Source organism: Burkholderia pyrrocinia (assembly GCF_003330765.1).
Lineage (GTDB): Bacteria > Pseudomonadota > Gammaproteobacteria > Burkholderiales > Burkholderiaceae > Burkholderia > Burkholderia pyrrocinia_B.
On record NZ_CP024902.1, the window covers coordinates 1019787 to 1246894 of the forward strand.

General features: G+C 66.6%; 215 protein-coding genes, 13 tRNA genes, 1 other RNA gene and 1 riboswitch (1 of these 230 only partly in view). Of the genes, 129 read left to right on the forward strand and 100 right to left on the reverse strand.

All coding sequences use genetic code 11. From position 1 onward, the window contains the following. Positions 1–35: 35 nt before the first annotated feature. From CUJ89_RS04870 to zwf, 3 genes are all read right to left on the reverse strand, one after another. Positions 36–1964, reverse strand: a complete 1929-nt coding sequence (locus CUJ89_RS04870; protein WP_114176368.1) for a bifunctional transcriptional regulator/glucokinase — start codon at positions 1962–1964, stop codon at positions 36–38. Further along, positions 1942–2622 (reverse strand): 6-phosphogluconolactonase, encoded by a 681-nt coding sequence (gene pgl / locus CUJ89_RS04875; protein ID WP_114176369.1) that lies wholly within the window; start codon positions 2620–2622, stop codon positions 1942–1944. The genes CUJ89_RS04870 and pgl overlap by 23 nt, the downstream gene beginning before the upstream one ends. An 88-nt stretch (positions 2623–2710) precedes the next feature. Beyond that, positions 2711–4180: a glucose-6-phosphate dehydrogenase gene (gene zwf / locus CUJ89_RS04880; protein WP_114176370.1), complete on the reverse strand. Its 1470-nt coding sequence runs from the start codon at positions 4178–4180 to the stop codon at positions 2711–2713. A gap of 430 nt (positions 4181–4610) precedes the next feature. Here zwf and CUJ89_RS04885 point away from each other — a divergent pair, with 430 nt between their 5' ends. The 4 genes from CUJ89_RS04885 (at position 4611) to CUJ89_RS04900 (ending at position 9013) form a co-directional block, all read left to right on the forward strand. After that, a complete protein-coding gene (locus CUJ89_RS04885; RefSeq protein WP_114176371.1) occupies positions 4611–5858 on the forward strand; it encodes an ABC transporter substrate-binding protein in 1248 nt (415 codons plus the stop codon). A gap of 138 nt (positions 5859–5996) precedes the next feature. Next, complete coding sequence (locus CUJ89_RS04890; protein ID WP_114176372.1) at positions 5997–6935, forward strand: carbohydrate ABC transporter permease; 939 nt, start codon at positions 5997–5999, stop codon at positions 6933–6935. Then, the gene (locus tag CUJ89_RS04895; RefSeq protein ID WP_201752273.1) at positions 6925–7782 is read left to right on the forward strand and encodes a carbohydrate ABC transporter permease; all 858 of its coding nucleotides are present in this window, start codon (positions 6925–6927) and stop codon (positions 7780–7782) included. Before CUJ89_RS04890 ends, CUJ89_RS04895 begins: the two co-directional genes overlap by 11 nt. Positions 7783–7894: 112 nt before the next feature. Further along, a complete protein-coding gene (locus CUJ89_RS04900; protein ID WP_114176374.1) occupies positions 7895–9013 on the forward strand; it encodes an ABC transporter ATP-binding protein in 1119 nt (372 codons plus the stop codon). Between the two features lie 90 nt (positions 9014–9103). On the opposite strand, the gene CUJ89_RS04905 is transcribed toward CUJ89_RS04900, so the two are convergent. The 3 genes from CUJ89_RS04905 to trxB all read right to left on the reverse strand — a co-directional run bounded on the left by CUJ89_RS04905 (position 9104) and on the right by trxB (position 11591). Then, positions 9104–9727, reverse strand: a complete 624-nt coding sequence (locus CUJ89_RS04905) for a trimeric intracellular cation channel family protein (RefSeq protein ID WP_114176375.1) — start codon at positions 9725–9727, stop codon at positions 9104–9106. Continuing rightward, positions 9714–10493, reverse strand: coding sequence for a Smr/MutS family protein (locus CUJ89_RS04910; protein ID WP_114176376.1), 780 nt, complete (start codon positions 10491–10493; stop codon positions 9714–9716). The genes CUJ89_RS04905 and CUJ89_RS04910 overlap by 14 nt, the downstream gene beginning before the upstream one ends. A gap of 135 nt (positions 10494–10628) precedes the next feature. Next, positions 10629–11591 carry a thioredoxin-disulfide reductase gene (trxB, locus tag CUJ89_RS04915; RefSeq protein WP_114176377.1) on the reverse strand — a complete coding sequence of 321 codons (963 nt, stop codon included), beginning with the start codon at positions 11589–11591 and terminating at the stop codon, positions 10629–10631. 396 nt (positions 11592–11987) lie between these two features. Between trxB and CUJ89_RS04920 the strand changes: the two genes are divergently transcribed. The 3 genes from CUJ89_RS04920 (at position 11988) to CUJ89_RS04930 (ending at position 16700) form a co-directional block, all read left to right on the forward strand. Continuing rightward, entirely contained in the window at positions 11988–14297 is a 2310-nt protein-coding gene (locus CUJ89_RS04920) for a DNA translocase FtsK (protein ID WP_114176378.1), read from the forward strand. A gap of 46 nt (positions 14298–14343) precedes the next feature. Then, positions 14344–15033 (forward strand): outer membrane lipoprotein chaperone LolA, encoded by a 690-nt coding sequence (gene lolA, locus CUJ89_RS04925; RefSeq protein WP_114176379.1) that lies wholly within the window; start codon positions 14344–14346, stop codon positions 15031–15033. Positions 15034–15389: 356 nt separating this feature from the next. Further along, positions 15390–16700 (forward strand): replication-associated recombination protein A, encoded by a 1311-nt coding sequence (locus CUJ89_RS04930; RefSeq protein ID WP_114176380.1) that lies wholly within the window; start codon positions 15390–15392, stop codon positions 16698–16700. Positions 16701–16745: 45 nt separating this feature from the next. Here the strand turns inward: CUJ89_RS04930 and CUJ89_RS04935 are convergent, their stop codons facing one another. Continuing rightward, positions 16746–17012 carry a DUF2164 domain-containing protein gene (locus CUJ89_RS04935; RefSeq protein WP_114176381.1) on the reverse strand — a complete coding sequence of 89 codons (267 nt, stop codon included), beginning with the start codon at positions 17010–17012 and terminating at the stop codon, positions 16746–16748. Positions 17013–17259: 247 nt separating this feature from the next. Here CUJ89_RS04935 and serS point away from each other — a divergent pair, with 247 nt between their 5' ends. From serS to CUJ89_RS04955, 4 genes are all read left to right on the forward strand, one after another. Next, positions 17260–18561, forward strand: coding sequence for a serine--tRNA ligase (gene serS, locus CUJ89_RS04940; protein WP_114176382.1), 1302 nt, complete (start codon positions 17260–17262; stop codon positions 18559–18561). Positions 18562–18677: 116 nt separating this feature from the next. Further along, positions 18678–18768, forward strand: a tRNA-Ser gene (locus tag CUJ89_RS04945). A 108-nt stretch (positions 18769–18876) separates the two neighbouring features. Next, a complete protein-coding gene (locus CUJ89_RS04950) occupies positions 18877–19203 on the forward strand; it encodes a phosphatase PAP2 family protein (protein WP_236654923.1) in 327 nt (108 codons plus the stop codon). A 141-nt stretch (positions 19204–19344) separates the two neighbouring features. Then, complete coding sequence (locus tag CUJ89_RS04955) at positions 19345–20880, forward strand: methyl-accepting chemotaxis protein (protein WP_114176384.1); 1536 nt, start codon at positions 19345–19347, stop codon at positions 20878–20880. 114 nt (positions 20881–20994) lie between these two features. Here CUJ89_RS04955 and CUJ89_RS04960 read toward each other — a convergent pair whose 3' ends face one another. Beyond that, complete coding sequence (locus tag CUJ89_RS04960) at positions 20995–22155, reverse strand: alkane 1-monooxygenase (RefSeq protein WP_114176385.1); 1161 nt, start codon at positions 22153–22155, stop codon at positions 20995–20997. 537 nt (positions 22156–22692) lie between these two features. Between CUJ89_RS04960 and CUJ89_RS04965 the strand changes: the two genes are divergently transcribed. From CUJ89_RS04965 to CUJ89_RS04985, 5 genes are all read left to right on the forward strand, one after another. After that, a complete protein-coding gene (locus CUJ89_RS04965; protein ID WP_236654924.1) occupies positions 22693–23355 on the forward strand; it encodes a GNAT family N-acetyltransferase in 663 nt (220 codons plus the stop codon). 169 nt (positions 23356–23524) lie between these two features. Beyond that, positions 23525–24304, forward strand: a complete 780-nt coding sequence (gene minC / locus CUJ89_RS04970) for a septum site-determining protein MinC (protein WP_114176386.1) — start codon at positions 23525–23527, stop codon at positions 24302–24304. Between the two features lie 59 nt (positions 24305–24363). Beyond that, positions 24364–25179, forward strand: coding sequence for a septum site-determining protein MinD (minD, locus tag CUJ89_RS04975; RefSeq protein WP_114176387.1), 816 nt, complete (start codon positions 24364–24366; stop codon positions 25177–25179). 12 nt (positions 25180–25191) lie between these two features. Continuing rightward, positions 25192–25446, forward strand: coding sequence for a cell division topological specificity factor MinE (gene minE, locus CUJ89_RS04980; RefSeq protein ID WP_006750836.1), 255 nt, complete (start codon positions 25192–25194; stop codon positions 25444–25446). A gap of 160 nt (positions 25447–25606) precedes the next feature. After that, positions 25607–26008 (forward strand): YXWGXW repeat-containing protein, encoded by a 402-nt coding sequence (locus CUJ89_RS04985; RefSeq protein ID WP_114176388.1) that lies wholly within the window; start codon positions 25607–25609, stop codon positions 26006–26008. Positions 26009–26125: 117 nt separating this feature from the next. Here CUJ89_RS04985 and CUJ89_RS04990 read toward each other — a convergent pair whose 3' ends face one another. Beyond that, positions 26126–27673, reverse strand: coding sequence for a chloride channel protein (locus CUJ89_RS04990; protein WP_114176389.1), 1548 nt, complete (start codon positions 27671–27673; stop codon positions 26126–26128). A gap of 171 nt (positions 27674–27844) precedes the next feature. Between CUJ89_RS04990 and waaC the strand changes: the two genes are divergently transcribed. Continuing rightward, complete coding sequence (waaC, locus tag CUJ89_RS04995; RefSeq protein WP_114176390.1) at positions 27845–28843, forward strand: lipopolysaccharide heptosyltransferase I; 999 nt, start codon at positions 27845–27847, stop codon at positions 28841–28843. A gap of 19 nt (positions 28844–28862) precedes the next feature. On the opposite strand, the gene CUJ89_RS05000 is transcribed toward waaC, so the two are convergent. The 9 genes from CUJ89_RS05000 to rph form a co-directional block, all read right to left on the reverse strand. Next, positions 28863–29042 (reverse strand): hypothetical protein, encoded by a 180-nt coding sequence (locus tag CUJ89_RS05000; protein ID WP_114176391.1) that lies wholly within the window; start codon positions 29040–29042, stop codon positions 28863–28865. 104 nt (positions 29043–29146) lie between these two features. Beyond that, entirely contained in the window at positions 29147–30457 is a 1311-nt protein-coding gene (locus CUJ89_RS05005; protein ID WP_114176392.1) for an MFS transporter, read from the reverse strand. Between the two features lie 293 nt (positions 30458–30750). Further along, entirely contained in the window at positions 30751–31242 is a 492-nt protein-coding gene (locus CUJ89_RS05015) for an energy transducer TonB (RefSeq protein ID WP_201752274.1), read from the reverse strand. 352 nt (positions 31243–31594) lie between these two features. Next, positions 31595–31888: a hypothetical protein gene (locus tag CUJ89_RS05020; RefSeq protein ID WP_114176394.1), complete on the reverse strand. Its 294-nt coding sequence runs from the start codon at positions 31886–31888 to the stop codon at positions 31595–31597. A 260-nt stretch (positions 31889–32148) separates the two neighbouring features. Further along, entirely contained in the window at positions 32149–32544 is a 396-nt protein-coding gene (locus CUJ89_RS05025) for a hypothetical protein (protein WP_114176395.1), read from the reverse strand. 150 nt (positions 32545–32694) lie between these two features. Beyond that, positions 32695–32782 (reverse strand) — tRNA-Ser (locus CUJ89_RS05030). Between the two features lie 44 nt (positions 32783–32826). Further along, positions 32827–34041 (reverse strand): radical SAM family heme chaperone HemW, encoded by a 1215-nt coding sequence (gene hemW / locus CUJ89_RS05035; protein WP_114176396.1) that lies wholly within the window; start codon positions 34039–34041, stop codon positions 32827–32829. A gap of 34 nt (positions 34042–34075) precedes the next feature. Next, on the reverse strand, positions 34076–34711 hold the full coding sequence (gene rdgB / locus CUJ89_RS05040; protein ID WP_114176397.1) for an RdgB/HAM1 family non-canonical purine NTP pyrophosphatase: 636 nt from the start codon (positions 34709–34711) through the stop codon (positions 34076–34078). Continuing rightward, entirely contained in the window at positions 34704–35444 is a 741-nt protein-coding gene (gene rph / locus CUJ89_RS05045; protein WP_114176398.1) for a ribonuclease PH, read from the reverse strand. Before rph ends, rdgB begins: the two co-directional genes overlap by 8 nt. Before the next feature lie 172 nt (positions 35445–35616). On the opposite strand from rph, the gene CUJ89_RS05050 reads away from it, so the two are divergent. From CUJ89_RS05050 to CUJ89_RS05065, 4 genes are all read left to right on the forward strand, one after another. Further along, positions 35617–36540, forward strand: coding sequence for a YicC/YloC family endoribonuclease (locus tag CUJ89_RS05050; RefSeq protein ID WP_114176399.1), 924 nt, complete (start codon positions 35617–35619; stop codon positions 36538–36540). Positions 36541–36547: 7 nt separating this feature from the next. Then, entirely contained in the window at positions 36548–37231 is a 684-nt protein-coding gene (gene gmk / locus CUJ89_RS05055; RefSeq protein ID WP_114176400.1) for a guanylate kinase, read from the forward strand. A gap of 58 nt (positions 37232–37289) precedes the next feature. Continuing rightward, the gene (rpoZ, locus tag CUJ89_RS05060; protein ID WP_114176401.1) at positions 37290–37493 is read left to right on the forward strand and encodes a DNA-directed RNA polymerase subunit omega; all 204 of its coding nucleotides are present in this window, start codon (positions 37290–37292) and stop codon (positions 37491–37493) included. Positions 37494–37556: 63 nt separating this feature from the next. After that, a complete protein-coding gene (locus CUJ89_RS05065) occupies positions 37557–39923 on the forward strand; it encodes a RelA/SpoT family protein (protein ID WP_114176402.1) in 2367 nt (788 codons plus the stop codon). Between the two features lie 188 nt (positions 39924–40111). Here the strand turns inward: CUJ89_RS05065 and CUJ89_RS05070 are convergent. The 3 genes from CUJ89_RS05070 to CUJ89_RS05080 all read right to left on the reverse strand — a co-directional run bounded on the left by CUJ89_RS05070 (position 40112) and on the right by CUJ89_RS05080 (position 40469). Then, positions 40112–40188 (reverse strand) — tRNA-Arg (locus tag CUJ89_RS05070). A gap of 61 nt (positions 40189–40249) precedes the next feature. Continuing rightward, positions 40250–40326, reverse strand: a tRNA-Arg gene (locus CUJ89_RS05075). A 66-nt stretch (positions 40327–40392) separates the two neighbouring features. Then, positions 40393–40469, reverse strand: a tRNA-Arg gene (locus CUJ89_RS05080). 131 nt (positions 40470–40600) lie between these two features. Between CUJ89_RS05080 and greB the strand changes: the two genes are divergently transcribed. Further along, entirely contained in the window at positions 40601–41164 is a 564-nt protein-coding gene (gene greB, locus CUJ89_RS05085) for a transcription elongation factor GreB (RefSeq protein ID WP_114176403.1), read from the forward strand. A 140-nt stretch (positions 41165–41304) separates the two neighbouring features. On the opposite strand, the gene CUJ89_RS05090 is transcribed toward greB, so the two are convergent. After that, entirely contained in the window at positions 41305–42450 is a 1146-nt protein-coding gene (locus CUJ89_RS05090) for a porin (protein WP_114176404.1), read from the reverse strand. A 500-nt stretch (positions 42451–42950) separates the two neighbouring features. After that, positions 42951–43217: a hypothetical protein gene (locus tag CUJ89_RS05095; protein WP_114176405.1), complete on the reverse strand. Its 267-nt coding sequence runs from the start codon at positions 43215–43217 to the stop codon at positions 42951–42953. Between the two features lie 393 nt (positions 43218–43610). Here CUJ89_RS05095 and CUJ89_RS05100 point away from each other — a divergent pair, with 393 nt between their 5' ends. Both CUJ89_RS05100 and CUJ89_RS05105 read left to right on the forward strand, forming a co-directional pair. Further along, positions 43611–43814 carry a cold-shock protein gene (locus tag CUJ89_RS05100; protein ID WP_006476615.1) on the forward strand — a complete coding sequence of 68 codons (204 nt, stop codon included), beginning with the start codon at positions 43611–43613 and terminating at the stop codon, positions 43812–43814. A 141-nt stretch (positions 43815–43955) separates the two neighbouring features. Continuing rightward, the gene (locus CUJ89_RS05105; protein ID WP_114176406.1) at positions 43956–45083 is read left to right on the forward strand and encodes an exonuclease domain-containing protein; all 1128 of its coding nucleotides are present in this window, start codon (positions 43956–43958) and stop codon (positions 45081–45083) included. A 29-nt stretch (positions 45084–45112) separates the two neighbouring features. Here the strand turns inward: CUJ89_RS05105 and CUJ89_RS05110 are convergent, their stop codons facing one another. Continuing rightward, complete coding sequence (locus CUJ89_RS05110; RefSeq protein WP_114176407.1) at positions 45113–45706, reverse strand: chorismate mutase; 594 nt, start codon at positions 45704–45706, stop codon at positions 45113–45115. 223 nt (positions 45707–45929) lie between these two features. Next, positions 45930–46076, reverse strand: a complete 147-nt coding sequence (locus tag CUJ89_RS38185) for a hypothetical protein (protein WP_009690993.1) — start codon at positions 46074–46076, stop codon at positions 45930–45932. 198 nt (positions 46077–46274) lie between these two features. Between CUJ89_RS38185 and CUJ89_RS05115 the strand changes: the two genes are divergently transcribed. The 4 genes from CUJ89_RS05115 (at position 46275) to CUJ89_RS05130 (ending at position 50881) form a co-directional block, all read left to right on the forward strand. Further along, entirely contained in the window at positions 46275–46664 is a 390-nt protein-coding gene (locus CUJ89_RS05115) for a DUF2946 domain-containing protein (RefSeq protein WP_114176408.1), read from the forward strand. Positions 46665–46791: 127 nt separating this feature from the next. Beyond that, positions 46792–49155 carry a TonB-dependent receptor gene (locus tag CUJ89_RS05120; RefSeq protein ID WP_114176409.1) on the forward strand — a complete coding sequence of 788 codons (2364 nt, stop codon included), beginning with the start codon at positions 46792–46794 and terminating at the stop codon, positions 49153–49155. After that, positions 49143–50399, forward strand: a complete 1257-nt coding sequence (locus CUJ89_RS05125) for an exo-alpha-sialidase (RefSeq protein ID WP_114176410.1) — start codon at positions 49143–49145, stop codon at positions 50397–50399. The genes CUJ89_RS05120 and CUJ89_RS05125 overlap by 13 nt, the downstream gene beginning before the upstream one ends. Then, positions 50399–50881, forward strand: a complete 483-nt coding sequence (locus CUJ89_RS05130; protein ID WP_114176411.1) for a TlpA family protein disulfide reductase — start codon at positions 50399–50401, stop codon at positions 50879–50881. The genes CUJ89_RS05125 and CUJ89_RS05130 overlap by 1 nt, the downstream gene beginning before the upstream one ends. A gap of 78 nt (positions 50882–50959) precedes the next feature. On the opposite strand, the gene CUJ89_RS05135 is transcribed toward CUJ89_RS05130, so the two are convergent. The 7 genes from CUJ89_RS05135 to pepN all read right to left on the reverse strand — a co-directional run bounded on the left by CUJ89_RS05135 (position 50960) and on the right by pepN (position 58841). Next, positions 50960–51214 (reverse strand): GlsB/YeaQ/YmgE family stress response membrane protein, encoded by a 255-nt coding sequence (locus tag CUJ89_RS05135; RefSeq protein ID WP_114176412.1) that lies wholly within the window; start codon positions 51212–51214, stop codon positions 50960–50962. Between the two features lie 265 nt (positions 51215–51479). After that, positions 51480–51692: a hypothetical protein gene (locus CUJ89_RS05140; protein WP_114176413.1), complete on the reverse strand. Its 213-nt coding sequence runs from the start codon at positions 51690–51692 to the stop codon at positions 51480–51482. Continuing rightward, positions 51689–53422, reverse strand: coding sequence for an FAD-dependent oxidoreductase (locus CUJ89_RS05145; protein ID WP_114176414.1), 1734 nt, complete (start codon positions 53420–53422; stop codon positions 51689–51691). The genes CUJ89_RS05140 and CUJ89_RS05145 overlap by 4 nt, the downstream gene beginning before the upstream one ends. A gap of 175 nt (positions 53423–53597) precedes the next feature. Continuing rightward, on the reverse strand, positions 53598–54407 hold the full coding sequence (locus CUJ89_RS05150) for a helix-turn-helix transcriptional regulator (RefSeq protein WP_114176415.1): 810 nt from the start codon (positions 54405–54407) through the stop codon (positions 53598–53600). Positions 54408–54576: 169 nt separating this feature from the next. Then, positions 54577–54652, reverse strand: a tRNA-Thr gene (locus CUJ89_RS05155). Positions 54653–54858: 206 nt separating this feature from the next. Next, positions 54859–55869 carry a class 1 fructose-bisphosphatase gene (locus CUJ89_RS05160; RefSeq protein ID WP_114176416.1) on the reverse strand — a complete coding sequence of 337 codons (1011 nt, stop codon included), beginning with the start codon at positions 55867–55869 and terminating at the stop codon, positions 54859–54861. Positions 55870–56147: 278 nt separating this feature from the next. Continuing rightward, the gene (gene pepN, locus CUJ89_RS05165) at positions 56148–58841 is read right to left on the reverse strand and encodes an aminopeptidase N (RefSeq protein WP_114176417.1); all 2694 of its coding nucleotides are present in this window, start codon (positions 58839–58841) and stop codon (positions 56148–56150) included. A 187-nt stretch (positions 58842–59028) separates the two neighbouring features. Between pepN and CUJ89_RS05170 the strand changes: the two genes are divergently transcribed. Then, entirely contained in the window at positions 59029–59727 is a 699-nt protein-coding gene (locus tag CUJ89_RS05170) for a DUF4136 domain-containing protein (protein ID WP_114176418.1), read from the forward strand. A gap of 52 nt (positions 59728–59779) precedes the next feature. On the opposite strand, the gene CUJ89_RS05175 is transcribed toward CUJ89_RS05170, so the two are convergent. The 7 genes from CUJ89_RS05175 to CUJ89_RS05215 all read right to left on the reverse strand — a co-directional run bounded on the left by CUJ89_RS05175 (position 59780) and on the right by CUJ89_RS05215 (position 67714). Further along, complete coding sequence (locus CUJ89_RS05175) at positions 59780–60352, reverse strand: TMEM165/GDT1 family protein (protein ID WP_114176419.1); 573 nt, start codon at positions 60350–60352, stop codon at positions 59780–59782. Between the two features lie 78 nt (positions 60353–60430). Continuing rightward, positions 60431–60568, reverse strand: a riboswitch (yybP-ykoY riboswitch). Between the two features lie 145 nt (positions 60569–60713). Then, positions 60714–62030: a guanine deaminase gene (gene guaD / locus CUJ89_RS05185; RefSeq protein ID WP_114176420.1), complete on the reverse strand. Its 1317-nt coding sequence runs from the start codon at positions 62028–62030 to the stop codon at positions 60714–60716. A 326-nt stretch (positions 62031–62356) separates the two neighbouring features. Further along, complete coding sequence (locus tag CUJ89_RS05195) at positions 62357–63382, reverse strand: adenosine deaminase (RefSeq protein WP_114176422.1); 1026 nt, start codon at positions 63380–63382, stop codon at positions 62357–62359. An 18-nt stretch (positions 63383–63400) separates the two neighbouring features. Beyond that, positions 63401–64405, reverse strand: a complete 1005-nt coding sequence (xdhC, locus tag CUJ89_RS05200) for a xanthine dehydrogenase accessory protein XdhC (RefSeq protein ID WP_114176423.1) — start codon at positions 64403–64405, stop codon at positions 63401–63403. A 593-nt stretch (positions 64406–64998) separates the two neighbouring features. Then, a complete protein-coding gene (locus CUJ89_RS05205; RefSeq protein ID WP_114176424.1) occupies positions 64999–65511 on the reverse strand; it encodes a disulfide bond formation protein B in 513 nt (170 codons plus the stop codon). Positions 65512–65649: 138 nt separating this feature from the next. Next, positions 65650–67026, reverse strand: a complete 1377-nt coding sequence (locus tag CUJ89_RS05210; RefSeq protein ID WP_114176425.1) for an amidase — start codon at positions 67024–67026, stop codon at positions 65650–65652. Between the two features lie 7 nt (positions 67027–67033). Then, positions 67034–67714, reverse strand: coding sequence for a GntR family transcriptional regulator (locus tag CUJ89_RS05215; protein ID WP_114176426.1), 681 nt, complete (start codon positions 67712–67714; stop codon positions 67034–67036). A gap of 280 nt (positions 67715–67994) precedes the next feature. On the opposite strand from CUJ89_RS05215, the gene CUJ89_RS05225 reads away from it, so the two are divergent. Then, complete coding sequence (locus tag CUJ89_RS05225; RefSeq protein WP_114176427.1) at positions 67995–69164, forward strand: gamma-glutamyl-gamma-aminobutyrate hydrolase family protein; 1170 nt, start codon at positions 67995–67997, stop codon at positions 69162–69164. A 115-nt stretch (positions 69165–69279) separates the two neighbouring features. Beyond that, a complete protein-coding gene (locus CUJ89_RS05230; protein WP_114176428.1) occupies positions 69280–69978 on the forward strand; it encodes a DUF2968 domain-containing protein in 699 nt (232 codons plus the stop codon). A 211-nt stretch (positions 69979–70189) separates the two neighbouring features. Here the strand turns inward: CUJ89_RS05230 and CUJ89_RS05240 are convergent, their stop codons facing one another. Next, positions 70190–72028: a tetratricopeptide repeat protein gene (locus CUJ89_RS05240; RefSeq protein WP_415859036.1), complete on the reverse strand. Its 1839-nt coding sequence runs from the start codon at positions 72026–72028 to the stop codon at positions 70190–70192. Between the two features lie 130 nt (positions 72029–72158). On the opposite strand from CUJ89_RS05240, the gene CUJ89_RS05245 reads away from it, so the two are divergent. Then, positions 72159–73805 carry an FAD-dependent monooxygenase gene (locus tag CUJ89_RS05245; RefSeq protein ID WP_114176431.1) on the forward strand — a complete coding sequence of 549 codons (1647 nt, stop codon included), beginning with the start codon at positions 72159–72161 and terminating at the stop codon, positions 73803–73805. An 8-nt stretch (positions 73806–73813) separates the two neighbouring features. On the opposite strand, the gene CUJ89_RS05250 is transcribed toward CUJ89_RS05245, so the two are convergent. The 4 genes from CUJ89_RS05250 to CUJ89_RS05265 are packed head-to-tail and all read right to left on the reverse strand — an operon-like array spanning position 73814 to position 79116. Continuing rightward, positions 73814–74065, reverse strand: a complete 252-nt coding sequence (locus CUJ89_RS05250) for a formate dehydrogenase subunit delta (RefSeq protein ID WP_114176432.1) — start codon at positions 74063–74065, stop codon at positions 73814–73816. Between the two features lie 7 nt (positions 74066–74072). Next, positions 74073–77024 carry a formate dehydrogenase subunit alpha gene (fdhF, locus tag CUJ89_RS05255; protein ID WP_114176433.1) on the reverse strand — a complete coding sequence of 984 codons (2952 nt, stop codon included), beginning with the start codon at positions 77022–77024 and terminating at the stop codon, positions 74073–74075. Between the two features lie 17 nt (positions 77025–77041). After that, positions 77042–78619: a formate dehydrogenase beta subunit gene (locus tag CUJ89_RS05260; RefSeq protein WP_114178491.1), complete on the reverse strand. Its 1578-nt coding sequence runs from the start codon at positions 78617–78619 to the stop codon at positions 77042–77044. Further along, positions 78616–79116, reverse strand: a complete 501-nt coding sequence (locus CUJ89_RS05265) for an NAD(P)H-dependent oxidoreductase subunit E (protein ID WP_114176434.1) — start codon at positions 79114–79116, stop codon at positions 78616–78618. Before CUJ89_RS05265 ends, CUJ89_RS05260 begins: the two co-directional genes overlap by 4 nt. A gap of 131 nt (positions 79117–79247) precedes the next feature. On the opposite strand from CUJ89_RS05265, the gene CUJ89_RS05270 reads away from it, so the two are divergent. From CUJ89_RS05270 to CUJ89_RS05280, 3 genes are all read left to right on the forward strand, one after another. Continuing rightward, positions 79248–80354 (forward strand): substrate-binding domain-containing protein, encoded by a 1107-nt coding sequence (locus CUJ89_RS05270; RefSeq protein WP_114176435.1) that lies wholly within the window; start codon positions 79248–79250, stop codon positions 80352–80354. Positions 80355–80455: 101 nt separating this feature from the next. After that, positions 80456–80725, forward strand: a complete 270-nt coding sequence (locus CUJ89_RS05275; protein ID WP_114176436.1) for a hypothetical protein — start codon at positions 80456–80458, stop codon at positions 80723–80725. Positions 80726–81105: 380 nt separating this feature from the next. Continuing rightward, the gene (locus CUJ89_RS05280) at positions 81106–81459 is read left to right on the forward strand and encodes a DUF4148 domain-containing protein (RefSeq protein ID WP_114176437.1); all 354 of its coding nucleotides are present in this window, start codon (positions 81106–81108) and stop codon (positions 81457–81459) included. A 172-nt stretch (positions 81460–81631) separates the two neighbouring features. On the opposite strand, the gene ssrA is transcribed toward CUJ89_RS05280, so the two are convergent. The 4 genes from ssrA to ompA form a co-directional block, all read right to left on the reverse strand. After that, positions 81632–82001: a transfer-messenger RNA gene (gene ssrA / locus CUJ89_RS05285) on the reverse strand. A gap of 16 nt (positions 82002–82017) precedes the next feature. Then, positions 82018–82734, reverse strand: a complete 717-nt coding sequence (gene gph / locus CUJ89_RS05290; RefSeq protein ID WP_114176438.1) for a phosphoglycolate phosphatase — start codon at positions 82732–82734, stop codon at positions 82018–82020. A 13-nt stretch (positions 82735–82747) separates the two neighbouring features. Then, positions 82748–83446 (reverse strand): bifunctional 2-polyprenyl-6-hydroxyphenol methylase/3-demethylubiquinol 3-O-methyltransferase UbiG, encoded by a 699-nt coding sequence (gene ubiG, locus CUJ89_RS05295; protein ID WP_114176439.1) that lies wholly within the window; start codon positions 83444–83446, stop codon positions 82748–82750. A 151-nt stretch (positions 83447–83597) separates the two neighbouring features. Continuing rightward, positions 83598–84266 (reverse strand): outer membrane protein OmpA, encoded by a 669-nt coding sequence (gene ompA / locus CUJ89_RS05300; protein ID WP_114176440.1) that lies wholly within the window; start codon positions 84264–84266, stop codon positions 83598–83600. 533 nt (positions 84267–84799) lie between these two features. Between ompA and gyrA the strand changes: the two genes are divergently transcribed. The 16 genes from gyrA to cysM all read left to right on the forward strand — a co-directional run bounded on the left by gyrA (position 84800) and on the right by cysM (position 102559). After that, positions 84800–87403 carry a DNA gyrase subunit A gene (gene gyrA, locus CUJ89_RS05305; protein WP_114176441.1) on the forward strand — a complete coding sequence of 868 codons (2604 nt, stop codon included), beginning with the start codon at positions 84800–84802 and terminating at the stop codon, positions 87401–87403. An 83-nt stretch (positions 87404–87486) separates the two neighbouring features. Further along, the gene (locus CUJ89_RS05310; RefSeq protein WP_114178492.1) at positions 87487–88086 is read left to right on the forward strand and encodes a DUF2059 domain-containing protein; all 600 of its coding nucleotides are present in this window, start codon (positions 87487–87489) and stop codon (positions 88084–88086) included. Between the two features lie 172 nt (positions 88087–88258). Further along, positions 88259–89341 carry a 3-phosphoserine/phosphohydroxythreonine transaminase gene (gene serC / locus CUJ89_RS05315; RefSeq protein ID WP_114176442.1) on the forward strand — a complete coding sequence of 361 codons (1083 nt, stop codon included), beginning with the start codon at positions 88259–88261 and terminating at the stop codon, positions 89339–89341. 33 nt (positions 89342–89374) lie between these two features. Further along, positions 89375–90457: a prephenate dehydratase gene (pheA, locus tag CUJ89_RS05320; protein ID WP_114176443.1), complete on the forward strand. Its 1083-nt coding sequence runs from the start codon at positions 89375–89377 to the stop codon at positions 90455–90457. Positions 90458–90643: 186 nt separating this feature from the next. After that, positions 90644–91570 carry a prephenate dehydrogenase gene (locus CUJ89_RS05325; RefSeq protein ID WP_114176444.1) on the forward strand — a complete coding sequence of 309 codons (927 nt, stop codon included), beginning with the start codon at positions 90644–90646 and terminating at the stop codon, positions 91568–91570. 13 nt (positions 91571–91583) lie between these two features. Beyond that, positions 91584–92888, forward strand: coding sequence for a 3-phosphoshikimate 1-carboxyvinyltransferase (gene aroA / locus CUJ89_RS05330; protein WP_114176445.1), 1305 nt, complete (start codon positions 91584–91586; stop codon positions 92886–92888). Positions 92889–92901: 13 nt separating this feature from the next. Beyond that, positions 92902–93588, forward strand: a complete 687-nt coding sequence (gene cmk, locus CUJ89_RS05335; protein ID WP_048249628.1) for a (d)CMP kinase — start codon at positions 92902–92904, stop codon at positions 93586–93588. 142 nt (positions 93589–93730) lie between these two features. Next, the gene (gene rpsA, locus CUJ89_RS05340) at positions 93731–95443 is read left to right on the forward strand and encodes a 30S ribosomal protein S1 (protein ID WP_114178493.1); all 1713 of its coding nucleotides are present in this window, start codon (positions 93731–93733) and stop codon (positions 95441–95443) included. Between the two features lie 22 nt (positions 95444–95465). After that, positions 95466–95789, forward strand: coding sequence for an integration host factor subunit beta (locus CUJ89_RS05345; RefSeq protein ID WP_114176446.1), 324 nt, complete (start codon positions 95466–95468; stop codon positions 95787–95789). 210 nt (positions 95790–95999) lie between these two features. Continuing rightward, positions 96000–96293 (forward strand): lipopolysaccharide assembly protein LapA domain-containing protein, encoded by a 294-nt coding sequence (locus tag CUJ89_RS05350; protein ID WP_012328123.1) that lies wholly within the window; start codon positions 96000–96002, stop codon positions 96291–96293. Positions 96294–96346: 53 nt separating this feature from the next. Continuing rightward, positions 96347–97519 (forward strand): lipopolysaccharide assembly protein LapB, encoded by a 1173-nt coding sequence (gene lapB / locus CUJ89_RS05355; RefSeq protein ID WP_114176447.1) that lies wholly within the window; start codon positions 96347–96349, stop codon positions 97517–97519. A 90-nt stretch (positions 97520–97609) separates the two neighbouring features. Continuing rightward, positions 97610–99010, forward strand: a complete 1401-nt coding sequence (locus tag CUJ89_RS05360) for a UDP-glucose dehydrogenase family protein (RefSeq protein ID WP_114176448.1) — start codon at positions 97610–97612, stop codon at positions 99008–99010. Positions 99011–99017: 7 nt separating this feature from the next. After that, positions 99018–99968: a D-glycero-beta-D-manno-heptose-7-phosphate kinase gene (rfaE1, locus tag CUJ89_RS05365; protein ID WP_114176449.1), complete on the forward strand. Its 951-nt coding sequence runs from the start codon at positions 99018–99020 to the stop codon at positions 99966–99968. 63 nt (positions 99969–100031) lie between these two features. Then, a complete protein-coding gene (rfaD, locus tag CUJ89_RS05370; protein WP_114176450.1) occupies positions 100032–101024 on the forward strand; it encodes an ADP-glyceromanno-heptose 6-epimerase in 993 nt (330 codons plus the stop codon). Between the two features lie 73 nt (positions 101025–101097). Next, positions 101098–101442 carry a ComEA family DNA-binding protein gene (locus tag CUJ89_RS05375; protein ID WP_114176451.1) on the forward strand — a complete coding sequence of 115 codons (345 nt, stop codon included), beginning with the start codon at positions 101098–101100 and terminating at the stop codon, positions 101440–101442. A 214-nt stretch (positions 101443–101656) separates the two neighbouring features. Then, on the forward strand, positions 101657–102559 hold the full coding sequence (cysM, locus tag CUJ89_RS05380) for a cysteine synthase CysM (RefSeq protein WP_114176452.1): 903 nt from the start codon (positions 101657–101659) through the stop codon (positions 102557–102559). 76 nt (positions 102560–102635) lie between these two features. On the opposite strand, the gene mltB is transcribed toward cysM, so the two are convergent. Continuing rightward, positions 102636–103853 carry a lytic murein transglycosylase B gene (mltB, locus tag CUJ89_RS05385; RefSeq protein WP_236654925.1) on the reverse strand — a complete coding sequence of 406 codons (1218 nt, stop codon included), beginning with the start codon at positions 103851–103853 and terminating at the stop codon, positions 102636–102638. A 169-nt stretch (positions 103854–104022) separates the two neighbouring features. Between mltB and CUJ89_RS05390 the strand changes: the two genes are divergently transcribed. Continuing rightward, positions 104023–104946, forward strand: a complete 924-nt coding sequence (locus CUJ89_RS05390; RefSeq protein WP_006750743.1) for a histone deacetylase family protein — start codon at positions 104023–104025, stop codon at positions 104944–104946. A gap of 26 nt (positions 104947–104972) precedes the next feature. Here the strand turns inward: CUJ89_RS05390 and CUJ89_RS05395 are convergent, their stop codons facing one another. Beyond that, positions 104973–105893, reverse strand: a complete 921-nt coding sequence (locus CUJ89_RS05395) for an alpha/beta hydrolase (RefSeq protein ID WP_114178495.1) — start codon at positions 105891–105893, stop codon at positions 104973–104975. A 218-nt stretch (positions 105894–106111) separates the two neighbouring features. Between CUJ89_RS05395 and CUJ89_RS05400 the strand changes: the two genes are divergently transcribed. From CUJ89_RS05400 to CUJ89_RS05420, 5 genes are all read left to right on the forward strand, one after another. Further along, positions 106112–107146, forward strand: a complete 1035-nt coding sequence (locus tag CUJ89_RS05400; protein WP_114176453.1) for a methionine ABC transporter ATP-binding protein — start codon at positions 106112–106114, stop codon at positions 107144–107146. Beyond that, on the forward strand, positions 107136–107789 hold the full coding sequence (locus CUJ89_RS05405) for a methionine ABC transporter permease (RefSeq protein WP_114176454.1): 654 nt from the start codon (positions 107136–107138) through the stop codon (positions 107787–107789). The genes CUJ89_RS05400 and CUJ89_RS05405 overlap by 11 nt, the downstream gene beginning before the upstream one ends. A 29-nt stretch (positions 107790–107818) precedes the next feature. Next, positions 107819–108613: a MetQ/NlpA family ABC transporter substrate-binding protein gene (locus CUJ89_RS05410; RefSeq protein ID WP_114176455.1), complete on the forward strand. Its 795-nt coding sequence runs from the start codon at positions 107819–107821 to the stop codon at positions 108611–108613. A gap of 228 nt (positions 108614–108841) precedes the next feature. Then, a complete protein-coding gene (locus CUJ89_RS05415) occupies positions 108842–109591 on the forward strand; it encodes an electron transfer flavoprotein subunit beta/FixA family protein (protein WP_114176456.1) in 750 nt (249 codons plus the stop codon). A gap of 16 nt (positions 109592–109607) precedes the next feature. Continuing rightward, entirely contained in the window at positions 109608–110543 is a 936-nt protein-coding gene (locus CUJ89_RS05420) for an electron transfer flavoprotein subunit alpha/FixB family protein (protein ID WP_114176457.1), read from the forward strand. Between the two features lie 103 nt (positions 110544–110646). Here CUJ89_RS05420 and CUJ89_RS05425 read toward each other — a convergent pair whose 3' ends face one another. Next, a complete protein-coding gene (locus CUJ89_RS05425) occupies positions 110647–111933 on the reverse strand; it encodes a D-amino acid dehydrogenase (RefSeq protein ID WP_114176458.1) in 1287 nt (428 codons plus the stop codon). A 144-nt stretch (positions 111934–112077) separates the two neighbouring features. Between CUJ89_RS05425 and CUJ89_RS05430 the strand changes: the two genes are divergently transcribed. After that, positions 112078–112566 carry an Lrp/AsnC ligand binding domain-containing protein gene (locus CUJ89_RS05430; protein WP_012492860.1) on the forward strand — a complete coding sequence of 163 codons (489 nt, stop codon included), beginning with the start codon at positions 112078–112080 and terminating at the stop codon, positions 112564–112566. Positions 112567–112656: 90 nt separating this feature from the next. After that, positions 112657–113835 (forward strand): PA0069 family radical SAM protein, encoded by a 1179-nt coding sequence (locus CUJ89_RS05435; protein ID WP_114176459.1) that lies wholly within the window; start codon positions 112657–112659, stop codon positions 113833–113835. Between the two features lie 84 nt (positions 113836–113919). Here CUJ89_RS05435 and CUJ89_RS05440 read toward each other — a convergent pair whose 3' ends face one another. Beyond that, positions 113920–114387 (reverse strand): NINE protein, encoded by a 468-nt coding sequence (locus CUJ89_RS05440; protein WP_114178496.1) that lies wholly within the window; start codon positions 114385–114387, stop codon positions 113920–113922. Positions 114388–114496: 109 nt separating this feature from the next. After that, positions 114497–115636, reverse strand: a complete 1140-nt coding sequence (locus CUJ89_RS05445; RefSeq protein WP_114176460.1) for a PQQ-dependent sugar dehydrogenase — start codon at positions 115634–115636, stop codon at positions 114497–114499. A gap of 153 nt (positions 115637–115789) precedes the next feature. On the opposite strand from CUJ89_RS05445, the gene rpsP reads away from it, so the two are divergent. From rpsP to CUJ89_RS05475, 6 genes are all read left to right on the forward strand, one after another. Beyond that, complete coding sequence (gene rpsP, locus CUJ89_RS05450; protein ID WP_006476550.1) at positions 115790–116044, forward strand: 30S ribosomal protein S16; 255 nt, start codon at positions 115790–115792, stop codon at positions 116042–116044. 42 nt (positions 116045–116086) lie between these two features. Further along, complete coding sequence (rimM, locus tag CUJ89_RS05455; RefSeq protein WP_114176461.1) at positions 116087–116764, forward strand: ribosome maturation factor RimM; 678 nt, start codon at positions 116087–116089, stop codon at positions 116762–116764. Between the two features lies 1 nt (position 116765). After that, complete coding sequence (gene trmD, locus CUJ89_RS05460; RefSeq protein WP_114176462.1) at positions 116766–117560, forward strand: tRNA (guanosine(37)-N1)-methyltransferase TrmD; 795 nt, start codon at positions 116766–116768, stop codon at positions 117558–117560. 133 nt (positions 117561–117693) lie between these two features. Beyond that, the gene (rplS, locus tag CUJ89_RS05465; RefSeq protein WP_114176463.1) at positions 117694–118086 is read left to right on the forward strand and encodes a 50S ribosomal protein L19; all 393 of its coding nucleotides are present in this window, start codon (positions 117694–117696) and stop codon (positions 118084–118086) included. 87 nt (positions 118087–118173) lie between these two features. Beyond that, on the forward strand, positions 118174–118860 hold the full coding sequence (locus CUJ89_RS05470; protein ID WP_114176464.1) for a CoA pyrophosphatase: 687 nt from the start codon (positions 118174–118176) through the stop codon (positions 118858–118860). 120 nt (positions 118861–118980) lie between these two features. Next, positions 118981–119919: a CobD/CbiB family protein gene (locus CUJ89_RS05475; protein WP_114176465.1), complete on the forward strand. Its 939-nt coding sequence runs from the start codon at positions 118981–118983 to the stop codon at positions 119917–119919. Between the two features lie 63 nt (positions 119920–119982). On the opposite strand, the gene CUJ89_RS05480 is transcribed toward CUJ89_RS05475, so the two are convergent. The 3 genes from CUJ89_RS05480 to CUJ89_RS05490 all read right to left on the reverse strand — a co-directional run bounded on the left by CUJ89_RS05480 (position 119983) and on the right by CUJ89_RS05490 (position 122561). Next, positions 119983–120300, reverse strand: a complete 318-nt coding sequence (locus CUJ89_RS05480) for a putative signal transducing protein (protein ID WP_114176466.1) — start codon at positions 120298–120300, stop codon at positions 119983–119985. 66 nt (positions 120301–120366) lie between these two features. Next, entirely contained in the window at positions 120367–121308 is a 942-nt protein-coding gene (gene rsgA / locus CUJ89_RS05485; protein WP_114176467.1) for a ribosome small subunit-dependent GTPase A, read from the reverse strand. Continuing rightward, positions 121305–122561 carry a M48 family metallopeptidase gene (locus CUJ89_RS05490; RefSeq protein ID WP_114176468.1) on the reverse strand — a complete coding sequence of 419 codons (1257 nt, stop codon included), beginning with the start codon at positions 122559–122561 and terminating at the stop codon, positions 121305–121307. Before CUJ89_RS05490 ends, rsgA begins: the two co-directional genes overlap by 4 nt. A gap of 117 nt (positions 122562–122678) precedes the next feature. Between CUJ89_RS05490 and orn the strand changes: the two genes are divergently transcribed. Continuing rightward, on the forward strand, positions 122679–123305 hold the full coding sequence (gene orn, locus CUJ89_RS05495) for an oligoribonuclease (RefSeq protein WP_114176469.1): 627 nt from the start codon (positions 122679–122681) through the stop codon (positions 123303–123305). Positions 123306–123321: 16 nt separating this feature from the next. Here orn and mog read toward each other — a convergent pair whose 3' ends face one another. Beyond that, positions 123322–123942 carry a molybdopterin adenylyltransferase gene (gene mog / locus CUJ89_RS05500; protein ID WP_114178497.1) on the reverse strand — a complete coding sequence of 207 codons (621 nt, stop codon included), beginning with the start codon at positions 123940–123942 and terminating at the stop codon, positions 123322–123324. Next, complete coding sequence (yjgA, locus tag CUJ89_RS05505) at positions 123923–124528, reverse strand: ribosome biogenesis factor YjgA (protein ID WP_321970382.1); 606 nt, start codon at positions 124526–124528, stop codon at positions 123923–123925. The genes mog and yjgA overlap by 20 nt, the downstream gene beginning before the upstream one ends. Positions 124529–124654: 126 nt before the next feature. On the opposite strand from yjgA, the gene pmbA reads away from it, so the two are divergent. Next, the gene (gene pmbA / locus CUJ89_RS05510) at positions 124655–126025 is read left to right on the forward strand and encodes a metalloprotease PmbA (protein WP_114176471.1); all 1371 of its coding nucleotides are present in this window, start codon (positions 124655–124657) and stop codon (positions 126023–126025) included. Positions 126026–126108: 83 nt separating this feature from the next. Here the strand turns inward: pmbA and CUJ89_RS05515 are convergent, their stop codons facing one another. Both CUJ89_RS05515 and CUJ89_RS05520 read right to left on the reverse strand, forming a co-directional pair. Further along, complete coding sequence (locus tag CUJ89_RS05515) at positions 126109–126609, reverse strand: dihydrofolate reductase (protein WP_114176472.1); 501 nt, start codon at positions 126607–126609, stop codon at positions 126109–126111. A gap of 287 nt (positions 126610–126896) precedes the next feature. Then, positions 126897–127112 (reverse strand): hypothetical protein, encoded by a 216-nt coding sequence (locus CUJ89_RS05520; protein WP_415859037.1) that lies wholly within the window; start codon positions 127110–127112, stop codon positions 126897–126899. 610 nt (positions 127113–127722) lie between these two features. Here CUJ89_RS05520 and CUJ89_RS05530 point away from each other — a divergent pair. Together CUJ89_RS05530 and CUJ89_RS05535 are read left to right on the forward strand one after the other, a co-directional pair. Next, on the forward strand, positions 127723–129120 hold the full coding sequence (locus tag CUJ89_RS05530) for a sigma-54 dependent transcriptional regulator (RefSeq protein WP_114176474.1): 1398 nt from the start codon (positions 127723–127725) through the stop codon (positions 129118–129120). Between the two features lie 41 nt (positions 129121–129161). After that, positions 129162–130133, forward strand: a complete 972-nt coding sequence (locus CUJ89_RS05535) for a thymidylate synthase (protein WP_114178498.1) — start codon at positions 129162–129164, stop codon at positions 130131–130133. Positions 130134–130236: 103 nt separating this feature from the next. Here the strand turns inward: CUJ89_RS05535 and CUJ89_RS05540 are convergent, their stop codons facing one another. Both CUJ89_RS05540 and CUJ89_RS05545 read right to left on the reverse strand, forming a co-directional pair. Next, positions 130237–132738 carry a DUF6600 domain-containing protein gene (locus CUJ89_RS05540; RefSeq protein ID WP_114176475.1) on the reverse strand — a complete coding sequence of 834 codons (2502 nt, stop codon included), beginning with the start codon at positions 132736–132738 and terminating at the stop codon, positions 130237–130239. A gap of 162 nt (positions 132739–132900) precedes the next feature. Beyond that, complete coding sequence (locus tag CUJ89_RS05545) at positions 132901–133608, reverse strand: ArsR/SmtB family transcription factor (protein ID WP_114176476.1); 708 nt, start codon at positions 133606–133608, stop codon at positions 132901–132903. A gap of 201 nt (positions 133609–133809) precedes the next feature. Here CUJ89_RS05545 and CUJ89_RS38190 point away from each other — a divergent pair, with 201 nt between their 5' ends. Next, positions 133810–133950 (forward strand): hypothetical protein, encoded by a 141-nt coding sequence (locus CUJ89_RS38190; protein WP_006753078.1) that lies wholly within the window; start codon positions 133810–133812, stop codon positions 133948–133950. 128 nt (positions 133951–134078) lie between these two features. Beyond that, a complete protein-coding gene (locus CUJ89_RS05550; RefSeq protein WP_011544912.1) occupies positions 134079–134591 on the forward strand; it encodes an acyl-CoA thioesterase in 513 nt (170 codons plus the stop codon). Positions 134592–134637: 46 nt separating this feature from the next. Here the strand turns inward: CUJ89_RS05550 and fumC are convergent, their stop codons facing one another. From fumC to CUJ89_RS05565, 3 genes are all read right to left on the reverse strand, one after another. Continuing rightward, the gene (fumC, locus tag CUJ89_RS05555) at positions 134638–136032 is read right to left on the reverse strand and encodes a class II fumarate hydratase (RefSeq protein WP_114176477.1); all 1395 of its coding nucleotides are present in this window, start codon (positions 136030–136032) and stop codon (positions 134638–134640) included. Between the two features lie 419 nt (positions 136033–136451). After that, positions 136452–137840, reverse strand: a complete 1389-nt coding sequence (gene norM, locus CUJ89_RS05560; protein WP_114176478.1) for a multidrug efflux MATE transporter NorM — start codon at positions 137838–137840, stop codon at positions 136452–136454. Between the two features lie 131 nt (positions 137841–137971). Continuing rightward, positions 137972–138190, reverse strand: a complete 219-nt coding sequence (locus CUJ89_RS05565) for an RNA-binding S4 domain-containing protein (protein ID WP_006486208.1) — start codon at positions 138188–138190, stop codon at positions 137972–137974. 270 nt (positions 138191–138460) lie between these two features. Here CUJ89_RS05565 and CUJ89_RS05570 point away from each other — a divergent pair, with 270 nt between their 5' ends. Continuing rightward, positions 138461–138862 (forward strand): hypothetical protein, encoded by a 402-nt coding sequence (locus CUJ89_RS05570; RefSeq protein ID WP_114176479.1) that lies wholly within the window; start codon positions 138461–138463, stop codon positions 138860–138862. A gap of 115 nt (positions 138863–138977) precedes the next feature. Here CUJ89_RS05570 and CUJ89_RS05575 read toward each other — a convergent pair whose 3' ends face one another. The 8 genes from CUJ89_RS05575 to fdxA form a co-directional block, all read right to left on the reverse strand. Beyond that, complete coding sequence (locus CUJ89_RS05575) at positions 138978–139754, reverse strand: DUF4088 family protein (RefSeq protein WP_114176480.1); 777 nt, start codon at positions 139752–139754, stop codon at positions 138978–138980. A gap of 160 nt (positions 139755–139914) precedes the next feature. Beyond that, positions 139915–140253 (reverse strand): AzlD domain-containing protein, encoded by a 339-nt coding sequence (locus CUJ89_RS05580; protein WP_034183072.1) that lies wholly within the window; start codon positions 140251–140253, stop codon positions 139915–139917. Then, a complete protein-coding gene (locus CUJ89_RS05585) occupies positions 140250–141017 on the reverse strand; it encodes an AzlC family ABC transporter permease (RefSeq protein ID WP_114176481.1) in 768 nt (255 codons plus the stop codon). Before CUJ89_RS05585 ends, CUJ89_RS05580 begins: the two co-directional genes overlap by 4 nt. Positions 141018–141150: 133 nt before the next feature. After that, complete coding sequence (locus tag CUJ89_RS05590; RefSeq protein WP_114176482.1) at positions 141151–142050, reverse strand: AraC family transcriptional regulator; 900 nt, start codon at positions 142048–142050, stop codon at positions 141151–141153. A gap of 62 nt (positions 142051–142112) precedes the next feature. Further along, positions 142113–142598 carry a CreA family protein gene (locus CUJ89_RS05595; protein ID WP_114176483.1) on the reverse strand — a complete coding sequence of 162 codons (486 nt, stop codon included), beginning with the start codon at positions 142596–142598 and terminating at the stop codon, positions 142113–142115. Between the two features lie 119 nt (positions 142599–142717). Then, positions 142718–142793, reverse strand: a tRNA-Asn gene (locus tag CUJ89_RS05600). Between the two features lie 71 nt (positions 142794–142864). Beyond that, positions 142865–142940 (reverse strand) — tRNA-Asn (locus CUJ89_RS05605). Positions 142941–143036: 96 nt separating this feature from the next. Then, positions 143037–143360, reverse strand: coding sequence for a ferredoxin FdxA (gene fdxA / locus CUJ89_RS05610; RefSeq protein WP_034183076.1), 324 nt, complete (start codon positions 143358–143360; stop codon positions 143037–143039). 300 nt (positions 143361–143660) lie between these two features. Between fdxA and pncB the strand changes: the two genes are divergently transcribed. From pncB to rmuC, 5 genes are all read left to right on the forward strand, one after another. Further along, entirely contained in the window at positions 143661–144860 is a 1200-nt protein-coding gene (gene pncB, locus CUJ89_RS05620) for a nicotinate phosphoribosyltransferase (RefSeq protein WP_114176484.1), read from the forward strand. Positions 144861–144948: 88 nt separating this feature from the next. Continuing rightward, positions 144949–145611, forward strand: a complete 663-nt coding sequence (locus CUJ89_RS05625; RefSeq protein WP_114176485.1) for a LutC/YkgG family protein — start codon at positions 144949–144951, stop codon at positions 145609–145611. Positions 145612–145654: 43 nt separating this feature from the next. Further along, on the forward strand, positions 145655–147085 hold the full coding sequence (locus CUJ89_RS05630; protein ID WP_114176486.1) for a sodium:proton antiporter: 1431 nt from the start codon (positions 145655–145657) through the stop codon (positions 147083–147085). Between the two features lie 81 nt (positions 147086–147166). After that, positions 147167–148156, forward strand: a complete 990-nt coding sequence (locus CUJ89_RS05635) for a 2-hydroxyacid dehydrogenase (protein WP_114178500.1) — start codon at positions 147167–147169, stop codon at positions 148154–148156. Beyond that, positions 148153–149631, forward strand: coding sequence for a DNA recombination protein RmuC (rmuC, locus tag CUJ89_RS05640; protein WP_114176487.1), 1479 nt, complete (start codon positions 148153–148155; stop codon positions 149629–149631). Before CUJ89_RS05635 ends, rmuC begins: the two co-directional genes overlap by 4 nt. An 88-nt stretch (positions 149632–149719) precedes the next feature. Here rmuC and CUJ89_RS05645 read toward each other — a convergent pair whose 3' ends face one another. The 6 genes from CUJ89_RS05645 to CUJ89_RS05670 all read right to left on the reverse strand — a co-directional run bounded on the left by CUJ89_RS05645 (position 149720) and on the right by CUJ89_RS05670 (position 156955). After that, positions 149720–150205 (reverse strand): GNAT family N-acetyltransferase, encoded by a 486-nt coding sequence (locus CUJ89_RS05645; protein WP_114176488.1) that lies wholly within the window; start codon positions 150203–150205, stop codon positions 149720–149722. Further along, positions 150202–150477, reverse strand: a complete 276-nt coding sequence (locus CUJ89_RS05650) for a hypothetical protein (RefSeq protein WP_006476519.1) — start codon at positions 150475–150477, stop codon at positions 150202–150204. The genes CUJ89_RS05645 and CUJ89_RS05650 overlap by 4 nt, the downstream gene beginning before the upstream one ends. Before the next feature lie 39 nt (positions 150478–150516). Continuing rightward, positions 150517–151809 (reverse strand): gephyrin-like molybdotransferase Glp, encoded by a 1293-nt coding sequence (glp, locus tag CUJ89_RS05655; RefSeq protein WP_114176489.1) that lies wholly within the window; start codon positions 151807–151809, stop codon positions 150517–150519. Positions 151810–151921: 112 nt separating this feature from the next. Further along, positions 151922–152539 carry a molybdenum cofactor guanylyltransferase MobA gene (gene mobA, locus CUJ89_RS05660; protein ID WP_114176490.1) on the reverse strand — a complete coding sequence of 206 codons (618 nt, stop codon included), beginning with the start codon at positions 152537–152539 and terminating at the stop codon, positions 151922–151924. Positions 152540–152567: 28 nt separating this feature from the next. Beyond that, the gene (gene moaA, locus CUJ89_RS05665) at positions 152568–153680 is read right to left on the reverse strand and encodes a GTP 3',8-cyclase MoaA (protein WP_114176491.1); all 1113 of its coding nucleotides are present in this window, start codon (positions 153678–153680) and stop codon (positions 152568–152570) included. Positions 153681–153811: 131 nt separating this feature from the next. Then, a complete protein-coding gene (locus tag CUJ89_RS05670; protein ID WP_114176492.1) occupies positions 153812–156955 on the reverse strand; it encodes an Rne/Rng family ribonuclease in 3144 nt (1047 codons plus the stop codon). Between the two features lie 722 nt (positions 156956–157677). On the opposite strand from CUJ89_RS05670, the gene CUJ89_RS05680 reads away from it, so the two are divergent. Genes CUJ89_RS05680 through CUJ89_RS05695 form a run of 4 tightly spaced genes read left to right on the forward strand, consistent with a single transcriptional unit; the run spans position 157678 to position 160750 of the window. Further along, positions 157678–158682 (forward strand): RluA family pseudouridine synthase, encoded by a 1005-nt coding sequence (locus tag CUJ89_RS05680; protein ID WP_114176493.1) that lies wholly within the window; start codon positions 157678–157680, stop codon positions 158680–158682. Positions 158683–158687: 5 nt separating this feature from the next. After that, positions 158688–159347: an HAD-IA family hydrolase gene (locus CUJ89_RS05685; RefSeq protein WP_114176494.1), complete on the forward strand. Its 660-nt coding sequence runs from the start codon at positions 158688–158690 to the stop codon at positions 159345–159347. After that, the gene (locus tag CUJ89_RS05690) at positions 159344–159745 is read left to right on the forward strand and encodes a Rieske (2Fe-2S) protein (protein ID WP_114176495.1); all 402 of its coding nucleotides are present in this window, start codon (positions 159344–159346) and stop codon (positions 159743–159745) included. Before CUJ89_RS05685 ends, CUJ89_RS05690 begins: the two co-directional genes overlap by 4 nt. A 12-nt stretch (positions 159746–159757) precedes the next feature. Beyond that, on the forward strand, positions 159758–160750 hold the full coding sequence (locus CUJ89_RS05695; RefSeq protein WP_114176496.1) for a S49 family peptidase: 993 nt from the start codon (positions 159758–159760) through the stop codon (positions 160748–160750). A gap of 51 nt (positions 160751–160801) precedes the next feature. On the opposite strand, the gene CUJ89_RS05700 is transcribed toward CUJ89_RS05695, so the two are convergent. Next, the gene (locus tag CUJ89_RS05700) at positions 160802–161524 is read right to left on the reverse strand and encodes an SAM-dependent methyltransferase (protein WP_114176497.1); all 723 of its coding nucleotides are present in this window, start codon (positions 161522–161524) and stop codon (positions 160802–160804) included. Continuing rightward, on the reverse strand, positions 161521–162153 hold the full coding sequence (locus CUJ89_RS05705; RefSeq protein WP_114176498.1) for a Maf-like protein: 633 nt from the start codon (positions 162151–162153) through the stop codon (positions 161521–161523). The genes CUJ89_RS05700 and CUJ89_RS05705 overlap by 4 nt, the downstream gene beginning before the upstream one ends. 209 nt (positions 162154–162362) lie before the next feature. Between CUJ89_RS05705 and CUJ89_RS05710 the strand changes: the two genes are divergently transcribed. From CUJ89_RS05710 to nagZ, 22 genes are all read left to right on the forward strand, one after another. Then, positions 162363–162998 carry a YceD family protein gene (locus tag CUJ89_RS05710; protein ID WP_114176499.1) on the forward strand — a complete coding sequence of 212 codons (636 nt, stop codon included), beginning with the start codon at positions 162363–162365 and terminating at the stop codon, positions 162996–162998. A gap of 98 nt (positions 162999–163096) precedes the next feature. Then, positions 163097–163276 carry a 50S ribosomal protein L32 gene (rpmF, locus tag CUJ89_RS05715; RefSeq protein ID WP_114176500.1) on the forward strand — a complete coding sequence of 60 codons (180 nt, stop codon included), beginning with the start codon at positions 163097–163099 and terminating at the stop codon, positions 163274–163276. Positions 163277–163405: 129 nt separating this feature from the next. Then, entirely contained in the window at positions 163406–164512 is a 1107-nt protein-coding gene (gene plsX / locus CUJ89_RS05720) for a phosphate acyltransferase PlsX (RefSeq protein ID WP_114176501.1), read from the forward strand. Then, on the forward strand, positions 164513–165502 hold the full coding sequence (locus tag CUJ89_RS05725; protein ID WP_114176502.1) for a beta-ketoacyl-ACP synthase III: 990 nt from the start codon (positions 164513–164515) through the stop codon (positions 165500–165502). Positions 165503–165585: 83 nt separating this feature from the next. Continuing rightward, entirely contained in the window at positions 165586–166518 is a 933-nt protein-coding gene (gene fabD / locus CUJ89_RS05730) for an ACP S-malonyltransferase (protein ID WP_114178501.1), read from the forward strand. 36 nt (positions 166519–166554) lie between these two features. Continuing rightward, a complete protein-coding gene (gene fabG, locus CUJ89_RS05735; protein ID WP_034183095.1) occupies positions 166555–167304 on the forward strand; it encodes a 3-oxoacyl-ACP reductase FabG in 750 nt (249 codons plus the stop codon). Positions 167305–167448: 144 nt separating this feature from the next. After that, on the forward strand, positions 167449–167688 hold the full coding sequence (gene acpP, locus CUJ89_RS05740) for an acyl carrier protein (RefSeq protein ID WP_004197638.1): 240 nt from the start codon (positions 167449–167451) through the stop codon (positions 167686–167688). 164 nt (positions 167689–167852) lie between these two features. After that, positions 167853–169085: a beta-ketoacyl-ACP synthase II gene (gene fabF / locus CUJ89_RS05745; protein WP_114176503.1), complete on the forward strand. Its 1233-nt coding sequence runs from the start codon at positions 167853–167855 to the stop codon at positions 169083–169085. Positions 169086–169096: 11 nt separating this feature from the next. After that, positions 169097–169561, forward strand: coding sequence for a protein YgfX (locus CUJ89_RS05750; protein ID WP_114176504.1), 465 nt, complete (start codon positions 169097–169099; stop codon positions 169559–169561). Positions 169562–169652: 91 nt separating this feature from the next. Continuing rightward, positions 169653–170252: an RNA polymerase sigma factor RpoE gene (gene rpoE, locus CUJ89_RS05755; protein WP_006490873.1), complete on the forward strand. Its 600-nt coding sequence runs from the start codon at positions 169653–169655 to the stop codon at positions 170250–170252. Between the two features lie 86 nt (positions 170253–170338). Continuing rightward, complete coding sequence (locus tag CUJ89_RS05760; protein WP_114178502.1) at positions 170339–170956, forward strand: sigma-E factor negative regulatory protein; 618 nt, start codon at positions 170339–170341, stop codon at positions 170954–170956. Between the two features lie 5 nt (positions 170957–170961). Further along, the gene (locus CUJ89_RS05765) at positions 170962–172014 is read left to right on the forward strand and encodes a MucB/RseB C-terminal domain-containing protein (RefSeq protein WP_114176505.1); all 1053 of its coding nucleotides are present in this window, start codon (positions 170962–170964) and stop codon (positions 172012–172014) included. Between the two features lie 16 nt (positions 172015–172030). Then, entirely contained in the window at positions 172031–173533 is a 1503-nt protein-coding gene (locus CUJ89_RS05770; RefSeq protein ID WP_114176506.1) for a DegQ family serine endoprotease, read from the forward strand. A gap of 7 nt (positions 173534–173540) precedes the next feature. Beyond that, entirely contained in the window at positions 173541–173777 is a 237-nt protein-coding gene (locus tag CUJ89_RS05775; RefSeq protein WP_114176507.1) for a glutaredoxin family protein, read from the forward strand. A gap of 187 nt (positions 173778–173964) precedes the next feature. Then, positions 173965–175761 (forward strand): translation elongation factor 4, encoded by a 1797-nt coding sequence (lepA, locus tag CUJ89_RS05780; protein WP_114176508.1) that lies wholly within the window; start codon positions 173965–173967, stop codon positions 175759–175761. A 16-nt stretch (positions 175762–175777) separates the two neighbouring features. After that, a complete protein-coding gene (gene lepB, locus CUJ89_RS05785; protein ID WP_114176509.1) occupies positions 175778–176671 on the forward strand; it encodes a signal peptidase I in 894 nt (297 codons plus the stop codon). A gap of 153 nt (positions 176672–176824) precedes the next feature. Next, on the forward strand, positions 176825–178054 hold the full coding sequence (gene rnc / locus CUJ89_RS05790) for a ribonuclease III (protein WP_114176510.1): 1230 nt from the start codon (positions 176825–176827) through the stop codon (positions 178052–178054). A gap of 60 nt (positions 178055–178114) precedes the next feature. Beyond that, a complete protein-coding gene (gene era, locus CUJ89_RS05795; protein ID WP_114176511.1) occupies positions 178115–179014 on the forward strand; it encodes a GTPase Era in 900 nt (299 codons plus the stop codon). Continuing rightward, positions 179001–179837, forward strand: coding sequence for a DNA repair protein RecO (gene recO / locus CUJ89_RS05800; RefSeq protein WP_114176512.1), 837 nt, complete (start codon positions 179001–179003; stop codon positions 179835–179837). Before era ends, recO begins: the two co-directional genes overlap by 14 nt. Beyond that, the gene (pdxJ, locus tag CUJ89_RS05805) at positions 179834–180610 is read left to right on the forward strand and encodes a pyridoxine 5'-phosphate synthase (protein WP_114176513.1); all 777 of its coding nucleotides are present in this window, start codon (positions 179834–179836) and stop codon (positions 180608–180610) included. The genes recO and pdxJ overlap by 4 nt, the downstream gene beginning before the upstream one ends. Positions 180611–180679: 69 nt before the next feature. Beyond that, positions 180680–181108, forward strand: coding sequence for a holo-ACP synthase (acpS, locus tag CUJ89_RS05810; protein ID WP_114176514.1), 429 nt, complete (start codon positions 180680–180682; stop codon positions 181106–181108). Between the two features lie 16 nt (positions 181109–181124). Beyond that, positions 181125–182153 (forward strand): beta-N-acetylhexosaminidase, encoded by a 1029-nt coding sequence (nagZ, locus tag CUJ89_RS05815; RefSeq protein ID WP_114176515.1) that lies wholly within the window; start codon positions 181125–181127, stop codon positions 182151–182153. A 189-nt stretch (positions 182154–182342) separates the two neighbouring features. Here the strand turns inward: nagZ and CUJ89_RS05820 are convergent, their stop codons facing one another. The 3 genes from CUJ89_RS05820 to earP all read right to left on the reverse strand — a co-directional run bounded on the left by CUJ89_RS05820 (position 182343) and on the right by earP (position 185874). Beyond that, positions 182343–183728 (reverse strand): sigma-54-dependent transcriptional regulator, encoded by a 1386-nt coding sequence (locus tag CUJ89_RS05820; protein WP_114176516.1) that lies wholly within the window; start codon positions 183726–183728, stop codon positions 182343–182345. A gap of 268 nt (positions 183729–183996) precedes the next feature. Next, entirely contained in the window at positions 183997–184554 is a 558-nt protein-coding gene (gene efp / locus CUJ89_RS05825) for an elongation factor P (protein WP_114176517.1), read from the reverse strand. Positions 184555–184680: 126 nt separating this feature from the next. Further along, positions 184681–185874, reverse strand: a complete 1194-nt coding sequence (earP, locus tag CUJ89_RS05830) for an elongation factor P maturation arginine rhamnosyltransferase EarP (protein WP_114176518.1) — start codon at positions 185872–185874, stop codon at positions 184681–184683. Positions 185875–185950: 76 nt separating this feature from the next. On the opposite strand from earP, the gene uvrC reads away from it, so the two are divergent. From uvrC to CUJ89_RS05860, 6 genes are all read left to right on the forward strand, one after another. After that, positions 185951–187984: an excinuclease ABC subunit UvrC gene (gene uvrC, locus CUJ89_RS05835; protein ID WP_114176519.1), complete on the forward strand. Its 2034-nt coding sequence runs from the start codon at positions 185951–185953 to the stop codon at positions 187982–187984. A 96-nt stretch (positions 187985–188080) separates the two neighbouring features. Next, the gene (gene pgsA, locus CUJ89_RS05840; protein WP_114176520.1) at positions 188081–188668 is read left to right on the forward strand and encodes a CDP-diacylglycerol--glycerol-3-phosphate 3-phosphatidyltransferase; all 588 of its coding nucleotides are present in this window, start codon (positions 188081–188083) and stop codon (positions 188666–188668) included. Positions 188669–188807: 139 nt separating this feature from the next. Next, positions 188808–188883 (forward strand) — tRNA-Gly (locus CUJ89_RS05845). 52 nt (positions 188884–188935) lie between these two features. Then, positions 188936–189011 (forward strand) — tRNA-Gly (locus CUJ89_RS05850). A gap of 52 nt (positions 189012–189063) precedes the next feature. Then, positions 189064–189139, forward strand: a tRNA-Gly gene (locus CUJ89_RS05855). A gap of 101 nt (positions 189140–189240) precedes the next feature. After that, positions 189241–189314, forward strand: a tRNA-Cys gene (locus CUJ89_RS05860). Positions 189315–190319: 1005 nt separating this feature from the next. Here the strand turns inward: CUJ89_RS05860 and CUJ89_RS38465 are convergent. Next, on the reverse strand, positions 190320–190544 hold the full coding sequence (locus CUJ89_RS38465; RefSeq protein WP_114176522.1) for a hypothetical protein: 225 nt from the start codon (positions 190542–190544) through the stop codon (positions 190320–190322). A 527-nt stretch (positions 190545–191071) separates the two neighbouring features. Further along, the gene (locus CUJ89_RS05875) at positions 191072–191293 is read right to left on the reverse strand and encodes a hypothetical protein (protein ID WP_114178503.1); all 222 of its coding nucleotides are present in this window, start codon (positions 191291–191293) and stop codon (positions 191072–191074) included. A 92-nt stretch (positions 191294–191385) separates the two neighbouring features. Between CUJ89_RS05875 and CUJ89_RS37615 the strand changes: the two genes are divergently transcribed. Continuing rightward, positions 191386–191508 (forward strand) — tRNA-Ser (locus CUJ89_RS37615). A gap of 91 nt (positions 191509–191599) precedes the next feature. Here the strand turns inward: CUJ89_RS37615 and CUJ89_RS05880 are convergent. Together CUJ89_RS05880 and CUJ89_RS05885 are read right to left on the reverse strand one after the other, a co-directional pair. Then, a complete protein-coding gene (locus CUJ89_RS05880; protein WP_114176523.1) occupies positions 191600–192148 on the reverse strand; it encodes a GNAT family N-acetyltransferase in 549 nt (182 codons plus the stop codon). A gap of 46 nt (positions 192149–192194) precedes the next feature. Further along, positions 192195–192818 (reverse strand): helix-turn-helix domain-containing protein, encoded by a 624-nt coding sequence (locus CUJ89_RS05885; protein ID WP_114176524.1) that lies wholly within the window; start codon positions 192816–192818, stop codon positions 192195–192197. A gap of 148 nt (positions 192819–192966) precedes the next feature. Between CUJ89_RS05885 and CUJ89_RS05890 the strand changes: the two genes are divergently transcribed. Continuing rightward, positions 192967–193203, forward strand: coding sequence for a ParD-like family protein (locus CUJ89_RS05890; protein ID WP_114176525.1), 237 nt, complete (start codon positions 192967–192969; stop codon positions 193201–193203). Further along, on the forward strand, positions 193203–194009 hold the full coding sequence (gene map, locus CUJ89_RS05895) for a type I methionyl aminopeptidase (RefSeq protein WP_114176526.1): 807 nt from the start codon (positions 193203–193205) through the stop codon (positions 194007–194009). Before CUJ89_RS05890 ends, map begins: the two co-directional genes overlap by 1 nt. A gap of 136 nt (positions 194010–194145) precedes the next feature. Here map and CUJ89_RS05900 read toward each other — a convergent pair whose 3' ends face one another. Together CUJ89_RS05900 and CUJ89_RS05905 are read right to left on the reverse strand one after the other, a co-directional pair. Next, positions 194146–194649, reverse strand: coding sequence for a GAF domain-containing protein (locus tag CUJ89_RS05900; RefSeq protein ID WP_114176527.1), 504 nt, complete (start codon positions 194647–194649; stop codon positions 194146–194148). Positions 194650–194752: 103 nt separating this feature from the next. Next, entirely contained in the window at positions 194753–195670 is a 918-nt protein-coding gene (locus CUJ89_RS05905) for a LysR family transcriptional regulator (RefSeq protein WP_114176528.1), read from the reverse strand. A 109-nt stretch (positions 195671–195779) separates the two neighbouring features. Between CUJ89_RS05905 and CUJ89_RS05910 the strand changes: the two genes are divergently transcribed. Continuing rightward, positions 195780–196646, forward strand: a complete 867-nt coding sequence (locus CUJ89_RS05910; RefSeq protein WP_114176529.1) for a pirin family protein — start codon at positions 195780–195782, stop codon at positions 196644–196646. Between the two features lie 126 nt (positions 196647–196772). Further along, positions 196773–197264: a GNAT family N-acetyltransferase gene (locus tag CUJ89_RS05915; protein ID WP_114176530.1), complete on the forward strand. Its 492-nt coding sequence runs from the start codon at positions 196773–196775 to the stop codon at positions 197262–197264. 22 nt (positions 197265–197286) lie between these two features. Here CUJ89_RS05915 and CUJ89_RS05920 read toward each other — a convergent pair whose 3' ends face one another. From CUJ89_RS05920 to CUJ89_RS05930, 3 genes are read right to left on the reverse strand one after another with little or no spacing between them, the layout of a single operon-like run. Beyond that, positions 197287–198156: a cytochrome c oxidase assembly protein gene (locus tag CUJ89_RS05920; RefSeq protein ID WP_114176531.1), complete on the reverse strand. Its 870-nt coding sequence runs from the start codon at positions 198154–198156 to the stop codon at positions 197287–197289. A 10-nt stretch (positions 198157–198166) separates the two neighbouring features. Next, entirely contained in the window at positions 198167–198613 is a 447-nt protein-coding gene (locus CUJ89_RS05925) for a copper chaperone PCu(A)C (protein ID WP_114176532.1), read from the reverse strand. 8 nt (positions 198614–198621) lie between these two features. Then, positions 198622–199257: an SCO family protein gene (locus CUJ89_RS05930; protein WP_114176533.1), complete on the reverse strand. Its 636-nt coding sequence runs from the start codon at positions 199255–199257 to the stop codon at positions 198622–198624. Between the two features lie 282 nt (positions 199258–199539). On the opposite strand from CUJ89_RS05930, the gene otsB reads away from it, so the two are divergent. Together otsB and otsA are read left to right on the forward strand one after the other, a co-directional pair. Next, positions 199540–200292: a trehalose-phosphatase gene (gene otsB, locus CUJ89_RS05935; RefSeq protein ID WP_114176534.1), complete on the forward strand. Its 753-nt coding sequence runs from the start codon at positions 199540–199542 to the stop codon at positions 200290–200292. Then, entirely contained in the window at positions 200289–201668 is a 1380-nt protein-coding gene (otsA, locus tag CUJ89_RS05940) for an alpha,alpha-trehalose-phosphate synthase (UDP-forming) (RefSeq protein ID WP_114176535.1), read from the forward strand. The genes otsB and otsA overlap by 4 nt, the downstream gene beginning before the upstream one ends. Before the next feature lie 123 nt (positions 201669–201791). Here otsA and CUJ89_RS05945 read toward each other — a convergent pair whose 3' ends face one another. Next, the gene (locus tag CUJ89_RS05945; RefSeq protein WP_114176536.1) at positions 201792–203624 is read right to left on the reverse strand and encodes an ABC transporter ATP-binding protein; all 1833 of its coding nucleotides are present in this window, start codon (positions 203622–203624) and stop codon (positions 201792–201794) included. A gap of 564 nt (positions 203625–204188) precedes the next feature. Here CUJ89_RS05945 and CUJ89_RS05950 point away from each other — a divergent pair. Together CUJ89_RS05950 and CUJ89_RS05955 are read left to right on the forward strand one after the other, a co-directional pair. Then, complete coding sequence (locus CUJ89_RS05950) at positions 204189–205253, forward strand: glycosyltransferase family 4 protein (protein ID WP_114176537.1); 1065 nt, start codon at positions 204189–204191, stop codon at positions 205251–205253. Positions 205254–205489: 236 nt separating this feature from the next. Next, the gene (locus CUJ89_RS05955) at positions 205490–206290 is read left to right on the forward strand and encodes a hypothetical protein (RefSeq protein WP_114176538.1); all 801 of its coding nucleotides are present in this window, start codon (positions 205490–205492) and stop codon (positions 206288–206290) included. Between the two features lie 51 nt (positions 206291–206341). Here CUJ89_RS05955 and gudD read toward each other — a convergent pair whose 3' ends face one another. Next, positions 206342–207694 (reverse strand): glucarate dehydratase, encoded by a 1353-nt coding sequence (gene gudD / locus CUJ89_RS05960; protein WP_114176539.1) that lies wholly within the window; start codon positions 207692–207694, stop codon positions 206342–206344. A gap of 360 nt (positions 207695–208054) precedes the next feature. Between gudD and CUJ89_RS05970 the strand changes: the two genes are divergently transcribed. Further along, complete coding sequence (locus CUJ89_RS05970; RefSeq protein ID WP_089450172.1) at positions 208055–208816, forward strand: FadR/GntR family transcriptional regulator; 762 nt, start codon at positions 208055–208057, stop codon at positions 208814–208816. A 131-nt stretch (positions 208817–208947) separates the two neighbouring features. Here CUJ89_RS05970 and CUJ89_RS05975 read toward each other — a convergent pair whose 3' ends face one another. From CUJ89_RS05975 to pdxY, 3 genes are all read right to left on the reverse strand, one after another. Beyond that, entirely contained in the window at positions 208948–210096 is a 1149-nt protein-coding gene (locus tag CUJ89_RS05975; protein WP_114176540.1) for a branched-chain amino acid ABC transporter substrate-binding protein, read from the reverse strand. 375 nt (positions 210097–210471) lie between these two features. Continuing rightward, complete coding sequence (locus CUJ89_RS05985) at positions 210472–212616, reverse strand: phosphocholine-specific phospholipase C (RefSeq protein ID WP_114176541.1); 2145 nt, start codon at positions 212614–212616, stop codon at positions 210472–210474. A gap of 268 nt (positions 212617–212884) precedes the next feature. Beyond that, positions 212885–213745: a pyridoxal kinase PdxY gene (pdxY, locus tag CUJ89_RS05990; RefSeq protein WP_114176542.1), complete on the reverse strand. Its 861-nt coding sequence runs from the start codon at positions 213743–213745 to the stop codon at positions 212885–212887. Between the two features lie 173 nt (positions 213746–213918). Between pdxY and CUJ89_RS05995 the strand changes: the two genes are divergently transcribed. Beyond that, complete coding sequence (locus CUJ89_RS05995) at positions 213919–214977, forward strand: alpha/beta fold hydrolase (protein ID WP_114176543.1); 1059 nt, start codon at positions 213919–213921, stop codon at positions 214975–214977. 35 nt (positions 214978–215012) lie between these two features. Here CUJ89_RS05995 and CUJ89_RS06000 read toward each other — a convergent pair whose 3' ends face one another. Further along, entirely contained in the window at positions 215013–216011 is a 999-nt protein-coding gene (locus CUJ89_RS06000) for an LLM class flavin-dependent oxidoreductase (protein WP_114176544.1), read from the reverse strand. Between the two features lie 638 nt (positions 216012–216649). Here CUJ89_RS06000 and hpnI point away from each other — a divergent pair. From hpnI to CUJ89_RS06045, 9 genes are all read left to right on the forward strand, one after another. Continuing rightward, entirely contained in the window at positions 216650–217825 is a 1176-nt protein-coding gene (hpnI, locus tag CUJ89_RS06005) for a bacteriohopanetetrol glucosamine biosynthesis glycosyltransferase HpnI (RefSeq protein ID WP_114176545.1), read from the forward strand. Positions 217826–217962: 137 nt separating this feature from the next. Beyond that, positions 217963–219405 (forward strand): hopanoid biosynthesis associated radical SAM protein HpnJ, encoded by a 1443-nt coding sequence (gene hpnJ, locus CUJ89_RS06010; protein ID WP_321970383.1) that lies wholly within the window; start codon positions 217963–217965, stop codon positions 219403–219405. Between the two features lie 3 nt (positions 219406–219408). Continuing rightward, the gene (hpnK, locus tag CUJ89_RS06015; RefSeq protein ID WP_114176547.1) at positions 219409–220293 is read left to right on the forward strand and encodes a hopanoid biosynthesis-associated protein HpnK; all 885 of its coding nucleotides are present in this window, start codon (positions 219409–219411) and stop codon (positions 220291–220293) included. Beyond that, complete coding sequence (locus CUJ89_RS06020; RefSeq protein ID WP_114176548.1) at positions 220290–221339, forward strand: HpnL family protein; 1050 nt, start codon at positions 220290–220292, stop codon at positions 221337–221339. The genes hpnK and CUJ89_RS06020 overlap by 4 nt, the downstream gene beginning before the upstream one ends. An 87-nt stretch (positions 221340–221426) precedes the next feature. Further along, on the forward strand, positions 221427–221984 hold the full coding sequence (locus CUJ89_RS06025; protein ID WP_114176549.1) for a hypothetical protein: 558 nt from the start codon (positions 221427–221429) through the stop codon (positions 221982–221984). Positions 221985–222249: 265 nt separating this feature from the next. After that, positions 222250–222939: an ABC transporter permease gene (locus CUJ89_RS06030; protein WP_114176550.1), complete on the forward strand. Its 690-nt coding sequence runs from the start codon at positions 222250–222252 to the stop codon at positions 222937–222939. Then, positions 222936–223649 carry an ABC transporter permease gene (locus CUJ89_RS06035; RefSeq protein ID WP_114176551.1) on the forward strand — a complete coding sequence of 238 codons (714 nt, stop codon included), beginning with the start codon at positions 222936–222938 and terminating at the stop codon, positions 223647–223649. Before CUJ89_RS06030 ends, CUJ89_RS06035 begins: the two co-directional genes overlap by 4 nt. 21 nt (positions 223650–223670) lie before the next feature. Next, positions 223671–224465 (forward strand): ABC transporter ATP-binding protein, encoded by a 795-nt coding sequence (locus tag CUJ89_RS06040; protein WP_114176552.1) that lies wholly within the window; start codon positions 223671–223673, stop codon positions 224463–224465. A gap of 22 nt (positions 224466–224487) precedes the next feature. Further along, entirely contained in the window at positions 224488–225525 is a 1038-nt protein-coding gene (locus CUJ89_RS06045) for a GlxA family transcriptional regulator (protein WP_114176553.1), read from the forward strand. Positions 225526–226329: 804 nt separating this feature from the next. On the opposite strand, the gene CUJ89_RS06055 is transcribed toward CUJ89_RS06045, so the two are convergent. Next, positions 226330–227108, reverse strand: partial view of an IS256 family transposase gene (locus tag CUJ89_RS06055; protein ID WP_114176554.1) — the 3' portion only. 472 nt of this gene lie beyond the right edge of the window; only the last 779 of its 1251 coding nucleotides appear in the window; its start codon lies off the right edge, out of view; its stop codon occupies positions 226330–226332.

A 227108-nucleotide genomic window follows, 5' to 3' on the forward strand; every position in this document is an offset into this window, starting at 1 on the left:
TTCTTTTGAGCGCGGGAAGTGGCGGGGGCCGCGCGTCAATCCCGCGCGACGTCCTTCGCCGCCGGCGACGCGCCGTGGCTCAGCCAGTCGAGCACGTCGGCCGTTTCGTCGTCGTTCGCGCGCGCCTTCGCCTGCGCGACGGCCTCGGGCAGTTCGCCGTTCGTCGATGCGCGGCGGATCGCGACGCCGACCGCGAGGATGTCGATCATCAGCAGATGCAGGATCCGCGAGATCATCGACAGCTGCGATTCGCGCATCTCGATGTGGTCGGTCTCGAGCGCGACGGTCGCGCGCTTCGCGAGCGGCGTGTTGCTCGACGTGATCGCGATCACCTTCGCGCCGGCCTGTATCGCGACGTCGAGCACGCGCAGCAGCTCGGGCGCGCGTCCCGACTTCGACACCGCGACGATCACGTCGCCCTTGCCGAGCAGCGCGGCCGATGCGGCCTGCATGTACAGGTCGCCGTACGCGATGGTCGGAATCCCGAAGCGGAAGAACTTGTAGTGCGCGTCCTGCGCGACGATGTTCGAGTTGCCGAGCCCGTAGAACTCGATGCGCCGCGCGCCGTTCAGGATCTCGATCGCGTTCTCGACGTGTTCGAAATTCAGGTGCTCGCGCAGTTGCAGGATCGCCGACACCGTGTTGTCGAGCACCTTCGCGCCGAAATCGGTGGCCGTATCGCCGAGATGCACCTGGCTGTGGCTCATCGGGATCGTGCCGGTGAGGCCGGTGGCGAGCTTCAGCTTGAAGTCCGACAACCCCTGGCAGCCGAGCGAACGGCAGAAGCGGATCACGGTCGGCTGGCTCACGTCGGCCTTGCGCGCGATGTCGATGATCGGATCGTTGATGATCGAGCGCGGATGGTTCAGCGCGAGATCGGCGACGCGGCGCTCGGCGGGCGTCAGCGCGTCGCGCATCTGGCGGATCCGCTCGAACACGGCCGACGACGCACCGCCCGATCGGTTCGACAGCTGCTCCGCGAGGATCGCGGATACGCCGAGGAACGCCGGATATTCGGCGGTGATCAGGTAGGTCGGGATGTTCTCGAGATAGTGCGTGAAGCGGCCCTTCGCCTCGAAGCGCGCGCGGAACGGCGAGCGCGTGAACAGTTCGCCGAGCTTCAGCGCGACGCCGCCGCCGATATACACACCGCCGAGCGCGCCGAGCGTCAGCGCGACGCTGCCCGCGAACGCGCCGAGAATCCCGCAGAAGCATTCGACCGTCTCGAGCGCGAGCGCGTCGCCCGCATGCGCGCGCTCGACGATCTCCACCGTGTCGACGGTCGCGGCGACGCGCTTCTTGTCGCGCGCGGCGAGCGCGCGATAGATGATCTCCATCCCGGGGCCCGCGCACACGCGCTCGAACGACACGTGCGGAAACTTCTTGCGCGCGTACTGCAGCACCAGATCCTCGCGCTCGTCTTGCGGCGCGAACGAGGCGTGGCCGCCTTCGCTGCCGAGCGCGATCCAGCGGTCGTCGGCCGGGATCAGCCCCGACACGCCGAGCCCGGTGCCGGGCCCGAGCAGCCCGATCACGCTGTTCTGGCGGCGCGCACCGCCGCCGACCTGCACGCGTTGCGCATCGGTCAGGCCCGGCAGCGCCATCGCGAGCGCGGTGAAGTCGTTGACGACGAGCAGCGTGTCGAAGCCGAGCGCGCGGCGCGTCGCCTCGATCGAGAAGCTCCAGTCGTGGTTGGTCATCGTGACCTGGTCGCCGTCGACCGGATTCGCGATCGCGATCGCCGCGTGGTTCACGCGGGCGATCTTCACGTCCTTCAGGTATTTGCGGATCGCGTCGGTGAGCGTCGGATAGTCGGCGCCGGGATACACGCGGATCTGCGTGATGTCGCCCGGGCCGGTTTCCAGCGCGAAGCGCGCGTTGGTGCCGCCGACGTCCGCGAGCAAGCGCGGGCCGTCGGCATGCTGGCCTGCGACGACCGCCTTACTTTGCGCACCAGTAGACATCGAGCTGGGTCCCCTTGTCGTTGGCCAGTTGGGAAATCGCGTTCTTCTGCAGCGATGCGGCCGCGGCATCGAGCACGGCGCGCTTCGCGGGGCCCGCGATCAGCAGGAACAGCCGGTCGACGCGCTTGAGCGCATCGAGCGAAAAGCTCACGCGCGCGTGCGGCGCGGCGCCGGGATGCACGGCGACGAAACGCTCGGGCGTCGCGATCGCATGATCCCATTCGGGCGCGTCGGCGAAGATCGACGCGGTGTGGCCGTCCTCGCCCATGCCGAGCACCGCGACGTTCGGCACGCGATAGTCGGCGTTCGCGTTCAGCGCGGCGACGTGCGCGTCGAGCGCGGCGCGCGTGTCGACGAGCGGCAGGAAGCGGGCAGAGGCCGCCGCGTGCTGCAGCAGCGTGTCGCGCACGAGGTGCGCGTTGCTCGCCGCGTCGTCCTCCGGCACCCAGCGGTCGTCGACCAGCGTGACGTCGATACCGGCCCAGTCGAGCGCCGCATGCGACAGCGTGTGCAGGAACGGGCGCGGGCTCGTGCCGCCGGATACCGCGAGCGTCGGGCGCGCGGGGCCGGCGAGCGCGTCGCGCAGCGCATCGCCGACGGCGTGCGCGAGCGCGTCGCTTTGCGCTTCCTGGGTGTCGAAAGCGTGGATCTCGATCACATCTCCTCCGGACTGCTTTGTCTGTTCAAATCGTATGAATCGTGGGGCACGTTGCCGGACGCGGTGGCGCGCACGGCAACGGTTTGCATCAGTTTTCTTCTTCGAGCCAGCAGGTGTCGTGCTGCGCGAGCATCGCGCTCGCCGCGGCCGGCCCCCAGGTGCCCGCCGCGTACGGCTTCGGCGGCTTCAGCGAGCGCGCCCATTCGTTCAGGATCGGCTCGACCCAGCGCCATGCGGCTTCCTGTTCGTCGCGGCGCACGAACAGCGCGAGACGGCCGTTGATCACGTCGAGCAGCAGGCGCTGGTACGCCTCCATCTGCCCTTCCTTGAAGAACTGGTCGAACGCGAGGTCGAGGTGCACGCTCGCGAGGTTCATCCCTTCGCCGGGCTGCTTCGCGAGGCAGTACAGGCGGATCGTCTCGTTCGGCTGCAGCCGGATCACGAGGCGGTTCGAACCGGCGCGCAGTGCGGTCGGCCCGAGCGCCGAGTGCGGCACGGGGCGGAAGTTGACGACGATCTCCGCGACGCGGTCGGCGAGACGCTTGCCGGTGCGCAGGAAGAACGGCACGCCGGCCCAGCGCCAGTTCTCGATCTCGACCTTCAGCGCGACGAAGGTTTCGGTCTGGCTGTCGGGCTTCACGCCCGGCTCGGTCGCGTAGGCCGGCACCTGCGCGCCCTTGATCACGCCCGCATGATACTGGCCGCGCACCGCGACCTTGCCGATGTCGCGCGGATCGACCGGCTTCAGCGCCCGCAGCACGCGCAGCTTCTCGTCGCGCACCGAGTCGGAATCCATCGAGTGCGGCGGTTCCATCGCGACGATCGACAGCAGTTGCAGCAGGTGGTTCTGCACCATGTCGCGCAGCGCGCCCGTATTGTCGTAGAAATCGCCGCGCGCCTCGACGCCGAGCTCCTCGGCGATCGTGATCTGGATGCTCTCGACCCATTCGCGGCGCCACAGCGGCTCGAACAGCGCGTTGCCGAAGCGCAGCGCGAGCAGGTTCTGTACCGGCTCCTTGCCGAGGTAGTGGTCGATCCGGTAGATCTGGCCTTCCGCGAAGATCTCGCCGACCGCGTCGTTGATCGCGTTCGACGACTTCAGATCGTAGCCGAGCGGCTTCTCGAGCACGATGCGCGAGCCTTCGTTCAGGCCGACCGACGCGAGCGCCTTGCAGATCGGCACGAACAGCGACGGGCCCGTCGCGAGATAGAACACGCGGATGCCGGGCAGCGACGCGATCGCGTCGCGCAGCACGACGTAGTCTTCCGCGCGGCCGAGGTCGAGCTTTACGTACTCGATGCGTTCGAGGAAGGACTTCCACGCGGCTTCGTCGAGGGCCTTGCCGGCCGCCTTGGCCGCATGCGGCTTCACATGCGTGTCGACCCACTCGAGATAACCCGCCCGATCCGATTCGTGCCGCGCCACGGCGATGATCCGGCCGCTCTCCGCCAGCATGTTCGCACGGTGCGCTTCGAACAGCGCGGGCAGGATCTTGCGCATCGACAGATCGCCGGTGCCGCCGAAAAGTACGAAGGTAAAGCTGGAATCGGTATGCATGTGTCTCCGCCGGGTTGGGGTGCTGGGAAGCGATCCGTAGTGCGATAAAAATATTTTTGACACTGAATTGTAGTTTAACTACAATCCGCCGCAAGGGGTAGCACCTGGGTGAAGAAAAAAAGAAGTGCGGTCGATGAACTGCGCGAGCTTCGCTTCCGGGAACGCCTTGTGCCGAATGGTATCGGACATTGACGGCGCGCATCGTCAGCGCGCCGTCGGCCCCGGGCTCGCGTCGCATCATCGCGGCGGGCCAGAAACACAAAGAGGAGACACGCCGTTGAATCTCGATTCACGCTTTCTGTAAGAGCCCGGCCGGTCATCGGCCCCGTACGCTACATGCGTCCCGCGGCTCGATTTCCCCGTCGTTATCAAGAAGCCGGTTCCCGGTCAGGGAACCTCACGAGTTGATTCAGTCTGGAGGAGATAAGTAATGAAAGTTCGCTCGATCATGGGCGCGCTCTGCGCCGCGGGTCTGATGGCTGGCGCCGTGGCGGCGCAGGCAGCCGAGAACGTAACGGTGCTGCACTGGTGGACCTCGGGCGGCGAGTCGAAGGCCGTCGGCGTGCTGAAGGACGACGTGCAGAAGCAGGGCTATGTGTGGAAGGACTTCGCGGTCGCGGGCGGCGCGGGCGCAGCGGCGATGACCGCGCTGAAGACCAAGGTGATCAGCGGCGACGCACCGTCGGCCGCGCAGATCAAGGGCCCGCTGATCCAGGACTGGGCCGACCAGGGCGTGCTCGTCAACGTCGATTCCGTCGCCGGCGACTGGAAGCAGAACCTGCCGCCGGAAATCGACAAGATCATCAAGTACAAGGGCCACACCGTCGCCGCGCCGTTCTCGGTGCACCGCGTGAACTGGCTGTACATCAACAAGGCCGCGCTCGACAAGGTCGGCGCGAAGGTGCCGGCCACCTGGCCCGAATTCTTCGCGGTGGCCGACAAGCTGAAGGCCGCGGGCATCCAGCCGGTCGCGATGGGCGGCCAGCCGTGGCAGGACCTGACGCTGTGGGAAGACGTCGTGCTGTCGCAAGGCCCGGCGTTCTACAAGAAGGCGCTCGTCGACCTCGACCAGGCGACGCTGACGTCGCCGCAGATGCTGTCCGTGTTCGACACGGTGCGCAAGATCCAGGGCTACTTCGATACCGGCCGCAACGGCCGCGACTGGAACCTCGCGACCGCGATGGTGATCAACGGCAAGGCCGGCATGCAGTTCATGGGCGACTGGGCGAAGGGCGAGTTCGAGAACGCGGGCAAGAAGTCGGGCAAGGACTACATCTGCGCACCGGTGCCGGGCACGGCGAATGCTTACACGTTCAACGTCGATTCGTTCGTGTTCTTCCAGCAGAAGGGCGACAAGGCCGCGACGCCGGGCCAGCTCGCACTCGCGAAGACGATCATGACACCGGACTTCCAGGAGCAGTTCAGCCTGCTGAAGGGCTCGGTGCCCGTGCGTCTCGGCGTGAAGATGGACAAGTTCGACGACTGCGCGAAGAAGTCGTATGCCGACGAGCAGACCGCGATCAAGTCGGGCGGCTTCGTGCCGTCGCTCGCGCACGGGATGGCGCAGAGCGACGCGACCGCCGGCGCGATCACCGACGTCGTGACGAAGTTCATGAACTCGCAGCAGGATTCGAAGAGCGCGGTCGCCGCGCTCGCGAAGGCCGCGAAGGTCAAGTAACGCGCGACAGGCGCCCGGCCGGAAGCGCTTCGTCGGCCGGGCGTTTTTGCATGTGCAGCAAACGGGCTCGCCCGCGAGCCCGTGCCGTACCCGGCGCCGGCCCGGCCTGCGTCGCCCTCGTTCCAGGAGTCGAATCAAGTGACTGCCCCTCTTAGCGGAAACGGATCCGGTGCTGTCGCCGCACGGCGTACGTCGCCGATGTCGGCCTTAGCCGATCGCTGGATCCCGAAGCTCGTGCTTGCGCCGAGCGTCGCGATCGCCGTGGTGTTCATCTACGGCTTCATCCTGATTACCGGCTATCTGTCGCTGACCAACTCGCGGCTGTTGCCGAACTACGATTTCGACGGCTTCGGCCGTTACTCGGACCTGTTCCAGAACGACGTGTGGTGGACTTCCGCCGCGAACCTCGGCTGGTTCGGGATTCCGTTCATCGCGATCTGCGTCGCGCTCGGGCTGTTCCTCGCGATCCTGCTCGACCAGCGGATCCGCAACGAAGGCGCGCTGCGCGCGATCTTCCTGTACCCGATGGCGCTGTCGTTCATCGTGACCGGCACCGCGTGGCAGTGGATCCTGAACCCGGGCCTCGGCCTCGAGAAGGTGATGCACGACTGGGGCTGGACGAGCTTCTCGTTCGGCTGGCTCGACGATCCGGACAAGGCGATCTTCTGCGTGGTGATCGCGGCCGTATGGCAGTCGACCGGCTTCGTGATGGCGCTGTTCCTCGCGGGGCTGCGCGGTGTCGACGCCGAGATCTTCAAGGCCGCGCAGGTCGACGGCGCGACGCTGCCGACCATCTACCGCAAGATCGTGATTCCGAGCATGCGCCCGGTGTTCTTCTCGGTGCTGCTGATCCTCTGCCACATCACGATCAAGACCTTCGACCTCGTCGTCGCGCTGACGGCGGGCGGCCCGGGCACGGCGTCGTCGCTGCCGGCCATGTTCATGTACACGTTTTCGTTCAACCGCGGCCAGCTCGGGCTCGGCGCGGCGTCCTCGGTGATGATGCTCGCGACCGTGGTCGCGGTGCTGGTGCCGCTGATGTATATGGAATCGAGGAGCACCCGCAATGCAGCCTAAGATGACGATCAGCCGGGCAGTGATCTATGCGGCGCTGATCCTGTTCGCGCTGTATTTCCTGTTCCCGATCTACGTGATGCTGTCGACGTCGTTCAAGGACCTCGACCAGCTGCGCACCGGCAACCTGCTGACGCCGCCCACCAGCTGGACCGTCGACCCGTGGCTGAAGGCGTGGAGCGGCGCCTGTACCGGCGTGCGCTGCGACGGGATGAAGCCGTTCTTCCTGAACTCGCTGGAGATGGTGATCCCGGCCGTGCTGATCTCGTCGCTGATCGGCGCGTTCAACGGCTACGTGCTCACGCACTGGCGCTTTCGCGGCGCGGACGCGCTGTTCACGATGATGCTGGTCGGCTGCTTCATCCCGTTTCAGGTGATCCTGCTGCCGATGGCGCGCCTGCAGGGGATGCTCGGCCTTGCCAACACGATTCCCGGCCTCGTGTTCGTGCACGTCGTGTACGGGATCGCGTTCACGACGATGTTCTTCCGCAACTTCTACGTGAGCGTGCCGGCCGAGCTCGTGAAGGCCGCACGTATCGACGGCGCGGGCTTCTTCACGATCTTCACGAAGATCCTGATGCCCGTGTCGCTGCCGATCTTCATGGTGTGCCTGATCTGGCAATTCACGCAAATCTGGAACGACTTCCTGTTCGGGATCGTGTTCTCCGGCGTGGATTCGATGCCGATCACGGTTGCGCTGAACAACCTCGTCAACACGTCGACGGGTGTAAAGGAATACAACGTCGACATGGCCGGCGCGATCATCGCCGCGCTGCCGACGCTGCTCGTCTACATCGTCGCCGGCCGCTACTTCGTGCGCGGGCTGACGGCGGGCGCGGTGAAGGGGTAAGCGCGGCTTCATCCGATACGACGAACCGGCCGCGCACGTCGCGCGGCGCATCGAAACGAACCCGACGCGGCGCCGCAGCGTGCCGCGCGAGACGAGACAGAGGAATCACAGCATGGCAAGCCTTTCCATCCGTGACGTGTACAAGACCTACCCGAACGGGGTGCCGGTCCTGAAGGGTGTCGACATCGAGATCGAGGACGGACAGTTCCTGATCCTGGTCGGCGGGTCGGGCTGCGGGAAATCGACGCTGCTCAACATGATCGCCGGGCTCGAGACCGTGACGAGCGGCGAGATCTGCATCGACGGCAAGGTCGTCAACGACCTGTCGCCGAAGGATCGCGACATCGCGATGGTGTTCCAGTCGTACGCGCTGTATCCGTCGATGACGGTGCGCGAGAACATCTCGTTTGGCCTGAACATCCGCAAGGTGCCGAAGAACGAGCAGCAGCAGATCGTCGACCGCGTGTCGCAGATGCTGCAGATCCAGCACCTGCTCGACCGCAAGCCGGGCCAGCTGTCGGGCGGCCAGCGCCAGCGCGTCGCGATGGGCCGCGCGCTCGCACGCGATCCGTCGCTGTTCCTGTTCGACGAGCCGCTGTCGAACCTCGACGCGAAGCTGCGCATCGAGATGCGCGCGGAAATCAAGCTGCTGCACCAGCGCCTTGGCACGACGATCGTCTACGTGACGCACGACCAGATCGAGGCGATGACGCTCGGCGACCGGATCGCGGTGATGAAGGACGGCGTGGTCCAGCAGTTCGGCGCGCCGCAGGAGATCTACGATTCGCCGTCGAACCTGTTCGTCGCGGGCTTCATCGGCGCGCCGCCGATGAACTTCATCAACGGCAAGCTGGTCGAGCAGGGCAGCGGGATCGCGCTCGAGATCGACACGGGCCTTGCGCGCAGCGCGCTGAGGCTGCCGTTCGACGCGAAGCGGATGAACGGCCACGTCGGCCGCGAGGTGATCCTCGGCCTGCGTCCGGAGCGCATCACCGACGCACGCAACGCGCACAACGGCGAGGCGTCGAGCCTGCAGCCGATCGACGTGCGCGTCGATGTGACCGAGCCGACCGGGCCGGACACGCACGTATTCGCGCAGGTGAACGGCAAGCGCATCGTGAGCCGCGTGCATCCGGCCGCGAACCCGCAGCCGGGGCAGACGCAATCGCTGCTGTTCGACGTGTCGAAGGCCGTGCTGTTCGATCCGGCGTCGGAAGAGCGGATCGCGTGATGCAGCGTACGCGCTGAATGAAAGACAAGGGGCCGTTTCGAATGAACGGCCCCTTTTGTTTTGGCGATGCAGCTGGCGGTGCAGCGGCAGTCAGTGCGGCAGCCGCACGTCGAACTTGAACGTCACCAGCCGCGCGACGAGGATGAAGCCGGTCGCGAGCAGCACGCTGTACACCGAATCGAACTGCAGCCACACGAGCAGCAGGTAGAACCAGCAGCCGACGAACGCACAGGTCGCGTACGGCCGCGAATCGCGCAGGATCAGCGGGATGTCGTTGCACAGCACGTCGCGGACGATCCCGCCGACCACGCCCGTGATCACGCCCATGATCACCGCGATGAAGTGCGGCATCTCGGCATCGAGCGCGATCGACGTGCCCGAGATGCTGAAGATGCCGAGCCCGATCGCGTCGGCGATGAGCAGCAACCGCTCGGCCGACAGCCGCGACAGCATCCGCAGCACGAACGGCGCGAACAGCGCGAGCACGAAGATCGCGATCACGTAGTCGTCGTGCACGACCCAGTAGAACGGCCGGCGCTCGAGCAGGATGTCGCGCAGCGTACCGCCGCCGAACGCGGTGGCGAGCGCGACGACGAACGTGCCGACCGAATCGAGGCGGTTCTTGCGCGCCTCGATGAAGCCCGAAATCGCGAACGCCAGCGTGGCGATCGCCTCCAGTACCGAGATCGCGAGCGTCAGCCTAGGATGCGGCACGCGGCCCCCGGTCGACGGGCGCCGCGAGCGGCTGCAGCAGCACGAGCACCGCGCCTGCGCCGCCGTCGTGGCCGCGCGCCTCGCAGAACGCGATCACTTCTTCCTTCTGCACGAGCCACGCGCGTACCTTGCCCTTCAGCACGGGCTCCTTGCCGATCGAGCCAAGCCCCTTGCCGTGGATCACGCGCAGGCAGCGCAGCCCCTTCTTGCCGGCCTCGCGGATGAACTCGGCGAGCGCGTCGCGCGCCTCGTCGCGCCGCATCCCATGCAGGTCGATCTGCGCCTGCACGATCCACGCGCCGCTCCTCAGCTTGCGCACGACGTCGCGGCTGATGCCGGGGCGGTGGTAATACAGCGAGTCGTCGCTGTCGAGCAGCGTCTCGGGATCGAATTCGTCGGACAGCGTCGCGTTCAGCACGTCTTCTTCGTCGCGCTGTGTCTGCTTCGGCACCGGGTCGGGCGGCGTGCGGCCGGACTTCGCACGCGGCGGCGCGTTCAGCGGCTTGATCGAGCCGATCTCGTTGCGGAACAGGTTCGCGTCGGCATCGGCCTGGCGCGTGGCCTTCGCGGTTTCGACGCGGGTGCGCTCGCGGCGCTCGGCTTCACCTTGAAGCGACTTGCGCAACGTGCCGAGGCCGGCGAGGCCCTGGCCGCGCAATGCGGCCGGGTCGGGCGCGGGCGGCGGCGCGGCTGGCGCAGGGGTCACGGGACGGGCGGCGATCTGCCGCTTTGCGGGATCGCTGGGATGGGGCTGGTTCTTCGCCATGATTCGGTAACAGGGCAGGCGCGTTCGGGCGCGCGGACACAAAAAAGCCGCTGCGCGGCGGCAGCGGCTTTCCGGTCGAGCCCGCTTCGCGGCAGCGGACGCCATTGTAGCGCCCGGCGCGGCAACGCTTGCGGCTTACTTCTTGTCGTGCAGGCTTTCGAGGTAGCGCTGCGCGTCGAGCGCGGCCATGCAGCCCGTGCCCGCGCTCGTGATCGCCTGGCGGTACACGTTGTCCTGCACGTCGCCCGCGGCGAACACGCCCGCGACGCTCGTCGAGGTCGCGTTGCCGTGCAGGCCGCTCTTCGTCAGGATGTAGCCGTCCTTCATCTCGAGCTGGCCCTGGAACAGGTCGGTGTTCGGCTTGTGGCCGATCGCGACGAACACGCCCTGGACGTTGAGGTCTTCCGTTGCGCCGGTCTTCACGTTCTTGATGCGCAGGCCCGTGACGCCCGAAGCCTCGCCCGTCACCTCGTCGAGTACGTGATCCCACTTGATCTCGACGGCGCCTTCCTTTTCCTTCTCCAGCAGGCGGTCGATCAGGATCGGCTCCGCGCGGAACTTGTCGCGGCGGTGGATCACCGTGACCTTCTTCGCGATGCCGGTGAGGTAGAGCGCTTCCTCGACGGCCGTGTTGCCGCCGCCGATCACTGCGACTTCCTGGCCACGATAGAAGAAGCCGTCGCAGGTCGCGCAGGCCGACACGCCCTTGCCCATGAACGCTTCTTCGGACGGCAGGCCGAGATACTGCGCGGACGCGCCGGTCGAGATGATCAGCGAGTCGCACGTGTATTCGCCTGAGTCGCCGATCAGGCGGATCGGCTGCTCGTGCAGTTTCGCGGTGTGGATGTGGTCGAAGACGATTTCGGTGTTGAAGCGCTCGGCGTGCTCGAGGAAGCGCGCCATCAGCTCCGGACCCTGCACGCCTTGTGCGTCTGCCGGCCAGTTTTCGACATCGGTCGTGGTCATCAGCTGGCCGCCCTGCGCGATGCCGGTGATCAGAACCGGGGACAGGTTGGCGCGTGCTGCGTAGACGGCAGCCGTGTAGCCGGCGGGGCCGGAACCGAGAATCAGGACTTTGGCGTGTTTGGGCGTGGACATGTGCGAATCCGTAAAAGGCGGCCGCGGCGGGCGGGGTAGGGCTCGCCGTACGATCCGGGTTGACCGGGATGCCGTCATAGATGGGTATCAGACGCGCATTATAAAGGTCCCGTTGCTGCGTTGCCGAACGAGAGTTTCAATCGCGGCGATAGCGTTTCGCGGCGAGCCTCCCGCGCTGGCGCGGCGGGCCGGGCGGCCGTCCGGCATGCGGCGGCGCGTTGTCGCAGGCCCGCTCAAGGGCGCGGCTGGCCGGTTTGCGGTCGCTGGCGGCGCCCGGTTCGGCACCCCGTCCCTGTTATGTAACCGTCATTTACACTTGGCGGCCCGGTGCAGCGTTTACAATAAGCGGGATCGAACGACAGGCGGGCGCACGGCCCGTCCTCTTTATACGGATTCATGGCAAAAGCTCCTTATTCCGCCCAGGCACAGGCGTTGCCGCACCGGATGTCGAAGCTCCTCACGGAGATCCGCTGGATTCTCCAGGTCGCGCTCGGTGCATTTCTGGTGATGGCCCTGTTGAGCTACAGCCGGCGCGATCCGAGCTGGACGCACGCCGCTCAGGTGGACCACATCTCGAACTGGGCCGGCCGCGTCGGCGCGTGGACAGCCGACATCATCCTGCTGCTGTTCGGCCTGTCGGCCTACTGGCTGATCGTGCCGCTCGCGCGGCGCATCGCCGTCAACTACCGCCGCATCACGCGCCACGAGGCGATTCCCGACGAACCCGAGCGGCCGATCGGCTGGCTCACCGAAATCTTCTCGTTCGTGCTCGTCGTGCTGGCGTGCGACGGCATCGAGGCGCTGCGCATGTGGTCGCTGAAGGTGCAGTTGCCGCGTGCGCCGGGTGGCGTCGTCGGCGAGGCCGTCGCGGGCGCGATGTCGCACGCGTTCGGCTTCACGGGCGGCACGCTGCTGCTGCTGATCGCGCTCGCGATCGGCCTGTCGCTGTATTTCCGCTTCTCGTGGCTGTCGGTTGCCGAGCGCGTCGGCGGCGCGATCCTGTCCGCCGTCAACGTCGCGAAGCTGCGCCGCGAGGCCGAGCGCGACCGCAAGCTCGGCGAGGCCGCGGCCGTGCGCCGCGAAGGCAAGGTCGAAGAGGAGCGCGTGCGCATCGAGGATCACGAGCCCGTGACGATCGTGCCGCCGGTCGTCACGCCGGCGAAGTCGGAGCGCGTCGAACGCGAGCGCCAGGTGCCGCTCTTCACCGACCTGCCGGGCGATTCGACGCTGCCGCCGGTGTCGCTGCTCGATCCCGCGCCGAAGACGCAGGAGGCGATTTCCGCCGATACGCTCGAATTCACGTCGCGCCTGATCGAGAAGAAGCTCAAGGACTTCGGCGTCGAGGCGAGCGTCGTCGCCGCGTACCCGGGCCCGGTCGTCACGCGCTACGAGATCGAGCCGGCCACCGGCGTGAAGGGCAGCCAGATCGTCAACCTCGCGAAGGATATCGCGCGCTCGCTGTCGCTCGTGTCGATCCGCGTCGTCGAGACGATCCCCGGCAAGAACTACATGGCGCTCGAGTTGCCGAACCAGCGCCGCCAGACCGTGCACCTTTCCGAGATCATCGGGTCCGAGGTGTATGCGGCCGCATCGTCGGCATTGACGCTGAGCCTCGGCAAGGACATCGGCGGCAAGCCCGTGTGCGCGGATCTCGCGAAGATGCCGCACCTGCTCGTCGCCGGTACGACCGGTTCGGGCAAGTCGGTCGGGATCAACGCGATGATCCTGTCGCTGCTGTACAAGGCGACCGCCGAGCAGGTGCGCCTGATCCTGATCGATCCGAAGATGCTCGAAATGAGTGTCTATGAAGGCATTCCGCACCTGCTGTGCCCGGTCGTCACCGACATGCGCCAGGCCGGCCACGCGCTGAACTGGACGGTCGCGGAGATGGAGCGCCGCTACAAGCTGATGAGCAAGCTCGGCGTGCGCAACCTCGCGGGCTACAACAACAAGATCGACGACGCGGCGAAGCGCGAGGAGAAGCTGCCGAACCCGTTCAGCCTGACGCCGGACGATCCGGAGCCGCTCGGCCGCCTGCCGAACATCGTCGTCGTGATCGACGAGCTGGCCGACCTGATGATGGTCGTCGGCAAGAAGGTCGAGGAACTGATCGCGCGGATCGCGCAGAAGGCGCGCGCGGCCGGCATCCACCTGATCCTCGCGACGCAGCGCCCGTCGGTCGACGTGATCACGGGCCTCATCAAGGCGAACGTGCCGACGCGGATCGCATTCCAGGTGTCGTCGAAGATCGATTCGCGCACGATTCTCGACCAGATGGGCGCCGAATCGCTGCTCGGGATGGGCGACATGCTGTACCTGCCGCCCGGCTCCGGGCTGCCCGTGCGCGTGCACGGCGCGTTCGTCGCCGACGACGAAGTGCATCGCGTCGTCGAGAAGCTCAAGGAGCACGGCGAGCCGAACTACGTCGAAGGCCTGCTCGAAGGCGGCACCGCCGACGGCGACGAGGGCTCGGCCGGCGCGGGAACCGGCGAAGGCGGCAGCGAGTCTGATCCGCTGTACGACCAGGCGGTCGAGATCGTCGTCAAGAACCGCCGCGCGTCGATCTCGCTCGTGCAGCGTCATTTGCGGATCGGCTATAACCGCGCGGCACGGCTGCTCGAACAGATGGAGCAGTCGGGGCTCGTGTCGGCGATGTCGTCGAGCGGCAATCGCGAAATTCTTGTGCCGGCGCGCGACGCGGAATGAGTCCGCGGCGCCCGCAGTGCCGGCCACCCAGGGAGAAAACCGCACCATGCAGCAACTTTCGTTCGTCCCTTCCCTTCGCTCGACGCGGCGCTGGCTCGGCGCGGCGTTCGCCGGCGCATCGCTGATGCTCGCGGCGACGCACGCGTTCGCGGGCGGCACCGAGCAACTGAAGGCCTTCGTGTCGCAGGTGCGTTCGGCGAAGGGCGAATTCACGCAGCAGATCGTCAAGGCGCCGGCCAAGGGTGCGAGCGCCGCGCAGGCCGCGCCGAAGCCCACCGACAATTCGAGCGGCACGTTCGTGTTCGCGCGTCCGGGCAAGTTCATCTGGACGTACCAGAAGCCCTACCAGCAGGTGCTGCAGGCCGACGGCGACAAGCTCTACGTGTACGACCGCGACCTGAACCAGGTCACCGAGCGCAAGCTGAACGGCGCGCTGGGCGCGAGCCCCGCCGCGATCCTGTTCGGCAGCAACGATCTCGACAAGAACTACACGCTGCACGATGCCGGCGAGAAGGGCGGCATCGAGTGGCTCGAGATGCTGCCGAAGGCGCAGGACACGCAGTTCCAGCGGATCGGCATCGGCTTCCGGAACGGCACGCTCGCCGCGATGGAACTGCACGACGTGTTCGGCAACGTCACGCTGCTGACGTTTACGAACATCCAGACGAATCCGCCGCTGAAGGGCGATACGTTCAAGTTCGTCGTGCCGAAGGGCGCCGACGTGATTACCGGCTGACCGGCGCCGCGCGCCGCTCTCCCGCAACGGGCCTGCCGGCGACGGCAGGCCAGTGTTGTTTCCGGGCGCGGGCACCGGGCGCGGGCACCGGGCGCGGGCACCGGGCGCGGGCACCGGGCGCGGGCACCGGGCGCGGGCACCGGGCGCGGGCACCGGGCGCGGGCACCGGGCGCGGGCACCGAACGCGGGCACCGGGCGCGGGCACCGAACGCGGGCACCGGGCGCGGGCACCGAACGCGGGCACCGGGCGCGGGCACCGAACGCGGGCACCGGGCACGGGCGCCGTCGCGCGGCTGTCATAATGTCGGGTCCGGCGGCCGGTTCGGTCGCTACCGTTTGATGTGGAGCGAGGGTTCATGTCCGACCTGTTTCAAGTCGAGCCGCGCCGGCCGCTCGCCGAGGCGCTGCGGCCGAAGACGCTCGCCGAGGTGATCGGCCAGACGCATTTGCTGGGCGAAGGTAAGCCGCTGCGGCTCGCGTTCGAGTCGGGCAAGCCGCATTCGATGATCCTGTGGGGGCCGCCCGGCGTCGGCAAGACGACGCTCGCGCGGCTTACCGCGCTCGCATTCGACTGCGAGTTCATTGCGCTGTCCGCGGTGCTCGGCGGCGTGAAGGACATCCGCGAGTCGATGGAGCAGGCGAAGGACACGCTGAACCGCACCGGCCGCCACACGATCCTGTTCGTCGACGAGATCCACCGCTTCAACAAGGGGCAGCAGGATGCCTTGCTGCCGTTCGTCGAGTCGGGGCTCGTGACCTTCATCGGCGCGACGACCGAGAACCCGAGCTTCGAGGTCAACTCGGCATTGCTGTCGCGTGCGCAGGTGTACGTGCTGAAGTCGCTGAACGACGACGAGATGCGCCTGCTGCTGAAGCGCGCGCAGGAAATCGCGCTCGACGGCCTCGCGTTCGACGACAAGGCGATCGATACGCTGGTCGGCTACGCGGACGGCGACGCGCGGCGCTTCCTGAACCTGCTCGAGCAGGCGCAGACGGCGGCGTCGTCGGCTGGCGTCGCGACGATCGATGCCGAATTCGTCAGCAACGCGATGACGCTGAACGCGCGGCGCTTCGACAAGGGCGGCGACAACTTCTACGACCAGATCTCGGCGCTGCACAAGTCGGTGCGCGGCTCGAGCCCCGACGGCGCGTTGTACTGGTTCTGCCGGATGATCGACGGCGGCGCGGATCCGAAGTATCTCGCGCGGCGGATCGTGCGGATGGCGTGGGAAGACATCGGCCTCGCCGATCCGCGCGCGCTGCAGATGGCGAACGACGCGGCCGAAACCTACGAGCGGCTCGGCTCGCCGGAGGGCGAACTCGCGCTCGGGCAGGCTGTGATCTATCTCGCGTGCGCGGCGAAGAGCAACGCGGGCTACAACGCGTTTAATCAGGCGATGGCGTTCGTGAAGCAGGACAAGTCGCGCGAGGTGCCCGTGCATCTGCGCAACGCGCCGACCAAGCTGATGAAGGAACTCGGCTACGGTCACGCGTATCGATACGCGCACGACGAGCCGAACGCGTATGCGGCCGGCGAGACCTATCTGCCGGACGGGGTGCGCGAGCCGCGCTGGTACAAGCCGGTGCCGCGCGGGCTCGAATCGAAGATCGCCGACAAGCTCGCGTGGCTGCGCGAGCTCGACCGCGAGGCCGGCAAGAAGGACTGACGGGGCAACGCGCGGCCCGGTTCGGTCTGCGCCGTTCCGGACGCGTCAGCGCTTGCGGCCCGGCTGCTTCTTCCAGTAGTCGAACGGCTCTTCGTGGCATTCGATGTCGAGTTCCGCGACCCGCGCATGCAGGCGTTCCTGCGCGTCGGCGATCGCGAGGTTGTAGATCGCGGGCGCGATCTCCTCGACGAAGAAGTGCAACAGCGCGCCGGCCTGGATGTTGCCGATCGGCTCGTCCATGTTTTCTGTGAAATAGCGTTGCAGCGACGCGATTGCGCGATCGCGTACATCCTTGTCCAGTTCGATGGCCATCTAAATCCTTGCGTTGCGGTGACGTGGAGCAGGTACTTCGTTCGACGCGTTGCCGCCGGCCGGCGCAGGCGTTTCGCCTTCCGCGGCGGTTCGACGCGACGCGATTCGCCGGCCGCCGATGTGCGGACCGGCAATGCGATACTGCCATGGACGGCCGTTTTCGGGCATCGTCCATCTGGTCGAAGCGTTGGCGGCCGCGCGGTGCGTTAGAATTCGCGTCTTACACAACGATTTTCCAAGTCCTCCCATGCTCGACATCCAGTTGCTGCGCAAAGACCTCGACGGCGTCGCCAAGCGCCTCGCCGATCGCGGCTACACCCTCGACGTCGCCGGGTTCTCCGCACTCGAAGCGGAACGCCGTGCGATCCAGACCCACACCGAAGAGCTCCAGGCGCGCCGCAACAGCCTGTCGAAGCAGATCGGCGCGATGAAGGGGAAGGGCGAGGACACGTCGGCCGTGATGGCCGAGGTCGGCGGGATCGGCGACGAAATGAAGGCGGGAGAAGCCAAGCTCGGCGACATCCAGGCGCGCCTGTCCGACCTGATGCTGGGCATGCCGAACGTCGCGCATGAAAGCGTGCCGGTCGGCAAGGACGAAGCGGACAACGTCGAGGCGCGCCGCTGGGGCACGCCGCGCCAGTTCGATTTCGCGGTGAAGGATCACGTCGATGTCGGCACGCCGCTCGGCCTCGATTTCGAGACGGGCGCGAAGCTCGCCGGCGCGCGCTTCACGATGCTGCGCGGCCCGATCGCGCGCCTGCACCGCGCACTCGCGCAGTTCATGATCGACACGCACACGCAGCAGCACGGCTACACCGAGACGTACACGCCGTACATCGTGAACCCGGAGATCCTCTACGGCACGGGCCAGTTGCCGAAGTTCGCGGACGACATGTTCCGGGTCGAGAAGGGCGGCGCGGAAAACACGGTCACGCAATACCTGATCTCCACGTCCGAGATCTCGCTGACGAACACCGTGCGCGAGTCGATCGTCGACGCGTCCGCGCTGCCGATCAAGCTGACCGCGCATTCCCCGTGCTTTCGTTCGGAAGCCGGCTCGTACGGCCGCGATACGCGCGGGATGATCCGCCAGCACCAGTTCGACAAGGTCGAGATGGTGCAGGTCGTCGCACCGGAAGCGTCGTACGCGGCGCTCGACGAGATGGTCGGCCATGCGGAAGCGATCCTGCAGAAGCTCGGCCTGCCGTACCGCGTGATCACGCTGTGCACGGGCGACATGGGTTTCTCGGCCGCGAAGACGTTCGACCTCGAAGTGTGGCTGCCTGCGCAAAACACCTATCGCGAGATCTCGAGTTGCTCGAATACCGAGGCGTTCCAGGCGCGCCGGATGCAGGCGCGTTTCCGCAACGCGCAGGGCAAGCCCGAGCTCGTGCATACGCTGAACGGTTCGGGTCTCGCGGTCGGCCGCACGCTCGTCGCGGTGCTGGAGAACTACCAGAACGCGGACGGCTCGGTCACGGTGCCGGAGGTGCTGCGTCCGTACATGGGCGGCATGGAGCGGATCGACGCGCCGGCACAGGCGTCGTGAAATAGGCTTCCGAAGTCCTTGCAAAAAAATTTGCAGCCGGGGCTTGTCAGCTCAGAAAAGATCGTTTTATAATCTTTTCTTTCCCGGAAACGACCAGCCGGGAAGTGCGGTAAAACGGAGAGGTGGCAGAGTGGTCGAATGTACCTGACTCGAAATCAGGCGTACGGTTTCCCCGTACCGTGGGTTCGAATCCCACCCTCTCCGCCAGAATACGAAACCCCTTGATCCGGAAGGATCAAGGGGTTTTTCGTTTTGGGTCTGCGGCGCGATGTCGGACATTGCGCTGTTATCACCGATCCCCATACTGCGTTGACCGTGTCTCACTACGACCTGCTGAGTAGCGGGCAGCTTGGGCAATTCAACCTGTCCGAATCGCAGGGGCTCGTGTCGCTGCCGTCGTTCCACGTGATGCTGGCGCTGCTGCTCGTATATGCGGTGCGGCATGTCCGTTACGTATTTCCCGCCGTGGTCGTACTGAATGTCGGGATGATCCTGTCGACGCCGACACAGGGCAGCCACTATCTGGCCGACGTGATCGCCGGGATCGTATTCGGCGTGCAATCGATCGTCGTCGTGCGCCGCTGGATGACGGACCCGAACGCTGCCGCGACAGCCGGACCGCGCGCGACGCGTCCGACCTGATCGGCCTGATCAATCTTTCCACGCGCGTCCGGTCTCCGCCGCTTTCCTCAGCTTTAAGCCTTTGCTTCCCGCGCCGTTAACACGGTGCGGCGGCCGGTGCTCCGTGCCGAGCCGTATCGTTCCCCGTCGATTCAATGTCCTATGAAGCTGAGCTACAAGATTCCCCTCGCATTCGCCGTCGCGCTGCTGCTGATGTTCTGTGGCGCGCTGTACGGTATCCACATCCTCAATCGGTCGATCGATACGTTCGCCGAAGACGTGCAGACGAACGTCGGCGACGAGCGGCTCGTGTCGGCCACGCTCGTGCAGTTCAAGCTGCAAGTGCAGGAATGGAAGGACACGCTGTTGCGCGGCAAGCAACCCGACAAGCTCGACCACTACTGGCAGGCGTTCCAGACGCGCGAGCGTACGGTCGATTCGCTCGCCGCACAGCTCGTTCATCAGTTGCCGCCCGGCGAGAGCCGCTCGCTCGTCGAGCAGTTCATGCGCGCACACACGGCGATGGGCGATGGTTACCGGCGTGGCTTCGACGCGTTCAAGGCAGCCGGCTTCGAGCCGTCGGCCGGCGATGCCGCCGTGGCGGGCGTCGATCGCGAACCCGCGGCGCTGCTGGAGCGGGCGGCGAAGTCGATCGCCGACGAGAGCGCCGCCGTGTCGGCGCAGGCGAGCCGCGACGCGCAGCGCGCGACTATCGCGAGCCTCGCGCTGATGCTGGTCGTGCTCGGCGTTGCGATGGTCGGCGCATTCCTGTTCAGCCGCGCGATCCTGCGTCCGCTCGACCGTGCGGTTGCGTGCGCGCAGGCCGTCGCCGAAGGCGACCTGACACGCGACGTCGACGCGGCCGGCCGAGACGAGATCGCCGATCTGCTGCGCGCGTTGCAGACGATGCAGACGAGCCTGTCGGGCGTCGTGCTCGAGGTGCGTACGCATGCCGAAGCCGTCGCGACGGCGAGCGCGCAGATCGCGTCGGGCAATCACGATCTGTCGTCGCGCACCGAGGCGCAGGCTGCATCGCTCGAGGAGACGGCTGCCAGCATGACCGAACTGACCGGCATCGTGCGCCAGTCGGCCGAGCATGCGCAGCACGCGGCGCAACTCGCGCGTGACGCGTCGAATATTGCGACCGCGGGCGGCGGCGTGATGACGGACGCCGTCGACACGATGAACGGCATCGCAGACAGCGCGGCGAAGGTCGGCGAGATCATTGCGGTGATCGACGGCATCGCGTTCCAGACCAACATCCTCGCGCTCAACGCGGCGGTCGAGGCTGCGCGTGCGGGCGAACAGGGGCGCGGCTTCGCGGTCGTCGCGGCGGAAGTGCGCACGCTCGCGCAGCGCAGCGCCGCCGCCGCGAAGGAGATCAAGGGGCTGATCGAGCAATCGACCCAGCGGGTCGACGAGGGCGCCGTGCTGATCGGCCGCGCGGGCGAATCGATTCACGAGATCGTGGGCGCGGTGCAGCGGGTCACGACGATCGTCGGCGAGATCTCGTCCGCGTCGCAGGAGCAGAGCGGCGGCATCCAGCAGGTGAACATCGCAGTCACGCAGATGGACGAAGCGACGCAGCGCAACGCGGCGCTTGTCGAGCAGGCATCGGCCGCGACGCAGGCGCTGGCCGAGCAGGCGAGCGCGCTGCGGCACGCAGTGGCCGTGTTCAGGCTGCCGGAAATGGCGTAACGGCGGTGCCGTCGCGCCGGATGTCGACGGAGCAGGGTGTCGGTGTGGCGGTGCCGTTCAGCGGCGCGCGACGTGGCGAGCCCGCACCGTTCCACGCGAGCCCGTCCCCCGCGATCACGCCGCGGCCGGATACTGCGCAAGCACCCTGGCGCGGATCGACGGCTTGATGTTCGATTGCACCATGTCGCCGCCATAGTGCGCGACGACGCGCGGATTCATCACGCGATACCAGAGCGGCGGCACGTACGCGAACAGGATCATCGTCGCGTAGCCGGCCGGCAGTTGCGGCGAATCGTCGAAGTGGCGCAGCGCCTGGTACGAGCGCGTCGGATTCGCGTGATGATCGGCGTGCCGCTGCAACTGGTACAGGAACAGGTTGGTGACGACGTGATTGCTGTTCCACGAATGCTGCGGCGTGCAGCGCTCGTAACGGCCGCTCGGCAGCTTGCGGCGGCCGAGCCCGTAGTGCTCGACGTAGTTCACGACTTCGAGCAGCGACGCGCCGTAGGCGGCCTGGATCACGAGAAACGGGATCACCGCCTTGCCGGCCATCGCGATCGCGATACCCCACACGACGACGGTCATCGCCCATGCGTGCAGCACCTCGTTGCGCCAGGTCCACGGCGAATGCCCGAGACGTTCGAGGCGTGCCTTTTCGAGCCGCCAGGCCGAGCGGATGCTGCCGGTCACGGTGCGCGGCAGGAACGCCCAGAACGACTCGCCATAGCGCGCGCTCGCCGGATCCTCGGCCGTCGCGACGCGCACGTGGTGACCGCGGTTGTGCTCGACGTAGAAGTGGCCGTACGCGACCGGCGCGAGCGTGATCTTCGCGAGCCAGCGCTCGAAACGGTTCGTCTTGTGCCCGAGCTCGTGCGCGGTATTGATCGAGATGCCTGTCGCCGCGCCGAGCGACAGCGCGAAGCCGACGTAGTCGTACCATGCGAGCGCATGCGTGCCGATGATCCACACGCACGCGAAGAACGCGACGTATTCGACGAGGGTCGCGAGATAGACGATGAACCGGTAATAGCGCTCCCGTTCGAGGTGCGGCACGACGGCATCGGGCGGATTGTCGCGATCGTCGCCGATCAGCGTGTCGAGGATCGGGATCACGCCGAATGCGAACAGCGGACCGAACCACCAGAACACGTGAAGGCCCGTCGACAGCGCGAGCTGGGCTGCGAGGATCGGCAGCGTGATCGTCAGCGCGCCGAGCAGCCACAGGTAACGCTTGCCATCCGACCAGCCTGACGCCGCTTCGTCGTTCATTGCCATTGTCTGCCTCCAGTTGCAGCTGGCCGGCTCGGTGCGTTGGCGCCCGGGGCGACCGCATGCATGGTTGTTCGAATCCTCGCTGGTCCGCGACGCGCGCGGTGGCACCGGATCGTGGTCCGGTTCTGCCTGTTATACGACCCGCACGCGCGCTTTCCAAACTCCGGCGCTAGGCGTGAAACTCCAAACGGAGGGCCGCATGCCACGCATGCCGGGAAGGGCGGGTGCGCGCTGATTGAAACATGCGGGCGAGGCGAGATCGGCCCGCGCGATCCGTGTACTTGTCAGACGAATGCCGCCGCGTGATGCGCGCGGGTATCGGCTCCGCGGGCTCGCAACGAATGTTGCGTCGCAATAAGCGGGGCAGGCGGGTATCGGAGGGGCACGTTTTTCGGTCACATATATTACGGATCATTACGGCGTCCCGGACGAAATGCGAAGCGGCCAGAAACGCGCCCGCCGCGCATCGCAAGGCGAACGGTGCGAGGCGTCGAACGAGGAGGCCGCGGCCGTCGTCCGACGGTACGCATTGATGCGGCGATGCTGCACCTGCACACCGGTTGGCGCACGCCGCCGCGGGCGGTGCCTGCCGTCTTTCGATTCGCGCCGCCATTTGAAAATAACGATTTGACTCATGCCCCGCTTTCGGTTGAAGCTAGTAGCTTGCTGTCCGAAGGGGGCTGTGCCTGCATGAGTTCGACCTTGACCGTTCGTCGTATCGCTGCCGACCAGGGCGGCGTGTATCGCGAACTCCGCGCTGCATCGCTGCGTGAGCCCTACGCGCCCGGCGAAGCGCCGGAGGCCGAATTGCTGAACGTCGAATCTGACGCAGCGTCGGTCATTGCCGCGCAGCGCGCCGTGTCCGACGAGTCGACGACTTTCCTGCTGTATACCGAAGGCCATCCGGCCGGCATGATCGGCGCGTATTTCGACAACACGCCCGAACGGCGCGCGTTCGTTAGCGAGCTGTGGGTCGCGCATGCGGTGCGCCATCTGCGCGGCGGCGTGCTGCTGCTCGAGACGGCCACCGCATGGCTCGCCGAGCGCGGCGCCCAGGATGTCTATGCATGGATCGCCGATGCGAACCGCAACGCGATCCGTTTCTACGAGCGCGCGGGTTTCGGCAACACCGGCGAACACGCGCCGATCGCGCGGATGCCCGGCGCGATGAAATCGCTGTTCGTGTCGCAGGTGATGCACTGACGCGACGTCAAAACACGGGCCGCGCGGCGCGATGAAGGTCCGGTCGCCCGCTTGCCTGCCCGCCTGCCGGTTGCGCGCCCGCCCGGGCCGTCGCAACCCGGCGTCCCAAAAATAATGGCCGCGCGCGTGGACGCCTGTAAAATACGCAAAAAATTTTTGCAGAGTGTCCATGTCGCTTAAAAAATCGCCATTCTTCGAGCTGCGCAGCGGATCGGTCGATACGTTGCTGTTCACCGTGAAGACGACCGATCTCGACGCGTTGCGTGCCGAACTGGTCAAGCGCTTCGAAGCGACTCCCGAGTTTTTCGCCGACGATGTCGTCGCGATCGACGTCCGCCGCCTGGCTGACGGCGAACGCGTCGCGCTCGCGGACATCCGGCAGATGCTGAACGACGTGCGGATGCGCCCGGTGGGCGTCGTCGCGTTGGCAACGCAGGGCTGGGCGGGGGAAGCCGGCCTGCCGTTGCTCGAGGCGCGCGATCGCCGCGCGCCTGCCGCGAAACCGGCCGAGGGCGCGGACGCGTCGCCCATCGCCGAGGCTGTCGTCGCTGCGGCAGCCGAAGTGGCGCCCGAACAGGTGTCCGAGCCGGCGCCGGCGTCGCTCCAGGCGGGCGGCCAGACGCTCGTGATCGACCGGCCGTTGCGTTCGGGGCAGCAGGTTTACGCGAAAGGAGACCTCGTGGTGCTCGCGCCGGTCAGCCACGGCGCGGAGATCATCGCGGAAGGCAATATCCACATCTACGCGCCGTTGCGCGGCCGCGCACTCGCGGGCGTGCACGGCAATCACGACGCGCGCATTTTCTGCACGTGTCTCGAACCGGAACTGATTTCAATCGCGGGTATCTATCGAACAACCGAGAACCCGTTGCCCGCCGAAGTACTGGGCAAATCGGTGCAGATCCGGCTCGAAGGGGAAAAACTGATGATCGAACCGCTGCGCCTGACGTGAAGCACGCGGCGTTCACCGGATCGATCGGCTCTCATTGACGAACACAGGGTATAGGGTAAATGGCAAAAATCATTGTGGTGACTTCGGGCAAGGGCGGCGTGGGCAAGACGACGACGAGCGCCAGCTTCGCGTCCGGTATCGCGCTGCGCGGCCACAAGACGGCCGTGATCGACTTCGACGTCGGCCTGCGCAACCTCGATCTGATCATGGGCTGCGAGCGCCGCGTCGTGTATGACCTCGTCAACGTGATCCAGGGCGAAGCGAACCTGAACCAGGCGCTGATCAAGGACAAGAAGTGCGAGAACCTGTTCATCCTGCCCGCGTCGCAGACCCGCGACAAGGATGCGCTGACGCGCGACGGCGTCGAGAAGGTGCTGAACGACCTCGTCGCGATGGACTTCGAATACATCATTTGCGATTCGCCCGCAGGGATTGAGGCAGGCGCGCTGCACGCGATGTACTTCGCGGACGAAGCGCTGATCGTCACGAACCCGGAAGTGTCGTCGGTGCGTGACTCGGACCGCATTCTCGGCATCCTGTCGTCGAAGACGAAGCGCGGGACCGAAGGCAAGGAGCCGATCAAGGAACACCTGCTGATCACGCGCTACAGCCCGAAGCGCGTGAGCGAAGGCGAGATGCTGTCGCTGGAAGACATCAGCGAGATCCTGCGCATCAAGCTGATCGGTGTGGTGCCCGAGTCGGAGGCCGTGCTGCACGCCTCGAACCAGGGCCTGCCGGCCGTGCACCTCGATGGCACCGACGTCGCCGAAGCGTACAAGGACATCGTCGAACGCTTCCTCGGCGAAGACAAGCCGCTGCGTTTCACCGAATACCAGAAGCCGGGCCTGCTGCAGCGCCTCTTCGGCAGCAAGTAACGGAGGCCGCCCATGTCCATCCTTTCGTTTCTCCTCGGCGAGAAGAAGAAGTCCGCATCGGTCGCGAAGGAGCGCCTGCAGCTCATCATCGCGCACGAGCGGGTCGGCGGCCGTCCGCCGGCCGATTACCTGCCGGCGCTGCAGAAGGAGCTGGTCGCGGTCATCTCGAAGTATGTCCGTATTTCGAACGATGACATCCGCGTGAGCCTCGAGCGCCAGGACGATCTCGAAGTCCTCGAAGTGAAGATCGAGATCCCGCAAGCCTGACCCCTGCGGGTGTCCCTCCGCACGGCGGCTTGTGCCGCCGTGCGCGTCTTACGCCCTGTTGCACTTTCGGGCACGCCGTAACACGGCGTCTGTCGGCCGTAATCGGTTCTCCCGCATTGAACGAATACGCTCGCGTAACTTGTTCAACCAGGAGGGTGTGATGGCTGTCTCTACCGTTCAACGTCGTATCGTTTCGCTCGCGCTGTTTGCCGCGGGCCTGTCAGCCGTCGTCGCGCCGCTTGCCGCGCGTGCGGACGAGATTCTCGTCGGCGCGCCCGTGATTGCGCAGCCGGGCCGCGTGGTCATCGCCGAGCCGGTCGCCGTGCGCACCGGGGAAATCGTCGTCGTCGCGCCGAACGCGCCGCCGCCCGTGCGCTACGAGGTCGTGCCGACCGCGCGGGTGGGCTACGTGTGGGAGCGCGGGCACTGGCGCTGGGATCATGGCCGCTACGTATGGATCGGCGGTCACTGGGAAGCCGAGCGCGTCGGCCTGCAATGGGTGCCGGGCCACTGGGACCAGCGCGGTCCGAACTGGTTCTGGACCCGTGGCCACTGGGCATGATGGAGGGCGCGTGATGAAAAGAACCGCAATCGCCATCGCGCTCGTCGCGATCACGCTGGCCGGGTGCATCGTCGTGCCGGCGCGCCCTGTCTACTACCGGCCGGCGCCCGTCGTGATCTACTGAGCGTCGCGCGGGCCGGGCTGCGCCGGGCCGTTCGCGCCGGACGCAACCAGCTCGTCATCGTGCGGCGTCGGCGCGTGTGCCGCGCTTTCGCCCGCCGCGGCGGCCGGCTCGCCGCTGCCTTCGTCGCGCAACGTGTCGAGCGGATCGGCGGGCGCGGCGGCCGCATCCTGGGGCTCAGTGACGCCGGTCGCAGCCGCTGCGCCCGGCGCGGTTGCCGCGGCGTGTTCGGTGGCCGCGACGGGTGGCGCGAGATAGCGCTGCGCGAGCGTTTCGTAGAGCGGCGGCGCGAAAAAGCGCGACACGCGGCTCGACACCAACGCGGTGGCCATCAGCGAAATCACGAGCGCGTGGCCGTTGATCATCTCCATCACGATCACGAACGACGTGATCGGCGACTGCGTGACGGCTGCAAGATAGCCGACCATCGCGAGCGCGATCAGCATCGGCAGGCTCATGTTGCTGAACACCACGTGCAGCAGGTTGCCGAACCCGGCGCCGATCGACAGCGACGGCGCGAAAATCCCGCCCGGGATGCCCGGCAGGTACGACGCGACCATCGATACCATCTTCAGGAACGGGTAGAACACCGACAGTTGCTGGCTGCCGTCGAGCAGGCCGCGCGCCTCGGCATAGCCGCTGCCGAATGTCGTGCCGCCGGATACGAGGCCGACGACGGCGATCGCGAAGCCGCACAGCGCGGCGAACGCGATCGGCCGCTCGCGATACAGGCCCAGCAGTTGCGTGGGCAGCCAGCGTCCCGTGTTGAGCAGCAGCCAGCAGAACAGGCCGCCCGCGATGCCCGTCACGATCGCGGTGACCAGCACCGCGAGCGCCAGCAGCTTCGGGAAGTGGGGGCCGGCGTCGATCGTGCCGAAATACGTGTAGTTGCCGTTCAGGCCGAGCGCGACGACGCCGGCGAGGATGATCGCGGTGATCAGCACGCCGCTTGCGCGTGCGGAGAAGCTGCGGGTCAGTTCCTCGATTGCGAACACGATCCCGGCGAGCGGCGTATTGAATGCGGCCGACAGGCCGGCCGCCGCGCCGGCCAGGACGAGCTGGCGTTCGATCTGCGCGTTCGAGCGCGGGTAGAAGCGCCGCAGGTTGAACATCAGCGCCGCGCCGACCTGCACGGTCGGCCCCTCGCGACCGATCGTGAAGCCGCCCAGGATGCCCAGGAACGAGATCAGCACCTTGCCGAACAGGATGCGCAGCGTCAGCAGCCGGGCGCCGAATGCGCTCGGGCGCGCATGCAGCGTCGCGATCACCTGCGGGATGCCGCTGCCCTCGGCGCCGCGGAAGAACCGGCGCGTGATCCATGCCGACACGGCGGCGATTGCCGGCGTCAGCAGCAGCGGCAGCCACGCGGCGTGATCGCGCATCGCGCGGAAGGTCTCGTAACCCCAGTCGATCAGCCGCGCGTAGAGCACGGCTGCGAGGCCGACGACGATCGCGCCGAGCCAGAAAACGCCATACTGGCGCCAGATTCGCAGTGAGCGGCGGGTGAGGGCGGGAAACAGGGGGGAAAGGGCGGGGCGTGGCATCGGCGCGGGCCGGAGGGCAAAGAACCGATTATAAAAAGAACCGGATGCCGATGGGGAGCGACAAATTTTCACAAAGCAGATACATTTTGTTGCACATGTAATGTTGGTACTAATGCTGGTGCGCCGCAACCGTCGTTAGCATGCCAAATGGCTGGTCAATTCCCACACATCGTGAAACGCATCCTTATCGTAAAAGTGACGTCGCTCGGCGACGTCGTCCAGACGCTGCCAGTCGTTGCGGACCTGCATCGCGCCTTTCCCGGCGTGACGGTCGACTGGGCTGTGGACGAATCGTGCGCTGAAGTCGTGCGCTGGCATCCGGGCGTGAGCGCCGTTCTATGCGCGCCGCTGCGCCGGTTCAAGAAACTCCGGAATGCCGGCGACCTGAAGGCGATCTCGGCGTCGATCGGTGCGTTGCGTGCGCACCGCTACGATGCGGTCATCGACCTGCACGGCGTCTACAAGAGCGCGATCATTTCGGCGCTGGCGCGCGCCGCGCGCCGCGTCGGCTACCAGACGCAGGATCTTGGCGAAACGGGCGCACGCTTCGCGTATTCGCATCGCTTCGGCCCGCGGCCGGACTGCGACGCATGGCACGGGATGCGCGTGAGCGCCGGCGAAGCGCTCGGCTACGTGCCCGAAGGCGTCGCCACGTACGGTATCGTCCCGCCGCAGGACGCGAGCCTGCCGGCTGCCGTGACCGACGGCGCACCGTTCATGCTGCTGTTCCATGCGACGTCCAATCCCGACAAGAAATGGCCGGCCGACCACTGGGCCGCGCTCGCGACGCAGATGATGGCGCGCGGCGTACGCGTGCTGTTGCCGTGGGGGTCGGCTGCCGAGCACGACGATGCGCAGGAGATCGCCGCGCGCGCGCCGGGGGCAGTCGTGCTGCCCGCGATGACAGTGCGCGAGCTTGGCGCGGCGCTCGGCCGGGCCGCGCTCGTGGTGGGGGTCGATACGGGGTTCGTGCACATGGCGCACGCGCTGCAGCGGCCGACCGTGATGATTTTCGTCGCGACGTCGCGCCACCATTGCGGCATCGGCGGCGCACCGAATGCATTGTCGATCGGCGAGCCGGGTGCGATGCCGTCCGTCGAGCAGGCGCTGGACGCGATCGATGCGGTCGGCCCCGCCTACGGCGCACTGCGCGCGCGGCTGTCCGCCTGACGGCGCGGGGCGGGGCGGTTCAGGCGAGCAGCGCCTCGACCGTGATGACGGCGGCGATGGCCGCCAGATTCGCCAGCAGCGCCTCGAACACGAGGCCGCGCCACGTCTTCGGCCGGAAGCGCAGCGCGAGCAGTAGCGCGCCACCCAGCGCGAGCGCGAGGGTCAGGACGAGGTCGGCATTACCGAGGTGGATGCTCATGGCGGCGGCTCCTTCGAGGAGGGATCCCGGGAGCGCGCAGCGGCGCGCCCAGGATCGAGTATAGGCAGAGCCGGCCGCCGCACAACCCGGGGCGCCCCGGAGTCTCAGACGAGCGACGCGTCGCGCGTTTCGCGCATCAGCAGCACGCCGAACAGGCTGATTGCCGCCGCGATCGATACGTAGCCGCCGACCCACGACAGCCCGCCGCGCGCAGCCAGCAGTTGTGCGATATACGGCGCGATCGACGCGCCGAGGATCCCGCCGAGGTTGTACGCGACGCCCGCGCCCGTATAGCGGACGTTGGTCGGGAACAGTTCCGGCAGCAGCGCGCCCATCGGCGCGAACGTCACGCCCATCAGGAACAGCTCGATCGTCAGGAACAACGCGACGAGCGGCATCGAGCCGCTGCCGAGCAGCGGCTCCATCGCGAAACCCGACAGCAATGCGGCAATCGCGCCCACGACGAGCACCGGCTTGCGGCCGAAGCGGTCCGACGCCCACGCGGAAAGCGGTGTCGCGAGTCCCATGAACACGACCGCGAAACACAGCAGGCCGAGGAAGCTCTGGCGCGGAATATGCAGCGCCGACACGCCGTACGACAGCGAGAACACCGTCGAGATATAGAACAGCGTGTAGCAGACGACCATCGCGAGCGCGCCGAGCAGCGTCGGCTGCCAGTGTTGCGTGACGAGCGTCGCGACCGGCACGCGCACGCGCTCGTTGCGGTCGAGCGCGGCCTGGAACGCGGGCGTTTCGGTGATCTTGAGCCGCACGTAGAGGCCGAGCGCGACGAGCACCGCGCTGACGAGGAACGGAATGCGCCAGCCCCAGCTGCGGAACTGCTCGTCGGACAGCGACAGCGCGAGCGCGAAGAACAGGCCGTTCGACATCAGGAAGCCGACCGAGGGCCCCAACTGCGGGAACATCCCGAACCAGCCGCGCTTGCCCTGCGGCGCGTGCTCGGTTGCGAGCAGCGCGGCGCCGCCCCATTCGCCGCCGAGGCCGATCCCCTGGCCGAAGCGCAGCACGCACAGCAGCACCGGCGCGAGCGCGCCGATTGCGTCGTAGCCGGGCACGAAGCCGATCGCGGTGGTGGACACGCCCATCACGAGCAGCGACGCGACGAGCGTCGACTTGCGGCCGATGCGGTCGCCGAAGTGCCCGAACAGGAACGAGCCGATCGGGCGTGCAATGAATGCGATGCCGAACGTGACGAACGCGGACAGCGCCTGCGCGGTCGCGGAGCCGTGCGGAAAGAATACGGGGCCGATGACGAGCGCGGCGGCCGTCGCGTACACGTAGAAATCGTAGAACTCGATCGCGGTGCCGATGAAGCTCGCGAACACGATGCGCCGGTGGCTGACGGCGCCGGCCGAACCGGTTGCGTGTGCAACGGCCGGGGGGGATGCGGACATGGATGTCTCCGTTTTGTCGTTGGGGCGGTCGGCTGAGCGTGCGGTCGGGCAGGCGGATGCCTGCCGGAGGCAGCCGAGCGGATGATGCGGTGGCGGCGTGGACGCGCGCCGTGGCGCGGACGTCACCCGCCGGTCGACGATGGAGACGGGTACGTCGCCGCCGCCCGGTGCCGGCGTGGTCGGCTCGCATGCCGGGTGGGGCGCGCGAACGCGCGCGCGGCGTGATGGCCGCGCGATTGCGGAAAATTATAGCCAGCGCCGCCGCACACCGGCAATCGCCGGGCGGCCACCGGTCAGTCGAGCGATTGCGCCTGCGCGGACGCGGTGCTTTGCAACTGGAAGTGGCCGTCGTCGTTGAAGAGCCAGCCTTCCATCATTTCGAGCTGGCCTTTGCCGTCGAGCAGTCGCGAAGGCGGCGGTGGCAGCGGTGCCGAGCGACGCAACGACGCGAGCGCGAGCGCTTCCGCTTCGCTGTCGCCGTTGCTGCGATAGACGGACGCGTTGACGAGGCGGCCGCTGCGATCGACGGTGAATGCCACGACGACGAGCGAACGGAGCATCGCCTGCGGGGTGCCGTGCAGCATGCTGGACGGATTGCGTTCGGCGACGCGTTGAGCGATCTCGACGCGATACTGGTCGCGGCTCGCGCTGCGCGTGATCGACGGAATAGTCAGGACCGAGCGCAGCGACGGCGGCGGCGTGATCGTGCAGGCGGCAAGCATGGCGACGACGGCCAGCGCGGCGATACGCAACGGGTCGACGCGCGGACGGAGAAGAGGGCGCATGAGAGATAGCCAGAAGTGACTATAAAAAAATGATAGACGCACGGACGCGAGCCGATATCGGGAGAAACGCATAACGCGCGATGCCGGGTGTTGCTTTCGCTGATGATGGCCGGGCGCCACACCGCGCATCGCGATGTGACGTGACCGATGTGACGTGACATGTGACAGCGCGCTCGACCGGCTCGCGTGGCTGCAGCGCATGCGCATGCCGGTGCTCGTGTTGCAAGGTTGAAAGGCGCGGCACGCGAATCACGCGCAGGCACGCGACGAACGTCCGGCCGGGCGTAGCGGTCGCCGCATGCAGCACCGCGGCCGACGTCCGCACAATCGCAAGCGATGCCGCCCGCCCGGTTCAGAAGCCGTGCGTGACGAGCGACAGCACCGACAGGTCGGGGTGCGTGCCGTCGATGATGCTCTTGCCGATGTGCACGGCTTCGCGAGCTGCTTCGTCGACGCTCGCGAAGGTTTCCTCGCCGTCTGCGTGGAACGGCACCGTATGGCCGGGCAGCGCGGGATTCACGCCCGGATGGCACACGTAGCCGGTGTAGGTGTAGCACGTGTCGCTGCCGGGAGCGGTAGCCGGCACGACATGGATCTCGAAGCCTTCGTAATCGACGTGGTCCGTCGGTGTCGACAGTTCGGTCATGGCGATCTCCGTGTGCCGCGCGCAGGGGTGGCGCGTGCGGCATCGAGTACGCGGCGGCGGTCGTGTCGCCGTGTTGAAAGAATTTTAGGTGATGGCGGGGCGGGCCGGGAGGCTTCCAGTGCGGCGCGCGATCGGGTATCCGTTGCGTCGAACGAGCAGGCGCGACGGCGGCCGGTACGCGGATTCGGTTGTGCGCTGCCGCGCAAGGCGCGGCGCGAACGCACGTTCCGTCTCGACTGACGGGCGCGCGCGTGGCTGCGTCATTGTTTGCAGCGCGCGTCCTTGCGTTGCACGACGATGATCACGGGGTACTTCTGGCCGTGGTCGAGCTCCACGCGCGCCACGACGGTCAGCGTTGCCGGATCGGAATCGTCGTACACGCTGACCTGTTCGTTCCTGAGGTAGGTTACGCCGGTGCAGTTCGACGTGCGTCCGTCATCCGACACCTTGCACTGGAGATCGTTGTCCTTCAGGTAGTTGTAGGGCGACGGGCTCGCGAGGTATTCGCTCAGGCCGCGCGGCGAGCCGCCGACGCCGGTGACGTACGCGATCGCGCACGACGCCTGCGCGTCGCTGCCGGAGGCGGTGTGGGCCGTCGCATGCGTGCTGACGGCGGCCAGCATGGCGACGAGCGACGAGGCGATGAAGGGCTTCATGACGTGGTTTTCCCGTTTCGCGAATCGGAGCGCGGGATTGTAACGGCATCCGGCGCGAAGCGTCGGAACGCGGGGAAAGCGCGCGCGGACAAACCGCGGACAAACAAAAACCCCGTCATTCAGCGAATGGACGGGGTTTGGCGAACTTCCTGGCGGAAGCGGTGAGATTCGAACTCACGGACAGTTTCCCGTCGCTGGTTTTCAAGACCAGTGCCTTAAACCGCTCGGCCACGCTTCCACACGAGGCGGCATTGTAACCGAAATGCCGTCTCATTCATTTCTTCAATCGTCGCGCAGGAACAATTCCTGCAGGTCGTTGAGGAAACGCTGGCCGAGCGGCGTCGGGGCGATCTGCGCGAAATCGCGCGCGATCAGCCCGCGCCGTTCTGCCTCCTTCAGCGCCGGCTCGATCGTGCTCATCGCCAGGCCCGTGCGTTCGGCGAAGCTGTGCACGGGGAAGCCCTCGACGAGCCGCAGCGTGTTCAGCATGAACTCGAACGGCAGGTCGCGCGCGCCGACTTCACGCTCTTCCTGCACGGCCGTGCCGGCCATCGCCTGCTCGATGAAGGTCGCCGGATGCTTGTGGCGCGCCTGCCGCAGGATCCGGTTCGGGAACGACAGCTTCGTATGCGCGCCCGCGCCGATCCCGAGATAGTCGCCGAAGCGCCAGTAGTTCAGGTTGTGCTTGCACTGATGATTCGGCTTTGCATAAGCGGAAACTTCGTAGCGTCCGTAGCCGGCTTCGGCCGTGCGCGCGTGGATCCATTCCTGCATGTCGGCCGACGCGTCGTCGTCGGGGACGACGGGCGGGAACTTCGCGAACAGCGTATTCGGCTCGAGCGTCAGGTGATACAGCGACAGATGCGGCGGCGCGAACGACAGCGCGGTCTCGATGTCGGTGCGGCATTCGTCGAGCGTCTGGTTCGGCAGCGCGAACATCAGGTCGAGGTTGAAGTTGTCGAACGTCTTCGCGGCGATCTCGACGGCCGCGCGCGCTTGCGCGGTGTCGTGAATCCGGCCGAGCGCCTTCAGGTGCGCTTCATTGAAGCTCTGGATGCCGACCGACAGGCGATTCACGCCGCTAGCGCGGAACTGCGCGAACTTCGCGGCCTCGAACGTGCCCGGATTCGCCTCGAGCGTGATCTCGGCATCGGCGTCGAGCGGCAGCAACGCACGCACGTCGGACAGCATCCGGTCGAGGCCGGCCGCCGACAGCAGGCTCGGCGTGCCGCCGCCGATGAACACGGTATGCACCTGGCGCCCCCACACGAGCGGCAGCGCCTGTTCGAGATCGGCGCGCAGCGCGTCGAGATACTCGGTTTCCGGAAACCGTTCGCCTTTCCACTCGTGCGAGTTGAAATCGCAGTACGGGCACTTGCGTACGCACCACGGAAAATGCACGTACAGCGCGAGCGGCGGCAGCGACGTGAGCCGTACCTGTCCGGGCGACGTGAAGGTCGCGACGACGCGCGCGCCGGTTTCCGCGGCCTGACTCATGCAACCTCCCGCAGCGAATGGGTATCGGGCGTGATCATGCTTCCTCCGCAAGCCGCGCAAGCCGCGCAAGCAGCGCCTTCAGCGCAAGCGCGCGATGGCTGTGCGTGTTCTTCAGGGCCGGCTCGAGTTCGGCTGCCGTCGCGCCGAGCGACGGCAGGTAGAAATACGGGTCGTAGCCGAATCCGTGCTCGCCGCGCGGCGTGTCGACGATCTCGCCGGCCCAGCGCCCTTCGGCGAACAGCGGCTCGGGATCGTCCGCATGGCGCACGAGCGCGAGCACGCAGCAATAGTATGCGCGCCGGTCGTCGACGCCGCGCAGTTGCTCGACGAGATACGCATTGTTCGCCGCGTCGCCCTTGTCGCGGCCGGCGCGCTGCGCGTAGCGCGCCGAATAGACGCCGGGCGCGCCGCGCAGCACGCGCACGCACAGGCCCGAATCGTCGGCGATCGCCGGCAGTCCGGTGAGCCGCGACGCGTGACGCGCCTTCGTCAGCGCGTTCTCGATGAACGTGCCGAACGGCTCTTCCGCCTCGGGCACCGCGAGGTCGCCCTGCGGGACGATCTCGATGCCGACCGTCGAGAACAGCGCGGTAAATTCGCGCAGCTTGCCGGGGTTGTTCGACGCGAGAACGATGCGCGACAGCGGTGCGATGGTGCGCTCGTCAGGCATGGCCGGCGCCCAGGACGTCCTTCTGGCGTTGCACGAGCTCGCCGATCCCGCCTTGAGCGAGGTCGAGCAGCGCGTTCATCTCGGCGCGCGAGAACGGCACGCCTTCGGCCGTGCCCTGCACTTCGACGAAGCCGCCGGCGCCCGTCATCACGACGTTCATGTCGGTGTCGCAGCGCGAATCTTCCGCGTAGTCGAGGTCGAGCACCGGTGCGCCTTCGTACACGCCGACCGAGATCGCCGCCACGTGGTCGGTGATCGGCGAGCGCGTGAGCTTGCCGGCCGCGATCAGCTTCGACACGGCGTCGTGCGCGGCGACGAATGCGCCGGTGATGCTCGCCGTGCGCGTGCCGCCGTCGGCCTGGATCACGTCGCAGTCGATGTGGATCGTGCGCGGGCCGAGCGCCTCGAGATCGAACACCGCGCGCAGCGCGCGGCCGATCAGGCGCTGAATTTCCTGCGTGCGGCCGGTCTGCTTGCCGCGCGCGGCTTCACGGTCGCTGCGCGTGTGCGTCGCGCGCGGCAGCATCCCGTATTCGGCGGTCAGCCAGCCTTGTCCGCGCTCGCGCAGGAATTCGGGCACGCGTTCGGCGACGCTCGCGGTGCAGAGCACCTTGGTGTCGCCGAATTCGACCAGCACGGAGCCTTCGGCATGTTTCGTGTAGTGGCGCGTGAGGGCGACCTTGCGCAGTTCGTTGGCGCGGCGGCCGCTCGGGCGGGAAAGGGAGGACGTCATGTGGGAATCGCGGAAGGAGAGGAAACCCCGATTTTAGCGCCGAACGGCGGGCTTGCCCGGCGGGGTGGTCCGCAAAAATGGGATAATGCGCGCTTCCCGCCCCGCGCTTTCCGATGCGCCGGGCGCCTCGACATATCCCTGCCCGCGAGGGCATCCTGACGGCGAGACAACCATGATCTACAGCATGACGGGCTACGCGAACGCGACGCGCGAACTCGCGACGGCCACCGGCAACGGCGGCACCAGCGTGTCGGTCGAACTGCGCACCGTGAACTCGCGCTTCCTCGACCTGAATTTCCGGATGCCGGACGACGTGCGCGCATGCGAACCCGCGCTGCGCGAAATGCTGATGAACAAGCTGTCGCGCGGCAAGGTCGACGTGCGCATCAACCTGCAGCGCGGCGAACAGAGCATCGGCGCGGGCGCGCTGAACCAGGCGGCGCTCGGCCAGCTTGCCGATCTCGAGCGATCGGTGCTCGACTCCTTCCCGGGCGTCGGCCGCCTGCGCGCGGGCGAGATCCTGCGCTGGCCCGGCGTGCTGGCCGAGAGCGGCGTGTCGGCCGATGCGATCCGCGAAGCGGTGCTCGCGTGCGGCAAGGAAGCGATCGGCGAGCTCGTCGTCGTGCGTTCGCGCGAAGGTGCGCAACTGGCGACGATGCTGCTGTCGAACGTCGCCGAGATGGAAGCGATCGTCGCGCGCATCACGCCGCTCGTGCCGGAGCTGATCGCGAAGCATCAGCAGAAGATCGTCGAGCGGCTGCAGGAAGCGCTCGGCATCGCGGCGCCCGAAGGCAGCGCGCCGATCGTGACGCGCGAGGAAGCCGCGGAGCGCATCCGTCAGGAAGTGACGATGTACGGGATCCGGATCGACATCGCGGAAGAGTTGTCGCGGCTCACCGCGCACCTGAACGAAACGCGCCATGTGATCGAGAAGGGCGGCCGCGTCGGCAAGCGTCTCGACTTCATGATGCAGGAACTGAATCGCGAAGCGAACACGCTCGGCTCGAAGGCGGCGGCGAAGGAACTTGCCGACGCGTCGATGGCGCTCAAGCTTCTGATCGAGCAGATGCGCGAGCAAGTGCAAAACCTGGAGTAAACGCAACATGACCCATCCCACCCACGACGGCCACGCCGCGCATACGCTCCATGCGGGCGTCTATCCGGGCAACCTGTTCATGGTTGTCGCGCCGTCGGGCGCAGGCAAATCGACGCTCGTGAATGCGTTGCTGTCGAAGGACAGCGAGATCTGCCTGTCGATCTCGTACACGACGCGCAAGCCGCGCCCGGGCGAGCAGGACGGCCAGCATTACCACTTCACGACGGTCGAGGATTTTCGTACGCGTCACGTGGCGCACGAATTCATCGAGAGCGCGGAAGTGCACGGCAACTATTACGGCACGTCGCGCGTCTGGATCGAAGAGCAGATGAAGAACGGCCACGACGTGCTGCTCGAGATCGACTGGCAGGGCGCGGTGCAGGTGAAGAAGCAGTTCCGCAACGCGGTCGGCATCTTCATCCTGCCGCCGTCGCTCGACGCGCTCGAGGAGCGCCTGAAGAAGCGCGGCCAGGACGAGCCGAACGTGATCACGCGGCGCCTGCTTGCCGCCGGCAGCGAGATCGCGCACGCGTCGGAAGCGGAATACGTGGTGATCAACGAGAATTTCGAGCGTGCGCTCGCGGAGCTCGAATGCATCGTCGCGGCGACGCGCCTGCGCTTTGCGTCGCAGTACGCGCGACACACGGAGCTGTTCATCGAGCTCGGCATCCATCTGCCCCACGCGGAATGACGCGGGGGCCGAGGGACATAAGGTAGAATAAGGACTATATTCAGAAGGAATTACCAACATGGCTCGCATTACCGTCGAAGACTGCCTGAAGCAAATCCCGAACCGCTTCGAACTGGCGCTCGCCGCCACCTATCGCGCGCGGCAGCTCGCGCAAGGCCATACGCCGAAGATCGAAAGCCGCGACAAGCCGACCGTCATCGCGCTGCGCGAGATCGCCGCCGGCCAGGTCGGCGTCGAGATGCTGAAGAAGGTGCCGGTGTAACGCGCATCCGGCCCGTTCCAGCCATGTAATCCACGCGCGCAACGACTCGACCTGGAGGCGAATATGAGCACCACCCCATCGTCCGCCTCCGCGGATTCGACCACCGAAGCCACGGCCCGGTCGCCTGCGCGCCAGTACATCGACGCGGTCCTCGAACAGTCCTTCCGGCATCTGTTCGGGCCGACCGCCACTCCGGAGCAGCCGCGCAAGCACGGCGTCGTTTCGATTGCGAAACTGACAGCCGCGCTTGCCGAGTATCTCGCTCCGGACGAAATCAAAGAGGTCAAGGCGGCGTTCCACTTCGGTGACGAAGCCCACCTCGGTCAATATCGCCAGAGCGGCGAGCCCTACATCACCCATCCCGTCGCCGTCGCGGAAATCTGCGCCGGCTGGAAGCTCGACGCGCAGGCCGTCATGGCCGCGCTGCTGCACGACGTGATGGAAGACCAGGGCGTGACCAAGAGCGAGCTTGCCGAGCGGTTCGGCCCGAAGGTCGCCGAACTGGTCGACGGCCTGTCGAAGCTCGACAAGATGGAGTTCCGCAGCCGCGAGGAAGCGCAGGCGGAAAACTTCCGCAAGATGCTGCTCGCGATGGCACGCGACGTGCGCGTCATTCTCGTCAAGCTCGCCGACCGCCTGCACAACATGCGCACGCTCGGCGCGGTGCCGATGGAAAAGCGCCGCCGCGTCGCACGGGAAACGCTCGACATCTACGCGCCGATCGCGCACCGGCTCGGGTTGAACAACACGTATCGCGAGCTGCAGGACATGAGCTTCGCGAACTTCAACCCGCATCGCTACGCGACGCTCGAGAAGGCCGTGAAGGCCGCGCGCGGCAATCGCCGCGAAGTGATCAGCAAGATCCTCGAAGCCGCGCAGCGCGCGATGGCCGACGCGAAGATCGACGCCGAGATCACCGGCCGCGAAAAGACCATCTACAGCGTCTACCGCAAGATGCGCGACAAGCAGCTGTCGTTCTCGCAGGTGCTCGACGTGTACGGCTTTCGCGTCGTCGTCGAGAGCGCGCTCGACTGCTACACGTGCATCGGCGCACTGCACGCGCTGTACAAGCCCGTGCCCGGCAAGTTCAAGGACTACATCGCGATCCCGAAGATCAACGGCTATCAGTCGCTGCACACGACGCTCGTCGGCCCGTTCGGCGCGCCGATCGAGTTCCAGGTGCGCACGCGCAAGATGCACGAGATTGCCGAGGCGGGGGTCGCTGCGCACTGGCTGTACAAGAACGGCAGTGCGGATCTCAGCGACGTGCAGAAGCGCGCGCATCAGTGGCTGAAATCGTTGCTCGACATCCAGAGCGAAGCCGGCGATTCGAGCGAATTCCTCGAGCACGTGAAGATCGACCTGTTCCCCGACGCGGTCTACGTGTTCACGCCGAAGTCGAAGATCATGGCGCTGCCGCGCGGCGCGACGGCGCTCGATTTCGCGTATTCGATCCACAGCGATCTCGGCAACCAGTGCGTGGCCGTGAAGATCAACAACGAGCTGCTGCCGCTGCGCACCGAACTGAAGAGCGGCGATATCGTCGAGGTGATCACCGCGCCGTATTCGAAGCCGAACCCGGCATGGCTCGGCTTCGTGCGCACCGGCAAGGCACGCTCGGCGATTCGTCACTACCTGAAGACGATGCGCCTGAACGAGTCCGTGCAGCTTGGCGAGCGGCTGGTCGACCAGAGCCTGAAGGGCTATGGCCTTGCGCTGGCCGATGTCGAGCCGGAAGTGTGGGAGAAGCTCGTGCAGTGGACGGGCAACAAGAGTCGTCAGGAAATCTTCGCGGACATCGGTCTCGGCCGCCGCGTCGCCGCCGTGATGGCCAAGCGCATCGAGGTGCTGATGAGCGGTCGCGACGCGGACGATGATCTGCCGAAGTCCGAGCGGCATCCGGCGCATCATGCGCCGCCGGTGGTGATTACCGGCACCGAAGGGATGTCCGTGCAGTTGTCGGCATGCTGCCGGCCGATTCCGGGCGACGCGATCATGGGTTACATCGGCATCGGCCTGGGGATGGCGATTCATACGACCGATTGCCGCGTGGCGCAACGCATTCATCGCCGCGATCCGGGCCGCTGGATCGACGTCGAATGGGCGCCGCAGCCGGGCCGCCTGTTCGATGTCGCGGTGAAGGCGCTCGTGAAGAACACGAAGGGCATTTTTGCGCGCGTCGCAGCGGACATCACGTCGGCCGACGCGAACATCGTTCATATCGCGATGGACGAGGATCTGACGCACGAATCGACGGTGCTGCGCTTCGTGATCCAGGTCAGCGACCGTGTGCATCTCGCCAACGTGATGCGGCGCGTGCGAACCAATCCGGACGTGATGCGGATCATGCGAGAGCGGTCGACCGACGACGGCGCGCATGCACGGCACGACGGCGGCATGCGCATCGAGCGCGAGCGACAGGATTATTGACGCGTGCCCCTTGGGCGATCGTTCTACGGCGGCCAACGGCCGCCGTTTTCGTTTGTGCTGCGGAGCGAAAGTGGGGCTTGTCTTGCGTCCTTCCGAAGTCGGTCGGGCGCAAGATGTCTTGATGCGAGTGACGGAAGAGGGAAAACAGAAAAGAAAAAGGGCTTTCCCGGAGGAAAGCCCTTTTAAGGTGGCGCGGCTGGCAGGATTCGAACCCACGACCCCTTGGTTCGTAGCCAAGTACTCTATCCAACTGAGCTACAGCCGCACGCAAAGCGGTACTGCTTAACTGTCGGAACCTTCTGCGATGGGAAGGCCCCCAAAAAAAGTGGCGCGGCTGGCAGGATTCGAACCCACGACCCCTTGGTTCGTAGCCAAGTACTCTATCCAACTGAGCTACAGCCGCACGCAAAACAAAAAAGCTACTACTTCGAACTGAAAGGGCCTTCGGTTTGGAAGGCCCTTGAAAAGGTGGCGCGGCTGGCAGGATTCGAACCCACGACCCCTTGGTTCGTAGCCAAGTACTCTATCCAACTGAGCTACAGCCGCACGCAGAAGCGAAATTATAGCAGGGTTGTATAAAAAGGGAAGCCTTATTCGCGAATTGCGCTGCACGGCCTTGCCGGGGCGCCCTTCGTGTACCCTTGGAGCATCAGTCATCCACGTGTTGAATCTGCATCATGAACAAGGCGTTTGTCAAAGAGTCGGACGGTGACGACGACGATCTCGACCAGGCTCAACCCGCGATTCCGGCGGGCGCGAAGAACTACATCACACCGGCCGGCCACAAGCGGCTGAGGGACGAGTTGCTGAGCCTGATCGACGTCGAGCGTCCCGAGGTCGTGCGGCTCGTGTCGTGGGCCGCGTCGAATGGGGACCGGTCCGAGAACGGCGACTACATCTACGGCAAGCGGCGGCTTCGCGAGATCGATCGCCGCATCCGCTTCCTGACGAAGCGGCTCGATCTTGCCGAAGTCGTCGACGCGAGCCGGCAGGAGAATGTCGACCAGGTGTTTTTCGGCGCAACGGTCGATTACGAGACGCCGGACGGCGAGGATCACACGATCACGATCGTCGGGATCGACGAGGTCGATCTCGACCACGGCTGCGTCAGCTGGATTTCACCGGTCGCGCGTGCGCTGATCAAGTCGAAGATCGGCGATACCGTCACACTGATGACGCCGGCCGGCCCGCAGCCGATCGACGTGCTCGACGTCCGTTATCCGGTACCGGGCAAGGCCTGAGCGGCGGCCGGCGCAGTCCGGCAAAGAAAAAGAACAATCCCCACTCAGCGTAGTCCGCTGAGTAGGGATCGGGCTGACCATCTCATTAGCGCCCCGATGGGGCGCTTCGTCATCCGGCGTGCGGCGGATGCGCCGGTCGTTCAGAAGCGATGACGCAGGCCGGCCGTGACCGCGATCTGCTTGTTGGTCGACGACGCGGCGCCCAGCCCGTTGATGTTGGCGCCGAGGTCGAGACCGTCGTTGTTGACCTTCTGGAATTCGCCCTGCAGGTAGACGTCGGTGCGCTTCGACAACGCATAGTCGGCTTGCAGGTTGAACTGGTGCCAGGTCGGCTTGTCGCCGGCCAGACGCCCCTGCGTGTACGTATAGGAGCCGGCAAGCGACAATGCCGGCGTCAGCGCGTAGCGGCCGTTGACTTCATAGTTGCTGAAGCGCGCGGTTCCACCGAGGCCCGTGATGCCGCCGGACACGCCGGACTGGCCCGCGCTGATCGCGCGGATGCCGGTCAGGCGCGTTTGCGTAAACACGAAACCGACCGTAGCGGGGCCGAACCCGTAATTCAGGCCTGCGCCCCAGGTGCGCTGCACGCGTGACGCGAAGGTCCAGTCGCCGGTCACCGCGCCCGGATCGGTCGCTGCCTGCGCGAGCGCGTTCACGTCGCTGTTCAACTGCAAGTAGGCTGCGGCGAAGTTGAAGCCCAGGTAGCTGTACGACACACCGCCGCTATATGCGCGGTTGTTCGCGAAAGCCGACGAGTTCGAGAACCCGTACAACGCACCGAACTTGAGGCCGCCGTAGTTCGCGCTCTGGTACTTGACCGAGTTGTTGATCCGGAACGAGTTGTTCAGGTTGTCGTTGTCGAACGGGTGGGCGAACTGGGTGCCGCCGTATTGCGTACCGGTCAGCGACAGCGGCCCGAGATAGTCGACGACGCTGTCGTACTGCCGGCCCAGCGTCAGCGAACCGTAGCTGTCGTGCGCGAGGCCGACAAACGCTTGCCGGCCGAATTCGCGGCCGTTCTGTTTCAGCGCGCCGTTATTGATGCCGAAACCATTTTCCAGCGTGAAGATCGCTTTCAGGCCGCCGCCGAGGTCTTCGGTGCCGCGCAAGCCCCAACGGCTGCCGTTGACCGAACCGCTCGTTTCCTGCCAGGCGCTGTGACCGCCCTGATTGTTCGTGTAGGTGATGCCTGCGTCGATCAGGCCGTATAGCGTAACGCTGCTTTGTGCATGGGCTGCCGTAACGAATACACCCGACAACGCGGTGACGATCAAGATTTTTTTCATGGATCTGTCTCCAAACAGGATGATGTCGATCGAACCTGCTGCCGGACGGGCATGTTTTGCTTGACGCTGTGGCCGGCCCGGCAGAGCGGCGGTGCGCTTATCAGAAAGCCATCTGCAGTGTACGGAGTGCGCGAAGCGGAGGAAGGTTGCGCGTTAAGCAATAATATATTTTGGAATCGGCAAAAATCTAAGAGTCCGCGCAAACGATTGCCCATCAAGGGTTTGCGGCGGTGCAACGAAAGAAATTGGTGGTCAGGGCGACGTAACGGGCGTTGCGTGATCGCGACAGGCAATCAGCAGCAGGCGGGGGTGGCCGAAGCGCGATTATTGACGCTTCGGCAATAGAGGTTTGTGTGGAGCATGGATAATGAAAGGTTGTTCTCTCGCTATACTGCGATCTCTGCTTTCCGAAGCAGACTTTTTCGTTGACGGAAAAGATCTCCAAACCTTTGTCGGCGCGACTTCCCAGTCGCGCTTTTTTTTGCCCGCTTTTCCGTGCGCTATTGCGCGTGCGAGCGCCGCTTGCGCTTGGCCGCAGGCGCGGCTTCCTTGGCTTCGGTCGGCGGCGGCGTGTAGGTCCAGTCTTCCATCACGTAGTGACGGGCATCCAGTGGCGATGCGAGCAGGTTCTGCCAGTGATCGCCGTGCCAGGTCGTATCGAACTCAGTGTCGCAAGGCGCTTCGCGAGCGGACTCGGCCAGCGCGCGGGACTTGCGACGTACGCGTCCGAGCCGGCTCGCGAAGCGCTTGATTGCGTCCAGCCACATGACCTTCTCCTTCCTTTCTGCGTTAAGTCAGCATCGCAATGTCCCCGGATTTCCGCAACCCGGAAAAAACCCGAGGATTTTACCGAGTCGATTTGTCCCCGGTAGGAATTTCGTGGTCGGAATTATTGATGATTCGATCCCGGTAACATTGACAGGTTTTTGATGCGAATCAATTAATAAAAGGCGATGGTGTACCGATTCCAGTGGTATTAGCGCTTTTTCGATAAAACGGTCGCTAAAAATTTTCTTGACGCACCCGGATTGTCCAATTTATAAAGTCAGCACTCCGTCCTCGGGCGGCGTGCTGGTGCGGGTGCTGGCGCAATGTTTCGGGATTTCGGGAAACGGCTATAAAAATAGCTTTTTTGATCTAATCGAGTGGGGAACGAAGACATGGATACCGGTATCGTGAAATGGTTTAACGATGCTAAAGGTTTCGGCTTTATTACGTCGGACAATGGCGGTGAAGATTTGTTTGCGCACTTTTCCGAAATCCGAATGGACGGCTTCAAGACGCTGAAGGAAAACCAGCGTGTTTCATTCGACGTGAAAGTCGGGCCGAAAGGCAAGCAGGCAGCGAATATCCAGGCGGTCTGACGCGCCACGCATTGCCGATCACGTCCGGCCCCCGCATTGCGGGGGCTTTTTGTTTTCCGGGGGCGGAACATTCCGGTCCGCACTGGCCGCGAACACGCATGCCGGTGCATACTCACGGAAGCACCGTTTCCCTGTCTTTTCATGTCCGATTCCCTTCCGTCCGATCCCGCCGGCGAACTGCCGCTCGTCTTCGTCGACCTTGAAACCACCGGCGGCTCGTCCGCCGAGCACCGCATCACCGAAATCGGCGTGGTCGAAATCGGCCCGCTCGGCGTGTCGACGTGGACGACGCTCGTCAATCCGGGCCAGTCGATTCCACCGTTCATCCAGCAACTGACCGGCATTTCGGACGCGATGGTGCGCGATGCGCCGTCGTTCGCATCGCTCGCGCCGGCGCTATTCGAGCGACTCGACGGCAAACTGTTCGTCGCGCACAACGCGAGCTTCGACCGCGGCTTCCTGCGTGCCGAATTCGAGCGCGCCGGCTTCGCATTCAATCCCGATGTGCTGTGTACTGTACGGTTGTCGCGCGCGCTGTTCCCGCGCGAATCGCGGCATGGGCTCGACGCATTGATCGAACGGCATGGCCTCGTCCCGGCTGCGCGCCACCGGGCGCTGGCGGATGCCGACCTGCTATGGCAGTTCTGGCGCCAGCTGCACGACATCGTGCCGCTCGAGCGGCTGCGCGACCAGATCGCGCGCACGACGCGCCACTTCCGTCTGGCCGGCGATCTGACCGAGGCCTGGCTCGATACCGCGCCCGCCGGGTGCGGCGCGTACGCGTTGTTCGGGGAGGGTGACGAGGCGCTTTATGTCGGCCGCAGCGTGCGCGTGCGGCAGCGACTGCGCGCGCTGCTGACCGGCGAGCGCCGATCGTCGAAGGAAATGCGGCTTGCGCAGCAAGTGCGGCGCGTCGAATGGCGCGAGACCGGCAATGAGCTGGGCGCGATGCTCGCCGAAGCGCAATGGATCGCGCGGCTGCGCCCGTCGTACAACCGGCGCCCCGCGGCCGACACCGCCCGTGCAGGCGGTGTGCCCTGGCCGTTCGAAGGCGCCGTTGCATTCGAGGCGAACGGCGAGCGCCGCCTGTTTCATGTGATCGACGGCTGGCGCTATCTCGGCTCGGCGGAATCGCTCGACGCGGCCGCGCGGCTGGTGGCCGACGGGACGGCCGGCACGTTCGAACCCTTCACCCATCGCTTGTTGCAGACGCATCTCGCGCGCGGCCTGCAGTTGATTCCGCTCGCTGCGCTTACGCTCGCGGGTTGAGCGAGGCGGCGCGATCCGCGCCCGCTGCGTCAGCCGATCGCGCTTGCACCGCCGGCCGAGCAGACGTGCGACAGCGCGGTGTCGAGTGCTTGCGTCTGCGTGGAGTCATAGCGCGTGAGCGTCTTCCAGTTCGCGATGCTGCGCGCGAGCCGCGCCTGGCAATCGGGCGCATCGCGCAGCGGCGCGACCTGCGCGAGGCCCGCGAGCATTTTCTGCGTCAGTCGGTCGAGCGCCGGGCGTGTGCTGGTCGCGAGATCGGGCGGCGTGCCTTCGGGCGGCCGCGTCGCGCGCCATGTCGCGAACAGCGCGTTCTGCACGTCCTTGCTCGCGGTGATCTGATCCTCGAAGAACGTTCGGGCGAATGCCGGATCGACGCCGGCCTGTGCTGCGCGCTTCTCGACCGATGCGAGCAGTGCCGCTTCGCGCGGTCGGTCCTCGATTGCCTTGTGATTCGCCCATTTCCATCGCGCGACCGGTTCGGCGAGCGCGAGGCGCTGCGATGCGAGCGCGACGACGTTGGTGAGTGCGGTGTCGTCACCGTCTGCGCTGGCGATGCGCGGAGACGAAAAGAGGGCGACACCGAGCACGGCGACAGCGAGGCTGGCACGAATGGTTTGCTTCATCGGAACGATCGGGAGAGCCGGGCGGGCCGGACGTGGAAAACCAGAAGGATAGACGAAGACAGTCGCGCGGCGTAGCGACGCGACAGGGGAATCAGCAGGCGAACTGATCCGGCACCGTCAGGCTATTGCGGCCCGGGTGCGAGGCGAATTGCGCGCGATGCGCAGAGATGAACCGCACGATAGCGATGATCGACACGTGGCGGTTACAGAACCGGGCAGTCGTTCACTTCGGCGAGTACAGCTTGTGCTGCTCGTCGAAGAATGCCCGAACGTGCTCGGGCAATTCGGCGAGGAATTCCACGCCGACGGGTTCCGGATCCGGGCTCATCACTTGCTCGGGCGGTGGCATGCGAGTTGGTCTTTCGTCCATGGTCGTTTCTCCAGCAGGTTGGATAATTATCAACCTCGCGCTTGGATTTATGCCAGAGGCGAATCGTTAGATTTTGTCTCTGTTGTATTAACGGCACATGCGCTGTGATGCGAAGTGCGATGCCGACTATTGCATCCTGCTCGATCGGCAACAATCGGGCCGCTTGGTATACTTGCGCACACTTTTTCCTGGACCGCGATGAAACGAACGACGCGCTGGATCGGCCTCGTATGGCTGGCGCTGGTACTGAACGTACTGTCGCCCGTCATCGGCTACGCGCGTCTTGCGTCGAGCGGCTCCGGCGAGCTCACGCTCGAATTGTGCAGTGCAGCGGGTGCTCGCCAGGTCGTGCTCGCGCAGGCGGGCGGCAATCGCGACACATCGTCGTTCGACCATGCCGGCGTGCCGCACTGCGTGTACTGCCCCGGCTTCGCGGCGAACGTGGCGCTCGGCACGAGCCTGCCCGCGATGCCGGGCTTCGTGCGGACGTTCGCCTACCGTGCGGCCGCCCCGGCCGTTCCCGATTTTCCCCGCAAGGGCATCCGTCTCGCGCAGCCGCGCGCCCCGCCTGAAAACACCCCGATCTGATTGATGTCGTCCGCGCGCCCCGGTGGCGCGCGTGCCGCCCGCGGCCGGGTCCGCGTGCCGCGCCGTCCGTGCGCGGCGCGCGCGCTCGCGTCCGGCGGCGTCCGATCATGTTTTCAGGAATTCACTCATGTCGTCTACCTTCGTCGCGCGGCCGTCGCGCGGCCGGCTCGCGCTCGCATGCGCGGCCGCTTTCGCTTGGCCCGCCGCCCATGCGGCATCGACGGACGATGCACGCGCCGATGCCGCCGTCGGTGGCGTCGAGCGTCCCGCCGGTGCCACCGCGCCGGCTTCCGCGGTCGCAATCGTGCCGCCGGCACCGGCCGGCGATACGCTGACCGCCGTCAGCGTGACCGCGCAGCGGCAACCCGTCGATCCGGATACGCCGGCCGTCGTCCAGTCGATCACGCGCGAGCAGATCGATGCGCACACCAACGTCACCACCGAGGACGCGCTGAAGTACGCGCCGAACCTGATGGTCCGCAAGCGCTATATCGGCGACCGCAACAGCGTGTTTGCGGGCCGTGACTTCAACGAACTGCAGAGTGCGCGCGGGCTCGTCTACGCCGACGGCGTGCTGCTGTCGAACCTGCTCGGCTCGAGCTATGCGTACCCGCCGCGCTGGTCGCTGATTCCGCCTGACGACATCGCGCGCGTCGACGTGCTTTATGGCCCCTTTTCCGCGCTGTATCCCGGCAACGCGATCGGCTCGACCGTGCTGCTCACGACACGCCGCCCGGAAAAGCTCGAGGCGTCGCTGTCGACGCAATTCTTTACGCAGCGCTACCACGACGGCTACGGATTCGCGGACAGCTTCGGCGGCAATCACCAGACCGCGCGGATTGCGAACCGCGTCGGCCGGTTCTGGTTCGCGCTGTCGCTCGACCGGCTGGAGAACAACGGTCAGCCGATGCAGTACGCGAGTCCCAATCCGGCCTACAACCCGAAGCTGGGCGCCGCCGTGCCCGTGACGGGCGCCGCGACCGACATCGGGCCCAACGGCAAGCCGCGGACGATCGTCGGTGCGCAGACGATCGAACGGACCGAGCAGCTCAACGAGACGGTCCGGATGGGTTACGCGTTCACCGACCACGTCGACGCGACGCTCACGCTCGGGCACTGGGAAAACCATTACCGGCAGCACGGCGAAACCTTCCTGCGCGATGCGGCCGGCAATCCGGTCTACGGCGGCAACGTGTCGATCGGCGGCCAGAACATGACTGTCGCGCCGAACGCGTTCGCGCCGCAGCGCGGCGACCAGGAGAACTGGCTGTACGCGCTCGGCCTGAACGGCCGGCTCGATTCCGGCTGGCGGCTGTCGGGCGTCGTATCTGCGTACGACGTGTCGCGCGACGTGCTGCGCGCGGCGTCGACCGCGCAGGGCGGCGCGGGCACGCTGTTCCAGGGCGACGGCACGGGCTGGCGCACGCTCGACCTGAAGGCCGAGGCGCCGGAAGTGAAGGGGCACACGTTCACGTTCGGCTATCACTACGACAACTACTTCCTGCGCAACGTCACGTACAACACGGCCGACTGGCTGGCCGGGCCGACCACGTCGCTGTCGAGCGTCTATCGCGGCGACACGCGCACGCAGGCGCTGTTCGCGCAGGACGCGTGGCGTTTCGCGCCGGGCTGGCTCGCGACGCTGGGGCTGCGCTACGAGCGCTGGGATGCATATGGCGGCGCGCTCGGCAACGCGACCGGCACGCTCGGCTATGCGGAGCGCAGCGCGAACGCGCTGTCGCCGAAAGTCGCGCTGCAATGGGACGCGACGGACATCTGGCGCTTCCGGCTGTCGTTCGCGACCGGCACGCGTTTCCCGACGGTCGGCGAGCTGTTCCAGGGCACGATCTCGAACAACGCGATCGTCAACAACAACCCGAACCTGCAGCCTGAAAAGGCGATCGACTGGGACTTCACGGCCGAACGCGACGTGGGCGTCGGTGTCGTGCGCGCCAGCGTGTTCCAGAGCGACCTGCGCGATTCGATCTACAGCCAGACGACGGCGTCGGGCGCGACGACCGTCACCAATATCTCGAACGTCGACCGCGTGCGCGTACGCGGCGTCGAACTCGCGTTCAGCGGCGAGAACGTCGGGCTGAAAGGGCTCGCGATCGACGCGAACGTGTCGGCGAGCAACGCGCAGATCCTCGCCGATGCCGCGAATCCCGCCTATGTCGGCTCGCGCTTTCCGCGTATTCCGCGCATGCGCGCGAACCTGCTCGCGTCGTATCGCTTCGACGAGCACTGGCTCGCGAGCGTCGGCGTTCGCTACTCGGGCCGTCAGTTCAACACGCTCGACAACAGCGACGTGAATCCGGATGTGTACGGCGGCACGAGTTCGTTCACGGTCGTCGACCTGAAGGCGCGCTACCGCTTCGACCGTCACTGGACCGCGTCGGTCGGCATCGACAACCTGACGGACCGCCGTTACTACGTGTTCCACCCGTATCCGGGCCGCACTTTCTATGGAGAACTGAAATGGTCGCTGTGAAGTCGTTCGTTGCAGGCTGCGCGATGTGGCTCGCGGCGCTGTCGCCAGCCGGCGCGCACGATGCGCCGAAGGCCGCCGATCCGCACGCCGCGCATATGAGCATGCAGGCCGCGCCTGCCCAGCAGAAGCCGTCGCTCGCGACGGGCGCCGCGTTCGATGCGCGTCACCGGCTGTGGGTTGCGTGGGTCGAAGGCGCGCACGTCGTCGTCGCGCATTCCGACGACGCGGGCCGCACGCTGTCCGCGTCCGTCACCGTCAACGCGATGCCGGAGCCGATCTACACGAGCGCCGAGAATCGCCCGAAGATCGCGACGAGTCCGGACGGGCGCGCGGTGTACGTGTCGTGGTCGATGCCGCTCGATGCGCCGTACACGGGCATGGTGCGCTTCTCGCGTTCGCTCGACGGCGGCGCGACCTGGAGCGTACCCGTTACCGTGCATCGCGACCGGCAGGCGATCACGCACCGCTTCGACATGGTGACTGTCGATCCGGCCGGCAACATCGCGATCGCATGGATCGACAAGCGCGATCTCGTTGCGGCGAAGGCGGCGGGGCAGGCGTACGAAGGCGCGGCCGTTTACTACGCGGTGTCGCGCGACGGCGGCGCATCGTTCGAAGCCGAACGCAAGGTGACCGACCACACGTGCGAATGCTGCCGGATCGCGATGGCGATCGATCCGGCCGGACGCATCGAGGCCGTGTGGCGCAACGTGTTCCCGGGGCAGATCCGCGATCATGCGCTCGCCGTGCTGCCCGTATCGGCATCGGCGCCGGTCGTGCCGGTGCGCGCGACGTTCTCGAACTGGCACGTCGAGGCGTGCCCCGAGCACGGGCCGGCGCTGGCGATCACGCCGGACGGCATGCGCCATCTTGCATGGTTCGGCGTCGTCGATGGTCGTGCCGACGTGTTCTATTCGCGCATCGGCGCCGATGGCCAGCCGCGCGGCACGCCGTGGGCGTTCGGCGCGAATCCCGCGGTGCCCGGCGAGCAGGCGTCGCATGCGGCGCTCGTCGCGCGCGGCGACGTCGTGTGGCTCGCATGGAAGGCGTTCGATGGCGACACGATGCAGATCAAGCTGCGCCGGTCGGATGATCGCGGCGAGCACTGGTCGGCGCCGCGCGTGATCGCGTCGACGTCGGGCGCGAGCGACAACCCGCAACTGCTCGACGATGCGGGCCGCATCTATCTGTCGTGGCGCACGCGTAACGACGGCTATCGGCTGATCGCCGTGGAGGGGGCGTAATGAAACGGCTGATTGCGTTGATCGGCGTCGTGCTCGCGAGCCTGCCGGCGTGGGCCGGCGGCGAACTGCAGCCGCTGCGTGCGGCCGACGTCGCGCGGTTGTATGCGACGGCGCACGAGCGGCCGCTGGCGGTCGAGATCTGGTCGCTCGATTGCGGATACTGTCGCGAGAACGCCGCGCACCTGGTCGCGTGGCAGCGCCGGCATCCGGAAGTGCAACTCGCGATGGTCGCGATGGATGCGTACGACGACAACGGTGCGGCGATCTCGCAGGCGCTCGCGCAGATGAACCTGCCGCCGCAGGTCGCGCAGTATGCGAACGCGGAGCCGATGCCCGAGCGTCTGCGGGCGGCGCTCGATGCGGGATGGAGAGGGGAAATGCCGCGCACCGTGTGGATCGGACGCGATGGCGCACGCGAAGCGCGCAGCGGATTACTGACGGCCGACGTGCTCGACGGCTGGCTGCAGCGCGCGAGGCACTGAAAAAATGGTGGCGCGCGGCGAACGGGCCGCGCGCCGGCCTGATGCGAAAACGCGCCCGAAGGCGCGTGGAGAGAGGCGTCAGGCCGCTCGCTTGAATAGCCGGATCACGAACAGCAGGATCACCGCGCCGACGACCGCGACGATCACCGAACCGATGAAGCCGCTGCCGATGCTGATGCCGAGCAGCCCGGCGAGCCAGCCGCCGATCACCGCGCCGACGATCCCGACGATGATGTCGACGATCAGCCCGAAGCCGCCGCCCTTGACGAGCAAGCCGGCAAGCCAGCCGGCAATCGCGCCGATGATGAGCCACATAATCAAACCATGAGCCATGGTGGTCCTCTCCTTGTGTTGAGTCGAAACGACCGGACGTCGGCAGTGCCGCCGCAAGCTGGATGAAGGCGGCAGTGCGACCCGCCGCGCCGCCCACGCAATGTAACGCGATAGGCGGGTCAGAATCGTTAAGTAATGTTATGCACCCTTAACCGGATTTTCCAGGGAATTCGTCTGCTTACGGCGCGGCTCGTGCGCGGACGATGCGTGGCGAAATGAATTTGTAAGAAATGACTGCCGGTGGAAATCATGTCGGCCATGAGCCTCATCGTGCGTGCGCCGATGCCGACATGCCCGCATCGGGCAGTCCGTCGCTTGCGTCGGCGATCAGCCGTGCGACGGTCGCGGTATCGCCGATCGTCTCGATCGACAGCAGTGCGAAACGGGCGAGAAAGAGCGACGCATCGGCTTCACCGATACGGGTCATCGTGCGGCACAGGTCGGTGTAGAGGGTGTCGCGTTCGGCATCCGTCATCATGCGGTCTCCTGAAGATCGGTTGACGCGCACGGATGGAGCGCGCGTTCGAGTGCGGCGGCCACGTCGCCGGCGCGAGCATCGTGCCAACGGCCGAGTACATGGCCGTCCGGACGCACGAGATAGACGGTGCCGTCGCGCGCGCCGTACATGTCGAACAGCCGGCCGTTGTCGTCGTGGCCGCCGCAGGACGGTTGCCGCGGAGCCGCGTGCCGTGCGAGCGTGACGAGCGCGAACGGTATCCGCGCATCCTGCAGGTGCCGTTCGAGATCGGCCAGCGATCGATCGGGTACGCCGTCGGCCGTGAAGCAGAGCGCGGTGAAGCGCGGGGCGACGAGATCGGTCAGGTGGCCGCGGCGTGTGTCGCTGCCGTGCGCCGCGTACAGCATCAGCGGGCATTCTGCGAGCACCGTGCCGGGCGCCGGGCCGGCTGCAAAGGCGTCGCGTTCGGCCGCGTTGAGCGGCGACGCCGCATACGCGATTGCCGATGTCTGGCGCGGGTTGATCAGCGAGCGCAGCGCCGGATGCCGGACCGCGAGCGTCAGCACGGCCCTGCGCATCAGTTCGAATGCAAACGACGGCGGCGCCATGAACTCGGTGCTCTTCGTGCCGTAGCGCAGGTTCTCGTGTGTCGCGTACACGCGTTCGTCCGAGTAGCTGTCGAGCAGCGTATCCGCCGCGAGGCCGCGGATCACGCATGCGAGTTTCCATGCAAGGTTGTCGGCATCGTCGATGCCCGAATTCGCGCCGCGCACGCCGAAGATCGGTACGAGATGCGCGGCGTCGCCGCAGAACAGCACGCGGTCGTGCCGGTAGCGTTCAAGCGTCAGCGCGTTTGCCTTGTAGATCGTGATCCAGATCGGCGACCAGTCGCCGCGCTCGCCCATCATGTCGAGCAGGTTCTGCACGCGCGGGATCACGTTCTCGGGCTTCACGGCCGCTTCGGCATCCTCGTCGTCGCGCAACTGGTAGTCGATCCGCCACACGTTGTCGGGCTGCTTGTGGACGAGTACCGTCGAACCCGGGTTCGACGACGGATCGAAGTACGCGAGCCGTTCGGTCGGCCGGTCGCTGTCGAGTGCGATGTCGACGATCACATAGCGGCCCTCGTAGCTCGTGCCGTGGAGCGACAGGCCGAGTGCGTCGCGCATCGTGCTGCGTCCGCCGTCGCACGCGACGACCCAGTCGGCGTCGAACGCGTAGCCGCCGAGCGGCGTGTCGACGTCCAGACGCACGCCGTCCGGCTGCCGGGCCACACCGGTGACCTTCGTCTGCCAGCGGATCTCGATGAGCTCGGGGCGCCGCCGCGCGGCGTCGAGCAGGAACTGCTCGATGTGATACTGCGCGAGATTCACCATCGGCGGCAGCTTCTGGTTCTCGTCCTGCGGCATCGTGAAATGCAGCACTTCGTCGCGACGGTAGAAGCTGCGTCCGCCGGCCCATGGCAGCCCCACGCGCAGGAAGTCGTCGAGCGCGCCGAGCCGCTCGATGATCTCGAGACTGCGCCGCGAGATGCAGATTGCGCGGCTGCCGTGGCAGACCGAGTCGTCGGCCTCGATCAGCACGCTGCGGATGCCGTGGTTCGCAAGACCGAGCGCGACGGCGAGGCCCACGGGGCCGCCGCCGACGATCGCGACGCAATGCCGGCGCGTATCGATGCCGTCGTCGCAGTCCGGCAGATGCGCGGGATGGCGTTCGGCGACGAACGGGTAGCGCTTGAATTCGATGTTCATCGTTGGCTTCCACGGTGGTCTGGTTCGACGCGCACGCATCGATGCTGCGATGCGTGCAACGGGTCGGTGCAGTATGGAAGCCGGTCGTGCCTCGGTTGTCCCCATTTCGGGTACAGCGGGCGGATGCAGGCGGCGCGGGAGCGGGCGCGACAGGCTCAGCGCGCGCCGGGAGGACTCAGGGCAGCAGGCACAGCGCAAACAGCTCGCGCTGGCTCGAGATGCCGAGGCGCCGGTACGCGCGTTTCTGGTAGGTGACGACGCTCGATGCCTTCACGCCGATAGTTTCGCCGATCTCGTGCGCGGTCTGACCTTCGAGCACGCCGCGCAGCACGTCGAGTTCGCGCTTGGACAACCCGGGGCATGCACTGCGCAGCCGTGCGAGCATTCGTTGCGGGATGCCGACCTGCGTCGCGCCGGCGAGTGCGTAGTGATGCTTCGCGGCCTGCGCGATCAGCGGCGCGAGCGCTTCGATCGACGCGATCTCGCGCGGCTGGAACGCGCCGCTGCGATGCGCGCGGTACAGGTTGATCGACAGCCAGGTCGCATCGTCGGGCTGCATCAGCAGCGCCAGCCGGTCGGATACGTCGGGGCCGCGATAACACGCCGCACGATACGCTTCGTGATCGATCTCGTCGCCGGCTTGCTGGTGCAGCAGCAGGTCGTGGCGGCGTGCGCCGCGAGGTGCGGCCGACACGATGTGCTGATTGCCGTCGAGTGCGTAGAAATGCCGTGCGTAGGTGTCGGCGATGTCGCGCAGGTAGTGGCCGCCGCGACGATCGGCGACCGACATCGTGCGCGGGCGGTTGCCGAACTCGTACGCGAAGATCGTGCACTGCGTGATGGACAGCGCATCGTCGAACAGCTTCAGGACTTCGGCCGCGAATGCGCTCGGCGCGTTGCCCCCGATCGCGGCGACGAGGCTTGTTGCGCGGGACACGTCCAACTGCCCGGTGAGATTCGGTCGCTCGAGACGCCAGGTGCGCATGATGCGGGGAGAGGGCGGAGTGGTCCGGCGATTGTAATCGGCGGCGTGCGGCGCGTGAGTCGGGAGATGCCCGCAAGCGGAGGTGGCGCGGGGAGAGGGCGGGCGCACGATTTCGGCGCCGGAAAAGAGAAAAGGTCTGACAAGCGATGCTTGTCAGACCTTTATGTCTTGGTGCCGGAGATAGGAGTCGAACCTACGACCTTCGCATTACGAATGCGCTGCTCTACCAACTGAGCTACACCGGCAGCAGAGAAATGAAATTATATGGTCAAATCCGAGATCTTGGCAATAGGTTTTGCGAATTTTTTTCAGCTTGCAGCTGTTTCGCGAAACCATCGATCCGGCGGACTTCCCGCTTTCACTTCACTGCGATGCGACCGGTCAGGGCCACATCGCGAGGCGCGATTTTACTTGCGTCGCGCACCTCCGTCCAGTGCTGCAGTGCAAATTATTAGGCGTCGTCGTGATAGCCCGTCACGCGCTCGACTTCATTCTTCGAACCGAGGAACACGGGCACGCGCTGGTGCAGGCCCGTCGGCTGCACTTCCATGATGCGCTGCGTGCCGGTCGTTGCGGCGCCGCCCGCCTGTTCGACGATGAACGACATCGGGTTCGCTTCGTACATCAGGCGCAGCTTGCCCGGGCGATCGGGCGTGCGCTTGTCGGCCGGGTACATGAAGATGCCGCCGCGGTTCAGGATCCGGTGCACGTCGGCAACCATCGACGCGACCCAGCGCATGTTGAAGTTGTCGCCGCGCGGGCCGTCCTTGCCGGCGTTCAGCTCGTCGATGTAGCGCTTGACCGGGTCGTACCAGTGGCGGGCGTTCGACGCGTTGATCGCGTATTCGCGCGTGTCGGCCGGGATCTGCAAGTTGCTCTGCGTGAGTACCCACGAGCCGACTTCGCGGTCGAGCGTGAAGCAGTTCACGCCGTTGCCGGTCGTCAGCACGAACACCGTTTGCGGGCCGTAGACGGCGTAGCCGGCCGCGACCTGCTCCGTGCCGGGTTGCAGGAACGATTCCTCGGTCGCCTGCTTGCCGTCCGGGCAGCGCAGCACCGAGAAGATCGTGCCGATCGACACGTTCACGTCGATGTTCGACGAACCGTCGAGCGGGTCGAACACGAGCAGGTATTCGCCGCGCGGGTAGTTCGCGGGGATCGGGAAGAACGTTTCCATTTCTTCCGACGCCATCGCGGCGAGGTTGCCGCCCCATTCGTTCGCGTCGAGCAGGATCTCGTTCGACAGGATGTCGAGCTTCTTCTGCACTTCGCCCTGGACGTTCTCGCTGTCGGCGGTACCGAGCGCTTCGCCGAGCGCACCCTTCGACACGTTGTAGCTGATCGCCTTGCACGCGCGTGCGACGACTTCGATCAGCAGGCGCAGGTCGGCGGGGAGGTTGTTGGTCTCACGTTGCTGTTCGATCAGGAACTTCGACAGCGTGGTGCGGCGGGCAATGGACATGACAGACTCCGAAAGGCCAAAGAATCCTTGAATGGTCGCAATTTTACCCGCCGTGCTTCCCGTGCCGCCGGCTTTTTTCGTCCGGTTACATGGCCGGGCGGCCGAATCGGCCCGGGTTCCTGCTTCGGCGACGGGCGGGATGCGCATGGCAGCGGCGGCAAATCGCGCGATCAGACCCCGCGATTCCGCCCGGTTCCGGTTGCACTTGCGCAATAAAAAACCGGCGCCGCGACAGGCGGCGCCGGCTGTATCGCGCGGGCGCGATGCGAGCGATTGCGTTACGCGAGCGCCTTCTCGACGATCTCGCGCACGTCGCGCGATTTCGCGCCGGCGGCGACCTGTTCGAGCGCTTCGCGCATCCGGTCGCGCAGCGCGGGCGTGAAGCGGCGCCACAGTTCGAGCGAGCGGGCAAGGCGCGCGGCGACCTGCGGGTTGATCGCGTCGAGCGCGAGCACCTGTTCGGCCCAGAACGCGTAACCCGAGCCGTCCGCCGCGTGGAATTGCGCGGGGTTGGCCGCGCAGAAGCTGAAGATCAGCGAGCGCGCGCGGTTCGGATTCTTCAGGTTGAACGCGGGATGCGCGAACAGCTTGCGAACCTTCGCGAGGGTCGGCTGCGCGGGCGTGCCGCGTTGCGCAGCCTGCATCGCGAACCACTTGTCGATCACGAGCGCTTCCTTCTCGAAACGGCGATAGAAGTCGTCGAGCGCATGCTCGGCCGGCCCGTTCGCGCCCGCGGCCGCGGCGGACAGCAGCGCGCCGAGCGCAGCCGCGCGATCGGTCATGTTGTTCGCCGCGTCGTACTGCGCGGTCGCGAGGCGCACGGCATCGGCCGGGTCGTCGAGTTCGGCGAGATACGCGAGCGCGAGATTCTTCAGCGCACGGCGGCCGGCGGCCTCCGGCGTCGGCTCGTATGCGCCGGGCGTCTGGTGCTGTTCGTACGCGGCGAGCCAGTCGGCGCGCAGCGCGGTCGCGAGCTGGCGACGCACGAACAGGCGTGCGCGATGCACGGCGGCCGGATCGGCCTCGGCCATCTGGTCGGCGAGATAGGTTTCCGACGGCAGCGTCAGCGCGAGTTCGCGGAACGCCGGCGACAGCGTCGCGTCGGCCAGGACGCGGCGGAACGCGGCGACGAAGTTCTCGCCGAGCGTGAGCGGCTCGTTCGCGGCGGCACGCGCGGCGAGCGTCAGCAGCGCGCGCGTCGCGAGGCGCTGGCCGGCCTCCCAGCGGTTGAACGGATCGCTGTCGTGCGCGAGCAGGAACGCGAGGTCGTCGTCGCTGTAGTCGTACTCGACGATCACCGGCGACGAGAAGTTGCGCAGCAGCGACGGCAGCGGTTCTGCCGGTACGTCGATGAACGTGAAGGTCTGCTCGGTGTCGGTGAAGTCGAGCACACGCGTCGTGCCCGATGCGGCGGCTTCGCCGTCGAGATGCAGCGGCAGGTCTCGGCCGTCGCGGCCGATCAGGCCGATCGCGAACGGAATCAGCAGCGGCCCCTGCTGGGTGTCGCGCGCGGCCGGCGACGCGTCGCCGTAGCCCTGCGCGAGCGTGACCGTATAGCGGCGCGCGGCCGCGTCGTACGCGGTGCGCACCGACACGCGCGGCGTGCCGGCCTGGCTGTACCAGCGCTCGAACTGCGCGAGGTCGCGCCCGTTCGCGTCGGCCATCGCGTGACGGAAGTCGTCGCAGGTCACCGCATGGCCGTCGTGGCGCTTGAAGTACAGGTCCATCCCCTTGCGGAAGCCGTCGCGGCCGAACAGCGTCTGGTACATCCGCACGACTTCCGAGCCTTTCTCGTAGACGGTCATCGTGTAGAAGTTGTTGATTTCGACGTAGCTCTCCGGGCGCACCGGGTGCGCCATCGGGCCCGCGTCCTCGGCGAACTGCAACTGGCGCAGCACGCGCACGTCCTCGATGCGCTTGACCGCGCGGGCCGCCGATTCGACCTCGTCGCCCGCGGCCATGTCGGCCGAGAATTCCTGGTCGCGGAACACCGTCAGACCTTCCTTCAGGCTCAGCTGGAACCAGTCGCGGCAGGTCACGCGGTTGCCCGTCCAGTTGTGGAAGTACTCGTGGCCGACCACCGACTCGATGTTCGCGAAATCGGTGTCGGTCGCGGTCTCGGGGTTCGCCAACACGTACTTCGTGTTGAAGATGTTGAGCCCCTTGTTTTCCATTGCGCCCATGTTGAAGTCGCCGACCGCGACGATCATGAAGCGGTCGAGATCGAGTTCGAGGCCGAAGCGCTTCTCGTCCCAGCGGATCGAGTGGATCAGCGAATCCATCGCGTGACGCGTCTTGTCGAGATCGGCCGGCTCGACCCACACCTGCAGCAGCTTTTCCTTGCCCGAGCCGGTCGTGATCGTCTCCTCGATCGCGACGAGCGTGCCCGCGACGAGCGCGAACAGGTAGCTCGGCTTGCGGAACGGGTCTTCCCACTTTGCGAAGTGGCGGCCGTCGGGCAGGTCGCCCGAATCGACGAGGTTGCCGTTCGACAGCAGCACCGGGTACGCGGCCTTGTCGGAGCGCAGCGTCACCGTGTACGACGCCATCACGTCGGGGCGGTCGAGGAAGTAGGTAATGCGGCGGAAGCCTTCGGCTTCGCACTGCGTGAAGAAGTTGCCGCTCGACACATAGAGGCCCGACAGCGTCGTATTCTGGTCGGGCGCGCACGCGCTTTCGAGCGTCAGCTCGAATGCATCGGGGACGTTCTCGACGGTCAGCCCGTGTTCGTGCGCGCGCACGGCGCCGTGCGGCGCGCCATCCAGCCGTGCGCCGAGAAATTCGAGCGCTTCGCCCATCAGCTCCAGGTGCGGCGCGGGCGCGGCGTCCGGATTGCGGCGCACGCGCATCGTATTCCTGACGATCGTGCGGGCCGGCGCGAGATCGAATTCGAGTGCGACGGAATCGATGAGGAAGGCCGGCGGCGTGTAGTCGGCGCGGCGGATCACGGTGGAGGAGGCGTTGTCGGACATGGTCGTCGAGATTGGTGGAATGGGGGACGGGCCGGCGGCGCGGGCCGGGCGAACCGGGCCATTGTACAAAGGCTTGCGGCTGCGTGCCGCGCGAACTTTTTACCGGTTCCGGCAGTCCGCGTATTATCGGCATCCCGTTACGGTTCGCGCGGTGCGACGAACGGGTGATGGATCGACGAGGATCAACATGAAACGCGAATGGATTCAACGCAGTGCGGGCTGGGCGGCGGTGCTGTGCGTGGCGCTGCTGACGGGCTGCACCAGCTACGTGACGACCCAGGTCACGGCCTTCTCCGACTGGAGCGGCAGCGACGCGACACGCACCTATGCGTTCACGCGCACCGATGCGCAGAAGAACAGCATCGAGCAGTCGACCTACGAGCCGATCGTCGCAGGCGAACTGTCCGCATATGCGTTCCGGCAGGTGCCGCAGGCGCAGGCGCGGTATCTCGTCGGGCTGACCTATGCGGTCGGCAGCGATCTCGTGACGGTGCCGCAGCCGGTCTACTACGATCCGTGGTTCGCGCCCGGGCCGTACTGGCGGCGCGGCCCGTGGGGTCCGTGGGGGCCCTGGGGGCCGATGCCGGCCGGCTATGTCGCGCAGACGTACCAGGTGTTCGACTACATGCTCGGCATCCGTATCACCGAGCGCGCAACGGGCAAGGAGGTCTACAACGTATCCGCACGCACGACCGGCGACAACGGCACGCTGCTGTACGCGATGCCGTTCCTGGCACGCAGCGCGCTCGCCGATTTCCCGCTGTCGAACGGCGCGGTCCGCTCGGTCCGGCTGCCGGTCGACAAGCGTGGCGGGCCGGCGGCGCCGGCCGCCAACGAGCGCGCGGTGCCGGCTGCGCCGGCTTCGGGCGCAGCCGTCGCGAAGTAGCGCGGCGTCGGCATCGGCGCGGCCGCCCGGCCGCGCCGGCCACCTCCGTCCGTCAGACCCCGACGCCCAGCAGCGCCAGCGCGCCGAGCACGACGAACAGCACGGCCGCGATCCCGTGTACGAGCTTCGTCGGCAGACGGTGCGCGAAGCGGTCGCCGAGCAGGATCGCGGGCACGTTCGCGAGCATCATCCCGAACGTCGTGCCGGCCACGACGCCGATGTAGTCCTGGAAGCGAGCGGCAAGCGCGACGGTCGCGATCTGCGTCTTGTCGCCCATTTCCGCGAGGAAGAACGCCACGAGGGTCGCGCCGAACACGCCGAGCCGCGAGCGGTTGGCATTGGCTTCGTCGGCATCGAGCTTGTCCGGCACCAGGATCCACAACCCCATCGCGATGAACGAGAACGCGAGCGTCCAGCGCATGATCGACGGCGTGACGAGCACGCCGAGCCATTCGCCGAGCGCGCCTGCGAAACCGTGGTTGACGAGCGTCGCGACGAGTACGCCGAGGATGATCGGCACCGGCTTGCGATAGCGCGCGGCCAGCACGAGGGAAAGCAGTTGGGTCTTGTCGCCGATTTCAGCGAGGGCGACGGCGCCGGTGGAAATCAGGAAGGCTTGGGTCACGTATGGGGTTCCGCGGGCCGGCGTTGTGCGTGCGAGCGACGATCCACGGCGCGCCGGGCCCTGATGCGGCGCACTGTGAACCATCGGTCTCGCCAGGCCTAGGTGGCTGCGCCCGCCATGGCCAAACGGCCAAGTCTGTTGACGGACGCCTCCGTCACGATGCGCGCCGGTAGCGCGGGACATCGAGCGGAGCGGCTACTCCCCAATGAGCGGCGGATTTTAGCACGGCGCGTCACGCACGGGAAAGCGGTCGAACTGCCGCGCGGAGCGTCGGAGCGCGATCGGCGCGGGGCGCGTTCGACTGTCCGGCATGCGCGGTGGCGGACGCGCGCGCATGCCGGGACGGGCGCCCGGCGGGCCGTTACGCGGCGGCGCGGCGTGCCGCGCCGCGCTCGTGGACGAGCGCGCCGGCCGCATAGGTGCGATACACCGCGCGGTCGTCGCCGAGCAGCGCGAACGCGAACAACAGTTCCTCGAGCGAATCCGCGCGCTTCGTGCGACGCGCGAGCAGCGGCGTCGCCTGCGGATCGAGCACGATGAAGTCGGCCTCGGTGCGCGGCGCGAGCGTGCCGACCGTGTCGGCGAGGTCGAGCGCCTGCGCGGCGCCGGCCGTCGCGAGCCAGAACATCCGCGTCGCGGTCAGGTGGTGGCCCGACAGCCGCGCGACCTTGTGTGCTTCGTTCATCGTCTGCAGCATCGAGAACGACGTGCCGCCGCCGACGTCGGTGGCGAGCGTCACGGGCACGTCGTATTCGCCGGCCTTGTCGAAATCGAACAGCCCGCTGCCGAGGAAGAAGTTCGACGTCGGGCAGTGCGCGACGACGGTGCGTGTCTCGGCCATCCGGCGGCGGTCCTCGTCGTCGAGGTGGATGCAGTGACCGTACACCGCGCGCGGCCGCAGCAGCCCGTAGCGGTCGTAGATGTCGAGATAACTGCGATGGCCGGGGAACAGCTCGGCCACCCATTTCACCTCGTCGACGTTTTCCGCGACGTGGCTTTGCACGAACACGTCCGGATGGCGGCGCGCGAGTTCGCTGCACGCCTCGAGTTGCGCCTCGGTCGACGTCGGCGCGAAGCGCGGCGTGAGCGCGTACATCTGGCGGCCTTTGCCGTGCCAGCGGCCGATCAGCTCGGCGCTGTCGTCATAACCCGATTGCGCGGTGTCGCGCAGGAATTCGGGGCAGTTGCGGTCCATCAGCACCTTGCCCGCGATCATCCGCAGGTCGCGCGCGTCGCTCGCCGCGAACAGCGCGTCGGCCGACTGCTTGTGCACCGTGCAGTAGACGAGCGCGCTCGTCGTGCCGCACGCGAGCAGTTCGTCGACGAAGAAGTCGGCGACTTCGCGCGCATGCTCGGGATCGCCGAACTGGCGCTCGGTCGGGAACGTGTACTTGTCCAGCCACGGCAGCAGGCCCGGTGCCGGCGACGCGATCATGTCCGTCTGCGGATAGTGGATGTGCGTGTCGATGAAGCCGGGCACGATCAGCTTGTCGCGCAGGTCATGGACGATCGCGTCGCGCGCGAGCGTCGCGGCGAGCTGCGCATACGGGCCGGCCGCGACGACCTTGCCGTCGTCGACGATCAGGAGGCCGTCGGTTTCGTAGTTCGCGGCCTGGCTCGATTGCGCCGGGTCGCCGTTGAAGGTCAGCAGTTGGGAACGAAAAGCGGTTTGCGTCATGACGAATGGTCCTGCATCAAGGTAAGGCGAACAGAGGAAATCGATCGACGCCGCGCGGGCGACGGCATGGATGGCACCGCCCGCACGGGTGCGGGACGGCGCTTCGCGAGCGGTCGCGGCACGCTGCGTGCGGCACGACCGGATGCGATTGCACAGGCGAGTGCGGCGGCCGGGGCCGCCATCGCGTGGTCGCCGGCGAACCTCGCTGCGATTGCGCTCGCGCTGCGCGCACGCATGCGATCGGCCCGGCGCAAGGCCGGACCGGTTGTCGCGAAGCGGATGCCGTTGCCGTGTTTCATCTGTCTAGCGCACCTCGATGCCGGCCGTCACGCGGCCTGCCAGTACGCGTCGAGGCGCGCGAACAGTGCGTCGCGCTGCGCCGGGTCGATGAACGACGCCTCGAAGCCGTTGCGGATCACCGCATGGACTTCGGCATCCGTGAGGCGCAGCCCTTCGGCCGTCGCGAAGTAGTTTTCATTGACGTAGCCGCCGAAATAGGCCGGATCGTCGGAGTTGATCGTCACCGCGACGCCGCGATCGAGCAGCGCCTTCAGCGTGTGCTTCGCCATGTCGTCGAACACGCACAGCTTCAGGTTCGACAGCGGGCAGACGGTGAGCGCCGTGCGCGTCCTGGCGAGGCGTTCGACGAGTGCCGCGTCCTCGATGCTGCGCACGCCGTGGTCGATCCGGTCGACCTTCAGCACGTCGAGCGCTTCGTAGATGTAGGCGGGCGGGCCTTCCTCGCCCGCATGCGCGACGAGCTTCAGCCCGAGCGCGCGCGCCTTTTCGAACACGCGCGCGAATTTCGTCGGCGGATGGCCGAGCTCGGACGAGTCGAGGCCGACGCCGATCAGGCGATGGCGATAGCGCTCGAACAGCGGCAACGCGGATTCGAACGTCGCGAGCGCGTCCTCTTCGGACAGGTGGCGCAGGAAGCACAGAATCAGCTTGCTCGACAGCCCGCGCTGCTCGGCATCGGCGAGTGCGCGCTCGATGCCCGCGACAACCGTGTCGATCGGTACGCCGCGCTCGGTGTGCGTCTGCGGGTCGAAGAACAGTTCGGTGTGGACGACGTGGTCGGCGAGCGCGCGTTCGCAGTACGCGGCCGTCATGTCGTAGAAATCCTGCTCGGTCAGCAGCACGCTCGCGCCTGCGTAATAGATGTCGAGGAACGACTGCAGGTCGGTGAACGCGTATGCGGCGCGCAGCGCGTCGATCGAGTCGTACGCGAGCTTCACGCCGTTACGCTGCGCGAGCGCGAAAATCAGTTCGGGCTCGAGCGAGCCTTCGATATGGATGTGCAGCTCCGCTTTCGGCGCGCGGGCGATCTTGTCCTTGAATGTCGGGGTCATGGCGTCGTTCTTGGTCGGTCAGTAGGTAGGGGAAGCCTGCGCGGGCGCGTTCGCCTCGACGGCCTGCAGCAACTGCGCGGCCACCGAGATCGCGATGACTTCGGGCGCCTTGTCGATGATGCCTTCGACACCGATCGGGCAGCGCATCCGCGCGACCTGCGCCGGGTCGATGCCGATGGCCGCGAGGCGATGATCGAACTGCACGCGTTTCGCGTGCGAGCCGGTCATCCCGAAGTACGCATAGTCGCCGCGTCGAAGGATGCGCTCGGCCAGCACGAAATCGAGTGCGTGGTCGTGCGTCATCACGACGAAGTAGGACTGCGGCGGCGCCGCGTCGACGGCGTCTGCCGGGGAAGCGGCCGCGTCGATCGCGAGATTGCCGATGCCGGCGAGCGCATCGGCCGGCGGGAACACCGCATCGGGCCCGTCGATCCAGCGCACGTTGCACGGCAGCGTCGCCAGCACCTTCACGAGCGCGGTGCCGATGTGCCCGGCGCCGAATAGCATGACGGGGAACGCATACGGCGCGATCGTTTCGGTCATCAGCGATACGCCGCCGGTTTCCCACAGCAGGCAGTCGGCACGCGCGGCCTGCGATTCGGGCTCGCTCAGCAGCGGCGCGCCCGGCGAGGGGCCGAATGATACGCTACGCACGGTCGCGGCGCCTGCCGCGACGCGCTTCGCGAGCGACATGATCCAGCCGAGATCGCCGACGTCGAGCCGCTCGAACGCGAGTACGACCGCACCGCCGCAGCACTGGCCGAGGCTCGGGCCGAGCGCGAGCCGCTCGAGCCTGCGCGCGTGGGGCACGTGCGCGCCATCCTTCAGCAGGTGCCGAGCGATCTCGATCGCCTTCCATTCCAGATGACCGCCGCCGATCGTATGGCGGGCCATGTCGCGCGTGACGAGCATCTTGGTGCCGGCTTCGCGCGGCGCGGAGCCGTCGGTGTGCGCGACCGTCACGAGCACGGCCGCTTCGCCGTGCGCGAGCAGTTGCTGCAGATCGCCGAGCCAGGCTTCCATCAGCACGCTCCGTTCGGGACGACGCGGCACGACACGCGGCGCGGGCTGGCGGGCGCGGCGGCAACGAGGACGGACGGGAGCGGGGCAGGCCGGCCGCTCGGCCGATGCGGTGCGGCGGCGGCGCGCTGACGGCGCGCGCGAACGGCGCCGCCGGACGCGCGGACGCCATGAGGGTGACGGATGCGGATGGTTTGCGTTGTCATGATGAATTCAGTCGACATTGCGGATCGGGCGCGCGTTACGCAGGGGGTGGTGAGACCGCCTGGCCTCGCGCACGTAGATCGCCATCCAGTCACGAAGATAGCACCGCAATGCGGCGGGAACATCGCCGGGCGGTGATCCGGGCTATCAGGAGGCGATCATGTCGATCATAGGCCCGTCGCGCGGTAGCGGGGCGCCGATGCGTGCGCATCGGGCCGAAACGCATGCGTGACGGGGCGCTGGTGCGGAAGTCGCGCGACGCGCGTTCGCCCGGAAATCCGGGCGGCGGCGGATTAGGTGTTTACGCGCGGCCGGCTAGGTGCGGCCGGCCGGATGCTGTCTGCGAAAGCGTCCGGCAGGGCCGCGCGCAGGGGAGGCGCGAAACCGGCCGGTCAGGCCGCGAGCTTGCGGCGATGGCGCCAGAGGCTCGCGACGACGGCAATCAGGATCGCGGCGAAGCCGATCAGCGCCCAGCCGGGCAGCAGGATGCCGAAGATCGGCGGGTAGACGGTCTCGCACAGCCCGGCGACCTTGAACATGCCGGGGAACCACTGCGCGGGCGGCAGGCTGTCGACGATCGGCTGCAGCGTGTCGAAGCCGCAGCTGAAGCCCGGATTCATCTGGATCGACAGGTGCCGTGCGGCCGTGCCGACGCCGCCGGCCGCGGCGATTGCGATCAGCAGCTCGAGCACCCAGATTACGCGCCAGTTGCGGATCCCGGCGGCGAGGAACGCGAAGATCCCGATCGCGGCGAAGAAGTAGCGCTGGATGATGCACAGCGGGCACGGATCTTCGTTCTTCACGTACTGCAGGTACAGCGCACCGGCCAGCAGGGCGATGCACACCCATCCGAGCAGCATCAGCAGGCGGCGTTCGCGGCGTAGCGCAAGCGTGTAGTCGTTCATGTCGGCGGGGTTCCTCGTGGGTCGGTCCGGAAAACAATCGCGCGATTTTAGCGCGAATGGTCTGGCACGAAACTGACAGCGCGCGTGCGGCACCCTGCCGCACCGCGCGCGCCGCCCCCCGTCAATCGGTTTGCGCGGTCAGCGGATCGTTTTCAGCACGGCCTCTACCGACTGGCCGATCGCGAGCAACGCGTCGTCGCGATGCGGCGCCGCCGCGAGCATCAGGCCGACTGGCGCCGCGTCGCGCGGATGGCACGGCAGCGACAGCGCGCACGCGTCGAGGAAGTTGAACGCGCTCGGGTTGCGCAGGATCAGCGCATTGGTGCGCGTGAACGCGGCCTCGTCCGCTTCGAGTTCGGCGATGCGCGGCGGCACGACCGGCACCGTCGGCGCGACAAGCGCATCGAAGCGCGACCAGACCGTGTGCGCGGCTTCGTCGAGCATCGCGGCGCGCGCGGCGAGCAGGTCGAGATAGTCGGCCGCGCTCGCGGGTTCGCCCTTCAGGATCCGCGTGAGCACGCACGGGTCGTACTGGTCGCGATGTTGCGCGAGCAGCGGGCGATGCCACGCGTAGGCCTCGATCGGCGAGAAGCCGAAGCGATTGATGTCCGGCAGCCGGTCGAGCGCAGGGAAGCGCACTTCCGTGACGATCGCGCCGGCGGCTTCGAGATGCTTGAGCGCGGCGTCGAGCGCGGCCGCGACGTCGGCATCGACGCCGTCCGTCACGTAGTTCGTCAGCACGCCGAGCCGCACGCCTTCGAGCGGCCGCGCGGCCGGCACGTGCGGTTCGAGGCCTGCGAGCATCCGGTCGACGAGCGCGCAGCATGCGACCGTCAGGCCGATCGGGCCGAACGAGTCGAGCGTGGTCGACAGCGGCACGCCGCCTTGCGTCGGGATCCGGTTCGCGGTCGGCTTGAAGCCCGTCAGCCCGCACAGTGCGGCCGGAATGCGGATCGAGCCGCCCGTGTCGGTGCCGAGCGCGACGGCGGCCATCCCGTCGGCGACGGACGCGGCCGCGCCGGACGACGAGCCGCCGGAAATCCGCGCATCGCCCGGCACGTCGCGGTGGTACGGCGAGCGCGGATTGCCGAAGTGCGGATTCAGCCCGAGCCCCGAGAACGCGAACTCGCTCATGTTCGTGCGGCCGACCAGCACCGCGCCCGCGCGCTTGAGCCGCGCGACGGCCACCGCATCGGTGCTCGCGGCCGGCGCGCCGTCGAGTACGCGCGAACCCGCCCGCGTCACCTGGCCCGCGACGTCGAACAGGTCCTTGACCGACACGGGAATGCCCGCGAGCGGCGACAGCACGGTGCCTGCGGCGCGCAGCCGGTCGTGCGCATCGGCGGCCGCGCGCGCGTTGTCGGCATCGACTTCGGTGAAGACGACGGCGCCCTGGCCCGACGGATCGGCGATCCGGTCGAGCGCGGCGTCGACGAGCGCGCGGCTCGTGGTCCGGCCGGCGGCGAGGTCGGCGGCGAGCTGGGCGAGCGGGGGGAAGGGCGTGAAAGTGGTCATGGGCGGCTCAGGGGCGAAGATGTTGAAGAAGCGTGGAGCGGAACGAATCGATATGGCCTTCGACGGCCGCGCGCGCGCCGGCGGCGTCGCGCGCGGACAGCCGTTCGAACAGTTCGCGATGCTCGTGCTGGACGTCGGCTAGATGGTGAGGTTCGGACAGCGTGACGAACCAGAAGCGCAGCGAACGCTCGTGCAGCGCGCGCAGGATCTCGGCGAGGACCGCATTGCGCGCGGCCGCGGCTATCGCCTGATGAAACGCGCGATCGAGTTCCATCATGCCCTCGACGTCGTGCGTATCGACGCAGGCTTGCCCGTCGTCGAGCAGCGCGGCCATGCGCGCGAGATCGTCGGGCGCTGCATGGCGAGCGGCGAGTTCGGCACAGTGCGCTTCGTTGATGCGCCGCACGTCGATCACCGCGACGATGTCGTCGAGCGACAGCGGCTGTACCATCAACCCCTTGCGCGGCATCACGGACAGCAGCCCTTCGAGCACGAGCCGATGCACGGCCTGGTGCACCGGCGTGCGGCCGATCCCCGTGCGCGCGACGAGGTCGGCTTCGTTGAGCGCGGCGCCCGGCTTCAGGCGCATCGTGATGATGTCGCGCTGGATCAACGCGTAGGCTCGGTCGGCGAGACTGACCGCCGACGCGGCGGGCCGGTCGCGAGAGACGTCGGTCAGGGCATTCATGCGGGTTGCGGCGCGGTGGCCGGACGGGGCGCGATCATGGCGCGGGCGCTCGGAAAGCGTGGACGATGCCTGGATATTATTGTGATATATCACTGGTGTCCAGTGCGAGCGACGAGACTTCGATGTCGCCTGCATGCGAACGGGGACGCTCCCCGGCGTGGTTTGCCACCAACTTGCAACAATATCGACAGGATGTTGCAGGTTTGCCGTGCGATCGTGCACTGAAGCATAATGAACCCTCGTCTATCGATACGCGTGAGCGACGTACCAGACCATCGTCATGAGCGAATACACGCCTTCCCCGGCCGGTCTGCCCGGCACCCTTTCCCCTTCTTCCGATTCTCCCCGTCCCGATCCGGCGAAAACGCCTGATGCGCCGGCAGCGCAGGCCGCCGCGCAGAACGTCGCCGTGGACGGCGCGTCGCCGGTCACGGCTGCGTCCGAGCCGGGTGCGCCCGGCGCGACGGGCGCTGCCGTGCCGCCTAAGCCTGGCGCGCCGCCGCCCGGGTTCGGCGCGGCGCCCGATTTCGACACGCCGCGGCCGCCGCCCGCGAACGCGCAGAATGCGCCGCCGGCCTACCTGAAGCAGAGCGACACGCCGTGGTCGGTGTTTGGCCGGATCGTTGCCGCCCGCGCGCGCCGGCTGTTCGACCGCGCCGGCCAGCGCATCACGCAGCGCACGCTGCGCATCGGCGTGTCGGCGCGGATCTTCCATCCGGAACCGGGTGCGAAGGGGCTGCGGGGCAAGACGCTGCAGTATCTCGAGGAATCGATCGCACACTGGGTGATGTCGCGCGATGTGCTCGTATTCATGATTCCGACCGTCGGCCACCAGGGCATGATTCACCCGAGCAACATCCGCCTGCGCGACTACGCGAAGCATCTCGACGGCCTGCTGCTGCAGGGCGGCGCCGACGTGTCGCCGCAAACCTACGCGGCGTCGGACGCTCGCCCCGAATGGCCGGGCGATCGTGTGCGCGACATGTACGAACTCGAACTGCTGCACGAGTTCGTCGAGTCCGGCAAACCCGTCCTCGGCGTGTGTCGCGGCTGCCAGCTGATCAACGTCGCGTTCGGCGGCTCGCTGTATCAGGACATCGCCACCGATGTGCCGACCGCGCATGCGCACGTGAGCGAGCATTACGACCAGCATCGTCACGCAATCCGCTTCCCCGACACGTCGACGCTCGCGAGCATGTTTCCCGGGCGCAGCGAAGCGATCGTCAACTCGATCCACCATCAGGCGATCCGCGATCTCGGCCGCGATCTGAACATCGAGGCCGTGTCGGCCGGCGACGGGATCATCGAGGGCATCCGCCATCGGCGTTCGCCGTTCGTCGTCGGCGTGCAATGGCACCCCGAGTTCCATCGGGCGGGCGGCTCGGAGCTGCTCGACTGCACGCCGCTGCTCGATGCGTTCCTGCGCGCGTCGCGCGAAACCCGCCTGTAGAAAGCCACATTCCTTGCATCGCGCGAAGGCCGGCCGCATCCCGATAAATTCGAGATGCGGCCGTTTGGTTCTGAACGATAATCGCGAGTTCCGATTCGTTCGCCGGAGTCCAACGTTGGCTTTCCAGAATTTTTCCGCTGCACGATGCGCAACGTGGATCGTTGCACTGGCCGCCTGCGCGCAAGCGGGCGCGGCCTGGTCCGCCGACGCGACCGCGCCTGTCGCCGGTACGCGTCCGGCGGTAACGAGCCTGAGCGGCGATGCGTCGCCAGCGGCCTCCGCCGCCGCCGCGACGGATGCAACCGCGCAAGGCAACGTCGCCGAACTGACGCAGATGCTGCACGACGGCCGGATCGTCGAGATGCGCACGACGTACAACGGCAGTTACGGCGCGAGCCTGATGTTCGATCCGCGCGAGATGACGTACTACGTTGCGCTGTTCCAGGACAGGAATCTGTGGCGCGTGATCCGGTCGCAGGAGAAGAACCGCGCGGAGATGGTGTACGCGAACTTCGTCCAGCAGACCGTGCAACTCGCCGATATCGAAATCTGCCGTACCGAGTTGCAGGCGCAGAAGGCGTTTCTCGAACGCGTGATCGCGCTGCAGGCGAATCGTGCGCAGCAGTTGCAGGCCGACCTGGGCGTCGCGCGCAGCCAGCAGGCCGAAGTCGCGCAGCGGCAGAGGTCGGCCCAGGAGCAGACACAGGCGCTGCAGGTCGAGAAGCGGGCCGCGCAGTTGCAGTTGCGCGATCTGCAGGAGCAGGTGCGGCAGCTCGAGAAGCAGACCGAGACGGGGCTGCCCGCGCACAAGTAACGATTCGTCGGACAGACGGGGCGAGACGAACGAAACCCGGCGAAGCGGTCTGCGCCGGTTTTTTTATTGGGCGGCCGTCGCCCGGTGCTGATCGCGTTCACAGTGCTGACCCTGCTGTCGGCCTGCCCGGCCGTGCTGTGGCTTGTCGGCACCCCGTCGTTCCTGCGGCTGCTCGCGGTCGAACTGTGGCTGTCGTTTTTTTCGTCTGTGTTCAGGCTTCGCGCAGCGCGCCGGCGACCGCGGCTGCCACGTCGAGCCATTGTCCCGGCGCGGGCTGGCGGGCGATCCTGGCATGCGGATACCACGGGCAATCGTCGCCGGTGAACCAGCGCCAGTCGGGCGCGAACGGCAGCATGACCCACAGCGGCTTGCCGAGCGCGCCCGCGAGGTGCGCGACCGCCGTATCGATCGTGACGACGCCGTCGAGCCGCTCGATCAGTGCGGCCGTGTCGGCAAAGTCGTTGAACCGGCCGTCGAGGCGATGCACGCGCGGATGCGCGTCGACGCGCACGCGTTCATCGTCGTCGAGTGCGGGCTGCAGCACGATCCAGTCGATGTCCGGCAGCGCGAGCAGCGGCGCGAGCGCGTCGAACGGCATCGAGCGGTTTTCCTGCGCCTGCCGGCGCCCCGACCAGGCGAGGCCGAACTTGCGCTTCGATTGCCCGCCGAGCGAGCCGCGAAAGCGCCGGCCGGCGCCGTCGGGGGCATCGAGGTAGCGCGAGCCCGCGACGATGTCCTCCGGCTGAAGCCCGAGCAGGAACGGCAGGCTCATCAGCGTGCAGGCGACATCCGCCGCAGGCGGCTTCGCGGCACCTTGTGCGACGAGCGTCACGCGCCAGCGCGACGCGGCCGGCGCCAGCAGCGCGACGAGTTCCGGCTGGACTTCGAGCACGACACGCGCGCAGCGTGCGCGGGCGAGCGGCACGAAGCGGACGAACTGCAGCGTGTCGCCGAACCCCTGTTCCGCGCGGATCAGCAGTGTGCTTGACGCAATCGGCTCGCCTTGCCAGCGCGGCAGCGTGCCGAGCGGTGTCGCGCCCGGCGTCTCGTGGCGCGCTTCGTACGCGGGCAGGCCGCGCGTGAAGTCGCCGAGCGTCAGCAGCGTGACCGCGCGGTGCAGCCGCGCGAGCGTGAGATCGGGCGCGACGCGCAGCGCCTGGTCGAATGCGCGCAGTGCCATCTCGTGCGCGCAGAGCGCGTGATGGGCGTTGCCGAGATTCAGCCAGGCCAGGCTGAACGACGGATCGAGACCGACGGCGCGCTCGTAGTAGGGCAGTGCGTCGCGGTGGCGCGCCTGCGCGCACAGTGCGTTCGCGAGCCCGAACAGCGCGAGCGGAAACGGCGGATGCAGCGCGAGCGCGGCTTCGAACGCGGCGGCCGCGTCGGCATGCCGGCCGACCGCATCGAACGTGTTGCCGAGATTGAAATGCGCGGCGACGAAGCGCGGCTGCGCGGCGATCGCGGCCTGGAAGTGCGCGATCGCGTCGTCGGCGCGGCCCATCGCATTCAGCGCCATCGCGAGGTTGTTGTGCGCGCCCGCATGCCCCGGCCGCAGTTCGAGCGCGCGACGGAAAGCGGCGAGCGCGCCGTCGTGGCGGCCGAGCGCGTTCAGCGCGTTGCCGAGATTGTTGTGGATCGATGCGTCATCGGGCGTGAGCCGGAGCGCGCGGCCGAATGCATCGATCGCATCGTCGTGGCGCTGTAGCGCCGCATACGCGTTGCCGAGGTTGTAGTGCGCGAGCGGAAATTCGGGCGCGAGCGTCAGCGCGTTGCGAAAGCGGTCGATCGCTTCGTCGAGCCGGCCGAGCGCTTTCAGCGCGTTGCCGAGATTGAGCTGCAGCGCGGCATCGTCCGGACGCAGCGCGACGGCGCGGCCGACGAGATCGGCCGCCTCGGCGTGCTGGCCCTGCTGGTGCCGCAGCACGCCGAACAGATGCAGCGCGTCGGCGTCGGCGGGGTTGGCGGCGAGCGCGGCGCGATAGCCGTGCTCGGCCTCGGCGAGGCGGCCTGCGCGGTGTGCGGCATACGCTCGGTCGAATTCGGAATCCATGACGCGATAACTGACGGAAAGCGCGTATTTTCCCACACCGCGCGGAGGTGCCGCGCGTCGGCCGGTCGGCATATGGCCCCGTCACGCGGAGCGGCGTAGACTTGCAGGGTCGCGTGTCATCGAGGTTCGCATGGCTGACACACTGTCCGATATCCCGCCCGTGCTGATCGTCGGCGCGGGGCCGACCGGTCTTGCCGCGGCGATGAGCCTCGCGCGGGCTCGCGTACCGGTGCGCATCATCGATCGGCTCGCTGCGCCCGCGCCGTATTCGCGCGCGATCGGCATCCAGGCGCGCACGCTCGAACTGCTGGAGCAGCATCGTGCGGTCGAGCCGTTTCTCGCGCTCGGCCATCGCGCGCATGCGGCCGCGCTGCATGCCGACGGCCGCGTGATTGCGCGGCTCGATTTCGATCCGCTGCAAACACGCTATCCGTATCTGCTGTTTCTCGACCAGCGCATCACCGAGCGCCTGCTCGCCGAGCACCTGGCCCGGCTCGGCGTGACGGTCGAGCGCGGCGCGACGCTGACCGCATGCAACGCGGGCGGCACGTCGCTCGACGTGTCGATCCGCAGCGCCGACGGCCGCGACGAGTCGTTCGCGCCGTCGTACCTGATCGCCGCCGACGGCGCACACAGCACGGTCAGGCATCTGCTCGGCCTGGGCTTCGCCGGGCATGCGTACGAACAAACTTTCCTGCTCGCCGATTTCGCGGCCATACCCGACTGGCCGGACGAAGAGATCCACCTGTTCACCACGCCCGAAGGCATTGCAGGCCTGTTTCCGATGGGTGGCGGCCGTTACCGGCTCGTGGCCGACCGGCCGCCCGGCAGTGACGCGTCGCCCGATGCGCCGACCCCGTCGCTCGCGGAATGCGACGCGATCGTGCGTGCCCGTGCGGGCGTGTCGATCTCGCCGAGCGATCTCGCATGGTCGTCCTATTTTCACCTGCACAGCCGGATGATCGACCGGCTGCGTCACGGCCGCGTGTTCTTCGCGGGTGACGCCGCGCATGTCCACAGCCCGGCCGGCGCGCAGGGCATGAACACCGGCATTCAGGAAGCATTCAATCTTGGCTGGAAGCTCGCGCGCGTGCTCGGCGCGGGTACGCCCGAGCGGCTGCTCGACACCTATCACGCGGAGCGCCATCCGATCGAGCGCGACGTGTTGCGACAGACCAGTCTTGTCACGCAGATCGTCGAAGCCGAGCGTGGCGCGATGAAGCTGCTGCGCGATCATGTCGTGCCGCTGCTGGCGTCGTTCGGGCCGATGCGCGATGCGGTGCGGCGCACGGTCAGCGAGCTCGGCGTGCAGTACCGGAAGAGCCCGCTCACGCTGGAGCGCGTGCTCGACGGCGGGCCGCGCGCAGGCGAGCGGGCGCCCGATGCGCTCGTGCACGTGATCGACGGGCCGCTCGGTCAGGCGCCCGGAACGGCGCGGCTATACGACCTGCACGATCCGGCGAGTTTCACGCTGCTGCTGCTGGAAGAGCCGGCGAATGCCGACGCCAGCGAGGCGCCACCCATGGCGGCCGATGCGCAGGCGCTCGTGCAGGGGCTCGAACGGATCATGCCGGATGCGGTGCGCGTGTGGCGCGTCGCCGATGCCGAAGGCGACGGTGCCGCCGGGCTTGCACAGGAGTACGGCCGCTCGCGGCCGTCGTTTTACCTGCTGCGCCCCGATGGCTACGTCGCCGCGCGCGGGCGCACGCCGACCGACGCGAGCGCGCTGCTGCGCCACTGCGAAAACTGGTTCGCGGGCATGTCGCCGCCCGCGTAGCGGCGCGGTCAGGCGCTCGCCGCGGCGGGCACGAGCGATGCACGGTGCGCGGCGATCGCATCGAGCACGATCGGTGCCGCGCGTTGCGCGGCTTCGCTCGACGGATCGTCGAGCGCGGCGAGAAACGCACGCCGCATCCGCGGTTCCCAGAAGCGCCGGATATGTTCGGCGATGCCGGTCAGCGCTTCGTCGCGATCGGGCATCGATTCGAAGAATGCGCCGATCTGGTTGGCCATGTCGATCAGGTGTCCATTGTCCATCGCAGCCTCACTTGCCTGACGTCACGGTGGCGGGCGCTGCCGCGCGGCGCTCGAGCAGGTCGATCTGCTCCGCGTTGAAGCGCGCGTACGCTTGTTGCCAGTCGGACGGCTGCGCAACCGGCATCACCTGCACGGCCGTCACCTTGTATTCGGGGCAGTTCGTCGCCCAGTCGGAGCTGTCCGTCGTGATCACGTTCGCGCCCGATTCGGGGAAGTGGAACGTGGTGTACACGACGCCCGGCTGCATGCGTTCCGTCACGAGCGCGCGCAGCACCGTATGTCCGGCACGCGATTCGATGCCGACCCAGTCGCCGGCCCGGATCCCGCGATCCTGCGCGTCGTGCGGATGGATCTCGAGGCGATCCTCTTCGTGCCACCGGACGTTTTCGGTCCGGCGCGTCTGCGCGCCGACGTTGTATTGCGACAGGATCCGGCCCGTCGTCAGGATCAGCGGATAGCGCTGCGTGACCTTTTCCGGCGTCGGAATGAACTTGGTGATCACGAACCGGCCCTTGCCGCGCACGAACTCGTCCGTATGCATGGTCGGCGTGCCTTCCGGCGCGTGTTCGTTGCACGGCCACTGGATGCTGCCGAGCGCGTCGAGCTTCTCGTACGACACGCCCGAGAAGGTCGGCGTGAGCCGTGCAATTTCGTCCATGATTTCCGACGGATGCGTGTAGTGCATGTCGTAGCCGAGCGCCTGCGACAGCAGCAGCGTCACTTCCCAGTCCGCGTAGCCCGCGAGCGGCGGCATGACCTTGCGCACGCGCGAGATGCGGCGCTCCGCGTTCGTGAACGTGCCGTCCTTCTCGAGGAACGTCGAGCCCGGCAGGAGCACGTGCGCATATTTCGCGGTCTCGTTCAGGAAGATGTCCTGCACGACGATGCATTCCATCGCCGACAGCGCGGCCGACACGTGCTGCGTATTCGGGTCAGACTGGACGATGTCCTCGCCCTGGCAGTAGAGCCCCTTGAAACTGCCGTCGAGCGCCGCGTCGAACATGTTCGGGATGCGCAGCCCCGGTTCCGGCTGCAGCTTGGCCGACCACGCTTGTTCGAACTGCGTGCGCACGATTTCGTCGCCGATGTGCCGGTAGCCGGGCAGTTCGTGCGGGAACGAGCCCATGTCGCACGAGCCCTGCACGTTGTTCTGGCCTCGCAGCGGATTGACGCCGACGCCTTCGCGACCGATGTTGCCGGTCGCCATCGCGAGGTTCGCGATGCCCATGACCGTCGTCGAGCCCTGCGCATGTTCGGTGACGCCCAGGCCGTAATAGATCGCGGCATTGCCGCCCGTCGCATAGAGGCGCGCGGCGGCGCGTACCAGCTCGGCCGGCACGCCCGTCACGTCCGCGGTCGCCTCGGGCGAATTGTCGGCGCGCGACACGAAATCGCGCCATTGCTCGAATGCGCGCGTCTCGCAGCGCTCGGCGACGAACGCGTCGGCAACGAGCCCTTCGGTGACGATCACGTGCGCAAGCGCGTTGACGATCGCGACGTTGGTACCCGGGCGTAGCTGCAGATGGTGCGTGGCCTTCACGTGCGGGCCGTCGACGACCTCGATGCGGCGCGGGTCGATCACGATCAGCTTCGCGCCTTCGCGAACGCGCCGCTTCAGCCGCGAGCCGAACACCGGGTGGCCCTCGGTCGGGTTCGCACCCATCACGACGATCACGTCGGCCTGGCCGACCGATGCGAAAGTCTGCGTGCCGGCCGATTCGCCGAGCGTCGTCTTGAGGCCATAGCCGGTCGGCGAATGGCACACGCGCGCGCAGGTATCGACGTTGTTGTTGCCGAACGCGGCGCGCACGAGCTTCTGCACGAGGTAGGTTTCCTCGTTCGTGCAGCGCGACGACGTGATGCCGCCGATCGAATCGCGGCCGTACTTCTGCTGCAGCTTGCGGAATTGCGTCGCCGCGTAGGTGAGCGCTTCCTCCCAGCTCACTTCGCGCCACGGGTCGGTGATCTTCTCGCGGATCATCGGCTTCGTGATGCGGTCCTTGTGCGTCGCATAGCCCCACGCGAAGCGTCCCTTCACGCACGCGTGGCCCTCGTTCGCGAGGCCGTTCTTGTGCGGCGTCATGCGCACGACCTGCGTGCCCTTCATTTCGGCCTTGAACGAGCAGCCGACGCCGCAGTACGCGCAGGTCGTGACGACCGAGTGTTCGGCCTGCCCGAGCTGCACGACGGATTTTTCCTGCAGCGTGGCCGTCGGGCATGCGGCCACGCAGGCGCCGCACGACACGCATTCCGAAGCCATGAACGATTCGCTTTCGCCCGCGGCGACGCGCGATTCGAAGCCGCGCGCCGTGATCGTCAGCGCGAACGTGCCCTGCGTTTCCTCGCAGGCGCGCACGCAGCGGTTACAGACGATGCACTTCGACGGATCGTACGTGAAGTACGGGTTCGATTCGTCCTTGCGGTCGTGCAGGTGATTCGCCCCATCGAAGCCGTAGCGCACTTCGCGCAGCCCGACGACGCCCGCCATGTCCTGCAACTCGCAGTCGCCGTTGGCGGGGCAGGTGAGGCAGTCGAGCGGATGGTCGGAGATGTACAGCTCCATCACGTTGCGACGCAGCGACTGCAGCCGGTCCGACTGCGTGCGCACCTTCATGCCCGCTTCGGCAGGCGTCGTGCACGACGCCGGATAACCGCGCCGGCCTTCGATCTCGACGAGGCACAGCCGGCACGAGCCGAACGGCTCGAGCGAATCGGTCGCGCAGAGCTTCGGGACGTTGACGCCGGCTTCGATCGCTGCGCGCATCACCGACGTGCCGGCCGGCACCGTCACCGGCTGGCCGTCGATTTCGAGCGTGACGTCGGTATCGGCATGCCGCTGCGGCGTGCCGTAGTCGGTATCGTCGAACGGGTCGCGGGCGCGCGCCTGGGCGGCGCTCTTGCACGCGCATTGGCCCGAGCCGCAGCCGCCTTGGCGGACGTTGTTGGTGTCGAGGGACATGCAGGGCTCCTTCTGGGTCAGGCCGCAGCCTTGACCGGGCCCGACGCGGCATCTTTGCCCGCGGCGAGTCCGAAATCTTCGGGGAAATGATCGAGCGCGGACAGCACCGGGTAGGGCGTCATCCCGCCCATCGCGCACAGCGAACCGGCCAGCATCGTGTCGCACAGGTCGCGCAGCAGCGTGGCTTGCCGCTCCGACGTATCGCCGTGGCGAATGCGCGCGATCGTCTCGACGCCGCGCGTCGAACCGATCCGGCACGGCGTGCACTTGCCGCACGATTCGATCGCGCAGAACTTCATCGCATACTCGGCAAGCTCGGCGAGGTTCGACGTGTCGTCGTGCAACACGATGCCGCCGTGGCCGACGACCGCGCCGATCGCCGTGTACGCTTCGTAGTCGAGAGGCACGTCCCACTGGTGGTCGGGCAGGTAGGTGCCGAGCGGGCCGCCGACCTGCGCGGCGCGTGCGGGCCGGCCGCTTGCCGTGCCGCCGCCGAAGTCGAACAGCAGCTCGCGCAGCGTGACGCCGAACGCGAGCTCGACGAGGCCGCCATAACGGATGTTGCCCGCGAGCTGGAACGGCAGCGTGCCGCGCGAACGGCCCATGCCATAGTCGCGATAGAACGCGGCGCCGCGCGCGAAGATCACGGGCGCCGTCGCGAGCGTGATCACGTTGTTGATGACGGTCGGCTGGCCGAACAGGCCGGCGAGCGCGGGCAGCGGCGGCTTCGCGCGCACGACGCCGCGCTTGCCCTCGAGCGATTCGAGCAGCGCCGTTTCCTCGCCGCACACGTACGAGCCCGCACCTTTCGCGACGTGCAGTTCGAACGCATGCGCGGAGCCGAGCACGCGTTCGCCGAGCCAGCCGGCTTCGCGCGCGCGGACGATCGCGGCTTCGAGCGTCGCGATCGCGTGCGGGTACTCGCTGCGCACGTAGATGTAGCCGACCGTCGCGCCCGTTGCGATGCCCGCGATGATCATCCCTTCGATCAGGCAGTACGGATCGCATTCCATGATCAGGCGGTCGGAGAACGTGCCCGAATCGCCTTCGTCCGCGTTGCAGACGATGTACTTCTGCGCGGCGCTCGCGTGCCGGACCGTGCGCCACTTGATGCCGGCCGGAAACGCCGCGCCGCCGCGGCCGCGCAGCCCCGATTCGATCAGCGTCTCGCACGCGGCATCGCCGTCGAGCGCGAGCGCGTTCTTCAGGCCGGCGAGGCCTTCGTGTTGCAGATAGTCGTTGATCGACAGCGGATCGGTCAGGCCGACGCGTGCGAACGTGAGGCGCTGCTGGCGTGCGAGATAGGGCAGCGCGTCGACGAGGCCGACACTGCTCGGATGCGTGCCGCCTTCGAGCCAGTTTGCGTCGAACAGGGACGGCACGTCGGCTGCCGACAGGTTCGCATAGCCGACGCGGCCGGCGGCCGTGCCGATCTCGACGAGCGGCTCGAGCCACAGCAGCCCGCGCGAGCCGTTGCGGACCAATTCGATTGCGACGCCGCGCCGTTCGGCTTCAGCCGCGATCGCGGCGGCGAGCGCGTCGGCGCCGAGTGCCAGCGCGGACGAATCGCGCGGAACGTAGATGCGGGTCGTCATGCGGCCTCCGGGGTGTGGGCAACCGCATCGGCGAGCAGCGCGTCGAATTTCTCCGGCGTGACCTTTGCGTGAAGCACGCCGTTGACCGTCAGCGACGGCGACTGCGCACACAGTCCGAGGCAGTAGACCGATTCGAGCGCGACGGCGTCCGGCGCGTGCGCATCCGCGGCATCGCCGTGCGCCGCGTCGAACCGGCAGCCCGTGCGGGCTTCCGCGTGCGCGGCCAGTGCTTCGCAGCCCATGCTGCGGCACGCCTCGGCGCGGCACATCTGGATCGTCACGCGCGCGGGCGGCGCGGTGCGGAAGTGGTGGTAGTAGGTCAGTACGCCGTGCACTTCGGCGCGCGACAGGTTGAGCGCCCTGGCGAGCGGTGCGACGCAACCCGGCGGCACGTAGCCCGCGTCGTCCTGGATCGCGTGCAGGATCGCGACGAGCGACCGGCCGGCGCGCGCATGGCGCTCGACGAGCGCGTCGGGCGCATGGGAATTCGGGGACATCGGTTATGCTCCTCCAAAGTCTCATATGCGCTCGAACTTCATATAATGCGCATCGCGACTTCGTTCTGATTGATTTCGACCAACGATAAGCGGAAGATTTCGAGGTCGCAATAGGAAATCGGAGTGCATAATTGATTCGCATCGAATGCGACGCGTATCTGACCGTACGCGACACGGAAGGTCGCACGGCCAGCCTGTCTGACGTCGCGCCATTGCTGGAACTCGTGGCCGACACGGGCAGCATTGCGCAGGCTGCGCAAGCGAAAGGGCTGTCCTACCGGCACGCGTGGGGCATGCTGCGTGCGCTGGAAGCGTGCATCGGCGGGGAGTTGATCGAAACCGCGCGCGGCAAGGGATCGACGCTGTCGGAACTCGGGCAGGCCGTCGTCGATGCGCAGCGCCTCGCGCGCAGCCGCCTTGACGGGAACCTGCGCACGCTGGCGGCCGAGGTGGCCAGCGACCTCAACCGGCGGCTCGCACAGCGCGATGGCGCCGTGCGCATCCACGCGTCGCACGGCTACGCGGTCGCGACGCTCGTCTCCGCGCTCGTCGATGCGCAGGCGGCCGTCGACATCAAGTATCGCGAGAGCGTGGAGGCCGTGCAGGCGCTCGCACGCGGCGAATGCGACCTCGCCGGTTTCCATCTGCCACGCGGCGCGTTTCGCGCGGAGTGCGCGCAGATCTACCGGCCGTGGCTCGACGACACGCGCCACGTGCTGATCCACCTGACGCGCCGTCAGCAGGGGCTGTTCGTGCCGCGGGGCAACCCGAAGCAGGTCCGCGGGCTTGCGGACCTCGCGCGCAATGACATCCGCTTCGTCAACCGCCAGCCGGGGTCGGGCACGCGCATGCTGCTGGATCTCGCGCTGCGCGCGATCGGCATCGATCCCGAGCGCATCGATGGCTATGCGTCGGCCGAGCTCACGCATTCGGCGATCGCGGCATTCGTCGCGAGCGGGATGGCCGATCTCGGCTTCGGCGTCGAGCCGGCCGCCCACCATTTCGGGCTCGACTTCATCCCGGTCGTCGACGAGGACTATTACTTCGCGTGCGAACGCGCGCGGCTCGACGTGCGGCCACTCGCCGGTGTGCTGGCGTTGCTGCGCGACGCGCGCTTCGTCGAGCGCGTCGCCGATCTCGACGGCTACGATCCGGCCGCATGCGGGACGCTTACAAGCATCGCGACGGGGCTGGCCGGCGGCGACGGCACGAGCGTGCCGGACGGCAATTCCCGGTAACGGGGACGCGATCGAACCGCGCTGCAGCAGCGGGGGATTTGCGCTACGCTTGCCGCTTGATCAACGTTCCAACAAGCACGCCGTTCAGGCGTCATCCCGCCATGAAATTTTCCGTTCCCCTCGCCGCGGCAGCGTTGACCGCGGGGCTGCTGGTCACCGCTTCGCCGTTTGCGTTTGCGCAGAATTCCCCGGGCGTGCCCGGCGGCATCCTGAGCGAACAGTTTCGCCTGAACGAGCATCCGCAGATGCCGTTCGCGGCGTCGGCGCCGTCGCAGAAATACCAGGGCAGCAAGAAGTCGGCATTGCGCCGCAAGGGCGACCTGGGCGACCCGAACGGCTGTAACCTGAAGTGCCCGATGGATAGCCAGTAAGCGCGTGGGCAAGCGCGTCTGCGTCGTGGTCGTGCGGCGCCGGTTCGACAGGCAGGCGATGTGCCCACGCACCGGCTTGGCCGCCTGACCGGCGACTGCGCGAATCCCGTGCGATTCTGATTTTTGTTCGAGCCCCGCGAAGCGTTGCCGCTTCGCGGGGCTCGTGCTTTCTGGCGAGGCGTTACGCGACGCGATGCCAGGCGAAGCCGGCGTTTGCGCCTCGCCGGTCCGGCAGTCGATCTAGGGTTAACCCGCGAATCAGGAAGGATGCCTTCCGGAAACCTGCCTTATTCTTAAGCATCAGCTTACATAAACTTCGGTTTGTCAGCGATGAACAAGGTGTTCACCGCGAACACAGACAAATCTGGAGGTAGGTCATCATGAAGTCGCTCGTTCAAGCTGTTGTCGTTGCTGCCGCTCTCGTTGCCCCGGTCGTGTCGTTTGCCCAGTCGGGCTCGGCGATCACTCGTGCGCAGGTCCGCGCCGAACTGGTTCAGCTCCAGCAGGCCGGTTACAACTCCGCCCGCGGCGAAGATCCGCACTATCCGGAGGCGATCCAGGCCGCAACGGCGCGTGTTGCGGAGCAGCAGCGCAGTGCGCTGGCGCAAGCGCAAGGTGCCGATGCCAGCGGGTACGGTGCGCAGGCACAGGGCGCATCGGCATCGGGTTCGCGTGCAATGGGCGTACGTCCGGCCAGCGCTGAAGAAATGAAGTCGCTGTATCGCGGCAGCTGAGCCGCGCATCGCCCGGTGTGCGTGAGCGCCGGGTGCGACGACGCGCCGTGCCCGAGGCCGTGGCAACCGGGCGGGCCGCTTTTTCGGAAGGAGCGGGGCGTGTGCGTTTCGCCGGCAACAAAAAACCCCGCAGACTTGCGTCATGCGGGGTTCGTGCGGCGAACGCGGTGTTTGGTGGAGGCGGCGGGAATCGAACCCGCGTCCAGAAGCGCTCTACGACTAGTTCTACATGTTTAGTTCAGTCATTTGATTTAACCGCAGCGACGCGGACGAACACGCTGCACTACGGCGATTCGCTAGATTTTCGACCCTGGTGTCGCGACGCCGACAGGGCTTAACTGACGTAAATGACCTCTGGCGGTATTGCTACCGGTCTTGCGACACTAGCCCGTCAGTGAACTAGGCAGAGGACGGCGGCCCTTAGGCTGCCAGTGCGAACGTTTCGTCGTTTGCAGTTACGATTTTCCCATTGATTAACGAGGTGACGGGTCCTCGACATGCCCTAGCCGCTTCACAACCCCTGTCGAAACCAGGTCGCCCCCGCGGTAAGATCAATCATTATAGCCCAACATCGCGCAGCAGTTCGCGCAGTTCCTGCGTCGTGTCGACGAGATGCTGGGCCTGCCAGTCGGCCGGCGCGGCGCCGTCGCCGCAGTAGCCGTACGCGGCCGCGACCGTCGCCATGCCGGCGGCGCTGCCGGCCTGAATGTCGCGCAGGTCGTCGCCGACGTAGACGATGCGTGCGGGCGCGAGCGTCAACTGGTCGGCTGCATGCAGCAGCGGGGCCGGATGCGGCTTCGGGTGCGGCGTTGTGTCGCCCCCGACGACGCAGGCGGCGCGCGGGGCGAGGCCGAGCAGATCGACGAGCGGCGCCGTGAGCCGCATTGCCTTGTTCGTGACGATGCCCCAGCGCACGCCGCGCGCATCGAGTTCGTCGAGCACGTCGCCGATGCCGGGGAACAGCGCCGTATGCACGCACAGATCCGTCGCGTAGTTGGTCAGGAACTCGTCGCGCATCGCTTCGTAGCCGGGCGTTTGCGGATCGATGCCGAACGCGCCGCCGAGCAGGCCGCGTGCGCCGGCCGAGGCCAGCGGCCGCAGCACGTCGAGCGGCGTTTCGGGCAGGCCGCGTCCGCGCTGCATCTTGTTGACGGCAGCCGCGAGATCGGGCGCCGTGTCGGCGAGCGTGCCGTCCAGGTCGAACAGCACGGCATCGCAGTGCAGCAGGCGCGGTTCGTCGAGTGCGACCCGCGCGGTCGAAAGGGGAGTCGTCATGCCGGTCGGAGGGTCACGCGCCGCGGCGGCACGCGACGAGGTAGTTGATGTCGGTGTCGTTCGACAGCGCGAAGCGCTTGCCGATCGGGTGATACGTGATGCCCTTGATCTCCACGATGTGCAGATCCGTTGCGCGCACAAAGCCGGCCAGTTCCGACGGGCGGATGAAGCGCGCGTAGTCGTGCGTGCCCTTCGGCAGCATTTGCGCGATGTACTCCGCTCCGATCACTGCAAACAGATAGGACTTCAGGTTGCGGTTCAGCGTCGAGAAGAACACCCAGCCACCCGGCTTTACGAGCGTCGCGCATGCGGCGACGACATCGCCGGGTGACGGCACGTGCTCGAGCATTTCCATGCACGTGACGACATCGTAAGAGCCCGGTTCGCGCGCGGCGATCGCTTCGGCGGCGATGGCCTCGTAGTCGACCGAGATGCCGCTTTCGAGGCAGTGCAGGTCGGCGACGCCAAGCGCTTCGGTCGACAGGTCGATGCCTTTCACCTGTGCGCCGAGTCCGGCCATCGACTCGGACAGGATGCCGCCGCCGCAGCCGATGTCGAGTGCACGCTTACCAGCCAGGTGCGCATGCGCGTCGATCCAGCCGAGCCGGACCGGGTTCAGGTCGTGCAGCGGCTTGAATTCGGCATTCGGATCCCACCACCGATGGGCGAGGTCGCTGAATTTCTGGAGTTCGTGCGGATCGGCGTTGGTCATGTCGGCAAGCGGGCTACGGAAGGAGGGCGGTGCAACGGTGCGTCAGCCCCGAGTATATAAGCGGGCGGACGACGAGGCCAGCAAGCGCCCGGAGGGCATCAATGAAAAAGCCCCGCCGGAGCGGGGCTTTGAAGCAGTCGAAAACCGCGGCTTACTGCGCCGGAACGGTCGTCTTCTGGACTTCTTGCGTACCAACCACTTCGACTTCCACGCGGCGATCCGGTGCGAGGCAGGCGATCAGCTGCTTGCGGTTCTTCTGGTTGCAGCCAGTCGTAACCGGGTTGCGCTTGCCCTTGCCTTCCGTGTACACCTTGTTGGCCGGCACACCCTTGCTGACCAGGTACGACTTCACGGCTTGCGCGCGGCGCAGCGACAGACGGTCGTTGTACTTGTCCGAACCGATGCGGTCCGTGTAGCCCGTTGCGACGACCACTTCCGTGTTCATGCCTTCGATCTTCGAAGCCAGTTCGTCCAGCTTCTGCTTGCCCACCGGCTTGAGCGTTGCCTTGTCGAAGTCGAACAGTGCGTCAGCTTGATACGTGATCTTCTGGCTCGTGATGGCCGGAGCGACCGGAGCGACCGGCGGCTGCGGTGCCTGGGCGACCAGTGCGCCATCGCACTTCGCGTTGGCGGTGGCCGGCGTCCAGAACGCATCGCGCCAGCAGAGCTCGTTCGTGCCGTTCATCCACACCCATTCGCCCGTGCCGTTCACCCAGTTGTCATTGACGGCTTGACGCGACGCCGGCACCGACTGTGCCGAAGCGGATGCAGCCATAACTGCGGTAGCTGCAATGAACGCGAGCTTTGAAAGTTTATTCATATTTCTCCTCTCGAAATTGAGATTACCGCAGGTTTACTGCGAGCCTGTTGACGGTGACAAGTCATACATTGCTCGAAGTATAACATTGGTGCGGTACAAAAAACGCGGCACCGCTCTGTGCTGTGTAGACTTCGAGCAGCGTCTAACCATCAGTGCGTTGGCATTTTGCCATATCGTTCCCTTCCTACGAAAAAAAATCCTCCCCACCCTAAGATCGCCTCAACGTTTGTGGTGCATGCGCAACACCGGCCTGCCGTAACTTTTAGAAATTGTCAAGAGTGTGTCGGCGAAATTGCGCGGATGAATGCAGCTGTTTACTCGCGCGCGTGAAACAAGCATGGTGCGATCGTCCGCGACGTCGAGTCGCGTGTGATTTCGGTCGATTCACCGCCGCCGCGATTTTCGCTATTTATATATAGAGGGGGAGGCGAATTGGCGGCTGATGGGCGCATGTTAGAATCTCGCGTTGCGTTGCGCATGCAGCGCCCACGCGAAAGGCGTTCGCCGTCTTCGCTCCGAAACGATACGGATACATGGATCAATTCGCCAAAGAGACCCTGCCCACCTCCCTAGAGGAGGAAATGCGCCGTTCGTATCTCGATTACGCGATGAGCGTGATCGTCGGACGTGCCCTCCCGGATGTCCGTGATGGCCTGAAGCCCGTGCACCGGCGCGTGTTGTTCGCGATGCACGAACTGAACAACGACTGGAACCGCGCGTACAAGAAATCGGCGCGTATCGTCGGTGATGTGATCGGTAAATACCACCCTCACGGCGATACCGCGGTCTACGACACGATCGTGCGGATGGCGCAAGACTTCTCGCTGCGCTACATGCTGATCGACGGGCAAGGCAACTTCGGCTCGATCGACGGCGACAACGCCGCGGCGATGCGTTACACCGAAATTCGCATGGCGAAGATCGGTCACGAGCTGCTCGCCGACATCGACAAGGAAACGGTCGATTTCGAGCCGAACTACGACGGCAACGAAATGCAGCCGTCGGTCCTGCCGTCGCGCATTCCGAACCTGCTGATCAACGGCTCGTCGGGCATCGCGGTCGGCATGGCGACCAACATCCCGCCGCACAACCTGAACGAAGTCGTCGATGCGTGCCAGCACCTGCTGAGCAACCCTGAAGCGACGATCGACGAACTGATCGAGATCATCCCGGCGCCGGACTTCCCGACGGCCGGCATCATCTACGGCGTCGCCGGCGTGCGCGACGGCTACCGCACCGGCCGCGGCCGCGTCGTGATGCGCGCGCTCACGCACTTCGAGGAGATCGACCGCGGCCAGCGGATGGCGATCATCGTCGACGAGCTTCCCTACCAGGTCAACAAGCGCTCGCTGCTCGAGCGCATCGCCGAACTCGTCAACGAGAAGAAGCTCGAAGGCATCTCCGACATCCGCGACGAGTCCGACAAGAGCGGCATGCGCGTCGTGATCGAGCTCAAGCGCGGCGAAGTGCCGGAAGTGGTGCTGAACAACCTGTACAAGGCGACGCAGCTCCAGGACACCTTCGGCATGAACATGGTCGCGCTCGTCGATGGCCAGCCGAAGCTGCTGAACCTGAAGGAAATCCTGCAGTGCTTCCTGTCGCATCGACGCGAAGTGCTGACGCGCCGCACGATCTACGAACTGCGCAAGGCCCGCGAACGCGGCCACGTGCTCGAAGGCCTCGCGGTCGCGCTCGCGAACATCGACGAGTTCATCGCGATCATCAAGGCCGCGCCGACGCCGCCGATCGCGAAGCAGGAATTGATGGCGAAGCCGTGGGATTCGTCGCTCGTGCGCGAGATGCTGACGCGCGCCGAATCCGAGAACGCGGCGGCGGGCGGGCGCTCGGCGTACCGTCCGGAAGGCCTGAACCCCGCGTTCGGGATGCAGGGCGACGGGCTGTACCGGCTGTCCGACACGCAGGCCCAGGAAATCCTGCAGATGCGTCTGCAGCGCCTGACGGGTCTCGAGCAGGACAAGATCATCGGCGAGTACCGCGAAGTGATGGCGCAGATCGCCGATTTGCTGGACATCCTCGCGCGCCCCGAGCGGATTACGACGATGATCACCGAGGAGCTGACGTCGGTGAAGGCCGAATTCGGCGACGCGCGCCGCTCGAAGATCGAGCTGAACGCCACCGAGCTGAATACGGAAGACCTGATCACGCCGCAGGACATGGTCGTCACGATGTCGCATGCGGGCTACGTGAAGTCGCAGCCTCTGTCCGAGTACCGCGCGCAGAAGCGCGGCGGTCGCGGCAAGCAGGCGACGCAGATGAAGGAAGACGACTGGATCGAGACGCTCTTCATCGCGAACACGCACGATTACATCCTGTGCTTCTCGAACCGCGGCCGCGTGTACTGGGTCAAGGTCTATGAAGTGCCGCAGGGCTCGCGCAACTCGCGCGGCCGCCCGATCGTCAATATGTTCCCGCTGCAGGATGGCGAGAAGATCAACGTCGTGCTGCCGGTCAAGGAATTCTCGGCCGACAAGTTCGTGTTCATGGCGACGTCGCTCGGCACCGTGAAGAAGACGCCGCTCGAGGCATTCAGCCGACCGATGAAGAAGGGCATCATCGCGGTCGGCCTCGACGACGGCGACTATCTGATCGGCGCATCGATCACCGACGGCGCGCACGACGTGATGCTGTTCTCCGACTCCGGCAAGGCCGTGCGCTTCGACGAAAACGACGTGCGTCCGATGGGGCGCGAGGCGCGCGGCGTGCGCGGCATGCAGCTCGAGGACGGGCAGCAGGTCATCGCGCTGCTGGTCGCCGGCAGCGAGGAGCAGACCGTGCTGACCGCGACCGAGAACGGCTACGGCAAGCGCACGCCGATCGCCGAATACACGCGTCACGGCCGTGGCACGAAGGGTATGATCGCGATCCAGACGTCCGAGCGCAACGGCAAGGTCGTGGCCGCGACGCTCGTCGACGCCGAGGATCAGATCATGCTGATCACGACGGCCGGCGTGTTGATTCGCACCCGCGTCTCCGAGGTTCGCGAGATGGGGCGTGCCACGCAAGGTGTTACACTCATCAGTCTCGATGAGGGTACCAAGCTCTCTGGCCTGCAGCAGGTTGCGGAGGCCGAGGAGGGTGATGGCGAGGCCGACGAGGCGTCGGACGGCGAAGCCTGAAGAACGGATGAGACTCTGGCCGCCGCGGGCGTGAAGCGCCGCGGCCGGCGAGCAACCATTCATATTTCCAAAAGGGAGTGATGATGCAAAAGCAATTCAAGCAACTGGTCCTGCTGGCTGCACTGGTGCCGACGTTCGCGATGGCGCAAGCGCTGTCGAATTCCGCACCGGCGCCGGCCGCGGCAGCTGCGCCGATCGACGCCGACAAGAAGGGTGCGATCAAGGATCTGCTCGACGCGATCGACGCGCCGAAGCTCGTGTCGGCAATCGGCAACAGCGCCGAGATGCAGGCCAAGCAGCTCGTGCCGGCGATCCTGTCGGACGCGCTGTCGGAAAACAAGACGCTGAACGACAAGCAGAAGCAGGCTGCCGTTCCGTCGCTGCAAAAGAACGCGGTGCCGAAGCTGGTCGACGGCGCGGGCAAGGTGTTCGGTACGCAGCAGTTCCAGAACGACGCGATGTCGGCTCAGTACGACGCATACGCGAAGTACTACAGCACGTCGGAGATCAAGGATCTGACGACGTTCTACAAGAGCCCGACGGGTCGCAAGTTCATCCAGGTTCAGGATCAGGTCGGCCGCGACGTGGTCAACGGCCTGATGCAGAAGTACATGCCGCAAGCGATTCAGGCGACGCGCACGCAGGCTGACAAGGAAGTCGCAGCAGTCAAGCCGGGCAAGTAAGCTGTCCGGGCACGCCCCCGGCCGTTCGGCCGGGTTTGGCGGGAGCCTGACGACAGTGCGATAATGGCCGTTTGCGCGAGAGCGCAAGCGGCCATTTCTTTTCTGGCGCGGCTCATTTGCAACTGACATGCGGCGGCAAGCCGCCGGTCGCGTCCCTCCCGAGGTTTTCACGATGCGCGTCTTTAATTTCTCCGCCGGCCCTGCGGCGATGCCCGAGGAAGTGCTGCGGCAGGCCGCCGGCGAAATGCTCGACTGGCACGGCAGCGGCATGAGCGTGATGGAGATGAGCCATCGCGGCAAGGAGTTCATGTCGATTCACGAGGCCGCGCTGACCGACCTGCGCGACCTGCTCGGCGTGCCGGCAAGCCACCGGATCCTGTTCCTGCAGGGCGGCGGTATCGCGGAAAACGCGATCGTGCCGATGAACCTGCTCGGGTCGCGCAAGACTGCCGACTTCGTCGTGACGGGCTCGTGGTCGCAGAAATCGTTCGGCGAGGCGAGCAAGTACTGCACGCCGCATCTCGCCGCGACCGGCAAGACGGAAGACGGCTTCACGCGTGCGCCCGTACGCGCCGAATGGCAGCTGTCGGACGATCCGGCCTACGTGCATCTGTGCACCAACGAGACGATCGACGGCGTCGAGACGTTCGAGATTCCCGATCTCGGCGACGTGCCGCTGGTTGCGGATGTCTCGTCGCACATCCTGTCGCGCCCGATGGACGTCGCGAAATACGGCGTGCTGTTCGGCGGCGCGCAGAAGAACATCGGGATGGCCGGCGTGACGGTCGTGATCGTTCGCGAGGATCTGCTCGATCGCGCGCTGTCGATCTGCCCGTCCGCGTTCGAATGGAAGACCGTCGCCGCAAACAACTCGCTGTACAACACGCCGCCCACCTACGCGATCTACATCGCGGGCCTCGTGTTCCAGTGGCTGAAGCGGCAGGGTGGCCTCGAAGCGATCGAGGCCCGCAATCTCGAAAAATCGAAGCTGCTCTATGACACGATCGATGCGAGCAGTTTCTATCTGAACAAGGTCGAGCCGGCAGCGCGTTCGCGGATGAACGTGCCGTTTTTCCTGGCCGACGAAACGCGCAATGAAGACTTCCTTGCCGGCGCAAAGGCGCGCGGGCTGCTGCAGCTGAAGGGCCACAAGTCCGTCGGCGGCATGCGGGCGTCGATCTACAACGCGGTGCCGCTCGACGGCGTGAAAGCGCTCGTCGAGTACATGAAGGACTTCGAGCAGCGCGGCGCCTGACGGCGGCGCTGTTCAAACAGCACGGCAAAACGCATGGACGACGAACTGAATTCCCGGCTGAAACCGCTGCGCGATCGCATCGACGCGATCGACGCGCAGCTGATCGCGCTCCTGAACCAGCGCGCCGCGGTGGCGCTGGAGGTGGGCGAGGTCAAGAAGCATTTCAACGCGCCGGTGTTCCGGCCGGAGCGCGAGCTGCAGGTCATCGCGCGACTGCAGGACATGAGCGCGGGGCCGCTCGCGAGCGAGCACATCAGCGCGATCTGGCGCGAGATCATGGCGGCGAGCCGCGCGCTCGAGCAGACCATCCACGTCGCGTTCCTCGGGCCGGTCGGCACGTATAGCGAACAGGCGATGCTCGAGTATTTCGGCCAGTCGATCGAAGGGCTGCCGTGCCCGTCGATCGACGAGGTGTTCCGCTCGGTCGAGGCCGGCGCGTCCGCGTTCGGCATCGCGCCGGTCGAGAATTCGACCGAAGGGGCCGTGTCGCGTACGCTCGACCTGCTGCTGCAGACGCAACTGCTGATCAGCGGCGAGCTCGCGCTGCCCATCCACCACAACCTGCTCACGCAAGGCGGCACGCTCGACGGTGTGAAGCGCGTCTGCGCGCATGCGCAGGCGCTTGCGCAATGCCAGCAGTGGCTCGCCGCGAATGCGCCGCAGCTCGCGCGGCAGGCGGTGTCGAGCAACGCGGAGGCCGCGCGTCTCGCGGCGGCCGATCCAACCGTCGCGGCGATCGCGGGCGACCGTGCGGCCGCGCACTACGGATTGCAGATCGCGTTCTCGCTGATCCAGGACGATCCGCACAACCGCACGCGTTTCGTGATCGTCGGCAAGCAGCCGGCCGGGCAAAGCGGTCACGACCAGACGTCGCTGATCGTGTCGGTGAAGAATGAGCCGGGTGCCGTGTTCAAGCTGCTCGAACCGCTCGCGCGGCACGGCGTGTCGATGACGCGCTTCGAGTCGCGTCCGGCGCGCGTCGGCACGTGGGAGTACTACTTCTACATCGACATCGAAGGGCACCGGGACGATGCGGCGGTTGCGGCCGCGCTCGCGGAACTCGGCCAGAAGGCCGCGTTCCTGAAGATACTCGGTTCGTATCCGAGCGCACGCTGATGCGCGGCGGCCCGTCGCCTGCTCGCGCAGGCGTTGCGGCCAGGCGGGCAGGGCAGGCCGGTCGGCGCTGCCGAAGGCGGGTTCGGGCGGCATCCGGTGCAGGTTGCGCCGGGTGCGGGCCCGTTGCCCGGAATCTGGAATTCCGTGTGCGGGGCGTCGTTCCGCGCGCGTAACTTGGCTCATGTCGTGTCAGGCTTTGCATTCAACAAACTGGTCATCTTCGGTGTCGGCCTGATCGGCGGATCGCTGGCTCGCGCGCTGCGCGAGCGCGCGCCGGGCGGCGCGGGCGAGATCGTCGGCGTGGGCCGCTCACGTGCATCGGTCGAGCGCGCGCTGTCGCTCGGCGTGATCGACCGCGCGGCGGCGCTCGACGACGACGCGCAGTTGCGCGACGCGCTTGCCGGTGCCGATCTCGTGCTGCTGGCCGCGCCCGTCGCGCAGACGGGCCCGCTGCTCGCGCGCATCGCGCCGTGGCTCGCCGATGCGACGATCGTCACCGATGCGGGCAGCACCAAGTCCGATGTCGTCGCGGCCGCGCGCGAAGCGCTCGGGCCGCGGATCGCGCAGTTCGTGCCGGGGCATCCGATCGCCGGTCGCGAGTCGAGCGGCGTCGAGGCTGCGTTGCCGGACCTGTACGTCGGCCGCAACGTCGTGCTGTGCCCGCTGCCGGAGAACCCGCCCGAATCGGTCGCGCGGATCGACGCGATGTGGCGCGCGACCGGCGCCGACGTTCGCACGATGAGCACCGGGCAGCACGATCGCGTGTTCGCGTCGATCAGCCATCTGCCGCACGTGCTGTCGTTTGCGCTCGTCGAGCAGATCCTCGGCGAGGCGGACGCGGAGCTGAAATTCTCGTACGCGGCGGGCGGCTTCCGCGATTTCACGCGCATCGCGGCGTCGAGCCCGGAAATGTGGCGCGACGTGTGCGTCGCGAACCGCGCGGCGCTGCTCGACGAACTCGACGGCTACACGCGCGTGCTCACGCGGCTGCGTGCGGCGATCGACGCCGGCGACGGCGCGGCGCTCGAAGCCGTATTCACGCGCTCGCGCGCTGCGCGCAAGGCATGGCAGGAGCGTGGCGGCAAGCCCGCTGCCGAACCGGTCAAGAAATAACAGGACGATTCCCATGGACTATCTCGATCTCGGCCCGTACTCCAGCGCATCGGGCACCGTGCGCCTGCCCGGCTCGAAGAGCATTTCGAACCGCGTGCTGCTGCTCGCGGCGCTTGCCGAAGGCGATACGACGATCACCAATCTGCTCGACTCCGACGACACGCGCGTGATGCTCGATGCGCTCGGCAAGCTCGGCGTGAGGCTCGCGCGCGACGGCGACACCTGCGTCGTCACGGGCACGCGCGGTGCGTTCACCGCGAAGACGGCCGACCTGTTCCTCGGCAACGCGGGCACGGCCGTGCGGCCGCTGACCGCCGCGCTCGCGGTGAACGGCGGCGACTATCGCGTGCACGGCGTGCCGCGCATGCACGAGCGGCCGATCGGCGATCTCGTCGACGGCCTGCGGCAGATCGGCGCGCAGATCGACTACGAGCTGAACGAAGGCTACCCGCCGCTGCGGATCAAGCCCGCGACGATCTCGGTCGACGCGCCGATCCGCGTGCGCGGCGACGTGTCGAGCCAGTTCCTCACGGCGCTTCTGATGACGCTGCCGCTCGTGAAGGCGAAGGATGGCAAGACCGTCGTCGAGGTCGACGGCGAGCTGATCTCGAAGCCCTACATCGACATCACGATCCGGCTGATGGAACGCTTCGGCGTGGTCGTCGAGCGCGACGGCTGGCAGCGCTTCGTCGTGCCGGCCGGCGTTCGCTACCGCTCGCCGGGGCGGATCATGGTCGAGGGCGATGCGTCGTCCGCATCGTACTTCCTCGCGGCCGGCGCGCTTGGCGGCGGCCCGCTGCGTGTCGAGGGCGTGGGGCGCGCGAGCATCCAGGGCGACGTCGGCTTCGCGAACGCGCTGATGCAGATGGGCGCGAACGTGACGATGGGCGACGACTGGATCGACGTGCGCGGCATCGGCCACGACCACGGCAAGCTCGAGCCGATCGACATGGATTTCAACCTGATCCCCGATGCGGCAATGACGATCGCGGTCGCCGCGCTGTTCGCGAGCGGCACGAGCACGCTGCGCAACATCGCGAGCTGGCGCGTGAAGGAGACCGACCGCATCGCCGCGATGGCGACCGAGCTGCGCAAGGTCGGCGCGATTGTCGAGGAAGGCCCCGACTATCTCGTCGTCACGCCGCCGGAAACGCTCACGCCGAACGCGGCGATCGACACGTACGACGATCACCGGATGGCGATGTGCTTCTCGCTCGTCAGCCTGGGCGGCGTGCCCGTGCGGATCAACGATCCGAAGTGCGTCGGCAAGACGTTCCCCGACTATTTCGACCGCTTCGCCGCGCTCGCAAAAGCCTGACCCGACTGTTCCGATGAAATCGACCCGACCCTTTCACCCGACTCCCGTCATCACGATCGACGGCCCGACCGCTTCCGGCAAGGGCACCGTCGCGGCGCTCGTCGCGGCGCACCTCGGCTTCCACCTGCTCGACAGCGGCGCGCTGTACCGCCTTGCGGCGCTCGCCAGCGTGCGTTACGGCATCGCAGCGGAGGACATCGACGCGCTCGTGAAGCTGATCGACGATCTCCATATCACGTTCCGCGAAGGCTGCGCGCAGCTCGACGGCGTCGATGTATCGAACGACATTCGCGCCGAAGCGGTCGGCAACCGCGCGTCCGCCATTGCCGTTCACGGGCCCGTGCGCACCGCGCTCGTCGCGCGCCAGCGTGCGTTCCGCAAGACGCCGGGCCTCGTTGCCGACGGGCGCGACATGGGCACGGTGATCTTCCCGGACGCGGTGCTGAAGGTGTTCCTGACGGCCAGCGCCGAGGCACGCGCGACCAGACGGCATAAGCAATTGATGCAAAAAGGTTTTTCTGCTAATATAGATGACTTGCTCCGGGATCTTCGTGAACGTGATGCGCGCGACAGCAATCGCGCGGCCGCGCCGCTGAAGCCCGCGGCAGATGCCAGGCTGCTCGATACGTCGGCACTTTCGGTTGATGAAGCAGTCGACCAGGTGCTGCAGTGGTACCGGGCGCTCGGCCAGCCCGCCTGAGAAGGCGGGCAGCGGTAGGTGCTCCGCGTCGCAAGCGCGGAGCGTGTTTCGAACCCTTAACCCCGTGTGGTATTCGATCTGGCTCTTTCAGCCTGCCATTCCGGCCGGCGTGGCACAGCGATCCATGCACAATCAGATTTTTATGTCCGACCTGCAAACCTCCACCCCGAATACCGAATCCTTTGCGGCTCTGTTCGAAGAGTCGCTGACCCGCCAAGACATGCGCGCCGGCGAAGTGATTTCCGCCGAAGTCGTGCGCGTCGACCACAACTTCGTGGTCGTCAATGCAGGCCTCAAGTCCGAGGCTTACATTCCGATCGAGGAATTCCTGAACGATCAGGGCGAGGTTGAGGTGCAGTCGGGCGATTTCGTGTCCGTCGCGATCGACGCACTCGAAAACGGCTACGGCGACACGATCCTGTCGCGCGACAAGGCGAAGCGCCTTGCATCGTGGCTGTCGCTGGAAAAGGCCCTCGACAACAACGAACTCGTCACCGGCACGATCACCGGCAAGGTGAAGGGCGGCATGACCGTGATGGTCAACGGCATCCGCGCGTTCCTGCCGGGTTCGCTGGTCGACACGCGTCCGGTCAAGGACACGACCCCGTACGAAGGCAAGACGCTCGAGTTCCGCGTGATCAAGCTCGATCGCAAGCGTAACAACGTCGTGCTGTCGCGCCGTGCAGTGATCGAAGCCACGCAAGGCGAAGAGCGCGCGAAGCTGCTCGAGACGCTGAAGGAAGGCGCGATCGTCAACGGCGTGGTCAAGAACATCACCGACTACGGCGCGTTCGTCGACCTCGGCGGCATCGATGGCCTGCTGCACATCACCGACATCGCATGGCGTCGCGTGCGTCACCCGAGCGAAGTCCTGTCGGTTGGCCAGGAAGTCACCGCGAAGATCCTCAAGTTCGACCAAGAGAAGAACCGCGTCTCGCTGGGCATCAAGCAACTGGGCGACGATCCGTGGGAAGGCATCTCGCGCCGTTACCCGTCGGGCACGCGCCTGTTCGGCAAGGTCACGAACATCACCGACTACGGCGCATTCGTCGAAGTGGAATCGGGCATCGAAGGCCTCGTCCACGTGTCGGAAATGGACTGGACCAACAAGAACGTTGCGCCGTCGAAGGTTGTCCAGCTGGGCGACGAAGTCGAAGTCATGGTCCTCGAGATCGACGAAGACCGTCGTCGTATCAGCCTCGGCATGAAGCAGTGCAAGCCGAATCCGTGGGATGACTTCAGCCGCAACTTCAAGAAGGGCGACAAGATCACGGGCGCAATCAAGTCGATCACCGACTTCGGCGTGTTCATCGGTCTGCCGGGCGGCATCGACGGCCTGGTCCACCTGTCGGACCTGTCGTGGAGCGAAACCGGCGAAGAAGCCGTTCGCAAGTACAAGAAGGGCGACGAAGTCGAAGCAATCGTGCTCGGTATCGACGTCGAGAAGGAGCGTATTTCGCTCGGCATCAAGCAGCTCGAAGGCGACCCGTTCAGCAACTACGTTGCAATGAACGACAAGGGTTCGCTCGTCGACGGCGTCGTGAAGACGGTCGATGCGAAGGGTGCGGTCATCACGCTGACGGGCGACATCGAAGGCTACCTGCGTGCGTCGGAAATCTCGCAGGATCGCGTCGAAGACGCACGCAACGTGCTGAAGGAAGGCGACAAGGTCAACGCGATGGTGATCAACATCGATCGCAAGTCGCGCGGCATCAACCTGTCGATCAAGGCGAAGGATTCGGCCGAGCAACAGGAAGCGATCCGCGGCCTGCAATCGGACTCCAGCGCTGCTGCGACCGGTACGACCAACCTCGGCGCGCTGCTGAAGGCGAAGCTCGACGGCCAGAACCAGTAAGCCTCACGAGGTCTGCTGAAGTATGACCAAATCCGAGTTGGTCGCGCAGCTGGCATCGCGATTTCCGCAACTTGTCCTCAAGGATGCGGATTTCGCGGTGAAAACGATGCTCGATGCGATGTCTGATGCCCTGTCGAAAGGGCATCGCATCGAAATTCGGGGTTTCGGCAGCTTCGGCCTCAACCGTCGCCCGGCGCGCGTCGGACGCAACCCGAAGTCGGGGGAGAAAGTGCAGGTGCCCGAGAAGTTCGTGCCGCACTTCAAGCCTGGCAAGGAATTGCGTGAACGCGTCGACGGCCGTGCCGGTGAACCGCTGAAGGCTGACGATCCGGACGACGAGCGTTGAGCGTCGTTCGGTTTGCCCGGAACCCGTCCGGCGAAGGCTGAAAAGAAAAGCGCCCCTTGCGGGCGCTTTTTTCATTTCCGGCGACCGTGACTCAATGGGTGCGTGCAGGATGTGCGCAGCCGCCGAAACGCTTCCTTTACAATACGGGTCGATTCGGTGCGACGAAGGGGAGTCGCGCGCCGCGGCAAACCTCAACAAAGAGAGGGCTTCATGAAGTTTATCGTCTGGCTGATCCGGGTACTGGTGTTCGTACTGTTGCTGGTGCTCGCGCTGGCCAATACGCAAACCGCGACGCTGAATTTCGTTGCCGGCTACGCATGGCAGGCGCCGCTGATCCTGATCGGTCTGGCATTCTTCGCTGTGGGGCTGCTGGCCGGCCTGCTGTCTGCGCTGCCTTCGATCTTCCGCCTGCGTCTCGAGAACGGGCGCCTGAAGCGCGATCTGCGCGCGGCGCGCGAAACGCCTGCCGTCATCGACCAGCCGCCGATGCCGCCCGTCATTTAACACGGACGCCGCGCGATCATCGCGCGGTTTTCGTCTCTGCTTCGATATTTCGCATGGATCTGGATTTTTGGTGGTTGCTCGCGATTCCGGTCGCGTTCGCGCTCGGTTGGGCGGCGTCACGCTATGACCTGAAGAATCTCCTGTCGGAGAGTGCCAACCTGCCGCGATCGTATTTTCGCGGCCTGAATTTTCTGTTGAACGAACAACCCGACAAGGCGATCGACGCGTTTATCGAGGTCGCCAAGCTCGATCCCGAGACGGTCGAGCTGCACTTCGCGCTCGGCAACCTGTTTCGCCGTCGCGGCGAAACCGACCGTGCGATCCGCGTGCACCAGAACCTGCTGAGCCGCACGGATCTGCCGGTCAACGAGCGCGACCACGCGCTGTACGAACTCGGCCAGGATTTCCTGAAAGCCGGCCTGCTCGATCGCGCGGAGGAGGCGTTTCACAAGCTCGCCGACGGTGACTACGCGCTCGGCGCACAGCGGGCGCTGCTGACGATCTACGAGATCGAGAAGGACTGGAACAAGTCGATCGATACCGCAAAGCGCATCGAGTCGATGAGCGACAAACCGCTCGGCGCCGAAATTGCGCAGTTTCACTGCGAACTCGCGCAGGACGCGCTGCAGCGCAAGAACGCGGCCGCGGCGGCCGAGCAATTGCGGCTCGCGCTGGCCGTGAACCCGCAGAACGTTCGCGCGACGATCCTGTCCGGCGATGCCGCGGAGGCGGACGGCAACCACGCGGCCGCGATCGAGTACTGGAAGCGCGTCGAAGCGCAGAACCCGGCGTATCTGCCGCTCGTCGCCGACAAGCTGATGAAGGCCCATGTCGCGCTCGGCAAGAACGTCGAAGGCGCCGAGCTGCTGATGGGATATGTCGACCGCTATCCGTCGAACGACCTGCTCGACATCGCGTATCAGCACATCGCCGGGTTGAGGGGGCAGGATGCGGCGCACACGCTCGCGCGCGCGCAGATGGAGAAGTCGCCGAACCTGTCGGGGATGCTGCACCTGCTCGATGCGCAGATCGCGGCGGCTGACGAACCGCGTCGTAAGGAACTTGAAATGATGCGTGCGCTGATCAAGCAGCGCACGAAAAATCTGCCACGGTATACGTGCCAGAATTGCGGTTTCCGGGCACGGCTTTTCTACTGGCAGTGCCCCGGATGCAGCGGCTGGGAAACCTATGCGCCGCGCCGCGTCGAACCTGCGATGCCGGGCTGATCCCGGCACGCGGAGCCAACGCGCTGCGGTTGCCGCCGGGCTCGTCCCGGCGGCCAAGTTAGTCAATTACCGGGAAGTACCGGAACATCTATGAAAATCACCATCATCGGCACCGGCTATGTCGGTCTCGTAACGGGCGCATGCCTCGCGGAGATCGGTCACGACGTCTTCTGTCTCGACGTCGATTCGCGCAAGATCGACATCCTGAACAACGGCGGGATGCCGATTCACGAACCGGGGCTGCTGGACATCATCGCGCGCAACCGCGCGGCGGCGCGCCTGCGCTTCTCGACCGACATCGAGGCGAGTGTCGCGCACGGCGAGATCCAGTTCATTGCGGTCGGCACGCCGCCCGACGAGGACGGCTCGGCCGACCTGCAGTACGTGCTCGAGGCCGCACGCAACATCGGCCGCCACATGACGGGCTTCAAGGTGATCGTCGACAAGTCGACGGTGCCGGTCGGCACCGCGCAGCGCGTGCGCGGCGTGGTCGACGAGGCGCTTGCCGCACGCGGGCTCGCGGGCAGCGTCGCGCATCGCTTCTCGGTCGTGTCGAATCCGGAGTTCCTGAAGGAGGGCGCCGCGGTCGAGGACTTCATGCGTCCGGACCGGATCATCATCGGCGTCGACGACGACGAGACGGGCACGATCGCGCGCGAGAAGATGAAGAAGCTTTACGCGCCGTTCAACCGCAACCACGAGCGCACGATCTACATGGACGTGCGTTCGGCCGAATTCGCGAAATACGCGGCGAACGCGATGCTCGCGACGCGCATTTCGTTCATGAACGAGATGTCGAATCTCGCCGACAAGGTCGGTGCCGACATCGAGGCTGTGCGCCGCGGGATCGGCTCCGATCCGCGTATCGGCTATCACTTCCTGTACGCAGGTGTCGGCTACGGCGGCTCGTGCTTCCCGAAGGACGTCCAGGCGCTGATTCGCACCGCCGGCGAGAACGGCCAGCCGCTGCGCATCCTGGAAGCCGTCGAGGCGGCCAATCATGCGCAGAAGGACGTGCTGATCGGCAAGATAGAGCAGCGCTTCGGCGCCGACCTGGCCGGCCGCGAGTTCGCGGTCTGGGGCCTTGCGTTCAAGCCGAACACCGACGACATGCGCGAGGCGCCGAGCCGCCGCTTGATCGCCGCGCTGCTCGAGCGCGGCGCGACCGTGCGCGCGTACGATCCGGTCGCGGTCGACGAGGCGCGGCGCGTGTTCGCGCTGGATTTCGGCGACGATTCGGACGCGCTGGCGCGGCTGCATCTCGTCGATACGCAGGATGTCGCCGTGACGGGCGCGGACGCACTCGTGATCGTGACCGAATGGAAGGAATTCCGGAGCCCCGATTTCACGCGCCTGAAGGCGGAACTGAAGGCGCCGGTGATCTTCGACGGGCGCAACCTGTACGAGCCGGACGCGATGGCCGAACTGGGCATAGACTACTACGCGATCGGACGGCCGCATGTCGATCCCCAGTCGTCTTCCCGTGGCTGATCACACGATGAATACTCCCCGCGAAGTCGTTCCGGTGCCGCGCGCGCAGCTCGCGCGTTCGCGCGTGCTTGTCGTCGGCGACGTGATGCTCGATCGTTACTGGTTCGGCAACGTCGATCGCATTTCACCGGAAGCGCCCGTGCCGGTCGTGCACGTGCAGCGTCAGGAAGAGCGGCTCGGCGGTGCGGCCAACGTCGCGCGCAATGCCGTGACGCTCGGCGGCCAGGCCGGGTTGCTGTGCGTCGTCGGTTGCGACGAACCCGGCGAGCGGATCGTCGAGCTGCTCGGCAGCAGCGGCGTGACACCTCATCTCGAGCGTGATCCGGCGCTGCCGACCACGATCAAGCTGCGTGTGCTCGCGCGCCAGCAGCAACTGCTGCGCGTCGACTTCGAGGCGATGCCGACGCACGAGGTGCTGCTCGCGGGGCTCGCGCGCTTCGACGCGCTGCTGCCGCAGCACGACGTCGTGCTGATGTCGGATTACGCGAAAGGCGGCCTGACGCACGTCACGACGATGATCGAGAAGGCGCGTGCGGCCGGCAAGGCTGTCCTCGTCGACCCGAAGGGCGACGACTGGGCGCGCTATCGCGGCGCGTCGCTGATCACGCCCAATCGCGCGGAACTGCGCGAAGTGGTCGGGCAGTGGAAATCGGAAGACGATTTGCGTGCGCGTGTCGCGAATCTGCGCACGGAACTCGGCATCGATGCGCTGCTGCTCACGCGTTCGGAAGAGGGCATGACGCTTTTTTCCGCCACCGGCGAACTGCATGCGCCGGCGCTCGCGCGCGAGGTGTTCGACGTGTCGGGCGCGGGCGATACCGTGATCGCGACGGTCGCGACGATGCTCGGCGCAGGTGTGCCGCTCGTCGACGCAGTCGTGCTCGCGAATCGCGCGGCAGGCATCGTGGTCGGCAAGCTCGGCACGGCCACGGTGGACTACGACGAACTGTTTCACTGAGCGCATTCGGCGGCGCGACGAGCGCGCCGCTCGAGTGGCTCGCATTTTTCAGGCAGGACGATCATGACCCTCATCGTCACCGGCGCAGCCGGTTTTATCGGCGCAAATATCGTCAAGGCGCTCAACGAGCGCGGCGAGACGCGCATCATCGCGGTCGACAACCTGACGCGCGCGGACAAGTTCCGGAATCTCGTCGATTGCGAGATCGACGACTATCTCGACAAGACGGAATTCGTCGAACGCTTCGCGCGCGGCGATTTCGGCAAGGTGCGCGCGGTGTTCCACGAAGGCGCCTGTTCGGACACGATGGAAACCGACGGCCGCTACATGATGGACAACAACTTCCGCTACAGCCGCGCGGTGCTCGACGCATGCCTCGCACAGGGCGCGCAGTTCCTGTACGCGTCGTCGGCCGCGATTTACGGCGGCTCGACGCGTTTCGTCGAGGAGCGCGAGGTCGAGGCGCCGCTGAACGTCTATGGCTATTCGAAGTTCCTGTTCGACCAGGTGATCCGTCGCGTGTTGCCGAACGCGAAGAGCCAGATCGCCGGCTTCCGCTATTTCAACGTGTACGGCCCGCGCGAGACGCACAAGGGGCGCATGGCGTCGGTTGCGTTCCACAACTTCAACCAGTTCCGCGCGGAAGGCAAGGTGAAGCTGTTCGGCGAGTACAACGGTTATGCGCCGGGCGAGCAGACGCGTGACTTCGTGTCGGTCGAGGACGTGACGAAGGTGAACCTGTTCTTCTTCGATCATCCTGAGAAGTCGGGCATCTTCAACCTCGGCACGGGCCGTGCGCAGCCGTTCAACGATATCGCGTCGACGGTCGTGAACACGCTGCGCACGCTCGACAGCCTGCCGCCGCTGACGCTCGCGCAGCAGGTCGAGCAGGGGCTGATCGAATACGTGCCGTTCCCCGATGCGCTGCGCGGCAAGTACCAGTGCTTCACGCAGGCCGACCAGACGAAACTGCGCGCGGCCGGCTACGACGCACCGTTCCTGACCGTGCAGGAAGGCGTCGACCGCTACGTTCGTTGGCTGTCCGGCCAGGTTTAAACGGAAGCGCTGCATCGATAGACTGGGTCTCACGGTCGGCAGCCGCCGGCCGTTTTTATCGGAGATCCAGCACATGATCAGGAAATGGTTTGCCGCAGCGGCCATGCTCGGCATGATCGCGTCGGCCTGGGCGGCCGTCGACGTCAACACCGCGAACGAGGATGCGCTCGTCGGCATCAAGGGCATCGGCCCGGCACGGGCGAAGGCGATTTTCGATGAACGCAGCGCACGCGGTCCGTTCAAGAATGCGGACGATCTCGCATCACGCGTGAAAGGCATGGGTGGCCATACCGTCGAGCGACTCCAGCAGGAAGGGCTGACGATAGGTGCGGCCGGCTCAGATGCGGCCCTGCCGGCAGCGGGCAAGCCGGCGGCAGCAAAGCCTGCCGCTGCACCTGCCCGCACCGCGCAGAAGTAACGCGTCGCGCGCGACAGACAAAGTGCTCCTTCAGCCGCCGTCGTTGCGACGGCTTCCCGCGGCGTGCCGCGGGTTTTTTGCGTGTGCGCTGCGTACGCGGCGATCACGCATCGCGCGGCATGCGTATTCCATCGTCGCAATGGGGTTGCCGGCGCGAGCGCCGGTGCTGGTTTACAATCGACCGATTGATCGGCCTCGTACTCACGGTATATCCATGGCTTACAAAACTATCGAAGACACGATCGGCAATACGCCGCTCGTGCAATTGGTCCGCTTGCCGGACGACGAGATTCGCGCGCGCAACAACGTGGTGCTCGCGAAGCTCGAAGGCAACAATCCGGCCGGTTCCGTGAAGGATCGCCCGGCGCTGTCGATGATCAGCAAGGCCGAGGCGCGCGGGCGCATCAAGCCGGGCGATACGCTGATCGAGGCGACGAGCGGCAATACGGGCATCGCGCTCGCGATGGCAGCGGCGATCCGCGGCTACAGGATGGTGCTGGTCATGCCGGAGGACCTGTCGGTCGAGCGCCGCCAGAGCATGGCCGCTTACGGCGCCGAAATCATCCTGACGCCCGTGAAGGGCGGGATGGAACTGGCGCGTGACCTTGCCGACCAGATGCAGCGCGAAGGCAAGGGCGTGATCCTCGACCAGTTCGCGAACCTCGATAATCCCGTTGCGCACTACGAAGCGACGGGCCCGGAGATCTGGCGCGATACCGAAGGGCGCGTCACGCACTTCGTGTCGGCAATGGGCACGACGGGCACGATCATGGGCACGTCGCGCTATCTGAAGGAGCAGAATCCGGCGATCGAGATCATCGGTGCGCAGCCGGAAGACGGTTCGCGCATTCCGGGCATCCGCAAGTGGCCGGAAGCGTACATGCCGACGATCTTCGATCGCAGCCGCATCGACCGGGTCGAGAACGTAGGCCAGGCCGCGGCGGAAACGATGGCGCGCCGGCTCGCGGCGGTCGAAGGCATCTTCGCGGGCATTTCGTCGGGCGGCGCATGCGAAGTCGCGATGCGCATCGCGCGTCAGGTCGAGAATGCGACGATCGTGTTCATCGTCTGCGATCGCGGCGACCGCTACCTGTCCACGGGCGTGTTTCCGGCCTGAGCACCGGTCGGCGCGTCCAGCGCCTGCAATAAAAAAGCGCCGCTTGTGCGGCGCTTTTTCTTTGGGCGGGTGGTGCTTACTGCGACTGCGCTTCGGCGTCGGCCGGCTTCAGCGCGCCGCTCGCTTCCATCTGCGCCTTCACGGCCTCGCCGAGCTGGTACACGGTGAGTGCGTAGAAGAAGCTGCGGTTGTAGCGTGTCAGCACATAGAAATTCTTGAGCCCGATCATGTATTCGGTCGCGCGCCCCGGCGACGGCAGGTCGACCACGGTCACGGGCGTGCCGGCTTCGGTGGTGATGTTGACCGTCGGCTCGTTCAGCGTCATGCCCGCGCGCAGCAGTTGCGACAGTGCCCAGTGCGGCTCGGGCTGGCCGTCGGCGGCGGCCTGTGCGATTCCCAGGCTGCCCGTATCGGGCGTGATTTGCCAGACTACCGGGCGGTCGGTTTCCCAGCCGTGCTGCTTCAGGTAGTTTGCGACGCTGCCGATCGCGTCGACAGGGCTGCTGCGCAGATCGACATGGCCCGTGCCGTCGAAGTCGACCGCATATTCGCGGATGCTGCTCGGCAGGAATTGCGGGATCCCGATTGCACCCGTATACGAGCCGAGCACGGTGGTCGGGTCGAGCTGGTTGTCGCGGGTCCAGACCAGGAAATCCTCGAGGTTCTTGCGGAACGTTGCCTGGCGACTGTCGCGATTCGGCGTGTTCGGATAGTCGAACGTGAGCGTCGTCAGCGCGTCGAGCACGCGGAAATTGCCCATGTAGCGGCCATAGATCGTCTCGACACCGATGATGCCGACGATCACCTCGGGCGGCACGCCGAATTCCTCGGATGCGCGCTGCAGCGTCGCCTGGTTCGCCTTCCAGAACTTTACGCCCGCGTTGATGCGGATCGGCTCGATGAAGCGCGAGCGATAGACGCGCCAGTTCTTGACCGTTGGCGACGGGGCGGGCTTCACGAGCTTGACGGCCGTCGCCGAATAGCTGATGCGCGAGAACAGCGCATGCAGGCTCGCGGAGTCGAAGCCGTTGCGGCTGACCATTTCGTCAATGAACGCATCGACCTTCGCGTTGTTCGCGTAACGCTGCGGAACGATTTCCTCTTCAAAGGTCTGGCCTTGCGGCGCCGGCTGTTGGGGCTGGGCCTGTGCGACGAGCGTGCCGGCCGACTTCGCAGGCTGCGTCTGCGCGCCGGCAGGCGCGGCGCCGAGGGTGGCGGCGACGGCGGCGGCAACGAGCGCGACGCGAACACGGAACAGCGCGGGGAGAAGAGCGGCAGGCTTGCTGGAATTCATGTCGAAGCGGGCGGACAGGGCGATTGTGTTCGGCGCAGTATACCCGACGCATCCGGCGCGCCGGGGCGAAGCGGGCCCCCGTTGTGGTAAGTTAGCGGCGAATTCGCGGCAGACGATGGACATTATTGATGGAGACCTGCGGCGCACCGTGCGCCGCGGATGACAGCTTATGGCAACCGCTTTCTATACGCACCCCGACTGCATGCTGCACGAGATGGGGGAATGGCATCCGGAATGCCCGGCCCGCTTGTCGGCGATCCAGGATCAACTGATTGCGAGCCGCATCGACGACCTGATCGTGCACGAAACCGCGCCGTTCGCGAGCGAGGTGGCGCTGGGCCGTGTGCATACGCAGGCGCACATCGACTACATCCGGAGCATGACGCCGGTCGACGGCTACGTCGAGATCGATCCCGATACGCTGATGAACCGCGACACGTGGCGCGCGGCACTGCGTGCGGCCGGCGCCGCGATCGCGGCGACCGACGCGGTGATCGAAGGCCGCTATGCGAATGCGTTCTGCAGCGTCCGTCCACCCGGCCATCATGCGGAGCCCGCGCGCGCGATGGGTTTCTGCTTCTTCAACAACGTCGCGATCGCCGCGCGGCATGCGCTCGACGTACACGGTATCGAGCGTGTCGCGATCATCGATTTCGACGTGCACCACGGCAACGGTACCGAAGCTGCGTTCGCGAACGACGAGCGCGTGCTGATGTGCAGCTTCTTCCAGCATCCGCTGTACCCGTTCTCGGGCGCCGACCACCAGGCGCCGAACATGGTCAACCTGCCGATGCCCGCGCGCAGCAACGGGATGGCGATCCGCGAAGCCGTCGACATGTTCTGGCTGCCGCGACTGGACGCATTCAAGCCGCAGATGCTGTTCGTGTCGGCCGGCTTCGATGCGCATCGCGAGGACGATATCGGCAACCTCGGCCTCGTCGAGGCCGACTTCGAATGGCTGACCGCGCAGGTCGTCGACGTGGCGCGCCGTCATGCGCAGGGCCGTATCGTGAGCTGCCTCGAAGGCGGCTACAACCTGTCCGCGCTCGGGCGCAGCGTCGTCGCGCACCTGCGCGTGCTGGCCGGCATCTGATTGGCCGGCCGCCAGGCCGCGCGCGTTCAGCGCGCCGGCACGCGCGCGTGAATCCACGCGATCAGCGCATCGATCACGCGATCGCGTTCGAGATCGTTCATCGTTTCGTGGAAGCCGCCTTCGTATAGCGTCAGCGTACGATCGGGCGAGCCGACGCGCGCGCCGAACGCGCGGCTGCCGTCGGGCTCGGTCAGCTTGTCTTCGGTGCCGTGATAGACGAGCACCGGTACGCGCAGCGCGCCGCGGCCGCGTTCGATACGCGTCATCGCGTCGAGTATCTCCGCGCCGGTGCGCGCGGGCACCGCGCCGTGATGCACGAGCGGATCGGCGCGATTGGTCGCGACGATGGCCGGATCGCGCGACAGCAGCGCCGCATCGATCCTGATCGCGGGGAAGGTCGGCCATGCGCGGCTGATGACGCGGCTCACCGCGAGCATCCAGCGCGGCACGTCGCGCCCGGGTGCGAGTGCCGGGCTCGACAGCACGAGGCCCGTCAGCGCGTGGCCGCGGGCCGGCGCGCGTTCGATCGCGTACAGCGCCGCGACCGCACCGCCCATGCTGTGTCCCATCAGGAACAGCGGCGCATTGCCGCGCGCTGCTTCGGCGACCAGTGCATCCGCATCGTTCAGGTAGCCGTCGAAGCGCTCGACCCAGGCGCGCTTGCCGGGCGACTGGCCGTGCCCGCGCAGATCGATCGCGAGCACGTCGATGCCTGCCGCGTTCAGCCGGCCGGCGAGCGCGGCATAGCGGCCCGCGTGTTCGGCGAGGCCGTGCACGAGCGCGATCGTCGCGCGCGGCGGCGCCGTGCCGTCGCCGGCCAGCCAGCGGTACGACGCCAGTTCGAGCCCGTCAGCAGTACGCAGCCGGCCCATTTTCGGCGCGGGCGGCGACGAATGCGCCGATCCGGCAGTGGCAGGTGCTGCGTCCGGTGTGGTGGTGTCGGTCATCTGGCGTGTCCCCTGTTCTTTGGCATGCGTGTTCCGGATCATAGTCGCGGCACTGTCGTGACGCGCCAGCGGCGCTCCTCTAATTTCGTGCGGTTATGAAAAGATCGAAATCGATTATTAAGGGGAATGAGGGGTTTGCGGTAAAATCGCCGGCTATTCCAGATGCATCGGCGGCCGACTGGCGGGCCTGCTCACCAGCCGGCCGCCGTTTTGTTTACATGATCGAATTACGCAATCTGTCGCAACGTTTCCCGGGGCCGAACGGCTGGGTCGAGGCGCTGCACAACGTCAACCTGACGATCCCGCAGGGCGAGGTGTTCGGCATCATCGGCCGAAGCGGCGCCGGCAAGAGCACGCTCGTGCGCACCATCAACCTGCTCACGCGGCCGACTGAAGGCAATGTCGTCGTCGGCGGACGCGATCTCACGCTGCTGCCGGCTGGCGCGCTGCGCGAGGCGCGCCGCGAGATCGGCATGATTTTCCAGCACTTCAACCTGCTGTCGTCGCGCACGGTGTTCGGCAACGTCGCGCTGCCGCTGGAGCTGGCCGGCGCAAGCCGTGCCGACATCGAGGCCGCCGTGCTGCCGCTGCTCGACCTCGTCGGGCTGTCCGCGCAGAAGGATCGTTATCCGGCGCAGATCAGCGGTGGACAGAAGCAGCGCGTCGGCATCGCACGCGCGCTCGCGAGCCAGCCGAAGGTGCTGCTGTCGGACGAAGCGACGTCCGCGCTCGATCCCGAGACCACGCGTTCGATCCTCGACCTGCTGAAGCGCATCAACCGCGAGCTAGGCCTGACGATCGTTTTGATCACGCACCAGATGGAAGTGATCAAGCAGGTCTGCGATCGCGTCGCGGTGCTCGATGCGGGGCGCGTGGTCGAGGAAGGCCGCGTGATCGACGTGTTCCTGCAGCCGCATCACGAAGTGACGCGCGCGCTGATCGGCGACGTGATCGCGCAGGAGCTGCCGCCCGCGATGAAGGCGCGCGTGGCCGAGCGGCTGAAGACGGGCAGCGGGCATCTGCTGCGGCTCGCGTTCACGGGCTCGGGTGTCGACCAGCCGATCCTGTCGGAGACGATCCGCCGGTACGAACTCGATTTCAACATCCTGCACGGCCAGATCGACGAGATCCAGGGGCAGGCATTCGGTTCGCTCGCGGTGCTCGCGGGCGGCGAGCCGGGCAAGGTCGGGCAGGCGCTCGCGTTCCTGCGCGAGCAAGGTGTGGTGGTAGAGGAGCTTTCGTATGTTGAGTGAGATGTTCGATATGTTCGTGCAGTCGTTCTGGGAGACGCTGATCATGGTCGGCATCTCCGGGGCGGTCGGCGCGCTCGTCGGCCTGCCGCTCGGCGTGCTGCTCTACCTGACCGACCGCCAGGGCGTGCTGCAGAACCTCGCCGTGAATCGCGTGCTCGGCGGCATCGTGAACGCCGTCCGCTCGACGCCGTTCATCATCCTGCTGGTCGCGGTGATTCCGTTTACGCGGCTCGTCACGGGTTCGTCGATCGGCACGGCCGCGGCGGTCGTGCCGTTAACGCTCGCGGCCGCGCCGTTCGTCGCGCGTCTCGTCGAGACGGCGCTGCGCGAAGTCGATCGCGGGCTGATCGAGGCTGCGCAATCGATGGGCGCGACCACGTCGCAGATCGTATTCAAGGTGCTGCTGCCCGAATCGCTGCCGGGCGTCGTTGCGGGTCTGACGATCACGTTCGTGTCGCTGGTCGGCTATTCGGCGATGGCGGGCGCGATCGGCGGCGGCGGCCTCGGCGATCTCGGGATCCGCTACGGCTACCAGCGCTATCTGCCGGAAGTGATGTGGACGGTGGTCGCGATCCTGATCGTGTTCGTGCAGATCGCGCAGTCGTTCGGCGACTGGCTCGTCCGTCGGCTGAGCCACAAATAAGACGGAATTGATCCATTAGGGGAGACACGATGCAACGACGCTTCATGCTGAAGTTTGCGGCGGCACTCGGCGCGGCCGCGCTGTTCGCGGGCGCGCACGCACAGGCCGAGACCATCAAGGTGGGCGTGACGGGCGGGCCGCACGCGCAGATCATGGAAGCGGTGAAGAAGGTCGCGGCGAAGAGCGGCCTCGATATCCGCATCGTCGAGTTCTCCGATTACGTGCAGCCGAACGCCGCGCTCGCGGCGGGCGACCTCGACGCGAACAGCTACCAGCACGATCCGTATCTGCAGGCGCAGGTGAAGGATCGCGGCTACAAGCTGATCAAGGTCGCGGATACCGTCACGTTCCCGATGGGCATCTATTCGAAGCGCGTGAAGTCGCTGGCCGAACTGAAGCCGGGCGCGCGCATCGCGGTCCCGAACGATCCGACCAACGGCGGCCGTGCGTTGCTGTTGCTGCAAAAGCAGGGCCTCCTGAAGCTGCGCGCAGAGGCGGGGCTGAAGGCGACGCCGCTCGATATCGTCGACAATCCGCGCAAGCTGAAGATCGTCGAGCTCGATGCGGCGCAGATTCCGCGTTCGATCGGCGACGTCGACGCGGCCGCGATCAATACCAACTACGCGATGGAAGCGGGGTTGAAACCGAAACAGGACGCGATCGCGATCGAGGGTCCGAACGGCCCGTACGCGAACATCCTCGCGATTCGCGAGGCGGACCGGAACAAGCCGTGGGTCGCGAAACTGATCGCGGCCTATCATTCGGCCGACGTGAAGCAGTTCATCGAAGGCAAGTTCGGCGGCGCGGTCATTGCCGCCTGGTAACGGGCGAAGCACGGGGCGCCCGGCGAGATTAGAGTCGATGATCGAAAACCCGGGCTTTGCGTCCGGGTTTTTTCTCTTTTAAAATAGAACGATCGTTCGCTATCATTGGCGCATCGCCAAGAAGCGGTATCCTCGACAGCCACGATGGATGGGTCCGCTTGGCCGCGCAGTCACGAGGCCTCGCTATAAAATGGCCTCTGGTCGTATTCGTAACTTTGGAGCGTGTGCATGAAAATCCTGGTGCCAGTGAAAAGAGTGGTCGATTACAACGTGAAGGTCCGCGTGAAGTCGGATCAAACGGGTGTCGACATCGCGAACGTAAAGATGTCGATGAACCCGTTCGACGAAATCGCCGTTGAAGAAGCCGTGCGCCTGAAGGAAGCGGGCGTCGCGACCGAGGTGATCGCGGTATCGGTCGGCGTCACGCAGGCGCAGGAAACGCTGCGCACGGCGCTGGCGATCGGCGCGGATCGCGCGATCCTCGTCGAGTCGAACGACGGCGTCGAGCCGCTGGCCGTCGCGAAGATCCTGAAGGCGCTGGTCGACAAGGAACAGCCTTCGCTCGTGATCCTCGGCAAGCAGGCGATCGACGACGATTCGAACCAGACCGGCCAGATGCTGGCTGCGCTGGCCGGCCTGCCGCAAGCGACGTTCGCATCGAAGGTGACGGTCGCCGACGGCAAGGCCACGGTCGCGCGTGAAGTGGACGGTGGCGCGGAAACGCTGTCGCTGACGCTGCCGGCGGTGATCACGACCGACCTGCGCCTGAACGAGCCGCGCTACGTGACGCTGCCGAACATCATGAAGGCGAAGAAGAAGCCGCTGGAAATCGTGAAGCCGGAAGACCTGGGCGTGGACGTCGCGCCGCGTCTGAAGACGCTGAAGGTGGTCGAGCCGCCGAAGCGCGCAGCCGGCGTGAAGGTGCCGGATGTGAAGACGCTGGTCGAGAAGCTGAAGACCGAAGCCAAGGTGCTGTAAGAGGGAGCGGAAAGAAATGACGATTCTGGTGATTGCAGAACACGACAACGCGTCGATCAAGGCCGCGACGCTGAACACGGTGGCGGCGGCAGTGAAGATTGGCGGCGACATTCACGTGCTGGTTGCGGGTCACAACGCGCAAGCGGCGGCTGATGCGGCAGCGAAGATCGCAGGTGTTTCGAAGGTGCTGCTGGCCGATGCGCCGCAACTCGAAGCGGGCCTCGCGGAAAACGTCGAGGCGACCGCGCTGAACATCGCGAAGGACTACTCGCACATCCTCGCGCCGGCGACGGCGTACGGCAAGAATATCGCGCCGCGCATCGCGGCGAAGCTGGATGTCGCGCAGATCTCGGACATCACGGCGGTCGATTCGGCCGACACGTTCGAGCGCCCGATCTACGCGGGCAACGCGATCGCGACGGTGCAGTCGAGCGACCCGATCAAGGTCATCACGGTGCGCGCGACGGGTTTCGATCCGGTGGCAGCCGTTGGCGGCAGCGCAGCGGTCGAGAAGATCGAAGCGGCGGCCGACGCAGGCAAGTCGCAGTTCGTGAGCCGTGAAGTGACGAAGCTGGACCGTCCGGAACTCACCAGCGCGAGCATTATCGTGTCGGGCGGCCGCGGTCTGGGCAGCGGCGAGAACTACACGAAGGTGCTGGAGCCGCTGGCCGACAAGCTGAACGCGGCACTCGGCGCGTCGCGCGCGGCGGTCGACGCAGGCTACGTACCTAACGACTACCAGGTCGGCCAGACCGGCAAGATCGTTGCGCCGCAGCTATACATCGCGGTCGGTATTTCGGGTGCGATCCAGCATCTGGCCGGCATGAAGGATTCGAAGGTGATCGTGGCGATCAACAAGGATCCGGAGGCGCCGATCTTCAGCGTGGCCGACTACGGCCTCGTCGGCGATCTGTTCGCGCTCGTACCGGAGCTCGTGGCCGAGCTCGGCTGACGCGGCGTGACGCTTCAGCGGTAAGCAGACGAGAAGAGGGGCGCAACGAGCGCCCCTTTCTTTTTGATGCCGGCCGGCCCGCATTGCCGCGGGCAGCCGCGGCTTATGCGTATGCCGGGCGCGTCTGGCCGGCCACGTCCTTCAGGTAACGATGTACCGACAGGTCGTCGGCCTGGATCGCCGGCATCTTGCCCGAGATCAGGTCCGCGAGCAGTTGGCCCGAGCCGCACGACATCGTCCAGCCGAGCGTGCCGTGGCCGGTGTTCAGGAACAGGTTCGACACCGGCGTGCGGCCCACGATCGGCGTGCCGTCCGGCGTCATCGGGCGCAGGCCCGTCCAGAACGTTGCCTTCGACGTGTCGCCGCCGCCCGGGAACAGGTCGTTCACGCACATTTCGAGCGTTTCGCGGCGCGCAGCGCGCAGCTTCTTGTCGAAGCCGACGATTTCCGCCATGCCGCCGACGCGGATACGCTGGTCGAAACGCGTGATCGCGATCTTGTAGGTTTCGTCGAGCACGGTCGACACGGGCGCGGCCGCTTCGTTGACGATCGGCGCGGTGATCGAATAGCCCTTCAGCGGATAGACGGGGATCTGCATCAGGTTCGAGACGAAGCTGGTCGAGTACGAGCCGAGCGCGACGACGTACGCGTCCGCGCGCACCGTCTCGCTGCCGCACTGCACGCCGGCGATCTTGCCGCCCGCGATCGCGAGCGCATCGATCGGCGTGTTGTAGCGGAACTTGACGCCGAGCGATTCGGCGAGCGCCGCGAGGCGCGTCGTGAACAGCTGGCAATCGCCCGTTTCGTCGCCCGGCAGGCGCAGGCCACCCGTCAGCTTGTGCGATACGGCGGCGAGCGCCGGTTCGGCGTTCTTCAGGTCGGCCGGCGACAACAGTTCGAACGGCACGTTCGCTTCCTGCAGCACGGCGATGTCCTTTGCCGCACCGTCGAGTTGCTGCTGCGTGCGGAACAGTTGCAGCGTGCCGCCCGTGCGGCCTTCGTACTGGATGCCGGTATCGGCGCGCAGCGCCTGCAGGCAGTCGCGGCTGTATTCGGCGAGGCGGACCATGCGCCCCTTGTTGACCGAATAGCGCTCGGCCGTGCAGTTGCGCAGCATCTGCCACATCCACTGGAGCTGGAAGCGCGTGCCGTCGAGGCGGATCGCGAGCGGCGCGTGCTTTTCGAACATCCATTTGACGGCCTTCAACGGCACGCCGGGCGCAGCCCACGGCGCGGCATAGCCGGGGGAGATCTGGCCAGCGTTCGCAAAGCTCGTCTCGAGCGCAGGGCCGGCTTCCCGGTCGATCACAGTGACTTCATGACCGGCGCGCGCGAGGTAATACGCGCTTGCCACGCCCACCACACCGCTGCCCAGAATGACGACTCGCATAGCTGCTCCAGATGGAAGGGACCAGATCGAGGCCGGCGCACCCGCGGCTCCGTGTAACCTCTAGCTGATCTAGTTTTTTGAGCTATGGTATTGTCGAATGTGCAGGTTTTGTTATCGTATTTTTCAGGTTTTCAGCATAAAAAAATGAGAACGCAACGTCAGCCAGTACGCTCGCTCGACAAGCTCGACCGGCGCATCCTCAAACTGCTCCAGGACGACGGCCGGATGGCGATGAAAGACCTCGCGGAACAGGTCGGACTGACCGTCACGCCGTGCATCGAGCGGGTGCGGCGCATGGAGCGGGACGGCGTGATCACCGGCTATCACGCGCGGGTCGACCCGGGCCAACTGGGTGCCGCGCTGCTGGTGTTCGTCGAGATCACGCTTGGCCACAAGGGCGGCAACATGTTCGAGCAATTCCGTCGGGAAGTGATGAAAATCGACGAGGTGCTCGAATGCCATCTGGTGTCCGGCGATTTCGACTATCTGATCAAGGCGCGGATCGGCGAGATGGCCGACTACCGGAAGCTGCTCGGCGATATCCTGCTGCAGCTGCCCGGCGCCGTGCAGTCGAAAAGCTATGTCGTGATGGAAGAAATCAAGGAGACGCTGACGATCGCGGTCGGCGAGTGACGTGCCGACGGCCTGTTGTCGGGCCCCTTATCCTGCCCTTGGCACGCTGCACCTAATACTGTATAAATATACAGTATTAGGTGCAGGCGAATGGGTGGGCACATGGACGATCGGTCCGACAACGAATTTCCGGTAGCGCCGCCCGCGCCCCGCAAGGGGCGCGGTGCGGTCGACAACCTGCAGGGGCGGTATGAAATCGCGCAGCGCGAAGCGGTCGACGACGGCTGGACACACGAGTCGGACGATGTCGATTTCCCCGCACCGCTGCGCACGCAGGTATTCGAGGAGCGTGCGAAGAGCATTCTGACGCACAACCAGTCGCCCGATATTCCGTTCAGCGTATCGCTCAATCCGTATCGCGGTTGCGAGCACGGCTGTATCTACTGCTTCGCGCGGCCGACGCACAGCTATCTCGGCCTGTCGCCGGGGCTCGATTTCGAAAGCCGCATCTATGCGAAGGTCAATGCGGCCGAACTGCTCGAACGCGAGATTTCGCGGAAGCGCTACGTGCCGGAGCCGATCGCGCTCGGCGTCAACACCGATGCCTACCAGCCGGTCGAGCGCGACCTGCGCATCACGCGCAGCGTGATCCAGGTGATGCACGATCGCGGGTTGCCGTTCGCCGCGATCACGAAATCGTCGCTGATCGAGCGCGATCTCGACCTGCTCGCACCGATGGCCGAGCGCGGGCAGGTGATGGCGGCGGTCACGATCACGACGCTCGATGCCGATCTCGCGCGCACGCTCGAGCCGCGCGCGGCCACACCGGCGCGCCGGTTGCGCACGATCCGTGCGCTGCGCGATGCGGGCGTGCCGGTCGGCGTGAGCATTGCACCGATGATTCCGTTCGTTACCGAGCCTGACATGGAGCGCGTGCTCGAGGCGTGCGCGGAAGCCGGCGCGACGCATGCGAGCTACATCATCCTGCGTTTGCCGTGGGAGGTCGCACCGCTGTTCAAGAACTGGCTCGCCGCGCATTTTCCCGATCGCGCCGAGCGCGTGATGAACCGTGTGCGCGACATGCGCGGCGGGAAAGACTACGACTCGGATTTCTCGAAACGGATGAAGGGTGAGGGGATCTGGGCCGACCTGTTGCGGCAGCGCTTTCGCCAGGCCGTCAAGCGGCTCGGGCTGAACGAGCGCACGAACGGCATTCTCGATCTGTCGCAGTTTCGCGGTGCGTCGGCCGCGGCGGTGCCGGCGCAGCGCGTGGCTGCCTGTGCAGCCGGCGCGAAGTCGCGCGACGACATGCAGTTGAACCTGTTCTGACCGATGTGCAAAACCGCCGCCGGTCGGCGCCGGTACCGGGCGCAGCGGCGAGCGACGGGTGCTGGTGCGTCGCGTTCGTTGCGCTTACTGCGAAATCTGCTTCGCCGCTTCGACCTGCGATTCGAAATACGTCTGGAACGACAGTGCGAGTGCGGTCATCAGCAGGAACGCGCCGATCAGCAGCGAGAAGATCACTACAAAGATCACGGTCCAGCCCGACCGGCTGTGCTTGCCTGTCTCTGCGTTGAATTGCGCGTCCCACTTTTCGTCGGGGCGCAACCCGTAGACGAGGGCGGCGAGGAACGCTGCCAGCAGCGAGATCGCGCCGGGTACCGCGAGCCACCAGCCGAGGCCGGCGCTGCGCTGGGTTGCCGCCAGCAGGAGGAAGCCCGGGATGCCGACGATCGTCGCGAGCAGGTGCGCCCAGCCGTACACGTCGCGCAAGCCGTACAGATAGAAGCGGTGCGCGCCGAGCGATCCGAACAGGAATGCGAGGGCGGCGGTGAGCGTCTTGGAGCGAAAGCGGCGGGACGGTGCGGTGCTGCTGGACATGGATGGCGGCGTATTGTCGTTGGCATGGGCGGCCGGCGGGCCGGCGCGGGCGCGCGGCCCGGCACGCATTCTACGATGCCCGGTCGGGCCCGGTCACCCCCGGCCTGCGTCAAGGTGCCGCATAGGTTACGCGGTAGATTGCGCCTGCGTAGTCGTCGCTGACGAGCAGCGAGCCGTCCGGCAGCGGCAGCACATCGGCCGGGCGTCCCCATACCGTGCCGTCGGGCCGCAGCCAGCCCGTGACGAACGGGGTCTGGCGTGCCTGGCTGCCGTCGGCCGATACGACGACGCGCATCACGCGGTAGCCGACCTTCGTGCTGCGGTTCCACGAACCGTGTTCGGCAATGAACACGTTATTGCGATACGACGCCGGAAACATCGCCCCGGTATAGAAGCGCATGCCGAGCGCCGCGACGTGCGCGCCGAGTTTCAATACGGGCGGCACATAACGGCGGCATACGTCAGCGCTGCCGAATTCGGGGTCGGGCGTGTCGCCGCCATGGCAGTATGGAAAGCCGAAGTCGAGGCCGGCGCGTGGCGCGCGATTCAGCTTGTCGTCGGGTACGTCGTCGCCCATCATGTCGCGCCCGTTGTCGGTAAACCACAGCTCGCCCGAATCGGGGTGCCACGCGAAGCCGACCGTATTGCGCACACCGCGGGCGACGACCTCACTTCCGCTGCCGTCGGCCTTCATGCGCGCGATGATCGCGTAGCGGCTGCGATCGGCGAGACAGACGTTGCACGGTGCGCCGGTCGGCACGTAAAGCTTGCCGTCGGGGCCGAACGCGATGAATTTCCAGCCGTGATGGTGCTCGGTCGGCAGCGCGTCGGTCACGACGACGGGCGCTGGCGGCCTGGAGAGCCGGTCGTCGATGTGATCGACGCGTAGAATGCGCGACACGGCGGATATATAGAGTGTGCCGTCGCGGTAGGCGACACCGACGGGCATGTCGAGCCCGGACGCGATCACGTAACGCGCGCTGATCCGGCCCTCGTGCATCACGAACGCATGCACGCGGCCTTCCCGCGTGCCGACGTACAGGATGCCGCGCGGCGACCACGCCATTTCGCGCGCGGTCGGTACCGCGTCGGTCAGTACCTCCACGTGAAAGCCGGGCGGCACGACGAGTTCGCCCACCGGCAATGGCGCGGCGAGCGCCGTTGCGGACGCGAGGCAGGCAAGGCCGGCAAGCAGCGCCGCGAAACGGCGCTGCGCGCGGCGCGTCGAGGCGGCGCGAAGGAGCGGCATGACGGAGGGGAACGTCCTGAACACGACGATTGTATGCCCGGCGGACAGGCCGTCCGCGGATTTTTTGCCCGTAAGTGTTTGTTGTACCTCTGGTTTCCGGCTATAATCGCGTGTTTCAGTAGTTTCGAACCCGGTTTTCCCGAAGGATCTCATATGGTTATCATCCGTCTGGCTCGTGGCGGCTCGAAGAAGCGCCCGTTCTACAACATCGTTGCTACCGATTCGCGCAATCGTCGTGACGGCCGCTTCATCGAACGCGTCGGCTTCTACAACCCGGTCGCCACGAAGGGCGAATCGCTGCGTATCGCTCAGGATCGCCTGACGTACTGGCAAGGCGTTGGCGCGCAACTGTCGCCGACCGTCCAGCGTCTCGTGAAGGAAGCGCAAAAGGCGCAACCGGCTGCCTAATATGGCACGGTGTGCCGGTCGTGCCGGCTGTGAGGTGCATTGATGGCGGGTCACGATTCCGGTAATGCAAGCCGCGGGCGTGCGTCTTTCGGCGCATTCGCCCGCAAGCCGGTCGAGCGCGACGTTGTCGCGAACGCCGGTCAGGCTGCCGAACGGGGCAGTCCCGAAGCGACGCAAGCCTGGCCCGACGATGCCGTCGAGGTCGGGGCGGTAGTCGACGCCTACGGCCTGAAGGGCTGGGTCAAGGTCGCGACGCATGCCGACGCCGGTCGCGGCGGCGACGCGCTGCTCAACGCGCGCCGCTGGTGGCTGGAGCGAGGTGCGGAGCGGCTTTCCGTCCGCATCATGCAGTCGAAGACGCACAGCGACACGGTCGTTGCGCAACCCGCGGGCGTCAGCGACCGCGATACCGCGCTGGCTATGCGCGGCTTTCGCGTGTTCGTGCGCCGGGAAGATTTCCCGGCATTGGCCGCGGACGAATTCTATTGGGTCGACCTGATCGGCCTCGATGTCGTCAACGAGCAATCGGTGGCGCTCGGGAAGGTGAGCGGGATGATCGACAACGGTGTGCATTCGATCATGCGTGTCGAGTATCCGGCGACCGGCAAAGACGGTCAGCCGACCACCGACGAACGGCTGATTCCGTTTGTCGGCGTCTACGTCAAAACGGTGGATCAGGCGGCGCGTCGTATCGTCGTCGACTGGGAAGCCGATTACTGAAATGAACCAGGTTAACGAGAGCGCGGTGCAGTTCGACGTTGTCACGCTCTTTCCCGAGATGTTCCGCGCACTGACCGACTGGGGAATCACCAGCCGGGCCGTCAAGCAAGGGCGCTTCGGGCTGCGCACCTGGAACCCGCGTGATTTCACGACGGACAACTACCGCACGGTCGATGATCGTCCGTACGGCGGTGGTCCGGGCATGGTGATGCTGGCCAGGCCGCTCGAAGCTGCGATCGGCGCCGCGAAAGCGGCGCAGGCGGAGCAGGGCATTGCTAGCACGCGCGTCGTGATGATGTCGCCGCAGGGCGCGCCGCTCACGCACGATCGTGCGATGCGAATGGCGCAGGAGCCGGGTGTCGTCGTGCTGTGCGGCCGCTACGAGGCGATCGACCAGCGCTTGCTCGACCGTTGCGTCGACGAGGAAATCAGCCTTGGCGATTTCGTGCTGTCCGGCGGGGAACTGCCGGCGATGGCGATGATGGATGCCGTCGTGCGGTTGCTGCCCGGCGTGCTGAACGATTCGCAGTCGGCCGTGCAGGACAGTTTCGTCGACGGGCTGCTCGATTGTCCGCACTACACGCGCCCCGAGGAATACGATGGCGTGCGCGTGCCGGACGTGCTGCTCGGCGGGCATCATGCCGAGATCGAGCGGTGGCGGCGCCAGGAGGCATTGAGGAATACGTTGCGGAAGCGGCCGGACCTGATCGTCCGGGCGCGCCGCGAGAAGTTGCTGAGCCGTGCCGACGAGGCGTGGCTTGCGAACCTCGCACGCGAAGCGAAGGACGCCTCCTGAGGCGGCTGCGCGAGCGGGAATTGGCGGTGCCGTACATGCGTGTGCGGCGCCTGATGTGAATCCATCCTCTATCGGGGCCAGGCCTGGAAGCAGGCGGGTGTGAACGCCGACACGATGGCATAAGGAGTCAGTAATGAATCTGATCGCAAAACTTGAGCAGGAAGAAATCGAGCGCGCGCTCGCCGGCAAGACGATCCCCGAATTCGCCCCGGGCGACACGGTGATCGTGAACGTGAACGTGGTTGAAGGTACCCGCAAGCGCGTTCAGGCTTACGAAGGCGTCGTGATCGCGATTCGCAATCGTGGTCTGAACTCGAACTTCATCGTCCGCAAGATCTCGTCGGGCGAAGGCGTCGAGCGTACGTTCCAGACGTACTCGCCGCTGCTGGCGAGCATCATCGTGAAGCGCCGCGGTGATGTGCGTCGTGCGAAGCTGTACTACCTGCGCGAGCGTTCGGGCAAGTCGGCTCGAATCAAGGAAAAGCTGGTGTCGAAGGATCGCGCCGCAGCAGCTTCCCAAGAGTAAGAGCTGTAAGGAAAAAGCACCCGACCGGGTGCTTTTTTCATTCTGGCGCGACAATATGCTCGATACGACACGAACCCGAGAGCCCCATTGAATCGCCGCCCCATCATCGATCCCGAAGTATTGCCGGTCGAAGGCACCGGCGCCGGTCTGCCCGCCATCGATTCCCGCCTGATGACGCCGTCCGGCTTGCGCGACCGTTTCGCGCGCACGCTCGAATGGAGCGTCGAACCCGGAGAGGCGAGGCTTCAGGAAGGCGTCGACCCGCGCAGTGCGGCCGTCCTCGTTCCGCTCGTTGTCCGCGAGTCGGGCCTCACCGTGCTGCTGACCCAGCGCGCCGACCACCTGAACGACCACGCCGGGCAGATCAGCTTCCCCGGCGGTCGTCGCGAACCGTTCGATCGCGACGCGACCGCCACCGCGTTGCGCGAGGCGAAGGAAGAGATCGGGCTCGCTGCCGAACGCGTCGAGATCCTCGGCGCGCTGCCCGACTACCTCACCGGCACCGGCTTCTGCGTGACGCCGGTGGTCGGCCTCGTGCATCCGCCGTTCACCGTGCAGGCCGACACGTTCGAAGTCGCCGAGATCTTTGAGGTACCGCTTGCGTTCCTGATGAATCCCGCGAACCATCAGGTCCGCGTGTTCCGCTGGGAAGGCGGCGAGCGTCGTTTTTTTGCGATGCCCTATCCGAACGGCGAACCGGGCGGGCATTACTTCATCTGGGGCGCAACTGCCGGCATGTTTCGCAATCTGTACCGCTTCTTGGCCGCCGACTAGGCGCGTACACCGGCCGGCGCGCGCGGCCGGCTGCCGGGCGCGCGCGCCGGCAGCCATGCTGGGCTTGCGCTGTGCTATCGTTATGCGAAAAATGACATAACTCCGAAGACGGCGCCACGCATGACTTTCTTTTCGGTTCTCCTCGCCCTCATCATCGAACAGGTCCGCGCGTTGTCGCCGAACAATCCGGTGTTCGCGCTGTTCCAGTTTCATGCGGAGACCGTCGCGCATGGTCTCGACGCAGGCAAGCAGAAGCACGGCATCCTCGCATGGCTCGCGGTCGTGCTGCCGTGGGTGCTGATCGTCGCGCTGATCTATTTCCTGCTGTACAAGGTGAGCTTCGTGCTCGCATTCATGTGGAATGTCGTCGTCGTGTATTTCACGCTCGGCTTCCGCCAGTTCAGCCACTACTTCACCGACATCCACCTCGCGCTCAACAACGACGACGTGCCGCGCGCGCGCGAAATCCTGCGCGAGTGGACGGGCATCGACACGGTCGACATGCCGGTCGGCGAAATCGTCCGCCATACGCTGATTCACGCGGTTGTCGCATCGCATCGCCACGTGTTCGGCGTGTTCTTCTGGTATGTGCTGCCGATCGGCCCGGCCGGTGCCGTGCTGTACCGGATTTCCGAATACCTTGCGCGCAGTTGGTCGACGCCGGGCGACGACCGCACGGCCGCATTCTCGACGTTCGCGCAGCGCGCGTTCTTCGTGATCGACTGGATTCCCGCGCGACTGACCGCGCTCGGTTTCGCGATCGTCGGCAATTTCGAGGATGCGATCTACGCGTGGCGCAATCACACGCGCCAGTGGCCCGACCCGAACGACGGCGTACTGCTGGCAGCCGGCAGCGGGGCGCTCGGCGCGCGTCTCGCGGGGCCGCTCGCGGAACCGTCGAGCCTCGATGCGCTGGCGGTCGGCGACAGCGGCCCGCTGACGGTCGGCGACGATTGCACGCCGCGTACGCTGCAGTCGGCGGTTGGCCTCGTTTGGCGTGCAGTGATCCTGTGGATGATCCTGCTGCTGATGCTGACGCTCGCCGTCTGGGTGTCGTGACGGGGCAGCGCAGTACCCGATGAAAGGCAAAGGCCGGCTCGATGCCGGCCTTTTTGCTGTGGGTCAGTCGTCGAACGGATCGCGCACGGCGCCGCATTGCCAGCACGCCGTGAACTGCGCTTCAAGCGCTTCGCCGCACTGCCGGCAGCGCCACGGCGCGGCGCCGGCCGACGGGCCGTGCGATGCGGCATCGAGGAGCCGGCGCGCGAGCGCGTCGTCGCGTTCGTCGTCGAGCCATAGCTCGGGCGTGCAGGCGTCGGCGGGCAGGCCGCCGAGCGCGCCGGTTGCGTAGCAGTTATGCAGTTCGCAACCGATGCCGGCCACCTGAAGCACGTTGGCCCAATGCTGCGCCGTCGCGAGATCGGGTGCCTTGAAACGCATGGCGGCTCCTGTCGGTAAAGGCCGGCCCGCATCGCACCGGTCGGCCGCCGCGCGCCTGTTGCGCGATCAGCGGACGATCTGGCTCGCCTCGTGCACGAGCTGCGCGTATAGCGCATGCCGCGACGGCGCGATGCGGCCGTCGGCGACGGCTTCCAGAATCGCGCAGCCGGGCTCGTGCAGATGATGACAATTATAGAAACGGCAGTCCGCGAGCAGCGGCCGGAACTCCGGAAATGCGCGCTCGAGACGGCCTTCCGTCAGGTGGTAGAGGCCGAATTCCTGGAAACCCGGCGAATCGATCAGTGCGCCGCCGCCCTGCAGCGGGTAGAGGCGCGTGAACGTCGTGGTGTGGCGGCCGCTGTTGAGCGCGGCTGAAATCTCGCGCGTCGCGGCTTCGGCATCGGGAACGAGCAGGTTCACGAGCGTCGACTTGCCCATCCCGGACTGGCCGAGCAGGATCGTCGAATGCCCGGCGAGGTGCGGCATCAATTGCGCGTGCGCGTCGTCGGGCGAGCCCTTCACCGACAGCTCGAGCACGTCGTAGCCGAGCGCGCGGTACGGTGCGAGGCGCTCGCGCGCGACCGGCAGCGCGGCCTCGACGTCGATCTTGTTCAGCACGACGAGCGGCTTCAGCTCGTTCGCCTCGGCGGCGATCAGCGCGCGGCCGAGCAGGTCCTCGCTGAAATAGGGCTCGGTCGCGAGCACGATCAGCAACTGGTCGAGGTTGGCCGCGAAGAGCTTCGACTTGAACTGGTCGGAACGGTAGAGCAGGTTGCGCCGTTCGCCGATCTCGACAATTACACCTTGATCGGCCGACGCGTATTCGTACGCGATGCGGTCGCCGACTGCGATGTCGCTCTTCTTGCCGCGCGGAAAGCATTGCAGCATCGGGCCGCCGTCGTCGGGCGCGACGATGTAATGGCGCCCGTGCGCCGCGATCACGCGGCCTTCGGCACGTTGCGCGCCCGACGCGCGCGGGGCCGGCTTGCGGGAGGTCGGTCGATTCATGCGTGCAGCAGGCGGTCGATCCGTTGCGATGCGGGCGGATGCGAGTAGTAGAAGGCCGTGTAGACGGGGTCGGGTGTCAGCGTCGACGCGTTGTCCTCATAGAGCTTCACGAGCGCGCTGACGAGATCCTGCGCGTCGGTCTGGCTGGCCGCGAACGCGTCGGCCTCGAATTCGTGCTTGCGCGACGTGAGGCTGCTGAACGGCGTCGCGAAGAACAGGAACACGGGAATCGCGAGGAAGAACAGCACGAGCGCGGCGCCCGCGTTGCTCGTGTCGAGCGACGGCGTGACGCCGAGCCCCGTATAGAACCACGTGCGTTGCGCGAGCCAGCCGAGCAGCGCGAGCAGCACGAGGCTCAGCACGAACGACACGAGCATCCGCTTCATCACGTGGCGGCGCTTGAAGTGGCCGAGTTCGTGCGCGAGCACGGCCTCGATTTCCTGGCCGGACAGGCGCGCGAGCAGCGTGTCGAAGAACACGATCCGCTTCGATGCGCCAAAGCCCGTGAAGTATGCGTTGCCGTGCGCCGAGCGGCGGCTGCCGTCCATCACGAACAGCCCCTTCGCCGCGAAGCCGCAGCGCTTCATCAGCGACTCGATGCGCGAGCGCAGCGCATCGTCCTTCAGCGGCTCGAACTTGTTGAAGAGCGGTGCGATGAAGGTCGGATAGATCAGCAGCACGAGCATCTGGAACGCGACCCAGACGATCCAGGTCCACAGCCACCACAGGCTGCCGGCCTGATTCATCAGCCACAGCACGACGAACAGCAGCGGCAGGCCGAGCGCGGCGCCGAGCAGCGAGTTTTTCAGCATGTCGGTGAAGAACAGCCGCTTCGTCATCCGGTTGAAGCCGAAACGCTGCTCGATCCCGAACTGCCGGTAATACTCGAACGGGACGTCGATCACGCTCGTGATCACGAGCACCGCGGCGACGAGCGCGACCTGCTGCCCGTAGCCGCGGCCGAGCCAGCCAGTCAGCAGCGTGTCGAGCGAGCCGACGCCGCCGAGCAGCGTGAGGCCGACCAGCACGGCCGCGCTGACGACGATCTCGAGCATCGTCAGCCGGGTGCGCTCGACCGTATAGTCGGCCGCGCGCTGGTGGGCGGTCAGCGGGATGGTTGCACTGAACTGCGCAGGCACGCCGTTGCGGTGCGCGGCCACGAAGCGGATCTGCCGCGACGCGAGCCACAGCTTGGTGACGACCATCGCGAGCACGGCGAGCGCGAACAGCAGGGTGAACGAAAAGGGTGACATCGAAGGCGCCAAAGGGTTCTATGCGAGAATTATATGTTCTTGCGGACCGGGCCCGCTGATGCGATGCCGCCCGCCCGGGCGGCGCCGCGCGCCGTCCGCCATTTTCCAGGATGACTCATGACCGATACCGCCGCTTCCGCCAGCCAGCCCGCGCTCGTGCGCAACGAGTTGAACCTCGTCTGGCTCGACATGGAGATGACGGGCCTCGACCCGGATAACGACCGCATCATCGAGATCGCGGTCGTCGTGACCAATTCCACGCTCGACGTCGCTGTCGAAGGGCCGGTGTTCGCGATCCACCAGAGCGACGAAACACTCGCGAAGATGGACGACTGGAACAAGTCGACGCACGGCCGCTCGGGCCTGATCGAGCGCGTGCGCGCATCGACCGTGACCGAGGCGGAAGCCGCCGCGCAGCTGCAGGCGTTCCTCGCGCAGTACGTGTCGCCCGGCAAGTCGCCGATGTGCGGCAACTCGATCTGCCAGGACCGCCGCTTCATGGCGCGCTGGATGCCGGAATTCGAGCGTTTCTTCCACTACCGCAACCTCGACGTCAGCACGCTCAAGGAACTGTGCCGTCGTTGGCAGCCCGCGATCTACAAGGGTTTCCAGAAGCGCGCGATGCACACGGCGCTCGCGGACATCCACGAGTCGATCGACGAGCTGAAGTACTACCGCGAGCATTTCCTGATTCCGGCCGCGTCGGCGTCAGCGTCGGCAGGCGAGTCCGCGCCGGCTGCCTGAGCGGGCCGGCACGCGCTCAGCGCGGCGCGCGCTGCGCGCTTTTCGGCCGGAACGCCGCGACCACCGCGGCGTCGGTCTCGATGTACGGGCCGCCGATCAGGTCGATGCAGTAGGGCACCGCGGCGAAGATGCCGGGCACGGTCGACTTGCCGTCGGCATCGCGCAGCCCTTCGAGCGTTTCCCGGATCGACTTCGGCTGGCCGGGCAGGTTGATGATCAGCGCCGCATGGCCGGCCGTCTCGCGGATTACCGCGACCTGCCGCGACAGGATCGCGGTCGGCACGAAATTCAGGCTGATCTGCCGCATCTGTTCACCGAATCCCGGCATTTCCTTCGTCGCCACGGCAAGCGTGGCCTCGGGCGTCACGTCGCGGCGCGCGGGGCCCGTGCCGCCCGTCGTCAGCACGAGGTCGCACCCTGCGACGTCGACGAGTTCGGCGAGCGTGGCGGAGATCGTCGGTGCATCGTCCTCGATCAGGCGCGTTTCGGCGCGCCACGGCGAGACGAGCGCGCCGGCGAGCCACTCCTGCAGCGCCGGAATGCCCTTGTCCTCGTAGACACCCGTGCTCGCGCGGTCGCTGATCGACACGAGGCCGACGACGAGCGCGTCCGGGTGGTCAGGCTTCGTTGTCGTCATGGTCGTCTCCGGCGTCGTCCGGTGCTTCGTCGTCCGCATCGGGCGTGCCGCTCGCGGTCTTGATCCACTGGAACAGCTCGCGGAAATAGCGCGGCGGCTTGCCCTGCTGCGTTTCCTTGCGCGCGTTGCGGATCAGCGTGCGGCCTTCCTGGATGTCGGCGTCGGGGTGCTGGCGCAGGAATTCGGTCAGCGCGTCGTCGTTGGCGAGCAGCTGTTCGCGCGTGCGCTCGATCCAGTGCAGGCGGGCCGTCGCGGCCTTGTTCACGCCGCGCTGCGCGTCGAGCGCGGTGCGCAATGCGGCCGTCTCGTCTTCGGCGAGCGTGCGCATCACGCGGCCGACGTACTGGAGCTGGCGGCGCTTGCCTTCGTGATCGGTGATCCGGCGCGCGTCGCGAACGGCGTCCGAGAGGGCTTCGGGCATCGGCATGCGCTTGAGCGCGTCCTTCGGCAGGTCGACGAGCGCCTGGCCGAGCTCCTGCAGCGCGTGCATCTCGCGCTTCAACTGGGATTTGCTGGGGCGATCGTAGCCATTGTCGTCGTCTTCGACGGGATGCTCGATCGGCTGGATTCGGGTTTTGCGTGTCATGGGCGGCATTGTATCGCGGGCGGACACCCCAAGCTTGTCGGTGTCCGGCCCCGGACCTTGCTATGATCGCGGGATACGCAACATTTTGAACATGCGGGCGCCCGCCCGCCACCGGATATCAAGACGATGGCAGCCAATCTCGACGTACAAGCGCGCTATTTCCCGCACACGCAGGACCAGCTCAAAGAAATCGCCTCGGACATCCTTCGCCATGCGAAGGCACTCGGTGCGTCGGACGCCGCGACCGAAATTTCCGAGGGCGACGGCCTGTCGGTGTCGGTGCGCCGCGGCGAAGTCGAAACGATCGAGCACAACCGCGACAAGATGGTCGGCGTGACCGTGTTCATCGGCAAGAAGCGCGGCAACGCGAGCACGTCCGACTTCTCGCCGGCCGCGATCAAGGATACCGTCGCCGCCGCCTACAACATCGCGCGCTTCACGGCCGAGGACGAAGCGGCCGGCCTCGCCGAGGCCGAGTTGCTCGAAACCGACCCGCGCGACCTTGATCTCTACCACCCGTGGGCGCTGACGGCCGACGAGGCCGTCGAACTCGCCCGCCGCGCGGAAGACGCCGCATTCGCGGTCAGCCCGCAGATCCGCAATTCGGAAGGCGCGAGCGTGTCGGCGCAGCACTCGCAGTTCGTGCTTGCGACGTCGCGCGGCTTCCTGTCCGGCTACCCGTACTCGCGCCATTACATCGCATGCGCGCCGATCGCGGGCAGCGGCCGTCACATGCAGCGCGACGACTGGTATTCGTCGAAGCGCAGCGCGATCGATCTCGCGGCGCCCGAAGCGGTGGGCCGTTACGCGGCCGAGCGCGCACTTGCGCGGATGGACGCGCGCCGTCTCGACACCCGCAAGGTGCCCGTGCTGTTCGAGGCGCCGCTCGCGGCCGGCCTGCTCGGCGCGTTCGTGCAGGCCGTGAGCGGCGGTGCGCTGTACCGCAAGACGTCGTTCCTCGTCGACAGCCTCGGCAAGCCGGTGTTCGCGCCGCACATCCAGGTCGTCGAGGATCCGCACGTGCCGCGCGCGATGGGCAGCGCGCCGTTCGACGAGGAAGGCGTGCGCACGCGCGCGCGCAGCGTCGTCAAGGACGGCGTCGTCGAAGGCTACTTCCTGTCGACCTATTCGGCTCGCAAGCTTGGCACGCAGACCACCGGCAACGCGGGCGGCTCGCACAACCTCGCGCTGCGCAGCTCGAACACGCAGCCGGGCGACGATTTCGACGCGATGCTGAAGAAGCTCGGTACGGGCCTGCTGTTGACCGAGCTGATGGGGCAGGGCGTGAACTACGTGACAGGCGACTATTCGCGCGGTGCGGCAGGCTTCTGGGTCGAGAACGGCGTGATCCAGTATCCGGTCGAGGAAATCACCGTCGCGAGCACGCTGCAGGAGATGTTCCGGCATATCGTCGCGATCGGCGCCGATTCGATCGTGCGTGGCACGAAGGAAACGGGCTCGGTGCTGATCGAGCAGATGACGATCGCGGGGCAGTAAGCGGCGCGCGGCGCCGGCCGCCATGAAACGAAAAAGCCCGACCGGCGCGAGCCGGTCGGGCTTTTCTCATTGCGTGCGACGCGTCAGCCGCGCTTGCGCTCGTAGACGACGAACGCATAGCCGAACGTGTTTGGTGCGGCCGCCTCGTGCGCATCGCGCGACACTTCCTGCCAGTGCGCGGCGTCGGGCGCCGGGAACGATGCGTCGCCGTCGAAGTCGGCATCGATCTCGGTGACGACCAGCTTGTCGGCGAGCGTCAGACCTTCCGCGTAGAGTTGTGCGCCGCCGATCAGGAATGCCTCGGGCACCCCGTCGCGCGCGGCGAGCGCCAGCGCGTCGGCGAGCGACGTGACCGTGTCGCAGCCATCGAAGCGGCGCGTTGCGTCGCGCGTGACGACGATATTGCGGCGGCCCGGCAACGGCCGGCCGATCGACTCGTGGGTCTTGCGGCCCATCACGATCGGCGCGCCCATCGTCGTGCGCTTGAAGAAGGCGAGATCCTCGGGAAGTTTCCAGGGCAACTGGTTGTCGCGGCCGATGATGCCGTTGCGGGCACGCGCGACGATCAGGGTCAACGTCGTCATGAAGGTCGGGGAAGAGGAAAACCGGAATGGCGCCGATTCTACCGGAACGGCGACGCGCGCCGGATTCCGCGTACGCTTGCGCGCATCCGCTTTCTTGCTTGCGCTGCGCGCCGCGACACGAAACGTGATGCAATGCGCCGCGGCGACGACTGAATAAAAAGAGTGCCCGCCGGGGGACGGAGCACGAAACCGTTTCGTGTTGCGAGACCGGCGATGTCGGCCCGGACCGATGCTACCCGGCTTTCTCGTATCAATACGTCATCCTTAGCGAATCGATCGGCGCATGCTCACTGGTGCGTGCTGCCTTGTGCGTTGCCTTCCATCGCGTGCTGCACGTCGCCTGGCTGCGGTATCGGGAGCGGCATCGGCAACTGGGGTGGCGGGATCTCGTCCCACAGCGTCACCGAAGTCTTGCCGGCCGGCAGCGGTTTGGGTGCCGACACGGTCATGATGGCGAACCCGTTGCCGTGCTGCATGCTCGGCGCGTTTTCAGCAAGCAGCATGGCGCGACCCGGCTTTACGCTTTCTTCCGCGCGTGCCGGCGCGGGCGGGCCGGCGGCTGCGAACGCAATTGCCATCGGCACGAAAGAAAGTAGAAGATGTTTTCGCATGATCGCGGTCTCCGATGTATTCCATATTCAGCGAAATACATGCCATCGCGCCGGGACCGTTGTCGCGACTGCGATTCGAGCGCAGGCGTTGCGAATTGTGGTGGAAAACGCCTGAAAATGTTTCAGGCCTGAAACGATGGGGCTTGGGAATACTGCGGATTCAATCGATACGCTTCAAGGATGAAAATCGGTGCGTGTGCCGATGGAAGAACATTTCGCTGCGCAAGTGCTATGTGCAGATGATTGACATGCATCGACCTCCTGAGCGATTGGGCCGCATCGCCTACGGCGCTGAAATTGGTTTGTCGTATTCAGTGTCTATAACTAGGCTGTCGTGACCCAAAACAACTGGACGCGAGATCAGCGCCATCATGCGAGGCTTTGTCGTTGCCGCGCATCGACATGGCGAATCGAGCCACCTTCGGCTGACCCGGTTCGTTCTTTTCGCACGTGATCTGACGTGCACGGCAATCGTTAGATGGTTGATGAACGGGGTGAGCATATGGGAGCCGATCAGCGGCACGTGATCTACTATTCGCGCGAACCGAACGACGCGTTGCGCGGCCATTTCGACGAATGCGGTTGGCGAGTCGATCTCGCGGAGACCGTGCGTGACGTACGGCGTGTCGTGCAGCACGGTGTTGCAACGGCGGGCCTGCTCGATTTCTCACCGGGTTTCAAGCCCTCGGACCTGCGCGAACTCGAATCCTGTCTGAGCATCCAGCACATCGGCTGGATCGCGGCGACGCGGCGCGGCCAGTTGCAGGACGCCACGCTGCGCCATCTCATTCGCGACTATTGCTTCGACTACGTGACGATGCCGTACGAGACGTCGCGGATCGTCGAGACCGTCGGTCATGCGCACGGCATGGTCGCGCTGACCGATCCCGTTGCGCCGCCCGTCGGCGCCGGACGCAGCGAAGGCGAGATGGTCGGCACCTGCGATGCGATGCTCGGGCTCTTCAGGACGATCCGCCGCGTCGCGGCGACCGACGCGCCGGTGTTCATCTCCGGCGAATCGGGTACGGGCAAGGAACTGACGGCGGTCGCGATTCACGAGCGGTCGTCGCGTGCGCAGGCGCCGTTCATCGCGATCAATTGCGGTGCGATCCCGTCGACGCTGCTGCAGGCCGAGCTGTTCGGCTATGAGCGTGGCGCGTTCACCGGCGCGAACCAGCGCAAGATCGGCCGCGTCGAGGCTGCCAACAGCGGCACGCTGTTTCTCGACGAGATCGGCGATCTGCCGCTCGAAAGCCAGGCAAGCCTGTTGCGCTTCCTGCAGGAGGGCAAGATCGAGCGGCTCGGCGCGCACGTGTCGGTGCCCGTCGATGTGCGCGTGATCTGCGCGACGCACGTGGACATGGAAGCGGCGTTGCGCGAAGGGCGGTTCCGCGAGGACCTGTTCCATCGCCTGTGCGTGCTGAAGATCGAGGAGCCGCCGCTGCGCGCACGCGGCAAGGACATCGAGGTGCTCGCGCGTCACATGCTCGAGCGTTTCAAGGGCGATGCGCATCGGCGCCTGCGCGGCTTTTCCCCTGACGCGGTGGCTTCGCTGTACGGCTATTCGTGGCCGGGCAACGTGCGCGAGCTGATCAATCGCGTGCGTCGCGCGATCGTGATGTCGGAGGGCCGGATGATCACCGCGGCCGATCTCGAGCTGAACGACTACGCGACGCTCGCGCCCGTGTCGCTGCTGGAGGCGCGGGAGGCGGCCGAACGGCAGGCGATCGAGCAGGCGCTGCTGCGCCACCGCGGCCGTTTCGCGGATGCCGCGCGCGAACTTGGCGTGTCGCGCGTCACGCTCTATCGGCTGATGTGCGCGCACGGAATGCGCGATCGCAGCGACACGCTGGCAGGGTTTTCGGCGCCGTTGCCGGAGCGTCCGCATCACGCTTGCTAAAATTGGCGGGTACGGCCGCCCTCGCGGCCGAAGGAACCCGCATGAAACAGTATCTCGACCTCGTTCGTACCATTCTCGATACCGGCACCTGGCAGGAGAACCGTACGGGGATCCGCACCATCAGCATGCCGGGCGCGATGCTGCGCTTCGACCTGCAGCAAGGCTTCCCGGCCGTGACGACCAAGAAGCTCGCGTTCAAGTCCGCGATCGGCGAGCTGGTCGGTTTCCTGCGGGCGTCGCGCAGCGCGGCCGATTTCCGTGCACTTGGCTGCAAGGTGTGGGACGCGAACGCGAACGAGAACGCGCAGTGGCTCGAGAACCCGTATCGCCAGGGCGTCGACGATCTCGGCGACGTGTACGGCGTGCAATGGCGCCAGTGGCCGGGCTACAAGGTGCTCGACGCGGGCGCCGACGCGCAGATCGCCGATGCGACGCACCGCGGCTTCCGGATCGTCACGCGTTTCGACGAAGACGGCGCGCCGAAGGTGCTGCTGTACAAGGCGATCGACCAGCTGCGCCAGTGCCTGGACACGATCATGGAGAACCCCGCCGATCGCCGCATCCTGTTTCACGCGTGGAATCCGGCCGTGCTCGACCAGATCGCGCTGCCCGCGTGCCATCTGCTGTATCAGTTCCTGCCGAACGCCACGAAGCGCGAGATCTCGCTGTGCCTGTACATCCGCAGCAACGACGTCGGACTCGGCACGCCGTTCAACCTGACGGAAGGGGCTGCCTTGCTGGCGCTGGTCGGCCGGCTGACAGGCTACACGCCGCGCTGGTTCACGTATTTCATCGGCGACGCGCACATCTACGAGAACCAGCTCGACATGCTGCAGCAGCAGCTCACGCGCGAGCCGTACGAAAGCCCGCGGCTCGAGATCGCCGCGCGCGTGCCCGAGTACGCGAAGACGGGCGTCTATGCGCCCGAGTGGCTGGAGCAGGTCGAGCCGTCCGATTTCTCGCTCGTCGGCTACCGCCACCATGAGCCGCTGACCGCACCGATGGCAGTCTGATCGTGCGGCCCGGGCCGCGCGGTTTCACCGATCCGCGCCCCCGCAGAAAGAAGCCCCGACCGGCACCAGCCGGTCGGGGCTTTTTGTTTCACGTTTGCGGCACTTACTGGCGGTGCCGCTCTTCGTGACCGCCTTGCGGCGGCGGGTTGCTCGGGCGCGGCGCTTCAACGTGCGGCGCCGGTTGCGGCCGCGGTTCCATGCGAGGCGCCGGCATCGACGGCCGGGGTTCCATGCGCGGCGCCTGTGGCTGCGGGCGCGGCATTTCATGCACGGCGGGGGCCGGCGGACGGTACTCGTTCACGCGCGGCGGCGCGACTTCGCGGTGCGGCGCGGGTTGCGCGAATTCGGGGCGCGGTTGCGGTGCCGGGGCGGCCCGTTCCGGCTGCGGCTGCGCATGCTGGGCCGGCGTCGCGAAATCGGGGCGTGGGCGCGGCTGCGGAATCTGCGCCGTCGTGTCGAGCCTCGGTTGCGGCAGCGCGCGCGGCGCTTCGTTCCGGCCGCCGGGCTGCGCGCCCTGCGGAGCCGGCGCGCCCGCCTGATGCGGCACCGGTACCGCCGCGCTGCGTACGGGCGGCAGCGCATTCTGTCCTGCCGCGTGCAGCGCGGTCGGCGGGGTGGGGCGCTGACGCTCCATCGGCGTGTGCGGCTGCATCCATGCGGGCGACGGCGCCGCGGCTGCGCGCGCGTTGCCGAGGCCCGACGGGACGTTGCCGGCCACCGGCGGATGCGGGACGCCGTTTCCGGGCCCGAACGCCTGATGCGGCATCGGGTTGCCCGGTGCCTGCGGCATGGCGCCGTTTGCGAGGCGCGGCGCAGTGGGGTTTTCGCCGCTCGGGGGCCGCGCGACATTCGGCGCGCCCGGCCGTCCGGCTTGCACGGCGGGCGGTTGGCCTTCGCGCGGGGTACGTGCCGGCTGCACGACGGGGCCGTGCGGATTCACGAGCTGCACGTTGTGCATCGCCCATGCGCCGCCGCTCGGTTTGCCCGGAACGCGGACCGGGCGAGCCGTATAGTCGGCCGGCACGCTCGTCTTCACGACGGGGGCACCGGCGCCCGGCACGCGCCCGCCTTGGTGCGCGAGGTGGGCGGCGGCCTGGTCGCGATACGCGGCCGGCACGGCAGGATTGCGCGTCGCGACGTACGGGTGCTGCGCAACTGCCGCCGGCGGACGGTAGCCGGCATTGCGCAGCCCGCCGGTAAAGCTCTGGCGCACCGGCGCAATGCCGGGCGTACCCGGTGTGACATGCGCATTGCGCCATTGCTGCGGATCGACGTGCTGCGAGAAGTGCGCGACAGGCTGGCCGTGCACGAATGCCGAGGCCGGCACGGCCGTGATCGCGTGCGGCGCGCGGAAGTTCACGTAAGTCTTGTTGATGTTGGTGATGTTCGTCACGTTCACGGTCTTGTTCACGTTCACGTTGACGTTGTTCACCACGATGTTGCGGTTTACGCGGTCATAGTAGTGCGGGCTCCAGCCTCCCCAGCCCGGGTGCCATGGTTCGCCGGGGCCGAGCGCGAACCATGCGCAGCCGGCGGCGGCGACGCCGCCGACCGTGAGCGCGACGCTCCAGTCGGGACCGCCGCCGCCACCCACGAACGCGACGAGCGCCGGCGCATAGACAGGTGGCTGGCTGACTTCCATCGGGCCCGGTACCCATGCCCAGCTGTCGTCCACGTACGCCCAGCGGCCATAGTGATACGGCGCGAAGCCCCACGGGGCGTCGTCGACCCACGTCCAGCCCCACGGTGCCTGCCAGATCCAGTGGCCGTCGTGATACGGCGCCCAGTCGGCCGGCGTGTCGTTCGGCACCCATACCGCGCCGTAATTCGGAGTTTCGCGCCATGTGCCGTTCGCGTCGAGATCCTGGTAGCCGGGAACGTCGCGGGACACATAGCGGGCCGACACCGAGCGCGCCTCGGCCGCGTCGCGGCTGGCGGCCCACTGGTCGAGTGCATCGGGGCCCGGCGCGGCCGATTGCTGCGCGACCTGCAGGTCGGTGCCCGTGAACACGACCTGCTGCCCGGGCGACAGCGGGTACTGCCCGTTGCTGCCATAGACGGTCGCGCTGCCGCTGCGCACCGTGACTGTCGTGCTCGCGCCGTTCGGCGCGACATCGACGCGATAATCGCCGGGGCCCGTGATGCCGAGCGCGAGGTTCGGCGTGTCGATTTCGTACGACCCGCCGGCCGGCAACTCGCGCACGTGCGTCGATACGGTGCCGAGGCCCACTTTCAACTGCGTCGTCGCGTCGTCGAGGTTCAGCACCGACAGGCTCGTCGAATTGCCGAGCCGCACCGCGGTCGAGCCGATGTGCAGTTCCGAGCGCGCACCGGCATCGTTCCAGAGCTGGTCGCCGGTCGTCAGCGGCCGGTTCACGGCGGCATACGACCATGTATCGGTGCCGGCCGGTTCGGTCGTCACGGCGCCCGACAGGTAATTGAGCCGCGCGACGCGGCCGGGCGGGTCGCCGCCCGGTTGCCGTGCCGCGGCCGCATACGGGGGGGCGCCGGCCGATTGCGCGAATGCGGGGGGCAGTGTCGCAAGCGCAACGAACGCGAGCAGCGTGCAACGGGCGGTTCGCTTGAGCGTGAACAGGGTGGCCATGGTGAACGTCTTCGTCGTTATCGCGGCGCGTCGATTCGTGCCGTTGAGTTCACAATATCCGCTCGGCCTGTTTCAGTGCTCGGTGTTTTGTAAGCCGGATGGCACGCGATGTAACAAAACCTGTCCATCGCGCGCCGTTGTCGTGCAGCCGCAATACAGGCGTCAAGCGGACGTAAGCCACCCGTCGAAAACCTGCTGGCCGGGCACGGTGACGCGCAGCACGCGCGGCCGCGCAGAGCGCTCGATCCAGCCGTGCGCACAGAAGCTCTCGAGCAGCGCCGCGCCGAGCGCGCCGCCGAGATGCGAGCGCCGCTCGCTCCAGTCGAGGCAGCCGCACGCGAAGCGGCGCCGGCGCGTGCGCTGCAGGGCGACGTCGATGCCCCATCGCGCGAGCGCCTGGGTGCCGAGTTCGGTGGTGTCGATCGCGTCGCCGTCGGCAAGCAGCCAGCCGCGCGCGGTGAGCCCGTCGAAGATGCGCACCGCGAGTTCGCCGGCCATGTGGTCGTAGCAGGTGCGTGCATAGCGCAGTTCGGCAGGTACCGTGCGCGACGGCGGCGGAACCGGGCGGTGCGGCGCGGCCGCGCGGGCGACGTTCGCGAGCGCTTCGAGCGATGCCGCGATGTCGGCCGATGCGAGGCGGTAGTAGCGGTGCCGGCCGCGCACGTCGAGCGCGAGCAGGCCGCTTTCGGTCAGCCGCGCGAGGTGCGCGCTCGCGGCGGACGGCGACAGCCCCGCGATCATCGTCAGTTCGCCGGCCGGTCGTGCGCTGCCGTCCATCAGCACCCACAGCATCGCGGCGCGTCCGGGGTCGGCGATCAATGCGCCGATGCGGCTCAGGCCCGGAAAGTGGTGGTCGTCTTGATCGGTCATCGTCGTGTCTCGTCGGGCGGGATGATTTGCAGTGTAGTGGGTGCGGGCATTCGATGTTTCGCATCCAGCTGAAATGTCGAATGCGGTGGCGCCGGCGCGGGCACCGTCCATGCGGCGGACCGGACTGCGGCCCGTTGCGGGTCGCGCGTAGAATGGCCGGACGCGGCGGCAGCGGGCCGCCGCACGTGACACGATGCAGCGATGAAGACGATTTTCTGTTTGTTGGCGGCCGCGCTCGTCTGTGCGGCCTGTGCGCAGGGCGGCGCGGGCGCCGCCGGCGAGCGGGGCGGCAGCCTCGAGATGTACGGGACGATCGACCAGGGCATCACGGTGCGCCGCTGACCGGCGCCGGTCCGTGTGCGTTTCGGGCGCGGCCGCCGCCACGCCACACGGTGTGTACCGCGACGCGTTGCCGCAGTGCAACGTATAATCGCCCGATTACAGCGCCCCTGCCGCCTGGAGCCAACAAGATGCCCCAACCGTCCCCCGTACCGGCCGCCCTCGACCGCACCGAAACCGTATTCCGCTTCCTCGCCGAGCCGTCGTCGGTGAACTTCGGCGGCAAGGTGCATGGCGGCGCACTGATGAAGTGGATCGACGAGGTCGCGTATGCATGCGCGGCAGTCTGGTCCAGCCGCTATTGCGTGACGGTCAGCGTCGGCAACATCCGTTTCCAGCGTCCGATCCTGGTCGGCAATCTCGTCGAGCTGAAGGCGCGTGTCGTTGCGACGGGCCGCACCAGCATGCACATCCATGTGTCCGTGCACGCTGGCGATCCGAAGGGGGGCGTGCTGCGCCAGACGACCGATTGCCTCGTGGTGTTCGTCGCGGTCGACGAGAACGGCAACCCGGTGCCGGTGCCGCCGTTCGTGCCCGAGACCGACGAGCAGAAGGTGCTCGCGAAGTATGCGGCCGACGTGCGGGCCGCGCTCGACAAGATCGTCGAGATGAAGCCGGAAGAGGTCGCGAAGGGCGCGGTCTGACTGCAGCGGGCGCCGCGCAACTCGCGCCGCGCCCGTCGTCCTGCCGTTAGCGCGACCCGATCATCTGCTCGGGACGCACCCACGCATCGAATTCCGCCTCGGTCAGGTAGCCGAGCGCGAGCGCGGCCGCCTTCAGCGTCGTGCCTTCCTTGTGCGCCTTCTTCGCGATCTGCGCGGACTTGTCGTAGCCGATGTGCGGATTGAGCGCGGTCACGAGCATCAGCGATTCGTTCAGCAGCAGGTCGATACGCGTGCGGTTCGGCTCGATGCCCACCGCGCAGTGGTCGTTGAAGCTCTGCGCGCCGTCGGCGAGCAGCCGCACCGACTGCAGCACGTTGTGCGCGATCATCGGCCGGAACACGTTTAGCTCGAAATTGCCGCTCGCGCCGCCGACGTTGACCGCGACGTCGTTGCCGAACACCTGGCAGCACAGCATCGTTACTGCCTCCGACTGCGTCGGGTTCACCTTGCCCGGCATGATCGAGCTGCCCGGCTCGTTCTCCGGAATCGACAGTTCGCCGAGCCCGCAGCGCGGCCCGCTCGCGAGCCAGCGGACGTCGTTCGCGATCTTCATCAGGCCGGCAGCAATCGTCTTCAGCGCGCCGTGCGCGAACACCAGCGCGTCGGCGGCCGCCATCACCTCGAACTTGCTCGGCGCCGTCACGAACGGCAGCTTCGACAGCCGGCCGATTTCGTCGGCGACGCGCACCGCGAACTCCGGATGCGCGTTCAGCCCTGTGCCGACCGCGGTGCCGCCGAGCGCGAGTTCGTACAGGTGCGGCAGTGCCGATTCGACGTGACGGATGCCCTGGTCGAGCTGCGCAACGTAGCCGGAAAACTCCTGGCCGAGCGTGAGCGGCGTGGCGTCCTGCAGGTGCGTGCGGCCGATCTTCACGATGTCGGCGAACGCCTTCGACTTCGTGTCGAGCGTCGCGCGCAGCGTGCGCAGCGCCGGCAGCAAGTGGTTGACGATCGCGTACGCGGCCGCGACGTGCATCGCGGTCGGGAACACGTCGTTCGACGACTGGCCGCGGTTGACGTCGTCGTTCGGATGAACCTTGCGCGCTTCGCCGCGCTCGCCGCCCATCAGCTCGCTCGCGCGGTTCGCGATCACCTCGTTGAGGTTCATGTTGGTCTGCGTACCGGAGCCCGTCTGCCAGACCGCGAGCGGGAATTCGCGCGGATGCTTGCCGGCGATGATCTCGTCGGCCGCGTCGATGATCGCGCGCGCCTTGTCGTCGGCCAGTACGCCGAGCGACTGGTTGACGGCCGCCGCGGCGCGCTTGACGATCGCCAGCGCGTGGATCAGCTCGGGCGACTGCTTCTCCGTCGAGATCCGGAAATTCTGCAGCGAGCGCTCGGTCTGCGCGCCCCAGAGCCGGTCGGCCGGCACGGCGATCTCGCCGAACGTGTCGCGTTCCATCCGAACTGCTTCGTTCATGATGCACTCCTCCTGGAAAGGGAAAGGCCGCGCGTCGCGCGGCGTCAGACGTATCGTGAGGCAGTCGCGCCGCTCGCGCGGCGTCTCTTCAGCCCAGGGGCTGCTCTCGCTAATAACGGGCTTGCGAACGTGCGTTGCCGGTCGGAGTGCAAGGAGTGGGCGCGCCGTTTGGCCGAGCCGAACAAGCGACGATCGACGCCGCAATCCGGCCGGCAACACACGTTCCCCTGACTTGAAAAAATCATTCGCGGGGCTGGCCGCCAGAAGGGCCGATCGCCGCGTCATGCTCCTCGCGAATACGTCGGTATTCACTTCGTCGCAATCCTTGCGCTCGGCCCTTCTGGCGGCCAGCGCAAGCCCGTTATTAGCGAGAGCAGCCCCTAGCATAGCGCCGGCGGCGATTTCGCGTCGTGTCGCGCTCAGCGCGGCGGCGCGATGAGCGACGCGCTCTTCAGATGAAAGCGCCACGCCATCAGCGCGGCCACGCTCGCGAGGCCGGCCGCGAGGCCCCACCAGAGGCCGCGTGCGCCGAGCCCCGCGTGGAACGCGAACCAGTAGCCGGTCGGAAAGCCGATGCCCCAGTAGCCGAAGGTCGCGGCGAGCATCGGAATGCGCGTGTCCTTCAGGCCGCGCAGCGCGCCGGACGCGACGGTCTGCATGCCATCGACGATCTGGAACACCGCCGCGATGCCGAGCAGCGACGCGGCGAGCGACACCGTGGCCGTGTTGGCCGGATCGTCGAGATGCAGGTACAGGCCGACGATCGCGTGCGGCGCGACGATCAGCACGAGGCCCGATAGCGACATGAACGCGACGCCGAGCCCGAGTGCGACGAAGCCTGCATGCCGCGCGGCGACCGGCGCGCCTGCGCCGACCCAGTAGCCGACTCGCACGTTGGCGGCCTGGCCGATCGCTAGCGGCACCATGAACGCCACCGACGCGACGTTCAGCGCGATCTGGTGCGCGGCCAGCGACGTCGCGCCGAGTACGCCGATGGTCAGGCCGGTGGCGAGAAAGAGCGTCGATTCGACCCCGTACGTGATCGCCACGGGCCAGCCGATGCCGATCAGTTCGCCCATCACGGGCAGTTTCGGGCGCGCCGCGGTCACGAAATGGCGGAAGCGCTGCCGGCCGTGCAGCAGCCAGATCAGCGCGAGCGCGGTGAGCCAGATGGTGATCGTCGTCGCAACCGCCGAACCGAGGAAGCCGAGGCGCGGCAGCCCGAATGCGCCGTGGATCAGCCCGTAGTTGAGCACGCCGTTGATGCCGACGCCGCTGATCGACACCCACAGCAGCCGCCGCGCGGCGCCGATCGCCGGCAGGAACGCACGCATCAGCCCGACGCCGATCAGGCTGCCGAGCGCCGCGAAGCGCAGGATGCCCGTGTATTCGCCGACATGATGCGCGAGCGTCGGCGGCTCGTGGAACATCAGCAGGATCGGCTCGGACAGCGATAGCGCGATGATTGCCGGAATCGCGAGCAGCACGGACAGCACGAAGCCCGTCCAGTAGATGTGCGGCACGCGGTGCTCGGCCTGCGCGCCGCGTGCATGCGCGACGCTGACGCTGACCGACGACAGCACGCCCTGCAGCACGGTCACGATGACGAAGAAGAAGTTCGCGCCGAGCCCGCCCGCCGCGAGCGAATCGGGGCCGAGCGAACCGAGCAGCACCGTGTCGGTGACGCTCATCGCCATCTGCGAGAGCTGCGCGATCGCGAGCGGCGCGGCGAGGCGCGCGGTATCGGCGGCGTGACTGGACAGGGACGGCGGCGCGGCGGCCGTTCGCGTAAGACCGGAATGCGACATGGAATGGGCGCTCGCGCGGGTGCGGGCCCGCGCTGTATGTATTTATTTTGAGAGACGGCTAGCTTACGGCTTTATTCGTACCGTGTCGAACGCGCGCGCCGATGGCCATGTCGCGGAAAGGGGGAACAGACCTAGGCTTCGCGCACCGCGATGCGCGTGTCGCCGAGCAGGACGACCTGGCCAGCGCGGATCTTGCAGGTCTTGCGAAGCTCGACCGCGCCGTCGACTTTCACCGCGCCGGACGCGACGATCAACTTCGCGGTGCCGCCGCTGTCCGCGAGGCCGGTGATCTTGAGAAGGTTGTGCAGCTCGACGTATTCGCCGGTCAGCGTGAAATCCAGATTGGGCATGACGAAGAAGGTGCGCAATGCGCGGGAGGAATCGCCCCGCATCATACGGCACCGCGGGCCTGCGCGCGAGCGCGGGCGGCCGTCGCACGCAGTTGTTAAGGACTGTGAGCGATTCGTCAGCAAATGAAACGGTGGGTAACAGTCTGAGAGATTCGAGAACCAGCCGTGCGGGCCGCGGGTCTTTTGTCGTACCTGCTGCGTGTTGCGGCGGGGGACGCGACGGATCGCATCGCTGCGGTCCGCGGCCACAACTTCTTGAGGAGAATTGTCATGTCCAAGATTCGTACGATGCTGATCGGTGCCGCGCTGACGGCGTTCGCCACTTCGGCCGCGTTTGCCCAGACGGGCACGGCGGCGCAGGGTGCAGCCGGTGCCGGCATGCAGGCGCAGACCCCGGCAGCGGGTGTCGGCGCGGGCGTGCAGGGCAGCGCTGGCGCGAACGCGTCGGGCAATGCGGTCGGCGGTGCAACCGATGCGGTCGGCGCGGCAGCCGACGGCGCGAAGGATACGGCGTCGTCGGCCGTCCACTCGACCAAGAAGCACGTGAAGCATGCCGCGAAGTCGGCCAAGAGCCATGCCGGCTCGGCCAAGGCGAAGGCCGGCGAAGCGACCGAAGGCGGTGCATCGGTTGGCGCGGAGGGCGGTGCATCGGCCCAGGGCGCCACGCAATAAGCGGTGCCCGGCGCCGCGCGACGCTCGCCCCGGACGGCGCGTCGCGACGGCGGCCGTCCGGCGGCCCGGTTCGTTTCGCGCGAACCGGGCCGTTTTCATGGGTTCATGCGCGCCGTTACGGTCGGCGCTGCCCTTGTCCTTGCCCCTGCGCCGGCCGAGCGGCAGCCGGTGTGAATACGCTGCGCAGCCACACGGCGAGCCGCGCGAAGACGTCGTACGGCTCCTCGACGAAGATCTCCGGCTTCAGCAGCCGCAGGTATTCCATGATCTGCTGCGCTTCCTGCTTCTGGAACGAGCCATGCGCGAGCCCGAGCCGCAGCAGGCCGCGTAGTTCGCCGAGCTTGTCGCGCGCGGTGCTGCCGACGCTCATCTCGCACGCGAGCTTTGCCTCGTAGATCCGCTGCCGCAGCGATTCCGCGAGCCGCCACGCGGGCGTCTGCATCAGTTCCTCGAGCGTCTGGATGTCCTGCGCCGCGCTTTTGATCTGCGACGCGAGCGGGTCGATCAGCGACGGGTCGCCCTGCGCTTCGGCGACGATCGCCTTCGCCCAGTCGCGGCAAGCCTTCGCGAGTTCGTCGGGGGTCCATTCGGAGCGCGATGCGAAGCCGAAGCCGAATTCGCCGGCCTGTCGCATCAGGATCGCGACGACGTCCGGAAATTCCTTGTCGAGCGTGCGCTTGGCCCACGCGTACTGGCCGCCCTGCAGCATCCGCTGCACTGCGTGCTCGGTCAGCGGCACCATGTTGTCGAGCAGTTTGGCGCGCAGGAAATCCTCGAACGACGGCGTCGCGAACTGCGGGTCGAGTTTCAGCGACACGCGGACGAACGCATCGTAGTCCTTGCGCAGGGACTCGAGCGTGTCGTCCTTGAGGGAAAGGGTGATCTGGCCCATGAATCGTCTCGATGGCGGCCCGCGCAAGCCGGCGGCCGGCACGGCGCACCGGTACGGGCGCAGCGTCGACTGACCGGTGCGCGCCGAGGCCGGTGGCGGGTCTTCATTCCCTATATCGGCGCGCCGGGCGGAAACTTGAGCGCGCGTGGCGGCGCGCCTCTCAGGCGGGCAGCCAGTGCGGCAGCACGATCCCTTGCCAGAAAAAGAACACCGCGAGCCCCGCCGCGATCGTCACGAGCGGGCGGCGGGTCGCCGCCGACACGAGCACGGCGGCGAGCGCGCCGACGAGCTGCGGATTGCGCCAGGTCAGTTCGGCCGTGCCGCCATGTGGCGAGACGGTCATCGGCACGATGATCGCGGTCAGCACGGTGACGGGCACGAAGCCGAGCGCGGTCCGCACGAGCGGCGGGAAGGTCAGCCGCTCGCCGAACAGGAACAGCGTCGTGCGGATCGCGTACGTGATGACGGCCATCCCGAGGATCAGCAGCGCGTAGCTCACGATGCGGCCTCCGTGCGCGAGCCGGCGCGCGCGCGTTCGTGCAGCAGCGCGAGCGCGACGCCAACCGCGACGCCGGCGGCGACCGCGCCGAGCAGCCCGAGCTTGTACGGCCAGCCCTGCCAGAAGTACGCGAGCGTGCCGGCTGTCGCGGCTGCCGCGAAATAGCGCAGCGTGCCGAGTTGCGGGACGACGATCGCGATGAAGGTCGCCGCCATCGCGAAATCGAGGCCGAGCGACTGCAGGCCCGGGAACGCCGCGCCGAAGCCGATGCCCGCGAGCGTCCAGACCTGCCAGTTCAGGTACATCGCGAGCCCGGAGCCGAAGAAATAGTGGGGGCCGATTTCGCCGGGCGGGAAGTGCCGGTAGTGCGCATAGGCGACCGCGAACACCTCGTCGGTCATCAGCGCGCCGAGCGTCGCGCGCCAGCGCAGCGGCAGGTGCGCGACATAGGGCGCGAGTGTCGCGCTGTACAGCAAGTGGCGCAGGTTCACGATCAGCGTCGTCGCGAGCACGACGACGAAGCTCGCGCTGCCAGCGATCAGGCCGAGCGCGATGAACTGCGCGGAGCCTGCGAACACGGCGAGCGACATCAGCGCGCCGTGCCACGCAGCAAGCGGGCCGCCGCCGACGAGCGTGCCGAAAATCACGCCGAACGGCGCCGCGCCGATCATCATCGGGATCGTGTCGCGCGCACCGTCGAGCCATTCGTTGAGCGGGCGGCGAGGGGGCGACGCAGGTGTCGGGTTCAAAGAGCGCTTCTCCATGAACTGGAGGATAGCGGGCCGGCGGTTGGCCGGCTTGTATGTTCTTGCGCTCGCGGGATCGGGGCCGGCGCTTGAGCGCTTGCCGGCGTGACGGCATCGCGGTGGCCGGGTGCCGGATGCGGAAAACCGCGCGTCAGCTCGCCTGCCAGCGCCCGGGCGGCACGCCAAACATCCGTTTGAAATGCCGCGTGAAGTGGCTCTGGTCGACGAAGCCGCTGGCCGCCGCGACATCGGCGACGGGCACGCCCGCGCGCAGCGGCGCCAGCGCGCGCTGCAATCGCAACTGGTTGCGCCAGGCATGCGGCGGCATGCCGGTCGTGCGGGTGAACAGGCGCGCCGCGTGGAACGGCGACAGGCCGGCCGCCTGCGCGACTTCGTCGAGCGTCACGGTGCCCGTGAGATCGGCGGCGAGCTGCTCGCGCATCGCGTCGACGCGTGGTTCGTCCGCGGCGAGCGGCGCCGGTCGCGGCAGCGCGTCGGCATGGCGCACGATCAGCGTCGACAGCGCGTCGAGCATCGCCGTTTCGGCGGCAAGCGGATCATAGATGCGCGGTGCGCCGGTCGCCGGATCATCGGCCGGCTGCCCATGCGCATGCGAGGGCAGTGCGCGTTCGCTGCCTGCCTCCATCATCCGGTGCGCAAGCGTGAGCCGGGCCGCAAGATCGGCGTCGCGAATCACGTCGGGCGCAAACCACGGCGCATCCTGCGGGCGGCCCGCGATCGCACTCGTGAGTGCGCGGATGAACTCGACCGGCATGTAGCTGACGCGATAGCACCAGCCTTCGTCGGCCGCGCGCGAACCCGTATGCACTTCGCCGGGATTGATCACCGGCACGGTGCCCGTTTCGGCGACATGGCCGTTGCCGCGACAGGTGTAGCGTTCCGCGCCTTCGAGAATCACGGGGATCGTGTACGCGTCGTGCCAGTGGGGCGCGAACGTGTGGTCGCGATAGGTGGCCGTGACGAGATCCGCGTCCGGCAGCAACGGCGTGCGCCAGTAGCGTGCGGAGTCTGGAAGGCGGATGGCGGACATGATCGGGCGCGAGGGCGGGCGAACCGACAGTGTATCGCTCGCGCGCCCGGCAGGCGCGGGCTTTACTTGACCGGAATCGTCGTGCCGGCCGGCATCGGCACCGCGGTGACGGCGTTCTTCGGGCTGCCGCTGACGATGCGGTCGCTGTAGGTCAGGTAGACGATCGTGTTGCGCTTCTTGTCGACCACGCGTACGACGTGCAGCGTCTTGAAGATGAACGACATGCGCTCGCTGAACACGTCGGTCTGCTGCTTGAGCGGCTCCTTGAAGCTGATCGGGCCGACCTGCCGGCACGCGATCGACGCTTCGCTCGGATCCTCGGCGACGCCGAGCGTGCCCTTGATCCCGCCCGTGCGGGCGCGCGACACGTAGCAGGTCACGCCGTTCACGACCGGATCGTCATACGCTTCGACGACCACGCGATCGGAGCCCGTTACGCGGAAATGGGTGTTGACGCTGCCGATTTCCTCCGCGTGCGCGAGCGGTGCGGCGGCGAACGCGGAAAGCAGGAGGGTGAGTGGTGCAACGGAGAGGAGGCGGTGCTTCATCGACGGAACCGGATGCGAATGCGGGACGGAGACTCTAGCATGCGCGGGAGCGGGCCACGGAAGGCGAAAGGGTGGCCGGAAAAACAAAAGGCCCGTCGAATGACGGGCCTTTCACTGTCTGGCTCCCCGACCTGGGCTCGAACCAGGGACCTACGGATTAACAGTCCGGCGCTCTACCAACTGAGCTATCGGGGAATAAATTGGTACATCTGCGTGTTTGGTAACCAGCAAAAAGCCCGCTCACTTTCAACGGGCCTTTGAATTTTTGGCTCCCCGACCTGGGCTCGAACCAGGGACCTACGGATTAACAGTCCGGCGCTCTACCAACTGAGCTATCGGGGAACAAACAGCAGAGAAATGAGATTTTATGGGGTGGTGGCTAACCTGTCAATACTTTTGGGCCGCAGCGCACAAAAAATTTCCGCGGCCGCTGCGCGATCAGCGCTCGAGCAGGTGCAGCTTGTCCTGCACGTCCTTCCACTCGTCCGCATCGGCTGGCGCCGGCTTGGTCTTCGTGATCGACGGCCAGCCCTTTGCCAGCTCCGCGTTCAGCTCGGTGAACTGCTGCTGGTCGCCCGGAACGTCTTCTTCGGCATAGATCGCATTGGTCGGGCACTCGGCGACGCACACGGCGCAGTCGATGCACTCGTCCGGATCGATGGCGAGAAAGTTGGGACCTTCACGGAAGCAATCCACCGGGCACACATCCACGCAATCCGTGTATTTGCACTTGATGCAGCCTTCGGTCACAACGTGAGTCATTAAAACGCTCCTGCTTGGCGGTATATATGGGGTGGCGTTTGCGCCAAAAGCGGCATTGTAACTGAAGCGCAAAACCCGTATGGCGTGGTCGGCTATCCGGCTTATATCGTTTCGTGATTAGTTTATGGGGGCCCGCCGAGGGTGCGCCAACGGGTACCCGCGTACCGTGCGCCGGCGCGACGGGAGCAGGGCGGCGCGCGGTTTCACGATGGTCGGGCCCGCATTCGGGTAACATGGCCGACAGACCGGGCGGCGCGCGGTGCGCCGGGGCCCTGTCACGATATTGGCGGTGCCGTAATCATGATCATCACTTCGCTGCTCGACACGGATCTCTACAAGTTCACGATGATGCAGGTCGTCCTGCATCACTTCCCCGCCGCAAGCGTGGAGTACCGCTTCAAGTGCCGCACACCCGGTGTCGATCTCGTGCCGTACATCGACGAGATTCGCGACGAGGTCCGCGGCCTGTGCGCGCTGCGCTTCACCGACGTCGAACTCGACTACCTGCGGCGGATGCGCTTCATCAAGAGCGATTTCGTCGACTTCCTCGCGCTGTTCCACCTGAACGAGAAGTACATCTCGATCACGCCGTCGCCGAAGGGCAACGGCGAGATCGACATCGAGATCGTGGGGCCGTGGCTGCACACGATCCTGTTCGAGATCCCGGTGCTCGCGATCGTCAACGAGGTCTATTTCCGCAACACGCAGCGCGAGCCCGACTATCGCGAAGGCCGGGAGCGGCTGCGCGAGAAGATCAAGCTGCTCGGCGCGGAGCCCGAGTTCGCCGACTGCAAGATCGCCGACTACGGCACGCGCCGGCGCTTCTCGAAGGTCTGGCACGAGGAGGTCGCGCTCACGCTGCGCGACGGCCTCGGCCCGCAGTTCGCGGGCACCAGCAACGTGCTGTACGCAATGAAGCATGACATCACGCCGCTCGGCACGATGGCTCACGAATACCTGCAGGCGTGCCAGGCACTCGGTCCGCGGCTGCGCGATTCGCAGATCTACGGCTTCGAGATGTGGGCGAAGGAATACCGCGGCGACCTCGGGATCGCGCTGTCGGACGTCTACGGGATGGACGCGTTCCTGAACGACTTCGACATGTACTTCTGCAAGCTGTTCGACGGCGCGCGCCACGATTCGGGCGATCCGTTCGAGTGGGGCGAGCGGATGCTGCGCCATTACGAGGCGAACCGTTGCGACCCGCGCACGAAAGTGCTCGTCTTCTCGGACGCGCTCGACATCCCGAAGGTCATGCAACTGTACGAACGGTTCCGCGGCCGCTGCAAGCTCGCGTTCGGCGTCGGCACGAACCTCACCAACGATCTCGGCTACGTGCCGCTGCAGATCGTGATCAAGATGGTCCGGTGCAACGGCCAGCCGGTCGCGAAGCTGTCGGATTCGCCGGGCAAGAGCATGTGCGACGACAAGGCGTATCTCGCGTACCTGCGCCAGGTGTTCGGCATCGCGCAACCGGTCGAGGAAGACGTGTCGAAGTGAGCGTCGGCCGGACGGCCAACGCTGCATCACGGCAAGGGCGGCCGGTATAATCCGACGGTATCGCCCGCCAACGTCACGAGGACCGTTCATGGACACTTCCGCTGCCCGTCGCCAGATCCTCGCGCGCATCCGCGCGGCGCAGGGGCGCGCGGCCGAACCCGAAGCAGCGGAGCGCGACGGCGTCGCCGACTATCTCGCCCGTCATCCGCAAGGCCCGCGCCCGCCGGTGCCGGCCGATCTCGTCGCTGCATTCGTCGACGAAGCGGCGCGTCTGTCGACGACGGTCGACGAAGTCGCGACGCTAGCTGACGCGCCCGCCGCTGCCGCCCGCTATCTTTCCGCTCACGGCCTGCCGACGCAAGCCGTCGCGTGGCGCACGCTGGCCGATCTCGACTGGGCAGGCGCAGGCCTGTCGGTCGAATGCCGCAAGCCGCGCGACGGCGATCTCGTCGGCCTCACGGGCTGTTTTTGCGCGACCGCCGAGACGGGTTCGCTGGTGCTGCTGTCCGGCCCCGACACCTATGCGTCGGCCGGCCTGCTGCCGGAAACGCACATCGCGATCGTGCCGGCATCGCGGATCGTCGCCGGTCATGAAGATGCGTTCGCGCTGATCCGCGCGGAGCGCGGCGAATTGCCGCGCGCGGTCAATTTCGTGTCGGGCCCGTCGCGCACGGGCGACATCGAGCAGACCATCGTCCTGGGTGCGCACGGCCCGTACCGCGTTCACGCGATCGTCGTACGGGGCGCATGACGCGCCCGCCGCATCCACCACCACTCGAACAAGGAAGTACTGCATGAAACGACATGCCGCCTGGGCGGGCATGGCGTCGGGAATCGCGCTTGGCGCCGTTCCCGCGCTCGCATCGGCCGCAACGCTCGACGGTGCCACGTTGTCCGCGCTCTGGGGCATCCCGTTCGCCGGGGTCCTGCTGTCCATCGCGGTGTTCCCGCTCGTCGCCCCGGTGTTCTGGCATCACCACTTCGGCAAGATCGCCGCCGGGTGGGCGATCGCGTTCCTGGTTCCGTTCGCGGTAGCGTTCGGCGCGGGCACCGCGTTCGGCACGCTCGTGCATGCGCTGCTCGAGGAATACATCCCGTTCATCGTGCTGCTCACCGCGCTCTATACGGTCGCGGGCGGCATCTGCGTGAACGGCAACCTGCACGGCACGCCGAAGCTGAACACCGCGATCCTCGCGCTCGGCACGCTGCTCGCGAGCGTAATGGGCACGACGGGCGCCGCGATGCTGCTGATCCGGCCGCTGCTGCGCGCAAACGACAACCGCAAGCATGTCGTGCACGTCGTGATCTTCTTCATTTTCCTCGTCGCGAACGCGGGCGGCTCGCTGTCGCCGCTCGGCGATCCGCCGCTGTTCCTCGGCTTCCTGAACGGCGTGAGCTTCTTCTGGACGACCACGCATCTCGCGCTGCCGATGCTGTTCATCTGCGTCGTGCTGCTGACGCTGTTCTTCGTGCTCGACACGTACTTCTACCGCAAGGGCGGCGAGGAGCGACCGGCTGTACTCGATCCGACGCCCGACAGCGCCGCGCTGTCGATCGACGGCAAGATCAACTTCGTGCTGCTCGCGGCCGTGATCGTGCTCGTGCTGATGAGCGGCATCTGGAAGCCGGGCATCACGTTCGACGTGTGGGGCACGCACGTCGCGCTGCAGAACCTCGCGCGCGACGTCGCGCTCATCGGCGTGACGCTCGCATCGCTCGCGCTGACGCCGCGTTCAGCGCGCGAGGGCAACGCGTTCAACTGGGCGCCGATCGAGGAAGTCGCGAAGCTGTTCGCGGGGATCTTCGTGACGATCGCGCCGGTGATCGTGATCCTGCGCGCGGGTGCGGACGGCGCGTTCGCGCACATCGTCCATCTCGTCACGGGGCCGGACGGCAAGCCGATCGACGCGATGTACTTCTGGGCGACGGGCATCCTGTCGTCGTTCCTCGACAACGCACCGACCTATCTCGTGTTCTTCAACCTCGCGGGCGGCGATGCGCAGACGCTGATGACGACCGGCGCCTCGACGCTCGCCGCGATTTCCGCGGGCGCGGTGTTCATGGGCGCGAACAGCTATATCGGCAACGCGCCGAACTTCATGGTGAAGGCGATCGCCGAATCGCGCGGCGTGAAGATGCCGAGCTTCTTCGCGTATCTCGGCTGGGCGCTCGTCGTCCTGATACCGGTATTCCTGCTGACGTCGTGGCTTTTCTTCACGGCGTAAGCTGACGATTTTCAACCTCGAGCGGGCGGCCCCGGCGGCGCACGGCGCGCTGCGATCCGTCCGCGACATGCGGAGATGGCGATGCAGAAGATCCTGGTCGCGCGTCCGATCTTTCCGGACGTGATCGAACGGCTCAAGCAGTATTTCGAAGTCGACTGGAACAACGGCGACGCGCTTGCCGCCGACGCGCTTGCCGCGCGTCTCGCCGACAAGGACGGCGCGCTGACGGCAGGCGACCCGGTCGGCGCGTCGGCGCTCGCGGCGGCGCCGCGCCTGCGCGTCGTGTCGAACATGGCGGTCGGCTACAACAATTTCGACATGGCCGCGTTCAACGCGGCGAACGTGCTCGGCACCAACACGCCCGACGTGCTGAACGAGTCGACCGCCGATTTCGGCTGGGCGTTGATGATGGCCGCCGCGCGCCGGATCGCCGAATCCGAACACTGGCTGCGCGCCGGTCACTGGCAGAAGTGGGCGTACGACGGTTTCCTCGGCACCGATATTTACGGCTCGACGCTCGGCATCATCGGGATGGGCCGCATCGGCCAGGCGCTCGCGCGCCGCGCGCGCGGCTTCGGGATGGAGGTGGTCTATCACAACCGGTCGCGCGTCGCGCCCTCGATCGAGGCCGAGCTGAATGCCGAATACGTGTCGAAGGATGCGCTGCTCGCGCGTGCCGATCACGTCGTGCTCGTGCTGCCGTACACGCAGGAGAACCATCACACGATCGGCGCGGCCGAACTCGCGAAGATGAAGCCCACCGCGACGCTGACCAACATCGCGCGCGGCGGGATCGTCGACGATGCAGCGCTGGCCGTCGCACTGCGCGACGGGACGATCGCCGCGGCCGGCCTCGACGTGTACGAAGGCGAGCCGACCGTGCATCCGGCGCTGCTCGAGGTGCCGAACGTCGTGCTGACGCCGCATATCGCGAGCGCGACCGAAAAGACGCGCCGCGCGATGGCGGACCTCGCCGCCGACAACCTGATCGCCGCCTTGGGCGAGGGGCCGCGCGCAGGGCAGCCGCCGAATCCGATCAACCCTGATGTGATCGGGAAGCCGCGCGCATGACGATGACGTTGTTGCTTGCGGCGGTCGTCGTGCTGGCCGTTGCGCTCGCGGTGGCGATCGTCGCGATCGTGCGCGGTGGCGGTCGCCTTGACGATGCCGCGGTACTCGGTGACCAGATCGAGGACGCCGCGCATGCGCAGGCGCGCGCGGTCGAGCGGCTCGAACGCGAATTGCGCGGCGAGATCGTCGAGAACGCGCGCGGCTCGCGCACCGAGCTGGCCGGCAGCTTCGCGCAGCTTCAGCAGACGCTCGCCGCGCAGCTGACGAGCGTGGCGACCGTGCAGAACAACCAGATCGAGGGCTTCGCGCAGCAGCTCGGCAAGCTCGTCGCCGGCAATGCGCAGCAGTTCGACGCGATGCGCGAGAGCGTGCAGCGCCAGGCGCAGCAGGCGCGCGAGGAACAGACGGGCGCGCTCAGGCTGTTCGGCGATACGTTGAACCGGCAGCTCACGCAACTGACCGAGGCGAACGACCGCCGGATCGGCGAAGTGCGCGCGACGCTCGAACAGCGGTTGAAGGAAATCGAGACCAACAACGCGGCGAAGCTCGAGGAAATGCGCCGCACCGTCGACGAGAAGCTGCACGCGACGCTCGAGCACCGGCTCGGCGAATCGTTCAAGCTCGTGTCCGACCGGCTCGAGCAGGTGCATCGCGGGCTCGGCGAGATGCAGACGCTCGCGGCGGGCGTCGGCGACCTGAAGAAGGTGCTGACCAACGTGAAGACGCGCGGTACCTGGGGCGAAGTGCAACTCGAGGCGTTGCTCGAACAGATGCTCACGCCCGACCAGTACGCAAAGAACGTCGCGACGGTGCCGAAGAGCACCGAGCGCGTCGAGTTCGCGATCCGGCTGCCGGGCCGCGAGGCCGGTACGCGCGATGCGCCGCCAGTGTGGCTGCCGATCGACGCGAAATTCCCGCGCGAGGATTACGAGCGGCTGATCGACGCGCAGGAGCGCGCCGATGCGGTGGCGGTCGAGGAGGCGGCCCGTGCGCTCGAAGCGCGCGTGCGGCAGGAGGCGCGCACGATCGCCGAGAAGTACGTCGCGCCGCCGCACACGACCGATTTCGCGCTGCTGTTCCTGCCGACTGAGGGGCTCTATGCGGAGATCCTGCGCCGTCCGGGGCTGACCGACCTGCTGCAGCGCGACTATCGCGTGACGGTCGCCGGGCCGACGACGCTCACCGCGCTGCTGAACAGCCTGCAGATGGGGTTCCGCACGCTCGCGATCGAGCAGCGGTCGAGCGAGGTGTGGCAGGTGCTCGGCGCGGTAAAAACGGAGTTCGGCAAGTTCGGCGACGTGCTCGCGCGCACGAAGGCGCAACTCGAAACGGTCACGCGCTCGATCGAGTCCGCCGAGCAGCGCACGCGCGTGATGAGCCGCAAACTGAAGCAGGTCGAGGCGCTGCCGGGCGACGCGGCGGCCGGGTTGCTCGGCGCGGAAGGCGCGGACGGCGCCGATGCCGACGACGCGTGATGCGCGTTGCCGAAATCGGCAGGAACGAAAAACGGGCGCCGCGGCGCCCGTTTTCTTTGAAGCGATCACCGGCGCGGCCGGCCCGCGCTCAATGTCCGGCAAGCGAGTCCAGCGCGTCGCCCGTCACGCGGACGATGCGCCAGTCGGGCAGCACGGTCGCACCCATCTTTTCGTAGAAATCGATCGCGGGCTGGTTCCAGTCGAGGACTGACCATTCGAAGCGGCCGCAACGGCGCTCGACGGCCAGTGCTGCGAGGTGACGCAGCATCGCGGTGCCGAGGCCCGTGCCGCGCTGCGACGGCTGCACGTACAGATCCTCGAGATAGAGGCCGCGACGGCCGAGGAACGTCGAATAGTTGTGGAAGAACAGCGCATACGCGACGATCGCGCCGTCGTGCTCGGCCACCCGCGCTTCGGCGGCAGGCCGCTCGCCGAACAGCGCGTCGGCGAGATCCGCCTCGGTTGCGACGAACAGGTGCGTGAGTTTCTCGAACTCGGCCAGCTCGCGCATCAGCGCGAGGATCGCGCCGACGTCGCGCGCTTCGGCCGCACGGATCAGCGGCGTGCCGCTCACGCTTCCTCCGGCGGATCGGACAGCACGATCTCGATGCCGCCGAAGCGCGACGCGACCCAGTTATACGCATGGCACGCGATCCACAGCAGCACGAAGCCGAGGATGGCGTTCAGCAGCAGCGCGCTCAGGATCGTGCTCAGTTCGACCATGCCGTAGCGGATATACGCGACGAGAATGCCGAGCAGCACGATCGGCACGCTGAACGTCAGGTAGACGAGGATCAGCGCCTTCGCGGTCTGACCCGCGGCGATCGACGAAATTTGTTTCTTCATGTGCGGATTGCCCCCGTAGAGATATACCGATTGTGGAATTCAGATCAGGCCGTCGAGCGGCAGGATGTCGACCGGGGCGCCCGCGTCGACTGCCGCGGTATCGTGGCCCAGGACGATGAAGCAGTTGGCGGCTGCAAGGCCGCTCAGCGACGCGGAACTCTGCGAACCGGCCGGCGCGACGTGCCAGCGGCCGTCGGCGGCGCGCGTCGCAATGCCGCGCAGGTATTCGGTGCGGCCCGGACGTGTCTTCAGCGCATGCGTGCTGAGTGCCGTGTACATCGCGGGCGGCGGCGTCTGCGCGCCGGCCAGCGTCAGCAGCGCGGGGCGTACGATCGCGTAGAACGTCACGGCAGACGCGACCGGATTGCCGGGCAACCCGAAGAACAGCGCGTGACCGGCGCCGCCGGCCGCGCGCGCGAGCGTGCCGCACGCGAGCGGCCGGCCGGGCCGCAGCGCGAGGCTCGCGAACGTGACGTCGCCGAGCCGCGCCATCACGTCGCGCGTGAAGTCGGCTTCGCCGACCGATACGCCGCCCGACGTGATCACCGCGTCGGCCTGCGCGGCGACGGCGTCGCGCAACGCGGCTTCGAGCGCGGCCGGGTCGTCCCGGACGATCCCGAGATCGACCGCGTCGACGTGCAGTTTTTCGAGCATCGCGATCAACATCCCGCGATTGCTGTCGTACAGCGCGCCGCGGCCGAGCGGTTCGCCAGGCTCGCGCAATTCGTCGCCGGTCGAGAACACGGCGACGCGCACGCGCCGGCGCACCGTGACGTCGGTGACGCCGAACGAGGCGAGCAGGCCGAGATCGGACGGCCGCAGGATGCGGCCCGCGGCGAGCGCACAGGCGCCGCGCGCGAGATCCTCGCCGGCCTTGCGGCAGTTCGCGCCGCGCGCGACGTCGTGCGCGGCGAAGCGGATCGTGTCGCCGTCGACGCGCACGCGTTCCTGCGGAATCACCGTGTTGCATCCGGCCGGCATCGGCGCGCCCGTCATGATGCGGACGCATGAACCGGCCGCCACGGCGCCGTCGAACGGATGGCCGGCGAACGCGGTGCCGGCGACCGTCATCGCGACGTCCCCCTGCGGCGACACGGGCGCGCCGGCGCCGCCGTCGAACGCATAGCCGTCCATCGCCGAGTTGTCGTACGCGGGAATATCGAACGGCGCGTTCACGTCGGCCGCGAGCACGCGGTCAAGCGCATCGCGCAGCGTCACCGTGTCGCACGCATCGACGGGCACCGCGAAGCGGCACGCGAGCGCCTGCGCGTCGGCGAGCGACAGCGGGGCATCGGGTGCGGTTCGGGAGGCGGGCGAGGATTGCGTGATCATCAGTCGGACTGCGCCGCGAGGCGTATCGGGTTCGTGGCCGGTGGCGCGAGGAGGGTGCCTGGGCGCGGGTTTCGCGTGCGGCGGGCGCCGGGCGGGAACGGCGCGGGCGCCGTCAGCGGCGGGCCAGCGCGGCGAGTTCCTGCCAGGAGTTGGCATTGTAAAACGCACGCTCGTCGCGAAACTCGACTTCGACCGTCTTGTGGCGTGCGTACCACGCACGCACCTTGCGGTCGCCGGCCGCGAGCCGGGCGGCGAGATCGTCGGCCAGCGACGTGCGCAGCAGCGCGAACGTCGGCTGCGGCGAGCGCGCCTGCTGCGCGTCGACGGTCACCGCCATCGCGATGTCGGCCTGCTGCGCGTCGAGCGCCGCATGCAGCCGCGCGACGAGGTCGGCGGGCAGATACGGCGTGTCGCACGGCGAGCACGCGACGAGCGGCGCGCGCGCCGCCCGCATGCCGGCGAGCAGGCCCGCGAGCGGGCCGGGAAAATCGGACGTTTCGTCGGCGACGATGCGCGCGTCGAACGGCGCGCCGAGTTCGGCATAGCGATCTGCATGACGATTCGCGCTGATCAGCGTCTCGTCGACCTGCGGCGAAAGCCGGCGCAGCACGTGCAGCGCGAGCGGCGTGCCGTCGAGCAGCTGCAGGCCCTTGTCGACGCCGTCCATGCGCGTGGCGCGCCCGCCTGCGAGCAGCAGGCCGGCGATTAAAAGAGGGGCGGGAGCGGGCATCGTTCGAAGGCGGGCAGGGCGACGTGCGTCAGCCGCCGATATACGACATTTCGACGCGCTTGCCCGTGCCGTCGGGCGCGGCGTCGGCAGACGCGCTGCCGCGCAGTTGCGAATAGCGGTCGGTGCGGGCCTGCCAGATGCGGGCGATCGCGGTCGCGATCTCGGCGTCGCTCGCGCCGCCGCGCACGAGCGCGCGCAGGTCGTGGCCCGTCGATGCGAACAGGCACAGGTACAGCTTGCCTTCGGTCGACAGCCGCGCGCGCGTGCAGTCGCCGCAGAAGGCCTGTGTGACGCTCGAGATCACGCCGAGCTCGCCGCTGCCGTCCGCATAACCCCAGCGCTGCGCGGTTTCGGCCGCCGTATGCGGCTCGAGCGGCACGAGCGGGAAATGTTCGGCGATTCGCGCGATGACGTCCGCCGACGGCAGCACCTCGGTCATGTTCCAGCCGTTCGACGTGCCGACGTCCATGTATTCGATGAAGCGCAGGATCACGCCGGTGCCGCGGAAACGCTCGGCCATCGGCAGGATCTCGCTGTCGTTGGTGCCGCGCTTCACGACCATGTTGACCTTGACCGGCGCGAGGCCAGCGGCCTGGGCGGCGAAGATGCCATCGAGCACGTCGGCGCTTGCGAACTCGGCATCGTTCATGCGCTTGAACAGCGTATCGTCGAGCGCGTCGAGGCTGACCGTCACGCGCGTGAGCCCGGCGTCCTTCAGCGCGCGCGCCTTGCGCGCGAGCAGCGAGCCGTTGGTCGTGAGCGTCAGGTCGAGCGGGCGGCCGTCATGCGTTGTCAGGCGTGCGAGGCGCTCGATCAGGAATTCGAGATTCTTGCGCAGCAGCGGCTCTCCGCCCGTGATGCGAATTTTCTCGACGCCGTGTGCGACAAAGAGTCGCGCCACGCGTTCGATTTCCTCGAGCGTGAGCAGCGCGCTGTGCGGCAGGAACGGGTAGTCCTTGTCGAATACCGCGCGCGGCATGCAGTACACGCAACGGAAGTTGCAGCGGTCCGTCACCGAAATGCGCAGGTCGCGCAGCGGCCTGGCGAACGTGTCGGCCAGCGTGCCGTCAGGGGCATGCGCGACGCCGGAGACGTCCGGCATCCCGCTGACGTCGGCGAGAGGAATGATGCGTCGGGACATGTTGAAAGAAGTGCGAGCCAAGCTTCTATTTTAGCCGCAAGCGGCCGACCGGTCCGGTGGGCGGAAACCCGCAGCACGAACGTGAAAAAGCCCGCCGGAGGCGGGCTTTTCCTGGTCGGGCGATGCGCCTGTTAATGATGCGTCGTTTCGACCTGCTGCATCGGGGCCGTATCGGCCGCCGGCAGCGCCTTGCGTTCGCGCGGCACGCGGGTCGGACGCTGGAGTTGCGACGCGGCTTCCTGCGCCGCGGCGAACTTGCCGGCGTCCGTGTTCACCCAGACGAGACCGGCCTGCTCCAGCACGACATCCAGGCTCGCCGAAGCGGGCGCGGCTGCCGGTTGCACGGGGGCGGGAGCCGGTGCCGGTGCCGCGGCCTCGACCGGCGTCGCTTCGACATGCGCCGGCTCGGCAGCCACCGGAGCGGCTTCGATCGTCACGGCCGGTGCGGCTTGCTGGACGGGCGCGGACTGCGGTGCCTCGACAGCGACCGGCACTTCCGGCACTTCGAACGCGTCGGTCGGCGAAACCGTGACCGGAGCCGGACCGGCTTCCGTGTCGATGGCCGGTGCCGGCTCTGCCGCATGGACGGCAACGGCCGGCTCGGCCGGAGCCGCTTCGACGTGTGCCGGTGCCGGTGCCGGTGCCGGTTGCGGCTCGACAGCGGCTGGTGCGACCGGTTCGGCATGGTGCTCGACCGCTGCTTCGGCGACGACGGCGCCTGCCGCGGCCACGGCCACGACGACTGCCGGTGCGGCCGTATGGGCCGGTTCGGCGGCGACCGGTGCTTCCGGCGTCACGGTTTGCGCTACGGCTTCGCCATCCACGCCTTGCTCGGCCTGGTCGACGATTGCGCCATCTTCGTCGCGCTCGCGACGACCGCCACGGCGGCCGCGACGACGACGACGACGTTCCTCGCCTTCACGCGCGCTGGCTTCCGCATCGGCTGACAGGTCGGCACCGGGCAGCGCTTCCGCGACGGCCTTGTCGGTTTCCAGTTCCGGATGGTTTTCGCCACGGGTGACGGTCTCGAGCGTGGCCGCATGCTGGGTCGGCTTGCGGCGCTCGCCGCGCTCGCGACGCTCGCCGCGTTCCTGGCGCTCGCCACGGCCGGCCGCGTCGACGGCTTCCGGCTGTTCGGCACGTTCGCGCGGTTCGCGGTTCTCGCGCGGTTCGCGCGGCTCACGGCTTTCACGCGGCTCGCGCGGTTCGCGACCTTCGCGTTGGCCGCGACCTTCGCGGCCCTCACGATTCTCGCGACCTTCACGCGGTTCACGACCCTCGCGCGGTTCACGGCCTTCACGCGGTTCACGGCCTTCACGCGGTTCGCGCGCTTCCTTGCCTTCGCGTTCCTGGCGTTGCGGCTGGCCACGGCCTGCTATAGCCTGGTCGCGACCGCCTTGTGCCTGCTGGGAGCCGCCGCGACGGTTGCGGTTGCGATCGCCGCCGCGCTGCTCGGTCTTCTCGGTACGCTCGCGAGCCGGACGGGCCGCCTGTTCCTTCGTCGGCGCCGGGGCAGCCGGCACGGGCGCCGGAGCCGGCGACACGCCGAACAGTCCCTTCAGCCAGCCGATGAAGCCACCGCTTGCCGCGGCGACGGGTGCGGGCGCGGGTGCCGGAACGGGCTCTACCGGGCGCTGCGGCGCGCTCGGGGCCGGACGCTCGGGCGTGATGCCCTTGACCGCGGCTTCCTGCTTCGGCTTCACTTCGGCCGTGCGCTTGCTGTAGCCGGTTTCCGACTCCAGTTCGCGGGCGGCTTCCTCGGCCATCTTCCAGGACGCGCGCGGATCGTCGAGGCGCGCGTCGTCATGGCGCAGGCGCTCGAGCTTGTAGTGCGGCGTATCGAGGTGCTTGTTCGGGATCAGCACGATGCCGACCTTGAAGCGCGACTCGATCTTGTTGATTTCCTGACGCTTTTCGTTGAGCAGGAAGGCGGTCACCTCGACCGGCACCTGGCAGTGGATCGCCGCGGTGTTTTCCTTCATCGCTTCTTCCTGAATGATCCGCAGGACCTGCAGCGCGGACGATTCGGTATCGCGGATGTGACCGGTGCCGTTACAGCGCGGGCAGGTCACGTGGCTGCCTTCCGACAGGGCCGGACGCAGGCGCTGGCGCGACAGCTCCATCAGGCCGAAGCGGGAGATCTTGCCCATCTGCACGCGGGCGCGGTCGTGCTTGAGCGCGTCTTTCAGGCGCTGTTCGACTTCGCGCTGGCTCTTTGCCGATTCCATGTCGATGAAATCGATCACGATCAGGCCGCCGAGGTCACGCAGGCGGAGCTGGCGGGCGACTTCGTCGGCCGCTTCGAGGTTGGTGCGGGTTGCCGTTTCCTCGATGTCCGCGCCCTTGGTCGCACGCGCCGAGTTCACGTCGATCGCGACGAGCGCTTCGGTGTGGTCGATCACGATCGCGCCGCCGGACGGTAGCGGCACCGTGCGCGAGTACGCGGTCTCGATCTGGTGCTCGATCTGGAAGCGGGAGAAGAGCGGCACGTCGTCGTGGTAGCGCTTCACCTTCGACACGTTGTCCGGCATCACGATGTCCATGAACGCACGGGCCTGATCGTGGATCTCGTTGGTGTCGATCAGGATTTCGCCGATATCGGGCTGGAAATAGTCCCGGATCGCGCGGATCACGAGACTCGATTCCAGATAGATCAGCATCGGCTGGCCGGAGTTGCCGCTTTGCGACGCCGCTTCGATCGCGCGCCACAGTTGCAGCAGGTAGTTCAGGTCCCACTGCAGTTCCTCGGCGCTGCGGCCGATGCCCGCGGTACGGGCGATCATGCTCATGCCGTCGGGAATCTGCAGTTGCGCCATCGTCTCGCGCAGTTCCTGGCGCTCGTCACCCTCGATCCGGCGCGACACACCGCCGCCGCGCGGATTGTTCGGCATCAGCACCAGGTAGCGGCCGGCGAGCGAGATGAAGGTGGTGAGGGCGGCGCCCTTGTTGCCACGCTCTTCCTTCTCGACCTGGACGATCAGTTCCTGGCCTTCGCGCAGGGCATCCTGGATGCGCGCGGAGCGCATGTCGATGCCTTCCTTGAAGTACTGGCGGGCGACTTCCTTGAACGGCAGGAAGCCGTGGCGGTCTTCGCCGTAGTTGACGAAGCACGCTTCGAGCGACGGCTCGATGCGGGTGACGACACCTTTGTAGATATTGCCTTTGCGCTGTTCGCGCCCGGCTGTCTCGATGTCGATGTCGATGAGCTTTTGCCCATCAACGATGGCGACGCGCAACTCCTCCTGCTGCGTCGCATTGAACAGCATGCGTTTCATAAACGGCTCCAGGCGGCTCCGCTGCCGGCACCTCGCGGTTGTCAGTCGCGAGAGCGGGAACGACGGCAGGCCGCACCTTGTTGTGTTGTCACAAGCACGCTGGAGCGGGAACGATGGCGGGGAGAATTGCCTGAAGAGGCGCTTGGGCCCGAAAGACGGGGCCGGCGGCCATAGGGCACCTGCGAATACGGCTTCAAAGCACGGCGTTCACACACCGCACGCTGCCAAAGCGCGCTAAGCCTGAGTCCGGGCATTGCCACGGGCGCGCGCAATGCGTCGCGCGCGCCGACGGGCGGCAGATGCTGCGGCTTGGGCCGCAGCGGGGAGTATCGAATCCAGCCCGACTTTCCCGCTTGGGGTGTACTTCCCTGGTTTGACGTCGCCAAGCCCCGCACGCTTCGCGGGGCCAAATCGGGCGCAACGCCGTAATTTTCGCAACCGGCAGCCTGCGGACGCACTTCGCGCCGTCGGGCTGCCGATCAAATTCTTTTCAACCAACTTTCCGTTACCGCGGCGCCTTGCCGACCGAATCCGCCTGTGGGCGCGATCCTTGCCGACGGGCGGCGCCGTGCGTGCAACTTGCTGCATCTCTTTGATTAGGGGCGAGCAGCGGACCCCCGGCGCAAGTAAAATAACGGTTTCCGCTTGCGCCTTGCCCGACTCGGTCAGGGCCGGCCGGTCAGGCCACCCTCAACGTCAGGCTGGGCAAAATTATATTCAGTATGAATGAGTTAGGCAAAATATCCCAGAATTCAGTCGCAAGCGGCCAGGTATCGATGCTCGAGATCGACGAAAACTCGGCCGGTCAGCGGATCGACAACTTCCTGTTGCGCGTCTGTAAAGGCGTGCCGAAAAGCCATATTTACCGGATCCTCCGCAGCGGGGAAGTGCGTGTCAATAAGGGGCGGATCGATGCGCAGTACCGCCTCGCGCTCGGCGACATCGTCCGCGTGCCGCCCGTGCGCGTGGCCGCGGCCGATCTCGCGCGTGCCGACACGCCCATCGTGCCGCCCGCGCGCTTCGACGTGCTGTACGAGGACGACGCGATGCTCGTCATCGACAAGCCGGCCGGCGTCGCCGTGCATGGCGGCAGCGGCGTCGCGTTCGGCGTGATCGAGCAGATGCGCCAGGCGCACCCGCGTGCGAAATTCCTCGAACTCGTGCACCGGCTCGACCGCGAGACGTCCGGGATCCTGATGCTCGCGAAGAAACGCACGGCGCTCGTCGGCCTGCACGAGCAGATCCGCGAGAACCGGATGGACAAGCGCTACTTCGCGTGTGTGCACGGCGAATGGCAGCCCGACTGGGGCCGCCGCCGCGCGGTGAAGGCGCCGCTGTTCAAGTATTCGACCCCGGAAGGGGAGCGCCGCGTGCGTGTGCAGGACGACGGGCTGCCGTCGCATACGGTGTTCAACCTCGTCGACCACTGGCCTGACTACGCGCTCGTCGAAGCGGAACTCAAAACGGGTCGGACCCATCAGATTCGCGTGCACCTCGCGCATCTCGGCTTGCCGATCGCCGGCGACGCCAAGTATGGCGATTTCGCACTGAACAAGGCGCTGGCGCGCGCGAATGCGCAGCCGTCGTTGAAACGGATGTTCCTGCATGCGTACCGGCTGCGGCTTGCCCATCCGCTGACCGGCGAGGCACTGCAGTTCGATGCGCCGCTGCCGGACGAATGCCGGCGCTTCCTCGACCAACTCAGCGCACTGCGCGATACCGCCTGAACCGCATGGCTCGACAGCAATTTGACCTGATCGTCTTCGACTGGGACGGCACGCTGATGGATTCGACTGCGCACATCGCGCACAGCATCCAGGCCGCATGCCGCGATCTCGGCCTGCCCACGCCGTCCGACGAGGCGTCGCGCTACGTGATCGGCCTCGGCCTGCGCGATGCGTTGCAGATTACAGCTCCGACCCTTGATCCGTCCGACTATCCGCGGCTGGCGGAGCGCTATCGCTATCACTATCTGCTCGACGACCAGCGCATCGAGCTGTTCGCCGGCGTGCGCGAGTTGCTCGCCGAGTTGCGCGATACGGGCTACCTGCTTGCCGTTGCGACCGGCAAGGGGCGGGTCGGGCTGAACCGCGTGCTTGACCAGTCGAAGCTGACGAGCCAGTTCGATGCGACGCGCTGCGCGGACGAGACGTTCTCGAAACCGCATCCGGCGATGCTGCATGAGCTGTCCCGGGAATTGGGGCAGGACCTGTCGCGCACCGTGATGATCGGCGATACGACGCACGACCTGCAGATGGCCGCGAGCGCCGGAGCGGCCGGTGTCGGCGTTGCGTACGGCGCGCACACGGCCGATGCGCTGGCTGCGCTCACGCCGCGCTTCGTCGCGCCGGACGTCGGCGCGCTGGCTGCGTGGCTGAGGGAGCACGCATGAGCGCGGTGCCGTGCGCCGTGCGCGTGTGCGCATCGGACTCGCTGGCCGACGGCGGCGCCGGCGTGCGCGTCGACGCGACGCTGCGCGGCGAGGAGGCCGTCGTGTTCTTCGTGCGCTACGAGGGTCGCGCATACGGCTACCTGAACCGCTGCGCGCATGTGCCGATGGAACTCGACTGGGCCGAAGGGCAGTTCTTCGAGTCGTCGGGCCTCTACCTGATGTGCGCGACGCACGGCGCGATCTACGCGCCGGATACCGGCAAGTGCGTCGGCGGCCCGTGCCGCGGCAGCCACCTGCGGCCGGTCGAGGTCGACGAGCGCGACACGCCCGACGGGCGTGCGGTATTCTGGGTGCCCGACGCCGACCTGCGTCCCGCCGTTCCCGCCACGACCGACTGACGACAACACTGCATGGCCGACCAACCGAATTCCCCGGATTCCTCCTCCCGTCCCGACAGCCGTGAACCGAACTGGGAGCGCGCTGCGCTCGAGCGGATCGCGCTCGCGGCCGTCAAGGAGCAGCGCGCGGCGCGGCGCTGGAAGATCTTCTTCCGCTTCGCGTTTCTCGGCGTGTTCGTGCTGCTCGCGTTTGCGCTGATCGATTTCTCGAGCGATTCGAAGTTTTCGTCGAGCGGGCGGCATACGGCGCTCGTGACGATCGACGGCGAGATCGCGGCCGGCGTCAACGCGAACGCCGACGACATCAACACCGCGCTCGACGCCGCGTTCGACGACGACGGCACGGCCGGCGTCGTGCTGCGGATCAACAGCCCGGGCGGCAGCCCCGTCCAGGCCGGCATGGTCTACGACGAAATCCGGCGGCTGCGCGCGAAGCATCCGGACAAGCCGCTGTACGTCGTCGTCACCGACATGTGCGCGTCGGGCGGCTATTACATCGCGGCCGCGGCCGACAAGATCTTCGTCGACAAGGCGAGCATCGTCGGGTCGATCGGCGTGCTGATGGACGGTTTCGGCTTCACCGGTCTGATGGGCAAGCTGGGCGTCGATCGGCGCCTGCACACGTCGGGCGAAAACAAGGGCTTCTACGATCCGTTCTCGCCGGAGACGCAGAAGATGGACGCGCATGCGCAGGCGTTGCTCGACCAGGTGCACACGCAGTTCATCAAGGCCGTGAAGGAGGGCCGCGGCACTCGGCTCCATGAGACGCCCGACATGTTCTCGGGCCTGTTCTGGACCGGCGAGAAGAGCGTCGAGCTGGGGCTCGCCGACGGCTACGGCACGACCGACACGGTCGCGCGCGACGTGCTGAAGGCCCCCGATCTCGTCGACTATACGGTGAAGGAAAGCCTGTCGAACCGCGTCGCGCGCAAGTTCGGCGCGGCCGTCGGCGGTGCCGCGATGAAGGCGCTGACGGCCGGCAGCGCGTCGTTCAGCCTGCGCTGACCGGCGACCGGCGACCGGCGATGGCCCGCCGGTCAGCCACCGACCGCAGCTTCAGTTCGCAAGCAGCAGGAAGATCGCAGGGCGCTTGTGCAGATTCGGCGCAGGCGCCTTTTTCCAGTCCGCCACGGTGCGGCTGGCGATCGTCTCGGTCGCGAGGGTCAGGTCGGCCGCGACGCAGATCTGCGTCGACGGCGCGCAAGTCGCGACGAGCGTGTCGAGCATCGCGTGGTTCCGGTATGGCGTCTCGATGAAGATCTGCGTCTGGCGCGCCTTGCGCGACAACTGCTCGAGTTCGCGCAGGCGTTTCGCACGCGCGGCCGCATCGACCGGCAGATAGCCGTTGAACGCGAAGCTCTGGCCGTTCAGGCCCGATGCCATCAGCGCGAGCAGAATCGAACTCGGTCCGACGAGCGGCACGACCTTCACGCCGCGCTCGTGTGCGCGGCGCACCAGCAACGCGCCGGGGTCGGCGACGGCCGGGCAGCCGGCCTCGGACACGAGACCGGCGTCCGCACCGGCCCGCACGGGCGCGAGCAGTCGGTCGATTTCGCCGGCCGGCGTATTGACGTTCAGTTCGCGGATCTCGATTTCCTGGATCGGGCGCGTCGTGCCGATCTTCTTCAGGAACGCGCGCGTCGTTTTCGCGTTCTCGCCGATGTAATAGCCGAGCGTGCCGGCGCGAGCCTGCACGGCCGCCGGCAGCACGGCGGCGAGCATCGATTCGTCGCCTTCGCCGAGCGTGTTCGGGACGAGATAGAGCGTGCCGGCGGTCATGAGCGGTCTCCACGGGTGATTGCAAACAGCGGATATTCCGCGGCGCGCAGCATCCGCGTGAGCGCGATCAGCGGCAGGCCGACGAGCGCGGTCGGGTCGTCCGAGTCGATCGCATCGAGCAGCGCGATGCCGAGCCCTTCGGACTTCGCGCTGCCGGCGACGTCGTATGGCGTTTCCGCGCGCAGGTACGCGTCGAGTTCGGCTTCGGGCAGCGAGCGAAAGCGGACGCGCGTGATGATGTCCTCGACCTGCGCTTCGCCCGTGCGGCCGTCGTACAGGCAGAGCGCGCTGTGGAATTCGACTTCGCGGCCCTGCATCGACACGAGTTGCGCGAGCGCGCGCTCATGCGTGCCGGGCTTGCCGATCTGAAGCCCGTCGAAGGTCGCGACCTGGTCCGACCCGATCACGAGCACGCCGTCCGGCGCGTCGATCGTCGCGGCGACGGCGCGCGCTTTCGCACCGGCGAGGCGCAGCGCGGTCGCGGCCGGCGTTTCGCCGTCGAGCGGGGTTTCGTCGAGGTCGGGCGACACGACGTCGAACGGCACGCCGAGGCGCTCGAGGAGCGCGCGGCGGTAGCGGGAACTGGAGGCAAGAATCAGCCGCGGCGGGCGGCAAACGGTATCCGGCATGGTCGGTTGGATCGGTGAGTCGTCAGGGGTTGCGCAGTATTGTGCGGGCGCAAGCTTAAGTGATTGACCGAAAAAGGTAAAACAGGTATGCTTTCCCGCTTTTCGTCGGTAGGCTTCTGTAGTGGCAGCGCCTGTCGGGTCTTCGGAAGTAAAGCACCTGACCCGGCGCCAAGCCGGATCCGCAAGTCAGCCTGTAGGCAGGAGCGCACATGAATACTTCTTCCGGCAAACCTGCAGCGTCGCTTGATCTGCACGCGGTCGACCTGTTCGAGTTCGCCCGCAGCGGGCGACAGGCAGCAGGTGCGGTGCGCCTCTCGCAACTGCCGCGCATGTTAAACGAAGTGTCGGTGGACGCGCCAGATCGCGACACGGTCTTCACGTGGCAGGCGGAAGGGTTCACTCAGAAAGAGTTGCAGGACGACGGCGCCGATGGGCAGCAGCCGTATCTGCGCCTCGCGGTGCATGGCCATGCATGGCTCACGTGCCAGCGCTGCGTGACCCCGTACGATCAGGCGTTCGGCGTCGATATGGTGTACCGGGTCGTCGCGACCGAAGAAGAAGCTGAAGAATTTCCGCTCGACGACGATGAAGCCGATGTGATCGTGGGCTCACGCCAGTTCGATCTCGTCGACTTGATCGAAGAGGAGTTGCTGCTTTCGTTGCCGCTCGTGCCCAAACACGAGGTTTGCCCGGCAGTTCACGAAAGCCTCGTGTCGGGTGCGAGCGGTCCTGAGGAAGAGGCGGACGAAGAGTCCGGCGAAGCCGAGGACGAAGGCAAACGGCCGAATCCGTTCGCAGCGCTTCAAGCGCTGAAGAAGGACGGTGACGGCACCAAGAAACACTAAGCAGTTGTGGCGCGGGAAGGCGTAAGGGCTTTGGGCCAGGGTAGTTAAGCGCCGGATCGGGCTGTGTTAGAATCCGGAAAATTATTTAGGAGTTAGTCATGGCAGTCCAGCAAAACAAGAAGTCGCCGTCGAAGCGCGGCATGCATCGTTCGCACGATTTTCTGACGACTACGCCGCTGGCAGTCGAGCCGAGCACGGGTGAAGTGCACCTGCGTCACCACGTCAGCCCGAACGGCTATTATCGCGGCAAGAAAGTCGTCAAGACGAAGAACGACTAAGCGTCAAGTCACGCGTTGCGCGCTACGTTCGCCGTTCGCGTGACAACTGGTTCGCTTGACACTTTCCTGGCGCAACAAAAAGGCGGCATTCAACTGCCGCTTTTTTGTGCCTGAAATTCGTCGCATTCCATGACCGTAAAGCTCACAATCGATTGCATGGGAGGCGACCACGGCCCGTCCGTGACCGTTCCCGCGGCAGTCAAGTTCGTCCGCGCGCATCCCGATGCGCACCTGATGCTCGTCGGCATCGAAAGCGCGATTCGCGCTCAGCTGAAGAAGCTGAAAGCCCTCGACGATCCCGCGCTGACCATCGTGCCTGCCACCGAAGTCGTGGCGATGGACGACCCTGTCGAAGTGGCGCTGCGCAAGAAGAAGGATTCTTCGATGCGCGTCGCGCTCAACCGCGTCAAGGAAGGCGAGGCGCAGGCCTGCGTTTCCGCCGGCAACACCGGCGCGCTGATGGCTGTTTCCCGTTACGTACTCAAGACGCTGCCCGGCATCGAGCGGCCTGCGATCGCGTTCGCGCTGCCGAACCCGACCGGCTACACGATGATGCTGGACCTCGGCGCGAACGTCGACTGCGAGCCGCAGCACCTGCTGCAGTTCGCGGAGATGGGGCATGCGCTGGTGGCCGCGCTCGAAGGCAAGGAGCGGCCGACGATCGGCCTGCTGAACATCGGCGAAGAGGTGATCAAGGGCAACGAGACGATCAAGCGCGCGGGTGAACTGCTGCGCGCCAGCACGTTGAATTTCCGCGGCAACGTCGAAGGCAACGACATCTACAAGGGCACTGTCGACGTGATCGTCTGCGACGGCTTCGTCGGCAACGTCGCGCTGAAGACGTCCGAGGGCCTGGCCCAGATGCTGTCCGACATTATCCGCGAGGAGTTCGGCCGCTCGTTGATGTCGAAGCTGATGGCGCTGCTCGCGATGCCTGTCCTGATGCGTTTCAAGAAGCGCGTCGACCACCGCCAGTACAACGGCGCGGCGCTGCTGGGGCTGAAGGGCCTCGTGATCAAGAGCCACGGTTCGGCGGACGCCTACGCGTTTGAGTGGGCGATCAAACGCGGGTATGATGCCGTCAAAAACGGCGTGCTGGAGCGCCTCTCGCGCGCGATGGCGGATAATTCGGTGTCGCTCGGCGACGGCGAACACAACGCGGGCGGCGCGGGCCAGGCGAGCCCGGCCGCAGGTCATCACGCCGAACCCTCCGCTGCGCAATCCTCTAAAGCATAAATGGCCCAATCGACTCTCTATTCCCGCGTGCTCGGCACGGGCAGCTATCTGCCGCCCGACCGCGTCACGAACCAGCAGCTGGCCGATCGTCTTGCGAAGGAAGGCATCGAGACGAGCGATGAATGGATCGTGGCGCGCACGGGCATCCATGCGCGTCATTTCGCCGCGCCGGACGTCGCGACGAGCGATCTCGCATTCGAGGCGTCGCGTCGTGCGATCGAGGCAGCCGGCATCGATCCGCAGTCGATCGACCTGATTATCGTCGCGACTTCGACCCCCGATTTCGTATTCCCGAGTACCGCGTGCCTGCTGCAGAACAAGCTCGGCATCAAGAATGGCGGCGCGGCGTTCGACGTGCAGGCCGTGTGTTCGGGTTTCGCGTATGCGATGGCGACGGCCGACAGCTTCATCCGCAGCGGCCAGCACCGCACGGCGCTCGTGATTGGCGCGGAGACGTTCTCGCGCATTCTCGATTTCAAGGACCGTACCACCTGCGTACTGTTCGGCGACGGGGCGGGCGCGGTGATCCTGTCCGCGTCGGAAGAGCCAGGCGTGCTCGGCAGCGCGCTGCACGCGGACGGCAGCTATTCGCATATCCTCTGCACGCCGGGCAACGTCAACCGAGGCGTGATCGAGGGCAGCGCATTCCTGTACATGGACGGGCAGGCCGTGTTCAAGCTCGCGGTCAACGTGCTCGAGAAGGTGGCGATCGAGGCGCTCGCGAAGGCGAATCTCGCGCCTGAGCAGATCGACTGGCTGATTCCGCACCAGGCCAATATCCGCATCATGACCAGCACCTGCCGCAAGCTCGGCCTGCCGCAGGAGCGGATGGTCGTGACGGTCGGCCAGCACGGCAACACGTCGGCTGCGTCGATTCCGCTGGCATTCGACACCGCGGTGCGCGACGGCCGCATCCAGCGCGGCCAGCACGTGCTGATCGAAGGCGTCGGCGGCGGCTTCACCTGGGGCGCGTCGGTCTTCCGCTTCTGATCCGCGGCGCGCGATTGCTGCGCGCGGATCCCACCGGCGCGCCGTTCGTGCGTGCCGTCCGAATCGATTCAATTGGGGACGATATGAAATTTGCATTCGTTTTTCCGGGGCAGGGCTCGCAGGCGGTCGGCATGCTCAACGCATTCGCCGATCTGGCCGTCGTGCGCGAGACGCTCCAGGAAGCGTCCGATGCACTCAATCAGGACCTCGGCAAGCTGATCGCAGAAGGTCCGGCCGAAGAGCTGAATCTCACCACCAACACGCAGCCCGTGATGCTGACCGCCGCGTACGCGTGCTACCGCGCGTGGCAGCAGGCGGGCGGCCCGGCGCCGTCGATCGTCGCCGGCCACAGTCTCGGGGAATACACGGCGCTCGTCGCGGCGGGCGCGCTCGCGTTCAAGGACGCGGTGCCGCTCGTGCGCTTCCGCGCGCAGGCGATGCAGACGGCGGTGCCGGTCGGCCAGGGCGGCATGGCCGCGATCCTGGGCCTCGACGACGACACGGTGCGCGCGGTATGCGCCGAAGCCGCGGAAGCGGGCGTCGTCGAAGCCGTGAACTTCAATGCGCCCGCGCAGGTCGTGATCGCAGGCAGCAAGGCCGCGGTCGAAAAGGCGTGCGAGATCGCGAAGGCGAAGGGCGCGAAGCGCGCGCTGCCGCTGCCCGTGTCGGCGCCGTTTCATTCTTCGCTGCTCAAGCCGGCATCGGATCAACTGCGCGACTATCTCGCGAACATCGACGTGAAGGCGCCGCAGATTCCGGTCGTCAACAACATCGACGTCGCCGTGGTCAGCGATCCGGCCGCGATCAGGGATGCGCTGGTGCGCCAGGCCGCGGGCCCGGTGCGCTGGGTCGAGTGCGTGCAGCACATCGCCGGCACGGGCGTCACGCACGTGATCGAATGCGGCCCGGGCAAGGTGCTCGCGGGCCTGACGAAGCGCATCGACGGCAACCTGACGGGTGCGTCGGTGTTCGATCCGGCTTCGCTCGACGAAGTGCTCAAGCTGGTGACCGCCTGACGCGGCGCCTTTTCTCAAGAGACGGATATTCGATTCATGGAAAAGACTCTCGATAAACAGGTTGCGATCGTGACTGGTGCGTCGCGCGGCATCGGCCGGTCGATCGCGCTCGAGCTCGCGCGTCTGGGCGCGACGGTGATCGGCACGGCGACGAGCGAATCGGGCGCCGCTGCGATCACCGCGGCGTTCGCGGAAGCGGGTGTCACGGGCCGCGGTGCGGTGCTGAACGTCAACGACGCGGCGGCCGCCGAGGCGCTGATCGATGCGACCGTGAAGGAATTCGGCGCGCTGAACGTGCTCGTCAACAACGCGGGCATCACGCAGGACCAGCTCGCGATGCGGATGAAGGACGAGGACTGGGACGCGGTGATCGACACCAACCTGAAGTCGGTGTTCCGCCTGTCGCGCGCGGTGCTGCGCCCGATGATGAAGGCGCGCGGCGGCCGCATCATCAACATCACGTCGGTGGTCGGCTCGGCCGGCAACCCGGGCCAGGTCAACTACGCGGCTGCGAAGGCCGGCGTCGCGGGCATGACCCGTGCGCTCGCGCGCGAGATCGGCAGCCGCGGCATCACCGTGAACTGCGTTGCGCCGGGCTTCATCGACACCGACATGACGAAGACGCTGCCGGAAGAACAGCAGGCCGCGCTCAAGACCCAGATTCCGCTCGGCCGCCTCGGCAGCCCGGAGGACATCGCCCATGCCGTCGCGTTCCTCGCATCGCCGCAGGCCGGTTACATCACCGGCACGACGCTGCACGTGAACGGCGGCATGTACATGTCGTAACGATTTTCGTTTACCATCCGCGCCGTATCCCGTTTTTCAGGCGGATCGGCGCTTGATCGACCATCAAGCCAACGCGCGTTTTGGCGTCAGCAAACCTGATAAAATGCGCGCACTTGTAATTCTGAACTTTCCCTCGGAGGGGTAATGGACAACATCGAACAACGTGTCAAGAAGATCGTCGCTGAACAACTGGGCGTCGCGGAAGCCGAGATCAAGAACGAAGCTTCGTTCGTGAACGACCTGGGCGCCGACTCGCTCGACACGGTCGAACTGGTGATGGCTCTCGAAGACGAGTTCGGCATGGAAATCCCGGACGAAGAAGCAGAGAAGATCACGACCGTTCAGCAAGCGATCGACTACGCTCGCGCAAACGTCAAGGCGTAAGCGCCTTTCGCGCTTGTTCGCCACGTCGCCGCGATCTTCGCGATTGACGCGCCATCCTGCCGGCTTCGTGCCGGACGGACTAACAGCCACAGGGCTTGCAGGGCTGGTTCCTGTGGCCACTGTGGCTTTTGTTTTTGTCATCCAATAATGGAAAAGAGGTTACCGTGAGCCGCCGTCGTGTTGTCGTTACAGGCCTGGGGCTGATTTCGCCTGTTGGCAATAGTGTTGCCGACGGCTGGGCCAATCTCGTCGCCGGCAAGTCCGGTATCGCCACCGTCACGAAGTTCGATCCGTCGAACCTTGCCGTGCATTTCGCGGGTGAGGTGAAGGGTTTCAGCGCCGAGGAGTACATCCCCGCGAAGGAAGCCCGCAGCATGGATACGTTCATCCATTACGGCATCGCCGCCGGTGTCCAGGCCGTGAAGGACAGCGGGCTGGAAGTGACCGAAGCCAATGCGGAACGCATCGGCGTGCTGGTCGGTTCCGGCATCGGCGGCCTGCCGATGATCGAAGATACGCACCAGACCTACGTCGATCGCGGCGCGCGCCGGATTTCGCCGTTCTTCGTGCCGGGCTCGATCATCAACATGATCTCGGGTCACCTGAGCATCATGTTCGGCCTGAAGGGCCCGAACCTCGCGGCCGTGACGGCCTGCACGACCGGCCTGCACAGCATCGGCCTCGCGGCGCGCCTGATCCAGGCCGGCGACGCCGACGTGATGGTCGCGGGCGGTGCCGAATCGACGGTGTCGCCGCTTGGCATCGGCGGTTTCGCGGCAGCGCGCGCGCTGTCGACCCGCAACGACGATCCGGCTGCCGCGTCCCGTCCGTGGGACAAGGACCGCGACGGCTTCGTGCTGGGCGAGGGCGCAGGCGTGATGGTGCTCGAGGAATACGAGGCGGCGAAGGCGCGTGGTGCGAAGATCTACGCGGAAGTCTCGGGCTTCGGCATGACGGGCGACGCGTACCACATGACCGCGCCGAACATGGACGGCCCGCGCCGCTGCATGGTCGCGGCGCTGCGCGACGCGGGCGTGAATGCGGACGAGGTCCAGTACCTGAACGCGCACGGCACGTCGACGCCGCTGGGCGACAAGAACGAGTCCGACGCGGTGAAGGCGGCCTTCGGCGAGCACGCGTACAAGCTCGTCGTGAACTCGACGAAGTCGATGACGGGCCACCTGCTGGGCGGCGCGGGCGGCCTCGAATCGGTGTTCACGGTGCTGGCGCTGCACAACAACGTGTCGCCGCCGACCATCAACATCTTCAACCAGGACCCCGAGTGCGATCTCGATTACTGCGCGAACACCGCGCGTGACATGAGGATCGACGTCGCCGTGAAGAACAACTTCGGCTTCGGCGGTACCAACGGCACGCTGGTGTTCAAGCGCGTCTGACGCAGCATCGCTTGACGAGTCCATTCGATGTTCCGGCCGGGCGTCCGCAGCGGTTTGCGCTGCGGGCCTCGGCCGTGTCGTATCTCGTGCTGGCCGCGTTCGTCGCGGCGGCGGCCGCCTCGGTGTACCTGTTCTGGGCGCCGCGCGCGGGCGCTGCCGCAGGCGCGTGCGTCGCAGCCGTGACGACTGCATTGCTCGCGGTGTGCGCCGCACGGATCTGCGCCCATCGGCTGCCGGCCGAGTTGCAGATCGACGCATTCGGGGAAATCGCGGCGTTTGGCCGCACCGGGCGGCTGCTGGCCCGCGGCCCGGTGACGGGCCATGCGCACTGGAGCAGCCTGCTGCTGGTGTTGTCGGTCGGGCAGGGCGCCCGGCGGGCCCGGCCGCTGCTGATTCCGGCCGATGCGCTTGACGCCGCGTCGTTCAGCGCGCTTTCCGTGCTGGCGAGAACGGCGGGCGCGGCGGGGCGGGCATGACGGCGGCACGGTTACGGGCCGTAACCAGCGGCCGGCGCGGGAACGCTACAATAACGCTCCGCGTTGCATCCCTAGTTAATGGATCTGTCAGGTGAGTGAAAAAGAAATCGATCAGGCTCTGGTCGAACGCGTACAGAAGGGCGACAAGGCAGCGTTCGAACTCCTGGTCTCCAAATACCACCGCAAGATCATTCGGTTGATTTCGCGCCTCGTGCGGGATCCCGCCGAGGTCGAGGATGTGGCTCAGGACGCGTTCATCAAGGCGTATCGTGCGCTGCCGCAATTCCGCGGCGAATCGGCGTTCTATACGTGGTTGTACCGGATTGCCGTCAATACGGCGAAGAACTACCTTGCGACGCAAGGCCGCCGGGCGCCGACCTCGACCGAGGCAGATGCGGAGGAAGCGGAAACTTTCTCCGACGCAGACCAACTAAGGGATATCAACACGCCTGAGTCGATGTTGATGAGCAAGCAGATTGCCGAGACGGTCAACGCTGCAATGGCTCTCCTGCCCGAAGAACTGCGCCAGGCAATTACGCTGCGCGAGATCGAGGGCCTGAGCTACGAAGAGATCGCGGAAATGATGGGTTGTCCGATCGGGACGGTCCGGTCGCGCATCTTCCGCGCGCGCGAGGCAATCGCTGCTAAATTGCGTCCGCTGCTCGATACGCCCGAAGGCAAGCGCTGGTAAGCGCGATGGGCGGAACGACGCGGGTCGGGGTCTAGTTACGGATAGAGTCGTGAAGTCACGACGGGGTGTGCAAGATGGGGAGCATCATGGGGTCGGTCAATACGCAGTCGCAAGCGTCCTCGCGCGGCGAGCGCCTTTCCGCGCTGGTCGACGGCGAAATGTTCGATGGCCCGGATCACGGGCAGTTTCTGGCGGAGTTCAACCGCGCGGATCGCGCTGTGTGGGCCGATTACCACCTGATCGGCGATGCGCTGCGCTCGGACGAGCTCGCGTTGTCGCCCGCGCTGAGCGTCGCGTTCACCGCGCGCCTGTCGGCTGCGCTCGAAAGCGAGCCGCACCTGCTCGCGCCGGCGGCCGCGCCTGTCGTGCGCAAGCTGCTGTCGCTGCGCCGGCGTGTCGTGCCCGCGTTCGCGGTAGCTGCCGCGGCGGCCACGCTGACGTGGATCGTCGTCCCGCAAATGCAGACGGCCGGCACGCCGGGCACCGTTCAGGTCGCGTCGGCCGGTGCGCCGCAAGGCGGCAACCTGCAGCGCGTGACGGTTGCTCAGGCATCGGCCCAGCCGGGGCTGCAGGACGTCAACATCATTCGCGACGCCAGCCTCGACCAATACCTTGAAGCGCACCAGCAATTCGCACAGCAGCCCGTCGTCACGGGTTCGATGCCGCTGATCCGCGCTGCCGTGACCACCACGCCAGGCCAATAAACCCGATGCGGACATTGCAGTTGAATCACGCCATCTCCGGATGGAAGCGGCTGCCGGCCCTCCTGCTTTGCGCAGCCGCCCTGTTGTCCGTTCAATCCCTTCCTGCCAGCGCCCAGCAACCGGACGATCCCGTCGCGACCCGCAAGGGCGCCGCGGACTGGCTCGACCGTGTCCAGCAGGCGGCGCAGCAGCAGAGCTACGCGGGCACGTTCGTCTACCAGCGTGGCGGGTACGTGCAGTCGTCGCGCATCGCGCACGTCGCATCCCGCGACGGCGAGTTCGAGCGGATCGAGACGCTCGACGGCAAGCCGCGCAAGCTGCTGCGGCACAACGACGAGTTGTACACGTTCGTGCCCGAGCGCAAGCTGTGCGTGGTCGAGCGCCGTCAGACGCGCGACTCGTTCCCCGCGCTGCTCGGCGCGAGCGGCGAGCATGTGATGTCCGTCTACGACGCGAAGTCGCTCGGCAAGGACCGCGTGGCCGGGATCGACGCGCAGGTCGTCGAGCTCGTGCCGAAGGATGCATACCGCTTCACGTACAAGCTGTGGGCCGACGCGCGAACCGGGCTGCTGCTGCGCTCGCAGACGCTCGATGCGAGCGATCACGTGCTCGAACAGATTGCGTTCTCGCAATTGCAGACGGGCGGCGCGAGCGGCGACAAGGCCGCGATCGCGGCCGGCATGCGCAACCTGGGCGGCTGGACGGTCGTGCGCCCGCCGGTCGCGACGGTCGACATGGAAGCGCAGGGCTGGCAACTCGCGCCGAGCGTCGCCGGCTTCCAGAAGATCCGCGAAGTACGCCGGCCGATGGCCGCGCGCGACGCGGGCGATCCGCCGATCCCGGTCGACCAGGCCGTCTTCACCGACGGTCTCGCGACGATCTCGGTTTTCATCGAGCCGGCCGAAAAGAACACGCGCAAGGAAGGCGCGGGCAGCACCGGTGCGACGCACGTTCTCGTGAAGCGCCGCGGCGACTACTGGATCACCGTGCTCGGCGAAGTGCCGCCGGCTACGTTGCAGCAGTTCGCGTCTGCCATAGAATACAAGGCTTCCAAGTAACGCTACGGCTTCCGACATGATGAAACTCACGCTGCGCAAATGGCTCGCGGCGGCGGCGCTGTCTGCCTGCCTGCCGCTCGTGCCGCATACCGCGGTCGCGGTGACGGCTCCCGCTGCCAGCCTGCCCGACTTCGCCGATCTGGTCGAAAAGGTCGGGCCGGCCGTCGTGAACATCCGGACCACCGCCAACGTGCCGACGAGCAGCGGCCCGCGCGGGATGCTCCCGCCGGGCTTCGACAACGGCGACATGTCGGAATTCTTCCGGCGCTTCTTCGGCATTCCGCTGCCGCAGGCGCCCGGCAACGGTAGCGGCAATGGCAACGGCACCCCGAAGAACGCGCCGGCGCCGGACAATCCGCCCGACACCGAGCAGAACCGCGGCGTCGGCTCGGGCTTCATCGTGTCGGCCGACGGTTACGTGATGACCAATGCGCACGTCGTCGACGATGCGGACACCATCTACGTGACGCTGACCGACAAGCGCGAATTCAAGGCGAAGCTGATCGGCGTCGACGATCGCACGGACGTCGCGGTCGTCAAGATCCAGGCGTCGAGCCTGCCCGTCGTCGCGATCGGCGATTCGAACAAGGTGCGCGTCGGCGAGTGGGTCGTCGCGATCGGGTCGCCGTTCGGTCTCGACAACACGGTGACGGCCGGCATCGTCAGCTCGAAGAGCCGCAACACGGGCGACTACCTGCCGTTCATCCAGACCGACGTCGCCGTGAACCCCGGCAACTCGGGCGGCCCGCTGATCAACATGCAGGGCGAGGTGATCGGCATCAACTCGCAGATCTACAGCCGTACCGGCGGCTTCATGGGCATTTCGTTCGCGATTCCGATCGACGAGGCGATGCGCGTGGCCGACCAGCTGAAGGCGACGGGCAAGGTCACGCGCGGCCGGATCGCGGTGGCGATCGGCGAGGTGACGAAGGACGTGGCCGACTCGATCGGGCTGCCGAAGGCCGAGGGCGCGCTCGTCAGTAGCGTCGAGCCGGGCGGCCCGGCCGACAAGGCGGGCATCCAGCCGGGCGACATCATCCTGAAGTTCAACGGCCGGCCGGTCGACACGGCGTCGGACCTGCCGCGCATGGTCGGCGACACGAAGCCCGGCGCGAAGGCGACCGTCAGCGTGTGGCGCAAGGGTCAGGCGCGCGATCTGCCGATCACGATCGCGGAGACGCCGGCCGAGTCGACGGTGAAGGCCGAGCAGCGCAAGAACGTGCCGCAGAAGCCGCGCCAGACCAATTCGCTCGGTCTGACGGTCAGCGACATGACGGCGGATCAGATGAAGTCGCTGAAGCTGAAGAACGGCGTGCAGATCGACGGCGTCGATGGCCCGGCCGCCCGTGCGGGCCTGCAGCGCGGCGACATCGTGCTGCGCGTCGGCGACACCGACATCACGAGCGCGAAGCAGTTCGCCGAAGTGACCGCGCAGCTCGATCCGCAGAAGGCGGTCGCGGTGCTCGTGCGGCGCGGTGACAACACGCAGTTCGTGCCCGTGCGGCCGCGCCAGAAGTAACGGGCCGATGTTCACGCTCTACGGCCGCGGCTGGTGCCACCTGTGCGACGACATGCGCGACGCACTGGCGCCGGTGGCGGCCGAATTCGGTGTCGCGGTCGACTACGTCGATATCGACACCGACGAAGCGCTCGTCGCCCGCTACGACGAGGACGTGCCCGTATTGCTGCTGGACGGCGCGGAGGTGTGCCGTCACCGGTTCGACGAGGCAAAAGTGCGCGGCGCGCTCGCGGTGCGGCGCTGAGGCCGGGCTTCGGGGCGGCCAGTTGGTGGTACGCCGCGCGGGGCCCTGGGCGGGCTGCCGTGGCCGGGTCTTCCGAAATGCCGCCCGGCAAGGGCCTTTTCAGCTAAAATAGGCTGTTTTTTCACCGACTTACACAAGGCGTGCTCCGCAGTCGTCGAGCGCGCCTTTTTCGCTTGATCGGCACTGAATGGATCATATTCGCAATTTCTCGATCATCGCCCACATCGACCATGGCAAGTCGACGCTCGCGGATCGCATCATCCAGGTATGCGGCGGCCTCGCCGACCGTGAAATGGAAGCGCAGGTGCTCGACTCGATGGATATCGAGCGCGAGCGCGGCATCACGATCAAGGCGCAGACAGCCGCACTGTCCTATCGCGCGCGCGACGGCAAGGTCTACAACCTGAACCTGATCGACACGCCGGGGCACGTCGACTTCTCGTACGAAGTCAGCCGTTCGCTGTCCGCGTGCGAAGGCGCGTTGCTCGTCGTCGACGCGAGCCAGGGCGTCGAGGCGCAGACGGTCGCGAACTGCTACACGGCGATCGAGCTCGGCGTCGAGGTCGTGCCCGTGCTGAACAAGATCGACCTGCCGGCCGCGAACCCCGAGAACGCGATCGAGGAGATCGAGGACGTGATCGGCATCGACGCGACCGACGCGACGCGCTGCAGCGCGAAGACTGGCCTCGGCGTCGAAGACGTGCTCGAAGCGCTGATCGCGAAGGTGCCGGCGCCGAAGGGCGATCCGGCCGCGCCGCTGCAGGCGCTCATCATCGATTCGTGGTTCGACAACTACGTCGGCGTCGTGATGCTGGTGCGCATCGTCAACGGCACGCTGCGCCCGAAGGACAAGATCAAGATGATGGCGACCGGCGCGCAGTATCCGGTCGAGCACGTCGGCGTGTTCACGCCGAAGTCGCGCAATCTCGAATCGCTGTCGGCCGGGCAGGTGGGCTTCATCATCGCCGGCATCAAGGAACTGACGGCCGCGAAGGTCGGCGATACCGTCACGCACGTGACCAAGTCCGCCACCGAGGCGCTGCCTGGCTTCAAGGAAGTGAAGCCGCAGGTGTTCGCGGGGCTCTATCCGGTCGAGGCGAACCAGTACGACGCGCTGCGCGAATCGCTCGAAAAGCTGAAGCTCAACGACGCATCGCTGCAGTACGAGCCGGAAGTGTCGCAGGCGCTCGGCTTCGGCTTCCGCTGCGGCTTCCTCGGCCTGCTGCACATGGAAATCGTGCAGGAGCGTCTCGAGCGCGAGTTCGACATGGACCTCATCACGACCGCGCCGACGGTCGTCTACGAGGTCGTGATGAGCGGCGGCGGCGCGATCGTCAAGGTCGAGAATCCGGCGAAGATGCCGGAGCCGCCGAAGATCGAGGAGATCCGCGAGCCGATCGTCACGGTGAACCTGTACATGCCGCAGGACTACGTCGGCTCGGTGATCACGCTGTGCGAGCAGAAGCGCGGCTCGCAGATCAACATGCAGTACCACGGCCGCCAGGTTCAACTGACCTACGAGATCCCGATGGCCGAGATCGTGCTCGATTTCTTCGATCGCCTGAAGTCGGTGTCGCGCGGCTACGCATCCATGGACTACGAGTTCAAGGAATACCGCACGGCCGACGTCGTGAAGGTCGACATGCTGATCAACGGTGACAAGGTCGATGCGCTGTCGGTCATCGTCCACCGTTCGCAGTCGCAATACCGCGGCCGCGAAGTGGCCGCGAAGATGCGCGAGATCATCCCGCGCCAGATGTACGACGTGGCGATCCAGGCCACGATCGGCGCGCATATCATCGCGCGCGAGAACATCAAGGCGCTGCGCAAGAACGTGCTGGCGAAGTGCTACGGCGGCGACATCACGCGGAAGAAGAAACTGCTCGAAAAGCAGAAGGCGGGTAAGAAACGCATGAAGCAGGTGGGTTCGGTCGAGATCCCGCAGGAAGCGTTCCTTGCGATCTTGCGCGTCGAAGACAAATAACAGGACTGATCCTTTTATGAATTTTGCGCTGATTCTTTTTGTGCTCGTCGTCGTGACGGGCGTAGCGTGGGTGCTGGACAAACTGGTGTTCCTGCCGCGGCGACGCAAGGCGGCCGACTCGGCGATCGAGGATTTCGATCGCCAGCAGTCGCGCATCGACAAGCGTTTCGCGGACGAAAACGCCGTGCAGACGCGTTCGAAGCTGCGCGACGAGAAGCTGCGTCAGCCGTGGTGGCTCGAGTACACGGCGAGCTTCTTCCCGGTGATCCTGGCGGTGTTCGCCGTGCGTTCGTTCGTCGTCGAGCCGTTCAAGATTCCGTCGGGCTCGATGGTGCCGACGCTGCTCGTCGGCGACTTCATCCTCGTCAACAAGTTCGAATACGGGCTGCGCCTGCCGGTCACGAACACGAAGATCACGCAGGGCAGCCCGCTGTCGCGCGGCGACGTCGTCGTGTTCCGTTATCCGAAGGACGAATCGGTCGACTACATCAAGCGTGTGATCGGCCTGCCGGGCGACACGGTCGCGTACCAGGACAAGCAGCTCACGATCAACGGCCAGCCGGTGCCCGAAGCGCCGCTGCCTGATTTCTTCGACGACGAGCGCCAGAATTACGCGAAGCAGTTCGAGGAAACGATCGGCAACAAGAAGAACGCGATCCTCAACAACCCCGCCGTGCCGCCGTTCGTGATGGGCGCATACGACTATCCGTATCGCGACAACTGCACGTACAACAGCCGCGGCGTGATCTGCAAGGTGCCGCCCGGTCACTACTTCATGATGGGCGACAACCGCGACAACAGCGCGGATAGCCGCTATTGGGGTTTCGTGCCGGACCAGAACGTCGTCGGCCGCGCGTTCTTCATCTGGATGAACTTCAGCGATCTGAAGCGCATCGGTTCCTTCAACTGATCGCATTCGACTCACACGCAATACGCGATGCACGGGCCGCGTCGCGTATTGCCGAACTACTTTAAGAACCGGCGGTAACACCGCCTCGTCACGCCTTTTCGTGTCCGGCCGTGCCGTTTCGGCCCGACCGGCGCCCGCGTTATACTCCTGCACATGCCCCTATCCCAGTTGGAAAGCCGGCTGCGCTACGAATTTCGCAATGCGGAATTGTTGCGCCAGGCTTTGACCCATCGCAGTCACAGTGCCACGCACAACGAACGGCTCGAGTTTCTCGGCGACTCCGTTCTGAATTGCGCGGTGGCCGCCCTTTTGTTCCAGCGTTTCAGCAAGCTGGACGAAGGTGATCTGTCGCGCGTACGCGCCAACCTCGTCAAACAGCAGTCGCTGTACGAAATTGCTCAGGCCCTGAATATCTCGGACGGGCTGCGGCTGGGCGAGGGCGAATTGCGCAGCGGTGGTTTCCGTCGCCCGTCGATCCTCGCGGACGCGTTCGAAGCCATCATCGGGGCCGTGTTCCTCGATGGCGGCTTCGAAGCCGCCCAAGGGGTCATCAAGCGCCTCTACATCCCGATTCTCGACCACATCGATCCGCGCACGCTCGGCAAGGACGCGAAGACGCTGCTGCAGGAATACCTGCAGGGGCACAAGATCGCGCTGCCGACCTATACGGTCGTCGCGACGCATGGTGCGGCGCACAATCAGCAATTCGAAGTCGAATGCACGGTGCCGAAGCTCGATGTGAAGGTATCGGGCTCCGGTGCGAGCCGGCGCGCGGCCGAGCAGGCCGCTGCAAAGAAGGCGCTCGACGAAGTGATGGCGGCCGCGCCGATGCTGGCCGCGAAGCCGAAGCGCTCGAAGAACGCGCGCGGGTCGAAGCATGTCGAACCCGAAATCGTGCCGGGCGTGAAGGGCGTGCAGGAAGCGCTCGACCTGCGCTCGCCGGAGCGGAAGGAACGTGCGGCGGCGCGCGAAGCGAGGGCGGCCGGTGCGGCGCCCGCCGCGGCAACCGCTGCGACCGGCGCGGAGCCGGCCGTGGCGCCGATGGCAGCGATTCGCGCGGCGCATATCGAGACGGCCGCAGACAAGGGCGAACGGGCGGCGAAGCCGGCAGCCGACAAGGTTGCCGAAAAGCCGGCCGACCGTCCCGACAAGGCCGCGGAAAAGCCCGTGGAAGCCGCGCCGCGCGCAGTCGACAAGCCGGCCGGCCATGCAGCCGATCCGGCATCCTCGTCCGCCGACAAGTCTTCCGCCGGTTCCGACCCCGCCTCGCACGCGACAGCGCGCGCACGCGATGCCGCGGCGCCCGACCCCGACCCCGACACGCCGCCGGGCGGCGCGAGCCTCGCTGCCGCGCAGGCGCGCGTGGCCGATGCCGACCACTGAATTGCCCATCGATCGTGCCGCGCGCCGCGTGGCCGTTTCCGAACCTGTCTCCCAAACGATATGAACACTCCCGCTCCTACCGGTTTCCGTTGCGGCATGATCGCGATCGTGGGCCGCCCGAACGTCGGCAAGTCGACACTGATGAACGCGCTCGTCGGCCAGAAGATCAGCATCACGTCGCGCAAGGCGCAGACGACCCGCCATCGCATCACCGGCATCAACACGTTCGACGACGCGCAATTCGTGTTCGTCGACACGCCGGGTTTCCAGACCCGTCACAGCACCGCGCTGAACCGTTCGCTGAACCGCGCGGTCACGTCGACGCTGACGTCGGTCGACCTGATCCTGTTCGTGATCGAGGCCGGCCGTTTCGGGCCCGACGACCAGAAGGTGCTCGACCTGATCCCGCCCGGCGCGCCGACGCTGCTGATCGCGAACAAGATCGACCGCGTGGCCGACAAGGCGACGCTGTTCCCGTTCATGCAGAAGATGAGCGCGCTGCACGAATTCGTCGAACTCGTGCCGCTGGCGGCCACGCGTCCGGAAGACATCAAGCGTCTGCTCGAGACGATCAAGCCGTACCTGCCGGAAGGCCAGCCGATCTACGGCGAGGATGAACTCACCGACCGCAGCTCGCGCTTCCTCGCGGCCGAGATCCTGCGCGAGAAGGTGTTCCGCTGGACCGGCGACGAACTGCCGTACACGAGCACCGTCGTGATCGACAAGTTCGAGGAGGAAGGGCGCCTGAAGCGTATCTTCGCGACGATCCTTGTCGAGCGCGATTCGCACAAGGCGATGGTGATCGGCAAGAAGGGCGAGAAGCTCAAGCAGATCAGCACCGAGGCGCGGATGGACATGGAAAAGCTGTTCGACGGCCCCGTGTACCTCGAGACCTTCGTGAAGGTGAGGAGCGGCTGGGCCGACAACGAGGCGGGGCTGCGCGCCTATGGGTACGAATGACGCGCTGACGTCGACCGAAGACGCGGTGACGGCCGGCGCGAACGACGCGCCGCTGCCGGCACCGCCCGAACCACCGCGCAAGGCGCGGCGCGCGACGTCTCGCACGTCCGATTTCCGCATCGCCGAGCAGCCGGCGTTCGTGCTGCACAGCTATCCGTACCGGGAAACGAGCCTGATCATCGACGTGCTGACGCGCGATCATGGCCGGCTCGCGCTCGTCGCGAAGGGCGCGAAGCGCCCGCACTCCGCGCTGCGCGGCGTGCTGCAGACCTTCCAGCCGCTGCTGCTGTCCTGGTCGGGTAAATCCGAGGTGCGCACGCTGACGGGCGCCGAGTGGGTCGGCGGCATGCTGCCGCTCGGCGGCGACGGGCTGCTGTGCGGTTTCTACGCGAACGAACTGCTCGTGAAATTCTGCGCGCGCGAGGATCCCCAGCCGCCGCTCTTCAATCATTACGTGCTGACCCTCACGCGCCTCGCGCACGGCGAGCCCGCAGTGCAGGTGCTGCGCTCGTTCGAGCGCGTGCTGCTGCGCGAGACCGGCTATGCGATGGCGCTGAACCGCACGGTCGCGCGCCGTGCGGTCGAGCCCGACTGCCGGTACGTGTTCGATCCCGAGCGCGGCGTGCGCAACGCGGGCGACGACGTGCCGTCGCACTGGCCGGTCATCACCGGACAGACGTTGCTCGACATGGAGCAGGACGATTACCATCGAGCCCAGACGGTTGCGCAAAGCAAGACGCTGATGCGCTTCCTGCTGAACACCTATCTCGGCGGTACGCCGCTTGCCACGCGTCAGATCCTGATCGACCTGCAAAACCTATGAGCTTCTTCCTGACAACGCCCACCGCCATCGACCTCGGCGTGAACATCGACCACGTCGCGACGCTGCGCAATGCGCGCGGCACGGCCTATCCCGATCCGATCCGCGCGGCGCTCGCCGCCGAAGAGGCCGGTGCGGACGCGATCACGCTGCACCTGCGCGAGGATCGCCGTCACATCGTCGACGCGGACGTGCGCAAGCTGCGTCCGCTGCTGAAGACGCGCATGAACCTCGAGTGCGCGGTGACGGCGGAGATGCTCGACATCGCGTGCGAAGTGCGCCCGCACGACGCGTGCCTCGTGCCCGAGAAGCGCGAGGAACTGACGACCGAAGGCGGCCTCGATGTCGCTGGCCGCTTCGAGGCCGTGCGCGCGGCGTGCAAGCAGCTTGCCGACGCAGGCGTGCGCGTGTCGCTGTTCATCGACCCGGACGAGACGCAGATCCGGGCCGCGCACGAAGCGGGCGCGCCGGTGGTCGAGCTGCATACGGGCCGCTACGCCGAGGCGCACGATGAAGCCGGGCAGCAGCGCGAATACGAGCGCATCGTCGCGGGCGTGCAGGCCGGTGCGCAGCTGGGCCTGAAGGTCAACGCGGGGCACGGGCTGCATTACACGAACGTGCAGCAGATCGCCGCGATCGACGGCATCGTCGAGCTGAACATCGGCCATGCGATCGTCGCGCACGCGATCTTCGCGGGTTGGGACAACGCGGTGCGCGAGATGAAGGCGATCATGGTCGCCGCACGCGTCGCCGCGCTGCATGGCGGCGCGCGCTGAAGATGAAGTGCCCCCGCGTGCGCGTCGTTCGCAACCCGGCCCCGCTCGGTCGCCCCGGCGCGTATTGACATGGCGATCTACGGCATCGGTACCGACATCGCCCAGGTGAGCCGCGTCGCAGCCGTGCTCGAACGCACGGGCGGCCGGTTTGCCGAGAAGGTGCTGGGCCCCGACGAACTGCGCGTGTTCCATGCGCGCCGTGCACGCTCCGAGGCGCGCGGCATCGCGTTTCTCGCGACGCGCTTTTCCGCGAAGGAAGCGTTCTCGAAGGCGATCGGGCTCGGCATGCACTGGCCGATGACGTGGCGTGCACTGCAGACCCTCAACCACCCGAGCGGCGAGCCGTATGTAGTCGCGTCCGGCGAGCTGGCCGACTGGCTTGCCGCGCGCGGCATCACGGCCCGCGTGACGGTCAGCGACGAACGGGACTATGCGGTGTCGTTCGTGATCGCCGAGACGGACGCCGCGCCTTCACCTGTTTCCCGAACCCCCTCCTGACGGAATTCCCGATTCAATGAAAACGACTCCCGGCCCGGTCATGCTCGACGTCGTCGGCACGGCTCTGTCGCGCGACGATGCGCGGCGCCTCGCGCATCCGAACACCGGCGGCGTGATCCTGTTCGCGCGGCACTTCCAGAATCGCGCGCAGCTGACCGCGCTGACCGACTCGATCCGCGCGGTGCGCGAAGACATCCTGATCGCCGTCGATCACGAAGGCGGGCGCGTCCAGCGTTTCCGCACCGACGGCTTCACGGTGCTGCCCGCGATGCGCCGCCTCGGCGAGCTGTGGGATCGCGACGTGCTGCTCGCGACGAAGGTCGCGACCGCCGTCGGCTACATCCTGGCCGCCGAATTGCGTGCGTGCGGAATCGACATGAGCTTCACGCCCGTGCTCGACCTCGACTACGGGCACTCGAAAGTGATCGGCGATCGCGCGTTCCATCGCGACCCGCGCGTCGTCACGCTGCTCGCGAAGAGCCTGAACCACGGGCTGTCGCTCGCCGGGATGGCGAACTGCGGCAAGCATTTTCCGGGGCACGGCTTCGCGGAAGCCGATTCGCACGTCGCGCTGCCGACCGACGATCGCACGCTCGACGCGATCCTCGCGCAGGACGTCGCGCCGTACGACTGGCTCGGCTTGTCGCTGTCCGCGGTGATTCCCGCGCACGTGATCTATACGCAGGTCGACAAGCGGCCGGCGGGTTTCTCGCGCGTGTGGCTGCAGGACATCCTGCGCGGGCAGCTCGGCTTCACGGGCGCGATCTTCAGCGATGACCTGTCGATGGAGGCCGCCCGCGAAGGCGGCACGCTCACGCAGGCGGCTGACGCCGCGCTCGCCGCCGGTTGCGACATGGTGCTCGTCTGCAACCAGCCGGATGCGGCCGAGGTCGTGCTGAACGGGCTGAAAGCGCGGGCATCGGCCGAGTCGGTGCGGCGCATCAAGCGGATGCGCGCGCGCGGCAAGGCGCTCAAGTGGGACAAGCTGATCGCGCAGCCCGAGTATCTGCAGGCGCAGGCGCTGTTGAGCAGCGCACTGGCGTAAGCGGGGAAGGGATGGCGCGGTGCGCGCCATGCCGGTCGCTGAAACAAAAAGCCGCGCAACAGCGCGGCTTTTTTACAGGTTGCGGCAGGCGCGAATCGGGCGGCGGCGGGAATCACGCATGCCGGTGTGGCGAATGTTGATGCAACTAACAGTCAAGCCCGATCAGCACCTGCATGCACGGCCGCTCGCTCAGTTCACCTTCATCCGCTGCAGCTTGTTGTACAGCGTCTTCGGGCTGATGCCGAGCAGCGTCGCCGCGCGGTGGCGCGTGCCGCCGACCGCGTCGAGCGTCGCGCGGATCAGCAGATCCTCGACGTCGGACAGCGGCGTGCCGACCTTGATCTGAACGCTGCTGCCGTTCAGCGCGGCGCCGGCGGCGAAGCTTGCCTCGCCCGCGCGCAGCGTCTCGATGAAATCGCCCGATGCGTCGTACGCGAAGCGCACGCGCTCCTGCAACTCGCGCACGTTGCCGGGCCACTCGTAGGACAGGCATTCGCGCACGAAGCCCGGCGCCGCGCGCTTGTCGGTCGTGCTGCGGCCGGTTGCGCGCGATTCGCGGTTCAGTTCGTCGATCAGCGCGTCCGCGATCGCGAGCGCGTCGCCGTCGCGCTCGCGCAGCGGCGGCATCGTGATCGACGCTGCATCGAGGCGCAACCACAGATCCTCGCGCAGCGTGCCGTTCGCGACCGCTTCGCGCGCCGGGCGGCGCGTGGTTGCGATCAGCCGGAAATCGCTCGTGATCGAACTCGTGCCGCCGATCCGCATGAAGTTCTGCGAATCGAGCGCATGCAGCAGTGCTTCCTGCAGCACGAGCGGCAGCGCGGTGATCTCGTCGAGGAACAGCGTGCCGCCGCCGGCCTGTTCGAACAGGCCCGATTCGCGGCGCTCGGCGCCGTCGAACGCGCCGCGCTCATGGCCGAACAGCACGCTGTCGAGCGATGAGCCGTGCCGGCCGGCCTGCGCGATCGTCCGGCAGTCGAACGATACGATCGGCCCCTTGCGGCGCCGGCTCAGTTCGTGCAGCGTGCGCGCGGCCAGCTTTTTGCCGGTACCGGCTTCGCCCGAGAACAGCACGGCCGTTTCGGTACGCGCGTTGTGCTCGATCATGTCGTACACGTGCTGCATCGCGTCGCTGCGGCCGACCAGCGCGCCGAAGCGGCCGAGATGGCGCAGCGAAGCGCGCAGCGACTGCACTTCGTCGATCAGTTCGTACGGGCGGGGGATCCGCGCGAGCAGGCTGCGCAGGCGCGGGATGTTGATCGGCTTCAGCAGGTAATCCCAGATACCGTGACGCAGGCCCTCGATTGCGCTCTCGACCGTCGCGTTGCCCGTCAGCACGATGACGGGCAGCGAGCCGTTCGGCTGTTGCTGCGGCAGGTGCTGGAGCAGGTCGAACCCGCTGCCGTCCGGCAGGTTCAGGTCGACGAGGACGACATCGGGAATCGAACGGCCGAGCGCCGTGCGCGCTTCGGCGAGCGACGTGGCCGTGTCGACCGAGAAGCCGTCTGCGGCGAGCAGCGCGGTGAGGCCGGACAGACTGTTTGGATCGTCTTCGACAATCAGGGCGTGTGGCATGGTGGACGCGAGTCGAGTCAATAGAGGCGGGCTGTCGGCCATCGAGGCCGCAGTCGCATGTCAGATTAAAAACTGATTTTATGCCCCGCCGAACGCGTAACGCGCATTATTTCTCCAGCGCTATAAAACAGTTACCGATGATACAAATTGAATATCTTTACCGGTGGATTTTGTGCTTCTTATGGCACTGGCCCGCGCTCGCTGTTGGCGACAGGCAAACAAAAAGCGCCCCGAAGGGCGCTTTGTTCGATGCGGGTACCGCTGGCGATTACGCGCGGCTGCGGTATTCGTGCGTACGCGTATCGATTTCGATCTTGTCGCCGGTGTTGCAGAAGAGCGGAACCTGCAGTTCGAAGCCCGTTGCGAGCTTGGCGTTCTTCAGCACCTTGCCCGACGACGTGTCGCCCTTGACGGCCGGCTCGGTATAGGTGATCTCGCGAACGAGGACCGTCGGCAGATCGACCGAGATCGCCTTCTCGTTGTAGAACACGACTTCGCACGCCATGCCGTCTTCGAGGTAGTGCAGCGCGTCGCCCATCATTTCGGCTTCGACTTCGAACTGGTTGTAGTCGGCGTCCATGAACACGTACATCGGATCGGCGAAGTACGAGTACGTCACTTCCTTGCGGTCGAGCATGACGACGTCGAACTTGTCGTCGGCCTTGTAGACCGATTCCTGGCCTGCGTTCGTCAGCAGGTTCTTCATCTTCATCTTGACGACGGCGGAGTTACGGCCCGACTTGTTGTATTCCGCTTTCGCGATGACCCATGCGTCGCTGCCGATCTGCACGACGTTACCTACGCGGAGTTCCTGTGCGGTCTTCATAAAAACTGTCCTGATCAAATCAAATAAATAGGTGCCTGAGCGTTGCGCAACGGCTGACGACGCAAGCGGTGCGTTCCGGTGGACGCCAAAAGCGAGCGCTTGCCTGGTCAGCCGTCGGATAACCGCTTATTTTAACTGAGATTTTGCGTATTCGGCCAGCTTTCCGGCGAGATCGCCGACGGCCGCAAGCGCATCGGCCCAGCGGGCCGCGTTGGCGTCCAGTGCGGCATGGTGTTGCCAGAAATCGGCCCAGTCGGGCGTGCCGGCGCCGTTCCACGCATGCCAGAACCGCTCGAGCGCCACGCGCGGCGCATCGGCGAGGCCGGCCGACAGGTGCGCGAGCGCGGCGTCGAGCTTCGGCAGGTGCACATCGTCGGCCTGCGGGTAGATGTGCCACACGAACGGCTTGCGTGCCCACTGTGCGCGGACGAACGAATCCTCGCCGCGCACGAAATTGACGTCGGCAACCCACAGCAGCGGATCATAGTCGGCCTGGGGGACGAACGCGAGCCCGTGTGCGGCCAGGTTGCCGCTGCGCGCATACGCGCCCGTGTCGAACGACTCGACCCCGAAAAAGCGCGCAACGGCAGGCGACACGCGGCCGGCCGGCACGAGCGCGATGACCGGCGCCGGGCCATCGCGCCACTGCGCGAGCAGCGCGTCGACGGCCGGATTCTCGTACGCGAACAGGCTGACGACCGTCGTGCCGGGCGCCGGCGGCGCGCTGCCGGTCGTGCGCTGCCACCACGCGGCGCGCGCCGCCGAGTCGGTTTCGAAGGCCGTGCGGCGCGCATCGAGGTCGTGCTCCTTCGGCACGCCGCCCGTGCCGGCCGACAGGCCCGGGAAGAAGAACGTCTTCAGCAGCGGGTAGCGCGGATGCGGCGACGGCCGCAAATGGAAATCGGCGACCCAGTCCTCGGCGCTCAGGTATTCGAGGTTGATCCACACCGGGCGACGCGCGCGGCGCGCCATCGCCGCGAGATACGCACCGGGCAACTCGCACGCGAACGCCTCGATCACGACATCGGCGATCTCCAGCGCGTCGCCGGCTTCCGCATGCCAGTGCTCGATCACGATCGCGTCGACCGTCTGCCGCCCGGCGTCGGGATCGACCCCCGGCTGCAGGCGCGCGAACGTGCGCAGGTCGTCGACGAACAGGCGCACCTGCCAGCCGTGCTCGTGCGCGAGCTGGCGCGCGACGCGCCAGCACACGCCGATGTCGCCGAAATTGTCGATCACCGTGCAGAAGAGGTCGCAGGCGATCGGTTCGTCCGGCGCGAGCGGCGCGGCGGACAGGGGGGCAGCGGTAGTGCGTGGCATCGAAGCGGGCCGGTGAATGCTCTAAACTGGCGATTCTAATAGACCCGTTCCGCGTTACAAGGCGCCCGGATCACGCATGACATCCCCAGAAGCCTCCGATACCCCGTTCGAACCGAAGAAGATCCTTGCGCAGTTGCCGCACATGCCGGGCGTCTATCGCTATTACGACACGGCGGGCGCCGTTCTCTACGTCGGCAAGGCGCGCGACCTGAAGAAGCGCGTGTCGAGTTATTTCACGAAGACGCAGCTGTCGCCGCGCATCGCGATGATGGTCACGCGCATCGCGCACATCGAGACGACCGTCACGCGCTCGGAGGCCGAGGCGCTGCTGCTCGAGAACAACCTGATCAAGGCGCTCGCGCCGCGTTACAACATCCTGTTTCGCGACGACAAGTCGTATCCGTACCTGAAGCTCACCGCACACCGTTTTCCGCGGATGGCCTACTACCGCGGCTCGGTCGACAAGCAGAACCAGTATTTCGGGCCGTTCCCGAGCGCTTGGGCCGTGCGCGAGAGCATCCAGATCCTGCAGCGCGTGTTCCAGTTGCGTACCTGCGAGGATTCGGTCTTCAGCAACCGCACGCGGCCGTGCCTGCTGCACCAGATCGGACGTTGCACGGCGCCGTGCGTCGGCGCGATCTCCGCGGATGATTACGCGATCGACGTGTCGAACGCCGCGCGTTTCCTGCTCGGCCGGCAGTCCGAGGTGATGAAGGAGCTCGAGCAGAAGATGCACGCGTTCGCGGCCGAGCTGAAATTCGAGCAGGCGGCGGCCGTGCGCAACCAGATGAGTTCGCTCGCGACGGTGCTGCACCAGCAGGCGATCGAGGTCGGTGGCGACAGCGATGTCGACATCCTGGCCGTCGTCGCGCTGGGCGGGCGCGTGTGCGTGAATCTCGCGATGGTGCGCGGCGGCCGGCATCTCGGCGACAAGGCGTATTTCCCGACTCACGTCGAAAGCGCGCTGACGCTCGCCGAGGGCGGCATCGGCGACGAGTCCGGGTTGGCGGAGGCGGCCGACGCGACCGCCGGCGTGGTGCCCGACCAGTCTGCGGAAGAAGCCGTCAGCGCGCGCGGCGACGCGCTCGCGTCGGTTGAGGCCGAGGTGCTCGACGCGTTCATCTCGCAGCACTATCTCGGCAACCGCGTGCCGCCCGTGCTCGTCGTGAGCCACGCGCCCGCGAGCCGCGACCTGCTCGAGCTGCTGTCCGAGCAGGCCGGCCACAAGGTGTCGCTGGTACGGCAGCCGCAGGGGCAGCGGCGCGCATGGCTGTCGATGGCCGAGCAGAACGCGCGGCTCGCGCTCGCGCGGCTGCTGTCCGAGCAGGGCTCGCAGCAGGCGCGCACGCGCGCGCTCGCGGAGACGCTCAGCTACGAATGCGACGATCTCGCGATGCTGCGGATCGAATGCTTCGACATCAGCCATACGATGGGCGAGGCGACGCAGGCGTCGTGCGTCGTCTATCACCATCACAAGATGCAGTCGGGCGAGTACCGCCGCTACAACATCACGGGCATCACGCCGGGCGACGATTACGCGGCGATGCGGCAGGTGCTCACGCGCCGCTACGAGAAGATGGTCGAGCAGGCCGCGCAGGCCGCCGCCGCCGACGATGCGGCCGGCATCGACGGCGAGTCGACGCGCCAGGCCGAGGCGTCGAGCCTGCTGCCGAACATCGTGCTGATCGACGGCGGCAAGGGTCAGGTCGAAATCGCGCGCCAGGTGTTCACCGAGCTCGGCCTCGACACGTCGATGCTGGTCGGTGTCGCGAAAGGCGAGGGGCGCAAGGTCGGCCTCGAGACGCTCGTGTTCGCGGATGGCCGTACGCCGCTCGAACTCGGCAAGGAGAGCGCCGCGCTGATGCTCGTCGCGCAGATTCGCGACGAGGCGCACCGCTTCGCGATCACCGGCATGCGCGCGAAGCGGGCGAAGGCGCGCCAGACGTCGCGGCTCGAGGAGCTCGAAGGGGTTGGCGCGAAGCGCCGGCAGCGGTTGCTCGCGCGGTTCGGCGGGTTGCGCGGCGTCGTTGCCGCGAGCGTCGAGGAACTCGCGAGCGTCGAGGGCATCTCGCACGCGCTCGCCGAGCAGATCTACAAGCAGCTTCATTGACGTGCCCGTGCGGCCGAGCCTTGCCCGCGTTTTCGCGTTCTTGTGGCAGGCCGGTCGACACGGCACAATTGCGAATCCTTTACTGTCGCGGATGCCATGCCGTTCAATTTTCCGATTTTCCTGACGTGGGTGCGGATCGTGCTGATTCCGCTCGTCGTCGGCGTGTTCTATCTGCCGGACACGGTGATGGGCGGCGCACACCGCAATCTCGCGGCGGCGGCGATCTTCATCCTCGCCGCGCTGACCGACTGGTTCGACGGGTTTCTCGCACGCAAGTGGAACCAGACGTCGTCGTTCGGCGCATTTCTCGATCCTGTGGCCGACAAGCTGATGGTGACGGCCGCGCTGCTGATCCTTGTGCAGATTTCGCGGGTCGACGCGGCGATCGCGCTCGTGATCGTCGGCCGCGAGATCGCGATTTCGGCGCTGCGTGAGTGGATGGCGCAGATCGGCGCGTCGAAGAGCGTCGCGGTGAACCAGCTCGGCAAGTTCAAGACCGCGTGCCAGATGGTTGCGATCCCGATGCTGTTGTACTACGGGCCGCTGCCGCTCGGCGTTGCGACGATCGACACGCGCGTGTGGGGCGAGTGGCTGATGTATCTCGCAGCGGTGCTGACGATCTGGTCGATGCTGTACTACATGAAGCTTGCGTGGCCGCAGATTCGCGAGCGCGGTGGCGCGTGACTTGCGCCACGCGTTCGTTGGCGCGGGTTTTTGGAAAAAGGGCTGGAAAAGCCCTTGACATACGAATGTGCCTTGGACATAATCTCGCTTCTCCGCTGCACGGCGAAGTAGGTGCGACGGGGAAGCAGTAGCGCAACATGCGGGAGTAGCTCAGTTGGTAGAGCGCAACCTTGCCAAGGTTGAGGTCGCGAGTTCGAGACTCGTCTCCCGCTCCAGATTTTTCTGACAGCGTGTTGGTCGGCAAAGCGCTGCAGGTGCAGGACAAATGCGGGAGTAGCTCAGTTGGTAGAGCGCAACCTTGCCAAGGTTGAGGTCGCGAGTTCGAGACTCGTCTCCCGCTCCAGGATTTTCCTGGCAGCGTGTTGGTCGGCAAGGCGCTGCACATGCAGGACAATGCGGGAGTAGCTCAGTTGGTAGAGCGCAACCTTGCCAAGGTTGAGGTCGCGAGTTCGAGACTCGTCTCCCGCTCCAAGTAATGGGGAAGCCACGCTTCCCTTTTTATTTGATGGACTTACAGTCCTCGAATAAAAAATCTGTCGCTTGCCTTCCCGGCATCCGGACAGTCCGCTTTTGGCGCGATAGCAAAGCGGTTATGCAGCGGCCTGCAAAGCCGTTTAGGCCGGTTCGACTCCGGCTCGCGCCTCCAGGTAGGAAGAGAAAAGCCCCGCTTCGGCGGGGCTTTTCTTTTTCCGTCTCAGGTCAATGATGCGGCGCAGCCCGTTCGATTGTTCTAACCGATGATGGAGGCGCGAGCGACCGCGCCTCCATCGCCATGACTGATCAATGCACTTGAAAGTAGATCTGGCTCAACCCGAATGAGTGTGAAATCAAATTCTCGGATCTGCGTGGCAGATTCCTATCTTCGGGAACTCTGATCCTGGATTCGATCAAGGCGAGCGAAAAGCTCATTCACTTGGTGCTCGAGTACCTTATTTCGCTCAAATCGTGTCCGGAGTTTGGCGAGCTTGACTCGCCAATAGGCTGGATCGCTCACGGAAGATCGGTTGGTGAAAATTTCTTGGGTTTGCTCAAGCAGTCCAATCGCTCCGCGGATATGAGCCAATTCGCGCTCCACTTCGCAGTACCAGCTCATGTTTTCCGCCTTCCGGTTAGGGTTTGAAATTCTGGTTCACTGCGCCGCGAGAGCCCTTGGTTTCGCTTAAAAGCCGGCGTACGCGTCAATTTCGAGCAATGTTGTCGTCAGACCCTCGCAAGCAAATCCAGACCGCTGCGTTGGAGCGGGCGTTGTGGTTATGCGGGCAGCCATTCCGTGCCGGTACGTCAGCCAAATTGACGGACAAATTCCGGTGCCGTGATAGAGAGGCATGCTCGTGATGAACTCCATGCACTCGTTGCGAAGAACCGCAAGGACGAACACTTCCTGCCCGTATCGTCGATGCGGGCGGGATGAAGAGGAGAGACGACGCGTGCGAGAGGGTAGGCGCGACGCAGGAGGGGGCGGATGGAGGGGGCAGTCAAGCCGCTAGCATGCGCTCGGACAAATTCATCATACGCGCTCTACCATTACGCGCTTATCTTATTTCTGGTCACCGCGAGGCGCAGCCCAATGTGCGGCCGGTAGGGCTGACGCCGGGTGTTGATGTGCCGGACGAAGAGCGTGTGCTGTCAATTCGTCGGCACGGTCTGGTACTCAGCCCCGCGCGTTGATCCAGTCTCGCGCCCAGCCGGCGGAGTGGCGTAGCGCAGCGTCTTCGCTGCTGAAGTAATCGAGCGAGTAAAACTCGTACAGCATCGGCTCGGTATGGCGGCCACTGCTGCGGAGCGTCAGGTTGGACGAGAAGCTACCGTCAGGAAGGCGGTGGGCGGAGGGTGCGACTGCATAGCCGCAATAATGTCGAATAATAGGTGCTTGCATGTTGATGCGACGACTCGACGAACATGGATGGTAATAACATGAATGTCACCGGTGGTCGATATATACGCAGGAGTCCTGCTGTTAAGGCGAGGGCCATTGCTAACCGTGTGGTTTGGCCCGTGAAAATTGACGAACGCCAAGGGTGCTTGACGCTAAACCCATGGCGCGCCGTCGGCAACGCGTGTCTTCGTCAGACATTCGGAATACGGCTGAAAACCAAGCTGTTCAGGTAGCCTGACGATCCCTCATCGGACGCGCACCTGAATCAGAGCAGTTTGATGTCGGCACGCCTGGTGCCCTATCGTCCCAATCTCTGTTTCGAAGCTGACACGCGGAATGCGTGCGACGTTGCGCGTCGCCTGACGGGACACGGAAAAAGGGTCAAGGAGGGAGAGGACAACGAATACCGCGGCGGGGCGGTCAGTGACGAGCAGCAATCGCGCTTCTTGAATATTTCTTCGGCAGACATTACGTGGTGCCGCTTCTGTTGTCAAGCGATTTTTGTGCGCTGCAGCAGCCGAAGTGGCTTAAGACTCGAATTCGCGAAGCAACCGTTGCGCGAGGATCTTGGCGTCTTCGAGCGCGAGATCGAACTGCTCCCGATCGGAATGGGTCTGGTAAGGGGGATCATCGTTAGGTCCCTCATTGGTGCGGCGCAGATACACATAGCCTCGGTATAAACCACGCGCGGATTCCATCACGCGAATGCGTGCGAAGTGTGTTTTGGTACTGAATGTCACATCGTCCATGATGGCTTTTCGCGCGTGTCTAATCATCCTAGCACTCCGGGTGAAATCAACCGGACGCAGTTGAATTCGGACGGATGGCCGCGAAGCCGGTCGGGACGATCCAGCGACATCAGCGGTCAAATCGGGTAGTCGTCGGCCATGGATGATTGATTTCCCATAAGGTCTGACGGCCTGCAAAGCCGTTTTGGCCGGTTCGACTCCGGCTCGCGCCTCCAGAAAAAGCCCCGCTTCGGCGGGACAGTTCTTTCTTCTGCGCTGCTTCTGCGTTGTTTCGCAACCGTCGCGCATGCGACGGCGTGCAGGCGATCAGCCATCCACCGGCTGCGCCGGCGTCTCGAGCTTCAACTGATAAAACGCCGCATCGAGCCAGCGGCCGAACTTGAATCCCGCCTCCGTGACCGTGCCCGAGTGCACGAACCCGAGCCGCGCATGCAGCGCGACGCTTCCGCCGTTGGTCGCATCGATGCAGCCGACCAGCACGTGCACGTCGGCTTCCCGCGCGCGCCGGATCAATTCGCGGAGCAGCAGTTCGCCGAGCCCGCGGCCGCGATGGTCGCGATGCACGTAGACGCTGTGTTCCACCGTGTACTTGAACGCCGGGAACGCGCGGAACGTGCCCCAGCTCGCGAAGCCGAGCAGCGTACCCGACGCGTCCACCGCGCCGACGATCGGGAAACCGCTGGCGCGCTTCGTCGCGAACCATGTGACCATCGCTTCCGGCGGGCGCGGCCGGTAGTCGTACAGCGCGGTCGAATTCACGATCGCGTCGTTCAGGATTTCGAGGATGGCCGCTGCATGCTCGGCCTCGCTGCAATCGATCAGGCGCACGTCGTCGCGCTGTTTCGGGGAATTCATACGGGCTCCTGTGGGTTTTGAACGGATCGCGCATACGACGCGCGCATCACGCGCTCCGCGCGCCGACGGCGGCGGACGCATCGCAGATCACGACGACATAGCGCGCGGCGTGCGGCGACGGATTGCTGAAGATCAGCGGCTGATCGAGCCGCATGGCCAGGCAGTCGCCCTCGCGAAGTTCGTGAAGCTCGTCGCCGAACGTGACGTCGACACGGCCGCTGACGATCCACACTTGCTGATGCAGCGCGCTTTCGCGCCCGCCGCTGTCGTACGCGACGTGCGCACCGGGCGGGAAATCGACCTCGACGAGCTGGAGCGGCGACGGCCAGCCGGGCGGGGAGAGATTGCGCCGCACATAGCCGGACGCCGGATCGCGCCATTCGGCCTGTTGCGCGCGCCGTGCCAGCGGTTGCGCGGGCGTGTCGTCGCGATCGCCGCCGAACAGCCCGGCCAGCGACACGCCGAGACCGGCCGCGAGCTTGTCGAGCACGACAGCCGTCGGGCTGGCCGACGCGCGTTCGATGAGCGAGATCATCGAACGGCTGACGCCGGAACGCGCGGCCAGCGCATCGAGCGTGTAGCCTCGCTGGGTGCGCAGGTCGCGCACGCGCCGGGCAATGCGCTCGTTGATGCCCGTGTCGTCGGCAGCGGTGGTCACTGGTTCTTTCATGATGGATTTATTTTCCAACAAACTGGAATTCGATGTCAACGGCATTTGCAGCGGTTGGCTAAGGGTTCGACGGGATCCGAACGGCTTGCCGGGTAGCCGCGCGCAACGTAATATACGAATCAACTACGTTTCGTTTAATTGGGGATATATGGGCATCATCAAGATTTCCGAGCACATGCACGAGCGGCTGCGCTCGACCAGCACGGCGCTGAGCCGTTCGATCAACGCGCAGGCCGAACACTGGCTGCGCGTCGGGATGCTGGCGGAACTCAATCCGGCGCTGTCCTACGGCGACATTTGCCGGATGTTGATCGAGGCCGAAGCACGGGGCGGCGATGCGGGGCCGGCGGAACCGGTCGCACACGGCATCGAGCAGGTGGCGTAATGGCGAAGCGTGAAATCCCGATCCGCGGCAATGCAGAAATCGCCAAGTCACGCGAGGCCGCCAAGCTCGCGTCGCAGGTGCTGACGATGATCACCGAGCATGTGAAGCCGGGCGTCTCCACCGACGAACTGGATGCGCGCTGCCGCGAATACATCGTCGACGTGCTCGGCGCGATACCGGCGAACATCGGCTACCACGGCTATCCGAAGACCCTGTGCACGTCGGTCAACCACGTGGTCTGTCACGGCATTCCGACGCCGCGGCCGATGCGCGACGGCGACATCGTGAACCTCGACATCGCGGTGATCAAGGACGGCTGGTACGGCGATACGAGCCGCATGTATTTCGTCGGCGAACCGGGCGAGCTCGCGCGGCGCCTCGTCGCGGCGACCTATGAGGCGATGCACGCGGGCATCCGCGCGGTTCGTCCGGGCGCGACGCTGGGCGACGTCGGCTATGCGATCCAGCAGGTCGCGCATCGCGAAGGATTCAGCGTGGTTCGCGAGTACTGCGGGCACGGCATCGGCGATGTCTATCACGACGAGCCGCAGGTGCTTCACTACGGCCGCCCGGGTACCGGCGTGCCGCTCCGGCCGGGGATGATCTTCACGATCGAGCCGATGCTCAACGCCGGCAAGCGCGACACGCGCGTGCTGGCGGACGGCTGGACGGTCGTCACGAAGGACCATTCGCTGTCGGCGCAATGGGAGCACATGGTCGTGGTGACGGAAACGGGTTTCGAGGTGCTGACCGAGGACGCGAAGCCGCAGGCGTTCGCGGCGCTTTCCGGTACGCACGTCGCCTGACGCCTGCCGTACGCCGCACACGGCGGCGCAACGGCGCAATTGATCGGGCCCCGTCGCGGGGCCCGTTTCGTTCGAGGTCGCGCGGCGCGATTCACGCGCGATCGCGGCGACCGGCGATGTGACGCTTGACCGCGGCTTAGCCGCGCACCTTCTGCCATGCGTGTTCGACGAACACGCGGCACAGCGCTTCCATGCCTTGGCGGTCTTCGTCGTCGAAGCGCGCGGCGATCGGGCTGTCGACGTCCCACACGCCGATCAGCGTGCCGTCGCCGGCCACCAGCGGCACGACGATTTCCGATTCCGATGCCGCATCGCACGCGATATGGCCGGGGAAGTCATGCACGTCGCGCACGACCTGCGTCTCGCGCGTCTGCGCGGCCGTGCCGCACACGCCCTTGCCGAGCGCGATTCGCACGCATGCGGGCTTGCCCTGGAACGGCCCGACCACGAGTTCCGACCCGTCGAAGAAGTAGAAGCCGGCCCAGTTGAGACGGTCGAGCGAGTGGTAGACGAGCGCGGCGAAGTTCGCCGCGTTCGCGATCAGGTCGCGTTCGGACTCGACGAGCGCGCGCGCCTGCTCGACGAGCGTCGCGTATTGATCGGCCTTGGCGGCGTTGGGGTCGTTGGACAGCGTGAACATGGCGGGAAAGCGATAGGAGTTGTGAAAACGCGCGAGGCGCGTACCGCAGTCTACGGCACGCACGCGCAGTCTGCAGCGCCCGGTTGCGCGTGACGCGGCGCGCTCAATCGGGCTCGAGTCCGGCAAACCGCTCGGCAAGAAAATCGAGCAGCGCCCGCACCGCGGGCAGCAGCCCTCGGCGCGATGCGAACACCGCGTGCACGATCTCGCGGCGCGGCGCCCAGTCCGGCAGTACGGTCGCCAGTGCGCCGCGCGCCACTTCGTCGCACACCATCATCGTCGGCAACTGCACGACGCCGACGCCCGCGACCGCCGCCGCGCGCAGCGCGAGCATGCCGCCCGTCACGAAGCGCGGCTGGTGATGGATTTCCGCGTGAGCGCCGTCGGGCCCGCGCAGCCGCCACACGTGCGTGGATTGCGGTATGCCGTGATCGAGGCTCGGCAGGCGCGCGAGATCGGCGGGAACGGCCGGCACGCCATGCTCGCGCAGCAGCGCGGGGCTCGCGACGAGGCATTGGCCGCGCTCGGCCAGCACGCGCAGCGCGAGATCGCTGTCTTCGAGCGGCGGCGGGCGCACGCGGATCGCGACGTCGATCCCTTCGCCGACCACGTCGACGCGCCGGTTGGTCGCTTCCAGATGAATCTCGACGCGCGGGCACGCGGCCATGAACGCGGCAATCATCGTACCGACCAGCGAATCGAGCAGCACGATCGGACAACTGACGCGCACGATGCCGCGCGGCTCCTCGTGCAGCAGCGCGATCGCCTCGTCGGCCGCATCGGCCTCGACGAGCATCGCGCGGCAATGCGCGTAATAGGTCTGGCCGACGTCGGTGACCGTGAAGCGGCGCGTCGAGCGCTGGATCAGCCGCATCCCGAGCCGCGCCTCGAGCAGCGCGATGCGGCGGCTCAGCTTCGATTTCGGCAGGTCCAGCGCGCGCCCGGCCGGCGCGAAGCCGCCGTGTTCGACGACCTGCACGAAGTAGTAGAGATCGTTCAGATCCCGCGCTTTATCGTTCATGAAATGGAACGCTGAGTGCGATTTTGGCAGTCTACCGGATCGATCGTTCCACCTCTATATTCCTGTTCAGGATGCGAAACACGTGTTTCGCCGCAATTTGGAGAGGGCAATGAAGAAGATCCAGGGTGTGTACAGTGCGCCGCGCGGCCATTGGGTCGGCGACGGTTTCCCGGTGCGTTCGATGTTCAGCTACCAGTCTCATGGCACGCACCTGAGCCCGTTCCTGCTGCTCGATTACGCCGGCCCCGCATCGTTCGAGCCGGCTTCGGCGCCGCGTGGTGTCGGCCAGCATCCGCACCGCGGGTTCGAAACGGTGACGATCGTCTATGACGGCGAGGTCGCGCACCGCGATTCGACCGGCTCGGGCGGCGTGATCGGCCCGGGCGATGTGCAGTGGATGACGGCCGCGAGCGGGATCCTGCATGAGGAATTCCACTCGGAGGCGTTCACGAAGCGGGGCGGCCCGCTCGAGATGGTGCAGCTGTGGGTGAACTTGCCTGCCGCGGACAAGATGGGCGCGCCCGGCTACCAGACATTGTTGAACGCGGACATCCCCGTGGTCGAGCTGCCGGACGGCGCGGGGCGTGCGCGGATCATCGCGGGCGAACTCGACGGGCGGCGCGGCCCGGCCCGCACGCACACGCCGATCGACGTGTGGGATGTGCGGCTCGTGGCCGGTGGCCATGCGCGGTTCCCGATCGCCGAAGGGCGCACGCTCGCGGTGGTCGTGTTGAGCGGCACCGTGCAGGTGAACGGCGAGACGGTCGCCCGCGAAGCGCAGTTCGTGCAACTGGGCCGCGATGGCCGCGACGTCGAGATCGAAGCGAACGGCGACGCGAAGCTGCTGATCCTGAGCGGCGAGCCGATCGACGAACCCGTCGTCGGTTACGGGCCGTTCGTGATGAACTCGCAAGCGGAGATCCGTACCGCGATCGAGGATTTCAACAGCGGCCGCTTCGGCCAGATGCCGGCATGACGGACAGGCCCCGCGCAATGCGGGGCCTTTTTTTGCGCGCGGGCGGCCGGCCGCGTGCCGCGCGCGCTTCGAGGCATAATCAACGGTTGCCGCGCGCCGGCCGGCGCGCCCGAATCAGGACCGTACATGAACGCATCCGCACCCGCCGCATCCCCGAGCGCCGCCGATCTCGACTGGCGCTGGAAATCCTTCGACGCGCTGACGGCGCGCGAAATCTATTCGATCCTCGAAGCGCGCAGCGCCGTGTTCGTCGTCGAGCAGAACTGCGTATATCGCGACATCGACGACGCGGACCAGGCTGCGTGGCATCTGGCCGCGTTCGATCCGGCCGGCCGCGTGGCCGGCTATCTGCGCGTGCTGCTGCCCGATGCGCAGAACACCGACGTCCGCATTGGCCGCGTGCTGACGACCGCCGCGTTTCGCGGTGCGGGCCTCGGCAACGGGCTGCTGTCGCGCGCGCTCGAGCATATCCGCGCGCAGTGGCCGGAAACGCCCGTGAGCCTGCATGCGCAGGCCCACTTGCAGCGTTTTTACGGGGCATTCGGCTTTACGCCGAGTTCGGACGTGCACGACGAGGACGGCATCCCGCACGTGTGGATGAGCAGCGCGCGCGCGTGATGCGCCACACGCCGCGCAGCAGTCAGTGCGCGGCGTGCGTCACCGACGGCTTGTCCGCGCGCTGCACGGCCCGTTCGTCGATCAGGCGCCCGCGCGCGGACAGCCGCAGCCAGTGACGCAGCGCGATCAGCGCACCGATCACGCTCATCATCGAGCCCGGAATCCACAGCAGCAGGCCGCCGATCTGCTGATCGCGCAGCGGGCTCAGCCACGTGAACGCGCGGCCGCAGATCGAGTAGATCGGATACAGCTCGTGCGGCGTGAAGAAGATCAGCGCGCCGAGCGCGATCTGCGGCGGGATCGCCGCGATGACGATCAGGATCCGGCGGCCCGGCGACAGCCGTGCGGGCGGCGCGGGACGCGGATCGACCACGAGCCACCAGAACAGCAGCCCGTCGATCACCATGCTCCAGTTCATCACGCGATAGAGACGCCAGTCGAGCATCGCGATGAAATGGATCGGCGACAGCAGCCAGAAATAGATCAGGCCGACGAACAGCACGACCGCGACGACGGGATGGAACACCACGTCGAGCGTCGCGCGCACGGGCGCCCACGCGAGCGCGGGACGCACGAAGCGCTGCCGCCAGCTGAACGGAATGCCCGCGCGGATCGCCGCGCCCGGATAGGACAGCGCGATGAAGAACGGCCCGAGGTGGTGCAGCACGAGGTGCTGCGCCCGGTGCATGAAGAACTCGTGCTCGAAGAAGTAGTCGAGCCGCGTATGCAGCGCGATGTAGAGCGCCGTCAGCCCGAACCAGAACGAGAACTGCCGCAGCGGCGACACCTTCGCCTTCTTCACGCCGCGCGCGAACAGCACGGCAGCCGTCAGCACCGCGATGACGACGGTCGGCGACGGTTCCCACGGATCGAGCCAGTACAGGAGGTTCATCGCGCGCGTATCACTTCGCCTGGGCCGGCGACTTCACGGCGAACGGCGCATCGACCGTCTCGCCGTCGGAGAATTTCAGGCGCAGGTGCACGGTGTCGCCGGGCTTGATCGCGTGCTTCGGCTCCTCGAGCATGAAGTGGTAGCCGCCCGGCGCGATGTCGACCTTGCCGCGCGCGGGGATCGTCAGCTTGTCGACCATTTCCATCTTCTGCGTCGAGCCGTTCGAGACGGTCTGGTGCAGCATCGCCATCCCGTAGTCGGGGCTGTCGACGTCGACGAGATCGACCGGCTTGTCGCCCGTGTTCACGAGCGTCACGTAGCCGCCCGCGGGCAGTTTGTTCGGCAGCCAGCGCACCCACGCGTTCTGCGCGGTGATCGCGCCGGCGGCATACGCGTGGGTGCCGGCGCACAGCGCGGCGAGGAGGGCGAACGTCTTGAGTGTCGTCTTCGTCTTCATGGCGGAATTCAGGTAGGGGAGGCAGTGTCGATGATCCGGCGCACATCGGCGGCGATGGCGTCGGGCGAGTCGCGGTCGGTCGCGAGCAGGCGCGCGCGGCCGGTCGCGTCGAAGATGTAGACGGCCGAGCTGTGCGTGACTTCGTAGCCGCCGGACGGATCGCGTTTTTCCATCTGGTACGCGACGCGATAGCGCTTCGCGAGCGATTCGATCTGGCGGTCGGTGCCGGTCAGGCCGCGCGCATGCGCGGCGTCGAACGCGGCGACATACGACTGCATCGCCTGCGGCGTGTCGCGCGCGGGATCGACCGAAACGAACAGGATGCGCACGTCGTTCGCCCGCGGGCCGAGCTTCGCGAGCACTTCCATCAGCCGCGCCAGCGTTTCGGGGCAGACATCGGGGCAGTGCGTATAGCCGAAGTAGACGAGCGCGACCTGGCCGTGGAACGCATCGGCGTCGACGGGATGGCCGTCGCCGCCCGTCAGCGTGAACGACAGGTCGGGCAGGTGGCCGGTGACATTGGTCAGGTTCCAGCGCGGCTCGTCGTGCGTGCACGCGGCGAGCGCCACGGCGGTGGCGAGGGCCGCGGCCGTGCGGATGAAGCGGGAGAAGCGCCGGTGCGGCGCGGGGCGGGCAGACGACATCCTGGGGCTCGATCGGACTGAATGGTGACCGGCCGGCGCGGCGCCATGCGTCGCGCGGCAGGCGGTTGCGACTGTAGCGCAATTCGCGCGCCCGCGTCCTTTCGAAACCCGTACGGCGCGGGCGAGCGGGGCAATATGTCGCAGTTGACGCGCTCGGCGGCACGATGCTTGCGATGCACCGGTTTCGCCCATCTCGATGCGCAGGCGCGGTAAGATGCGCACAATTCCATTCGCGCAGCGGCGGCCCTGCCTTTGCCGGCCGCCCTTCAGACTATCGAATCGATGCAATCCGTTCCGGCTTCCCTGTCCCTGACCGATACCGCGTTCTTCTTCGACTTCGACGGCACGCTCGTCGAACTGGCGCCGACTCCCGACAGCATTCACGTTCCGCCGTCGCTGCTGACGCTGCTCGACGCGCTGCGGCGCCGCTCGCACGGCGCAGTCGCGATCGTGTCCGGGCGCGGCATCGACAATATCGACACGTTCCTGAAAATGCCCGGCCTGCCGATCGCCGGCCTGCATGGCGCGGAGCGCCGCGATGCGAACGGCGACACGCAGCGCATCGGCTTCAACGACGAACGTCTGCTGCGCATCGAGCGCGAGCTGGCGGCCGTCGTCGACCGTCATTCGGGCATGCTGCTCGAAATCAAGGGCGCGGCCGTCGCGCTGCACTACCGCAACGCGCCCGAGCGCGAGGCGGTCGCACGCGAAGCGGCCGAGCGTCTCGTCGCCGAATATGCGGATGCGTATGTGCTGCAGCCCGGCAAGATGGTGTTCGAGATCAAGCCGAAGGGCGTCGACAAGGGGCGCGCGCTGGCCGCGTTCCTCAACGAGCCGCCGTTCGCGGGCCGCGTGCCGCTGTTCGCGGGCGACGACCTGACCGACGAGAAGGGCTTCGCGGTGGTCAACGCGCGCGGCGGCCTGTCGATCAAGGTCGGTGCGGGCGAGACGTCCGCCCGCATGCGGCTGGATTCGGTCGACGCGCTGCATGAGCAGATCGCGAGCTGGCTCGGCGCGGGGCAGCCGGACGCATGAGCCGGCTCATCATCGTTTCAAACCGCGTCGCACCGATTTCGGAAGGCGAACCGGCGGCGGGCGGCCTCGCGATCGGCGTCTACGACGCGCTGAAGGAGACGGGCGGCATGTGGTTCGGCTGGAGCGGCGAGGTCGTCGCATCCGGCGCGCCGCAGATCCGCATCGAGGAACACGGGCCCGTGACGTTCGCGACCGTCGGGCTGTCGCGCCGCGACTACGACCAGTACTACCGCGGTTTCTCGAACGCGACGCTGTGGCCCGCGTTCCATTACCGCGCGGACCTGATCCAGTACGACCGCCACGAATTCGACGGCTACAGCCGCGTCAACGTCTGGCTTGCGCAGCAGCTCGTGCCGCTGCTGCAGGACGACGACGTGATCTGGGTGCACGACTATCACCTGATTCCGTTCGCGCGCGCGCTGCGCGCGTCCGGCGTGAAGAACCGCATCGGCTTCTTCCTGCATATCCCGTTTCCGGCCGCGCAGGTGCTCGTCAACGTGCCGCCGCACCGCGAGCTGGTCGAGTCGCTGTGCGCGTTCGACCTGCTCGGCTTCCAGACCGAGCCCGACCTGCGCGCGTTCTGCGATTACGTCGAGTTCGAGGCGGGCGGCGAGGTCGAGCGCGACGGGCAAACGGTGCGCGTGCGCGCGTTCGGCCAGACGCTGCGCGCGGCCGCTTATCCGATCGGCGTGTATCCGGACGAGATCGCGTCGCTCGCGCAGGCGGGCGAGCATGGCAAAGCCGTACGCACGCTCGCGACGTCGCTGCGCGGGCGGCAACTGATCATGAGCGTCGACCGGCTCGATTATTCGAAGGGGCTCGTCGAGCGCTTCCGCGCGTTCGAGAAACTGCTCGAGCACCAGGCGTCGATCCGCAATCGCGTGTCGTTCCTGCAGATCGCGCCGTCGACGCGCGCGGACCTGCGCGCGTACCAGGACATCCGCCTGCAGCTCGAAGCGGAGTCGGGGCGCATCAACGGACGTTACGCCGAACTCGACTGGGCGCCGATCCTCTACATTCACCGCCAGTACGACCGCCAGGTGCTGGCCGCGCTGTACCGGCTCGCCCGCGTGGGCTTCGTGACGCCGCTGCGCGACGGGATGAACCTTGTCGCGAAGGAGTACGTGTCCGCGCAGAATCCGGACGATCCGGGCGTACTCGTGCTGTCGCGTTTCGCGGGCGCCGCGCGCGAGCTGACGGGCGCGCTGATCGTCAATCCGATCGATATCGACGGGATGGCCGATGCGCTGTCGCAGGCGCTGACGATGCCGCTCGCCGAGCGGCGCGCGCGTTACGCGGACATGATCGCGCAGCTTCGCGAGAACAACGTGTCGGTGTGGCGCGACAACTTCCTGCGCGATCTGCAGCAGGTCTAGCCGGCGGGTCCGGCGCATCGCGCGGCGCGTTCCGCGCAATGTCGGCCGGCCATTCCCGGCGTAATAAAAAAAGCCGCCGTGCGCGAAGCACGGCGGCTTTTTTGTCGGCTGCGCGCGGCCGCGTCAGGCTACGCGTTCGCCGGTCGGCGTGTTGCCGTCGGGTGCCGCATGATGGCGGCCGTGCTGCTTCGCGAGCAGCTCGCGGTACAGGCCGGGGCGGCTGCGCAGCACGTCGGGGCTGCCGTCGTCGATCACCTTGCCGTTGTTCATCACGATGATCCGGTCGAAGTTGCGCAGCGTCGACAGGCGGTGCGCGATCGCGATCACCGTGCGGCCGACCATCAGGCGGTCGAGCGCGCTCTGGATCGCTTCCTCGGATGCACTGTCGAGCGCCGACGTCGCTTCGTCGAGCAGCAGGATCGGCGCATTCTTCAGGATCGCGCGCGCGATCGCGATGCGCTGGCGCTGGCCGCCCGACAGCTTGACGCCGCGGTCGCCGACGATCGTGTCATAGCCTTCCGGCATCGCTTCGATGAATTCCGCGCAGCGTGCGTCGCGCGCGGCGGCGAGCACGTCGTCGCGGGTCGCTTCGGGGCGGCCGTACGCGATGTTGTCGTAGATCGTCCGGTGCAGCAGCGAGATGTCCTGCGGCACGAGCGCGATAGCCTGGCGCAGGCTGTCCTGCGTGATCGTCTTCACGTCCTGGCCATCGACCTTCACGACGCCGTCCTGCGTGTCGTAGAAGCGCTGCAGCAGCGCGAGCACGGTCGACTTGCCGGCGCCCGACTTGCCGATCAGGCCGACGCGCTGGCCCGGTTCGATATGGAGGTCGAAGTGGTCGAGGATCGCGCGGCGGTGCGGATACGCGAACGTCACGCGCTCGAAGTCGACGCGGCCGCCCTTGGCCGACAGCGGCTGCGCGTCGGAGCGGTCCGGCATCCCGTGCGGCTCGAGCAGCGTTTTCACGGCTTCGGACAGGCGCGCGATGTGCTGCGTGACGTCGACGAGCGCGACCGCGAGGTCGCGCGTGCCGTGCAGGATCGTGAAGCCGAGCGAGCTGACGAGCACGATGTCGCCCGATGTCGCGCGACCCTGGTCCCACAGCCACAGCGCCCAGCCGAGCAGGCCGGCGGACAGCATCGCGGTGATCGCCGCGTGCAGCAGGCGCAGCTTCTCGAGATAGAGCAGGCTCTGCTGGCGCGCATCCATCTCGGCCTTGACCGTCGCGCCGAAGCGCTTCTGTTCGCGCAGCGTCATCCCGAACGCACGCACGAGGCCCATGTTGCCGATCACGTCGACGAGCTCGCCGTCGACTGCGGCTGCCCTCGCCGCGAACGCATGGTGGCGGGCCGAGCCGCGCCCGGCGAGCTTGAACAGGATGATCGAGAGCACGGCCGAGCAGCCGAGCAGGCCGGCGGCCATCATCGGGTTCACGACGATGATCATCAGGATCGCGCCCATCACCGCGATGCACGGCGGCAGCACGTTCCACGCCATCGTGTTCTCCGACGTGTAGACCGCGTTCGACGTGGCCGTGATGCGGCTCGCGAGCGTGCCGGGCTGCTTTTCCGAGTAATACGTCGGCGAATGGCCGATCAGGTACTGGAACAGGTCGCGCCGCAGGTCGCCGGTGACCGCGACGAACGTGTGCGCGGCGACCCAGCCGCCGACGCGCCACAGCATGTTGTCGGCCGCGATCAGCCCGACGAGCAGCGCGAATGCACTCCACAGCGGGCCCGGATGATGGCGCCCGGTTGCCAGCACGTCGATCAGGTGCTTGATCGCGTATTGCGAGCCGAGCGCGCAGCCGACGGCGGCCAGCACGCTGCAGAGCACAATGAGGTGTGCGACGGGATGAAGGCGAATGTAGCGGTACAGGAACGCGATCGGCCGGTGCGCGTAGCTCGACAGCTTCGCGTTGTGGGCGTTGCGCTGGGCAGGGGTGAGAGATTCCAAAATATGCGTGCGGTGATTCGGTGATTGAGCGTTGCGGCTGGATCGCATGCCGGCGTTCGCTCGGACTGAATAATCCGGCATTGTAAACAAGGCCGTGCGTCGCGCTGCGCGAATCTTGCCTTGGCCAAGGGTTCGCGATCGATTTTGAGATAAAATCCGGCATCCTGTCCTGCCGCATGTACCGGAATTACGCTGCCGGCAGCCACGGGTGGCAAGGAACGCCAAAAGGGCCTTCCACTCTAGAACGGACACCCAAGTCCGCGGGTTGCAAAGTGTTGCGCCTTTGTAACAAAGTAAAGTGTTTGAAATGTTGTGCGCCGTATCGGGATTAACCCTAGATAATCGGCTCCGGGTTCGATTCCAGGTTTTTTACGAACCCCTGTCAACGGGTCTTCGTTTCAAACGTTCTAAGCCTGTCGCGTCGCCGACGCTCCTTGAGCAGCGCGGGTTCGACGCCCCCGGCAGGCTGATTCGTCCGATCTTCGGACGCAATGCATCCAGCCCGGACCGCCGGCAGGTTGCCGACCCATACCTGGTTTTTAGCCGATTTTTTAGGAGTTACGCATGCGAATCGCCCAAATCGCTCCGTTGCACGAAGCGGTACCCCCGAAACTGTACGGTGGTACAGAGCGAGTGGTGTCCTATCTCACCGAAGCACTTGTCGAGATGGGGCATGACGTCACGCTCTTCGCGAGCGGCGATTCGCAAACCTCCGCGAAGCTCGAAGCCTGCTGGCCGCAGGCGCTGCGCCTCGACCCGACGATCCGCGACGTGATGGCACCGCACATGCTGCTCCTCGAGCAGGTGCGCCGCCGCGCGGAAGAGTTCGATGTCCTGCACTGCCACATCGACTACTACCCGTTCTCGCTGTTCTCGCGCCAGCCGGTCCCGCATCTGACGACGATGCACGGCCGTCTCGACCTGCCGGAACTGCAGCCGATCTTCAACGCGTTCAGCGACGTGCCGGTCGTGTCGATCTCCGACAACCAGCGCATCCCGCTGCCGCAGGCGAACTGGCTGTCGACCGTCTACCACGGCCTGCCGGAAAACCTGCTGACGCCGATCCCGAACGTGAAACCGGGCTATCTCGCGTTCCTCGGCCGCATCTCGCCGGAGAAGCGCGTCGACACGGCGATCCGCATCGCCGAGCAGGCCGGCCTGCCGATCAAGATCGCCGCGAAGCTCGACAAGGCTGACCGCGCGTACTACGAAGAGAAGATCAAGCCGCTGTTCGCGCTGCCGCACGTCGAGTACATCGGCGAAATCAGCGAGTCCGAAAAGTCCGAATTCCTCGGCAACGCGCACGCGCTGCTGTTCCCGATCGACTGGCCGGAGCCTTTCGGCCTGGTGATGATCGAGGCGATGGCATGCGGCACGCCGGTGATCGCGTTCAAGCGCGGCTCGGTGCCGGAAGTGATCGACAACGGCGTGACGGGCTTCGTCGTCGAAGACGAGCTGTCGGCCGTCGCGGCGCTCAAGCGCCTCGACACGCTGCCGCGCGAGAAGGTCCGCGCTGCGTTCGAAGCCCGTTTCTCGTCGAAGGTGATGGCGCAGAACTACGTGAAGGGCTACGAGGAACTGCTGCGCCAGAAGCGCCGCACGGTGCTCCGCGAAGTCAACGCAGTCTGATTGCGGGCTGCCGCCGCGCTGCGGCGTGCGGCCGTCATCGACGCCCCGTCCGGGTTCCCGGCGGGGCGTTGTCACATCTGCGGCGCGGATCTGTTGTATTCTCGCCGCGCCCGACGCCGCGAACGGCCCCCGAAGCAGCCCGGCACGCCATCCGGCCGTCTGTCCAGACGGTAATGTCCCTATAATGGCCGTGCCGTGAAATCCGGCCCCGCACGATCATCCAGAGGAGAGCAGTCTTGGCGAGAACGAAAACCACGCGCGCAGCGCCGGCCCCCGGCGCCGGTGTGATCTTCGCGTTGCGCGCGATCGGTCTCGTGCTGCTCGCGCGCTGGCTGTTCTCGATGTCCCAGATGGGCTATCGCGCATCGCTGTCGGCGATGGTGTCGTCGCCATGGGCGTTCGTCTACCTCGTGCTGATCTTCCTGTTGCTCGCGCTGCCCGGCGCCGTCGCGCGCGCCGAACGGCCGTTCCATCCGCTGCCGCAGTGGCTGCGCCAGGCTTTGCGCGTCTTCGCGCTGATCGGTTTCCTGTTCGCCGTCTGGTCGATCGGCATGTTCGCGTGGGCGGCCGGCTGGCGCCACGCGCTGCATGCCGTGACGGCGACCAACGGCTGGCTCGTCGCCGCGCCGGCGCTCTATGGGGCGATTGTCTGGATCTGCCGCCCGCGGCCGCTGTGGCGGACCAACGTGGCGGCACGCCGCTTCGCGGTCGGCCGTTATGCGATTTCGCTCGACGTGCTGACGCGCACCTCGATCGTCTGGATGGAAAGCCGCAAGGTCGGCCAGTACGATGCACGCGAACTGTCGGTGCGCTGGCCCGGCCGGGCGGTGCCCGCCGCAGGCGAGCAGGGTGTGCAGCCGGCTGCCGTCCTGCCGAGCCGTGGCAGCCCGTTCCGGCGGCCGAAGGTGGAATTGCTGTGGGATTCGCCGGCGGCCGTTGGCCATAACCGGCAGATCGTGATGCGCGCGCCGCTCGCGACCGAGGGCGACCGTGTCGCGGTGCTTGCGCTCGACGCGGCGCTCAAGCAGATCGTCTGACTGGCCCGCGCATCCAGTGCGGGCGCCCCTGGCGCCCGGTCCATCCCTTGCTCAGCGCACGAGGCAGGGGCGCTTGTTGTTGAACGTCCACCCCGGAATCAGATACTGCATGGCCGCCGCGTCGTCGCGGGCCCCGAGTCCGTGTTGCTTGTACAGCTCGTGCGCGACCGCGACGGCATCCATGTCGATGTCGACGCCGAGCCCCGGCCGCTTCGGCACTTCCACCAGCCCGTTCTCGATCTTCAGCGGCTCGCGCGTCAGCCGTTCGCCGTCCTGCCAGATCCAGTGCGTGTCGATCGCGGTGACCTGACCCGGCGCGGCGGCCGCGACATGCGTGAACATCGCGAGCGACACGTCGAAGTGGTTGTTCGAATGCGAGCCCCACGTGAGACCCCAGTCACGGCACATCTGCGCGACGCGCACCGAACCCTGCATCGTCCAGAAGTGCGGATCGGCGAGCGGGATGTCGACGGCCTGCAACTGCACCGCGTGGCCCATTTGGCGCCAGTCGGTCGCAATCATGTTGGTCGCTGTCGGCAGCCCCGTCGCGCGGCGGAATTCGGCCATCACCTCGCGGCCCGAGTAACCGTTCTCCGCGCCGCACGGATCTTCCGCATAGGCGAGCACGTGATGGAGGTCGCGGCACAGCCGCACGGCCTCGTCGAGCGACCACGCGCCGTTCGGATCGAGCGTCACGCGCGCGTCGGGGAAGCGTTCGGCGAGCGCCGTCACGGCCTCGATCTCGCTTGCGCCTTCGAACACGCCGCCCTTCAGCTTGAAGTCGTTGAAGCCGTAGCGCGCATGCGCGGCTTCGGCGAGCCGCACGACCGCCTCGGGCGTCAGCGCGGGCTCGTCGCGCACGCGCGTCCAGTCGTCGGTCGCGCCGCTGCCGTCGCGATACGACAGCGCGGTCTTCGTGCGGTCGCCGATGTAGAACAGGTAGCCGAGCATTTCGACGCGCTCGCGCTGCTGGCCCTCGCCGAGCAGCGCGGCAACCGGCACGCCCAGATGCTGGCCGAGCAGGTCGAGCAGCGCGGCTTCGAGCGCGGTGACCGCGTGGATCGTCGTGCGCAGGTCGAAGGTCTGCAGCCCGCGGCCGCTCGAGTCGCGGTCGGCGAAGGTGCGCCGCACGTCGTTGAGCACCGCGTGGTAATTGCCGACCGGCTGGCCGACGACGAGCGCGCGCGCATCGTCGAGCGTGCGGCGGATGCTTTCGCCGCCCGGCACCTCGCCGACGCCGGTCCGCCCGGCGCTGTCCGTCAGGATCACGAGGTTGCGGGTGAAGAACGGACCGTGCGCGCCGCTCAGGTTGAGCAGCATGCTGTCGTGGCCGGCGACCGGAATCGCTTGCAGGTCGACGATGCGCGGCGTGTCGTGGGAAGGCGAGGCAGTGGCGGCGTTCATGGGCGGCGATGGCAAAAGGGTGGGCAATGCCGTGCGGCAAAAGCTTTGCCGCGCGCGGCGGGAGGTGCGATCATTCGACAACCGACGTGCGCGGCGCGCAAGGCCTGCATGTCGACAGCAACCCGGAACGGGGTGGGAGCGACAACCGAACCAGCGAAGCGCAGAACGCGAACGCTGGCTGATCGTAAAGCATGGGACCGGGCAGGTGCTGGAATGCCGGCTTGAGTCGATAGGAGATCCATGCACTTATCATCAGTCGTCGGATGACTTGTGACGCAGTATAATGAATCATCGGCTTTCGCTCATACCCCGCGTAAACCCTCGGCTCACATTACGATCATTCTAAAAGGAACCGGCCTCATGTCCGTGCCCACGCTTCCCGCAGCGCCGCGCCGTCGCGCACGCAGCCTCGCACAAGATGTCGTCGACGCGCTGACCGCGCAGATCGAAAACGGCACGCTGCGTCCCGGCGACAAGCTGCCGACCGAAACCGAAGTCATGGCGGCGCAGGGCGTGAGCCGCACGGTCGTGCGCGAGGCGATCTCGCGGATGCAGGCGAGCGGCCTCGTCGAGACGCGCCACGGCATCGGCAGCTTCGTGCTGGAGCCGTCGCGCCGCCAGACGCTCGGCATCGATCCGGCGACGATCACGACGCTGCGCGACGTGCTCGCCGTGCTGGAACTGCGCATCAGCCTCGAGAGCGAATGCGCGAGCCTCGCCGCACAGCGCGCGAACGATACCGACCTCGCGGCGCTGCGGCGCGCGCTCGACGCGATCGCGACGGGCGCGGGCGGCGGTCGCGACACGGCGCAGCTCGACTTCCAGTTCCATCTTCAGATCGCGCAGTCCACCGGCAACCGCTATTTCGTCGACATCATGACGCAGCTCGGCACGTCGATCATCCCGCGCACGCGCGTGAACTCGGCGCGTTTTGCCGGCGACGACCTCGAGCGCTACGTCGGCCGGCTGAACCACGAGCACGAGGATATCTACGAGGCGATCGCGCGCCACGACCCGGAGGCCGCACGCGCCGCGATGCGCACGCACCTCACCAACAGCCGCGAGCGGCTGCGCCGCGCACACGAGGCGGCCGAGGCCGAGCGCGACACGCAGGCCAGCTGACACGCCGGGCTACGTTGCCCGCGTTGCCGCGGGCCCGGTCGAATCGCGTCAACATCAGTCGTCATACGAGATCGATGTAACTGCGCCGATCTCCGGGCCGGGCGGCGTTTCCGCCGCCCGGCCGCCGCCGATCAGCCTCCCTTCGACACGATCGTCTTCCACGCGCCGCTCTTCACCTGGTACAGCGTCGACATCCCGCTCTTCAGCGAGCCGTCGTTCGCGAACGAGATGCGGCCGGTGACCCCTTCGAAGTCGATCTTCTTGAGCGCCGGGCGATAGACCTTCGGGTCGGTCGAGCCGGCCGCCTGCATCGCCTTGATCGCCGCCCAGGCCGCGTCGTAGCCGAACTGCGCGTACGACAGCACGTCGACGCCAAAGCGCTTCTTGAAGCGCTGCTCGAAGTCCTTCCCTTGCGGCAGCTCGTCGAGCGGCCGGCCGTATTCCCACGCCATCGCGCCTTCGGCGGCCGGGCCCGCGATCTTGATGAACTCGTTGTCCTTCACGCCGCCGCCGCCGACGAATTGCGCGGTCAGCCCGAGCTGGTGCATCTGCTTGACGAAGTTCGCGGCGAGCGCATCGAGGCCGCCGAAGAAGATCAGGTCGGGGTTCTTGCCCTTCAGGCTCGTGATCTGCGCGCGGAAGTCGACCGCCTGGTTGTTCGTGAACTCGCGGCCGATGATGGTGCCGCCGGCGGCCTTCACGGCCTTCTCGAACTCGTCGGCCTCGCCCTGGCCGAACGCGGTGCGGTCGTCGATGATCGCGATGCGCTTCGCCTTCGTCACGTCGACCGCGTACTTGCCCGCGTTGCCGGCATTCTGGCCGTCGGTCGCGATCACCATGAACATGTTCGCGAGCCCGCGCGACGTGAGCGTCGAGTTGGTCGCGGCCGGATCGATCACCGGGATGCCGGCCTTGTCGTAGACGACCGACGCCGGGATCGTGGTCCCCGAGTTGAAGTGGCCGACCACGACCGACACGTTCTGGTCGACAAGCGCCTGCGCGGCCTGCACGCCGATGCGCGGGTCGGCCTGGTCGTCCTGCACGACGAGATTGAAATGCGCGGGCTTGCCGGCGATCTTCACCTTCTGCGCGGCAGCGTCGTCGAGCGCGAGCTGCACGCCGTTCTGCAGGTCCTTGCCGTAGCCGGCGTTCACGCCCGTGAGCGGCGCGGCGAAGCCGACCTTCACGTCGGTTGCGTCGGCGGCCTGGGCGGCCTGTTGCGAGAGGAGGGCAAGCGCGGATGCAATCGACACCGACAGCAGGGAATGACGGAATTTCATGTTGTTCCTCTTGTTCGACACCTGCGAGTGGATACCGCACGCGTCAGGGCAGGCCGGGCGCGTGCGACGGGCGGGCGGTTCGACCGCTTCTCGGAATCGGGCGGGGAGGCCGGCATCATGCTTTTCGAAAGAATCTCCCGTCAGGCTCCGCGAGGAGCCCCGATCGCCTCGATATATAGATAGGTCGCCGATTTGCGCGGGTCTTGGCAATTTGCTGCGCATTCGGTGCGGATTTGCGCATAGCTTCCGCGCGTGCGGCGGCGGCCGGTATCGGGAGTTTCCCGTCGCGAACGGAACGGGCGAGGAGGCGGGGGAGCGATGCGGGGCAGACAGGCGGCGCGACCCGCCGGGGGCCGCGCCGCGCGTGGGACGCCGTCAGTCGGACAGCGCGTCCGATGCGGCTTCGGCGTCACTGTGGGACGCGGTCGTGCGGATCAGCGGATCGCTGGTGCTCGGGCGCCCCGTCTCGACGTGGCCCGCGAAGCGGCGCAGGAAGCCGAGCAGCCGGCCGTCGCTGACAGTCAGGTCGTACCAGCCGTGGCTGCCGCGCAGATCCCAGTAGTCGTCGACCCGCGCACCCGGCGCGAGATCGAACGTGCGCGCGCGGCCGTGGCCGTATGCGTTCGTGACCTTGAGCCGCACGGCCTTGTGGCCGCGGTTCATCAGGCGCAGCGTGATGTTGCCGTTCGCGACGTCGTAGCCGTAGATCACCTCGGGGTTCACGCTCGCGCTGCCGACGCCGGTCGCGAACGGGCCGCGGAAATGGCAGTAGAAGCCGTTCGGGCCGTACACGTCGAGGTCGTACAGGCCGAGCGACGGTGCGGCGCTCCACGTATCGGCGATCCGCTTGCCGGCTTCGACCGTGTATGCCCACGGGCCGTCGAGGCGGTTGCGCGACTGGACCTGGAACGCCGCGCCCGCACCGCCCGTGTTCGCGAAGGTCAGCCGGAACTGGCCGTTCTCGGCTTCGACGCGGCCGTGCACGAACAGCTCGTACGGCAGCGCGCGCGCCGGACGCAGCCCGGCCTCCTGCTTCGGCAGCTTCTGCAGCACCGGCGGCACGGGGATGTAGTCGGGGTGACGGGTACGGTCGGGCGGCGCGTAGCCGCTCGTGTCGGGTAGTGTCGGCCAGCCGGCGTCGGCCGTCGCGAAGTCGAACGCGGCGGTCAGGTCGCCGCACACCGTACGGCGCCACGGCGACACGTTGCCGGCCTTGACCGGGTATTGTGCGCCGAACCGCGCCTCAATGAATTGCAGCAGCGACGTGTGATCGAAGGTCTGCGAGCAGAGCCAGCCGCCCTTGGTCCACGGCGACACGACGAGCATCGGCACGCGCGGCCCGAGCCCGTACGGGCCGGCCATGTGCGACGCGTCGCCGGCGAACACCTCGTTGGTCGTCGCGACCGTCGACAGCCCGTTGTCGCGCGATTGCGGCGCGAACGGCGGCGGCACGTGGTCGAAGAAGCCGTCGTTCTCGTCGTACGTGATGAAGAGCGCGGTCTTGCTCCACACGTCGGGATTCGATACGAGCGCCTGCAGCACCTGCTCGATGTACCACGCGCCGTAGTTCGCGGGCCAGTTCGGGTGCTCGGAATACGCTTCCGGCGCGCAGATCCACGACACCTGCGGCAGCGTGCCGTTCTTCACGTCCTGCTGCAGCACGTCGAACAGCGTGCCGCCCGCGCTGATGTTGGTGCCGGTGCGCGCCTTGTTGTACAGCGGCGTGCCGGGCAGCGCGGTGCGGTACTGGTTGAAGTAGAGCAGCGAATTGTCGCCGTAATTGCCGATGTACGGGTTTTGCGTCCAGCCCCACGAGCCGTTCGCGTCGAGCCCCGTGCCGACGTCCTGGTAGATCTTCCACGACACGCCGGCCTGTTCGAGCACTTCCGGATAGGTGGTCCAGCCGTAGCCCTGTTCCTCGTTGCCGAGCACCGGGCCGCCGCCCGTGCCGTCGTTGCCGACGTAGCCCGTCCACATGTAATAGCGGTTCGGGTCGGTCGAGCTCGGGATCGCGCAGTGATACGCGTCGCAGATCGTGAACGCGTCGGCGAGCTGGTAGTGGAACGGGATGTCGTCGCGCTTCAGGTACGCCATCGTCGTGGTGCCCTTGTTCGGCACCCACTGGTCGTAGCGGCCCTTGTTCCAGGCGGCGTGCATGTCCTGCCAGCCGTGCGGCAGGTCCTGCAGGAACTGCAGGCCGAGCTTGTCCGCGCCCGGGTGGAACGGCAGCAGCTCGGCCGGGCCGACCGGCTGATGGAACACCGACTTGCCGTTCGCGAGGCGCAGCGGGCGTGGATCGCCGAAGCCGCGGACACCGCGCATCGTGCCGAAGTAGTGGTCGAACGAGCGGTTCTCCTGCATCAGGATCACGATGTGTTCGATGTCGCGGATCGTGCCGGTGCGGCGGTTTGCGGGAATCGCGAGCGCATCGCGGATCACGGGCGGAAACAGGTTCAGCGCGGCGGCGCCGGCGGTGCCGGCGGCGACGCGCAGGAAGTCACGACGGTTCGATCGGGTCATGGTCGTTATCGTGCGGTAAAGGAAGGAGCCGATTGGCGGGACCTGCGGGAAGGGCGCGCCCGGGTCGCAGGATGCGGCTGCGCCTGTTCGTGCCGCCGCGAGCATAGCGAGGAATCGGTGTCATTCATGTGAAGTCCGGAAACGTTTGCATGCGCATCGAACCGGTATCGGGACGCCTATCGCCAATGGTCGTGGCGCAGGAGGGGCGGGCGGAAAAGCAGGGCGGCGCGAGATGCGCGCCGGGGATGCCGAGGGCGGTGCCGACGCGTCAGGCGTCCGTCACCCACGCGCCGAACCATTCGCTCGGGCGCGCGATCTCGTCCTGTGCGGCGACGAGTTCGAGCTCGTAGCGGCGCGCATCGTAGGTGGCCTTCACGACTGCATGCACGGCCGCGAGCGTGTGCTCGAACGCGGCGCGCACGGAGTCGCCGCGCAGCCGGCACGCGACGAAGATCGCGCTGGTCAGGTCGCCGACGCCGACTGGATGGCGCGGAAACGCGTACAGCGGACGCTGGCCGATCCACGCCTCGGTTTCGGTGACGGCGAGCATGTTGAAGCGGTCGGCGGGGCTGTTGCGGTCGTGCAGGTGCTTGACGAGGATGATCTGCGGGCCGCGGCGGATCAGCGCGCGGCACGCGTCGACGGCTTCGGCGACGGTCTCGATACGCCGCCCGGCGAGCTTCTGCAGTTCGGTGTGGTTCGGCGACATGCCGTCGGCAAGCCCCGGCATCTCGCGGACGATGAATTCCTCGACGCCGGGCTCGGGCCGGATGCCGCCCGTCTGGCCCATCGCGGGATCGCAGAAGTACCACGCGTTCGGGTTCATCGCCTTCACCGCGCGCACGATGTCGACCGTCGCACGCGCCTGCGGCGGCGACCCGAGGAAGCCGGACAGCACGGCGTCGCAGCGCTTGAGCGCGCCGATCGCGGCGATGCCGTCGACGAGCTGCTCCATCTTCGCGGCATCGATCGCGCTGCCGGCCCAGTGGCCGTACTGCATGTGATTCGACAACTGGACGGTATTGAGCGGCCAGACGTTGATGCCGAGGCGCTGCATCGGGAACACGGCCGCACTGTTGCCGGCATGGCCGTAGATGACGTGCGACTGAATGCTGAGGACGTTTTTCATGGGAATTCGCCTGCACGCGTTTCAGGGTCACGTCACACGATACCCGAGTTCGTCGCGTGCGCGGAAGTTGCGCGGCCCCGGGGTGTTGCGCGCCGTCGTCACGCGACCGCGTAGAATCGCGGGGCGCGAGGCGGCCTGGTTGCCCGCGTGCGTCTCCAATCACCGTGATCGCCATGCTTTCGATTTGCAAGATGTTGTTTGCCGCGCGCGCCGCCGTGCTCGGCGCGGGCGTTACCGTCGCATGCGCCATGCCTGTCGTGGCCGTCGCCGCGCCCGCCGGCAACGACGGGCCTGTGTACGGCCCGCGTCTGGAAGGGTTCACCTATCCGGAGACCGTGCATGGCTATGCGTTCGTGTCGCAGCGCGAAACCCTCGAGATGGCGTACCTCGACGTGCAGCCGGCGCACCCGAACGGCCGCACCGTCGTGCTGCTGCACGGGAAGAACTTCTGCGCGGCGACCTGGGAGGACACGATCGGCGTGCTGAGCCGCGCCGGCTATCGCGTGATCGCGCCGGACCAGATCGGCTTCTGCAAGTCGTCGAAACCCGATCGCTACCAGTACAGCTTCCAGCAGCTTGCGCGCAACACGCACGCGCTGCTCGAATCGGTCGGCGTGAAGTCGGCGACGATCGTCGGCCACTCGACGGGCGGGATGCTCGCGATGCGCTACGCGCTGATGTATCCGAAGGCGACCGACCAGCTCGTGCTCGTCAACCCGATCGGTCTCGAGGACTGGAAGGCGCTCGGCGTGCCGCCGCTGTCGGTCGACTACTGGTATGCGCGTGAACAGAAGACCACAGCGGACGGCATCCGCCGCTACGAGCAGGGCACGTACTACGCGGGCAAGTGGTCGCCGTCGTACGAGCGCTGGGTGCAGATGCTCGCCGGGATGTACCGCGGCGCCGGTCGCGACGCGGTCGCGTGGAACTCCGCGCTGATCTACGACATGATCCTCACGCAGCCGGTGGTCTACGAACTCGGCGCGATCCGCGTGCCGACGCTGCTGCTGATCGGCGACAAGGACACGACCGCGATCGGCAAGGACGTCGCGCCGCCCGACGTGCACGCGAAGCTCGGCCACTATCCGGAACTCGCGAAGCGCACGCAGGCGGCGATCCCCGGCGCGCGGCTCGTCGAATTCCCGGCGCTTGGGCACGCGCCGCAGATCCAGGACCCGGACGCGTTCCACAAGGCGCTGCTCGACGGGCTGGAGGCCGTGCACCCGCAGTGATGCGGGGCAGGCCGCCCGGCGGCACGCCCGTGCCGTCAGCGCGCCTCGTTCGCGAACTCGTCGCGGATCTGCGCGGCCAGTTCGAACGAGCGCAGCCGCGCGGCGTGATCGTAGATCTGCGCGGTGATGATCAGCTCGTCGGCACCCGTTTGCGCGATGCGGTCGCGCAGCTTGTCGCGCACCGTGTCGCGCGAGCCGACCGCCGCGAACGACAGCGAGTGCGCGACGTTCGCGAGTTCGAGCTCGTTCGCCTCGAGCACGTCGACGGGCGGCGGCAGCTTGCCCGGCGTGCCGCGCCGCAGGTTGATGAACTGCTGCTGCAGCGACGTGAACAGGCGTCGCGCCTCGTCGTCGGTATCGGCCGCGAACACGTTGACGCCGACCATCGCGTGCGGCTTCGGCCACGCGGCCGACGGCCGGTACTGGGCGCGATAGATCTCGAGCGCGCGCATCAGGTAGTCCGGCGCGAAGTGCGACGCGAACGCGAACGGCAGTCCGAGCATCGCGGCGAGCTGGGCGCTGAACAGGCTCGAACCGAGCAACCACACGGGCACGTCGAGCCCCGCGCCGGGCACCGCGCGCACGCGCTGCCCGGGCACCGGCTCGGCGAAGTAGCGCTGCAGCTCGGCGACATCGTCCGGAAACGAGTCGGCGCTGCCGATCAGGTCGCGGCGCAGCGCGCGCGACGTGGTCTGGTCGGTGCCGGGCGCGCGGCCGAGGCCGAGGTCGATGCGCCCCGGGTACAGCGACGCGAGCGTGCCGAACTGCTCGGCGATCACGAGCGGCGCGTGGTTCGGCAGCATGATGCCGCCCGAGCCGACACGGATCGTCTTCGTGGCGCCCGCGACATGGCCGATCACGACGGCGGTCGCCGCGCTCGCGATGCCGGGCATGTTGTGATGCTCGGCGAGCCAGTAGCGCTGGTAGCCCCAGCGTTCCGCATGCTGCGCGAGATCGACGGTGTTGCGGAAAGCCTGGGAGGCGTCGGCGCCGGCCGGAATGGGGGCGAGATCGAGTACGGAAAACGGAGTCATCGGGTGGCCTTCGAATGGGGGCATGGTGATGCGCTTACGCAACAAATGCCAAGGATTTTGCCAAAGGGTTCCGGAACGTGCTGGCGACGCGCCGATACCCATGCGCCTTTCAGGGATGCAGGGGCGATTTCGGTGATTGTTGCAAAAATCAATCCAATTGCTGATTAATTACCAATCTTTACGGCGATTGGATGTGAATCCGCATCGACATACAAATTTGCACGAAACGTTTGATTTTCAAGACTGCAATACGCCTGCAAAGCGCTTACGCTAATGTGAACGCGGTTGCTCTCGAATGGTTCGCCGGCTGCACAGCTTTGCGGGAATTGCACCAGTCCGTTTCTCGTAGTGCCGAGCGCGGGGTGCCGCAGGCTGATAAAATCCGGCGCCTGCCCATGTTGTGCCGATGGTAGCCATTCGAGTCTTCCCGTATCCCGTCCGGGTGTCGCGCGGAGAGGCGCCACGCGAAGCCGGGCTTGGCCGCACCCGAAGAACGGGGGCGTGCCTCCCTCATACACAGACGCTGCTGGAACAAGGAGTCGGGTCGTGCCCGCGTTCGTCGTTGTCGGAATACCGCATCACGCTCAATCACGCTCGAGCGTTCTCCGTGGCGTTCAGGTCGCCGGGAGGCGTTACGCATGACGCCAACCGCGACGCTGCTCGACTGGCTCCTGATCGTGTTCACGCTGGCCGCGGCCGGCTATGCGCTCGTCGCCGCCTTCGCGCCGCGGCCGCGCACGCCGCGCACGGCCGCGCGCGACGGCTTCGAGCCGGTCAGCGTGCTCAAGCCGCTGTGCGGCGCGGAGCCGCACCTGTACGAAAACCTCGCGACGTTCTGCGAGCAGCGCCATCCGCGTTATGAAGTGCTGTTCGGCGTCGCGTCGGCGGTCGATCCGGCCATCGCCGTCGTCGAACGGCTGCGCGCCGACTATCCCGAGTGCGACATCACGCTGGTGATCAACGCACGCGTGCACGGCAAGAACCTGAAGGTCAGCAACCTGATCAATCTCGCCGAACGCGCGAAGTACGGCCGCATCGTGATCGCGGACAGCGACATCGCGGTGAAGCCCGACTATCTGGAGCGCGTGACGGCACCGCTCGCCGATGCGTCGGTCGGTGTCGTCACGTGCCTGTATCATGCGCGCAGCGTCGGCGGATTCTGGACACGGATCGGCGCGCAGTTCGTCGACGCGTGGTTCGCGCCGTCGGTGCGGATCACGCACCTCGGCCGCTCGAGCCGCTTCGGCTTCGGCGCGACGCTCGCGCTGACGCGCGATACGCTAGACCGGATCGGCGGTTTTCTCGCGCTGAAGGACGAGCTGGCCGACGATTTCTGGCTTGCCGAGCTGCCGCGCCGCCTCGGGCGGCGCACCGTGCTGTCGGAGGTCGAGGTCGCGACCGACGTGATCGAGCCGGCGTTCGGGCCGCTATGGCACCGCGAGACGCGCTGGCTGCGCACGATCCGTTCGCTGAACCCGGCCGGCTTCGCGTTCCTGTTCATTACATTCACCGCGCCGTGGCTCGCGATCGGCGCGGCGCTCGCGCTGCGTCTCGACGGGACTTTCGCCGGCACGCTGGCGGGCGGGGCGGCCGTTGTCGGCGCATTCGGGCGGCTCGTGCTGCATGCGCGCGGCGAGGACGGCTGGCGCGCGTTCTGGCGCGATCTGCCGCTCGTCGCGGTGCGCGACACGCTGCTCGCGCTCGAGTGGCTCGCGGCCGCGTTCGGCACGCATGTCGTGTGGCGCGGCGCCAGGATGACCGTCGTCGGCGGCGAACGCGCGACGGCGGGCGTGGAAGCGGTGGACGGCCGTTAGGGCCGTTCCCGATCGAACCCGGCCCGAGGGCCGAGACGCGCTGCGCGGCGAAGCCGCGCGGAGCGACATGACAGAGAGGCGGGCGCCGGCAGGGCGGCCCGCGGTTTTTTGATTGAATCGTTGCAACGAATCGAACTATGCAGGCTACCGGAGCATTCATGAAAACGCTGTTCTTGCAGGCCCCTTCGTATGACGGCTTCGACGGCGGAGCCGGCTCGCGCTATCAGGCGAAGCGCGAAATCCGTTCCTTCTGGTATCCGACGTGGCTCGCGCAGCCGGCCGCGCTCGTGCCGGGCAGCCGCGTCGTCGATGCGCCGGCCGACGGCCTGTCGGTCGAGGAGACGCTGAAGATCGCCAACGACTACGACCTCGTGATCATCCACACGAGCACGCCGTCGTTCCCGACCGACGCGATGTTCGCGCAGGATCTCAAGAAGATGAAGCCGTCGATGCTGGTCGGCATGGTGGGCGCGAAGGTGATGGTCGATCCGCACAACTCGCTCACGGCGAGCGAGGCAATCGACTTCGTGTGCCGCGAGGAATTCGACTACACCTGCAAGGAAATCGCCGAAGGCAAGCCGTTCCCCGAGATCCAGGGCTTGAGCTGGCGCGCGAAGGACGGCTCGATCGAACACAACGAAGCGCGTCCGATCCTCGAGAACATGGACGAACTGCCGTTCGTCGCGCCCATCTACAAGCGCGACCTGAAGATCGACAACTACTTCATCGGCTACCTGAACTACCCGTACGTATCGATCTACACGGGCCGCGGCTGCAAGTCGCGTTGCACGTTCTGCCTGTGGCCGCAGACGGTCAGCGGCCATCGCTACCGCACGCGCTCGGTCGAGAACGTGCTCGCGGAAGCGAAGTGGATCCGCGACAACATGCCGGAAGTGAAGGAACTGATGTTCGACGACGACACCTTCACCGACGACCTGCCGCGCGCCGAAGCCATCGCCATCGGTCTGGGCAAGCTCGGCATGACGTGGTCGTGCAACGCGAAGGCCAACGTGCCGTACAAGTCGCTCAAGATCATGAAGGAAAACGGCCTGCGCCTGCTGCTGGTCGGCTTCGAATCCGGCGACGACCAGATCCTCGTGAACATCAAGAAGGGCGTGCGCACCGATTTCGCGCGCCGCTTCAGCGCGGACTGCAAGAAGCTCGGCATCAAGATCCACGGCACCTTCATTCTCGGCCTGCCGGGCGAGACGCAGGAAACCATCAAGAAGACGATCGAGTACGCGAAGGAAATCAATCCGCACACGATCCAGGTCTCGCTCGCCGCGCCCTATCCGGGCACGACGCTCTACAAGCAGGCCGTGGAAAACGGCTGGATGGAAGAGAACAAGACCATCAACCTGGTGAGCAAGGAAGGCGTGCAGCTCGCGGCGATTGGCTACGCGCATCTGTCGCGCGACGAGATCTATCACCACCTCGAGCAGTTCTATCGCCAGTTCTACTTCCGTCCGTCGAAGATCTGGGAGATCGTCCGCGAGATGCTGACGAGCTGGGAGATGATGAAGCGCCGCCTGCGCGAAGGTGTCGAGTTCTTCCGCTTCCTGCGCGCGCACGAGGCCTGATTCGTGGCGACGCAGCGGGCGGCGCGGGGGCTGATCTTCACCGCGGACGACTTCGGGCTGCATCCGCGCGTCAACGCGGCGGTCGAGCGTGCGCACCGCGACGGTGTGCTGAACGCTGCAAGCCTGATGGTTGGCGCGCCCGCGGCGCAGGATGCGATCGAGCGCGCGCGACGGCTGCCGTCGCTCGCGGTCGGCCTGCATCTCGTCCTCGCGGACGGGCCGGCCACGCTGCCCGCGCATGAAATTCCCGCGCTCGTCGGCCCCGACGGGCGGTTCGGCGACGCGATGGCGAAGGACGGTTGCCGTTTCTTCTTCCTGCCGCACGTGCGTGCGCAGCTGCGCCGCGAGATCCGCGCGCAGTTCGACGCGTTCGCGTCGAGCGGCCTGCCGCTCGACCACGTGAACGCGCACAAGCATTTCCACCTGCATCCGACCGTGCTGTCGATGATCATCGAGATTGGCCGCGACTACGGGCTGCGCGCGGTGCGGCTGCCGTACGAGACGACCGCGCCCGCGCTGCTCAAGCCGTGGATCGCGCTCGTGCGCGCGCGGCTCGACCGCGCGGGGCTCGCGCACAACGATTACGTGGTCGGGATCGAGCGTACGGGCGCGATGGACGAGGCCGTGCTGCTCGACGCGCTCGCGACGCTGCCGCCGGGTGTCGGCGAGATCTACTGCCATCCGGCCGAAGCCGGCGACGGCCCGATCACGCCGACGATGGCCGCTTACCGCCCGGTCGACGAACTGGATGCGCTGCTGTCGCCGCGCGTCGCGGCCGCGCTGAAGGCCGCGGGCGTCGCGACCGGCGGCTTTGCCGACGTGTTCGGCCAGCCAGCGGCCCGGCGCGGCGCGCAAGCGTCGCGCGCACCGGGAGTGCGGCCGTCATGACCAAGTGGATCAAGTGGCTCGGCTGGCCGATCGGCATCGGCATCCTGCTCGCGCTGGGGCTGCACGAAGGCGTCGGCGACGTGTCGCAGATGCTCGCGCGCGCCGGTTACGCGCTGCTGTGGCTCGTGCCGTTCCACGCGCTGCCGCTGCTGCTCGATGCGTATGCCTGGCACCTGCTGCTCGACCGGCGCAGTTCGCTGCCGTTCCTGTGGTGGATCGCGACCGTGCGCGAGGCCGTGAACCGGCTGCTGCCCGTGGTCGGGATCGGTGGCGAACTCGTCGGCATCCGGCTCGCGCGCTGGCAGGTGCCCGACGCGAGCCGCGTGACGGCGTCGGTGATCGTCGAGGTGCTCGTGACGATCGTCGTCCAGTATGCGTTCGCCGCGCTCGGCCTCGTGCTGCTGCTCGCGACGACGGACAACATGGGCGGCGGCACGATCGGCCTCGCGCTGCTGCTGACGCTGCCGCTGCCGGTGCTCGGCGTCGTGCTGATGCGTCGCGGCGGCGTCTTTCACGCGATCGAGCGTTTCGCGGGCCGCCTGCTCGGCGATTCGCACCGGCTGCTGCAGGGCGTCGACGGCCGCCGGTTCGACGCCGACATCGACGGGCTGATGTCGCGCACGGGCCTGCTGTTCAGCGCGTTCTTCTGGCAACTGGCCGGCTACGTGCTCGGCGCGCTCGAGATCTACTGGGCGCTTGCGCTGCTCGGCCATCCGGTGTCGATCGGCGGCGCGATCGCGATCGAGGCGATGACGCAGGCCGTGCGGCATGCCGCGTTCATGGTGCCGGGAGGCCTTGGCGTGCAGGAGGCGACCGTCGTGCTGCTCGCGCAGATGTTCGGCGTCGACCGCGAGACGGCGCTGTCGCTCGCGCTGGTCAAGCGCGGCCGCGAGGTGCTGTTCGGCTGCCTGGCGCTCGGTTCGTGGCAGCTCGCCGAACTCGTGCGCACGCGCCGCCGCATCCATGCGACGCCGGCCGTGCCGCGCGCGCCGCACGCGGCGAGCCGCGTGCCCGAACCCGAAACCCAAACCGAAACGACGCATTGAACACGAGACGGGCCGCGCGCCCGTCTCGCACTTTTGGCGTCGTGCGGGTATCCTTGCCGCGTGTTTTCTCGACGCGTATTTCTTCCGATGATTTTCCGTTTCCGGCTGCTTCCCGTAACGATGCTGGCCGCCGCGCTGGCGCTGACTGGCTGCGACGACAAGCAAAGCGAGCTCAACGTGCAACGTATCAGGGACTTCTTCAATGCGATCAAGCCCGCGCCGCTGTTGCTGAAGGGGCTGAAGGTCGGCGAATCGACCGAGGCCGACGTGCGCGGCACGATGGGCAAGCCCGAGACCGAACGCGTGTTCACCGACGGCTCGAAGCGTCTCGAATATCCGCGCGGCCCGATGGGCAACCAGACATGGTTCGTCGATCTCGATGCGAGCGGGCGCTACACGGGCGCGACGCAGGTGCTGACCGCCGAGAATTTTGCGAAGGTGGGCCCAGGGATGAACGAGGACGAGGTGCGGCGCCTGCTCGGCAAGCCCGGCGACATCGCGCAGTATCCGCTGAAGCCCGAGACGGTCTGGAGCTGGCGCTGGCTCGAGGACGGCGTCAACACCGACGCGTTCTTCAACGTCCATTTCGGCCCCGACGGGCTTGTCTATACGACTTCGCGCTCCGACATCCTGAAGGGACGGTAGGTCATCTCCGGCGCTATATCGAAAAAGCGACCGGAAAATTGCAAAAAGCCCGCTTCCCTGCACGTTATCCGCTTGTCAGGGAGCGGCTTTTTTCCTTTTGAAACAGCGGCGTAGGCCGCGGTTGCACATGGCGGGAAGGTTTGCTGCGCCGCAGCAAGCGCGCGCCAGGTGATTTGAGCCAATCAATTTCGCTTGCGACTATCCGCGTCAACCCGGCGCGGGACACGCATACGCGCCGGCATCCATTCCATCTCTGGAGACGCGCGTGTTCCTTTACGGCTTTGGTCCTGTCCTCTGGGCCGGTACCGTGCAGACCATCGAGCTGTCGGTGCTGTCGCTCGCCACTGCGGTGGCGCTGGGGCTGATCGGCGCGGTGGCGAAGCTGTCGCCCAACCGGTTGCTGCGAGCGATCGCGACCGGTTATACGACGCTGATCCGCTCGGTGCCCGATCTTGTCCTGATGCTGCTGCTGTTCTACAGCATCCAGATCTGGCTGAACCAGTTCACCGACCTTGTCGGCTGGGACCAGATCGACATCGACCCGTTCGTCGCCGGCGTGCTGACGCTCGGCTTCATCTACGGCGCGTACTTCACCGAGACCTTTCGCGGCGCGTTCCTGTCGGTGCCGCGCGGCCAGCTCGAAGCCGGTGCCGCGTACGGGATGAGCGGCGCGCGCGTGTTCGCGCGGATCATGTTTCCGCAGATGATGCGCTTTGCGCTGCCCGGGATCGGGAACAACTGGCAGGTGCTCGTGAAGGCGACCGCGCTGGTGTCGATCATCGGCCTCGCGGACGTCGTGAAGGCCGCGCAGGACGCCGGCAAGAGCACGTTCAACATGTTCTTCTTCATCCTCGTCGCGGCGCTGATCTATCTCGCGATCACGACCGTTTCCAACCTCGTGCTGATCCAGCTCGAGAAGCGTTATTCCATGGGCGTGCGGCACGCAGAACTATGATCGAGATCCTCCAGGAATTCGGCAAGGCGTTCCTTTACTGGGACGGCCAGCGCCTCTCCGGCCTCGCGGTGACGCTGTGGCTGCTCGTTGCGTCGATTTCGTTCGGCTTCGTGTGCGCGGTGCCGCTCGCGGTCGCGCGCGTGTCGAAGAAGAAGTGGGTGTCGATGCCCGTGCGGTTCTACACGTACGTGTTTCGCGGCACGCCGCTCTACGTGCAACTGCTGCTGATGTACACGGGCATGTACAGCCTCGAGTTCGTGCGTTCGCACTCGCTGCTCGACGCGTTCTTCCGCAGCGGCTTCAACTGCGCGATTCTCGCGTTCGCGCTGAACACCTGCGCGTACACGACCGAGATCTTCGCGGGTGCGATCCGCGCGATTCCGCACGGCGAGGTCGAGGCGGCGCGTGCGTACGGGATGACGCCGTTCACGATGTACTGCCGCGTGATCCTGCCGTCGGCGCTGCGCCGCGCGCTGCCGCTGTACAGCAACGAGGTGATCCTGATGCTGCATGCGACGACCGTGGCGTTCACGGCGACCGTGCCCGATATCCTGAAGGTCGCGCGCGACGCGAATTCCGCGACCTACATGGCGTTCCAGTCGTTCGGAATCGCCGCGCTGATCTATCTTGCGGTATCTTTCGCACTCGTCGCGGCGTTTCGCCGCGCGGAGCGCCACTGGCTTGCGTATCTCGCGGCCGCCCGTCATTGAATTCACTTCGAGGAGAGCCAGTTGGCCGAGATCACTCAAACGAGCGCTTCCACCAAGCTTGCGGCGCTCGACATCCACAAGCGCTATGGCGACAACGAGGTGCTCAAGGGCGTGTCGCTGAACGCGAAGGCCGGTGACGTCATCAGCATCATCGGCGCGAGCGGCTCGGGCAAGAGCACGTTCCTGCGCTGCATCAATTTCCTCGAGCGGCCGAATGCGGGGCAGATCGTCGTCGACGGCGAAGCCGTGCGCACGAAGGCCGACCGCGCCGGTGCGCTCGAAGTCGCCGATCACAAGCAGCTGCAGCGTATCCGCACGAAGCTTGCGATGGTGTTCCAGCACTTCAATCTGTGGGCGCACATGAACGTGCTCGAGAACGTGATGGAAGCGCCCGTGCACGTGCTCGGCATTTCGAAGAAGGAAGCCGAGGATCGCGCGCGCGAGTATCTGGAGAAGGTCGGCCTTGCGCCGCGCGTCGAGAAGCAGTATCCGTCGCACCTGTCGGGCGGCCAGCAGCAGCGTGTTGCGATTGCGCGTGCGCTCGCGATGCATCCGGACGTGATGCTGTTCGACGAGCCGACGTCGGCGCTCGACCCGGAGCTGGTGGGCGAAGTGCTGAAGGTGATGCAGAAGCTCGCCGAGGAAGGCCGCACGATGATCGTCGTCACGCACGAGATGGGTTTCGCGCGCAACGTGTCGAACCACGTGATGTTCCTGCATCAGGGGCGGACCGAGGAAGAGGGCGATCCGAAGGAGGTGCTGGTGCGCCCGCAGAGCGAGCGGCTGAAGCAGTTCCTGTCGGGCAGTCTCAAGTAACGCGACAGGGCGGGTTTCATACGTGGTACCGGTGTCTCGTCCCGCAGGCGCCACCCGCACGACGCAGGTGGCGATCGTTGCATTGCCGCCCGTGTCGATGTCGGGCGTGGGCCCGATCGTCGATGCGCTGAATCTCGCGAACGAGATCGACGGGCGGTTGCTGTATCGCTGGCAGGTGTGTTCGTGGGACGGGCGGCCCGTGCCGCTCGCGGGCGGTGCGCAGTGGCATGCCGATGCGGCGTTCAACGATGCGATTGCGTGCGACTGGCTGATCGTCGTGTCCGAGCGATTCCAGCAGTTTGCCGATTACCGGCTGTTTCTCGCGAGTCTCGCGCGCGTCGGGCAGCGCACGCCGGTCGTCACCGGCATTCACCACGGCGTGTGGTGGCTCGCGATGGCCGGGCAGCTTTCCGGTTATCGCGTGAGCGTGAACTGGGAGACGTATCAGCAGTTTGCCGAGCAGTTCGAGCGGTCGATCGTCACGCAGCAGGTCTTCGAGATCGATCGAGACCGCGCGACCTGCGCGGGCGGGCAGGCGACCGTTGATTTCATGCTGGCCATGATTGGCCGGGAACATGGGGTCGATCTCGCGGAGCGGATTGCCGATGCGCTCGGTACGGGGACTTTGCGGAGTGGCGAGGAGCGTCAGCGGATTCCCTTTGTCACCGCGCCCGGTGAGCGGCATCCTCAGTTGAACGATGCGTTGCAGCTCATGGAAGCCAATGTCGAGGATCCGCTGACGACCGATGAGATCGCCGGATTGGTCGGCGTTTCGCGCCGACAGTTGGAGCGGTTGTTTCGGCAGTATCTTGGGGCGATGCCTTCGAAGTACTACCTCAATCTTCGGTTGCTCAAGGCTCGTACGCAGTTGCAGCGGACCAGCAAGTCTGTTGTGCAGGTGAGTCTCGCTTGCGGGTTTTCTTCTGCTGCGCATTTTTCCAACGCGTACCGCGAACGGTTTGGGGTCACGCCTCGGGAGGATCGGCGAGCCTGGCTCGAGAAGCAGACCGGGAGTGAGCCTCGCGGGGGCGCGCTTGTTGAGCGGGATCGGAAAGGGTGAATTTTGTGTGGGTGGTTCGTTTGCGTTTTTCGTGAAGCACCTGTGATGTTGTCGGTCTATTAGCGTCGCCCCTGCGCGGGGCGGCGGTTACTTTTCTTTGTCTTGCCAAAGAAAAGTAACCAAAAGAAAGGCGCCGTGAGAACGCATGACTTCCCGGTGCCGTGGCCATCTGAGTGGATCGCACCTAAGTGTCCGCGCCAGTCAGGAATCCGGAGTGGTTCGAGCAATGGTTCTGATGCATCGCACCACCCGACGGAGCGGTATACCGCCCGCTGGCTCCATCCTCGCTACGCTCGGCTGCAAGGTGCTTCAGGTCGCACCGCTTACGCTCGGCACGCTTCCATCCGCGAAGCAGCGCCATGCCAGGCATTTCTGCTATTCACACCATTCGCGCTGACCGAGCCACTTGCCCGGTACCTGTTCGGCAATGTCGGGCAGGCGCATGTCTCCGCGTTTGTCGGCTGCGTCCCTTTTTTCTTGTGGGGCGAGGTGGCGGGATGGCTCATTTGCTGGACTCAAGGTGCGATCGGTCGTGATGGTTAGTGTCGATCGACGATTGCGTTGCTTGAGGGATGTGTACCTGTCGGCCGAGCGTAGCGAGGGCGGCGCCAGCGGACGGTATACCGCTCCGTCGGGTGGTGCGGCGAGTCGGAACCATTGCTCGAACCACTCCGTGCTCGTGACTGGCGCGGACACTTAGGCGCGATCCACTCCGAGAACCACGGCACCGGGAAGTCATGCGTTTTCCGAGCGCCTTTCTTTTGGGGGGTGTCAGAATTTCCGTGTTCAAGGCGGGTGGAGTAATTACACGGAAGGCCGAGCGAATCGATCTGCGTAAAGGATAGCGAATTGGTTCATGGCCGTCTTCCAGTCATGAGCGGCACTTCCCCAATTCGCGGTGATGTTGCGCAAGGCCAGCCAGATGAGTTTGGTGGCTGCCTCGTCGGTCGGGAAGTGACCCCGGGTCTTGATGATCTTGCGCAGCTGCGAGTTGATATTTTCAATCGCGTTCGTCGTGTAGATGATCTTGCGCACACCCGGCGGAAACGCAAAGAACGGGATCACGCGATCCCAGGCGTTGCGCCACGCGCTACTGACGGTCGGGAATTTCTGACCCCACGGCCCATCCGCAAACGCATCGAGTTCGGCCTGAGCTGCTTCCGCGCTGGGAGCGGCGTAGATCGGCTTGATCGCGGCGGCCAGTCCTCGGCGATCTTTCCAACTGGCGTAATCGAGGCTGTTGCGGATCAGATGGACGATACAGGTTTGCAGCGTAGTCGCCGGAAACACCACCGCCAGAGCTTCGGGCATGCCCTTAAGACCGTCGGTGACGGCGATCAGGATGTCGTGAACGCCGCGCGTCTTCAGATCGTTGAACACCTTCATCCAGAACTTGGCACCCTCGGTATTCTCGATCCACAGGCCCAGGATCTCCCGGGTGCCGTCGGGCAGCACGCCCAGCGCCAGGTACACCGCCTTGTTGCGCACGACGGCGTCTTCGCGAATCTTGACCCGCAGTGCGTCGAAAAACACGACCGGATACATCGGTTCAAGCGGTCGGGCCTGCCAGGCAGTCACTTCGG

Coding starts and splice junctions, on each gene's coding strand:
- CUJ89_RS04870 (WP_114176368.1), bottom strand. CDS start 1,964: ATGTCTACTGGTGCGCAAAGTAAGGCGGTCGTCGCAGGCCAGCATGCC.
- zwf (WP_114176370.1), bottom strand. CDS start 4,180: ATGCATACCGATTCCAGCTTTACCTTCGTACTTTTCGGCGGCACCGGC.
- CUJ89_RS04885 (WP_114176371.1), top strand. CDS start 4,611: ATGAAAGTTCGCTCGATCATGGGCGCGCTCTGCGCCGCGGGTCTGATG.
- CUJ89_RS04895 (WP_201752273.1), top strand. CDS start 6,925: ATGCAGCCTAAGATGACGATCAGCCGGGCAGTGATCTATGCGGCGCTG.
- CUJ89_RS04900 (WP_114176374.1), top strand. CDS start 7,895: ATGGCAAGCCTTTCCATCCGTGACGTGTACAAGACCTACCCGAACGGG.
- CUJ89_RS04910 (WP_114176376.1), bottom strand. CDS start 10,493: ATGGCGAAGAACCAGCCCCATCCCAGCGATCCCGCAAAGCGGCAGATC.
- trxB (WP_114176377.1), bottom strand. CDS start 11,591: ATGTCCACGCCCAAACACGCCAAAGTCCTGATTCTCGGTTCCGGCCCC.
- CUJ89_RS04920 (WP_114176378.1), top strand. CDS start 11,988: ATGGCAAAAGCTCCTTATTCCGCCCAGGCACAGGCGTTGCCGCACCGG.
- lolA (WP_114176379.1), top strand. CDS start 14,344: ATGCAGCAACTTTCGTTCGTCCCTTCCCTTCGCTCGACGCGGCGCTGG.
- CUJ89_RS04930 (WP_114176380.1), top strand. CDS start 15,390: ATGTCCGACCTGTTTCAAGTCGAGCCGCGCCGGCCGCTCGCCGAGGCG.
- CUJ89_RS04935 (WP_114176381.1), bottom strand. CDS start 17,012: ATGGCCATCGAACTGGACAAGGATGTACGCGATCGCGCAATCGCGTCG.
- serS (WP_114176382.1), top strand. CDS start 17,260: ATGCTCGACATCCAGTTGCTGCGCAAAGACCTCGACGGCGTCGCCAAG.
- CUJ89_RS04955 (WP_114176384.1), top strand. CDS start 19,345: ATGAAGCTGAGCTACAAGATTCCCCTCGCATTCGCCGTCGCGCTGCTG.
- CUJ89_RS04960 (WP_114176385.1), bottom strand. CDS start 22,155: ATGGCAATGAACGACGAAGCGGCGTCAGGCTGGTCGGATGGCAAGCGT.
- CUJ89_RS04965 (WP_236654924.1), top strand. CDS start 22,693: ATGCTGCACCTGCACACCGGTTGGCGCACGCCGCCGCGGGCGGTGCCT.
- minC (WP_114176386.1), top strand. CDS start 23,525: ATGTCGCTTAAAAAATCGCCATTCTTCGAGCTGCGCAGCGGATCGGTC.
- minD (WP_114176387.1), top strand. CDS start 24,364: ATGGCAAAAATCATTGTGGTGACTTCGGGCAAGGGCGGCGTGGGCAAG.
- minE (WP_006750836.1), top strand. CDS start 25,192: ATGTCCATCCTTTCGTTTCTCCTCGGCGAGAAGAAGAAGTCCGCATCG.
- CUJ89_RS04985 (WP_114176388.1), top strand. CDS start 25,607: ATGGCTGTCTCTACCGTTCAACGTCGTATCGTTTCGCTCGCGCTGTTT.
- CUJ89_RS04990 (WP_114176389.1), bottom strand. CDS start 27,673: ATGCCACGCCCCGCCCTTTCCCCCCTGTTTCCCGCCCTCACCCGCCGC.
- CUJ89_RS05000 (WP_114176391.1), bottom strand. CDS start 29,042: ATGAGCATCCACCTCGGTAATGCCGACCTCGTCCTGACCCTCGCGCTC.
- CUJ89_RS05005 (WP_114176392.1), bottom strand. CDS start 30,457: ATGTCCGCATCCCCCCCGGCCGTTGCACACGCAACCGGTTCGGCCGGC.
- CUJ89_RS05015 (WP_201752274.1), bottom strand. CDS start 31,242: ATGCGCCCTCTTCTCCGTCCGCGCGTCGACCCGTTGCGTATCGCCGCG.
- CUJ89_RS05020 (WP_114176394.1), bottom strand. CDS start 31,888: ATGACCGAACTGTCGACACCGACGGACCACGTCGATTACGAAGGCTTC.
- CUJ89_RS05025 (WP_114176395.1), bottom strand. CDS start 32,544: ATGAAGCCCTTCATCGCCTCGTCGCTCGTCGCCATGCTGGCCGCCGTC.
- hemW (WP_114176396.1), bottom strand. CDS start 34,041: ATGAGTCAGGCCGCGGAAACCGGCGCGCGCGTCGTCGCGACCTTCACG.
- rdgB (WP_114176397.1), bottom strand. CDS start 34,711: ATGCCTGACGAGCGCACCATCGCACCGCTGTCGCGCATCGTTCTCGCG.
- rph (WP_114176398.1), bottom strand. CDS start 35,444: ATGACGTCCTCCCTTTCCCGCCCGAGCGGCCGCCGCGCCAACGAACTG.
- CUJ89_RS05050 (WP_114176399.1), top strand. CDS start 35,617: ATGATCTACAGCATGACGGGCTACGCGAACGCGACGCGCGAACTCGCG.
- gmk (WP_114176400.1), top strand. CDS start 36,548: ATGACCCATCCCACCCACGACGGCCACGCCGCGCATACGCTCCATGCG.
- rpoZ (WP_114176401.1), top strand. CDS start 37,290: ATGGCTCGCATTACCGTCGAAGACTGCCTGAAGCAAATCCCGAACCGC.
- CUJ89_RS05065 (WP_114176402.1), top strand. CDS start 37,557: ATGAGCACCACCCCATCGTCCGCCTCCGCGGATTCGACCACCGAAGCC.
- greB (WP_114176403.1), top strand. CDS start 40,601: ATGAACAAGGCGTTTGTCAAAGAGTCGGACGGTGACGACGACGATCTC.
- CUJ89_RS05090 (WP_114176404.1), bottom strand. CDS start 42,450: ATGAAAAAAATCTTGATCGTCACCGCGTTGTCGGGTGTATTCGTTACG.
- CUJ89_RS05095 (WP_114176405.1), bottom strand. CDS start 43,217: ATGTGGCTGGACGCAATCAAGCGCTTCGCGAGCCGGCTCGGACGCGTA.
- CUJ89_RS05100 (WP_006476615.1), top strand. CDS start 43,611: ATGGATACCGGTATCGTGAAATGGTTTAACGATGCTAAAGGTTTCGGC.
- CUJ89_RS05105 (WP_114176406.1), top strand. CDS start 43,956: ATGTCCGATTCCCTTCCGTCCGATCCCGCCGGCGAACTGCCGCTCGTC.
- CUJ89_RS05110 (WP_114176407.1), bottom strand. CDS start 45,706: ATGAAGCAAACCATTCGTGCCAGCCTCGCTGTCGCCGTGCTCGGTGTC.
- CUJ89_RS38185 (WP_009690993.1), bottom strand. CDS start 46,076: ATGGACGAAAGACCAACTCGCATGCCACCGCCCGAGCAAGTGATGAGC.
- CUJ89_RS05115 (WP_114176408.1), top strand. CDS start 46,275: ATGAAACGAACGACGCGCTGGATCGGCCTCGTATGGCTGGCGCTGGTA.
- CUJ89_RS05120 (WP_114176409.1), top strand. CDS start 46,792: ATGTCGTCTACCTTCGTCGCGCGGCCGTCGCGCGGCCGGCTCGCGCTC.
- CUJ89_RS05125 (WP_114176410.1), top strand. CDS start 49,143: ATGGTCGCTGTGAAGTCGTTCGTTGCAGGCTGCGCGATGTGGCTCGCG.
- CUJ89_RS05130 (WP_114176411.1), top strand. CDS start 50,399: ATGAAACGGCTGATTGCGTTGATCGGCGTCGTGCTCGCGAGCCTGCCG.
- CUJ89_RS05135 (WP_114176412.1), bottom strand. CDS start 51,214: ATGGCTCATGGTTTGATTATGTGGCTCATCATCGGCGCGATTGCCGGC.
- CUJ89_RS05140 (WP_114176413.1), bottom strand. CDS start 51,692: ATGATGACGGATGCCGAACGCGACACCCTCTACACCGACCTGTGCCGC.
- CUJ89_RS05145 (WP_114176414.1), bottom strand. CDS start 53,422: ATGAACATCGAATTCAAGCGCTACCCGTTCGTCGCCGAACGCCATCCC.
- CUJ89_RS05150 (WP_114176415.1), bottom strand. CDS start 54,407: ATGCGCACCTGGCGTCTCGAGCGACCGAATCTCACCGGGCAGTTGGAC.
- CUJ89_RS05160 (WP_114176416.1), bottom strand. CDS start 55,869: ATGTCCATTGCCCGCCGCACCACGCTGTCGAAGTTCCTGATCGAACAG.
- pepN (WP_114176417.1), bottom strand. CDS start 58,841: ATGTCCGACAACGCCTCCTCCACCGTGATCCGCCGCGCCGACTACACG.
- CUJ89_RS05170 (WP_114176418.1), top strand. CDS start 59,029: ATGAAACGCGAATGGATTCAACGCAGTGCGGGCTGGGCGGCGGTGCTG.
- guaD (WP_114176420.1), bottom strand. CDS start 62,030: ATGACGCAAACCGCTTTTCGTTCCCAACTGCTGACCTTCAACGGCGAC.
- CUJ89_RS05195 (WP_114176422.1), bottom strand. CDS start 63,382: ATGACCCCGACATTCAAGGACAAGATCGCCCGCGCGCCGAAAGCGGAG.
- xdhC (WP_114176423.1), bottom strand. CDS start 64,405: ATGGAAGCCTGGCTCGGCGATCTGCAGCAACTGCTCGCGCACGGCGAA.
- CUJ89_RS05205 (WP_114176424.1), bottom strand. CDS start 65,511: ATGAACGACTACACGCTTGCGCTACGCCGCGAACGCCGCCTGCTGATG.
- CUJ89_RS05210 (WP_114176425.1), bottom strand. CDS start 67,026: ATGACCACTTTCACGCCCTTCCCCCCGCTCGCCCAGCTCGCCGCCGAC.
- CUJ89_RS05215 (WP_114176426.1), bottom strand. CDS start 67,714: ATGAATGCCCTGACCGACGTCTCTCGCGACCGGCCCGCCGCGTCGGCG.
- CUJ89_RS05225 (WP_114176427.1), top strand. CDS start 67,995: ATGAGCGAATACACGCCTTCCCCGGCCGGTCTGCCCGGCACCCTTTCC.
- CUJ89_RS05240 (WP_415859036.1), bottom strand. CDS start 72,028: ATGGATTCCGAATTCGACCGAGCGTATGCCGCACACCGCGCAGGCCGC.
- CUJ89_RS05245 (WP_114176431.1), top strand. CDS start 72,159: ATGGCTGACACACTGTCCGATATCCCGCCCGTGCTGATCGTCGGCGCG.
- CUJ89_RS05250 (WP_114176432.1), bottom strand. CDS start 74,065: ATGGACAATGGACACCTGATCGACATGGCCAACCAGATCGGCGCATTC.
- fdhF (WP_114176433.1), bottom strand. CDS start 77,024: ATGTCCCTCGACACCAACAACGTCCGCCAAGGCGGCTGCGGCTCGGGC.
- CUJ89_RS05260 (WP_114178491.1), bottom strand. CDS start 78,619: ATGACGACCCGCATCTACGTTCCGCGCGATTCGTCCGCGCTGGCACTC.
- CUJ89_RS05265 (WP_114176434.1), bottom strand. CDS start 79,116: ATGTCCCCGAATTCCCATGCGCCCGACGCGCTCGTCGAGCGCCATGCG.
- CUJ89_RS05275 (WP_114176436.1), top strand. CDS start 80,456: ATGAAATTTTCCGTTCCCCTCGCCGCGGCAGCGTTGACCGCGGGGCTG.
- CUJ89_RS05280 (WP_114176437.1), top strand. CDS start 81,106: ATGAAGTCGCTCGTTCAAGCTGTTGTCGTTGCTGCCGCTCTCGTTGCC.
- gph (WP_114176438.1), bottom strand. CDS start 82,734: ATGACGACTCCCCTTTCGACCGCGCGGGTCGCACTCGACGAACCGCGC.
- ubiG (WP_114176439.1), bottom strand. CDS start 83,446: ATGACCAACGCCGATCCGCACGAACTCCAGAAATTCAGCGACCTCGCC.
- ompA (WP_114176440.1), bottom strand. CDS start 84,266: ATGAATAAACTTTCAAAGCTCGCGTTCATTGCAGCTACCGCAGTTATG.
- gyrA (WP_114176441.1), top strand. CDS start 84,800: ATGGATCAATTCGCCAAAGAGACCCTGCCCACCTCCCTAGAGGAGGAA.
- CUJ89_RS05310 (WP_114178492.1), top strand. CDS start 87,487: ATGCAAAAGCAATTCAAGCAACTGGTCCTGCTGGCTGCACTGGTGCCG.
- serC (WP_114176442.1), top strand. CDS start 88,259: ATGCGCGTCTTTAATTTCTCCGCCGGCCCTGCGGCGATGCCCGAGGAA.
- pheA (WP_114176443.1), top strand. CDS start 89,375: ATGGACGACGAACTGAATTCCCGGCTGAAACCGCTGCGCGATCGCATC.
- aroA (WP_114176445.1), top strand. CDS start 91,584: ATGGACTATCTCGATCTCGGCCCGTACTCCAGCGCATCGGGCACCGTG.
- cmk (WP_048249628.1), top strand. CDS start 92,902: ATGAAATCGACCCGACCCTTTCACCCGACTCCCGTCATCACGATCGAC.
- rpsA (WP_114178493.1), top strand. CDS start 93,731: ATGTCCGACCTGCAAACCTCCACCCCGAATACCGAATCCTTTGCGGCT.
- CUJ89_RS05345 (WP_114176446.1), top strand. CDS start 95,466: ATGACCAAATCCGAGTTGGTCGCGCAGCTGGCATCGCGATTTCCGCAA.
- CUJ89_RS05350 (WP_012328123.1), top strand. CDS start 96,000: ATGAAGTTTATCGTCTGGCTGATCCGGGTACTGGTGTTCGTACTGTTG.
- lapB (WP_114176447.1), top strand. CDS start 96,347: ATGGATCTGGATTTTTGGTGGTTGCTCGCGATTCCGGTCGCGTTCGCG.
- CUJ89_RS05360 (WP_114176448.1), top strand. CDS start 97,610: ATGAAAATCACCATCATCGGCACCGGCTATGTCGGTCTCGTAACGGGC.
- rfaE1 (WP_114176449.1), top strand. CDS start 99,018: ATGAATACTCCCCGCGAAGTCGTTCCGGTGCCGCGCGCGCAGCTCGCG.
- rfaD (WP_114176450.1), top strand. CDS start 100,032: ATGACCCTCATCGTCACCGGCGCAGCCGGTTTTATCGGCGCAAATATC.
- CUJ89_RS05375 (WP_114176451.1), top strand. CDS start 101,098: ATGATCAGGAAATGGTTTGCCGCAGCGGCCATGCTCGGCATGATCGCG.
- cysM (WP_114176452.1), top strand. CDS start 101,657: ATGGCTTACAAAACTATCGAAGACACGATCGGCAATACGCCGCTCGTG.
- mltB (WP_236654925.1), bottom strand. CDS start 103,853: ATGAATTCCAGCAAGCCTGCCGCTCTTCTCCCCGCGCTGTTCCGTGTT.
- CUJ89_RS05390 (WP_006750743.1), top strand. CDS start 104,023: ATGGCAACCGCTTTCTATACGCACCCCGACTGCATGCTGCACGAGATG.
- CUJ89_RS05395 (WP_114178495.1), bottom strand. CDS start 105,893: ATGACCGACACCACCACACCGGACGCAGCACCTGCCACTGCCGGATCG.
- CUJ89_RS05400 (WP_114176453.1), top strand. CDS start 106,112: ATGATCGAATTACGCAATCTGTCGCAACGTTTCCCGGGGCCGAACGGC.
- CUJ89_RS05405 (WP_114176454.1), top strand. CDS start 107,136: ATGTTGAGTGAGATGTTCGATATGTTCGTGCAGTCGTTCTGGGAGACG.
- CUJ89_RS05410 (WP_114176455.1), top strand. CDS start 107,819: ATGCAACGACGCTTCATGCTGAAGTTTGCGGCGGCACTCGGCGCGGCC.
- CUJ89_RS05415 (WP_114176456.1), top strand. CDS start 108,842: ATGAAAATCCTGGTGCCAGTGAAAAGAGTGGTCGATTACAACGTGAAG.
- CUJ89_RS05420 (WP_114176457.1), top strand. CDS start 109,608: ATGACGATTCTGGTGATTGCAGAACACGACAACGCGTCGATCAAGGCC.
- CUJ89_RS05425 (WP_114176458.1), bottom strand. CDS start 111,933: ATGCGAGTCGTCATTCTGGGCAGCGGTGTGGTGGGCGTGGCAAGCGCG.
- CUJ89_RS05430 (WP_012492860.1), top strand. CDS start 112,078: ATGAGAACGCAACGTCAGCCAGTACGCTCGCTCGACAAGCTCGACCGG.
- CUJ89_RS05435 (WP_114176459.1), top strand. CDS start 112,657: ATGGGTGGGCACATGGACGATCGGTCCGACAACGAATTTCCGGTAGCG.
- CUJ89_RS05440 (WP_114178496.1), bottom strand. CDS start 114,387: ATGTCCAGCAGCACCGCACCGTCCCGCCGCTTTCGCTCCAAGACGCTC.
- CUJ89_RS05445 (WP_114176460.1), bottom strand. CDS start 115,636: ATGCCGCTCCTTCGCGCCGCCTCGACGCGCCGCGCGCAGCGCCGTTTC.
- rpsP (WP_006476550.1), top strand. CDS start 115,790: ATGGTTATCATCCGTCTGGCTCGTGGCGGCTCGAAGAAGCGCCCGTTC.
- rimM (WP_114176461.1), top strand. CDS start 116,087: ATGGCGGGTCACGATTCCGGTAATGCAAGCCGCGGGCGTGCGTCTTTC.
- trmD (WP_114176462.1), top strand. CDS start 116,766: ATGAACCAGGTTAACGAGAGCGCGGTGCAGTTCGACGTTGTCACGCTC.
- rplS (WP_114176463.1), top strand. CDS start 117,694: ATGAATCTGATCGCAAAACTTGAGCAGGAAGAAATCGAGCGCGCGCTC.
- CUJ89_RS05475 (WP_114176465.1), top strand. CDS start 118,981: ATGACTTTCTTTTCGGTTCTCCTCGCCCTCATCATCGAACAGGTCCGC.
- CUJ89_RS05480 (WP_114176466.1), bottom strand. CDS start 120,300: ATGCGTTTCAAGGCACCCGATCTCGCGACGGCGCAGCATTGGGCCAAC.
- rsgA (WP_114176467.1), bottom strand. CDS start 121,308: ATGAATCGACCGACCTCCCGCAAGCCGGCCCCGCGCGCGTCGGGCGCG.
- CUJ89_RS05490 (WP_114176468.1), bottom strand. CDS start 122,561: ATGTCACCCTTTTCGTTCACCCTGCTGTTCGCGCTCGCCGTGCTCGCG.
- orn (WP_114176469.1), top strand. CDS start 122,679: ATGACCGATACCGCCGCTTCCGCCAGCCAGCCCGCGCTCGTGCGCAAC.
- mog (WP_114178497.1), bottom strand. CDS start 123,942: ATGACGACAACGAAGCCTGACCACCCGGACGCGCTCGTCGTCGGCCTC.
- yjgA (WP_321970382.1), bottom strand. CDS start 124,528: ATGACACGCAAAACCCGAATCCAGCCGATCGAGCATCCCGTCGAAGAC.
- pmbA (WP_114176471.1), top strand. CDS start 124,655: ATGGCAGCCAATCTCGACGTACAAGCGCGCTATTTCCCGCACACGCAG.
- CUJ89_RS05515 (WP_114176472.1), bottom strand. CDS start 126,609: ATGACGACGTTGACCCTGATCGTCGCGCGTGCCCGCAACGGCATCATC.
- CUJ89_RS05520 (WP_415859037.1), bottom strand. CDS start 127,112: ATGCTGCTTGCTGAAAACGCGCCGAGCATGCAGCACGGCAACGGGTTC.
- CUJ89_RS05530 (WP_114176474.1), top strand. CDS start 127,723: ATGGGAGCCGATCAGCGGCACGTGATCTACTATTCGCGCGAACCGAAC.
- CUJ89_RS05535 (WP_114178498.1), top strand. CDS start 129,162: ATGAAACAGTATCTCGACCTCGTTCGTACCATTCTCGATACCGGCACC.
- CUJ89_RS05540 (WP_114176475.1), bottom strand. CDS start 132,738: ATGGCCACCCTGTTCACGCTCAAGCGAACCGCCCGTTGCACGCTGCTC.
- CUJ89_RS05545 (WP_114176476.1), bottom strand. CDS start 133,608: ATGACCGATCAAGACGACCACCACTTTCCGGGCCTGAGCCGCATCGGC.
- CUJ89_RS38190 (WP_006753078.1), top strand. CDS start 133,810: ATGAAGACGATTTTCTGTTTGTTGGCGGCCGCGCTCGTCTGTGCGGCC.
- CUJ89_RS05550 (WP_011544912.1), top strand. CDS start 134,079: ATGCCCCAACCGTCCCCCGTACCGGCCGCCCTCGACCGCACCGAAACC.
- fumC (WP_114176477.1), bottom strand. CDS start 136,032: ATGAACGAAGCAGTTCGGATGGAACGCGACACGTTCGGCGAGATCGCC.
- norM (WP_114176478.1), bottom strand. CDS start 137,840: ATGTCGCATTCCGGTCTTACGCGAACGGCCGCCGCGCCGCCGTCCCTG.
- CUJ89_RS05565 (WP_006486208.1), bottom strand. CDS start 138,190: ATGCCCAATCTGGATTTCACGCTGACCGGCGAATACGTCGAGCTGCAC.
- CUJ89_RS05570 (WP_114176479.1), top strand. CDS start 138,461: ATGTCCAAGATTCGTACGATGCTGATCGGTGCCGCGCTGACGGCGTTC.
- CUJ89_RS05575 (WP_114176480.1), bottom strand. CDS start 139,754: ATGGGCCAGATCACCCTTTCCCTCAAGGACGACACGCTCGAGTCCCTG.
- CUJ89_RS05585 (WP_114176481.1), bottom strand. CDS start 141,017: ATGGAGAAGCGCTCTTTGAACCCGACACCTGCGTCGCCCCCTCGCCGC.
- CUJ89_RS05590 (WP_114176482.1), bottom strand. CDS start 142,050: ATGTCCGCCATCCGCCTTCCAGACTCCGCACGCTACTGGCGCACGCCG.
- CUJ89_RS05595 (WP_114176483.1), bottom strand. CDS start 142,598: ATGAAGCACCGCCTCCTCTCCGTTGCACCACTCACCCTCCTGCTTTCC.
- fdxA (WP_034183076.1), bottom strand. CDS start 143,360: ATGACTCACGTTGTGACCGAAGGCTGCATCAAGTGCAAATACACGGAT.
- pncB (WP_114176484.1), top strand. CDS start 143,661: ATGATCATCACTTCGCTGCTCGACACGGATCTCTACAAGTTCACGATG.
- CUJ89_RS05625 (WP_114176485.1), top strand. CDS start 144,949: ATGGACACTTCCGCTGCCCGTCGCCAGATCCTCGCGCGCATCCGCGCG.
- CUJ89_RS05630 (WP_114176486.1), top strand. CDS start 145,655: ATGAAACGACATGCCGCCTGGGCGGGCATGGCGTCGGGAATCGCGCTT.
- CUJ89_RS05635 (WP_114178500.1), top strand. CDS start 147,167: ATGCAGAAGATCCTGGTCGCGCGTCCGATCTTTCCGGACGTGATCGAA.
- rmuC (WP_114176487.1), top strand. CDS start 148,153: ATGACGATGACGTTGTTGCTTGCGGCGGTCGTCGTGCTGGCCGTTGCG.
- CUJ89_RS05650 (WP_006476519.1), bottom strand. CDS start 150,477: ATGAAGAAACAAATTTCGTCGATCGCCGCGGGTCAGACCGCGAAGGCG.
- glp (WP_114176489.1), bottom strand. CDS start 151,809: ATGATCACGCAATCCTCGCCCGCCTCCCGAACCGCACCCGATGCCCCG.
- mobA (WP_114176490.1), bottom strand. CDS start 152,539: ATGCCCGCTCCCGCCCCTCTTTTAATCGCCGGCCTGCTGCTCGCAGGC.
- moaA (WP_114176491.1), bottom strand. CDS start 153,680: ATGTCCCGACGCATCATTCCTCTCGCCGACGTCAGCGGGATGCCGGAC.
- CUJ89_RS05670 (WP_114176492.1), bottom strand. CDS start 156,955: ATGAAACGCATGCTGTTCAATGCGACGCAGCAGGAGGAGTTGCGCGTC.
- CUJ89_RS05680 (WP_114176493.1), top strand. CDS start 157,678: ATGAATGAGTTAGGCAAAATATCCCAGAATTCAGTCGCAAGCGGCCAG.
- CUJ89_RS05685 (WP_114176494.1), top strand. CDS start 158,688: ATGGCTCGACAGCAATTTGACCTGATCGTCTTCGACTGGGACGGCACG.
- CUJ89_RS05690 (WP_114176495.1), top strand. CDS start 159,344: ATGAGCGCGGTGCCGTGCGCCGTGCGCGTGTGCGCATCGGACTCGCTG.
- CUJ89_RS05695 (WP_114176496.1), top strand. CDS start 159,758: ATGGCCGACCAACCGAATTCCCCGGATTCCTCCTCCCGTCCCGACAGC.
- CUJ89_RS05700 (WP_114176497.1), bottom strand. CDS start 161,524: ATGACCGCCGGCACGCTCTATCTCGTCCCGAACACGCTCGGCGAAGGC.
- CUJ89_RS05705 (WP_114176498.1), bottom strand. CDS start 162,153: ATGCCGGATACCGTTTGCCGCCCGCCGCGGCTGATTCTTGCCTCCAGT.
- CUJ89_RS05710 (WP_114176499.1), top strand. CDS start 162,363: ATGAATACTTCTTCCGGCAAACCTGCAGCGTCGCTTGATCTGCACGCG.
- rpmF (WP_114176500.1), top strand. CDS start 163,097: ATGGCAGTCCAGCAAAACAAGAAGTCGCCGTCGAAGCGCGGCATGCAT.
- plsX (WP_114176501.1), top strand. CDS start 163,406: ATGACCGTAAAGCTCACAATCGATTGCATGGGAGGCGACCACGGCCCG.
- CUJ89_RS05725 (WP_114176502.1), top strand. CDS start 164,513: ATGGCCCAATCGACTCTCTATTCCCGCGTGCTCGGCACGGGCAGCTAT.
- fabD (WP_114178501.1), top strand. CDS start 165,586: ATGAAATTTGCATTCGTTTTTCCGGGGCAGGGCTCGCAGGCGGTCGGC.
- fabG (WP_034183095.1), top strand. CDS start 166,555: ATGGAAAAGACTCTCGATAAACAGGTTGCGATCGTGACTGGTGCGTCG.
- acpP (WP_004197638.1), top strand. CDS start 167,449: ATGGACAACATCGAACAACGTGTCAAGAAGATCGTCGCTGAACAACTG.
- CUJ89_RS05760 (WP_114178502.1), top strand. CDS start 170,339: ATGGGGTCGGTCAATACGCAGTCGCAAGCGTCCTCGCGCGGCGAGCGC.
- CUJ89_RS05765 (WP_114176505.1), top strand. CDS start 170,962: ATGCGGACATTGCAGTTGAATCACGCCATCTCCGGATGGAAGCGGCTG.
- CUJ89_RS05770 (WP_114176506.1), top strand. CDS start 172,031: ATGATGAAACTCACGCTGCGCAAATGGCTCGCGGCGGCGGCGCTGTCT.
- CUJ89_RS05775 (WP_114176507.1), top strand. CDS start 173,541: ATGTTCACGCTCTACGGCCGCGGCTGGTGCCACCTGTGCGACGACATG.
- lepA (WP_114176508.1), top strand. CDS start 173,965: ATGGATCATATTCGCAATTTCTCGATCATCGCCCACATCGACCATGGC.
- lepB (WP_114176509.1), top strand. CDS start 175,778: ATGAATTTTGCGCTGATTCTTTTTGTGCTCGTCGTCGTGACGGGCGTA.
- rnc (WP_114176510.1), top strand. CDS start 176,825: ATGCCCCTATCCCAGTTGGAAAGCCGGCTGCGCTACGAATTTCGCAAT.
- era (WP_114176511.1), top strand. CDS start 178,115: ATGAACACTCCCGCTCCTACCGGTTTCCGTTGCGGCATGATCGCGATC.
- recO (WP_114176512.1), top strand. CDS start 179,001: ATGGGTACGAATGACGCGCTGACGTCGACCGAAGACGCGGTGACGGCC.
- pdxJ (WP_114176513.1), top strand. CDS start 179,834: ATGAGCTTCTTCCTGACAACGCCCACCGCCATCGACCTCGGCGTGAAC.
- acpS (WP_114176514.1), top strand. CDS start 180,680: ATGGCGATCTACGGCATCGGTACCGACATCGCCCAGGTGAGCCGCGTC.
- nagZ (WP_114176515.1), top strand. CDS start 181,125: ATGAAAACGACTCCCGGCCCGGTCATGCTCGACGTCGTCGGCACGGCT.
- CUJ89_RS05820 (WP_114176516.1), bottom strand. CDS start 183,728: ATGCCACACGCCCTGATTGTCGAAGACGATCCAAACAGTCTGTCCGGC.
- efp (WP_114176517.1), bottom strand. CDS start 184,554: ATGAAGACCGCACAGGAACTCCGCGTAGGTAACGTCGTGCAGATCGGC.
- earP (WP_114176518.1), bottom strand. CDS start 185,874: ATGCCACGCACTACCGCTGCCCCCCTGTCCGCCGCGCCGCTCGCGCCG.
- uvrC (WP_114176519.1), top strand. CDS start 185,951: ATGACATCCCCAGAAGCCTCCGATACCCCGTTCGAACCGAAGAAGATC.
- pgsA (WP_114176520.1), top strand. CDS start 188,081: ATGCCGTTCAATTTTCCGATTTTCCTGACGTGGGTGCGGATCGTGCTG.
- CUJ89_RS38465 (WP_114176522.1), bottom strand. CDS start 190,544: ATGCAAGCACCTATTATTCGACATTATTGCGGCTATGCAGTCGCACCC.
- CUJ89_RS05875 (WP_114178503.1), bottom strand. CDS start 191,293: ATGGACGATGTGACATTCAGTACCAAAACACACTTCGCACGCATTCGC.
- CUJ89_RS05880 (WP_114176523.1), bottom strand. CDS start 192,148: ATGAATTCCCCGAAACAGCGCGACGACGTGCGCCTGATCGATTGCAGC.
- CUJ89_RS05885 (WP_114176524.1), bottom strand. CDS start 192,818: ATGAAAGAACCAGTGACCACCGCTGCCGACGACACGGGCATCAACGAG.
- CUJ89_RS05890 (WP_114176525.1), top strand. CDS start 192,967: ATGGGCATCATCAAGATTTCCGAGCACATGCACGAGCGGCTGCGCTCG.
- map (WP_114176526.1), top strand. CDS start 193,203: ATGGCGAAGCGTGAAATCCCGATCCGCGGCAATGCAGAAATCGCCAAG.
- CUJ89_RS05900 (WP_114176527.1), bottom strand. CDS start 194,649: ATGTTCACGCTGTCCAACGACCCCAACGCCGCCAAGGCCGATCAATAC.
- CUJ89_RS05905 (WP_114176528.1), bottom strand. CDS start 195,670: ATGAACGATAAAGCGCGGGATCTGAACGATCTCTACTACTTCGTGCAG.
- CUJ89_RS05910 (WP_114176529.1), top strand. CDS start 195,780: ATGAAGAAGATCCAGGGTGTGTACAGTGCGCCGCGCGGCCATTGGGTC.
- CUJ89_RS05915 (WP_114176530.1), top strand. CDS start 196,773: ATGAACGCATCCGCACCCGCCGCATCCCCGAGCGCCGCCGATCTCGAC.
- CUJ89_RS05920 (WP_114176531.1), bottom strand. CDS start 198,156: ATGAACCTCCTGTACTGGCTCGATCCGTGGGAACCGTCGCCGACCGTC.
- CUJ89_RS05925 (WP_114176532.1), bottom strand. CDS start 198,613: ATGAAGACGAAGACGACACTCAAGACGTTCGCCCTCCTCGCCGCGCTG.
- CUJ89_RS05930 (WP_114176533.1), bottom strand. CDS start 199,257: ATGTCGTCTGCCCGCCCCGCGCCGCACCGGCGCTTCTCCCGCTTCATC.
- otsB (WP_114176534.1), top strand. CDS start 199,540: ATGCAATCCGTTCCGGCTTCCCTGTCCCTGACCGATACCGCGTTCTTC.
- otsA (WP_114176535.1), top strand. CDS start 200,289: ATGAGCCGGCTCATCATCGTTTCAAACCGCGTCGCACCGATTTCGGAA.
- CUJ89_RS05950 (WP_114176537.1), top strand. CDS start 204,189: ATGCGAATCGCCCAAATCGCTCCGTTGCACGAAGCGGTACCCCCGAAA.
- gudD (WP_114176539.1), bottom strand. CDS start 207,694: ATGAACGCCGCCACTGCCTCGCCTTCCCACGACACGCCGCGCATCGTC.
- CUJ89_RS05970 (WP_089450172.1), top strand. CDS start 208,055: ATGTCCGTGCCCACGCTTCCCGCAGCGCCGCGCCGTCGCGCACGCAGC.
- CUJ89_RS05975 (WP_114176540.1), bottom strand. CDS start 210,096: ATGAAATTCCGTCATTCCCTGCTGTCGGTGTCGATTGCATCCGCGCTT.
- CUJ89_RS05985 (WP_114176541.1), bottom strand. CDS start 212,616: ATGACCCGATCGAACCGTCGTGACTTCCTGCGCGTCGCCGCCGGCACC.
- pdxY (WP_114176542.1), bottom strand. CDS start 213,745: ATGAAAAACGTCCTCAGCATTCAGTCGCACGTCATCTACGGCCATGCC.
- CUJ89_RS05995 (WP_114176543.1), top strand. CDS start 213,919: ATGCTTTCGATTTGCAAGATGTTGTTTGCCGCGCGCGCCGCCGTGCTC.
- CUJ89_RS06000 (WP_114176544.1), bottom strand. CDS start 216,011: ATGACTCCGTTTTCCGTACTCGATCTCGCCCCCATTCCGGCCGGCGCC.
- hpnI (WP_114176545.1), top strand. CDS start 216,650: ATGACGCCAACCGCGACGCTGCTCGACTGGCTCCTGATCGTGTTCACG.
- hpnJ (WP_321970383.1), top strand. CDS start 217,963: ATGCAGGCTACCGGAGCATTCATGAAAACGCTGTTCTTGCAGGCCCCT.
- CUJ89_RS06020 (WP_114176548.1), top strand. CDS start 220,290: ATGACCAAGTGGATCAAGTGGCTCGGCTGGCCGATCGGCATCGGCATC.
- CUJ89_RS06025 (WP_114176549.1), top strand. CDS start 221,427: ATGATTTTCCGTTTCCGGCTGCTTCCCGTAACGATGCTGGCCGCCGCG.
- CUJ89_RS06035 (WP_114176551.1), top strand. CDS start 222,936: ATGATCGAGATCCTCCAGGAATTCGGCAAGGCGTTCCTTTACTGGGAC.